General features: G+C 57.0%; 238 protein-coding genes, 6 tRNA genes, 1 other RNA gene and 1 pseudogene (2 of these 246 running past the window's edge). 130 read left to right on the top strand and 116 right to left on the bottom strand.

Annotation, left to right across the window (positions count from 1 at the left end):
- Positions 1–333, top strand: partial view of a DUF1190 domain-containing protein gene (locus tag KCG46_RS07970; protein ID WP_218404728.1) — the end only. 345 nt of this gene lie to the left of the window's left edge; 333 of the gene's 678 nt are visible here — the last part of the coding sequence; the start codon falls outside the window, past its left edge; its stop codon occupies positions 331–333.
- A gap of 5 nt (positions 334–338) precedes the next feature.
- Here KCG46_RS07970 and KCG46_RS07975 read toward each other — a convergent pair whose 3' ends face one another.
- From KCG46_RS07975 to hisG, 8 genes are all read right to left on the bottom strand, one after another.
- Entirely contained in the window at positions 339–1259 is a 921-nt protein-coding gene (locus KCG46_RS07975) for an acyl-CoA thioesterase (RefSeq protein WP_218404729.1), read from the bottom strand.
- A gap of 32 nt (positions 1260–1291) precedes the next feature.
- A complete protein-coding gene (locus KCG46_RS07980; RefSeq protein WP_218404730.1) occupies positions 1292–2191 on the bottom strand; it encodes a cupin-like domain-containing protein in 900 nt (299 codons plus the stop codon).
- Positions 2188–3354: a GNAT family N-acetyltransferase gene (locus KCG46_RS07985; RefSeq protein ID WP_255551826.1), complete on the bottom strand. Its 1167-nt coding sequence runs from the start codon at positions 3352–3354 to the stop codon at positions 2188–2190. The genes KCG46_RS07980 and KCG46_RS07985 overlap by 4 nt, the downstream gene beginning before the upstream one ends.
- Positions 3355–3535: 181 nt before the next feature.
- The gene (locus KCG46_RS07990; protein WP_218404731.1) at positions 3536–5641 is read right to left on the bottom strand and encodes a sodium-translocating pyrophosphatase; all 2106 of its coding nucleotides are present in this window, start codon (positions 5639–5641) and stop codon (positions 3536–3538) included.
- 192 nt (positions 5642–5833) lie between these two features.
- Positions 5834–6694, bottom strand: coding sequence for a thiamine-phosphate kinase (gene thiL / locus KCG46_RS07995; RefSeq protein ID WP_255551827.1), 861 nt, complete (start codon positions 6692–6694; stop codon positions 5834–5836).
- 38 nt (positions 6695–6732) lie between these two features.
- On the bottom strand, positions 6733–7200 hold the full coding sequence (gene nusB, locus KCG46_RS08000) for a transcription antitermination factor NusB (RefSeq protein ID WP_218404732.1): 468 nt from the start codon (positions 7198–7200) through the stop codon (positions 6733–6735).
- Positions 7197–8489, bottom strand: coding sequence for a histidinol dehydrogenase (hisD, locus tag KCG46_RS08005; RefSeq protein ID WP_218404733.1), 1293 nt, complete (start codon positions 8487–8489; stop codon positions 7197–7199). Before hisD ends, nusB begins: the two co-directional genes overlap by 4 nt.
- Positions 8489–9175, bottom strand: coding sequence for an ATP phosphoribosyltransferase (hisG, locus tag KCG46_RS08010; RefSeq protein ID WP_218404734.1), 687 nt, complete (start codon positions 9173–9175; stop codon positions 8489–8491). Before hisG ends, hisD begins: the two co-directional genes overlap by 1 nt.
- Before the next feature lie 73 nt (positions 9176–9248).
- On the opposite strand from hisG, the gene KCG46_RS08015 reads away from it, so the two are divergent.
- The gene (locus KCG46_RS08015; RefSeq protein ID WP_255551828.1) at positions 9249–10331 is read left to right on the top strand and encodes a DUF2332 domain-containing protein; all 1083 of its coding nucleotides are present in this window, start codon (positions 9249–9251) and stop codon (positions 10329–10331) included.
- Here the strand turns inward: KCG46_RS08015 and KCG46_RS08020 are convergent.
- The 5 genes from KCG46_RS08020 to KCG46_RS08040 all read right to left on the bottom strand — a co-directional run bounded on the left by KCG46_RS08020 (position 10328) and on the right by KCG46_RS08040 (position 13410).
- The gene (locus KCG46_RS08020) at positions 10328–11215 is read right to left on the bottom strand and encodes an alpha/beta fold hydrolase (RefSeq protein ID WP_218404735.1); all 888 of its coding nucleotides are present in this window, start codon (positions 11213–11215) and stop codon (positions 10328–10330) included. The two genes, KCG46_RS08015 and KCG46_RS08020, sit on opposite strands and share 4 nt — an antisense overlap.
- A gap of 5 nt (positions 11216–11220) precedes the next feature.
- Entirely contained in the window at positions 11221–12033 is an 813-nt protein-coding gene (locus KCG46_RS08025) for an SDR family NAD(P)-dependent oxidoreductase (protein ID WP_218404736.1), read from the bottom strand.
- 14 nt (positions 12034–12047) lie between these two features.
- Entirely contained in the window at positions 12048–12614 is a 567-nt protein-coding gene (locus KCG46_RS08030) for a hypothetical protein (protein WP_218404737.1), read from the bottom strand.
- A 71-nt stretch (positions 12615–12685) separates the two neighbouring features.
- A complete protein-coding gene (locus tag KCG46_RS08035; RefSeq protein ID WP_218404738.1) occupies positions 12686–13141 on the bottom strand; it encodes an NUDIX hydrolase in 456 nt (151 codons plus the stop codon).
- Positions 13138–13410 (bottom strand): BolA family protein, encoded by a 273-nt coding sequence (locus tag KCG46_RS08040; RefSeq protein ID WP_218404739.1) that lies wholly within the window; start codon positions 13408–13410, stop codon positions 13138–13140. The genes KCG46_RS08035 and KCG46_RS08040 overlap by 4 nt, the downstream gene beginning before the upstream one ends.
- A gap of 70 nt (positions 13411–13480) precedes the next feature.
- On the opposite strand from KCG46_RS08040, the gene KCG46_RS08045 reads away from it, so the two are divergent.
- Positions 13481–14074: a J domain-containing protein gene (locus KCG46_RS08045; protein ID WP_218404740.1), complete on the top strand. Its 594-nt coding sequence runs from the start codon at positions 13481–13483 to the stop codon at positions 14072–14074.
- On the opposite strand, the gene KCG46_RS08050 is transcribed toward KCG46_RS08045, so the two are convergent.
- Both KCG46_RS08050 and KCG46_RS08055 read right to left on the bottom strand, forming a co-directional pair.
- Positions 14071–14424 (bottom strand): DUF1428 domain-containing protein, encoded by a 354-nt coding sequence (locus KCG46_RS08050; RefSeq protein WP_218404741.1) that lies wholly within the window; start codon positions 14422–14424, stop codon positions 14071–14073. The two genes, KCG46_RS08045 and KCG46_RS08050, sit on opposite strands and share 4 nt — an antisense overlap.
- Before the next feature lie 51 nt (positions 14425–14475).
- Positions 14476–15315, bottom strand: coding sequence for an oxygenase MpaB family protein (locus tag KCG46_RS08055; RefSeq protein WP_218404742.1), 840 nt, complete (start codon positions 15313–15315; stop codon positions 14476–14478).
- Between the two features lie 82 nt (positions 15316–15397).
- Here KCG46_RS08055 and KCG46_RS08060 point away from each other — a divergent pair, with 82 nt between their 5' ends.
- From KCG46_RS08060 to KCG46_RS08070, 3 genes are all read left to right on the top strand, one after another.
- On the top strand, positions 15398–16075 hold the full coding sequence (locus KCG46_RS08060; protein WP_218404743.1) for a cupin domain-containing protein: 678 nt from the start codon (positions 15398–15400) through the stop codon (positions 16073–16075).
- Between the two features lie 83 nt (positions 16076–16158).
- Positions 16159–17148: an AAA family ATPase gene (locus tag KCG46_RS08065; RefSeq protein WP_218404744.1), complete on the top strand. Its 990-nt coding sequence runs from the start codon at positions 16159–16161 to the stop codon at positions 17146–17148.
- Between the two features lie 40 nt (positions 17149–17188).
- Complete coding sequence (locus KCG46_RS08070) at positions 17189–19339, top strand: transglycosylase domain-containing protein (RefSeq protein ID WP_218404745.1); 2151 nt, start codon at positions 17189–17191, stop codon at positions 19337–19339.
- A gap of 4 nt (positions 19340–19343) precedes the next feature.
- On the opposite strand, the gene KCG46_RS08075 is transcribed toward KCG46_RS08070, so the two are convergent.
- Together KCG46_RS08075 and KCG46_RS08080 are read right to left on the bottom strand one after the other, a co-directional pair.
- A complete protein-coding gene (locus tag KCG46_RS08075) occupies positions 19344–19733 on the bottom strand; it encodes a PaaI family thioesterase (RefSeq protein WP_218404746.1) in 390 nt (129 codons plus the stop codon).
- Positions 19726–20226, bottom strand: a complete 501-nt coding sequence (locus KCG46_RS08080; protein WP_218404747.1) for a PaaI family thioesterase — start codon at positions 20224–20226, stop codon at positions 19726–19728. The genes KCG46_RS08075 and KCG46_RS08080 overlap by 8 nt, the downstream gene beginning before the upstream one ends.
- 128 nt (positions 20227–20354) lie before the next feature.
- Between KCG46_RS08080 and KCG46_RS08085 the strand changes: the two genes are divergently transcribed.
- The 3 genes from KCG46_RS08085 to KCG46_RS08095 are packed head-to-tail and all read left to right on the top strand — an operon-like array spanning position 20355 to position 22412.
- Positions 20355–20513: a hypothetical protein gene (locus KCG46_RS08085; RefSeq protein ID WP_218404748.1), complete on the top strand. Its 159-nt coding sequence runs from the start codon at positions 20355–20357 to the stop codon at positions 20511–20513.
- Positions 20514–20532: 19 nt separating this feature from the next.
- Entirely contained in the window at positions 20533–21516 is a 984-nt protein-coding gene (locus tag KCG46_RS08090; protein ID WP_218404749.1) for a hypothetical protein, read from the top strand.
- Positions 21516–22412, top strand: coding sequence for a transposase (locus KCG46_RS08095; RefSeq protein ID WP_218404750.1), 897 nt, complete (start codon positions 21516–21518; stop codon positions 22410–22412). Before KCG46_RS08090 ends, KCG46_RS08095 begins: the two co-directional genes overlap by 1 nt.
- Here KCG46_RS08095 and ruvX read toward each other — a convergent pair.
- The 8 genes from ruvX to pyrE form a co-directional block, all read right to left on the bottom strand.
- A complete protein-coding gene (gene ruvX / locus KCG46_RS08100) occupies positions 22409–22894 on the bottom strand; it encodes a Holliday junction resolvase RuvX (RefSeq protein WP_218404751.1) in 486 nt (161 codons plus the stop codon). The two genes, KCG46_RS08095 and ruvX, sit on opposite strands and share 4 nt — an antisense overlap.
- Positions 22876–24078, bottom strand: coding sequence for a DUF3089 domain-containing protein (locus KCG46_RS08105; RefSeq protein WP_218404752.1), 1203 nt, complete (start codon positions 24076–24078; stop codon positions 22876–22878). The genes ruvX and KCG46_RS08105 overlap by 19 nt, the downstream gene beginning before the upstream one ends.
- Positions 24079–24099: 21 nt before the next feature.
- Positions 24100–24930 carry a signal peptidase I gene (lepB, locus tag KCG46_RS08110; protein ID WP_218405374.1) on the bottom strand — a complete coding sequence of 277 codons (831 nt, stop codon included), beginning with the start codon at positions 24928–24930 and terminating at the stop codon, positions 24100–24102.
- Between the two features lie 179 nt (positions 24931–25109).
- Positions 25110–25520: a holo-ACP synthase gene (acpS, locus tag KCG46_RS08115; RefSeq protein ID WP_218404753.1), complete on the bottom strand. Its 411-nt coding sequence runs from the start codon at positions 25518–25520 to the stop codon at positions 25110–25112.
- Positions 25517–25837, bottom strand: coding sequence for a hypothetical protein (locus KCG46_RS08120; RefSeq protein WP_218404754.1), 321 nt, complete (start codon positions 25835–25837; stop codon positions 25517–25519). The genes acpS and KCG46_RS08120 overlap by 4 nt, the downstream gene beginning before the upstream one ends.
- Before the next feature lies 1 nt (position 25838).
- The gene (locus tag KCG46_RS08125; protein ID WP_218404755.1) at positions 25839–26123 is read right to left on the bottom strand and encodes a pyridoxal phosphate biosynthetic protein; all 285 of its coding nucleotides are present in this window, start codon (positions 26121–26123) and stop codon (positions 25839–25841) included.
- A gap of 15 nt (positions 26124–26138) precedes the next feature.
- On the bottom strand, positions 26139–26894 hold the full coding sequence (locus KCG46_RS08130) for a pyridoxine 5'-phosphate synthase (protein ID WP_218404756.1): 756 nt from the start codon (positions 26892–26894) through the stop codon (positions 26139–26141).
- A 10-nt stretch (positions 26895–26904) separates the two neighbouring features.
- Positions 26905–27507, bottom strand: a complete 603-nt coding sequence (gene pyrE, locus KCG46_RS08135; RefSeq protein WP_218404757.1) for an orotate phosphoribosyltransferase — start codon at positions 27505–27507, stop codon at positions 26905–26907.
- A gap of 230 nt (positions 27508–27737) precedes the next feature.
- Between pyrE and coxB the strand changes: the two genes are divergently transcribed.
- The 17 genes from coxB (at position 27738) to KCG46_RS08215 (ending at position 39927) form a co-directional block, all read left to right on the top strand.
- Positions 27738–28751, top strand: coding sequence for a cytochrome c oxidase subunit II (gene coxB, locus KCG46_RS08140; protein ID WP_218405375.1), 1014 nt, complete (start codon positions 27738–27740; stop codon positions 28749–28751).
- Positions 28752–28803: 52 nt separating this feature from the next.
- On the top strand, positions 28804–30516 hold the full coding sequence (gene ctaD / locus KCG46_RS08145) for a cytochrome c oxidase subunit I (RefSeq protein WP_218404758.1): 1713 nt from the start codon (positions 28804–28806) through the stop codon (positions 30514–30516).
- 125 nt (positions 30517–30641) lie between these two features.
- Positions 30642–31589, top strand: coding sequence for a heme o synthase (locus tag KCG46_RS08150; RefSeq protein ID WP_218404759.1), 948 nt, complete (start codon positions 30642–30644; stop codon positions 31587–31589).
- A complete protein-coding gene (locus KCG46_RS12650) occupies positions 31586–31714 on the top strand; it encodes a cytochrome c oxidase system small membrane protein (RefSeq protein ID WP_255551830.1) in 129 nt (42 codons plus the stop codon). The genes KCG46_RS08150 and KCG46_RS12650 overlap by 4 nt, the downstream gene beginning before the upstream one ends.
- A gap of 35 nt (positions 31715–31749) precedes the next feature.
- Positions 31750–32292 carry a cytochrome c oxidase assembly protein gene (locus KCG46_RS08155; RefSeq protein ID WP_218405376.1) on the top strand — a complete coding sequence of 181 codons (543 nt, stop codon included), beginning with the start codon at positions 31750–31752 and terminating at the stop codon, positions 32290–32292.
- A gap of 46 nt (positions 32293–32338) precedes the next feature.
- Positions 32339–33223 carry a cytochrome c oxidase subunit 3 gene (locus KCG46_RS08160; protein ID WP_218404760.1) on the top strand — a complete coding sequence of 295 codons (885 nt, stop codon included), beginning with the start codon at positions 32339–32341 and terminating at the stop codon, positions 33221–33223.
- Positions 33193–33612 (top strand): DUF983 domain-containing protein, encoded by a 420-nt coding sequence (locus KCG46_RS08165; protein WP_255551831.1) that lies wholly within the window; start codon positions 33193–33195, stop codon positions 33610–33612. The genes KCG46_RS08160 and KCG46_RS08165 overlap by 31 nt, the downstream gene beginning before the upstream one ends.
- Positions 33609–34178: an SURF1 family cytochrome oxidase biogenesis protein gene (locus KCG46_RS08170; protein WP_218404761.1), complete on the top strand. Its 570-nt coding sequence runs from the start codon at positions 33609–33611 to the stop codon at positions 34176–34178. The genes KCG46_RS08165 and KCG46_RS08170 overlap by 4 nt, the downstream gene beginning before the upstream one ends.
- A 61-nt stretch (positions 34179–34239) precedes the next feature.
- A complete protein-coding gene (gene thrC / locus KCG46_RS08175; protein WP_218404762.1) occupies positions 34240–35652 on the top strand; it encodes a threonine synthase in 1413 nt (470 codons plus the stop codon).
- Positions 35652–36542: a class I SAM-dependent methyltransferase gene (locus KCG46_RS08180; protein WP_218404763.1), complete on the top strand. Its 891-nt coding sequence runs from the start codon at positions 35652–35654 to the stop codon at positions 36540–36542. Before thrC ends, KCG46_RS08180 begins: the two co-directional genes overlap by 1 nt.
- Complete coding sequence (locus tag KCG46_RS08185) at positions 36539–36955, top strand: SecDF P1 head subdomain-containing protein (protein ID WP_218404764.1); 417 nt, start codon at positions 36539–36541, stop codon at positions 36953–36955. Before KCG46_RS08180 ends, KCG46_RS08185 begins: the two co-directional genes overlap by 4 nt.
- Complete coding sequence (locus KCG46_RS08190; protein ID WP_218404765.1) at positions 36952–37329, top strand: dihydroneopterin aldolase; 378 nt, start codon at positions 36952–36954, stop codon at positions 37327–37329. Before KCG46_RS08185 ends, KCG46_RS08190 begins: the two co-directional genes overlap by 4 nt.
- A complete protein-coding gene (locus KCG46_RS08195) occupies positions 37329–37646 on the top strand; it encodes a Rossmann fold domain-containing protein (protein ID WP_218404766.1) in 318 nt (105 codons plus the stop codon). The genes KCG46_RS08190 and KCG46_RS08195 overlap by 1 nt, the downstream gene beginning before the upstream one ends.
- Complete coding sequence (gene moaA, locus KCG46_RS08200) at positions 37639–38685, top strand: GTP 3',8-cyclase MoaA (protein WP_218404767.1); 1047 nt, start codon at positions 37639–37641, stop codon at positions 38683–38685. The genes KCG46_RS08195 and moaA overlap by 8 nt, the downstream gene beginning before the upstream one ends.
- Positions 38686–38688: 3 nt before the next feature.
- The gene (locus tag KCG46_RS08205; RefSeq protein ID WP_218404768.1) at positions 38689–38952 is read left to right on the top strand and encodes a MoaD/ThiS family protein; all 264 of its coding nucleotides are present in this window, start codon (positions 38689–38691) and stop codon (positions 38950–38952) included.
- On the top strand, positions 38915–39406 hold the full coding sequence (locus KCG46_RS08210; protein ID WP_255551832.1) for a molybdenum cofactor biosynthesis protein MoaE: 492 nt from the start codon (positions 38915–38917) through the stop codon (positions 39404–39406). Before KCG46_RS08205 ends, KCG46_RS08210 begins: the two co-directional genes overlap by 38 nt.
- 83 nt (positions 39407–39489) lie before the next feature.
- Entirely contained in the window at positions 39490–39927 is a 438-nt protein-coding gene (locus tag KCG46_RS08215) for a hypothetical protein (RefSeq protein ID WP_218404769.1), read from the top strand.
- Positions 39928–39970: 43 nt separating this feature from the next.
- Here KCG46_RS08215 and KCG46_RS08220 read toward each other — a convergent pair whose 3' ends face one another.
- The gene (locus KCG46_RS08220) at positions 39971–40693 is read right to left on the bottom strand and encodes a Crp/Fnr family transcriptional regulator (RefSeq protein WP_255551833.1); all 723 of its coding nucleotides are present in this window, start codon (positions 40691–40693) and stop codon (positions 39971–39973) included.
- A complete protein-coding gene (locus tag KCG46_RS08225; protein WP_218404770.1) occupies positions 40672–41181 on the bottom strand; it encodes a hypothetical protein in 510 nt (169 codons plus the stop codon). The genes KCG46_RS08220 and KCG46_RS08225 overlap by 22 nt, the downstream gene beginning before the upstream one ends.
- A gap of 237 nt (positions 41182–41418) precedes the next feature.
- Between KCG46_RS08225 and rplU the strand changes: the two genes are divergently transcribed.
- From rplU to KCG46_RS08245, 4 genes are all read left to right on the top strand, one after another.
- Positions 41419–41925: a 50S ribosomal protein L21 gene (gene rplU, locus KCG46_RS08230; RefSeq protein WP_218404771.1), complete on the top strand. Its 507-nt coding sequence runs from the start codon at positions 41419–41421 to the stop codon at positions 41923–41925.
- 12 nt (positions 41926–41937) lie between these two features.
- Positions 41938–42207, top strand: coding sequence for a 50S ribosomal protein L27 (gene rpmA, locus KCG46_RS08235; RefSeq protein ID WP_218404772.1), 270 nt, complete (start codon positions 41938–41940; stop codon positions 42205–42207).
- 225 nt (positions 42208–42432) lie between these two features.
- The gene (locus KCG46_RS08240) at positions 42433–42978 is read left to right on the top strand and encodes a GNAT family N-acetyltransferase (protein WP_218404773.1); all 546 of its coding nucleotides are present in this window, start codon (positions 42433–42435) and stop codon (positions 42976–42978) included.
- Between the two features lie 117 nt (positions 42979–43095).
- The gene (locus KCG46_RS08245; RefSeq protein WP_218404774.1) at positions 43096–43692 is read left to right on the top strand and encodes a TetR/AcrR family transcriptional regulator; all 597 of its coding nucleotides are present in this window, start codon (positions 43096–43098) and stop codon (positions 43690–43692) included.
- 1 nt (position 43693) lies between these two features.
- Here the strand turns inward: KCG46_RS08245 and ygfZ are convergent, their stop codons facing one another.
- On the bottom strand, positions 43694–44425 hold the full coding sequence (ygfZ, locus tag KCG46_RS08250) for a CAF17-like 4Fe-4S cluster assembly/insertion protein YgfZ (RefSeq protein WP_218404775.1): 732 nt from the start codon (positions 44423–44425) through the stop codon (positions 43694–43696).
- 1 nt (position 44426) lies between these two features.
- Entirely contained in the window at positions 44427–45326 is a 900-nt protein-coding gene (locus KCG46_RS08255; RefSeq protein WP_218404776.1) for an ATP-grasp domain-containing protein, read from the bottom strand.
- A gap of 65 nt (positions 45327–45391) precedes the next feature.
- On the opposite strand from KCG46_RS08255, the gene pyrC reads away from it, so the two are divergent.
- Positions 45392–46429: a dihydroorotase gene (gene pyrC / locus KCG46_RS08260; protein ID WP_218404777.1), complete on the top strand. Its 1038-nt coding sequence runs from the start codon at positions 45392–45394 to the stop codon at positions 46427–46429.
- Here pyrC and rarD read toward each other — a convergent pair.
- A complete protein-coding gene (gene rarD, locus KCG46_RS08265) occupies positions 46426–47346 on the bottom strand; it encodes an EamA family transporter RarD (RefSeq protein WP_218404778.1) in 921 nt (306 codons plus the stop codon). The two genes, pyrC and rarD, sit on opposite strands and share 4 nt — an antisense overlap.
- Positions 47347–47671: 325 nt before the next feature.
- On the opposite strand from rarD, the gene KCG46_RS08270 reads away from it, so the two are divergent.
- Positions 47672–48406, top strand: coding sequence for a hypothetical protein (locus KCG46_RS08270; RefSeq protein WP_218404779.1), 735 nt, complete (start codon positions 47672–47674; stop codon positions 48404–48406).
- An 18-nt stretch (positions 48407–48424) separates the two neighbouring features.
- Here KCG46_RS08270 and astD read toward each other — a convergent pair whose 3' ends face one another.
- Together astD and KCG46_RS08280 are read right to left on the bottom strand one after the other, a co-directional pair.
- On the bottom strand, positions 48425–49873 hold the full coding sequence (gene astD, locus KCG46_RS08275; protein WP_255551834.1) for a succinylglutamate-semialdehyde dehydrogenase: 1449 nt from the start codon (positions 49871–49873) through the stop codon (positions 48425–48427).
- A 131-nt stretch (positions 49874–50004) separates the two neighbouring features.
- Complete coding sequence (locus KCG46_RS08280; RefSeq protein WP_218404781.1) at positions 50005–51414, bottom strand: protein adenylyltransferase SelO; 1410 nt, start codon at positions 51412–51414, stop codon at positions 50005–50007.
- 76 nt (positions 51415–51490) lie between these two features.
- On the opposite strand from KCG46_RS08280, the gene KCG46_RS08285 reads away from it, so the two are divergent.
- The 5 genes from KCG46_RS08285 to KCG46_RS08305 all read left to right on the top strand — a co-directional run bounded on the left by KCG46_RS08285 (position 51491) and on the right by KCG46_RS08305 (position 57380).
- Positions 51491–52354 (top strand): alpha/beta fold hydrolase, encoded by an 864-nt coding sequence (locus tag KCG46_RS08285; RefSeq protein ID WP_218404782.1) that lies wholly within the window; start codon positions 51491–51493, stop codon positions 52352–52354.
- On the top strand, positions 52354–53496 hold the full coding sequence (locus KCG46_RS08290; RefSeq protein ID WP_218404783.1) for a glycosyltransferase family 4 protein: 1143 nt from the start codon (positions 52354–52356) through the stop codon (positions 53494–53496). Before KCG46_RS08285 ends, KCG46_RS08290 begins: the two co-directional genes overlap by 1 nt.
- Positions 53497–53677: 181 nt before the next feature.
- Positions 53678–54469, top strand: coding sequence for a tetratricopeptide repeat protein (locus KCG46_RS08295; protein WP_369410180.1), 792 nt, complete (start codon positions 53678–53680; stop codon positions 54467–54469).
- Positions 54470–54531: 62 nt separating this feature from the next.
- Positions 54532–55857: an outer membrane protein assembly factor BamB family protein gene (locus KCG46_RS08300; protein ID WP_218404784.1), complete on the top strand. Its 1326-nt coding sequence runs from the start codon at positions 54532–54534 to the stop codon at positions 55855–55857.
- A gap of 113 nt (positions 55858–55970) precedes the next feature.
- The gene (locus tag KCG46_RS08305; RefSeq protein WP_218404785.1) at positions 55971–57380 is read left to right on the top strand and encodes a methyltransferase family protein; all 1410 of its coding nucleotides are present in this window, start codon (positions 55971–55973) and stop codon (positions 57378–57380) included.
- A gap of 2 nt (positions 57381–57382) precedes the next feature.
- Here KCG46_RS08305 and KCG46_RS08310 read toward each other — a convergent pair whose 3' ends face one another.
- The 4 genes from KCG46_RS08310 to KCG46_RS08325 all read right to left on the bottom strand — a co-directional run bounded on the left by KCG46_RS08310 (position 57383) and on the right by KCG46_RS08325 (position 61297).
- Positions 57383–58606, bottom strand: a complete 1224-nt coding sequence (locus KCG46_RS08310; RefSeq protein WP_218404786.1) for a cytochrome-c peroxidase — start codon at positions 58604–58606, stop codon at positions 57383–57385.
- Between the two features lie 146 nt (positions 58607–58752).
- Positions 58753–59055 carry a putative quinol monooxygenase gene (locus tag KCG46_RS08315; protein WP_218404787.1) on the bottom strand — a complete coding sequence of 101 codons (303 nt, stop codon included), beginning with the start codon at positions 59053–59055 and terminating at the stop codon, positions 58753–58755.
- Between the two features lie 13 nt (positions 59056–59068).
- The gene (locus tag KCG46_RS08320; RefSeq protein WP_218404788.1) at positions 59069–60442 is read right to left on the bottom strand and encodes a glutamate--cysteine ligase; all 1374 of its coding nucleotides are present in this window, start codon (positions 60440–60442) and stop codon (positions 59069–59071) included.
- Positions 60443–60529: 87 nt separating this feature from the next.
- Positions 60530–61297 (bottom strand): 16S rRNA (uracil(1498)-N(3))-methyltransferase, encoded by a 768-nt coding sequence (locus tag KCG46_RS08325; RefSeq protein ID WP_218404789.1) that lies wholly within the window; start codon positions 61295–61297, stop codon positions 60530–60532.
- Positions 61298–61337: 40 nt separating this feature from the next.
- On the opposite strand from KCG46_RS08325, the gene KCG46_RS08330 reads away from it, so the two are divergent.
- From KCG46_RS08330 to KCG46_RS08340, 3 genes are read left to right on the top strand one after another with little or no spacing between them, the layout of a single operon-like run.
- Positions 61338–61724 (top strand): hypothetical protein, encoded by a 387-nt coding sequence (locus KCG46_RS08330; protein ID WP_218404790.1) that lies wholly within the window; start codon positions 61338–61340, stop codon positions 61722–61724.
- On the top strand, positions 61721–62623 hold the full coding sequence (gene ubiA / locus KCG46_RS08335; RefSeq protein WP_218404791.1) for a 4-hydroxybenzoate octaprenyltransferase: 903 nt from the start codon (positions 61721–61723) through the stop codon (positions 62621–62623). Before KCG46_RS08330 ends, ubiA begins: the two co-directional genes overlap by 4 nt.
- Positions 62623–63252 carry an SOS response-associated peptidase gene (locus KCG46_RS08340; protein WP_218404792.1) on the top strand — a complete coding sequence of 210 codons (630 nt, stop codon included), beginning with the start codon at positions 62623–62625 and terminating at the stop codon, positions 63250–63252. Before ubiA ends, KCG46_RS08340 begins: the two co-directional genes overlap by 1 nt.
- A 61-nt stretch (positions 63253–63313) precedes the next feature.
- Here the strand turns inward: KCG46_RS08340 and KCG46_RS08345 are convergent, their stop codons facing one another.
- Positions 63314–63706 (bottom strand): VOC family protein, encoded by a 393-nt coding sequence (locus tag KCG46_RS08345; RefSeq protein WP_218404793.1) that lies wholly within the window; start codon positions 63704–63706, stop codon positions 63314–63316.
- Between the two features lie 101 nt (positions 63707–63807).
- Between KCG46_RS08345 and soxR the strand changes: the two genes are divergently transcribed.
- Positions 63808–64263: a redox-sensitive transcriptional activator SoxR gene (gene soxR, locus KCG46_RS08350; protein WP_218404794.1), complete on the top strand. Its 456-nt coding sequence runs from the start codon at positions 63808–63810 to the stop codon at positions 64261–64263.
- On the opposite strand, the gene KCG46_RS08355 is transcribed toward soxR, so the two are convergent.
- From KCG46_RS08355 to KCG46_RS08370, 4 genes are all read right to left on the bottom strand, one after another.
- Complete coding sequence (locus tag KCG46_RS08355) at positions 64260–64802, bottom strand: SixA phosphatase family protein (RefSeq protein WP_218404795.1); 543 nt, start codon at positions 64800–64802, stop codon at positions 64260–64262. The genes soxR and KCG46_RS08355 overlap by 4 nt on opposite strands.
- A 200-nt stretch (positions 64803–65002) precedes the next feature.
- Entirely contained in the window at positions 65003–65872 is an 870-nt protein-coding gene (locus KCG46_RS08360) for a sterol desaturase family protein (RefSeq protein WP_218404796.1), read from the bottom strand.
- Positions 65873–65977: 105 nt separating this feature from the next.
- Positions 65978–67045 (bottom strand): AraC family transcriptional regulator, encoded by a 1068-nt coding sequence (locus KCG46_RS12655; RefSeq protein WP_255551835.1) that lies wholly within the window; start codon positions 67043–67045, stop codon positions 65978–65980.
- Entirely contained in the window at positions 67042–69723 is a 2682-nt protein-coding gene (locus tag KCG46_RS08370; protein ID WP_255551945.1) for an ATP-dependent DNA helicase, read from the bottom strand. Before KCG46_RS08370 ends, KCG46_RS12655 begins: the two co-directional genes overlap by 4 nt.
- Before the next feature lie 218 nt (positions 69724–69941).
- Between KCG46_RS08370 and KCG46_RS08375 the strand changes: the two genes are divergently transcribed.
- Together KCG46_RS08375 and KCG46_RS08380 are read left to right on the top strand one after the other, a co-directional pair.
- Positions 69942–70349: a nuclear transport factor 2 family protein gene (locus tag KCG46_RS08375; RefSeq protein ID WP_218404797.1), complete on the top strand. Its 408-nt coding sequence runs from the start codon at positions 69942–69944 to the stop codon at positions 70347–70349.
- Positions 70350–70412: 63 nt separating this feature from the next.
- Complete coding sequence (locus KCG46_RS08380; protein WP_218404798.1) at positions 70413–71033, top strand: TM2 domain-containing protein; 621 nt, start codon at positions 70413–70415, stop codon at positions 71031–71033.
- A gap of 91 nt (positions 71034–71124) precedes the next feature.
- Here the strand turns inward: KCG46_RS08380 and KCG46_RS08385 are convergent, their stop codons facing one another.
- The 3 genes from KCG46_RS08385 to KCG46_RS08395 all read right to left on the bottom strand — a co-directional run bounded on the left by KCG46_RS08385 (position 71125) and on the right by KCG46_RS08395 (position 73853).
- A complete protein-coding gene (locus tag KCG46_RS08385) occupies positions 71125–72216 on the bottom strand; it encodes a transporter (RefSeq protein WP_218404799.1) in 1092 nt (363 codons plus the stop codon).
- Between the two features lie 30 nt (positions 72217–72246).
- Positions 72247–72609: a hypothetical protein gene (locus KCG46_RS08390; RefSeq protein WP_218404800.1), complete on the bottom strand. Its 363-nt coding sequence runs from the start codon at positions 72607–72609 to the stop codon at positions 72247–72249.
- Between the two features lie 65 nt (positions 72610–72674).
- Positions 72675–73853 carry a GGDEF domain-containing protein gene (locus KCG46_RS08395; RefSeq protein WP_218404801.1) on the bottom strand — a complete coding sequence of 393 codons (1179 nt, stop codon included), beginning with the start codon at positions 73851–73853 and terminating at the stop codon, positions 72675–72677.
- 406 nt (positions 73854–74259) lie between these two features.
- On the opposite strand from KCG46_RS08395, the gene KCG46_RS08400 reads away from it, so the two are divergent.
- The gene (locus KCG46_RS08400; RefSeq protein ID WP_218404802.1) at positions 74260–75876 is read left to right on the top strand and encodes a lysine--tRNA ligase; all 1617 of its coding nucleotides are present in this window, start codon (positions 74260–74262) and stop codon (positions 75874–75876) included.
- Positions 75877–75985: 109 nt separating this feature from the next.
- On the opposite strand, the gene KCG46_RS08405 is transcribed toward KCG46_RS08400, so the two are convergent.
- Together KCG46_RS08405 and KCG46_RS08410 are read right to left on the bottom strand one after the other, a co-directional pair.
- The gene (locus KCG46_RS08405) at positions 75986–76654 is read right to left on the bottom strand and encodes a prolyl hydroxylase family protein (protein WP_218404803.1); all 669 of its coding nucleotides are present in this window, start codon (positions 76652–76654) and stop codon (positions 75986–75988) included.
- Positions 76655–76771: 117 nt separating this feature from the next.
- A complete protein-coding gene (locus tag KCG46_RS08410) occupies positions 76772–77893 on the bottom strand; it encodes an RcnB family protein (RefSeq protein WP_255551836.1) in 1122 nt (373 codons plus the stop codon).
- A gap of 101 nt (positions 77894–77994) precedes the next feature.
- On the opposite strand from KCG46_RS08410, the gene KCG46_RS08415 reads away from it, so the two are divergent.
- Positions 77995–78576 (top strand): pyridoxamine 5'-phosphate oxidase family protein, encoded by a 582-nt coding sequence (locus KCG46_RS08415; protein ID WP_218404804.1) that lies wholly within the window; start codon positions 77995–77997, stop codon positions 78574–78576.
- Positions 78577–78578: 2 nt separating this feature from the next.
- Here KCG46_RS08415 and KCG46_RS08420 read toward each other — a convergent pair whose 3' ends face one another.
- The 5 genes from KCG46_RS08420 to ettA all read right to left on the bottom strand — a co-directional run bounded on the left by KCG46_RS08420 (position 78579) and on the right by ettA (position 83964).
- Positions 78579–79133, bottom strand: a complete 555-nt coding sequence (locus KCG46_RS08420) for a hypothetical protein (RefSeq protein ID WP_218404805.1) — start codon at positions 79131–79133, stop codon at positions 78579–78581.
- A 76-nt stretch (positions 79134–79209) separates the two neighbouring features.
- Positions 79210–79884 carry an energy transducer TonB gene (locus KCG46_RS08425; protein WP_218404806.1) on the bottom strand — a complete coding sequence of 225 codons (675 nt, stop codon included), beginning with the start codon at positions 79882–79884 and terminating at the stop codon, positions 79210–79212.
- A 95-nt stretch (positions 79885–79979) separates the two neighbouring features.
- On the bottom strand, positions 79980–81152 hold the full coding sequence (locus tag KCG46_RS08430) for a GGDEF domain-containing protein (protein ID WP_218404807.1): 1173 nt from the start codon (positions 81150–81152) through the stop codon (positions 79980–79982).
- A gap of 127 nt (positions 81153–81279) precedes the next feature.
- Complete coding sequence (locus KCG46_RS08435; protein ID WP_218404808.1) at positions 81280–82281, bottom strand: M20/M25/M40 family metallo-hydrolase; 1002 nt, start codon at positions 82279–82281, stop codon at positions 81280–81282.
- Between the two features lie 3 nt (positions 82282–82284).
- Positions 82285–83964 carry an energy-dependent translational throttle protein EttA gene (gene ettA, locus KCG46_RS08440; RefSeq protein WP_218404809.1) on the bottom strand — a complete coding sequence of 560 codons (1680 nt, stop codon included), beginning with the start codon at positions 83962–83964 and terminating at the stop codon, positions 82285–82287.
- 200 nt (positions 83965–84164) lie between these two features.
- Between ettA and KCG46_RS08445 the strand changes: the two genes are divergently transcribed.
- The 4 genes from KCG46_RS08445 (at position 84165) to KCG46_RS08460 (ending at position 89472) form a co-directional block, all read left to right on the top strand.
- The gene (locus KCG46_RS08445; protein WP_218404810.1) at positions 84165–85382 is read left to right on the top strand and encodes a GGDEF domain-containing protein; all 1218 of its coding nucleotides are present in this window, start codon (positions 84165–84167) and stop codon (positions 85380–85382) included.
- A 69-nt stretch (positions 85383–85451) separates the two neighbouring features.
- The gene (locus tag KCG46_RS08450) at positions 85452–86867 is read left to right on the top strand and encodes a M28 family peptidase (RefSeq protein ID WP_218404811.1); all 1416 of its coding nucleotides are present in this window, start codon (positions 85452–85454) and stop codon (positions 86865–86867) included.
- A 179-nt stretch (positions 86868–87046) separates the two neighbouring features.
- The gene (locus KCG46_RS08455) at positions 87047–88339 is read left to right on the top strand and encodes a glycosyltransferase (RefSeq protein WP_255551837.1); all 1293 of its coding nucleotides are present in this window, start codon (positions 87047–87049) and stop codon (positions 88337–88339) included.
- Positions 88336–89472: a lysylphosphatidylglycerol synthase transmembrane domain-containing protein gene (locus tag KCG46_RS08460; protein WP_218404812.1), complete on the top strand. Its 1137-nt coding sequence runs from the start codon at positions 88336–88338 to the stop codon at positions 89470–89472. Before KCG46_RS08455 ends, KCG46_RS08460 begins: the two co-directional genes overlap by 4 nt.
- A 3-nt stretch (positions 89473–89475) precedes the next feature.
- Here the strand turns inward: KCG46_RS08460 and KCG46_RS08465 are convergent, their stop codons facing one another.
- From KCG46_RS08465 to KCG46_RS08495, 7 genes are all read right to left on the bottom strand, one after another.
- Positions 89476–90660, bottom strand: coding sequence for a DUF1501 domain-containing protein (locus tag KCG46_RS08465; RefSeq protein WP_218404813.1), 1185 nt, complete (start codon positions 90658–90660; stop codon positions 89476–89478).
- 3 nt (positions 90661–90663) lie between these two features.
- Positions 90664–92097 carry a DUF1800 domain-containing protein gene (locus KCG46_RS08470; protein ID WP_218404814.1) on the bottom strand — a complete coding sequence of 478 codons (1434 nt, stop codon included), beginning with the start codon at positions 92095–92097 and terminating at the stop codon, positions 90664–90666.
- Between the two features lie 129 nt (positions 92098–92226).
- The gene (locus KCG46_RS08475; RefSeq protein ID WP_218404815.1) at positions 92227–94401 is read right to left on the bottom strand and encodes a bifunctional diguanylate cyclase/phosphodiesterase; all 2175 of its coding nucleotides are present in this window, start codon (positions 94399–94401) and stop codon (positions 92227–92229) included.
- A 152-nt stretch (positions 94402–94553) separates the two neighbouring features.
- A tRNA-Pro gene (locus KCG46_RS08480) sits at positions 94554–94630 on the bottom strand.
- A 34-nt stretch (positions 94631–94664) separates the two neighbouring features.
- Positions 94665–94740 (bottom strand) — tRNA-Ile (locus tag KCG46_RS08485).
- Between the two features lie 85 nt (positions 94741–94825).
- Positions 94826–95827 (bottom strand): polysaccharide deacetylase family protein, encoded by a 1002-nt coding sequence (locus tag KCG46_RS08490; protein WP_218404816.1) that lies wholly within the window; start codon positions 95825–95827, stop codon positions 94826–94828.
- A gap of 69 nt (positions 95828–95896) precedes the next feature.
- Positions 95897–97708, bottom strand: a complete 1812-nt coding sequence (locus KCG46_RS08495) for a histidine kinase dimerization/phospho-acceptor domain-containing protein (protein WP_218404817.1) — start codon at positions 97706–97708, stop codon at positions 95897–95899.
- 247 nt (positions 97709–97955) lie between these two features.
- Between KCG46_RS08495 and KCG46_RS08500 the strand changes: the two genes are divergently transcribed.
- Both KCG46_RS08500 and KCG46_RS08505 read left to right on the top strand, forming a co-directional pair.
- Complete coding sequence (locus tag KCG46_RS08500; protein ID WP_218404818.1) at positions 97956–98417, top strand: Lrp/AsnC family transcriptional regulator; 462 nt, start codon at positions 97956–97958, stop codon at positions 98415–98417.
- A gap of 9 nt (positions 98418–98426) precedes the next feature.
- Positions 98427–98873, top strand: coding sequence for a GFA family protein (locus KCG46_RS08505; RefSeq protein ID WP_218404819.1), 447 nt, complete (start codon positions 98427–98429; stop codon positions 98871–98873).
- A gap of 9 nt (positions 98874–98882) precedes the next feature.
- Here the strand turns inward: KCG46_RS08505 and KCG46_RS08510 are convergent, their stop codons facing one another.
- The 11 genes from KCG46_RS08510 to KCG46_RS08555 form a co-directional block, all read right to left on the bottom strand.
- A complete protein-coding gene (locus KCG46_RS08510) occupies positions 98883–100235 on the bottom strand; it encodes an NAD(P)/FAD-dependent oxidoreductase (RefSeq protein ID WP_218405385.1) in 1353 nt (450 codons plus the stop codon).
- Positions 100236–100376: 141 nt separating this feature from the next.
- Positions 100377–101726, bottom strand: coding sequence for an acetyl-CoA carboxylase biotin carboxylase subunit (gene accC, locus KCG46_RS08515; protein ID WP_218404820.1), 1350 nt, complete (start codon positions 101724–101726; stop codon positions 100377–100379).
- Between the two features lie 6 nt (positions 101727–101732).
- Positions 101733–102188: an acetyl-CoA carboxylase biotin carboxyl carrier protein gene (accB, locus tag KCG46_RS08520; RefSeq protein WP_218405386.1), complete on the bottom strand. Its 456-nt coding sequence runs from the start codon at positions 102186–102188 to the stop codon at positions 101733–101735.
- A 147-nt stretch (positions 102189–102335) separates the two neighbouring features.
- The gene (locus KCG46_RS08525; RefSeq protein ID WP_255551839.1) at positions 102336–102785 is read right to left on the bottom strand and encodes a type II 3-dehydroquinate dehydratase; all 450 of its coding nucleotides are present in this window, start codon (positions 102783–102785) and stop codon (positions 102336–102338) included.
- A 14-nt stretch (positions 102786–102799) separates the two neighbouring features.
- The gene (locus tag KCG46_RS08530) at positions 102800–103117 is read right to left on the bottom strand and encodes a Rap1a/Tai family immunity protein (RefSeq protein ID WP_218404821.1); all 318 of its coding nucleotides are present in this window, start codon (positions 103115–103117) and stop codon (positions 102800–102802) included.
- A 181-nt stretch (positions 103118–103298) separates the two neighbouring features.
- Positions 103299–103424, bottom strand: coding sequence for a hypothetical protein (locus tag KCG46_RS12660; protein ID WP_255551962.1), 126 nt, complete (start codon positions 103422–103424; stop codon positions 103299–103301).
- A gap of 77 nt (positions 103425–103501) precedes the next feature.
- Complete coding sequence (locus tag KCG46_RS08535) at positions 103502–103897, bottom strand: BLUF domain-containing protein (RefSeq protein ID WP_218404822.1); 396 nt, start codon at positions 103895–103897, stop codon at positions 103502–103504.
- 101 nt (positions 103898–103998) lie between these two features.
- Positions 103999–104412 carry a holin family protein gene (locus tag KCG46_RS08540; protein ID WP_218404823.1) on the bottom strand — a complete coding sequence of 138 codons (414 nt, stop codon included), beginning with the start codon at positions 104410–104412 and terminating at the stop codon, positions 103999–104001.
- A 77-nt stretch (positions 104413–104489) separates the two neighbouring features.
- Positions 104490–105380 carry an HpcH/HpaI aldolase/citrate lyase family protein gene (locus KCG46_RS08545; protein WP_255551840.1) on the bottom strand — a complete coding sequence of 297 codons (891 nt, stop codon included), beginning with the start codon at positions 105378–105380 and terminating at the stop codon, positions 104490–104492.
- A 54-nt stretch (positions 105381–105434) separates the two neighbouring features.
- The gene (locus tag KCG46_RS08550) at positions 105435–107552 is read right to left on the bottom strand and encodes a TonB-dependent receptor plug domain-containing protein (protein ID WP_218404824.1); all 2118 of its coding nucleotides are present in this window, start codon (positions 107550–107552) and stop codon (positions 105435–105437) included.
- A gap of 113 nt (positions 107553–107665) precedes the next feature.
- A tRNA-Pro gene (locus KCG46_RS08555) sits at positions 107666–107742 on the bottom strand.
- Positions 107743–108023: 281 nt separating this feature from the next.
- Between KCG46_RS08555 and yajC the strand changes: the two genes are divergently transcribed.
- From yajC to secF, 3 genes are read left to right on the top strand one after another with little or no spacing between them, the layout of a single operon-like run.
- A complete protein-coding gene (yajC, locus tag KCG46_RS08560; protein WP_218404825.1) occupies positions 108024–108359 on the top strand; it encodes a preprotein translocase subunit YajC in 336 nt (111 codons plus the stop codon).
- A gap of 37 nt (positions 108360–108396) precedes the next feature.
- Complete coding sequence (gene secD / locus KCG46_RS08565; protein WP_218404826.1) at positions 108397–109995, top strand: protein translocase subunit SecD; 1599 nt, start codon at positions 108397–108399, stop codon at positions 109993–109995.
- 13 nt (positions 109996–110008) lie between these two features.
- The gene (gene secF, locus KCG46_RS08570; RefSeq protein WP_218404827.1) at positions 110009–111013 is read left to right on the top strand and encodes a protein translocase subunit SecF; all 1005 of its coding nucleotides are present in this window, start codon (positions 110009–110011) and stop codon (positions 111011–111013) included.
- Here the strand turns inward: secF and KCG46_RS08575 are convergent.
- Both KCG46_RS08575 and KCG46_RS08580 read right to left on the bottom strand, forming a co-directional pair.
- Positions 110983–112170, bottom strand: a complete 1188-nt coding sequence (locus KCG46_RS08575; RefSeq protein WP_218404828.1) for a glycosyltransferase — start codon at positions 112168–112170, stop codon at positions 110983–110985. The two genes, secF and KCG46_RS08575, sit on opposite strands and share 31 nt — an antisense overlap.
- A 94-nt stretch (positions 112171–112264) precedes the next feature.
- A complete protein-coding gene (locus KCG46_RS08580; protein WP_218404829.1) occupies positions 112265–112846 on the bottom strand; it encodes a helix-turn-helix domain-containing protein in 582 nt (193 codons plus the stop codon).
- Positions 112847–112956: 110 nt separating this feature from the next.
- Between KCG46_RS08580 and KCG46_RS08585 the strand changes: the two genes are divergently transcribed.
- Positions 112957–113427 carry a DUF6456 domain-containing protein gene (locus KCG46_RS08585; RefSeq protein WP_218404830.1) on the top strand — a complete coding sequence of 157 codons (471 nt, stop codon included), beginning with the start codon at positions 112957–112959 and terminating at the stop codon, positions 113425–113427.
- Positions 113428–113551: 124 nt separating this feature from the next.
- Here the strand turns inward: KCG46_RS08585 and KCG46_RS08590 are convergent, their stop codons facing one another.
- From KCG46_RS08590 to KCG46_RS08605, 4 genes are all read right to left on the bottom strand, one after another.
- On the bottom strand, positions 113552–113911 hold the full coding sequence (locus tag KCG46_RS08590) for a nuclear transport factor 2 family protein (protein ID WP_218404831.1): 360 nt from the start codon (positions 113909–113911) through the stop codon (positions 113552–113554).
- Between the two features lie 63 nt (positions 113912–113974).
- Positions 113975–114562 (bottom strand): uracil-DNA glycosylase family protein, encoded by a 588-nt coding sequence (locus KCG46_RS08595; RefSeq protein ID WP_218404832.1) that lies wholly within the window; start codon positions 114560–114562, stop codon positions 113975–113977.
- Positions 114559–116373: an ABC-F family ATP-binding cassette domain-containing protein gene (locus KCG46_RS08600; RefSeq protein ID WP_218404833.1), complete on the bottom strand. Its 1815-nt coding sequence runs from the start codon at positions 116371–116373 to the stop codon at positions 114559–114561. The genes KCG46_RS08595 and KCG46_RS08600 overlap by 4 nt, the downstream gene beginning before the upstream one ends.
- Positions 116374–116433: 60 nt before the next feature.
- Positions 116434–117990, bottom strand: coding sequence for an amidohydrolase family protein (locus KCG46_RS08605; RefSeq protein WP_218404834.1), 1557 nt, complete (start codon positions 117988–117990; stop codon positions 116434–116436).
- Positions 117991–118102: 112 nt separating this feature from the next.
- Here KCG46_RS08605 and KCG46_RS08610 point away from each other — a divergent pair, with 112 nt between their 5' ends.
- The 5 genes from KCG46_RS08610 to KCG46_RS08630 all read left to right on the top strand — a co-directional run bounded on the left by KCG46_RS08610 (position 118103) and on the right by KCG46_RS08630 (position 121961).
- On the top strand, positions 118103–118834 hold the full coding sequence (locus KCG46_RS08610) for an SIMPL domain-containing protein (protein ID WP_218404835.1): 732 nt from the start codon (positions 118103–118105) through the stop codon (positions 118832–118834).
- 92 nt (positions 118835–118926) lie between these two features.
- On the top strand, positions 118927–119247 hold the full coding sequence (locus KCG46_RS08615; protein WP_218404836.1) for a PepSY domain-containing protein: 321 nt from the start codon (positions 118927–118929) through the stop codon (positions 119245–119247).
- 123 nt (positions 119248–119370) lie between these two features.
- Entirely contained in the window at positions 119371–120048 is a 678-nt protein-coding gene (locus tag KCG46_RS08620; RefSeq protein ID WP_218404837.1) for a response regulator transcription factor, read from the top strand.
- 10 nt (positions 120049–120058) lie between these two features.
- On the top strand, positions 120059–121474 hold the full coding sequence (locus KCG46_RS08625; protein ID WP_218404838.1) for a sensor histidine kinase: 1416 nt from the start codon (positions 120059–120061) through the stop codon (positions 121472–121474).
- Positions 121475–121490: 16 nt separating this feature from the next.
- Positions 121491–121961 (top strand): hypothetical protein, encoded by a 471-nt coding sequence (locus KCG46_RS08630; protein ID WP_218404839.1) that lies wholly within the window; start codon positions 121491–121493, stop codon positions 121959–121961.
- Positions 121962–121968: 7 nt separating this feature from the next.
- On the opposite strand, the gene KCG46_RS08635 is transcribed toward KCG46_RS08630, so the two are convergent.
- A complete protein-coding gene (locus KCG46_RS08635) occupies positions 121969–122277 on the bottom strand; it encodes a chorismate mutase (protein WP_218404840.1) in 309 nt (102 codons plus the stop codon).
- A gap of 66 nt (positions 122278–122343) precedes the next feature.
- Here KCG46_RS08635 and KCG46_RS08640 point away from each other — a divergent pair, with 66 nt between their 5' ends.
- The 4 genes from KCG46_RS08640 (at position 122344) to ffs (ending at position 126269) form a co-directional block, all read left to right on the top strand.
- The gene (locus KCG46_RS08640; protein WP_218404841.1) at positions 122344–123354 is read left to right on the top strand and encodes a polyprenyl synthetase family protein; all 1011 of its coding nucleotides are present in this window, start codon (positions 122344–122346) and stop codon (positions 123352–123354) included.
- An 8-nt stretch (positions 123355–123362) separates the two neighbouring features.
- Positions 123363–125789 (top strand): ATP-dependent helicase HrpB, encoded by a 2427-nt coding sequence (hrpB, locus tag KCG46_RS08645; protein WP_218404842.1) that lies wholly within the window; start codon positions 123363–123365, stop codon positions 125787–125789.
- A gap of 37 nt (positions 125790–125826) precedes the next feature.
- Positions 125827–126105 (top strand): ETC complex I subunit, encoded by a 279-nt coding sequence (locus KCG46_RS08650; RefSeq protein WP_218404843.1) that lies wholly within the window; start codon positions 125827–125829, stop codon positions 126103–126105.
- 69 nt (positions 126106–126174) lie between these two features.
- An RNA gene (ffs, locus tag KCG46_RS08655) (signal recognition particle sRNA small type) lies at positions 126175–126269 on the top strand.
- Positions 126270–126283: 14 nt separating this feature from the next.
- Here the strand turns inward: ffs and KCG46_RS08660 are convergent.
- Positions 126284–126859: a hypothetical protein gene (locus tag KCG46_RS08660; RefSeq protein ID WP_218404844.1), complete on the bottom strand. Its 576-nt coding sequence runs from the start codon at positions 126857–126859 to the stop codon at positions 126284–126286.
- 85 nt (positions 126860–126944) lie between these two features.
- Here KCG46_RS08660 and KCG46_RS08665 point away from each other — a divergent pair, with 85 nt between their 5' ends.
- Genes KCG46_RS08665 through KCG46_RS08675 form a run of 3 tightly spaced genes read left to right on the top strand, consistent with a single transcriptional unit; the run spans position 126945 to position 129868 of the window.
- On the top strand, positions 126945–128780 hold the full coding sequence (locus tag KCG46_RS08665) for a DNA polymerase III subunit gamma/tau (protein WP_218404845.1): 1836 nt from the start codon (positions 126945–126947) through the stop codon (positions 128778–128780).
- A 13-nt stretch (positions 128781–128793) separates the two neighbouring features.
- A complete protein-coding gene (locus KCG46_RS08670) occupies positions 128794–129132 on the top strand; it encodes a YbaB/EbfC family nucleoid-associated protein (RefSeq protein WP_218404846.1) in 339 nt (112 codons plus the stop codon).
- 22 nt (positions 129133–129154) lie between these two features.
- On the top strand, positions 129155–129868 hold the full coding sequence (locus KCG46_RS08675) for a 2OG-Fe(II) oxygenase (protein ID WP_218404847.1): 714 nt from the start codon (positions 129155–129157) through the stop codon (positions 129866–129868).
- A gap of 8 nt (positions 129869–129876) precedes the next feature.
- Here KCG46_RS08675 and KCG46_RS08680 read toward each other — a convergent pair whose 3' ends face one another.
- Complete coding sequence (locus KCG46_RS08680) at positions 129877–130293, bottom strand: hypothetical protein (protein WP_218404848.1); 417 nt, start codon at positions 130291–130293, stop codon at positions 129877–129879.
- Between the two features lie 163 nt (positions 130294–130456).
- Here KCG46_RS08680 and lon point away from each other — a divergent pair, with 163 nt between their 5' ends.
- The gene (gene lon / locus KCG46_RS08685; protein WP_218404849.1) at positions 130457–132868 is read left to right on the top strand and encodes an endopeptidase La; all 2412 of its coding nucleotides are present in this window, start codon (positions 130457–130459) and stop codon (positions 132866–132868) included.
- 278 nt (positions 132869–133146) lie between these two features.
- Complete coding sequence (locus tag KCG46_RS08690; protein ID WP_218404850.1) at positions 133147–133419, top strand: HU family DNA-binding protein; 273 nt, start codon at positions 133147–133149, stop codon at positions 133417–133419.
- A 107-nt stretch (positions 133420–133526) separates the two neighbouring features.
- On the opposite strand, the gene KCG46_RS08695 is transcribed toward KCG46_RS08690, so the two are convergent.
- Positions 133527–134414, bottom strand: a complete 888-nt coding sequence (locus KCG46_RS08695) for a hypothetical protein (protein ID WP_218404851.1) — start codon at positions 134412–134414, stop codon at positions 133527–133529.
- A 23-nt stretch (positions 134415–134437) separates the two neighbouring features.
- Positions 134438–135229: a 23S rRNA (guanosine(2251)-2'-O)-methyltransferase RlmB gene (rlmB, locus tag KCG46_RS08700; protein WP_218404852.1), complete on the bottom strand. Its 792-nt coding sequence runs from the start codon at positions 135227–135229 to the stop codon at positions 134438–134440.
- A gap of 161 nt (positions 135230–135390) precedes the next feature.
- Here rlmB and KCG46_RS08705 point away from each other — a divergent pair.
- Positions 135391–135476, top strand: a tRNA-Tyr gene (locus KCG46_RS08705).
- 344 nt (positions 135477–135820) lie between these two features.
- Here the strand turns inward: KCG46_RS08705 and KCG46_RS08710 are convergent.
- The 3 genes from KCG46_RS08710 to KCG46_RS08720 form a co-directional block, all read right to left on the bottom strand.
- Entirely contained in the window at positions 135821–136645 is an 825-nt protein-coding gene (locus tag KCG46_RS08710; protein WP_218404853.1) for a DUF3800 domain-containing protein, read from the bottom strand.
- 413 nt (positions 136646–137058) lie between these two features.
- The gene (locus tag KCG46_RS12740; protein WP_369410181.1) at positions 137059–137574 is read right to left on the bottom strand and encodes a helix-turn-helix domain-containing protein; all 516 of its coding nucleotides are present in this window, start codon (positions 137572–137574) and stop codon (positions 137059–137061) included.
- Positions 137559–137894, bottom strand: a complete 336-nt coding sequence (locus tag KCG46_RS08720) for a DUF4258 domain-containing protein (protein WP_218404855.1) — start codon at positions 137892–137894, stop codon at positions 137559–137561. The genes KCG46_RS12740 and KCG46_RS08720 overlap by 16 nt, the downstream gene beginning before the upstream one ends.
- Positions 137895–138218: 324 nt before the next feature.
- On the opposite strand from KCG46_RS08720, the gene KCG46_RS08725 reads away from it, so the two are divergent.
- Positions 138219–139349, top strand: a complete 1131-nt coding sequence (locus KCG46_RS08725; RefSeq protein WP_218404856.1) for a beta-ketoacyl-ACP synthase III — start codon at positions 138219–138221, stop codon at positions 139347–139349.
- On the opposite strand, the gene KCG46_RS08730 is transcribed toward KCG46_RS08725, so the two are convergent.
- On the bottom strand, positions 139310–140419 hold the full coding sequence (locus KCG46_RS08730; protein ID WP_218404857.1) for a phosphatase PAP2 family protein: 1110 nt from the start codon (positions 140417–140419) through the stop codon (positions 139310–139312). The two genes, KCG46_RS08725 and KCG46_RS08730, sit on opposite strands and share 40 nt — an antisense overlap.
- A 177-nt stretch (positions 140420–140596) precedes the next feature.
- Here KCG46_RS08730 and KCG46_RS08735 point away from each other — a divergent pair, with 177 nt between their 5' ends.
- Positions 140597–141352, top strand: a complete 756-nt coding sequence (locus tag KCG46_RS08735; protein WP_218404858.1) for a phosphatidylserine decarboxylase — start codon at positions 140597–140599, stop codon at positions 141350–141352.
- Between the two features lie 22 nt (positions 141353–141374).
- Complete coding sequence (locus tag KCG46_RS08740; RefSeq protein ID WP_218405422.1) at positions 141375–142253, top strand: CDP-alcohol phosphatidyltransferase family protein; 879 nt, start codon at positions 141375–141377, stop codon at positions 142251–142253.
- Here the strand turns inward: KCG46_RS08740 and KCG46_RS08745 are convergent.
- Positions 142183–142452, bottom strand: a complete 270-nt coding sequence (locus KCG46_RS08745; RefSeq protein ID WP_218404859.1) for a hypothetical protein — start codon at positions 142450–142452, stop codon at positions 142183–142185. The genes KCG46_RS08740 and KCG46_RS08745 overlap by 71 nt on opposite strands.
- A gap of 281 nt (positions 142453–142733) precedes the next feature.
- Here KCG46_RS08745 and rpsB point away from each other — a divergent pair, with 281 nt between their 5' ends.
- Together rpsB and tsf are read left to right on the top strand one after the other, a co-directional pair.
- On the top strand, positions 142734–143477 hold the full coding sequence (rpsB, locus tag KCG46_RS08750) for a 30S ribosomal protein S2 (RefSeq protein WP_218404860.1): 744 nt from the start codon (positions 142734–142736) through the stop codon (positions 143475–143477).
- A 104-nt stretch (positions 143478–143581) separates the two neighbouring features.
- Positions 143582–144508 (top strand): translation elongation factor Ts, encoded by a 927-nt coding sequence (tsf, locus tag KCG46_RS08755; RefSeq protein WP_218404861.1) that lies wholly within the window; start codon positions 143582–143584, stop codon positions 144506–144508.
- 48 nt (positions 144509–144556) lie between these two features.
- Here tsf and KCG46_RS08760 read toward each other — a convergent pair whose 3' ends face one another.
- Complete coding sequence (locus KCG46_RS08760; RefSeq protein WP_255551842.1) at positions 144557–145387, bottom strand: metallophosphoesterase; 831 nt, start codon at positions 145385–145387, stop codon at positions 144557–144559.
- A gap of 95 nt (positions 145388–145482) precedes the next feature.
- On the opposite strand from KCG46_RS08760, the gene pyrH reads away from it, so the two are divergent.
- From pyrH to rpmE, 10 genes are all read left to right on the top strand, one after another.
- A complete protein-coding gene (gene pyrH / locus KCG46_RS08765; protein WP_218404863.1) occupies positions 145483–146205 on the top strand; it encodes a UMP kinase in 723 nt (240 codons plus the stop codon).
- A 3-nt stretch (positions 146206–146208) separates the two neighbouring features.
- Positions 146209–146766, top strand: coding sequence for a ribosome recycling factor (gene frr, locus KCG46_RS08770; RefSeq protein WP_218404864.1), 558 nt, complete (start codon positions 146209–146211; stop codon positions 146764–146766).
- A 25-nt stretch (positions 146767–146791) separates the two neighbouring features.
- The gene (gene uppS / locus KCG46_RS08775; RefSeq protein WP_218404865.1) at positions 146792–147499 is read left to right on the top strand and encodes a polyprenyl diphosphate synthase; all 708 of its coding nucleotides are present in this window, start codon (positions 146792–146794) and stop codon (positions 147497–147499) included.
- Entirely contained in the window at positions 147486–148262 is a 777-nt protein-coding gene (locus KCG46_RS08780; protein WP_255551843.1) for a phosphatidate cytidylyltransferase, read from the top strand. Before uppS ends, KCG46_RS08780 begins: the two co-directional genes overlap by 14 nt.
- Before the next feature lie 4 nt (positions 148263–148266).
- Positions 148267–149430 (top strand): 1-deoxy-D-xylulose-5-phosphate reductoisomerase, encoded by a 1164-nt coding sequence (gene dxr / locus KCG46_RS08785; RefSeq protein ID WP_255551844.1) that lies wholly within the window; start codon positions 148267–148269, stop codon positions 149428–149430.
- Positions 149431–149446: 16 nt separating this feature from the next.
- Entirely contained in the window at positions 149447–150571 is a 1125-nt protein-coding gene (gene rseP / locus KCG46_RS08790) for an RIP metalloprotease RseP (protein WP_218404867.1), read from the top strand.
- A 177-nt stretch (positions 150572–150748) separates the two neighbouring features.
- The gene (gene bamA / locus KCG46_RS08795) at positions 150749–153493 is read left to right on the top strand and encodes an outer membrane protein assembly factor BamA (RefSeq protein ID WP_255551845.1); all 2745 of its coding nucleotides are present in this window, start codon (positions 150749–150751) and stop codon (positions 153491–153493) included.
- A gap of 11 nt (positions 153494–153504) precedes the next feature.
- Entirely contained in the window at positions 153505–154185 is a 681-nt protein-coding gene (locus tag KCG46_RS08800) for an OmpH/Skp family outer membrane protein (RefSeq protein WP_255551846.1), read from the top strand.
- Positions 154186–154221: 36 nt separating this feature from the next.
- Positions 154222–154713 carry a 3-hydroxyacyl-ACP dehydratase FabZ gene (fabZ, locus tag KCG46_RS08805; RefSeq protein ID WP_218404869.1) on the top strand — a complete coding sequence of 164 codons (492 nt, stop codon included), beginning with the start codon at positions 154222–154224 and terminating at the stop codon, positions 154711–154713.
- 104 nt (positions 154714–154817) lie between these two features.
- On the top strand, positions 154818–155042 hold the full coding sequence (rpmE, locus tag KCG46_RS08810; RefSeq protein WP_218404870.1) for a 50S ribosomal protein L31: 225 nt from the start codon (positions 154818–154820) through the stop codon (positions 155040–155042).
- Positions 155043–155187: 145 nt separating this feature from the next.
- Here the strand turns inward: rpmE and KCG46_RS08815 are convergent, their stop codons facing one another.
- Both KCG46_RS08815 and KCG46_RS08820 read right to left on the bottom strand, forming a co-directional pair.
- On the bottom strand, positions 155188–155631 hold the full coding sequence (locus KCG46_RS08815; protein WP_218404871.1) for a hypothetical protein: 444 nt from the start codon (positions 155629–155631) through the stop codon (positions 155188–155190).
- A complete protein-coding gene (locus tag KCG46_RS08820; RefSeq protein WP_218404872.1) occupies positions 155628–156260 on the bottom strand; it encodes a prolyl hydroxylase family protein in 633 nt (210 codons plus the stop codon). Before KCG46_RS08820 ends, KCG46_RS08815 begins: the two co-directional genes overlap by 4 nt.
- A gap of 230 nt (positions 156261–156490) precedes the next feature.
- On the opposite strand from KCG46_RS08820, the gene KCG46_RS08825 reads away from it, so the two are divergent.
- The 11 genes and pseudogenes from KCG46_RS08825 to KCG46_RS08875 all read left to right on the top strand — a co-directional run bounded on the left by KCG46_RS08825 (position 156491) and on the right by KCG46_RS08875 (position 165441).
- Positions 156491–156567, top strand: a tRNA-His gene (locus KCG46_RS08825).
- A 75-nt stretch (positions 156568–156642) separates the two neighbouring features.
- Positions 156643–157710, top strand: a complete 1068-nt coding sequence (locus tag KCG46_RS08830) for a Leu/Phe/Val dehydrogenase (RefSeq protein WP_218404873.1) — start codon at positions 156643–156645, stop codon at positions 157708–157710.
- Positions 157711–157804: 94 nt separating this feature from the next.
- Entirely contained in the window at positions 157805–158563 is a 759-nt protein-coding gene (gene ccmC, locus KCG46_RS08835) for a heme ABC transporter permease CcmC (protein ID WP_218404874.1), read from the top strand.
- The gene (ccmD, locus tag KCG46_RS08840) at positions 158563–158703 is read left to right on the top strand and encodes a heme exporter protein CcmD (RefSeq protein WP_218404875.1); all 141 of its coding nucleotides are present in this window, start codon (positions 158563–158565) and stop codon (positions 158701–158703) included. The genes ccmC and ccmD overlap by 1 nt, the downstream gene beginning before the upstream one ends.
- Positions 158700–159158: a cytochrome c maturation protein CcmE gene (gene ccmE, locus KCG46_RS08845; RefSeq protein ID WP_218404876.1), complete on the top strand. Its 459-nt coding sequence runs from the start codon at positions 158700–158702 to the stop codon at positions 159156–159158. The genes ccmD and ccmE overlap by 4 nt, the downstream gene beginning before the upstream one ends.
- A gap of 12 nt (positions 159159–159170) precedes the next feature.
- Positions 159171–161156: a heme lyase CcmF/NrfE family subunit gene (locus KCG46_RS08850; protein WP_218404877.1), complete on the top strand. Its 1986-nt coding sequence runs from the start codon at positions 159171–159173 to the stop codon at positions 161154–161156.
- A complete protein-coding gene (locus KCG46_RS08855) occupies positions 161156–161680 on the top strand; it encodes a DsbE family thiol:disulfide interchange protein (RefSeq protein ID WP_218404878.1) in 525 nt (174 codons plus the stop codon). The genes KCG46_RS08850 and KCG46_RS08855 overlap by 1 nt, the downstream gene beginning before the upstream one ends.
- On the top strand, positions 161677–162096 hold the full coding sequence (locus tag KCG46_RS08860; RefSeq protein ID WP_218404879.1) for a cytochrome c-type biogenesis protein: 420 nt from the start codon (positions 161677–161679) through the stop codon (positions 162094–162096). The genes KCG46_RS08855 and KCG46_RS08860 overlap by 4 nt, the downstream gene beginning before the upstream one ends.
- Positions 162096–162734 carry a tetratricopeptide repeat protein gene (locus KCG46_RS08865; RefSeq protein WP_218404880.1) on the top strand — a complete coding sequence of 213 codons (639 nt, stop codon included), beginning with the start codon at positions 162096–162098 and terminating at the stop codon, positions 162732–162734. Before KCG46_RS08860 ends, KCG46_RS08865 begins: the two co-directional genes overlap by 1 nt.
- Positions 162735–162886: 152 nt before the next feature.
- Positions 162887–164820 (top strand): annotated as a pseudogene (locus KCG46_RS08870) (potassium transporter Kup).
- A 327-nt stretch (positions 164821–165147) separates the two neighbouring features.
- Positions 165148–165441 (top strand): Imm27 family immunity protein, encoded by a 294-nt coding sequence (locus KCG46_RS08875; RefSeq protein WP_218404881.1) that lies wholly within the window; start codon positions 165148–165150, stop codon positions 165439–165441.
- 57 nt (positions 165442–165498) lie between these two features.
- Here the strand turns inward: KCG46_RS08875 and KCG46_RS08880 are convergent, their stop codons facing one another.
- Complete coding sequence (locus KCG46_RS08880) at positions 165499–166857, bottom strand: M24 family metallopeptidase (RefSeq protein WP_255551847.1); 1359 nt, start codon at positions 166855–166857, stop codon at positions 165499–165501.
- A gap of 156 nt (positions 166858–167013) precedes the next feature.
- Here KCG46_RS08880 and KCG46_RS08885 point away from each other — a divergent pair, with 156 nt between their 5' ends.
- A complete protein-coding gene (locus KCG46_RS08885; RefSeq protein WP_218404882.1) occupies positions 167014–167214 on the top strand; it encodes a hypothetical protein in 201 nt (66 codons plus the stop codon).
- Here the strand turns inward: KCG46_RS08885 and KCG46_RS08890 are convergent.
- The 5 genes from KCG46_RS08890 to KCG46_RS08910 all read right to left on the bottom strand — a co-directional run bounded on the left by KCG46_RS08890 (position 167211) and on the right by KCG46_RS08910 (position 172531).
- Complete coding sequence (locus tag KCG46_RS08890) at positions 167211–167888, bottom strand: inner membrane-spanning protein YciB (protein ID WP_439648824.1); 678 nt, start codon at positions 167886–167888, stop codon at positions 167211–167213. The two genes, KCG46_RS08885 and KCG46_RS08890, sit on opposite strands and share 4 nt — an antisense overlap.
- Positions 167885–168808, bottom strand: a complete 924-nt coding sequence (gene ftsY / locus KCG46_RS08895) for a signal recognition particle-docking protein FtsY (protein WP_218404883.1) — start codon at positions 168806–168808, stop codon at positions 167885–167887. Before ftsY ends, KCG46_RS08890 begins: the two co-directional genes overlap by 4 nt.
- The gene (locus KCG46_RS08900; RefSeq protein ID WP_218404884.1) at positions 168805–169995 is read right to left on the bottom strand and encodes a MiaB/RimO family radical SAM methylthiotransferase; all 1191 of its coding nucleotides are present in this window, start codon (positions 169993–169995) and stop codon (positions 168805–168807) included. Before KCG46_RS08900 ends, ftsY begins: the two co-directional genes overlap by 4 nt.
- Positions 169992–170801: a diaminopimelate epimerase gene (gene dapF / locus KCG46_RS08905; RefSeq protein WP_218404885.1), complete on the bottom strand. Its 810-nt coding sequence runs from the start codon at positions 170799–170801 to the stop codon at positions 169992–169994. The genes KCG46_RS08900 and dapF overlap by 4 nt, the downstream gene beginning before the upstream one ends.
- A 62-nt stretch (positions 170802–170863) precedes the next feature.
- Positions 170864–172531, bottom strand: a complete 1668-nt coding sequence (locus KCG46_RS08910; RefSeq protein ID WP_369410182.1) for a putative bifunctional diguanylate cyclase/phosphodiesterase — start codon at positions 172529–172531, stop codon at positions 170864–170866.
- A gap of 202 nt (positions 172532–172733) precedes the next feature.
- Between KCG46_RS08910 and KCG46_RS08915 the strand changes: the two genes are divergently transcribed.
- Positions 172734–173150 carry an EVE domain-containing protein gene (locus KCG46_RS08915; protein ID WP_218404886.1) on the top strand — a complete coding sequence of 139 codons (417 nt, stop codon included), beginning with the start codon at positions 172734–172736 and terminating at the stop codon, positions 173148–173150.
- Positions 173151–173154: 4 nt separating this feature from the next.
- Here the strand turns inward: KCG46_RS08915 and KCG46_RS08920 are convergent, their stop codons facing one another.
- Positions 173155–174828: a thiamine pyrophosphate-binding protein gene (locus KCG46_RS08920; RefSeq protein WP_218404887.1), complete on the bottom strand. Its 1674-nt coding sequence runs from the start codon at positions 174826–174828 to the stop codon at positions 173155–173157.
- Positions 174829–175044: 216 nt separating this feature from the next.
- Between KCG46_RS08920 and KCG46_RS08925 the strand changes: the two genes are divergently transcribed.
- Positions 175045–175236, top strand: a complete 192-nt coding sequence (locus KCG46_RS08925; RefSeq protein WP_218404888.1) for a hypothetical protein — start codon at positions 175045–175047, stop codon at positions 175234–175236.
- A 4-nt stretch (positions 175237–175240) separates the two neighbouring features.
- Here the strand turns inward: KCG46_RS08925 and KCG46_RS08930 are convergent, their stop codons facing one another.
- Positions 175241–176638 carry an MFS transporter gene (locus tag KCG46_RS08930; protein ID WP_218404889.1) on the bottom strand — a complete coding sequence of 466 codons (1398 nt, stop codon included), beginning with the start codon at positions 176636–176638 and terminating at the stop codon, positions 175241–175243.
- 124 nt (positions 176639–176762) lie between these two features.
- Here KCG46_RS08930 and pgsA point away from each other — a divergent pair, with 124 nt between their 5' ends.
- Positions 176763–177371 (top strand): CDP-diacylglycerol--glycerol-3-phosphate 3-phosphatidyltransferase, encoded by a 609-nt coding sequence (pgsA, locus tag KCG46_RS08935; RefSeq protein WP_218404890.1) that lies wholly within the window; start codon positions 176763–176765, stop codon positions 177369–177371.
- Position 177372: 1 nt separating this feature from the next.
- Here pgsA and KCG46_RS08940 read toward each other — a convergent pair whose 3' ends face one another.
- The 6 genes from KCG46_RS08940 to rnd all read right to left on the bottom strand — a co-directional run bounded on the left by KCG46_RS08940 (position 177373) and on the right by rnd (position 182813).
- On the bottom strand, positions 177373–177582 hold the full coding sequence (locus KCG46_RS08940) for a hypothetical protein (RefSeq protein ID WP_218404891.1): 210 nt from the start codon (positions 177580–177582) through the stop codon (positions 177373–177375).
- Between the two features lie 97 nt (positions 177583–177679).
- Positions 177680–178666 (bottom strand): SRPBCC family protein, encoded by a 987-nt coding sequence (locus KCG46_RS08945; protein ID WP_218404892.1) that lies wholly within the window; start codon positions 178664–178666, stop codon positions 177680–177682.
- A 72-nt stretch (positions 178667–178738) separates the two neighbouring features.
- Positions 178739–179239: a hypothetical protein gene (locus tag KCG46_RS08950; protein ID WP_218404893.1), complete on the bottom strand. Its 501-nt coding sequence runs from the start codon at positions 179237–179239 to the stop codon at positions 178739–178741.
- A 9-nt stretch (positions 179240–179248) separates the two neighbouring features.
- Positions 179249–180505, bottom strand: a complete 1257-nt coding sequence (locus KCG46_RS08955; protein WP_218404894.1) for a LysM peptidoglycan-binding domain-containing protein — start codon at positions 180503–180505, stop codon at positions 179249–179251.
- A gap of 186 nt (positions 180506–180691) precedes the next feature.
- Positions 180692–181588, bottom strand: a complete 897-nt coding sequence (locus KCG46_RS08960) for a hydrogen peroxide-inducible genes activator (RefSeq protein WP_218404895.1) — start codon at positions 181586–181588, stop codon at positions 180692–180694.
- A gap of 10 nt (positions 181589–181598) precedes the next feature.
- Positions 181599–182813 carry a ribonuclease D gene (rnd, locus tag KCG46_RS08965; protein ID WP_218404896.1) on the bottom strand — a complete coding sequence of 405 codons (1215 nt, stop codon included), beginning with the start codon at positions 182811–182813 and terminating at the stop codon, positions 181599–181601.
- Between the two features lie 190 nt (positions 182814–183003).
- Between rnd and aspS the strand changes: the two genes are divergently transcribed.
- A complete protein-coding gene (aspS, locus tag KCG46_RS08970; RefSeq protein WP_218404897.1) occupies positions 183004–184794 on the top strand; it encodes an aspartate--tRNA ligase in 1791 nt (596 codons plus the stop codon).
- Positions 184795–184959: 165 nt separating this feature from the next.
- On the opposite strand, the gene KCG46_RS08975 is transcribed toward aspS, so the two are convergent.
- Entirely contained in the window at positions 184960–185406 is a 447-nt protein-coding gene (locus KCG46_RS08975; RefSeq protein WP_218404898.1) for a PA2169 family four-helix-bundle protein, read from the bottom strand.
- A 247-nt stretch (positions 185407–185653) separates the two neighbouring features.
- On the opposite strand from KCG46_RS08975, the gene KCG46_RS08980 reads away from it, so the two are divergent.
- The 14 genes from KCG46_RS08980 (at position 185654) to KCG46_RS09045 (ending at position 198347) form a co-directional block, all read left to right on the top strand.
- Positions 185654–186637: a tetratricopeptide repeat protein gene (locus KCG46_RS08980; protein WP_218404899.1), complete on the top strand. Its 984-nt coding sequence runs from the start codon at positions 185654–185656 to the stop codon at positions 186635–186637.
- Positions 186638–186673: 36 nt separating this feature from the next.
- Positions 186674–187465, top strand: coding sequence for a hypothetical protein (locus tag KCG46_RS08985; protein ID WP_218404900.1), 792 nt, complete (start codon positions 186674–186676; stop codon positions 187463–187465).
- A gap of 100 nt (positions 187466–187565) precedes the next feature.
- The gene (locus KCG46_RS08990; RefSeq protein ID WP_067596821.1) at positions 187566–187802 is read left to right on the top strand and encodes an acyl carrier protein; all 237 of its coding nucleotides are present in this window, start codon (positions 187566–187568) and stop codon (positions 187800–187802) included.
- A gap of 124 nt (positions 187803–187926) precedes the next feature.
- Positions 187927–189189 (top strand): beta-ketoacyl-ACP synthase II, encoded by a 1263-nt coding sequence (fabF, locus tag KCG46_RS08995; protein ID WP_218404901.1) that lies wholly within the window; start codon positions 187927–187929, stop codon positions 189187–189189.
- Between the two features lie 4 nt (positions 189190–189193).
- Entirely contained in the window at positions 189194–190162 is a 969-nt protein-coding gene (gene mltG, locus KCG46_RS09000; protein ID WP_218404902.1) for an endolytic transglycosylase MltG, read from the top strand.
- A 66-nt stretch (positions 190163–190228) separates the two neighbouring features.
- Positions 190229–190747: a 2'-5' RNA ligase family protein gene (locus KCG46_RS09005; protein ID WP_218404903.1), complete on the top strand. Its 519-nt coding sequence runs from the start codon at positions 190229–190231 to the stop codon at positions 190745–190747.
- A gap of 89 nt (positions 190748–190836) precedes the next feature.
- Positions 190837–190913, top strand: a tRNA-Met gene (locus tag KCG46_RS09010).
- Positions 190914–190983: 70 nt separating this feature from the next.
- Positions 190984–192174, top strand: a complete 1191-nt coding sequence (locus KCG46_RS09015) for an acyl-CoA dehydrogenase family protein (RefSeq protein WP_218404904.1) — start codon at positions 190984–190986, stop codon at positions 192172–192174.
- A 5-nt stretch (positions 192175–192179) separates the two neighbouring features.
- Positions 192180–192635 (top strand): lasso peptide biosynthesis B2 protein, encoded by a 456-nt coding sequence (locus tag KCG46_RS09020; RefSeq protein WP_218404905.1) that lies wholly within the window; start codon positions 192180–192182, stop codon positions 192633–192635.
- A 49-nt stretch (positions 192636–192684) separates the two neighbouring features.
- Positions 192685–193599, top strand: a complete 915-nt coding sequence (locus KCG46_RS09025; protein ID WP_218404906.1) for an aminotransferase class IV — start codon at positions 192685–192687, stop codon at positions 193597–193599.
- Entirely contained in the window at positions 193596–194318 is a 723-nt protein-coding gene (locus KCG46_RS09030) for a sulfotransferase-like domain-containing protein (protein ID WP_218404907.1), read from the top strand. The genes KCG46_RS09025 and KCG46_RS09030 overlap by 4 nt, the downstream gene beginning before the upstream one ends.
- 81 nt (positions 194319–194399) lie before the next feature.
- Complete coding sequence (gene otsB / locus KCG46_RS09035; RefSeq protein WP_218404908.1) at positions 194400–195143, top strand: trehalose-phosphatase; 744 nt, start codon at positions 194400–194402, stop codon at positions 195141–195143.
- Positions 195140–196945: a glycoside hydrolase family 15 protein gene (locus tag KCG46_RS09040; protein WP_218404909.1), complete on the top strand. Its 1806-nt coding sequence runs from the start codon at positions 195140–195142 to the stop codon at positions 196943–196945. Before otsB ends, KCG46_RS09040 begins: the two co-directional genes overlap by 4 nt.
- 4 nt (positions 196946–196949) lie before the next feature.
- Entirely contained in the window at positions 196950–198347 is a 1398-nt protein-coding gene (locus tag KCG46_RS09045) for an alpha,alpha-trehalose-phosphate synthase (UDP-forming) (RefSeq protein WP_218404910.1), read from the top strand.
- On the opposite strand, the gene KCG46_RS09050 is transcribed toward KCG46_RS09045, so the two are convergent.
- A complete protein-coding gene (locus KCG46_RS09050; protein ID WP_218404911.1) occupies positions 198344–198799 on the bottom strand; it encodes a response regulator in 456 nt (151 codons plus the stop codon). The genes KCG46_RS09045 and KCG46_RS09050 overlap by 4 nt on opposite strands.
- 166 nt (positions 198800–198965) lie before the next feature.
- On the opposite strand from KCG46_RS09050, the gene KCG46_RS09055 reads away from it, so the two are divergent.
- Positions 198966–199757, top strand: a complete 792-nt coding sequence (locus KCG46_RS09055) for a tyrosine-protein phosphatase (RefSeq protein WP_218404912.1) — start codon at positions 198966–198968, stop codon at positions 199755–199757.
- Between the two features lie 79 nt (positions 199758–199836).
- Positions 199837–200811, top strand: a complete 975-nt coding sequence (trxB, locus tag KCG46_RS09060) for a thioredoxin-disulfide reductase (RefSeq protein WP_218404913.1) — start codon at positions 199837–199839, stop codon at positions 200809–200811.
- A gap of 24 nt (positions 200812–200835) precedes the next feature.
- Here trxB and KCG46_RS09065 read toward each other — a convergent pair whose 3' ends face one another.
- The 3 genes from KCG46_RS09065 to KCG46_RS09075 form a co-directional block, all read right to left on the bottom strand.
- Entirely contained in the window at positions 200836–201282 is a 447-nt protein-coding gene (locus KCG46_RS09065) for an MAPEG family protein (protein ID WP_218404914.1), read from the bottom strand.
- A 17-nt stretch (positions 201283–201299) separates the two neighbouring features.
- Positions 201300–201752 (bottom strand): MAPEG family protein, encoded by a 453-nt coding sequence (locus KCG46_RS09070; protein ID WP_218404915.1) that lies wholly within the window; start codon positions 201750–201752, stop codon positions 201300–201302.
- Between the two features lie 74 nt (positions 201753–201826).
- Positions 201827–202762 carry a threonine ammonia-lyase gene (locus KCG46_RS09075; RefSeq protein ID WP_255551848.1) on the bottom strand — a complete coding sequence of 312 codons (936 nt, stop codon included), beginning with the start codon at positions 202760–202762 and terminating at the stop codon, positions 201827–201829.
- A 77-nt stretch (positions 202763–202839) separates the two neighbouring features.
- Here KCG46_RS09075 and KCG46_RS09080 point away from each other — a divergent pair, with 77 nt between their 5' ends.
- The 3 genes from KCG46_RS09080 to KCG46_RS09090 are packed head-to-tail and all read left to right on the top strand — an operon-like array spanning position 202840 to position 205990.
- On the top strand, positions 202840–204051 hold the full coding sequence (locus KCG46_RS09080) for a saccharopine dehydrogenase family protein (protein WP_218404917.1): 1212 nt from the start codon (positions 202840–202842) through the stop codon (positions 204049–204051).
- Positions 204051–204797 carry a methyltransferase domain-containing protein gene (locus tag KCG46_RS09085; RefSeq protein ID WP_218404918.1) on the top strand — a complete coding sequence of 249 codons (747 nt, stop codon included), beginning with the start codon at positions 204051–204053 and terminating at the stop codon, positions 204795–204797. The genes KCG46_RS09080 and KCG46_RS09085 overlap by 1 nt, the downstream gene beginning before the upstream one ends.
- Positions 204797–205990, top strand: coding sequence for a carboxynorspermidine decarboxylase (locus KCG46_RS09090; RefSeq protein ID WP_218404919.1), 1194 nt, complete (start codon positions 204797–204799; stop codon positions 205988–205990). The genes KCG46_RS09085 and KCG46_RS09090 overlap by 1 nt, the downstream gene beginning before the upstream one ends.
- On the opposite strand, the gene KCG46_RS09095 is transcribed toward KCG46_RS09090, so the two are convergent.
- On the bottom strand, positions 205987–207012 hold the full coding sequence (locus KCG46_RS09095) for a DUF3137 domain-containing protein (protein WP_218404920.1): 1026 nt from the start codon (positions 207010–207012) through the stop codon (positions 205987–205989). The genes KCG46_RS09090 and KCG46_RS09095 overlap by 4 nt on opposite strands.
- Before the next feature lie 85 nt (positions 207013–207097).
- On the opposite strand from KCG46_RS09095, the gene KCG46_RS09100 reads away from it, so the two are divergent.
- The gene (locus KCG46_RS09100; protein ID WP_218404921.1) at positions 207098–207670 is read left to right on the top strand and encodes a LemA family protein; all 573 of its coding nucleotides are present in this window, start codon (positions 207098–207100) and stop codon (positions 207668–207670) included.
- Positions 207671–207820: 150 nt separating this feature from the next.
- Positions 207821–209026, top strand: a complete 1206-nt coding sequence (locus KCG46_RS09105; protein WP_218404922.1) for a type III PLP-dependent enzyme — start codon at positions 207821–207823, stop codon at positions 209024–209026.
- 75 nt (positions 209027–209101) lie between these two features.
- Here the strand turns inward: KCG46_RS09105 and KCG46_RS09110 are convergent, their stop codons facing one another.
- The 5 genes from KCG46_RS09110 to murI all read right to left on the bottom strand — a co-directional run bounded on the left by KCG46_RS09110 (position 209102) and on the right by murI (position 213995).
- Positions 209102–210025 carry an OmpA family protein gene (locus KCG46_RS09110; protein ID WP_218404923.1) on the bottom strand — a complete coding sequence of 308 codons (924 nt, stop codon included), beginning with the start codon at positions 210023–210025 and terminating at the stop codon, positions 209102–209104.
- Positions 210026–210175: 150 nt separating this feature from the next.
- Positions 210176–210868, bottom strand: coding sequence for a nitroreductase (locus tag KCG46_RS09115; protein WP_218404924.1), 693 nt, complete (start codon positions 210866–210868; stop codon positions 210176–210178).
- An 80-nt stretch (positions 210869–210948) separates the two neighbouring features.
- A complete protein-coding gene (locus KCG46_RS09120; protein ID WP_218404925.1) occupies positions 210949–211806 on the bottom strand; it encodes a TauD/TfdA dioxygenase family protein in 858 nt (285 codons plus the stop codon).
- 29 nt (positions 211807–211835) lie between these two features.
- Complete coding sequence (gene hemA, locus KCG46_RS09125) at positions 211836–213056, bottom strand: 5-aminolevulinate synthase (RefSeq protein ID WP_218404926.1); 1221 nt, start codon at positions 213054–213056, stop codon at positions 211836–211838.
- Positions 213057–213185: 129 nt separating this feature from the next.
- A complete protein-coding gene (gene murI, locus KCG46_RS09130; protein WP_369410202.1) occupies positions 213186–213995 on the bottom strand; it encodes a glutamate racemase in 810 nt (269 codons plus the stop codon).
- A 93-nt stretch (positions 213996–214088) separates the two neighbouring features.
- Between murI and plsY the strand changes: the two genes are divergently transcribed.
- The 8 genes from plsY (at position 214089) to KCG46_RS09170 (ending at position 221193) form a co-directional block, all read left to right on the top strand.
- Complete coding sequence (gene plsY / locus KCG46_RS09135) at positions 214089–214670, top strand: glycerol-3-phosphate 1-O-acyltransferase PlsY (protein ID WP_218404927.1); 582 nt, start codon at positions 214089–214091, stop codon at positions 214668–214670.
- Positions 214667–215803: a DNA-processing protein DprA gene (gene dprA, locus KCG46_RS09140; RefSeq protein ID WP_369410183.1), complete on the top strand. Its 1137-nt coding sequence runs from the start codon at positions 214667–214669 to the stop codon at positions 215801–215803. The genes plsY and dprA overlap by 4 nt, the downstream gene beginning before the upstream one ends.
- Before the next feature lie 27 nt (positions 215804–215830).
- Positions 215831–216544 carry a glycerophosphoryl diester phosphodiesterase membrane domain-containing protein gene (locus tag KCG46_RS09145; RefSeq protein ID WP_218404928.1) on the top strand — a complete coding sequence of 238 codons (714 nt, stop codon included), beginning with the start codon at positions 215831–215833 and terminating at the stop codon, positions 216542–216544.
- A 6-nt stretch (positions 216545–216550) separates the two neighbouring features.
- Entirely contained in the window at positions 216551–217237 is a 687-nt protein-coding gene (locus KCG46_RS09150) for a hypothetical protein (protein WP_218404929.1), read from the top strand.
- A gap of 150 nt (positions 217238–217387) precedes the next feature.
- Positions 217388–219967: a type I DNA topoisomerase gene (gene topA, locus KCG46_RS09155; protein ID WP_218404930.1), complete on the top strand. Its 2580-nt coding sequence runs from the start codon at positions 217388–217390 to the stop codon at positions 219965–219967.
- Between the two features lie 100 nt (positions 219968–220067).
- Positions 220068–220364 carry a hypothetical protein gene (locus KCG46_RS09160; protein WP_255551849.1) on the top strand — a complete coding sequence of 99 codons (297 nt, stop codon included), beginning with the start codon at positions 220068–220070 and terminating at the stop codon, positions 220362–220364.
- Between the two features lie 38 nt (positions 220365–220402).
- Positions 220403–220963 carry a response regulator gene (locus KCG46_RS09165; RefSeq protein ID WP_369410184.1) on the top strand — a complete coding sequence of 187 codons (561 nt, stop codon included), beginning with the start codon at positions 220403–220405 and terminating at the stop codon, positions 220961–220963.
- A gap of 47 nt (positions 220964–221010) precedes the next feature.
- Complete coding sequence (locus KCG46_RS09170) at positions 221011–221193, top strand: hypothetical protein (protein ID WP_218404931.1); 183 nt, start codon at positions 221011–221013, stop codon at positions 221191–221193.
- A gap of 528 nt (positions 221194–221721) precedes the next feature.
- On the opposite strand, the gene era is transcribed toward KCG46_RS09170, so the two are convergent.
- The 3 genes in view from era to lepB (KCG46_RS09185) are tightly spaced (at most 13 nt apart) and all read right to left on the bottom strand, a layout consistent with a single transcriptional unit that may run on beyond the window.
- Positions 221722–222642 (bottom strand): GTPase Era, encoded by a 921-nt coding sequence (era, locus tag KCG46_RS09175; protein ID WP_218404932.1) that lies wholly within the window; start codon positions 222640–222642, stop codon positions 221722–221724.
- On the bottom strand, positions 222639–223328 hold the full coding sequence (gene rnc / locus KCG46_RS09180; protein WP_218404933.1) for a ribonuclease III: 690 nt from the start codon (positions 223326–223328) through the stop codon (positions 222639–222641). The genes era and rnc overlap by 4 nt, the downstream gene beginning before the upstream one ends.
- 13 nt (positions 223329–223341) lie before the next feature.
- A protein-coding gene (lepB, locus tag KCG46_RS09185; protein WP_218404934.1) for a signal peptidase I crosses the window boundary here: on the bottom strand, positions 223342–224065 show its 3' portion. 119 nt of this gene lie beyond the right edge of the window; only the last 724 of its 843 coding nucleotides appear in the window; its start codon lies beyond the right edge, outside the window — the gene reads right to left on this strand; the stop codon is at positions 223342–223344.

Genomic DNA, 224065 nt, shown 5'->3' on the forward strand with positions numbered 1-224065 from the left:
CAGGGCGAGCGTCGGCATTTCTCACCGTTTGTCGTGGCGTGGTTTTCTAGCAACCGGAACGCCAGCGGTCCTTTGTTCAAGAACAAGGCGGGCGGGTATCAGTCGGCCAATGGCTCACGCGTGAGCTTCGCTGGTCAGCCGGGTAAATACACGACTTCAAACCGCGCCTTTGAGCGCCCCAAGTCTGTTCCAAAGGTGAAACCCGCTTCGCGTCTCGCGAAGAAGGGCGGCTTTGGCGGACGCAGTACCGGTTGGAACCTGTCCGATCGCGACGATGGAAAGTCGAAGCGCAGCGCAAGCAACGCCGGATCAAGCCGCAGCAAAGGCGGCTAAGACTGCTACTCCGGCTTTTTCTTGCGCTTTCGGATCATGCCTTCTTGGGCGACGCTGGCGACCAGTTCGCCTGACCGGTTGAATATCCGACCGCGATTGAACCCACGCCCGCTGCCGGACCATGGCGCGTCTGTCGCATAGAGCAGCCATTCATCGGCGCGCGCTTCGCGGTGAAACCAGATTGTGTGATCCAGACTGGCCCCGACCAACTCACCGCGCATCCATGAAAGACCATGGGGCAGGGCGCTTGTGCCCAGCAATGTGAAGTCGCTGGCATAGGTCATCACTGCGCGGTGCAAGTTGGGATTGTCGGGCAGAGGTGCGGCGGTTTTGAACCACGTGTGGGCACGCGGCTCTCGCTTCTCCGAATTCATCCAGTGTAGCCGGTCAATTGTGCGCATTTCGACAGAACGCGGGCGGAGCATTAGATTGCGCTGCGCCTCATTCAGCTTGTCACCCATCGCGGTGACCATTTGCTGCCGCATCTCCATGTCCGATTTGAGATCATCCGGTCCTGCAACGTCGGGCATCGGAGAATCGCTGTGCTCCATCCCTTCCTCGGGCGTCTGAAAACTCGCCGTGAGGTTCAAGATCGGAGTGCTCGATCCATCTTCGGCCTCTTGCATCGCGACAACCCGCCGATTGGCAAAGCTGCGCCCGTCGAAATCGCGCTGAATGCGGTATTCGATCGGAATGCCTTCTTTGCCGCCACGAAGGAAATAGGCGTGGAGCGAATGTGCAACTTTGCCGTCGGTCACGCTTGCTTGCGCAGCTTGAAGAGCCTGAGCCAACACCTGCCCGCCAAACACGCGGCCAATTCCGCCTATTTGCGGCTTGCCGATATAGATGTCTTCGGCGCTATTTTCGATAGTCAGCAGGCTAACGAGGCCATCGACCAGCTTTTCGGGGGTAGGATTGTCGTGCATGCCATTGCCCATGCGGGGCAGGCAAACAGAGGTCAAGATTTCGCGTTCAGACCGATCTTGCGAAGCGCACGGTATGCATATGCCTTTGCCTTGTTATTGGCAGGCCAGCGGGCCGTTGCCTGCGGCGTCAGGCCCCGTTTGCGCATCAAGTGATTGAAGGCACGCGCATCGCTTTCGCGGTAGCTCCATTCTGACCGCCAAGTGATTGAAAGCGAGATTGAACTGTCAGGCCCGTTCTGAACGTAATGCGGAGCCATAACTGGCACATATACGGCATCACCTGGACCAAGTGCGAAGGGCAGCCCCTGTTCGCGAAATCCCTCTTGCCAGGAAAGTTCACGTGGGCCGCCGGTGTGGTAGCTTTCATGAGTGGTATCAGGTGCAAAGCGCGGATTGCCAGCCGGAAACTGGGTCATCACTTTGCTGCCGCTGACTTGAAGCAGAATGTTGTGCTCGGGATCAAAGTGATACGGGGTTACGGCGCTGGGGCTTGAAATGAATACATATGCCTGCGGCGTGAGCATGCGGCCGGTCGCAGCTTCAATCTCGGATTGAACATCGCCCAACAGATCGATCAGCAATCCGTTATATGCAGGCACTTGCTCTACATTCTTCAGAACCGCCCAACTGTTCGCATCGTGCACGCTGCGAATTGTTTCGCCGATTGATAGGCCTGTGGCCCCGGGTTTATCGTCGATCCCAATGGGTAAATCGCCGCGATTATACTCGACGCTTTCTTCGGAAAGCCGCTCTGCCAGATCGGCAAGCGCCTCAATTTCGAGCAATGGGTGCCGGTCGAGCCCGTGGCGCAGCAAATGCGGTGTTTCCGGATAGCACTGTGCAAAGCGCGCCTTGGCGTCAGAATTGAACATTCCAAGCGATGCTGACTTGGGTGATTGCCAATCGGTCTCCGGACCATGCGGGGCGTTCATGACGAGGGTTTCCTGCGGGTTTCGAACGCCATCATCTGGCGAAAGGCAGCACGGCGAAGCGGACCGCCAATGGCTATGTTTCGACTGACTAGTTGGCGTCGCTCCGTCCACAACCTGTCAATCATCGGGTGGCCTTCGGCTGCGCAGCTATCAGTCCATTTGATTTTGGGGTGGTCTAAGCTTGAAAGGTTATCGATCTGCAATTGCAGGCCCGGCGAATTGGCTGCGTAACGTTCATTAAAGGCAGTCTTAAAACTGTATGCACCGGGGGCTGTGACAAAGCTTGCGAGCATTGCTACCGGGCTCCGGTCAAGGTGCAACGTCAGCCGCTCCAACTTGCCTGCCTGTGCTGCTCCTTGCAGAGCGCATTTGAAGAAGTCGCCCGTCGCAGAATCATCGGAGAGCGCGGATCCTGCTGCGCCTTTCCATCCCGCAGCTTCCAGCGCGAGAAATTGGTCGGTCCATCTGGCCAAATCCGTCTCGTCGCTCAGTCGCTCGACGGTCAGATCGCCTTCATCAGCGAGGCGGCGGCGCTGGCGGCGCAGCTCTTTGCGGTGTTTCTTGCTAAGCGCATTTGCCAAGTAATCTTCACATGACAAGTCTGATGCGAGCATGGCGCGTTCACGGCGCAGCACGACCGCATTAAATCGCTCGGAACCGGCCAAGACCGCCTCTAGCGCGCGGTCAAGAACGCCGCCTTGTTCGAGCAACGGCAAGTGTAGAAAGAGCGCGCGCCCTGCGCTCTTATCCATATGTTCCAACGTCGCTTCCCAAAAGGCGTGTTCGCAGCCCGACGCCACAAGAGGCGCGCCGTAGAACGCGTTGTCATGGAGCCAACACGCGATGTGTGGTACGGGATAGCCATAATATCTGATTGATCGATTGATCGGCAGAACACCCGTCAGCGTATCGCGGGTGTAGTGCGCGATCACCGCAATAGAGCTGTTCTGGCCTGCAAATGCACTCAGCGAAGGAAGAAGGAACCAGGGCTCGAAGAAAGGGTTCGGCTCGCTCGCTTGCGCAGCCAGTCTTTCCCAATCGGCAATGAATTGCGGGTTGCTGACCTGATCAATGTCCAGAAGTCGCAAAGAGCCGCGCCGATCAACTGTGTGATCGGCGGCTTTCGCAGTCCTTTGCAGATCAGGCGCGTTCGCCAGGTCCATTACCATACTCGTTTCGCGGCGCACGGCACTGCACGCCAGCAATTCCTATGCCACAGGGCAGTAAAGAAACCTTTTGCGGCAAAGCACGTGTCCGAATTCTGGACGGAATGCAGGCAAAAAATAACCCCGCCGAAATTGCTCCCGGCGGGGTCGGATTTTTCAGTTTTGAACTGAGATCAGATCAATGTCCGGCAAGAGCCGCGAGCAGAAGCAGCGCGACGATGTTGGTGATCTTGATCATCGGGTTCACAGCCGGACCTGCGGTATCCTTGTAAGGATCGCCAACAGTGTCGCCTGTCACAGCAGCTTTATGAGCTTCGGAACCCTTACCGCCGTGATTGCCGTCTTCGATGTACTTCTTCGCATTGTCCCATGCGCCACCACCGGCGGTCATGGAAATTGCAACGAACAGACCGCCTACGATCACACCCAGAAGCAGAGCGCCCAATGCGGCGAACGCCTCATTCTGGCCTGCGATCAGGTAGATTACGAAATAGGTCACAATCGGAGCAAGCACCGGAAGCAGCGAAGGAACGATCATTTCTTTAATCGCAGCCTTGGTGACAAGGTCCACCGTCCGGGCGTAGTCAGGCTTTTCGGAGTAATCCATGATGCCCGGCTTTTCTTTGAACTGCTCGCGCACGTCCTTCACCACATCACCAGCGGCGCGGCCAACAGCGGTCATGCCCATCGCTCCGAAGAGATAAGGCAAGAGCGCACCGAGCAGCAGACCAACAATCACATACGGGTTCTCAAGGCCGAAATCGACGTTTGCATCCGGGAAGTAGCGACGAAGGTCAGCGGTGTAAGCGGCGAACAACACGAGCGCAGCCAGAGCAGCCGAACCAATGGCATAGCCCTTGGTCACGGCCTTCGTGGTGTTACCAACTGCGTCGAGCAGGTCGGTTTTCTCACGCACACTTTCATCAAGGCCTGCCATTTCGGCAATTCCGCCAGCGTTATCCGTAACCGGACCATACGCATCGAGCGCCACAACCATTCCGGCCAAAGCCAGCATTGCTGTCGCACCGAACGCTAGACCGATCAGGCCGGCGAGCTGGTACGCACCGATGATCGCTGCGATGATGACGATGGTCGGCAGTGCCGTCGATTCCAGACTGATCGCGAGACCCTGGATCACATTGGTGCCGTGGCCCGTTTCTGAAGCTTTGGCGATTGACCGCACCGGGCGATAGTTTGTGCCGGTGTAGTATTCGGTGATCCAGATGATGATGCCGGTCAGCGCAAGGCCGATCAGCGAGCAATAGAACAGATCGCGGCCATGGAATTCAATTCCACTTGGACCCGCGCCCAGCACCGTGCTCATATCACCCAGAGCATATTGCGTAGCGAGGTAGATCAACGGAATTGCCAGAACGGCAGTTACGATGAAGCCTTTGTACATTGCACCCATGACATTGGTGCCATTGCCTAAACGCACGAAGTACGTGCCGATGATCGAGGTCACGATACACGCGCCGCCGATGAGAAGCGGCAAAGCCATCATCGGAAGCAGCAGGTCGCCCAGCACTTCTGAGAAAAGCAGCGCCGTCAAAACCATGGTCGCGCCAACGGTCACAACATAAGTTTCGAACAAGTCAGCGGCCATACCAGCGCAGTCGCCCACGTTGTCGCCTACGTTATCGGCGATCGTCGCAGGGTTGCGGGGGTCATCTTCTGGGATAGAGGCTTCGACCTTGCCAACAAGATCAGCGCCAACGTCGGCCGCCTTGGTGAAAATACCGCCGCCAAGACGCGCAAAGATCGAAATCAGCGACGCGCCAAAGGCAAGACCGACGAGGCCAAAGATGACTTCGTTATCGTTTGGAGCAAGTTCCATTGGCCCGACCAGGACGTAGAAAAACACTGCGATTGCAAGGAGGGCTAAACCCGCCACAAGCATGCCGGTGATCGCACCTGCGCGAAACGCAATGGTGAGACCTTGTTGCAGCCCTTCTTCAGCAGCAGCCGCCGTCCGCACGTTGGAGCGAACCGAGATGTTCATCCCGATATAGCCTGCAACGCCCGAAAGGACTGCGCCAATGACAAAGCCCACAGCCGGGATCATGCCCAGCGCGACACCAACGATGATCGCGGCGACAACGCCAACGATCGCAATCGCGGTGTATTGACGGTTGAGGTAAGCTTGAGCGCCTTCTTGAATGGCGCCTGCAATCTCTTGCATTTTTTCGTTACCAGCGCTGGCACCCAGCACTTGGCGGCTGGTGACGATGCCATAAACAATGGCGAGCAAACCAAGCCCGATTGATATAAGAATTAGGTCCACGAATAATCCCCTCTCGTGACGCGGAAATGTATGGGAACTGCGCCAGTTTAAAGATCCCGCTTTATTATTATGCGGCGCAAGAGCGCACAGTCATACGGGCTTGCTTCTGTGTGACAAGACTCAAACGCCTGGGATTGCGGCGATTGCAGCCGGTTTCACCAGTTTTGAGCGTTCGTGAAGCGTCAGAAGCGCCTAACTGTGCTGATAGCCGAGTCCTTCGGCGTCAGCCATCGCCTCACCGTCGAGGTACAGTGGCGCAGACCCGCGCGGCTCGACAGTTCCGATCATCGTCGCCGGAAATGGCAACTGGGTTCCTTGAGGTAGGGTGAAGAGCAGCTCGTAATCATCACCCCAGCGCATGCATTCCCCGCGCCGGTCGGGTTGGGCAACAGGCACCGCGCTGCTTTCAACCGAGATGGAAAGTTCGCTGGCCCGCGCCATGCGGTGAATGTCGAGCAAGAGCCCGTCCGATACGTCCATCATCGCGCCCACGTGGGGGGCAAGCTGCTTGCCGGCATCAATCTGCGGCCTGGGGCGGTTGAAGGCCTCCAAATATTCCTTGTCACCTTCAAAGCCAAGCATCGCACGTCCGATGGTCCCAGTTACGAACACTCCGTGCCCGATCCGCGCCGCGTCGCGTGATGGAACTGGTTTGCATGTCGCGCGGCCAATCGCCGTCATGGAATAGGTGCTGGCCCCGGTCGTTGCGACCGTATCACCTCCCAGAAGCGGGACATCATAGGCGGTCAGCACTTGGCGTAAGCCTTCGATAAATTGGCGATCATTGCCGCCCAGCGCATGGCCGAACAGGACACCGATCGGCTCCGCGCCTTTTGAAGCAAGATCGGACAAATTTATAGCGACGAGTTTCCAAGCGACATCGGCAAGATCGGCTTCAGGGCGGAAATGGGTGCCCTCCGCCATTGAATCGTGATTGAAGATGAGCGTTTCATCGCCGATCTCGATCAGCCCGCAATCATCCTTTAGACCGCGCGCTCCTTTATGAAGGGGCAATGTTCTCAGCGCAGCGAGAAACTCATGTTCGGTCATCATGGCATCTGCGATACCACGCCAACGCTATGCTTGCGAAGTCAGGTTCGCACTTCTTTTGCCACAGCGTCCAGAATTCCGTTCACAAACTTCGCCTCGCGGTGATCGAAGAATGCTTTGGCGACATCGACATACTCGCTGATCACGGTCGCGGTGGGCACATCAGCGCGGGCGAGCAATTCATATGCCCCGCCGCGCAAGACCTGAACCATCGTCTTGTCGAGGCGCGCAATTGTCCAACCATCGGCCAGTTTTGCTAGCAAAACGCCGTCAATCTCCTCGCGGCGTGCATCGACACCGCGAACAATATCATCAAAGAATTCGGTCTCTGCATCGGCAAAAACCTCACCTTCGTGATCTTCATCGTCAACTTCACGGCCCAAACGGTGTTGGTGAAACTCGTTGAGCAGTTTGGAAAGCGCGGTGCCCTCCATATGAAGCTGATAGAGTGCTTGCACGGCGGCAAGGCGTGCTGTCGAGCGGGCTTGAGAACGGGCAGGCGTGTTCATTTGCGGCGAAGCTCCACCGATTTGGCGTGGGCAGGAAGGCCCTCTGCATGGGCAAGAGTGGCCGCAGCGGGACCGATCTTGGCGAAGGAAGCCTCATCAAGTCCGAGGAAGCTGGTGCGTTTCATAAAGTCGAGTACCGACAGCCCGCTGGAAAAGCGTGCGCGGCGTCCAGTGGGAAGCACGTGATTTGGCCCAGCGACATAATCGCCGACGGCTTCCGGTGTCATGCGGCCAAGGAAAATACTGCCCGCGTGACGGATGCTCTGCAGCATGGGTTCGGGATCGTCCAGCGCCAGTTCTACATGCTCCGCGGCGAGGCGATTGGCCAATGGCGGTGCTTCGCTTTCCAGGTCATTCACCACAATGATCGCGCCATGCGCATCCCAGCTCGCTTTCGCCACTTTGCCGGTCGAAAGCTGGCTCAGTTGAACAGCGACGCTATCCTCCACCAAGGCGGCAAAGCCAGCATCATCGGTGATCAGGATTGATTGCGAGGTCGGATCATGTTCGGCTTGAGAAAGCAGGTCAGCGGCGATCCAATCGGGATCACTCTTACCGTCGGAAATGACGAGAATTTCGGACGGTCCGGCTACCATATCGATGCCGACGACACCGTAAAGCTGACGCTTTGCTTCCGCGACATAGGCGTTTCCGGGACCGGTTATTACGTCCACCGGCTTGATCTTCTCTGTTCCGTAAGCAAGCGCGCCCAAAGCGTGCGCTCCGCCAACGCGCCAGATTTCATCGACACCAGCGACATGCGCCGCGGCGAGCACCAGCGGGTTGGAATTGCCCTTTGGCGTCGGGGTGACAACGACTGTGCGCTCGACGCCAGCCACCTTGGCAGGGATGGCATTCATCAGCAGCGAAGAGGGGTAGGCCGCGCGTCCGCCAGGAACATACAGTCCGGCTGCATCCACTGGGCGCCAGATCGCGCCGAGTCTTACACCGGCATCGTCGGTATAGTCGCGGTCTGTTGGAAGCTGTGCTTCGTGATATGCGCGAATGCGCGTTGCAGCGAGATCGAGAGCTTCGCGCAGCTCGGCGTCCAGTTCCGCATATGCCTGGGCGTAGCGTTCGCGAGGTATGACCCAATCGCTGTCGTCGATTAGCGAATAGCCGTCAAAACGCTGGCTATATTCAACCAGCGCGGCATCACCGCGATTTTTGACGGCGCTCAGGATGTCGGAGACTTGTCCCGCAACATCGCTGTCGGCTTCTCGGCGCGCGTTGACGAGGCGGCGAAAGCGCTTTTCGAAGTCGGGATCGAGTGAGCTAAGCGTTTGCATCAGTCAGACTGCCCTGCGCGAGCTTCTGCGTCGTTGCGGAATGCGGCAACCAATTCGGCAACGCGTGGGTCTTTCTTAAGAGCCGCACGGTTGACGATCAGGCGTGCGGAGATGTCGATGATCTTGCCTGTCTCAACCAGACCGTTCTGTTTCAGAGTCGCACCGGTAGACACAAGATCGACAATCTGCCGCGCAAGGCCCAGCACGGGAGCGAGTTCCATGGCGCCATTCAATTTGACGCATTCGGCCTGAACGCCCTGCTTTTCAAAATGACGACGGGTCAGGTTGGGATATTTGGTCGCGACACGCAGGTGGCTCGCGCCTGTGCGATCATCGGTATCATCGGCCAGCCGCGCAACGGAAAGGCGGCAGTGCTGAATGTCGAGGTCTACTGGTGCATAAAGATCGGCGTAGTCAAACTCTTCAACTACGTCAGAACCGACAATGCCGATTTGCGCCGCACCGTGCGCGACGAATGTCGCCACGTCGAACGCACGAACACGTATCAACCGCATGTCCTCGCGGGTCGTCTCGAATGAAAGAGCGCGGTTGGACTTGTCGTGAAAGCTTTCATGAGGCACCACGCCCGCACGCGCCATCACTGGCAGCGCTTCGTCGAGAATGCGTCCCTTGGGTACAGCGAATGTAAGCTGCCCGAATGTATCAGTGGCTTGATCGGTGGTCATCAGGCGCGGGACTTAGGGATTGCGCCCGCAAAGGGCAACACAATCGAGACCGTCAAAGGCAAGGAATTCGCACATGAGCAAGACAGGGATCATGGCTATCGAGGAATTCAACGAAGCGCTCGATTGGCAAGCGACCCATGCCGATGAGAACAATGCTCCGTGTACCGCGCGAATAGTCAGAGCGCTTGCAAAGGTTCGCGATAGTGACACGGCCACGGGCCGGAGGATCGCCAATTGGGAAGGGTTGACGCTGAAAGACGCTATGCCGCTGCGCATGGCGGGCGGTCTCCATCATCTGCTTTTGTCCGGTCAGGACGACAGGCTGGCGCGGGTTTACAGCGGCCAGATAACCGATCAGGGCCTGATCGATGCGCTGGTTTGCGAATTGGTCGAGACGTACGACACACAGCTGCTCCCGTGGTTGGATGGCCCGCCGCAAACTAATGAAGCCGGGCGCGCTGCCAGTATTATGGGCGGCCTTCTCTGGGTTGCTCAGCGAGCCATACCCAAGCTTGAGTTGTTCGAGCTGGGAGCGAGTGCCGGTGTGCTGACGATGCTGGAACGATACCGGTTCCATCTGGGTGAAACCGCGGTCGGGCCTCTTGGGTCGCCGATGCAAATTGAGCCTGCTTGGCGCGGGGAGGGCGCTCCGCCAGCGCCTCCGGAGAATTTCCAGATTCTTTCTGTGCGCGGTTGTGATGTCGGGCCGATTGATCTGGCCGATCCGGATAGCGCGCTGCGCTTAAAAAGCTACGTCTGGCCTGATGCTCCGGGAAGGATGGCGCGGATCGATGCGGCTATCGCACTCGCGAGCGCCAAGCCGCCCGAACTGGTGAAACAGGATGCGGGAGAATTCGTCACCGCGATGCTTGCCGAGCCGCAAACCGAAGGCGTCACGCGGGTCATGTTTCATTCGATCATGTGGCAATATATGCCTGCGAGCACGCAGGAAGCGATTACAGCCGAATTCGAGGCCGCAGGAGCGGAGGCGACTGAAGAACGTCCGCTCGCCTGGGTGTCGCTTGAAACCGATCCGGCGACTTTCAGGCATGAGCTTAAAGTGCGGCTATGGAATGGCTCGGCCGAAGACGGCACCACACACCTGCTCAGCCATGCCCATCCGCACGGCGCTTGGGTTGAATGGCTGGATGGTTAGCTGGCCAGAAAATCGTCCATCGCTGCATTGAACTCGGCTGGGGCCTCCCAAGTTACAAAGTGGCTGCAATCCGGCACTTTCACTATCGTCAGCGGGTTGATGATTTCCTCCATCCCATCGAGGTTTTCGGGAGGTAATGCGAGGTCATCCATCGCCCAGATCACCAATGTCGGGATGGTAAGATCTGGAAGCGTCGGCGGACTATACCCGTCTGGCAAAGCATAAGGCGCATCCACTGGCGGCACGTGCATCTGACTGGCGCGGTAGTAGTTGATCATACCAAAACAGGCGTCACGGTCTTCCCAGTCCTGTAACAGCCGACCGCGCTCTTGTGGCTCCATTTTGCTCGGCTGATCCCAGCTGGCTTCCTTGGCCATCAAACCGGCGATTCCTTTGTCACGGATGAGCTGATCACTGGCCGGATCGCGGAATGCGCGAATATACTGACTCGCCTCACGTTGACCTTTGTGGGTGTAGAGCAGGTTCTGAAAGATCGCAGGGTGCGGCGCATTCGCGATGATGGCGCGCTCAACCCGCATGTGTTGACCGCCCAACGCCACGCCCCAAGCAATCGCTCCGCCCCAATCGTGGCCCACGATGGTGAACGTTGCGATGCCGAGCGCATCGGCCAGCAGGAATATGTCACCGATCAGTTTGTCGGGCGTGTAGGCCTCGACCTCTTGCGGTTTGGATGATCCGCGATAGCCGCGTTGATCGGGCGCAATGCAGCGATACTGCTTGGAGAAATGCGCGATTTGGTGGCGCCATGTCCGATGGCTTTCCGGAAAGCCGTGCAGGAAAATGAGGGCAGGAGCATCAACTGGCCCTTCATCAACCACATCCAGTTCGATCCCGTTCGCCAGCACAACACGCTTTTGCTCCATCGCAATCACACGCTGTCTTCCATCTTCTCCATATATCCATTCGCGACCATGGCGGCGACTTGATCGAACAAAGCATCGGGCGTGCGGCGCATTTCGCCCATGCCCTCTTCCATGCCTTGCGCGACGATAATCTCGCGTGTGCCCGCGGCCATTTCGTCGAGCATTTTCTTGGCCGCGTCCGCCGCCGGAATGCCTTCGTCGATCACTTTGTCGCTTACGCCGCGCTTTGAACCGTCAGCCACCATGGCATTGCGAGCAACATCTGTGGCGACAGATCCGGGATAGATCACATGGACGTTCACGCCGGTCTGGCTAAGTTCTCCGCGAAGCGCGTCGCCATATCCGGCGAGGCCGAACTTGACCGCGCTATAAGCGGTTCGCATCGGCACGCCGACTTTGCCCGCGATGGAGGAGATGAAGGCGAGAGCGCCCGAGCCGCGCTTGGTCATGTGACCTATCAAGCCTTGGCTAAATGCGATTTGCGATGTGAGGTCGATATCGATGATATCGCGGTAAACCTGCATGTCAGTTTTGAGAGCGCGGCTGCGCTGAGACACACCGGCGTTGGCAAACGCGACATCAATGCCGCCTTTCCAGGCAATTGCTTTGGCGGTCGCATCGGCAAGTGCGGCATCGTCGCGAACGTCGAAGGGCAGGATGAGTGCCTCACCGCAATCCGCGGCAACGTCGGCAAGGCGAGCTTCATCACGGCCAGAGAGAACGATATGCGCACCTCGCGAGGCCGCATCGCGGGCCAGTGCCGCGCCAATGCCTGATGATGCGCCAGTGATCCAAATGACTTTTCCAGTATAATCCATATCGGCTCCGCTTGTTATTTTTTGGGCTTTCTCACTGGCGATGCTGAAGGCAGGCTGCCGTCGGAAAACCACACAGAAGTGCTCGAGGCGAATGCGCGTACTGTGCTCAACTCAATGACAAGGCCGGTGTCGCGTTCCCAGCGATAATAGGCTGCCGAGGGGTTACCCTCTTTTTTGGTCGGCCGACCATATTTCTCGGTCAGGGTTTTTACCGATTCACGAAAGTATGCGTTTGCCAGAAGTGTTCTCTCGCTCATCGAGAGCTTCTTGGACCGGACCATTTCAGTGACGTCGGCGTGAACCCGGACCATCACAAGCTTGTCGTCTTTGAAGTGATAGCATTGCTGCATTTCCATGCCGCTGATCGAGTAGTTCCAGCGAACCAGTTCGCAAGTAGTGCCATGGACGTATGGTTTTTCGCCGACTGGCGGCTTGGGTATGCTGGACAGAGCTTTAAGCTCTTCAACCGTCGCGCCAGCGCGCGCACCTCCGTATAGCAAAGGCTCTCGATCAGCCGCAATTGCGGTGCTGCTTGAAGACCATACAGCCAATGCGCACAGAGTTTTGAAAAGAGAACTCAAATGTCTTCTCCTTGCTCGATATCTCGCCCCGAAATGGAGCCATTGAAAGCGCGGCGCAAGTGAATTCTAGGTCAGTCTGTAGCTGCGGTTTCTATGATCTTGCCGAGCGTTTCTGGAAAGACGGCCTCATGCCAATTGGCTAGCTCATCCAGTGTGAACCAGCGGTGCTGCGTCATCACCTTTTGTTCAAGCTCCGTTTGGCCAGCGGTGTCGATTTCGGCACTGTCGGCATGGACGATAAAGTACCGCTCGTCCGCTTGAACGGGCTCGCCTTCGACGGTGATGAATTCCGGAGTGGTTCGCGCGACTTGTTGGCCGGTATCGGCGTCGATGCCCGTTTCTTCCATCAATTCGCGCCGCGCTGCATCTTCGAAACTCTCGCCCGTCTCGCATTCGCCGCCAGCAGTCACCCAAAATGGCGGCCGATCCGGCACATCAAATCGGAACATAAGCGCGCGTTTCAGTGGGTCGAGCACGATAACCCGCGCTGATCTTCGCAACCGCTTGTTCGGTTTAAGCGCGGTCATGCGGCAGGCGCGCTGGCCTTGATAGCGACAGCGTGAACCCGCTGTCCGACAATATCACCCAGTGCCGCAATCACCGCGCGCTGGCGAGCAAGGCGGTTCATTTCTGCAAAGGTGGGCGCTTCGATCACGATGGTGAAGTGGCTCTCACCAGAACCGTCATCGCCAGAATGGCCCGAATGCTGTGCGCTGTCGTTGATAATCTCAAGCGCGGTCGGAGTGAAAGCCTCGGTCAAAAGCTGCTGCATTTCCTGCGTAACGGTTCCGCTCATTTCGGCTTGTCCTTTTTGCAATAATGATTGGCTTGGAATTTGGGGTCAAAGACACCATTCTCAAGCCCCTATGCCTTCTGCAAAGTTTCATGGCCGCCACGAAGACGCGGATCGGGTGTGTGAACACCCCACTTGCCGCGAGGCGGGTGAGTTTCGCGCGCCGGGCTATCAACCCAACGGTTTTGACGGGCCGGGAACGTGGCGTTGGTTCTGCCTTGAGCATGTGCGCGAGTTCAACGCGGGCTATGATTGGTTCGAAGGGATGAGCGCGGATGAAATTCTGTCTGCGCAATCACCAGCCAGCGGCTGGCGCACAGAAAGCGCGGCGTTTTCTCCGAAAGCAGCGGTCGATGGTGTGCCGCGCTGGGCGGATTATACTGATCCGCTGGAGGCGATTTCCGCACGAGCAGGCGGCATCCGCAGCCGTGCCGAGCGTGAAGCAAAGATGGCGATGAGCGGACGGTTCTCGAAAGACGAAGCGGCGGCGCTCGAAACGATGGGCCTTGGCAGCGACACGGACAGGCAGCGTTTGCGGCGGCGCTATTCGGAACTCGTCCGTCGCTATCACCCAGACCGCAACGGCGGCGACAGGCAGTACGAAACGCGCCTGAACCGTGTTGTAGAGGCGTATCAGTTACTCAGGAAAAGCACCATTATCGCCTAGCGGCTGTGAAAGATATTCTCGAAACTGCCGAAGATCATGCGCCCGCCATCGAACGGCATTTCTGATGGCATTTCCTGCATGCGCGGATCCTGTATCATCTTTTCATGCGCGGCATCGTGGGTCGCTTTGTCAGGCCACACAATCCATGAAAACACGATCTTTTCGTCATCCTCGGCTTTGACAGCTCTGCGAAAATCGGTCTGCTCGCCGTCTTTCACATCTTCTTCCCAATTCTCCGCAACCTCGATTGCGCCGAATTCGCGAAACATGTCGCCCATCCAACGCGCCATTTCGAGGTAGTCGGCTTTCTTGCCTTCCGGCACGGCCAGAACAGCTCCCATTACATGCATGTTCTCTCTCCCTTGATTGGTATCATACCACGGAGGTCGAGGCGCAGCACATCAATTCTGTTTGAAGGCCCAGCGGAGTGTGCGGCCCACGCCCCAAGTCGCCGCGCGAGCGGGCAGGGCAGTGAGGACCGGCTTTTGCAGCTTGAGCATCCCGCGCGCCCAATCAGGCAGCATCGCGACGGATTCCGCCCCAATCACTTTTTGCAATGCAGGCGGCGTTCCTTTCGGTCGTTGGCTTAAAACCAATTGTGCAATCTCGCGTGCTTCAGCTGAAGGCTGCAAATCACCGCGCAGTTCTCGGAAGATCGCGTCGGCCTCGCTGCGTGTCTCGGGTACGGGATCAGCACCCAACAAGCGGGCGATCACGGCAAACTGGCGGTAATACTCGTCCTGCTCTGCTCCCGACATATCGGGCCGCACGTGGCGAAGGTAACCTGCCAAAAAACTCTGCGCTTCTGCAACATGCACCCAAGCAAGCGTGCGCGGATTGTTGGCGATGTAGGGCGTGCCATCGGGCAAGGTGCCGCCAACCTTTGCGTGAATGCGGTTCACCCGATCAATCGCTTTCATCGCATCATCGCGGTCCCCGAAAGATGTTACCGCAATGAACTTTGCCGTGCGTTGCAAGCGGCCATGCATGTCTTCTCGAAAGTTGGAATGGTCGAGCACGCCTTGCAAGGCGTGCGGGTGCAGCATTTGCAGCATCAGACTGCGAATCCCGCCAGTCATCATTCCGACCAGATCGGCATGCACCATTCTGATCGGGGTATCCCGCTCGAACAGGGCATTGTCGGACGGTGGGGTCGGCTTCTGTCCCTTTGAGGCATCGTTGAAAACACCGCGCACTTGCTCAACGAGGCGAAGGCGCAGAGATTCGATCGGGTCAGCCATTTTGCCAACGTAGTCACTGTGATCGGGAAATTCGAGATTGATGTCTCTTAATTTTCCTGCGTGATCCACCCATATCGATTGAATGGAAATCAATGCGCGATTCGACGAGCCTGTGCTCACTCACACCGATCAGATTGATTGGGTCCCTTCGCCGATGGCAGGCGTAGACCGCCGCATGCTGGACCGCATCGGCGATGAAGTCGCTCGGGCGACGTCGATTGTGCGATATGCCAAAGGCAGTTCCTTCCCCGAGCATACGCATTCGGGCGGTGAGGAGTTCATCGTTCTGGAAGGCGTGTTTCAGGATGAGCACGGCGATTATCCGGCGGGCACGTATATCCGCAATCCTGTCGGCACGCACCACGTGCCCGGTTCAGAACCGGGGTGCACAATCTTCGTCAATCTCTGGCAATTCGATCCGGCGGATCAGGAGCAGATGTCGGTTGATCTAAACTCCCTCAAAGTTGAGCCTGATCCCAACCGTCCCGGCGTCTCAACGGCGGCAATTGCCGAGCGCGATTACGAAAAAGTGTCATTGGAAGTTTGGGAAGCAAACACCGAAGTTGTGCTCACCGATACGGGCGGTTTCGAATTGTTGATTCTGGACGGAACGTTGAGACATAAAGATGCAGAATATGCGCGCCACGATTGGATTCGTTGGCCCGCCGGCAAGGAGGCGAAATTTACCTCTGGCGGCCAAGGCGCGCGGGTCTGGATCAAGCGCGGCCACCTCACAAACATCACCGCACCGGTAAAATAAGTCGCAAAAACGCACTGACTTGCAAATTTAGCAGCGGTGACTGTCTTGCCCCATCGGCAAACGCTCTTTATCGCGGGCGCGCAATGAACTCACATTCCTCAGAAGAATTCACCGGCCAAAGCGGCCTGCCCTCAACGCCAGACGCGATGATTGATGTGCGCGATACGTTCGGTATCGACATTGATCTGCAGGTTCCGGCCTTCGCGGACGCGACCGAGCATGTGCCAGAAATCGACGATGCTTATGTCTTTGATGATGACACGACACTGGCGATCCTTGCGGGCTTCACGCACAATCGCCGCGTCATGGTTCAGGGGTATCACGGCACCGGTAAGTCGACCCACATTGAGCAGGTCGCCGCGCGCCTGAATTGGCCGAGTATCCGCGTGAACCTTGATGCGCATATCAGCCGGATCGATCTGGTTGGCCGCGATGCCATCGTTTTGAAAGACGGCTTGCAAGTCACCGAGTTTAAGGAAGGTATCCTTCCATGGGCCTTGCAGCATCCGGTTGCTCTGACATTCGACGAATATGACGCAGGCCGCCCTGACGTTATGTTCGTGATCCAGCGTATTCTCGAATTTGATGGTCGTCTGACGCTGCTCGATCAAAACCGCGTGATCACGCCGAACCCGTATTTCCGCCTGTTTGCGACCACCAACACGGTTGGCCTTGGCGATACGAGCGGGCTGTATCACGGCACGCAGGCGATCAACCAAGCGCAGATGGACCGTTGGAACATCGTTGTGGCGCTCAACTATTTGCCTGCAGAGATTGAGCAGCAGATCGTCAAATCGAAAACGCCAGATGCGGACGACGCTTTGATCGCGGATATGGTCAAAGTGGCCGAGCTGACACGTCAGGGCTTCATGACCGGCGATATCTCGACTGTGATGAGCCCGCGCACCGTGATCACATGGGCGCAGAATGCCGCGATCTTCAACAATGTCGGCTTTGCGTTCCGCCTGTCATTCCTCAACAAATGCGATGAGGCGGAGCGCACTCTGGTCAGCGAGTATTACCAGCGCGTGTTCAACGAAGACCTGCCGGAAAGCGCTGCAAGCGCCGCGTAAATCTTGCGTTCAGGCGTATTAGTCTGATAATACAGTCTACATGGGCCTGTTTGCGCGATTCCGGAAACGTTCGAATGATGAACCGCGTGGCGGTGACGGGGGCTATTACGCCACCTACGAATCGCAGCGTGCCTATGATCCGGATGACGATTTCGAGCCGGCGCCACGTACGCGGCCTGCGCCTGACTATGGCGTATGGGATCACCAGCTTTCGCAGCTAGACGATAGCGTCATACGTGAAGAGCGGCGTCGTGCACCTTGGTGGCAACCCGAACACTATCGCGGCCGGAAAAAGCGCTGGTGGGTGTTCCGAGCGATTGCCGCAATACTCCTGATGTTTTTTGCGCTCGTTGCGTGGCTGGCCATCACCGCACCGCTGTCCAAGTCACTCGAACCGATTGCTGCGCCGCAGGTTACGCTGCTTGCTAGTGATGGCACGCCGATTGCGCGCAGCGGGGCCGTGGTGGATGCTCCGGTTGAGGTCGCTGATCTGCCCGAACATGTCACTCAGCCATTCCTCGCCATCGAAGACCGCCGGTTCTATTCGCACTGGGGTGTCGACCCGCGCGGCATCGCCCGTGCCGCGTGGACTGGCAATGGCGGCGGCAGCACGATCACGCAGCAGCTGGCGAAGTTCACATTTCTAACGCCAGAACAAACGCTGACGCGAAAGGCACGCGAGGCATTGATCGCGTTCTGGCTGGAGAGTTGGCTGACCAAAGACGAGATACTTTCCCGCTATCTGTCGAACGCCTACTTTGGGGACAACCAGTACGGGCTTCGCGCGGCCAGCCTACACTATTTCTATCGCAAGCCTGAGAACCTGAAGCCGGAACAGGCGGCGATGCTCGCAGGGCTGCTTCAGGCCCCTTCGCGGTACAACCCGACAAAGCATTATGACCGTGCGAAACGGCGCATGGACCTTGTCGTGGGTTCGATGGTTGCCGTCGGATATATGACAGAGGCAGAGGCGGCCAAGCTGCCCGCTCCAAAGATTGATGTACGCGCCAGAAACGATGTGCCGACAGGAACCTATTTTGCAGACTGGGCGTTGCCAATCGCCCGTGAAGGGATGGAGGCAAGCTATTCCAAACAAGTGATTACGACCACACTGGATGCCCAGCTTCAGGCGCTGGCAAGCCGTGTGACCAGCCGTGCCGCGTTGGGCGATGCGCAGGTCGCATTGGTAGCTATGCGACCGACAGGCGAGGTTGTCGCGATGGTCGGGGGGAAAAGCTATGCGGCCTCTCCGTTCAACCGCGCGACCCAAGCGAAACGTCAGCCAGGTTCGACGTTCAAGATGTTTGTCTATCTTGCTGCTCTGGAAGCCGGATGGGATCCGGAAGACACTATCGCCAATACGGCCATCGAGTCAGGTAGTTACCGCCCGAAAAACTCGCTCGAAAAATACTCGGACACCCTTACGCTCGAGGAGGCATTTGCCAGTTCAAGCAATGTCGCCGCCGTCCGCTTGTTCAACGAGATCGGCAGTCAAAATGTTATCCGCACAGCGCGTTCGTTGGGCGTGAAATCGCCGCTGCCCGAAGGTGATCCCAGCCTCGCGCTTGGTACATCAACGATGACGTTGCTGGAACTAACCTCGGCATATGCAGGCGTAGCAGCGAATACATTTCCGGTTCGTGCTCACGCAATCCCTGAGGAAGAGGAAGGTTGGTGGGAATGGATGACGACTCCCGAACGCAGCGTTTCCGGCCGCGCACACGAAGATCTTGAGCAGATGCTGCGCGCTGCGATCAATCGCGGCACAGGGCGCGCGGCGACCCTCCCAATCGCAAACTACGGCAAAACGGGCACCACGCAGAATTATCGTGATGCGCTGTTCGTTGGCTATGCAGGCGATCTGGTGGTCGGCGTTTGGGTTGGTAATGATGACAATTCGCCGCTGAACAAGGTTACCGGCGGTGGCATGCCAGCCCGCATCTGGAAAGATTTCATGCGGTCTGCGCTTGAGCTTCCTGCGCCGAAGCCTTCGTCATCGCCCGATCCCGAAGGACCGGTTCAGCCGCTCGATATCGATATTGAAGAAGGCGAGGAAATTCCATTGGGTGAGGATGGAACATCGATCCGCTTCGAAGAAGACGGCATTGTCCTGTCGCAAGACGGTGTGCCGGTTGAACTAAGGCTCGATGAGAATGGTTTTAACGTCGAGGAACTAGTTCCCCGTCGTTAGACGGCTACGCCATGAGGATGTTCATGATTGCGGTCGCGATTGGGCGATCACGATTGTCCTGCCACGCCTCTACCGTGATGTTTGCGTTGCGCCGGCCAAGCCGTGTGATCCGTCCCTTCGCAAAGCTCGGCTGGACCTTTCCCGCGGAGAGGTATTGGACCGTGATATTGACCGGCTTCAGCTGGGCTATGCGGCCTTCCTCGATCAGCCGAGCGCGTAGGGCCGCATAGCCTGCGTTTTCCAGCAATCCGGCCGTAGCCCCGCCATGGTAATGGCCTGGGCGTCCCTCAACAGACGGTCCGAATTCGACCGTAAGAACCGGCACACCGTCCTCCATTTGATGCGCACAAATGCCCAATGCGCGCGCATAGGGCGGTAATTCGAGCTTACTCATCGCCGGTCCCCGCTTCGCTGCCAGAGGCGCTGGCATCTGGCACTTTCCCTTGGCGTGGATCTTTGTCGATGGTCATGAACACACCCGCGACATGTGCGACCGGATCAGCGCGATCCCCGTCATGTGCGATCCCGCGAACAAATGCGGCCGAGCGTGTGATGCGGTAACATTCGACGCGTCCCCAAACGGCGCTGCATTCGCGGGCGGGGCGTTGGTAATCAACCCGGAGGTCCAAGGTGGCAATTGGTGTGAATGTGCCCTTGGTCTGCCAGATCGACATCCCGCTTGCCATGTCCATCAGGCTTATGATCGGACCGGACGCCAAAACTGCGCGGTCAGCTTCGCCGAGCAAATCTTCGCGCCATGGCAGCTCCAACTCAACCCAGTTGTCTGCATGAGCACTGTACTTCAGCCCTAACCAGCCCGTGTGACCGTGCTTGAAGAAAAACTTTGACGCTTCGCTTGGGTCAAAAGGCGGCAGTGGGCTTGTCATGAAAATCGTCTTGGAAGCGGTCGCAGCGCATTACAATCATTTAATTTCTCAGAAGACTACGGGCGATGCACTTTGGCCTCAGCGCTTCGACAATTCCGTCGCAGTGCGGGTGCAAAGGAAATCTACCAATGAAACTTCCGACACTTGATCTCGCGGCCATTCCCGGCCTCGAATCCGCTCAGGGCCTGTATGGATCGGTCTCTCAAATCGGCGGTGCCTATGAGGACTCGATCGTGGCCATCATGGTCTATGTTTACGACAATATTCCGCCAGATTCGATCATTTGATCCGGCGGGGAGTGAACCGGTGAAAATCCACTCCGATATCGCGGCGCTGCGGAGCGACCCCGTCTCGCAGCGCCGCATCGCGGGCCGCATGCGCAAGGCGAAGCAAGTGTGGCAAGATGACACTTGGACTGCGAGAATTCTCGAAGACCTAAGGGCATATGGAGCGGGGTGTTCTATCGAGAATTGCCCAGAGCTCACCGCGATCACGAACGATCATGCGCTGGCTACAGACTTCGCTGAGTTTTGGATGAACGGATTTGCCTCCGCGCTGCGCGATGAACCCTTGGGAGAGGTGCCCTTCCTTTATCGCAGCGCCGCAGGCTTTTCGAGCATGCGGATTGCGGCGGCGGGGCGGGCTGCGATCAATCTTGTGGTCTATGAACGGTGTCAGGACGAAGCGAGAGGCTCGGCAATGAGCGCTCTTTTCGTTGATAGTGAAAGCCACGAGATGGTGCTCACCGGCACCGCATCCGCGACGTTCCATGCTGTCTCTGATGGTAACGGCGGACGTCCGACGATCAGGACAAAAGAGCTCAAACTTTCTCCTGGCGACCAATTGTCCCTGAATGGACTCCAAGAGAGCCGCCAGATCAATTCAGTCGATGGCTCAATGGTGATGCTTCAGGTTTCTCGCGTTCCCGATAAGCCCGCGCCGTCGTTGGAATATCGACTTTCGGATTGTGCGCTGATCAAAACAGTAAGCGGCGACAAAAGCGCGAGCCAACGGTTCGTTGCGCTTGGTGTTTTGCGCGAATTGGGAGGCGGATCAGCGCGTTCGCTTGAAGCGATGCAAAACACCGCGCTTAACAAGAATGAAGACATCGAAGTGCGTTGGGAGGCCGTCAGGCATTGTCTTGCGGCTGATACGAAGCGCGGATGGGCGTTGCTCGATCGGCTGATCGTAGATGCCGATGATGATTTGACGCAGCCGGCTCTTAGGTTGCGCGAGCAGCTGGTGGCTCACGAGCCAATTCTGGCGCAATTGAGTAAGGATGCCGCGTGATGCCGCTACTACTAGAAAATTCTTCTACCGAGAGCTGTTCACTGCAAGAATGCATCGAAGCGCTCTCGATCTGCGAGTTCGATCCGCGCGATCCCGAAAGCACAGCGGTGGCCGCCGATTGGCTCAGACGGTTGACCAACAACCGCGAATTTCTGGCTGATATGTTGATCGATAGACTGGCTGGCCGGACGCAGGGCGAGGTTGATAGCGGCTATGGTCCTCAAGCCATCGTGCTCAGTCCAAAGCGCGGCAATACCTTTCTGCGCGCGAATATCTGGCCTGCCGAGCACGATCTGTGTTTCCGCAACAGCGGAGCCAAGAGCTTCGTTTACGGAGAACCGCACGACCACAATTTCTCTTTCCTAACCAGCGGCTATTGCGGGCCAGGCTATCGCAGCGATTACTTTGAATATGACTATGAGGCCGTGACAGGGTTTTCGGGTGAAAGCGCTTCGCTGAAATTCATTGAGCGCAGCGCCCTGAATGAAGGCAAGCTGATGCTTTACCGCGCGCACCGCGATGTGCATTCGCAGTTGCCGCCTGAAAGCCTTTCAGTTTCGCTCAACGTGATGCATGTCGATCCGGCACAAGGGTGGTTTGATCAATACGCCTTTGATCAGGAGCGCCGTCTGGTGACGAAAGTCCTTAGCCCCAATGCGACCGAAGCATTCTTGCGATTGGCTGTGGGAATGGGGACCGGCGAAGCGCTGGATTTTGCCGATTGGGTAGGGCGAAGCCATCCGAGTGACCGGCTGCGTCTGGCTAGTTTCGAGGCAAGAGCGGCGAGATCGATTGACGCTGCCGAGGAGGATGCGCTTTGGCGATCCGGTGAACTGGGCGGAGGCAACATGGTCGCTCAGATCGCAAAGAAACGGCGTGCGCTGCTCCGCGCCTAGAGTATTCCGCCAGCCAATCGGTCGATTGCGCCCTGAAGGATGACGGCGGCGGCGTGGCTGTCGATGGCTTCTGCTCGTTTGGCTCGGCTCATATCCTGCCCGATCATTGCGGCTTCGGCGCTTTGTGTCGACCAGCGCTCATCCCACAGCAAAACAGGCAATCCGTAAGCTTCCGAGCAATTGCGCGCCAATGCGCGGGTCGCCTGAGCGCGGGGGCCTTCGGTGCCATCCATATTGCGCGGGAGACCCAAGACGAGGCCTTTGACGGCGCGCGCGGCAATCAGCTCTCCCAGTACGCCTTTGTCACGCGACCATTTGCCGCGGCCCAGTGTTTTTCCGTTCGTCGCAAAGCGCCATCCCGCATCGCAGGTTGCAGTACCAATCGTCTTGGTTCCAGGGTCAAGGCCGAGCAGGACGCCGCCGTCAGGCAGCGCCTCAGAAAACTCCAATGCTGCTTCGGTAATCAGCGCGCTGCTGCCCATGCAGACACGCGGCGGTTCACATCAGCCTGTGTATTGGCCCAGAACAGCGGCACGTCATAGACGTGGTAATTGTTGCCGGGCAGCACATATGACCCAAGCTCCGGCGGATCGCCGATAAGCAAGAGCCCGCGTTCATCGCACCGTGCTGGTACGGCGGCGCGCACAAGCTCTCCATTAGACATGCTGTCGTCAGGCACCAGCGTTCCAAGGTTTGCGCTCGCATCAGCAGAGCCGCCAAATACTCCGGTCAATGGATTGGTGCACAAGATTTGGCTGCTGCCGCGTTTGTCACCATCAAAACCGATGGAGTTCGCATAGGTCTCGATCACTCGCGAAGGGTCGGCTGGTTCGGCAAAGCTGGACCATGAGAGGACGCAGCCGGTCTGCGCTGGCGTCGCGCAAGCCGCAAAACCAAGAGCAGGGACGTCATGCTCAATCGAGATCGGCCAGCCGATAACATAAGCGCCGACTAGGCGGTCCGCGACGGGTGATCCGTTCACTTCCTCGCGCAGCAGGCGCAGCAGGTGAAGCGAGCCTTGAGAATGGCCCGCAAGAACGATTGGCGTGTCTTCGTCGAGTGAGCTCAAGAAATATCGATACGCTTCTGCGACATCGGCATAGGCCGCTTCAATCGCTTGCCCGCCTTCGGGTTCTTTGGTCAGGAATGATCCCATCGTTGCGTGACGGTAGCGAGGTGGCCAGATTTCACTTGCCGAGTTAAACGGGCTGGCCATGCCACGCACATAGATACGCGCGATGCGTTCGGCCTCTTCATCGCCAATTGGTGCGTTCCAATTGTCACGGCTTAGATAACTGGTCGGGTGGACGAAGAAGACTGCGTAGTCAGGCACAATAGGTGCTTTCCGCTGCTCGGCTCGTTGGGTAGTCGCCGCAGCTTCTGCCTGATCGGCGACCTGCTCGGCGACCAGGTCGGTTTCTTCTTGGCTCATTGCGGCATAGGCGGGCTGCCAACGCGCAGGGTCATTTACGCCGATACCGGGCCGCGAATACCACATGGCCGGGTCTTGATAGGCGTTGGCCTCCATCGGCTCCGTCGGGGTGAATTCCGCCGAAGGGACAAGGGCAAGCTCTGCGAGTTCATCCTGAAACATCTCGTAGCCAATTCGGCCAACAAGGAACAGAACGATGCAGATCGCGATGAAGTAGAGAAATTTCTTGGCCATGATGCTTAGCTAACGCGCCGGTTACTCTTCCGTTTCATAGCCTTCGGCGATTGCCGGGCGCAAAGTGGTCCAAGCACGGTCACCGCGCATGCTGGAAAACCAGCTTGCCGGATTCCATGTGGTGGAACCGTCGAGGGAGAATGTGATGAACTCGGCCCGGCCACCGATATTTTCCATCGGAATCGCGCCGCCTAATCCGCGAGCCTCTGCGGGAGCGCGGCTATCTGCGCTTTCATCACGGTTGTCACCCATCACAAAAACGTGGCCTTCAGGGATCATCAATGGGCCAAAATTATCTAGATCGCTCAGGCCGCTGGCCGTCAGGCTTTGATCGCGGTGGTCGATAACAAGATAAGTCGCGCCATTGGGCAGAGTTTCGCGATACGTCGCGGGTTCGTAATAATCCTTACCGTCTTCGCCAGTGCGTCGATACGGTTCAAAATTCTCAAGGCATGCGCGCTGACCCATGCTGCTGTCGCACAGAAGATCAGGCTCGAAAGGAATGCGGACCGGTGGAAGCACCTCGCGCTTGATTGGATCGCCATTCAATACAACGCGTCCGTCGCGCACTTCGATAGTGTCACCGGGCAACGCAACAACGCGTTTGATGTAATCTTCATCGCGGGTCGGATGGACCGGGATCACTATGTCGCCATATTCGGGCGTTGCGGGAAATACGCGCCATTCGCCGCGCGGCAACATGTGAAAGCTCGCCGATGCCCATGACCAGCCATATGGATATTTGCTGACAACCAAGCGGTCACCGACGTGCAAGCTCGGCATCATTGATGTCGACGGGATGTAGAATGGTTTTGCGACCAGCGAATGGAACGCGAGCACCGCGAGCAGCATGATCGCGAGACCGCGCAGTTCGGCAAACCAGTCGACTTTGTCATCGACCTCTTCATCGGTATTTGCGCTGGAAGCGGACGCGTCTACTCGCGTCGACGTATCAGGTGCATCGCCGGATGTCTGGGTCTCGGCCGGAGTGGGGGTAGGCTGGTTCACGATTTTGGTTTCAGCACTTTCGTTCAACCGCCCGTAATGCGTGTGGCTTCGATAATTACGAAGGCCTGCGCCCATGGATGATCGTCGGTTAGGGTAAGATGAATGTTAGCCTCATGGCCTGACGGGATCATTTCTTCAAGCCGCTTCGCAGCTCCGCCCGTCAGCGCAAGAGTTGGCGCGCCCGACGGGGCGTTTACAACACCGATATCTTTCATAAAGACGCCGCGCCTAAATCCGGTGCCGACAGCTTTGCTGAAGGCTTCTTTCGCAGCGAAACGCTTCGCATAGGTTCCGGCTATCGTGAAAGGGCGCCGCTGGGCCTTGGCACGCTCGATATCCGTGAAAACGCGGTTCTCAAACCGCTCGCCAAACCGGTTCAATGAATTTTGAATTCGTTCGATGTTGCAGAGATCAGAGCCCAATCCGATGATCATATTCCCAAGCCTCCGGCGACAGCAAAGCTCCCAAGAACCACAACGACACTTGCCGCTGTGATGCCGTACGCAAACTGCCGCTTCGCCGTATTCCAAAAATACAGGGTTGCAGCGAAAAAGCCGCCCGAAACGACGAGCGGACCAGCGATGAATGCCAACTCAACCAGCGGGATTGGCGAATTGCGATACGCCTCTGAACCGAATGCGAGACCGAGCAGAAATAAACTCCCTGATCCCAGCAAAAGGAGGCAGTACCAAATGACAATCGGGACAAGTGGCCAATTGCTGTCGGAGTTGTTGTCTGCACTCTGTGTCATTTTAAGAGGTCGCCCGGATAAATAGAGCGGTTAGCAAGCCCAAGACCAGCCCGTGCATCACCACCTGAGATTTGAACAACGGGTGCGCGATTTCGCCGTTGGCCATTTTCAATGCCCCGACATAGCCGAATATCTGCAATGCGACCCAGCCAATCGCAAAGGTAAGCATGAAGCCTTCTGCAAAAGCGAACCCCAGAAACCCGACCGAGGTAAGGAACAGCGTCGAGCCGAAAAATGCCCAGCGCTTTTGCTCCGGCGTCAGGTCTGGCGCGTCGCTCGTGTCCATTTCAGCCAGCCCTGATCATCGGGCAGCATCCATCAATTCGCGCATCCGCAAAACGGCGTTTTCAAGGCCGACAAACACGGCCTCTCCAACAAGATAGTGCCCGATGTTCAGCTCAGCGAGATGCGGGATCGCGGCGATTGGCTGGACATTGTCATATGTCAGGCCGTGACCGGCATGAGGTTCGATACCGTTCTTGGCTGCAAGCGCGGCCATATCGGAAACGCGGCGCACCTCGCTTTCAACGCGTTCATTGTCACCATCGAGCACTGCATGAGCATATTCGCCCGTATGGAATTCGACCACCGGCGCGCCCAAGCGCAGGGCAGCATCCAACTGGCGCTCATTCGCTTCGATGAACAGCGAAACACGGATGCCGGCGCTGCGCAGTTCGTCGACGATCGGAACAAGCGTGTTGTGAAGTCCGGCTGCATCAAGCCCGCCTTCGGTCGTGCGCTCTTCCCGTTTTTCCGGGACGATACATGCTGCATGCGGTTTATGACGCAGCGCGATTTCCAACATTTCAGGCGTCGCCGCCATTTCAAGGTTGAGCGGCAGGTTGGTCGCGGCCTGAATGCGCGCCAAGTCTTCGTCGCGGATATGCCGCCGGTCTTCGCGCAGGTGAGCCGTGATCCCGTCACCGCCGACCCGGCTAACAATCTCCGCCGCGCGCACAGGATCGGGATGGTCGCCGCCGCGCGCGTTTCGAATCGTTGCCACGTGATCGATATTCACGCCGAGCCGAAGGGGGATGGGATGGAGCGATGCGTTCATAGTCTGCCTGTTACTTCCGGCTGCCAGGTTTTGTAATAGCTACGCTGGCGAGGCTTTCGGGGATGCTGTCTTCGTCATAGGTCGGGAAATCAAACGCAGCGAGCGGGTAAAATGGCACGCCCAGATCGACAGATCCCAGTGAACGGTCGATGAGTGAACATTCCGCAATCACTTCGCCTCCTTCGCGTGCGACAGCGGCGATGGCTTCGCGGCTGGAAAGACCGGTTGTGACGACATCCTCTACCATCAGCACTTTCGCGCCTGGTTCCAAGGCAAAGCCGCGGCGCAGATGGAATGTGCCTTCGGGACGCTCGAGGAACAGAGCGTCCTTGTCCAGCACGCGTGCGACTTCATGGCCGATGATGATGCCGCCCATCGCCGGAGATACCACTGTATCGATGTTTTCCACTATTTCGGGCGGGAGTCCTGCAACGACTGCCTGCGCAAGACGCGCGGCGCGTGCCGGGTTCATCAGGACGCGGGCGCATTGTAGGTAGTGACCGCTATGTTTGCCTGAAGAGAGCTTGAAGTGCCCCTCTAATAGGGCGCCGCAACTGCGAAATTCGGCAAGCACTTCTTCTTCAGTACGCGGCAAGGAAGGAACGGAATTCATCAATCAGACGCCTTCATTTTCAAAGGTTCTTACGGGCGGGCTTGCGCGTGGATCATGGCGCATTGCATAATTTTCTCCCTAGAACCGCTTGAGGCACGGGGCAAGCGCGGCTAATAGGCCATCGAAGCTGACAGAAATGTCAGTAAAACCGTCGACCGATTCAACTTCCTATTTCGGAGTAGTTTACGGGCGGCATGGGATTAAAATCGAAAGCTAGTTTGGGCACATTTATGATGGGGCACATCCATACCCGTTTGAAGTTTGGCTTCATGGCGCTGTTCGCCGCGATGCTTGCTGTTGCGATTCCGCACACAGCCTTTGCACAGGAAACTGTCGGTTCTGAAGTACCAGCGACTGCGGCTCCGGACGAAGTGCCTGCGGGCGAAACCGAAGCGCCAGAGGCAGTCGGTGCTTACACGCCGCTTGAGCCTGTCGAAGGTAAGGGCATGCCAACGGCAGCGACCGATGACATATGGAAGAGCATGACGTTTCAGGACCAGTATACTGAAGACGGCATCTACGCTCTTAACATGCACGATTACATCCTGATGCCGGTTATCACCGCGATCAGCATTTTCGTGCTCGGCCTGCTTCTCTGGGTTGTTGTCCGCTACAATCGCCGCGCCAATCCCGAGCCATCGCGGACAACGCACAACACTTTGATCGAAGTGATCTGGACAATTGTTCCTGCACTTATCCTTGTTGTGATTGCTGTCCCTTCGATCACTCTGCTTGCGCGCCAATATGAAACGCCGCCAGAAGAGGCGATCACCATCAAGGCGACCGGTTATCAATGGTATTGGGGCTACACATACCCTGACCACGGCGAAGTTGAGATTATCTCCAACATGCTTTCGGATGCTGATGCCATCGCGAATGGCGAGCCAGCCAAACTGGCAGTTGATAACCGTATGGTTGTCCCGGCTGGCGTTCCGCTTCGCATCCAGACGACCGCGGCTGACGTAATTCATGCATTCGCAGTTCCATCGCTGTGGTTCAAAATGGACGCTGTCCCGGGCCGCTTGAATGAAAAGCTACTGACGATCAAAGAGCCTGGCCTCTATTACGGCCAATGTTCTGAGCTTTGCGGTGCGCGTCACGGTTACATGCCGATCGCAGTTGAGGCATTGCCGATGGAAGAGTTTGAGGCATGGGTTCTGGAGCAGGGCGGTTCGCTGCCAGGTGCAGAACCCGCCGCAGAAGAAGCTGTCGAAGACACTGCTGAACCAGCTCCAGCAGCTTGATCCGACGCCGAACCGAATAACGAACACGATACGAACCGAGAGAATCTGAACCATGGCCACCACCGCTGAAGGTTTCGACACCCACACAGAAGACCATGCTCATGATCATGCCGATCATAAGCCTGGTTTCTTCAAACGTTGGTTCATGTCGACCAACCACAAAGACATTGGCACGCTCTACCTGATATTCGCGATTATCGCGGGTATCGTCGGCGGCGCGATGTCGGGCGTGATGCGTTTGGAACTGGCTGAACCGGGTATCCAGTATCTCGCCGGTGCGGTTGAGTTCTTCGGCGGTAACCCGTCAGAAAATGCCAATCTCCATATGTGGAACGTGTTTATCACGGCTCACGGACTGATCATGGTCTTCTTCATGGTCATGCCGGCCATGATCGGCGGTTTCGGTAACTGGTTCGTTCCGCTGATGATCGGCGCGCCGGATATGGCGTTCCCGCGCATGAACAACGTATCGTTCTGGCTGACTGTTGCTGGCTTTATCAGCCTGTGTTTCTCGCTGTTTGTGCCGGGTACCGGACCAGATGCGCTGGGCGCGGGTGTTGGCTGGACTGTCTACGCACCGCTTTCGACCACGGGTAATCCGGGGCCTGCGGTCGACTTTGCGATCTTCTCTTTGCACCTTGCGGGCGCTGGCTCGATCCTTGGTGCAACCAACTTCATCACCACCATTTTCAACATGCGCGCGCCGGGTATGACCCTGCATAAAATGCCGCTGTTCGTATGGTCGGTTCTGGTCACTGCATTCCTGCTGCTGCTCGCGCTTCCAGTGCTTGCTGCTGCTATCACAATGCTTCTGACAGACCGTAACTTCCAGACCACATTCTTCGATCCAGCGGGCGGCGGAGACCCTGTTCTCTACCAGCACCTGTTCTGGTTCTTTGGTCACCCAGAGGTCTACATCATGATCCTGCCGGGCTTCGGTATGATCTCCCAGATCGTTGCAACCTTCAGCCGTAAGCCTGTGTTTGGCTATCTCGGTATGGCCTACGCCATGGTTGCCATCGGTGTTGTCGGTTTCATCGTGTGGGCGCACCACATGTATACCGTAGGCCTCGACGTAAACACGAAGATGTACTTCACCGCGGCAACGATGGTTATCGCTGTTCCGACCGGCGTGAAAATCTTCAGCTGGATTGCCACGATGTGGGGCGGCAGCATGGAGTTCAAATCGCCGATGGTTTGGGCGATGGGCTTCATCTTCCTGTTTACCGTTGGCGGTGTGACCGGGGTTGTGCTCGCCAATGGCGGCATCGATGATAACCTGCACGACACATACTACGTGGTGGCTCACTTCCACTATGTGCTGTCGATGGGCGCGGTCTTCTCGCTGTTTGCCGGTTTCTATTACTGGTTCCCGAAAATGAGCGGCCGGATGCACAGCGAATTTCTCTCGCACCTGCATTTCTGGGGCTTCTTTATCGGCGTGAACGTGATCTTCTTCCCGCAGCACTTCCTGGGTATGAACGGAATGCCGCGCCGTATTCCTGATTATCCAGAGGCGTTTGCATACTGGAACGAGATCAGTTCCTACGGCTATATGATCATGGCTCTTTCGATGATCGTGTTCTTTGTGAACCTCGCTTACGCGTTCACCATCGGCAAGAAAGCCGCTGCGAACCCATGGGGCGAAGGCGCGACGACGCTGGAATGGACATTGTCCAGCCCGCCGCCATTCCACCAGTTCGAAACGCTTCCGGTGATCGAAGACCACCACGATTACCACGATCACCGTCCGGCTTCGGCCTGATACTGACGGATCGTCAAGGCAGCGCGCAATGCTGAACCGGATGATCGGAAAAACGAAAACGGGGGAGGGCGCGCTGGCGATGGCGCGCTCTCTTTCAAATAGGATAAACGCCTGAAAAGCTGACTATGGATACGCTTTTAACCCCGACTGCCAAACCGCACCCGATGCCAGCCGATTGGCGTGATTTTTTCACGCTTACCAAGCCGCGCGTCATGACACTGGTGATCTTCACCGGTATCTGCGGACTGCTGGCTGCACCGGGTAGTATCCATCCTGTTCTTGGCTTTACCGCAATCCTCGCGATCGCGATGGGGGCCGGCGGCTCTGCTGCCCTGAACCATTGGTGGGAAATGGATCTTGATGCGGGGATGAAGCGCACGGCCAATCGCCCGCTGCCTTCGGGTCGCATGCTGCCCAAGGATGCGCGCGATTTCGGTATCTTTCTATCGGTGACGTCGGTTGGCCTGATGGGTGTTGCAATCGGTTGGCTGGCGGCGATCTCACTCGCAGTCGCGATCGTCTACTACGCCGTGATTTACACGATGTGGTTGAAGCCGCGCACACCGCAGAATATTGTCATTGGTGGCGGATCGGGCGCATTCCCTCCGTTCATCGGCTGGGTTGCCGTAACGGGCGAAATCACGCTGATGCCGGTGCTGTTGTTTGCGATTATCTTTATGTGGACGCCGCCGCATTTCTGGGCGCTCGCGCTGTTTATGAAATCTGACTATGCGAAAGTCGGCATTCCGATGATGCCGGTCGTCGCAGGCGAGAAATCGACGCGCACGCAAATCCTCGTTTACACGGTGCTCCTTGCCCCTGTTGCGATTGCTCCATGGGCAATTGGCGCGACAAGCTGGGTTTATGGTTCGGTTGCGGTGGTTCTCTCGTTGCTCTTCCTCGCCTTTGCGATGCCTGTCGGCACGCGGACGCGCGCAGACGAAGACGCGATGCAGCCGGAAAAGACGCTGTTCAAATTCAGCATCTACTATCTGTTTGCATTGTTCGCTGCGCTCGTCGCTGATCGCTTGCTCGAAAACAATGGTCTGATCGGTGGAGGTATGTTCGCATGACCCCTGAAGAAGAAGCCGAAACAAAGCGCCGCCAGAAAGCCCGCAACCTTGTGGTTGGCGGAACGCTGCTGTTCTTTGTCGTGCTGTTCTACATGATCACCATTGCGCGGATTGGCGGGCAATAGTGAACACCGCGCAGCCATCCATCGATGATCGCAATATGCGCACCGGCGGTATGGCGCTGCTCGGCGCGCTGGCGATGCTCGGTCTCGGTTATGCGGCAGTACCGCTCTACGATCTGTTTTGCCGTGTCACAGGCTTTGGCGGGACCACTCAGGTCGCGACAGAAGCAGAGGCGGTAAGCGCAGCGCGCGCTGGCATCGCAAAAGAAATTTCGATCCGGTTTGATGCTTCAACTGCGCGCGACGTTCCGTGGAGCTTTGCCCCTGCGCAAGCGACCGACACCGTCCGCATTGGGCAGCGCGATCTGGCTTCGTACATCGCTCGCAATGATAGCAATTACCCGGTCACAGGTACGGCGACATTTAATGTTGAGCCTGCGCAGGCCGGAAAATACTTCCATAAAATTCAATGCTTCTGCTTCACGCAGCAGACGCTTCAGCCCGGGCAGGAAGTGAACATGCCTGTGCTGTATTATGTCGATCCGGCGATCCTCGAAGACGAGTTCATGGCCGATGTCGAACAGATCACTTTGAGTTACACTTTTCACCGCGCGAAAGAGGCCGTAGACACGGATTCCTAACGCGAACATGATTGACTACGCATCCTAAGGGACGGGAAAGCAGACCATGGCTGGCAACGTAAACCACGACTATCACATTCTTGAACCCGACATCTGGCCGCTTATCGGCTCGTTGTCGGCGGTGACATTTACCTCAGGTCTGGTGCTCAACATGCACCCTGATACCTTTGGTACCTCGGGCAGCATCGTGATGTGGGCCGGCCTTGCCGGTCTGATCGCCACATTCTTCATGTGGTTCAAGAACATCGTGACCGAAGCAGAGCAAGGCGATCACACGCCGGTGGTTCAGCTTCACATGCGTTACGGCATGATCCTGTTCATCGCTTCCGAAGTGATGTTCTTTGTCGGCTGGTTTTGGTCGTTCTTCGACTTCGCACTGTTCCCTGCGCCGCTTTCTGTGACTGATGCAGGCACGGCGGCACAGGCCACTGCCAATGCGTTTCTAACCGACAACACCGCGTCTGGCGGCGATCTGGTGCCCCAGGGCATGGAAGTGCTTGATGCATTCAGTCTCCCGCTTCTGAACACGCTGATCCTGCTCTGCTCCGGTACGACTGTAACTTGGGCGCACCACGCGCTGATCCACGGTGATCGCGATGGTCTTAAACAGGGCCTGATCGCGACTATCGCCCTCGGCGTTCTGTTCAGCGGTATCCAAGCTTACGAGTACAGCATCGCGCCGTTCAACTTCGGCCAGAACACGTACAGCTCGGCATTCTACATGGCGACCGGCTTCCACGGCTTCCACGTTCTGATCGGCACCATCTTCCTCGCTGTCTGCCTGTTCCGCGTTTACAAAGGCCACTTCACGCCGCGCCAGCACTTCGGTTTCGAAGCGGCTGCTTGGTACTGGCACTTTGTTGATGTTGTTTGGCTGTTCCTCTTCGTTGCCATCTATGTATGGGGCGGTTGGGGCGCACCGGTCCATTGATCGAACCGGGCACCAGTCCCAAAGACAAGCAAGGGCAGCCCGGTTTATTCCAGGCTGCCCTTTCTGGTTTGTGCCCCCGCTGCGGGAAAGCGACTCTGTTCGAGGCGCCCGCGCGCATTGCGACTGAATGCGAGGCGTGCCAGCTTGACTATTCAGAGCTGGAGCGCGGTGCGCGCTGGTCTGGACTGCTCACTATCATCATGGCGGTGCTGCTGATCTCTGCCGCGATGGGCATCGACATTGCATTGCAACCACCATTCTGGCTGCAGGTGCTAATCTGGAGCGTTGTGACTGTGGCCGGAATTCTGGGCGGACTGCGCCTGTACAAGACAGCTCTCCTCTACGCCCAGTATGAAGCCAAGCTCGAGAAAGAGAACGCAGACACATGAATTCTCGTATCCCCGTCATTCCGACCATTCTTGTGATTGCCGCGGTGATCACGATGATTGGCCTTGGCTTTTGGCAGCTTGGCCGCATGGACGAGAAAGAGGCTATGCTGGCCGCCTATTCCGAGGCGACGCAGGAGGTGGACGCGGTATCCTTCCCAGTGTCGGGCGACGGGAAAGATCTGTGGTTTCGCCAGAGTACAATCGAGTGCATTGATGTGCTCGATATCGAAACGGTGGCGGGTACATCCGACAAAGGGCAAAAGGGGTGGGCTCAAAGAGCGACCTGTAAGATAGACGAAGATGCCGCCGTGCTCGTTGATCTTGGCTATTCGCGCAGCCTTCAAACCCCGCGATGGACCGGCGGCGCAGTCACCGGCGTAATCGCTCCGGGCCCGCGTCTTGTCGCGAACCCTCCGCAGGCAGGACTGCAGTCGCTCGCAAAGCCCGATCCAGGCAACCTGCCAAACAATCACCTCGCCTATGCGGGGCAGTGGTTCTTCTTCGCGTTGACCGCGGTGCTGATCTACGGATTTGCGGTTCGTTCGCGTCTTCGAAAGAAAGACTAGGGTGAGTGGCAAGGCACCCTTGCTTGCTCTCGCAATCATGGCCCGCTAACCGCAAGAATATATGGAATACATCTCCACCCGAGGAAGCGCGCCTACGCTTGATTTTGAAGGCGCAACATTGGCCGGTCTTGCCAGCGATGGCGGGCTGTACCTGCCGCGCAAATGGCCGCGCTTTAGTGCGGCGGAAATTCGCGATCTTCGGGGCTGCGAATATTGGGAAGTCGCCGTCGCGGTGATGAAGCCTTTCGTTGGCAAAAGCTTGACGGAAGCAGAGCTGATCGAAATTTGCCAGCAGGTTTATGGCAAGGAATTCAGCCACGCTGCGGTTACGCCTTTGGTGCAGCTTGACGGCCAGCATTGGCTGCTCGAACTGTTCCATGGCCCGACGCTGGCGTTCAAAGACGTCGCCCTGCAAATGCTCGGTCGGCTTTTCGATACCTTCCTGAAACGCCGCGATGAGCGCCTGACCATCGTGGGTGCGACCAGCGGCGATACCGGATCTGCGGCAATTCGCGGTGTTGCCGGATCTGAGCGGGTCGAGATTTTCATGCTCCACCCTCAGGGCAAAGTAAGCGACGTGCAGCGCCGCCAGATGACGACGGTGCGCGCACCGAATGTCCATAACCTCGCGATTGATGGCAGCTTTGATGATGCACAGGCGCATGTGAAGCGCATGTTCGGCGATGCGGATGTGACCGGTACTCTCAATCTGGGAGCGGTCAATTCGATCAACTGGGCGCGGCTGATGGCGCAGGTGGTGTATTATTTCTATTCGGCTTTGCAGCTGGGCGGGCCGGATCGCAAAATTGCCTATTCTGTCCCCACGGGAAATTTCGGTGATGTCTTTGCAGGTTATGTCGCATCCAGGATGGGGCTACCGATTGAGACCTTGGTGGTTGCGACAAATATCAATGACATTTTGCGACGAGCTATCAACGAAGGCGACTACTCCGCTGGCGGTGTGACGCCAACGATAACGCCATCGATGGATATTCAGGTCAGTTCCAATTTTGAGCGACTTTTGTTTGATGCGGGCGGACGTGATGGCGCCGCAATCGCGCAGCAAATGCACGGTTTTGAAAAAGCCAAGACAATGGCGCTCACCAATGCACAGCGCGTCGGGATGAAAGACCTGTTTCGCAGTTTCCGTGCTGATCAGGATCAAACCGCGCGAGCTATGCAATGGGCCCACGCAGCCAGCGGCCAGATTATTGATCCGCACACCGCCGTTGGCCTGAGCGCGGCGCAAGACATGGTTGCGGACGACTCAATTGATCCGACTGTTCCCATCGTCACGCTTGCTACGGCGCATCCGGCGAAGTTCCCCGACGCAGTCGAGCGCGCAGTCGGAGTGCGTCCGGCACTGCCGCAACGCGTCGGCGATCTGTTCGGGCGCGAAGAACATTTCACCGAGCTTTCCGGTGACTATGAAGCCGCCCGCGACTTTGTTCTGCAGAATGCTTCTGCCGACTGATGGCGGTAATCGCGCTTCAACCAATGGTGATGGAATGCACTGGATGGGACGCTTACCGGCTGCTCGATAGCGGCGCAGGGCGCAAATACGAGGCATTTGGCCCGCACGCGTTCATCCGGCCAGAGCCGCAAGCGCTGTGGCAGCCGCGCCTTTCCGAATGGCCAGCCGCGGGCGAATTTGTGCCCGGATCTGATGAGGATGGCGGCGGGCGCTGGCAGCTTGAAACGCAGCTTTCTGAAGAAGGATGGGAGCTCGCGTGGAATGAAGTGAAATTCACCGCACAACCCACTCCGTTTCGGCACCTGCAATTCTTCCCAGATATGGCACCCGTATGGGACTGGATGCGATGCCAGCTGGCGGGCCGAGACGACGCCGAAACGATGAACATGTTCGGCTATACCGGCCTCGGCACGCTGGCCCTGAGTGAGCACGGCCGTGTCACCCACGTGGATGCCTCCAAAAAATCTGTCGCTCAGGCGCGTGAGAATGCGACTTTGTCTGGCATGGATGACCGTCCGATCCGTTGGATGGTTGACGATGCCGCAAAGTTTGCAGCGCGCGAAGTGCGGCGTGAGCGGCGGTATGATGGCATCATTCTTGATCCGCCAAAGTTCGGGCGCGGACCCAAGAACGAGACCTGGCGATTGGAAGCGGGCTTGCCTGATCTCGTCGGAGACTGTGCAAAGCTGCTCGACGACAAAAGCGCGTTTCTGTTCCTTACCGTCTATGCCGTACGCATGAGTTCAGTTGCGCTGGCGGGATTGCTCGAAGAGAAATTGCGGCATCTTCCCGGCGTAATCGAGCATGGTGACCTTGCCGTGCGTGAGGAAGGCGAGGGAGCCCGTCTCTTGCCGACGGCGATCTTTGCACGTTGGAGGCAAGATACATGAATGCGTTTTTCTTATTCGCTTTGGCCGCCTTGGCTGAGCCCGCTGCGCCGCCAGCCGAGCTTGTTCGGTTCCTTGTTCAGGACGAGGAGACTGGCAAGCAAACGAGTGAATTCGTCCTATGCTCACCCAGAGTTTATGTCGCGCAGATTGATCCTGACGAATATTCCGGCGAGATGGTTCTGAACATTGAGCTGGGAGAAAAGGGTAAGGTCTGGCTGGCCGAGACATCCGCAAAGAATGTCGGGCAGAAAATGCAGATCATCATCGGAGATGAGACGGTTTCGTCTCCCGTTATCAACGAACCGATCACAGGCGGGATGCTCGTCCTCACTGGACTAACTCTGTCTGAAAGCAAGCGGGTCCAAGAAGCTATGCTAAGGCCGTGCAAGACAATGGAAGCCTCCAGCGAATGAACGATTCTCTCATCCTCGAAGTGGCCGACCTCGAAGTCGATGTTCTAACCGGCATCTATTCGGAGGAAACCGGTAAGCCGCAACCGCTGCGCATTACCATTCAGGCGCGCTATGATATTGCAGATCGCTACGATCCCGATACGCCGCTTGAGGCGAGCAAGAATTACATGGACCTCAAATTCGCGGCCTCTGAAGGCCTGCCGAAAGATGTCCACTTTAAACTGATCGAGGCCGTGGCTGACCACATCTGTGAAAGCCTGTTTGTTCAGGACAAACGGGTTCAGGCGATCACGGTAAAGATCATTAAGCTCGCCATTGCCGAGGCGAACGAGAAAATCGGGATCACGATGCACCGCGAACGGCCTGCGGACTGATGCAGGCTGTGCTGACAGTCGAAAGCCTCCCCGTCAGCGGTATCGCGGCGAGTGCGGCTTTCTTCAGCGATTATTTAGAGCAGGCAAAGATTATGCTGGCTGCGGCTGATACGACGGCTCTGGCCATCGTCTTGCCTGAAGCGGGGACCGACCATGATGATTGGCGGCGCTCGCTCGCGGGCGATCTTGCGCGGGAATACACCCCTAAACGCGTAAATGTGATCGGAGCGAAAGATCAATTGGCGGCAAAGGCGCTGATCGATTATTTGCGAGATGCGCCTGGCGTTACCGGACAGTACTGTCCTGCCCATGGCTAAAATCGCGACTCGCAAACCAGACAGGATTGATCTCGGTGCAAAATCTGCGCCGCTGATCGATACGTTCAAGCGATCGATTTCTTACCTACGTTTGTCTGTGACGGATCGCTGCGACTTGCGCTGCTCCTATTGCATGCCCGAACGCATGACTTTCCTGCCCAAAAAAGACGTTCTGACGCTCGAAGAGCTGCACCAACTGGCCACCGGTTTCATCGATCGCGGGGTCAACAAGATACGGATCACTGGTGGGGAGCCATTGGTGCGCCGCGACATCGTTGACCTGTTCGATGCGCTTGGTCGCCGGATTGGTAACGGGCTGGATGAGCTGACGCTTACCACCAATGGAACCCAGCTTGCCGAGCATGCGGATGCCCTTGCGACGGCCGGCGTGCGGCGCGTGAATGTCTCTCTGGATACGCTCGACCGCGAACGCTTTGCGCGGCTGACACGGCGCGATGCCCTGCCTCTGGTCTTGGACGGCATTTCCGCTGCCAAAGAAGCAGGCTTGAAGGTGAAGATAAACGCAGTCGCGCTGAAAGACGTGAACGAGGGCGAGCTTCCTGATCTGATCGCGTGGGCGCATGCCTCCGGCCACGATGTGACGTTGATCGAAGTAATGCCGCTTGGCGAGATTGAGGAGGAACGGCTCGACCAGTTTCTTTCTCTCGGCATTGTTAAAGAGAGCCTTGAGCAGCGCTGGACACTGACGGAAAGCGATCACAAAACCGGCGGCCCTGCGCGCTATTTTGATATCGCAGAAACCGGCGGCAGGTTGGGTCTTATAACCCCGCTTACCGGCAATTTCTGCGCAGGTTGCAACAGGCTTCGCGTTACAGCGACAGGTCAGCTTTACCCTTGCCTTGGCGGGGCGGAACGGGTGGACTTGCGCGCCGCGCTCCGATCTGATGATGCAGAAGGCAATCTGGCAAAAGGTCTGGCACAGGCGATGATGATCAAGCCGGAGAAACATGATTTTCGTATGGACACGCGCGGAGCAGAACCGGCGCAGCGGCGTCATATGTCGATGACAGGGGGGTGAGCGGTGTCGATCCGGATAATGTACCTAGGGCAACTGGCAGACATTGCAGGAAAGGACGAATCCGAATTTACGTCCAGTTCCGGCGAAATTGACTGGCCCGATTTGGTCGAATTGCTGCGAAACCACGTTAATCCCGAGATTTCCGCTGCGGTCGATGATGCGCGAACGTTGGTCGCAGTTAACGGCAAGGTTCTGTCTGATAAGACGCATCTTGATGCAAGAGACGGCGATGAAGTGGCGCTGCTGCCACCTGTCAGCGGCGGTTGATCCGGCCATGCACCGCGATATTCGTTTGCTTACCCAGCCATTCATTCCCGGTGCTTTGATCGGGCCGTTCACCAATACATGCGAAGGCCTTGGCGGGGTTTGCACATTCGTGGGCGAAGTGCGCGGAGGCGGCGGCGTCGAGAAGCTGGAGCTTTCTCACTACGAGCCGCTGACGATGAACGGTTTGCAACAATTGGCGGATGCGGCGGCTGACCGGTTCGATCTCATGGGACTGTTGATGGTGCACCGCATCGGCCAAATGCATCCGGGCGAGCCGATCGTATGTGTTTCGGCGGCGGCGGCACATCGGCGCGATTCTATCGACGCGGTCGATTTTTGTATGGATCACCTCAAAAGCGCTGCCTGGTTCTGGAAACGCGAATTGCGCGATGGCGTGTGGCATTGGATTGAGCCACGCGAGGCTGATCACGCTGATCTTTTGCGTTGGAATTGAAAATACTCGCCTCAGTTTGATCTGGATCAAGGTGGCGAGCGCAGCCCGGTACTAATTCTCTTTCCAACGAAGGAGAAAGCCCCATGAGTAAACTCGCACACGACATTATCGCCCGCGGAGATGCCCGCATTGTCGCAGCCCCCGCGCATGTCGATGCACCTCGCAATCAGGTCGAAAGCGACCGCAATTTTGAAATGCCAACTGCTTTCTACGGCGCTACTGTCGCGTGCTACCTTGCATTTATTGGCATTCTGGCAACCGCATTTTCCACGCCTGGTCTGATCATCCCGATGGTGATTTTTGCTGCATTTATCGTTGCCGGATTTGGCGTTCCCGCAGCTTGGACCCGGCTCAAAGATAACAACAGCAAACCCATGACTATGGGTAAATTCAAACAGGCAGGCATTATGACCAACACAGGACGCCTCGCGCCGCGCGATGCCGCGATCCAAATGCTGATCCTGCCGGCTTTAATAGTTCTTTGGGCCTGCGCCGTCGTTGTCATCGCCGCGCTGGTGTGATCGAGGGGCTTTGATCGCCCCAAGGAGAGAGACGATGACGTAGCTAGGCCTGAGCAGCCTGGCGCCCGGATAGGGCCTGAAGAAGCGCGGGGTCGATCAGTTCGATCCCGCGCTTTCCTTTGCGCAGGATCGCGCCGGCCTCTTCGATCTCGCCGAGCTTGCGGCTGACCGTTTCGATGGTGAGGCCCAGCATGTTGGCAATTTCACCGCGCGTCAGCGGCAATTCAAATTCACTGGCGAGATGGCACGAGGAATGGCTGGCCGCGACGGCGAAGTCATGGATAAGAGCCGCCAATCGGGCTTCGGCATCAGCGGTTGCGTTGAGTTCAAGCAGGCTGCGTGTTGCCAGCAGATCTTCCTGACTGCGCCGCAGCAATGCGCGGGCAAGAGAGGGATAGAGGTCGATCGCTTGATTGATATCTGCGCGCGCAAACGTGCAAAGCCTGCTCTCTGTCAGAGCGACGACATCATGATGGGCAAAAGGAGCAAACAGTTCACCGATAAAACCTGAAGGGTGAACGAGCGCGAGGATTTGTTCATTGCCATCGCGGTCAATGGCCGAAACCTTCAATGCACCTGATACAAGAGTCGCGCAGGCGGCATTCTCGTCTCCTGCCGCGAACAGCATTTCCCCGCGTTTCAAGGTCCGCGTTCGGCCCGCCGCCGCCAGCGCATCGCGCTCTTCTTCGGTCAACACGGCGCAAGCTGCGCTGTCTTTTACCGGACAAGTTTCGCAGGCGGTGTTCACTGCGAAAGCCGCTGCCATAAAACATCGAGAGCGCGATTTTGCGCAGTGATGATTGTTTCAACTTTTGATCGCGCCAATTCTATGTCCTCTTTCGGGGCAAAGGTCGTGGCCGCTTCAGCGGTCAGCAGGTCAAGATCAGCAAGGGCAATTGCAGTATCGCTGCGCATGGCTGTTAAATCGGCCAGTGCGACAAGAGCTCGCTGTCGATCATCGCTTTCAATGCTCTTTCCTGCAGCCAGCCTGACAAGCGCTGTGGCGTTAGTTTGTGAGCGCGTGAATCGTCCGTGAGAGGTTTCTGCGCGCGCCACGAGATCGTTTAGGTCCTGTGACGTCGCGACCGCCCGAATCGGAGCAGGCTCCTCGGCCTGCAAAGGCGTGAATTGACCCTGTGTCCGTTCAAAGTCGCGTATGGCGAGCGAAGGGTATTTGTCGCTTGAGCCCGCGCAGGCGGACAGAAACGTTGCAGCACTTGCTGCGATCAAAACCTTGAAATAACGATGTCTCATCTTGGCGGGCACGAATATCACGCCGAATTGGCTGCGCAAAGCCAGATAGGCAAAGAGTCTGAAAAAGAGTCGCTTTGAGGACAGATTCTCCGTCAGATAGCGTTGACTTGCCAGAGTGTTTCCCTTAACGGCACCGTTCTTTCCGGCGCTGCATCTAGGCTGCGCCGCAATGCCGTTCGGTCAATGTGGGTTTTCTTCCGCGCTGCCGGACACGCCAAGAGATTGAGAGTATAGACCATGTTCGCGATAGTGCGCACAGGTGGCAAGCAATATCGGGTTGCCGCCGGAGACAAGATTGCCGTTGAAAAGCTCGCTGGAGAAGCCGGCGACACGATCACATTGGGTGACATCCTGATGGCAGGCGAAGGCGATTCGATCGCTGACGCTTCCAAAGTGAGTGTTTCGGCCGAAATCATCGCTCAAGCGAAGAGCGAGAAAGTCGTCGTTTTCAAAAAGCGTCGTCGCCACAACTACCGCCGTAAGGCTGGTCACCGTCAACAGATGACGCTTCTGCGCATCACCGACGTAGGCGAAGGCAAAAAGGCTCCGGCTAAGAAGGCTGCCGCTCCTAAAAAGGAAGCCGCACCGAAAGCTGAAGCCGAAGCCAAGAAAGCTCCGGCGAAAAAGGCTCCGGCCAAGAAAGCCGCTCCGAAGGCCGCAGCCGATAAAAAGCCTGCAGCCAAGAAAGCACCAGCAAAAAAGGCACCGGCTAAGAAAGCCGCGCCAAAAGCTGATACGAAGTAAGGATCAGGACCCATGGCACATAAGAAAGCAGGCGGTTCATCGCGTAACGGTCGCGACTCAGCAGGTCGCCGCCTTGGTGTGAAGAAATTCGGCGGTCAGGACGTGATCGGCGGAAACATCCTCGTGCGTCAGCGCGGCACTAAATTCTATCCGGGTACCAATGTCGGTATGGGTAAAGATCACACTCTCTTCGCGCTCGGCGAAGGCGTGGTCCGATTCCATAAGGGCAAGCTAGGCCGCAAATTCGTGTCGGTAGACATGATTGCGGAAGCAGCTGAATAACCGGACGATTCAAAAACAGGATCGTCCACCGGGGCGGTCCTAGCCGATAACACAATCGGCAGCGTAGAGGGAGAAGGGCCACCCCATTCGGGGGAGCCATCTCCCTCTTCTCGTTTCTCCCTCGAAAATCCGTGGAGCGATAAAGTTTCACGGCAACGAAATTGTCATGCAGCCCGCCTATCGGCGCGGTGAGGGGCAATTGAGTTCTCGCTTGGGAGAAGAATTGTGTTCCATCGTAGCGACAGATTGCTGCTCAGACCCATCTGGCCAGAGGATTGGCAAGGCGTGCTTTCGGGCATTGCCGATGAAGGTGTCGTGCGAAATCTAGCCAGCGCCCCGTGGCCCTACGCCGCCGAGGATGCGCGCAAATTCGTATCGCTCCCGATTGATCCGATGTTTCCGCGATTTCTGATCACCCGCGCACGCGATGCGCAGGTTGTCGGCTGCATCGGCATAGATGCGATGGATGACGATGCCGGTGTGATCGAGCTCGGATATTGGATCGCCCGCCCATATTGGGGTCAGGGTTTTGCGACCGAGGCTGGCGCCGCGGCGCTGAAAGTCGCACGAGCGCTTGGTCATCAAAATCTGGTTGCTTCGCATTTCCTCGACAATCCTGCATCGGGCGCGGTTTTGCGCAAGCTTGGTTTTAAGCCGACTGGCCGCGTTGTGGAACGTCATTCCTGCGGCCGCGGCGAAGATGCACCGACGGCCGAATATGAGCTCTCGCTGCGCGACCTATTGGACGAGAGTGTCTCTGTGGCGGCTTGATTTCGCTCGTCTCTATATAGTCCCAACGCCCCGGCCTCTCTTCAGAGCGCCGGGGCTTCTGGTTTGCCGCTTCGTCCGCTTGTTCAACGCTGCGGTTTTCACTAGGGATATTGTGGTATGACAAGCCGCAAAAGATTAACGCCCGAAGAGTCCCGTAAGTCTGCTCTCCAAGCGGCGCGCGCGCTGCTGATTGAGACAGGGCCCCAGTCGGTGACTTTGAAGGCTGTCGCCTCGCGTATTGGCCGGACACACGCCAATCTGTTGCATCATTTCGGTTCTGCATCTGGCCTGCAAAAGGCGCTTGCAGAGCATCTTGCGAAGACCGTCTGCGAAACCATTATTGAGGCTGTTCATGCGAGCAGGGCGGGCCTTGGCTCGGCACGCGAAGTGGTGGACCTCGCATTCGATGCCTTTGACCGCGAAGGCGCAGGCGCGCTGACCAGTTGGATGCTGCTCACCGGGAACGAGGATGCGCTAAACCCGATTATCAGCACAATTCACGAGCTGGTTGACGAGATTGCACCCGGTGAGGCGGATCACTCCGGTGATGAAATGCACGTCCATAAGGACACGCTCAGTCTTGTGTTGCTCGCATTGGGAGATGCGCTAATCGGCGGGGCGCTGGCGAAATCGCTCGGTCTGCCGCGCGATACAGCTCGCGAACGCGCTGCTGCCAATCTTGAGGCTTCAATGGCGCAGCATTACCAGCGCTAAGTTATTCGGTCAGGCCTGCGCTCTGCCAGTCGGGCAAGCTCGCAGGGTCAAGATCGGCAACCCGCAAGTGATCCACCGCTAGTCCGAGATCTGGATAGATCGCCTTGCGCCGTTTCTCTTCTGAAGCATCAAAGGGCACAACAACCAGACGGCGATTGACCTTCTGCCGCCAGCTCATCCGCGCGGTGTTTTCTTGACCGATATAGCAGCCTTTTGCGAAGCTCACGCCGTTTAGCTCGACCGCGTTGGTCTCCAGCCAAAGAATATCGGCAAGATCGCTGCGTCCCTCTGGAACACCAAGCGACAATCGATGTGCTTGATAGTCCGCATCGCCGTTTACTGCCTCTGTCGCTTTTGAAACACCGCGATAGCCCAAAGCAGCCAGTCGCGGATCAGCTATCGCGCCATCGAACGCCGTGTCGCTCCAGTATACGGCTAAAGTCTCGTCTCGGGCGATCTCAATCTTACGGCGCAACCGATAGAGCGAGAGCCGCTTTGCAAGGTCATCGGCAGCATTCGCTTCGCAATCGAGCAGCAATGCGCCGTCTTCACCAGACCATACGAAAAAGTCGAACATCGCTTTGCCTTGGGCGGACAGCAGAGCGGCGTAGACGGGTAAATCGCCGCTCACGTCATTAGTGACGAGGCCTTGCAGAAATCCACGGACATCTTCGCTTGCATCGGTTGGAGCCAAGCGGACGATTGCGCGATTGCTTAGGTTCTTTGCGGTCACTTCACGATATCCGTTTTGCTATAGCTTGGGCAAGCCGTGGGCCCAGTTCAGGTCCCTGTTCGGGATATAGATAGGGTTCGATCAGCTCGGCTTCCATAACCATCAGCGCGCCGTCCTCTGCGCGTAGCATATCAATGCGGGCGTAGAGCGGAGTGGAGAATGGCAGCGCCGCGACAATTGCAGCCGCGGCACCCGCTTCTGCTGCAGTCGGTTGGTGGACTTCTTCCGAACCGCCATAGAGCGATTGAATCCGGTAGTCGCCTTTCGCAGGCAGCTTGCGGAGAACATGGCTCAATTCGCCATCTATAAAGACAAAGCTCAGCTCGCCTTCTTCTGCAATCGCCGGAAGGAAGGGTTGCAGCATCGCAGCATGGGCAAAATTCCAATTGGCATCGGGCAGCGATCCTTTCGAAATCAACTCCTGACCGAGGGCGCCTGCACCAATCTGGCGTTTGACCACGATACGGTCGGTATCGAACACTTCCATTGCCTCAAGCGCGCCTTCAGCTGTCACGGCCTTTCGCCACAACGTTGGAATGGTGCGAGCGCCTTTGTCACCAAGGTCGCGCAGATATGTTTTTGTCGCATTCCAGCGAACCAGGTCAGGTGGATTGCAAACCTTGATCCCGTTTGCCGCCAAGGCATCAAGTTTGCCCAGAAACGCCTCGGGTTTGTCCTGATAGTTCCATGATGAACCAAGCAGCACCAATGCAATGCCTTCGAACGCTTCGATGGGCGCCTCCCAATCGATCACGCACAAATCCAACCCTTGCGCGGCAAACGCCGGTTCAAACGCGGCAATCATCAGGTCATGTTCAAACGCGTCACCACGTCGTTCGCCAGATCCCCCCAATGCTTCAGGCAGAGTGGTTTCGCAGGCAAGAAATCCGATTTTAGTCATACAAAGCCCTTTATGGATGTCCGACAGGGCTGGAAAGACTTTCCGTGCCAGACTAGGGAATCGTCATGACTGATACGCTCACAATTCGCCGCCCTGATGACTGGCACCTGCATTTCCGCGACGGTGATATCATGCGCGGTGTTGTTCCTTACACAGCGCGTCAGTTTGGGCGGGCGATTGTGATGCCGAACCTGACGCCTCCGGTAACGACAGCGAATTTGGCGGCGGAATATCGCGAACGGATTGTCGCGGCAGTGCCTGCCGGAGTGGACTTTACGCCGCTGATGACGTGCTATCTCACCGATACGACCGATCCGGATGATCTGGCGCGCGGGTTTGCTGAGGGGGTCTTTACCGCTGCCAAGCTCTATCCTGCCAATGCTACGACGAATTCAGCGCATGGCGTGAGCGATTTGGCCAAGATTTATCTGGTGCTTGAGGGGATGGAGGCTGAGGGCATTGTGCTGTGTATTCACGGCGAAGTGACGGATCACGACATAGATGTGTTCGACCGCGAGGCGGAATTTATAGAACGCCACATGCGCGCGATTGTTCGCGATTTTCCAAAGCTTAAGATCGTCTTTGAGCACATTACGACAGCCGATGCAGTGGCTTTTGTGGAAGAATGCGGACCCAATGTCGCAGCGACAATTACGCCGCAGCATCTCCATATCAATCGCAACGCGATGCTGGTGGGCGGAATCCAGCCGCACAATTATTGCCTGCCTGTCGCCAAGCGTGAAACCCACCGGCTTGCCCTGCGCAAAGCGGCAACCTCTGGTTCATCGAAGTTCTTCCTCGGCACCGACAGCGCGCCGCATCTTCGCGGTGACAAAGAAAGCGCTTGCGGCTGTGCTGGTATTTTTGGCGCGCCTTATGCGATCGAAAGTTATTGTATTGTGTTCGATGAAGAAGACGCGCTGGAGCATCTGGAAGCGTTTGCATCGCTAAATGGGCCGGCGTTTTACGGCCTGCCGGTGAATGAAGAGACCATTACGCTTGAGCGAGCGGACGTCGCGGTACCTGAAGAGCTCGATCTTGCCGGGCAAACCATTGTGCCTTGGCATGGCGGGCAAACGATTGGCTGGCGGATCGCCGACTAAGCCGCCGCTTTGGCTTTTCGGCTTCTCGCCCAAAGGTCGAACAAAAAGATCGCCACCGCTGTCCAGATGAGCAGGAAACTGCCAAGTTGAACGGGGCGCAATTCCTCGCCGAAGACGGTCAGGCCGAGCAGAAACACAATCGTTGGCGCGAGATACTGGATGAAACCAAGCGTTGAATAATTCATCCGCTTGGCTGCAATTGCGAACAGCAACAGCGGCACCGCTGTTACCACGCCCGAAAACACTATCGCGGCGCTCAAAAACCAATCATTGCCAAAGGCTGATCCGGCGGGTGTCTGAGCATACCACCAGGCAATACCCGCAGCCGGAATTAGAAGGATCGCACTCTCGATTGTCAGGCCGGGAAGCGACCCGACAGGAACCTGTTTCCTTACAATCCCATACAGCCCAAAGCTGAAAGCGAGACTCAGGCTGATCCAAAGAGTTGTCAGCGCGCCAGCTGCCAACAAGGCAACCGCTGTCAGGGCGATTGCCACAGCCAGCCATTGCCGCTTCGACAGTTTCTCACCCAGCAACAGCGTGCCAAGCAGCACATTCAGCAGCGGATTGAGGTAGTATCCAAGGCTCGCGGCGTAGACCTGATTTTCCATGATCGCCCAAATATAGACGAACCAGTTGATCGCGATCAGCAGGGCACTGGCAAACAGGGCGAGCAATGTTCGGCGGTTCGTCAACGCCTCTTTCAGCGCGGGAAACTGCTTTCGCAGCGCGACGATCGCAAGGCAAAACGGCAGGGTCCAAATGATCCGCCAGCCGACGAATTCGAACGGCGGTACGCTCGTGACCAGCAGCAGATAGAGCGGCAGAAACCCCCACATCAGATACGCTGCGAGCGCTGCCGGTAGGCCGGAAGGTTCTGCTTCGCTGTTTGCGGGGGTGGGAGCGGGTGTCGCCATGGAGCACGGCCCGTAGGCTTCGCGCGCAATGAGCGCAAGCGGCGGCGCGCTTTACAGCGCGTTGCAACGCTGAACCGACCCTTTCGCCCTCGATTGCAGACCGTTCAGGTTTGATAGCTTATACATGAACAGATCAATCGAGGGGCGCGCGGCAATCCCACCTACGCTGCGCGCCTTCTCCTCCCTACTTGGGCCTACCCACCAAGGGCCTGAGCGCGGTTCCACCACCGCGGAAGGCGCTCCCATGTCTTTGCGACATGGGGGCGTTTTCATTTTGTCCGCTCATGATAGCGATTATTAACCTTGTTGCGGCAAAAGGGCGGACATGTTCTCGCGACAATTCCGCCTCGGCCTAATCAGCGCGCCAGCCTTAATGGGTTTGGCGCTGTCTGCCTGTGGTTCTGAGGTCGAACCCGAAGTCACCGAAAGCGTCGTTGCGACCGATCCCCTGATGGCGCGCGCGCTTAACGATCCGCTTATGGTCGATCCCGACCTTGCCTATCGCAACGAAGCGAACGCCGCGCTTACAGTTCGGTATGATCATGCCTTGCCGCCTTTGGTCGCGACTGACGAGCTTGCCAATCAGGCACGCGAAGCTGCACGCGTGGAATTGCTCGCGGACGGACAGATTCCCCCGTTACCATTTCCGTCTAGCGAAGGTGGTGCTGGTGATCTTTCAAACCTGACCACTGCCGACGCCATTTTTAATGCCGTTGGCGGGCCACAGGAATGCGCGAGCGCTCTTGAGGCAGGTTTAAATTGGTCTGTCGATATGCCGGGCCCCTCCTCGATTATGCCGCACGGTATGGTGCAACAGGCCGCTGGTGTAGCGAGCGGAAACTGCAACGCCCGGATTGTGCGCTATGTCACTCCGGTCGATATTGACGATGCGTTGGGATACCATTTTGCCCGCGCAGACCGCGCAAGGCTGCGTCCGGCAATTTATGAAGCGCCGGAGAAGTCAGTCGTTGGCGATGGCCGCACAGAACATCTGGTCGCCCATGTTCGTGAAGGACCAGGCGGAATGACCGCAGTCGATCTCATCTACTGGACCAAATAGGCCGAAATTTCAGGTTGCTTAGGTTTGGACGCCAATCGCGATGTTTGCGCGAGGCTGCTCCAGTTCGGTGCTTGCGACCGGATATGCGCAATAATCCGCAGCGTAGAATGCAGCTGGCCGATGGTTGCCCGAAAGGCCGATCCCGCCAAATGGAGCAGCCGACGAAGCGCCGTTGGTCGGGCGGTTCCAATTGATAATACCCGCACGAACATTGGCCCAGAACCGCGCGTAATCATCCGGTGAACCGCCAATGAGCGATGCCGATAGACCAAACCGCGTGTTGTTTGCCTCCGCAATACCGGCGTCAAGATCGGGCACTCTGATCACTTGCAGAATCGGACCGAACAATTCGATGTCTGGCCTGTCAGGAATATCGGTCGTGTCGATAATGCCGGGGGTCAGAAATGGTTTGTCCGGATCGGTACGGCGCAAATGTGTGATCGGCTTCCCGCCGGCGGTGACCAACGCGAGAAAGCTCTCGCCCAGCAATTCAGCGGTTTCATTGTCGATGACCGGCCCCATAAATGGCTGCGGATCATCCAAAGGATTGCCAACAATCAGGCTCTTGGTCAGCTTTTTCAATTCCGCGATCACTGCATCGAACATCGAATCCACGATGATCAGCCGCCGGGCCGCGGTGCAACGCTGACCTGCGGTGGTGAAAGCGCTTTGCACGATCAGAGCGGCAGCGTCGGAGATCAGAGGCGTATTGGTAACCACAATCGGGTTGTTGCCGCCCATTTCCAGCGCGACGATCTTACCGGGGTTCGAGGCGAGCTTGCGATTGATTGCGATACCGGCATTGGCAGAACCGGTGAACAAAACTCCATCAATGCCGGGATGGGCAACGAGCGCCTTGCCCTCGTCTGGTCCGCCAACAACCAGTTGCACCACGCCTTCTGGAAACTTGGCCTTGCGGAAGCATTCGACCAGAGCTGCGCCAACCGCAGGGGTCTTTTCGGACGGTTTGAACAGCACGACATTGCCCGCGATCAGGGCCGGAATCATGTGGCCATTCGGCAGGTGGGCAGGGAAGTTATACGGGCCAAGCACGGCCATTGCGCCGTGCGGTTTATGACGCAGGGCCGCAGTGCCGTTCATGGCGCTGTCGAGTTTTTTCTTACCTGTCCGTTCGGCATAAGCATTTACCGAGATATCGACCTTGTTGATGACCGCATCGACTTCGGTTCTGGCTTCCCATAGCGGCTTGCCAGCTTCGCGGGCGATCAGTTCGGCTAGGCCGTCTGCTTCGGCGCGCACTTCATTGGCAAACCGGCGGCATAGTTCGATCCGGTTCGCCAAGGGGCGGGCAGCCCATTCCGGAAAGGCACGGCGCGCGGCGCTGACTGCGGTGTCTACATCGCCAAGCTCGCCGCGCCACAATTCATCACCCGTGGCGGGATCATAGGAAATCAGGGTTGTGTCAGTCACTCTTGGAAACTTGCCCCTCTTGTGCGGGTTCCTCAATCGGCGATGCTCTTCATTGGAACACTGCTCTATTGGCTAAATCCGGTAACGTTGCTTGCATGGAAAAGATAGGGTTTGAGGCGATTTTACAACCTCGTATCGCTCATTACTCTTAATCAGGATAACCGATATCATGTGGCTTTTACGTGGCCAGCCGGCTCTGGCGGTTCGCCGTGTGCTTGGCCCATTCGTCTGAGCTGCCCGACCTTTTTCTTAAGCGGCACCCAATCATCGTTGTCGGCAATGGCAGACCAGATCGCCTCAACTTCCTCAATCAGTATGCTTTGAGGGGCCTGATCAGACCAGTATTCGTGCGAACTATCGACCGGTTCATAACCGGCGAGCGCTTCGCCAAACTCGCCCTCTGCATTCCTGCGGCCGCCGCGATGGGCGAAGAAGAAACCGTCTGGCCCGACTTTGTGCTCACGCATGTATTGCTCGCATAGGCCGATCAGCGCCGTATCCGCTTCGTCGCCGCGTGGGCTGATCCCCAAACGCCAGCACCAACGCCGTGCAATGGCGGCCATGTAAAGCGTACCGAAACGCTCCATCGCCGCCACCAAAGGCTCGGTGTCAGCGAGCAGCCGCAACGCCACGGCCAATTGCCCGCAATTCCAATGCAGCGCCTCCGGCTGGCGGCCAAAGGCATAGAGCCCGTTGTGGTCGAAATAGGCGGCGGTGAAACCGGGGTCCCATGTCGGCAGCCAGCGCCACGGCCCGTAGTCAAAGCTCTCGCCCGTAATATTCATATTGTCGGTGTTCAGCACGCCGTGGACGAAGCCTGCGACCATGTAACTGGCAGCAAGATCAGCCATGCGCTCGACCACTTGATGAAGCAGGATTACGGCGGGTTCATCGCGGCCCAGAGCATCCTTTGGCGGCATCGGTCCCGGAAAATGCTCAAGGCAGTAATCAACGAGTTGCGCCATTTGCTCGCTTTCCTCGTGTGCGAGCAAACGTTGAAACGTGCCGATACGGATATGAGAATGGCTGAGCCGGACCATCACGGCCGATCGGGCAGGGGAAGGCTCGTCTTGCCGGATGAGTTTCTCACCCGTCTCGATGATAGAAAATGTCTTGGACGTGTTTACGCCCAGCGCCTCCAGCATTTCAGTCGCCAGAATTTCGCGGACCCCGCCTTTCAGGGTGAGCCTTCCGTCTCCAGCGCGGCTGAACGGCGTTTGACCCGATCCCTTGGTGCCCAGATCCATCAGCTTGCCATCGCCATCGCGCATCTGGGCAAACAGAAATCCGCGCCCGTCACCGATATCGGGATTGTACACGCGGAACTGGTGCCCGTGATATGCCAGCGCCAATGGCTGCGGCAGATTGCCATCCAAAGGCGCGAACCGACCAAAGTGATTTTCCCACTCGTTCTCACCCAAATGATCTAAGCCAATGCTCGCCGCCCAGCGATCATTGCGGAAACGGACAACGGTTTGCGGGTAAGCGGCGGCCTCCACCGGCGCGGCTATCCAGTCGGTCAGCTGCGTAATGGCGGTATCCGCGCGATATTCGGAAGGTTGCGGTTCGGATCGCATCGGGCGATAGTGGGCGTAAGTGGAAGCGTGCGCAAGCGCGTGGACCAGACAAATCTGTGAAGGATATCTGCCGGACATGGCATCCAATTACGAAGACCGCTCGTGGACCAGCGAAGACGGGTTGAACCTGCATTATCGCGATTATGTCGGGCCAAAAGGTTATGACGGCCCGCCAGTGCTGTGCCTGCACGGCCTGACCCGCAATGCGCGCGATTTCGCTGATCTAGCCGATCATCTGTGCCAGACCCGCCGGGTCATTGTGCCGGAAATGCGCGGCAGGGGGATGAGCGACTACGCGCCGTCATCCGACACTTACAATCCGCTGCAATATGTCGCTGACCTGGAAAAACTGCTTTCCGAAGAAGGGATTGAGCAATTTATCTCGATCGGCACGTCGATGGGCGGTTTGATGACGATGCTGATGGCACCGGCAAAGCCTGGACGCATCCTTGCATTCGCGATCAATGACATCGGGCCAGAAGTGAATATGGCCGGTGTCGAGCGGATCGGGACATATGTCGGGCAGGGCGGAAGCTATCCAACATGGATCCACGCCGCACGGTCGCTGTCGGAGGTTCACAGCGGCGCTTTTCCTGATTTCGACCTCGATCAATGGCTCGAAATGGCGAAGCGCACGTTAGTCGTCAGCCAGAATGGCCGGATCAGCTATGATTACGATATGGCAATCGCGGAACCGTTCAAGGTTCCCGGCAATGCCGCGCCGCCCGATTTGTGGCCTGCCTATGACGCGTTGCGCGATGTGCCAATGGTGCTGCTGCGCGGAGAACTCTCCGACCTGCTGACGCCGGAAACTGTTGCCAAAATGGTCGAACGCAATCCGGCGATGAAGGTCGTCACCGTGCCGCGGGTCGGCCATGCTCCGACGTTGGACGAGCCGGAGGCACGCGCGGCGATTGATGAATTGCTGGCGAGCGTCTGATGGCTGATACTCCGAAAGTTCTGCACTGCCACTCGACATTCTCGGCAGGCGGCAAAGAGGTGCGCTGCGCCAAGTTGATCAACGCTTTTGGCAAAGAGATGACCCACCACATCGTTTCGGCCATGCCGGATCAAATGGGTGCGCGCTCGCTGATCGATCGCAAACGCGCTCTCGTTGGTTACCCCGATAATTTTCCGTCTCTCACCGGGCGCCCGACGCCGGGCCGATTGGTCGGAATTGCTCAGGCGTTGAAGGATTATGATTTGGTCCTGACATACAATTGGGGCGCGATGGATGTGGTGATGGCGCACACCGTGTTCGCGCAGCAATTCAATCTCCCGCCTCTGATCCATCACGAGGACGGATTTAACGAAGACGAAGCGCACCAGCTAAAATGGACGCGCAATTGGTACCGCCGGATAGCGCTTGGCCGCGCGCATTCTCTGATCGTGCCAAGCGATACACTGGAAAAGATTGCGCTGGACGCTTGGAAACAACCGCGCCAGCGCATTGTCCGCATTCCCAATGGAATCGACACGAAAGCCTTCGCCAAAAAACCGAACGCAAAGAACTTGCGGCTGGTAAAGCGCGACGGAGAACGCTGGATCGGCACGGTCGCTGGCCTGAGGGCGGTTAAACAGCTGCCCATGCTGGTCGAAGCGGTAAGCGATATGCCCGAAAACTGGCATCTGGTGATCATCGGCGAGGGGCCCGAGCGTGATGCGATTCAGGAAGCTGCCGTGCAGCACGATATCAGCCACCGCGTCCATTTGACTGGAGCTATCGATGTTCCTTCATCGGTAGTCGGCTTGTTCGATATCTTCGCGCTTTCTTCGAAATCTGAACAATTCCCGCTTTCTGTGGTTGAGGCGATGGCCGCTGGATTGCCGGTCGCCGCGCCAGACGTGGGTGATGTGAAATCGATCGTAGCGGAGAAAAACCGCGACTTTATCGCTGTGCCAAACGATGTTGATGCCCTCGCAACGATGATCTGCGAATTGGTCGAAAACCCCGCATTACGCGCGGAAATCGGATCGCAGAACCGTGACAAGGCGCGGGACCTGTTCGACGTTTCAAAAATGGTCCAGCGATATCGCGATGTCTATTCTGCGGCGCTGTCCGGCAGGTTGGCTGCTTCATAATAGCGTGCTTGGTTTACCTGCTTAACCCGCCATTCAACTTGGGAACGGCAGTTCTGGCGCAAATCTGATGCAATCGAGACGGGGAGAGCAAAGCCCCGCATGCGCGCGCGCCATTGCGGAAGATCGCTGGCCCGCCTAAAGACGCCCGCGAACACTGAAATGACATGAGGAATAGAGCTCCGTGGCGCTCAAACCGACTTCTGGATCAAACAAAACCCCGTCAGTAAACGTAGAGGACGCCTCGCCAGAGGATGAAATCCTTATGCGCGAAATTGACGAAGCTGTGCGGCAGGATGATGCAACGCAGTTTTTCGAGAAATACGGCGTTATGCTTGGTTCGGCGCTGGCGCTGGTTCTGGCTGCATTTGGCGGGTATCTGGTATGGGATAATTACCGCGAAGGCGGGCTTGAAGCACAGTCGGAAACGCTGGTTCAGGCGCTTGATCAATCGGAAGCCGGTGATTTTGCCGGTGCGGATGCCACCGTTGCCGAGCTGACAACATCCGACAATGACGGCGCGCGTACGGCGGCCCGCTTTATGCAAGCTGCGGCTGCATTGGAACAAGGCGAAATGGCAAAAGCTGTCGAACTGTACGGTACGATTGCGGCGGACGATAATGCTCCCCCTGCGTTACGCGATCTTGCCCGCGTGCGCGAAGTTGCGACCAATTTTGATGACCGCGAGCCAGCCGATATTATCGCCAAGCTTAAAGATTTGGCTGTGCCCGGAAACGCGTTTTTTGGCAGCGCTGGCGAATTGACAGCGATTGCGCATCTTGAAGCAGGCGACCGCGATGCTGCAGGCACCCTGTTTGGCGAGATTGCCAAGGATGAAGAGTTGCCAGAAACACTGCGCGCCCGTGCCCGTCAAATGGCTGGCCTGCTGGGCATTGATGCGGTCGAAGATGTAGACAAGCTGCTGGAGGATCAGGGTATCGATCCGGAAGCGGGCCTAGTTGAGCAACCACAATAGGTCGAGCAGCCGCAATAAACCGCCCGAACGGCGGTCGTGAATTCAATTTGGACGGACATAAAATGAAACAGCACTCCTCAATTCGAACAGCGATGATCGCAGGCGCGATGGCGGCTGTGCTGACAGGCTGCGCCGGGGACGGCAAAACCACTCCGACCGTCGGCGAACGCATGCCGATCCTTTCGCGGATCGAAAGCGGCGCGGCAGTTGACCCTGCGCTTGCCAGCATAAGCGTGGTGCTTCCGCCAGCCCGCAACAACGCCGAATGGGCGCAGGTTGGCGGCTCAGCCAGCAAAGCTTACGGGCACCTTGCCTTGGCCGAAAATCCGGCCCCTGCATGGAAAGCCAGCATTGCCGGCGCCAGCAACAGCACGCGGCTCGCTGCGGCTCCGGTCATTGGCGGTGACAAGCTTTTTGCAGTTGGTTCCGACGGCGCGATCCATGCTTTTGACAAGCGGACCGGTGCGATCATGTGGCGCACAGACGCAGTCATGGAAGACGATATGCGCCCATCCGCATTTGGCGGCGGTGTAAGCTTTGACAACGGCATTCTCTACGCAACCAACGGCGCGGGCGAAGTGAAGGCATTGCGCGCGGAGAATGGCGAAGAGATCTGGAAAGTGAAACCGGCTGGCCCGCTGCGCGGATCGCCGACAATCGCTTTTGGCCAAATCTTCGTGATGTCACAGGATAACCAGATTATTTCTCTTCAGGCGTCCGATGGCGAACTGGTTTGGGATGAATCGGGTTCGACCGCGCAGTCGGGCGTTTTCGGCGTTGCGGCACCGGCTGCAGGGCAAGGCACCGTGATTGCCGGTTATTCCAGCGGTGAACTGAACGCCTATCGTTATGAGAATGGCCGAACCCTCTGGGCCGATGCGCTTGCGCGGACCAATATTTCGACACAGGTGAGCTCGCTTACCGATATTGACGCTGATCCGATCATCGATTCCGGCCGTGTTTATGCCTTGGGTCAGGGCGGACGGATGGCTGCCTATGAGCTGGTCACTGGTCAGCGTATCTGGGAGCTCAACCTTGCAGGCATCTCCACCCCGGCGATTGCAGGTGAATGGATATTTACGCTGACCGATGACGCGCGGATGTTGGCGATTGCCCGTTCGAGCGGCCGTGTGCGCTGGATCACCCAACTACAGCCGTTCCGCAATGTTGAAAAGAAGAAGAACCCGATTTTCTGGACAGGCCCAGTGCTTGCCGGAAACCATCTGTGGGCGGCCAGCTCGCGCGGTGAAATCTGGCGCGTAAGCGCAGGTGAAGGGTCTTCGCAGCTGTTCGCAGAGATCGATGATCCTGTCAGCTTGCCCCCCGTGGTTGCTGACGGGCATCTCTACATTCTCGACGATGGCGGCACGATTCACGCCTGGCGTTGATCCGATAGGGCAGGCCGCGTGCGGTTTAATCTTTCCGCCGCGCCTGTCCCGCGAATAGACGCGGCCTTTTCGCAAGCTGGCTGTTAACCCTTTTGCTCTATGGCCATCCGGTCATGAGCGCGAATTCCCAACCGAGCGCAGCCGCCTTGAAAAGCGAGCCGCCAAAAAGCGACGTTTCTGCAGGCGTAGGCCTTGCCGGATTGCTTGGCCTGTTCGGATGGATCGCGTTCTGCCGTGCTTTCCCGCTGATTTCGGAAACCTTTGGATTCACAGGTGCTTTCTCGCCTGACCGCGGGGTTCTGTCCGGTCCCTATGCCGCGCTTGCTGCGCTGGTGTTTATCGCCGGGCCGATGGCAGTCTGGTCAATTCTTGTAGACCGCGTCCACCTGCGCCCTTCGACGGGGATAGACTGGAAGCTGAAACGCAGTGTCGCAGATGTCTTACCGGTTTCCACGGTGAAGATCGCCGGTATCTGGGCCACTTATGCCGTGCTGGCAGGCCTTTACGGCCTGTGCCGCTGGTATTGGGACGGTTCGTATCTGTTCGCGATGGAAGTCTTGTCCATGGCTGTGATCCCAATGGTGGTGCTCGCGGTTCCCTACATCATCTGGCTCGACCGGTTCATGATCGAACCCAAGGATGCGAGCTGGCATTTCGGTGCGATGCTGATCGGGCAGGAAGAGTGGGACACTGATGCCATCAAAAAACACTGGCGTGCATGGCTGATTAAGGGTTTTTTCGGAGCCTTCATGATCTCAATCCTGCCGGGCGGCTTTGCCTTTGTCGTCGAAGCTGACCCATCGGTGATTACGAGCAATCCGATAGAGCTCGCGGTGCTGCTCATCACGCTGCTGTTTATGATCGACGTGCTGGTGGGCACGGTTGGCTATCTTTTCACCCTGCGCCCGCTCGATGCGCATATCCGATCTGGCAATCCATTCTTGAGCGGCTGGTTGGCGGCGCTGATCTGCTATCCGCCATTTGTCTGGGGCATTATCGGGAACAACAGTCAGCTTGTCAGCTATGAGCGCGATACCGCCAAGTGGGACTATTGGATGGCGGACAATGAAACCTTGCTATGGATGTGGGGCGCGTGGCTCGTTGCACTCACAGCGGCTTATGCCTGGGCGACAGTCGCGTTCGGCATCCGTTTCTCCAACCTGACCTATCGCGGCGTTTTGACGAACGGCCCGTATCGCTACACGCGGCATCCTGCCTATCTGTCGAAGAACCTCTATTGGTGGTGCCTGCACCTGCCATTTCTGGTCACCAGCGGCTCGCTAACAGAGGCCATCCGCAACTGTTTCTTCCTGTTGGTTGTGAACGCGATCTATTACTGGCGCGCGCGCACAGAAGAGGCGCACATGCTGGCCGAAGACCCGAAATACCGCGAGTATTACGACTGGATGGAGCATAACGGCTCAATCACAGCGCCGCTCGCGCGCCTCAAACGCCGGATGCTTGGCCGGATAGACCGGCGGGGTGGGGCGACAAATGGTGCCGCACCCGAACCCGCTGAGTAAACCTATCGAATAAACGGATCGGCGAACCGCGTGTCAGCGCCCAGCGTGTCATCGGTAAGCGTTTCCATAAAGTCGACCAAGGCTTCGCGATCATCAATCGTCAGATTGAGCCGCCTTGGCACGCCGCCTTGCTGCAAGCGATTGTCCAGCGCCGGACCTGCCTGCACGCCGTCGCTGTAGTGATCGACAACCTGCCGCAATGTCGTGAAGCGTCCGTCATGCATGAAGAAGGTCGATTGTCCGACACTCTTCAGCGATGGTGATTTGAACACTGTTGTCTCGGCTGCATCCAGACCGTTCGAGCGGCTGTTCGCATTGAGCGCAAAAGTGGGAGGCTGGTGGCAAGTCGCGCAGCCCGCACCGCCATTGTTGACGCCCGTCATAAACAGTTCGCGTCCGCGCTGCTCACTCGCCGTAAAGCCCGGCAATGCCTGATTGAGCGCGCGGCCCGGCGCGCCTGGGGCAAAGACCTGCGCGTATGCTTGATCCCAGCGGCTGTCTGAGGAAATCATCGCGCGTTGAAACTGGGCAAGCGAGCGTTCAATCCGCGCTTCAGTGATAGCACCGTCACCAAACACGAACTCAAACAATGTGGGATAGTAGGCGAGGCCTTCCATCTTTGTGATGAGCGCAGCGATCCCGCCATTGTCCGACCAGCCCATCTCGTTCGCATCGAGGATCGGCTGTGTTGCTTGATCCTCAACGTCGTCTGCGCGCCGATCCCAGAACATTTCGCCGGGAGCATAATAGCGGATATTGCCGAGCCGCATCGCATGTGCGCCGGTTAACCCGCCTTGAAATCCGGTGGACAGGCGCTCGTCATCGTCAAAGCCGATGCTTTGCTGGTGGCATGTCGAGCAGCTGGTGGTGTCGTTCACGCTCAAGGACGCGTCGTAAAACAGCACGCGGCCCAAGGTCGCGATCGGATCGGTGACGGGGTCACCAGCCGGTGTGTTGTCGATCGCCTCGACAGTGTTGTCGTAATACGCTGGCAGCATAGGGTTCGCGTAATTCTCAAGGTTCGCCAGATCAATGTTCAGGAACTGCTGAACCACGGCGTTCGCCTGAGCGGTGGAATCTGTCGGGGTAGGGGTTGGCGTGGGAGTGGCTGTTACGGTTGTGGTATTCGGGGTGGTTGATCCGCCTTCACCGCAAGCGGCAAGTGTTGTCATCAAAGTGAGCGCAAGTGCGGTTGATCCGGCGCGCCCGGTTAGCCTGATTGTCACGCAAATCCCTCCATATCCGTTGCGGATACGGACAAAAGACACGGTCGGCGTGTCGGCCAGATTAACGAGCAGTCAGAAAAGCCTGTGTGCGACAAAGCGATACAATCGGCAGCGTTTCTGACACAAAACCGCCGCCTGTTTCGCGGTCACATCAATGGCGCGCCATCGTCAGCTTGGAACTTCATCACTTCGATGATTTTCACGTCCAGATCGCCGAGCGCTTTTTGGAAAGCGGCCATATGGGGCGTTTGCAAATGCGCGACCAAAGCGGCTTCATCGACCCACTTTTCGATGATGTGCATCGTTGATGGATCAAGGATGTCGGTCGCGTAGGAATAATCAATGCAGCCTTCTTCTGCGCGCGATGCTTCGATCATCGTGGTCAGGGCATCGCGGCCTGTATCAAGGGCGCCTGCGCCGAGCTTCGCTTTGCCGACTACGATCAACATTCCGCTATCTCCCTTAGAACGAGTATTTGTACACCCGCGAAACGTCGCCGTTCCATTCGCCGTGATAGGCATCAAGCAGGCGCTGTGCGGGCACTTTCCCTGTGCTAACGATTTCATCGAGCGTTTCGAGATAGCCCGTTTCGTTGTCACCGCTGGCATTCAATCGGCCGCGCGCGGCGAGGCCTTTATGCGCAATCGCCAGAACTTCGCGGCCAAGGTCCTGCATGGTTCCTGTGCCGCCGGGTAGTTTGGTGTCGAGGCCCAAGCGAGGGACTTCAGTGCGAAGCCGCTCGCGCTCTTCCATGCTCCAATCCTTGACCAGATCCCAAGCTGCATCAAGCGCGCCTTGATCGTACATCAGGCCAACCCAGAACGCGGGAAGAGCGCAGATGCGGCTCCACGGCCCGCCATCGGCACCGCGCATTTCAAGGAAGCTCTTAAGGCGCACTTCGGGAAACGCGGTGGAGAGATGATCCCACCAATCGCTTGCCGTGGGGCGTTCGCCGGGAAGCACGGACAGCTTGCCGTCCATAAAATCACGGAAGCTCAGGCCCGCTGCATCAATGTATTTGCCATCGCGAAAGACGAAGTACATCGGCACATCGAGCATATATTCCGCCCAGCGTTCATATCCGAAGCCATCTTCGAAAACGAATGGCAGCATGCCGGTGCGGTGCGCGTCGGTGTCTGACCAGATGTGGCTGCGATAGGAGAGGTAGCCATTGGGCTTGCCCTCAGTGAAAGGCGAGTTCGCAAACAGCGCCGTTGCGAGCGGTTGCAGCGCGAGACCGACGCGGAATTTCTTCACCATGTCGGCTTCGGATGAATAGTCGAGATTGACCTGAATGGTGCAGGTCCGCAGCATCATATCGAGGCCCAGATTGCCGACCGTGGGCATATGCTTCAGCATGATGTCATATCGCCCTTTAGGCATAATCGGCAGTTCTTCGCGGGTCTTGTCCGGCCACATGCCAAGGCCGAGATATCCGACACCGCAGCGTTCGCCGATGGCTTTCACTTGCTCCAGATGACGACCCGTTTCCGCGCATGTCTGGTGCAGGTTTTCGAGCGGCGCTCCGGAGAGTTCGAGCTGGCCCGCAGGCTCGAGGCTGACTGCGCCATCATCGCCTTTGAGTGCGATTACGTTGCCGTTCTCCTCGACCGGCTGCCAGCCATACTCCTGAAGCTCGCCCAGAATATCGCGAATGCCGCAAGGCTCGTCATAAGAAGGCGCCCGGCGATCATCGCGTTTATAGACGAATTTCTCGTGCTCGGTGCCGATGCGCCAATCAGAGGCGGGCTTCTCCCCGCCGGCCATCGGGGCGATCAATTGCTCGATACCTTCGATCACGGGTTCTGGGCCGTCGGATGTCTCTCTTGTGCTCATTAGGGGAGGGCACCTTTCTGTCTTGTCAGTTGCCCTAGAAAACCGATTCCCTTGTGGGAAGTGTAAACTGACTTTCGATCCACGAAGTCATTCTTCGTCATCAATCGGGTCTAGCCAGTCACCGGCCTCAGCCATCCAGACGGAGAGCGCCGCGATGGCTGCGGTTTCGCCGCGCAAAATGCGCGGGCCGAGCGATATAGGTTTGGCCAATGGATGAGCGCGGATTGCCTCGCGTTCGCCGTCGTCAAAGCCGCCTTCGGGCCCGATCAGGATAGCGGCGGGGCCTTCGTGGTAGCAGAATGCATCGGCAACCGGCTCTCCGCCCATCTCGTCTGCAAAGAACAATACGCGTTCCGCTGGCCAATCCCGCAGCATCGCATCGAGCTTTTGCGGCTCGATTATTTCGGGAAGCGCGGTCCGTGCACATTGTTCGGCCGCCTCGGTCGTGAGCGTGCGGGCGCGATCAAGGTTCAGCTTATCCGCGACACATCGGCGCGTAATAACCGGCTGTATGCGTGCGGTGCCCAGCTCGGTTGCCTTCTCAAGCACCATATCAAACCGGTCTTTTTTGAGGAGTGCGGGGCAGAGCCACAGGTCGGGCACGCTTTCACGTTCACGCAAGCGCTGGACCAAGGTCACATCAACGCGGCGTTTGTCCACTTGCCCGACGCGAGCGGCCCATTCGCCTGTGATATTGTCGCACAGGATCACAGCATCGCCTGTCCGAACCCGCATGACTTTGCCAAGATAGTGCGCGTGCCCGCCATCAAGCGCAAAGGTTCGGCCTTCGGCGAGTTCGTCTTCGACGAACAGACGCGGGGCGCTTCGAGGCGGCCAAGAAGGTGTGGCTGGCATGGGCTTTCCCCTAGGCGCGGCGGACGCTAGAGAGCAAGCCATGACAGCGAAAATGGCACAATACGGGATCGCGGCGGTGTTCCTGCTGCTTGGCGGATGGGCGCTGTTTGCGCCTGCCAGCGTGATCGAATTGGCCGTGACACCGGAATACCGCGACAGCGCGTACCTGACGACTTTCACCATGGCGTGTTTTGGTTCTCAAGCGGTGCTGTTCGGTATTATGGCGCTGGTGCTGGAATGGCACGCGTGCGCGTTTCTCGTGTTCGCAGCGGCGTTGTTGCCGTTCTTCTGGTTTAACTACCATTTCCACTATGTTGAGCCGGTGCTGACGTCGATCGGGATGCTCGATTTCGCGGGTAACGTCACAATGTTGGTGCTGGCCTTGCTTGGCTGGCGTGCGGCAAAACAGGCTGAGGCCTCGGCGTGACCGAACAGATCGTACCTGACACAGAGCACCGCGGGCTGGTTGAGCGCCTGCCGCAATTGCCGCGTGATCTTGCGCAGCTTGCGCGGTTTGACCGGCCTATCGGTTGGTGGCTGCTGTTTTGGCCCTGCGTCTTTGGCGTTTGGCTGACGGGCGCGGGATGGCAATTGCCGCTGCTGGGTTGGCTGCTCCTCGGCGCGATTGCGATGCGCGGGGCGGGGTGCGTTTATAACGATATTGTCGATGCCGACCTTGATAAGAAAGTCGCGCGGACCGCGGCTCGTCCGGTTGCGAGTGGGCGCATTTCCAAGAAGCTCGCATGGGGATGGCTGTTTGCGCTGTGCCTCGCCGGGCTGGTCGTGTTGTTGCAACTCAGACTGGAGGCGCAGATTGTTGCTCTGGCCAGCCTCGCCATGGTCGCCGCCTATCCGTTTATGAAGCGCATTACGTGGTGGCCGCAGGCGTGGCTGGGCATGGTGTTCAATTGGGGCGTGCTGGTCGGTTGGACGCAATTGCGCTGGGACAATTGGGATGTGCTCGCTTGCATCTATGCTGGCTGCATCTGCTGGGTCATCGGCTTCGATACGATTTACGCCCTCCAAGACCGCGAGGATGATGCGCTGGTCGGGATCAAATCCTCCGCTTTGCGCATGGGCGAAAAAGTTCACGCCGGGGTCGGCGCATTTTACTCCGCGACGATTGGTCTGTGGGGGCTGGGCATTTGGCTCTACCGTCCCGATTGGCTTGCGCTTGCCGCGCTGCTTCCCGTTGCTCTGCATCTGCTATGGCAGGTCTCCACGCTTGACCCCGAAGACCCTGCCAACCCGCTGGAACGGTTCCGTTCCAATCGCTGGGCAGGAGCGCTTATGGCGGCGGCTTGTTTCGTGGTCGGAAACGCCTGATGTGCAATCTTTACCGGATGACCAAGGGCACCGACGAAGTCGCCAAATGGTTTGATGCGGTAGAGGCGCAGGGCGGCGCAAATTTCGGTGAGGAGATATATCCCGGCTATCCCGGGCTGGTCGTTGCTGGCGGTGAGCTGAAGCAAATGACGTGGGGCTTCCCGCTGGTGATGAAGGGCAAGAGCGGCCAGCCATTGAAGCCCAAACCGGTCAACAATTGCCGCACGGATAAGCTGGGCAGTTTTTTCTGGCGCCATTCGTTTGAGGAACGCCGCTGCCTGATCCCGCTCACCGGCTGGGCCGAAGCGCAGGGGCAAAAGGGCGCGATGACGCGCACTTGGCTGTCGCAGCCGGATACCGAATTGTTCGCCTGTGCGGGCGTTTGGCGGGTAAGCGACGAGTTCGGGCTTTGCTATTCCATGGTGATGACAGACAGCGCCGGATCGGCGGCTCAGGACGTGCACCGCCGGATGCCGGTGCTGCTGAAACCAGAGGACTACAAGGGTTGGGTCTCTGGCACACCGGACAAGGCGCGCTCTTTTTGTATGCCTTGGGCTGGCGAGCTGACAATCAACCGGACAGACCAGCCTTGGGTTAAGGGCAAAGCGATACAGAAAAGCTTGCTGTAACGTTTCCGCTTCGCGCATTTTGGCAAGGGTGCAAACATCGGCTCACGCGGCATAATTTCGTTCATGATGCCGACTCATCGTAGCAGACGATTTCAAACTCGATCCCATCCCAATCGAAGAAGTAGAACCGTTTGCCAGGGTCGTAATCGTCGTGGCCAAATGGTTTGAGGCCCGATGCAATGACAACCTGTTCGGCCGCGTCGAGATCGTTGACGACGAAGGCGATGTGATTGAGCGGCTGTCCTTTGGAATAGTCACCTTTCACATGATCGCCGGTGTAAAGCGCGAGGTAGGTCTGGCCATTTTTTTGATCGCCGACATGAAGGCTCCACCCGTATTTCTGACTTGGCCCGCGCCAGCGCTCACCCCAACCGAGCATTTGTTTGAACAATTCCGCGCTGCGCTCCGGGTCGGTGACTGAAATATTGGCATGTTCAAGAAAGCCTTTGAGCATCGTTTCATTCCTTCAAAAGAGCTGATCCGAATCAGCAGACTTGAGCATTGTGCAATCTCAACCTAACTTGAGGTCAAGAGATAATCGCAAAGGCGGAATTGATGACTGGCACACTTCGCAAAACCGACCTGATCCCGATCGGAGAAATGGCGCGCCGCACCGGTTTGTCGGTGTCCGCCATCCGGTTCTATGAGGATAAGAAGCTGGTGGAGCCTGTACGAACCGGCGGCAATCAGCGGCGCTTTCTACGCTCTGATATTCGCCGCGTCAGCTTTATCCGGATTGCGCAGCAGCTCGGCCTGACACTTGGTGAGATCGAGGCTGAGTTTGCGAAGCTTCCGCACGGGCGCACTCCAACAGCGCGGGATTGGCAAAGCATCAGCAAGGGCATTCGCGGCGTTCTTGATGCAAAAATCGCTGAGCTACAGCGCACACGCGACGCGCTGGACGGGTGTATCGGTTGTGGGTGCTTGAGCCTGAAGAAATGCGCGATCTACAACGATAACGATCATCTGGCCGCAAAAGGCCCCGGACCGCGTCAGTTGATCGTGGACTAAAATTCTGGCCCGAGTTCCGGGTCAAGATCGCGCGGACGGGCAAAATGCACGATTTTGGCGCAGTAATTCTTCAGATCTGCCCAACTATCGATGTTGCATTCCAACACAGCAAAAGCCGCCGTCGGGAACTTGATCGATGCCTCTTTGAACAGGTCATTCTCGTGCGCGGGTGAAACCAGTTCTAGAATGACTTCCTGCAGGCCGGGATTATGGCCGGAGATTAAGACCGTGTCCGGTTCAATCTGTGCATTTGCCGCGTGTTCCTGAACCGTTTCAAGAATGGTGTCAGATGCTGCGAGATAGAGCCGTTTGTCATAGATCGGCTCCAGTTCAGGCAGCGCATCTTCTAGTGTGGCAGACACGCGAATGGCCGGGCTCGCGATCAATTGATCCCATTTGATCCCGTGGTCGCGGATGTGATTGCCAATAAGCGTGGAGCCGCGGCGGCCGCGATCATTCAACCCGCGGTCAAAATCACGCTGGGCAATGTCATCCCAATCGGATTTGGCGTGACGCAACAGTCCGAGGATTTTGGTCACCCGCTTGGCTCTCCGTTTGATTATTTCCACCACAGCGCCGCTTTGTCGCAGCCTGCGCCGTGCCAATTGCTACAGCACGATAAGGGATGCTGTGTAAAGCAAATGCGGCAGCCCGATGACGCACCAATCCGGAGCGCCAAAAGGCTGCCGCTGGCCTGCGCGAGGAGTGCGCTGGCCGCTGGGGACTGGAATTGCGGGGGTTACGCGCTTTCGGGCGCGGGGGTGTCGGCGGGTTTCGCAGGACGGCCAAACATAATCAGCGGTTTGGCGTTCTTGCGGAACTCTTCTTTGTAACGCGGATGCTCCGTGCCCATCATCTTGTCCCACCAGGTGAAGTAGAACCCGTAATTGTGGCCGGATGAGTGGTGCAGATCATGGTGCGTTGTGGTGCTGATCCAACTGGTGAGTGGATTATCGACCCAGCCTGCGGGGAACAGCTCGCTGCCCGCATGCGCCATCACATTGCGGATGATCTGATGCCACAGGAAAAACAGGATAGCATACCCAGCGTAGGCCAAGCCGAATTGGCTGGTGACTAGCAGGAACAGCGGTACATAGGCCGCCTCTAGGAAGGCTTCGGTGCTGGCAAAGCTATAGGCGGTCCACGGCGTTGGCGTGCGCGATTTGTGGTGATGCATATGCGTTGCCTTGAACAACGCCTTGGAATGCATGCCGCGGTGGAGCCAGTAGAAATAGGCATCGTGAACCAGCACCATCAACGCGAACTGCCATGCAATTGTCAGCAGCGCTGGATCATCGAGGTGAAAGTTGATCACGCCCATCTCGCGCCCGATCAGTGTTGCAAGCGTTGTCACCGCAAAGACCAGAATGGTGCGCCCGGACGATAGAACCTCTCGGCGATAGTCGGCCGCGCCTGCCTTGCGTTTGCGTTGAATGCGGCGGTTGGTCGCCCATGTGTTGAAGACCAGCAGGAATATCGTCAGCACGCCCGCTGCGATCAGATAGCGGCCACCGTCAAAATATATGACTTTCAAGAAGTGTTCGCCCACCGTTTCAAAGGCGGTGGCAAAATTCACAGTCTGTTCCGGTGCCGACTCTAATCTGGCCATGGCGCGTCTCCTAAGCGGTTGATGTCCGCTTTATGAGGCACGCTATCACAAACCTCTCCGCACTCCTGCAAAATCCGCATCAATTCCGAAATCGCCCATGCTTTTTCAGTTTTGACCAGTGGTGTCCGCCCACACTTCTTCGCTGTCATTGAATGACAAGCGTCTGAAATCACTCGGTGTTGTACCGGTTTCTGATCGGAATGCCCGGTTGAAGGTAGGCAGTGAATTATACCCGAGATCCATTGCAATTGTCAGGACGGGAAGGTCGACATCATCGGGATTCGCAAGCTTTTCGCGTGCTTCTGCAATGCGGTGGCGGTTCAAGAACGCGGAGAAATTGCGGTACCCCAGCCGCCGGTTGATCAGCGCACGCAACCGGTGCTCCGGTGTATCGAGGTGATCGGCCAGCCCGGCGATAGTCAGGCCTGGCTCCCGATAAGTGCCTTCCGCCATTGCAGCCTTCAACTTGTCATGCAGAACTTGCTCTGAAGGCGTCAGGTCGAGCGGAGCCGGCGCCTCTCGTTCACCGCCTTTCTCGGTTTCAACGAGCAATTCGGGATCGGTTCTGAGCAAGGCGATGCCGGAAAACAGCGTTATCAATAGGATTAGCACGCCGTTCACCGCTTGGACCCACGCACTACCGGAGGTAGGGCCGCGAAAAAGCTCATAGATCAGTATCAGGCCAACTTGCGCGCCTATCAGGAGGGGCAGCACCAACCGGATCACGCGGCGCTTTTCGATCAGGTCGTCCGCCCGTCCGGCGAATGCAACACGGATCAGATCAGCAACGAGGACGAGCGATATGAGCCGGTTCGCGTAAAACGCTGCTACACCCAGAACATCGATGAAAGTGCCCGCCAGCCACGTCACGAGAAGCGCGGCAGCTGGCAGATAGACGATCTTGGTTGCAGGCTCGCGTTCAAAGAGACGGCGGGCAAACAGCCAGATCCAGAACGGCGTGGACATCGCCGTGAGGTTGAGCATGGCATCGACCCATCCGACCGGCTCCAGAACCGGGGTCGAATTGATGACATAGGCAATGACGCCGACGAGAAGACCGACCAACGTGACTTTCAATTCGCGGCGCATTTCTCCTTCGACGACCTGCGCGAGCAGCATCAGGTTCGCGCCAATCGCAAATATGCGGACGTAAAAGTCGATTTGCTCGATCATGGCATCCAATCTGGCGGTTCAAGCTCGGCATTTCCACCCGTTTTGACAGGTTCAGCAGTGCGTTCGCCGATTTCGCCGTTTTTGATGCGCTCCAGAGCTTCGTCGAGGGGTACGCGGTGGACGGCGGTGCCTTCGGGAAAGGCGCTGAGCAATCGGCTGGGAAATGCGGAGGAAAGAACAACGAAATGGCCGTGATCGTCCTTGTTCCGGATCAGGCGGCCGAATGCCTGCGCAAGGCGCGCGCGGATAATCCGGTCGTCATATTGTACGCCTGCACCCGATGCGGCGCGGCGCGCTTTGTGCAGGATATCGGGGCGGGGCCATGGCACCGCTTCCAAAGCGACACAGCGCAGCGAACGGCCCGGCACATCCACTCCGTCGCGCAGCGCATCGGTGCCGAGCAAACTCGCGCGCGGATCATCGCGGAAGATATCGACCAGCGTGCCGGTGTCGATCGGGTCAACATGCTGGGCGTAGATGGGCAGGCCTTCGCGGGCCAATCGGTCGGCAATGCGGCCATGCACCGCACGCATCCGGCGTATGGCGGTGAACAGGCCGAGTACGCCGCCTTCGGATGCTTCGATGATCCGCGCATAGGCACCGGCAAGGCCGGGCAGGTCGCCTTTCTTCACATCGGTGACGATCAGGACTTCGGCGCGCGCGGCATAGTCAAACGGGCTTTGCGCGGCAGACAGCAGCGGCTGCGTCTCGACATGCGCTGCGCCGCTTCGGTCGATGGCTGATTCCCATGGATTACCCGCCTGCGAGCCAATCCGGTCGGTCAGCGTCGCACTGGTCAGCATGACGCCGTGGGCGGGCTCTAAGACGACCTTTGCAAATGGTTTCATCGGATCGAGCCAGCGGCGATGGATCGCCACGTCAAATTCGCGCGCGTCGGATCGGTCGACGGCGAGCCAATCGACGAATTCAGGATCCGCGGGTCCGCCAAGGCGCGCCAGCAGCGCTTCCCACGCAGAGAGCAGATCGATCCGCCACGCCAGCGAGTGGCGTGCGCCTTCGATCCGATTGCGGCCTTGCCCGTCCAGCCAATCGGGCGGTTCGGCCATTATCGCCTCAAGCCTGCCGCCGATGCGGATCAAAGGCGTGCGGATCGCGGCCAGCGCTTCGGCCGCCGCACCGGCGGCTTCGATCACTTCGCCCGGCAATCCGCCTGCTTCGGTTTCGATGCCGTATCCGGCTTCCTGTCCGCCGCTTTCATCGCGGGCATAGGTCGCGCCGCGCACCGCTGCTAACAGCGTTTCAATGGGGCCGGAGGGTTCGCCTTCGACGAGCCGTTGCAGCCAACCTTCACCGGGTAGGGCGGCACCCGCTTCACAGGCGGCTTCGATGGCTTCGCCGCCTGCATCATCATAGCTGGCCACATCGGCAAGGCGTGCGGCGAGGCCGCGCCTGCGGCCCCGATTCTTGCGTTCCGGCCCCATGATCCAACGGCGCAGCTCTATAGTCTCTTGGCCCGACAGCGTGGCGGCAAAGGTTGAATCTGCCGCTTCAAAAACGTGGTGGCCCTCATCAAAGATCAGGCGGGTGGGGCGCTGCGCATGATCGCGGCCCCCACCAAAACCAGACCGTGCGGCGTTGACCATCACGAGCGCGTGGTTTGCGATCACAAGATCAGCCTGAGCGCTGTCGCGTCCAGCGCGCTCGATAAAGCACTTCCGGTAATGCGGGCATCCGGCATAGATGCATTCACCGCGCTGGTCGGTCAGCGCGGCGATCCCGCGTTTGCGGAACAGTGTGCCGAGCCAACCGGGCAGGTCGCCACCGATCATGTCCCCGTCACGGGTAAAGGCTGCCCACCGCGCGGCCAGCTGCGCCAAAATCGCTGGTCGTCCGGCAAAACCGCCTTGCAGCGCGTCTTCCAGATTGAGCAGGCAGAGGTAGTTTTCGCGCCCTTTGCGCACCACGACAGGCGGCGTGTTGTCGGGGCGTTTTGCGGGCCAAGCGCGGCGGCTTTCGCTGCGCAATTGTCGTTGCAGGTTCTTGGTAAAGGTTGAGACCCACACCGTGCCGCCCGATGCCGCCGCCCACAATGAAGACGGCGCGAGGTAGCCAAGCGTCTTCCCGATGCCGGTGCCCGCTTGTGCCAAGGCGACATGCGGCAAATCGCGCTTGTCACGCGGGGCAAAAATACGTGCTGTGTCTTTGGCGTAGTCGCGCTGGCCTTCGCGCTTCTCCGATCCTTCACCGGTCAAATGATCAAGCTGCGCCAGCACATCTTCTTCGGGCAGTTCAACCTGTCTGGGCGATCCGCGTTCGGGCGTTTCCTCCCATTCGGGCAAGGTCGCAAACAGCCACTTTTCGGCTTTTTCGGGGCGCTCAATATGCGGTTTGAGGACCTGCGCCCAAGGCCAGCGCAGCCGCTCCATACTTTGTAAAGTGCTCCACGCGCCCTGCCGTTCAAACCATTCGGGGTCTTCGCAGGCCGCAATCATAGCGCCTGCCGCGCGTTGCAGGAAAGCAGGCACATGCTCGTCGCCCTCCGGCTCTTCCAGTTCGAGCGCTTGCGCCAATCCACGCGGTGTCGGCACGCAGAAACGCGCTGGATGAACAAAGGCGAACAGTTCGAGCAGGTCGAGGCCGGATAGATCGGGATAGCCCAACCTGCTCGCCACCAGCGGCGCATTCAGGATCAAAACCGGCGTATCAGACGCCGCCATGATCGCATCGCCTTTCGAAACGGCTCCGGTCGATCCAGTAGGCGAACGCAGCCAGTTGCCGCCGTGATTGGCGTGCAACGCAGGCAGCGGAACCGGTTCAGAAGAGGGCGATGCGGGGGAATTCACAGACGGATAAATGCGCAAACGCACACCAAAAGTAAACGATTGCGGGTCACACTTTCGGGCAGAATTTGCAGAATGCTTTTCAGGAGGACGCAATGCGTTTCAAATTGATGCTGGCAGCTGCAGCGATGATGGTGGCAGCACCGGTCGCTATGGCCCAGGAAAATACGCAGACACCGGGCGCAGCGCGCGCTGTTCAGGGTCATGTCGATGCCTACCGATCTGGCAATCTGGAACGCTATGTCCGCTCCTTTGCGCCAAACGCGGTGGTAACGATGAACGGCGTGGTTCTGGCCAATGGTCACGCAGAAATCCGTGCTCTTTATCGTCTCAATTTCGCCGAAGGCGCTCCGAAAATCCGCATTGATGATAGCGGCGTCAATCGTGATCGGGTTTATCTCTCGGTCGCCTATGTCTTTGCCGATGGCAGTGAGCAGTGCTGCTCCTATTCCGAATATTTGGTCAGCGGCGGAAAGATCACCCGTCTCGATACGCAAGGTTAGCGCGCTAAACCGCTTTTTAAGGTGATCAAGCTATTGCCTTCGTTGAATTTTTGAGGGGTTGATATGTCTTTTGGTCGCAAAGGATTGGCAGCGGGTGAAGCCGTCGCTGCGCCAGCATTTGGTAAGGCGCAGGGCTTTGGCGGGGCCGCCGCGCAGGCCAATGATGACATCGCGGCAAAGCGCGAAGCGTTCATCGCCTCGGAGCGTGCCCGCAAAAACCAACCGCCCGCGCCGACCAGTTTTGATCCAGCGGGTTCCAGCGCGCCGCGTTCGACAAAGTTCGATCATCTGGCGGGTGGCAGCCGTGCAGCATCGCCGCTGGCCGCGCGGATGGAAGGCGCAGATCCGGCAGCTTACAATCCGCGGCCACGCAAGAAATTCACGGGATTCGATGCCGCGTTCGGTGTTCCGGAGAAACGGAATGTCGCGATTGCATATCTGTTCTGGTTTTTGCTCGGCCAGATTTCCGCGCACCGTTTTTATTGCGGAGACAGAAAGGGCGCTGTCGCCCAGATGACGACGTTCTTCATCTCAATCTTTGCGATGTTTTTTGCGCCGTTTGTCGGAATGGTTGGCATGGGGATCTGGGTATTCTGGATCATCGCCGATCTGTTCCTGATCCCTGGATTGCTGAAAAAGTACCAAGAGGCGCATCGCAGCGATTACAGCAGCGTTTTCGCCTGACCTCGAATGAAAGAAGGGCAGCGCACGCATTGCTGCGGCGCTGCCCTTCTCCTGCGACCCTGGAACGGGGGGATGCCCCAGGGCTAGCTCGTTAGAACGCTTTTTGTAGACCCACGGTCAGGGTGTAATCGGTCGGCATTTGCGGACCGTTCAAATCCTGAACCACCGGAAGGCCGCCCTCGATACCGAGGCGCCAGCCTTTCAGCGTTCCGCCCGTTGCCGCGAAGTTTACGCCGGCAAATGCGGTGACTGTTTCTCCACCTTGGAAATCGGGGTTGGCGGTTTGAACCGGGCCAGCAATGGCCGGATCAATGCCATCAACGCGTCCTACAGTTTCCGCCTGAACGCGGCCTGAAAGCGCGATGCCTTGTGTCAGCGATGCCTGAAGCCAAGTTGTCGCCATGGCGCGGTTGCCCAGCGAATACCCTTCGTCATTATCGCCAAGCCGGACGGTGCCTCTGATCTGAGCGCCCCAGGCAAAGCTGTCATTGCGATCCGAATAGGTGATGCCCGGTTCCAGATCGAATGTGCCCGATCCGATCTGCATCGGATAGGGTGTGCGCACGGTTGGCGTCCCGCCCATAGGTGTGAGGATCTGCGCTTCTTCTTCGATTGCGCCGGTCGGGATGGAAACACCGGCATTGATATGCACTGTGTCTGTCAGGCCTATCAGAGCTGCGACCTTGGTGTCACCGATATCCGCCGTAGTGGTGCGGAACTCACCCAGGCGGGCGGTGCCCATGCCGCCCTGGAAAGTGATGTGGTCCATCTCTTTCGTGACGTAATTGCCCATAACCATCAGTGTTACCTGATCGGATAGGCCATACATGATGCCCGCCATATGCATGTCCATCCGCATGGATGTAGGCACAATGCGCAGTGTCGGCGGCTGTCCGGGCGCGCCGAAGAAGCGGTTTGGCACGGTCGTCGCGACTGTTTCAGGTGTCACATCGTCTGTGCCGATCTGGATGCCCGCCATGTCCATATACATCAGGCGGTAGCTGACCATCCATTCGCCTTGTTTGTGGCGGTGGTCACCCATCACTCCGATGGGAGCATGGCCAAGAGCGTTTACCTCGTAAGTCTCGCCGTCTTCATGGCCTTCATCGGCGACAGCAGGTGCAGTGCCGAAAACGGCACCGGCGACAGCGAGCATGCTGCCCGCCTTAAAAAACGTGTTCATTGTATTCTCCTGAGATCTGAATTGTGGGTTTCAGATCAGGAGAGGCGGCCCCGTGGCTTCGTAAGCGGGGTAGGGCGGGCGTGTCGCCAGGGCGCGGATTGGCGCAGGCTGCGGCAATCCGCGCGGGGCAACGGCTACGGTGAATTGGGCTGTTTCCGGCGGCAATGTCGGGCCGCAAGCAGAGCAGCACGGATTTGCGCTGTTGCTGTCCGAATGACCGCTGTGCGCACCCTCGGATGCAGCATCGTGATGATCGTGGCTCTCGGCCGCGGCTTCAAATTGGGCGGGTGCCGCCTGAGCCATGTCCAGACAACAGGGCGCGCCAAATACGGTGCGGACGGCGATTGCCATCAGCATCATAGTCAGCAGTATTGGGCGCGCGCGTTGATACATTGTCTCTTGCCTTAGCGCCTTAAATGCGCATCGCAAGAGGAGGTTCCGGTCAGCTGACAGCTAGATCAGGCGACTGCCTTTAGAACGTTAAAGCCATCGCGAGTCTCTGCGCCGACAACACGGTCACGCCCGTCCGCCTTTGCGCAGTAAACGGCTTGGTCGGCGCGCTGGATTGAGCCGCTTACCGGTTTGCCATCTTCGCGCAGGTGAAAACCGATGCTGGCCGTGACCTTTGCCTTTGCAAGGACACCATCAAATTCAAGCGTTGCAATCGCTTTGCGCAGCGCCAACGCCAACGCCGATGTGCCCGGTGCGAAATCGTCATAGATGAGCACAACAAATTCCTCACCGCCGATACGGCATACCTCGCCAAAGGGGTGGAGCAGGCTTAGCAGCCGCGTACCAACTCTCCGCAAAACAACATCGCCTGCATCATGGCCATATAGGTCGTTGATCTTTTTGAAGTGGTCCAGATCAATTGCGATGACCGCGCCGATTGACCGGCCATCCTCCCGGTCTTCGCTGATCGCGCGTTCCATGCGGCGCCGATTTCCCAGCTTTGTCAGCGGATCGATTTCCCCCTGCAGGATCTCTCCTTGCAGCATATCATGCCCAATCGCGACCATCAGCAGCAGCCCGACGAGGATCGCCATAATCGCGCTGCTGGTGTGAAAGATCATCGAAATCCAACTGTAATAGCTGGCGACGGCTTCGCTCCCTTGGCCCGTCGGGTAAAACAAAGCGATAAAGACGCGCGCCGCGTACAAAGTGCCCGCAATACCGGTCACAAAAAATGCGATCAGATCGACAGGGGTCTTTCTTCGGTGCGCGAACAGCGCTCCAGCTCCGGTCAGAATGATTGCAGAGCCTACGCCTTGAACCGTCATCGTGCGCAGCCACGGGGATAGTTCCCAGGGCACGCCAGGGAGCAACATAACCGCACCGATTGTTACAAGAGCAAGAGCGGTTTTCGGCACATGTGGCTGATGACGCACGACAAATGCCTGCATCATTCCGAGCAGCGCCAGATGGTGGCAAACGACAGTGAACCATCCGAGCCAGTCAATCGTTGTTAGGCTGCGGTAAGCGTCGACGGTGATGGATAGGCCGGCAATAAAAAAACCGAGAGCAGCCCAGCGCGCGGCGATGATCTTTTGATCCATCACAGCGATCACCGCTAGTGCGAGAGCAAAAAGCCCATACACCGCTGGAATCACTAAAAATATTGCGTTTGCACCCGCCATGCACCTGCGGTTAGGCAAGTATGGTTTCGATTAGACTAACAGACTAGGTAATTGTACAATTGACTATAATTTTTGTTTTTCAGGTCGCAACTTTCGATCTTGTTAGTCTGCGCAAAATAACGCCAAAACTTGCGGTTCATCGAGAACATGGCTTGCAGGTTGCGCAGTCCTACACCGTGCGATCAACCTATGGCGGAACCGATAAGATGCTTCGATCATTCGGAGTTTATGTTGGACAAGTGTCAACTGTGTCCAACATCGCCAAGGTTCTGAAAAATATGCCTAACTGCCTGTATGACACGGGTGACACTTCGCCGATCTGTCAACTGTGTCCTACAATCCCGAGGTGCTCCAATCTGCCTTCGCGCTTGCAACATCGCCAACCTTCCATAAAAGCCGCCAAACTATGACAGACACAACCCTCCAAGATGCCGCTCGCAATTCCAAGGCCTGGCCATTTCAGGAGGCCCAGCGCCTCGCCAAACGGCTGCGTGATGGAAAACCCGGCGGTGAGCCTGTTCTGTTTGAAACCGGATACGGCCCATCGGGCTTGCCGCATATTGGCACGTTTCAGGAAGTGCTGCGCACCACATTCGTCCGCCGCGCCTATGAAGCGCTGACAGGGCAGGCAACTCGCCTTGTCGCGTTCAGCGATGATATGGATGGCCTGCGCAAAGTGCCGGACAATCTGCCCAATCAGGCGATGCTGACCGAAAACCTTGGCAAACCATTGTCGCAGATCCCCGACCCTTTCGAGAAGTACGAAAGCTTCGCGCATCACAACAATGCGATGCTGCGCGAATTCCTCGATCGGTTTGGTTTTGAATATGAATTTGTCGCTTCGTCCGACCGTTACAATTCGGGCGCGTTTGACGATGCGCTGAAGAATGTTCTCGCGCATAATCAGGACATTCTCGACATCATGCTGCCGACTTTGCGGGCAGAGCGTGCGGCGACATATTCGCCGATCATGCCGATCAGCCCGGCGACCGGTGTTGTCCTGCAAGTGCCGGTCGAAATTGTAGACGCGCAGGCTGGCCTGATCCGCTTTACCGATGAAGACGGAAGTGTGATCGAGCAAAGCGCGCTGGGCGGAAAGTCCAAGCTGCAATGGAAGGTTGATTTTGCCATGCGCTGGGTCGCGCTGGGCGTGGATTATGAAATGTACGGCAAGGATTTGACCGACACGGGCGTGCAATCGGGCAAGATTGCGCGTGTGCTTGGCGGCAATAAGCCGGAAGGCCTGATTTACGAGCTGTTCCTTGACGAGAAGGGCGAGAAAATCTCCAAATCGAAAGGCAATGGCCTGACGATTGAGCAATGGCTGGAATACGGCACGCAGGAGAGCCTCGGCTTTTACATCTTCCCGAACCCGAAAAGCGCGAAGCAGCTTCACACCGGAGTAATCCCGCGCGCGGTCGATGATTATTGGCAGTTCCGTGAGCGTCTGGGCGAACAACCGCTCGACAAGCAATTGGGCAATCCGGTGTGGCATTTGCTGCGCGCGAACGAGACGATGACCTCGCCAGAAGCACCGGGGGCGGGAGACACCGTGCCGGTGTCATTCGGCCTGTTGCTAAACCTCGCCAGCGTGCTGGGCGCGGAAGCGTCGGCGGAGAATGTCTCCGAGTACCTGACCAGTTATCTGGGTGAGCCGGTCAGTGATCCATCAGTGGACGCGATGATTGACGCGGCTGTGGCCTACACCCGTGACTTTATCGTGCCGACGCTGAACAAGCGCGCGCCAGCGGAGAATGAAGCTGCGGCTCTGCGCGCTCTGGATGAGGCATTGGCGAATGCTGCGAATGCTGCGGATGATGCGGACGCGGAAACCCTACAAACGGCGGTTTACGAGATCGGCAAACGCGAGGAGCTCGGTTTTGAAAACCTGCGGGACTGGTTCCGTGCGCTTTACGAAACGCTGCTCGGCAGTGAACAGGGGCCGCGCATGGGCAGTTTTATCGCGCTTTACGGTGTCGAAAACAGCCGCAAGCTGATCGCAGAGGCGCTGGCAAAAGCGTGATCAAGACGGTCCGCGCGAGCGGACCGCAAGGCCGACTGGCCGCCCGCAGCGCCGACAGGCGCGAGGATTTCGCATGCCGGATGGCGTGCGGGTCAAACAGGGAGCTTTCCTACTTCCAGGTCCGCGTGCGATACCATTTTGTGATGATGTACTTGGTTCCCGCCAATACGGGGGTGCCGGCGTGCATCGTGTTTTGGTTCGGTTCGCCGTCATGGGTGGCATTGTTCCACGCCAACAATACGCCGGGCTTTGGCTCGATATTGATGCCGATATCGGTGAAGTGCGTGCCGCCGCCTTGTTCGACTTCGTTGAGATAGACCATGGCGGTCCAACTGCGTTGTCCGCCGCGTTTCTTCTCAAGCTGCCAGTATTTTTCGGTGGTGTAGAACCAGTCATTGTGCGGTTTGAACTGCTGTCCGGGCAGATAACGTTGCCCCTGAATCGCCTCTCCGATCTTGGATGGTACCCCGAGGAGATCATCAATCCGGCGTGAAATGCCCATGACAAAGCTGTCCAATGGATCGAGGTCGCCCGAATAGGAGGTGCGAAAACCGCTTTCATAACCGATTTCGTGCAGCGAAGACGGCTTCGCGACCTGATCGATCATTTCGCACAGGCGCTTGCATTCCGCCTCGGTAAGGAATTCACCGACCGCGTACATATCCGCCATATCAGTGGGGATCTGGTACACGCCGGGATCAGCCTCCAACCGCTCTCGTACGCTTTTGCCGAGGCGTTTTAGGCCAGCTTGATCAGGGATGGTTTCTGTCTTCGCCATGGGCGCTGCTTACCAAGTCGTTTCACAGGTGCAAACACTTTGGCGGATAACAAAAAACCCCCGCCGGATTGCTCGGGCGGGGGCAGTTTGTGCCTCTGACATTTCCTGTACCGGAATTTACCAGAAGAAGTCGTGGATCACATCGACCACTTCACCGGTGTAGGTATCGATCAGAACAACGTCGTCGTAATACCGGACCCAGCGATACGGGCCGTAAACCTGCGGAAGGCGATAGCGCCATGGATCGTTGATGTAATATCGCGAGCTGAAGAACAGGTTGTCGAGGCGGAACCCGATCCGCAGGCGGTTGTAACGGTGGCCGCGATACGGTGCGTAGTAACGGCCCAGGCTGAAGATGCTCCGGTTGGAATAGCGGTGGCCATACCAGTTGTACCGGTTGTTGTTTCTCCAGGTGCGGTTCCACCGGCGGTGATCACGGCGCGCCTGACGCTGGGCCTGACGAACTCCATTTCTGTAACCGCGGCGCTCACCGCGGCGCGCGTCCCGGCGACGATCTGCACGACGCTCCGACCGGACACCATCACGGTAACCATCGCGGCGTGCACGATCGGTGCGGCGATTTACCCGGTCACCACGATTTGCGCGGCGATCAGAGCGGTTTGCAGCCCGGTTTCCACGACGCTCTGCGCGGTTGCCAGCCCGATTGTCCCGGCGGTCAGCTCGATTCTCAACACGATTACCGCGGCGCTCAGCGCGGTTGTTCACGCGCTCCCTGTTCCGCGAGGACTGCTGGTTGCGACGCTGCGCGTCACGACGTTCGACAGTCCGCTCATCAGTACGGCGCGTATTGCGACGTTCCGACTGCGCATTCTGGCGCGAACTGCGACGTTCTGCACGGTTGTCCTGGCGGCTTTCGCGGCGCTCAGCACGGTTGTTCTGACGGGCAGCCGGACGTTCCGTACGACGTTCCTGACGCGCTTGAGTACGCTGACCGCGATTGTTTTGACGGGTCTGGCGGCGTTCACCGCGCCTGTTGGCCCTTCGTTCACGCCGTGTATCGGGCTGCCCGGATTCAAACTCCGCACCGGCTTCTACAGCGCCGGTGGCAGCATGTGCTTCCTCAGGTGGCGCGACCAAAGCCAACGCAAAAGCGAGGGCGGACAGCGCACTACCTTTCATCAATATGGATAAATTCATAAGTGCCTCCTGTGTCGCCGCCCCACCACTTACGGCATCATTGATACGTTTCGATACAATGGGTTCTACCTGCGAGTCCATGACCCGATCCTTAACCACTCGTTTAGGCTTACGTTAATGTTCGGATCGACTTTTATGAACATCTTGACGAGAGGGTGCAAAGGGCCACATGCGCGTTTGCAATGTTCGACACTTTTGAAAGCGTTCTCGCTGATATTACTGAGCGGCTGACCCGCGCAGGAAAAAAGCGCAAAGAACCGATGCACACCCCTGTTGTCGTGACCGGTGACGCCGATGCGCGGGTAATGGTCCTGCGCGAATTTGATGCTGAGGCGTTCACCCTGCGGTTTCACACAGATACGCGCGCGCCGAAAGTCGAGGTTATCGATGCCGACCCGCGGATGGCCGTGCTGTTCTATGACAAGGACGCCAAGGTCCAAATTCGTGTGCGGGGGCGAGGCAAAGTTCTGCGCGATGCTCCGGTGACAGACGCGGCATGGGAAGCAGGCGATAACTTTGCGCGCCGCTGTTACCTGGGGGACGGGCCAGGGACTTCCTCGGCGACGCCTACATCCGGTTTGCCGCCAGAGTTTGAAGGCGTCGAACCGACTGCCGAGCAAGTTGCGGTCGGGCGACCGAATTTCTCTGTTCTATTGGTCGAACTCGAAGAGATCGACTGGTTCTATTTGGCGCATACCGGCCATGTCCGCGCGCTGTTCACGCGTGAGGGCGAAGAGTGGAACGGTCGCTGGGTCTCGCCGTAGGATCAGGTCTCCGGCTCGGACCAAAGCACCAGCTTTAGCCCAGCCAGTTTGGCGCGTGCTTCGGCGGCGTTGCGGCTCTCTTCGTACGAAAGTGAGCCTTGCAATGCGCCGACATTCATCTTCACGTCGAGCAGCACGCATTCGCCCTCTGCCAATGTGACCGCGTGAGTTTCTGCTGTGCCTTTGGTCTGGCTGGCCATTTGCGCGGTAATTGTATGCTCGCCCGGTTCAACGTCCGCTTTGACAAAGCGGCCGGTGCGGAATTGCGACGTCATGCCGCCGTCGATGGTGACATTCATGCCTTGCTGCCCCGCGACAAAGCCTTTGCGCATCACATAGATCGCGGCTTTGCCTTCGCTGGCGGTGAATTTGCGCGCTTCGGCGGCAAGGCTCTCATCCGCATCAGCGCCGCCTTTGTTGCGCAAGAAAACGATCACGACAAAGGCGAGGACGGGGATGAGCAGCAGCAATCCAAGCATCGGGAATTGAAAGCCAAGCACCAACCCGACAAGAATGGCGGCGGCGATAAGGACGGTGTTGCGGGTCGATGAATTCATATCGGGAACTCCTGAAAGGGTCTTTGGCCTAGAGTATCGGATCAAATTGCAAAATGCGAGGGCGCCGCGATCTGCCCTATGGTTTTGGTAAGCCAGCAAAAACACGGAAGAAAATTCGATCCGGTTCGGCTTTGCATGTGTCGTACACCGTCTGTGCGTCCAGCCTTCTGCCGCCGAAACCGCTAGGGCTGGTCAACACTGCCGCGCCGGTTGCAAGGTTCCAGATGCGCATTTTTTTGATCTCGGAATCCGGGAACGTCGCAAGGTGCCAGTCCGCTTCGGTGACGAAAGCCGCGCATGTTTTCTCGCCAAGAGAGCCCTTCTCAAGCGTATCAATCCAAAGGCTAAGCGGTAGTCTAACAAGCACGTCGACAGGATTGCCATCGGCATCACGTCCGACTTTGGCTTCGAACGTTTCGATATAGGCGGCCCCGACGGCATCGAGCTCGTCAGAGCCGGTTGATTGCACGGCCTCGACATCTGTGATTGAGCCATCCGCGCGAACAACAAACTGGTACATCGGCTGGCCCTGTGCGCCGGTCGCCTGCACTTCTTTCAGGCCGGGCACTTCTTCTGGGAAACCGGTGATTTCTGGCTGTGTGCCGCCTGCTTTCTTAAGGTCGGAGACAGCGATCGGGGCGTCGGTCGCGGTCTGCTCGACCGGAACAGTTTCGGCCTCGGTCGCTTCGAGGAAATCGCCAAGTTCATCCTGCGCAGACGCAGGGGCGGCGAGTAGGGCGAGGGCGATCAAGCAAGAGCGAGGTTTCATCGAGTGGCTTCATGTTTCAACTAAAACTCGAAACTAGAGGCACATATCCCTGTTGGCTACCCTGCTATGGCTGGCTCCTATCCTGCCAGCCGGTCGGTCGTTGCGGGTTTGCGTGCGTCCTCGGCACGGTCCGGCGATTTTGGCTCGCCAGCGGTCCGCACACGATCTCGCCCGTTCTTCTTTGCGGCGTAGAGGGCCTGATCTGCCCGCGCGAACAAAGAGCGATAGGTTTCGCCATGTTCGCGCTCGGCTACACCGAAGCTCGCGCTCAACCGGACATCCAATGCGTCCTGACTGACCTGAAGTTTGGCAGTCGCGCCTCTCAGCCGCTCTGAGAGTTTTGCCGCTATGACTTCTCGAGCATCCCAGACCAGAATGCAGAATTCCTCTCCGCCAACGCGGCCCGCAATATCGCTGTCGCGCACCATTGTCCTGATCATCGGGCCAAAGCGTGCAATCGCTTCGTCTCCGATCTGATGGCCCCAGATGTCGTTAATCTGTTTGAAATGATCGAGGTCGCAAATGATCAGCGAAACCGGCGTGCGCTTCTTTCCCGCGCGGGCGAAGGCAGCCTTCACTTGTGTTTCGAACTCGCTCCGAAGCAACAGGCCGGACAGTTCATCGACCGAATTTTTCCTCGTCACTTCGATCAGTTGATCTTTGACAGCGCCGGCAATCTGCGAAAGTCCGAACAGGACCGATCCGAACGCGAACATCCAGACCATCGCCGCATAGTAAACGCTGTCGCGGTACGTCTCCGCGGCAATCGCACCGTCCACTGCGAAAGTCAGAAGCGGGCGTATGAAGAATTGCGCGGCGGTGATGGTGAGCATGATGAACAGGAACGTCTCGACCCCGTCACGGCCCCGCTTTTGGGCAAACAATTGCGCGGTTTGGACCATGATCACACCGCAAGTCAGATTGGTGATGTACAGATCGGTCAAAACCGGGCCGTGAAATCTCTGCGTGAATGCCATGGTGCAAATGCCGAGCAAGGCAATGCTGAGCATCGCCGGAACAGGCGTGGACACCTTGACCCGAGACAATATGCCATACGAGATACAGATCGCCGCCAAGGTGTAAGGCACATGAGTGATGGCGATGATGGCCCGGCCCCAGTGATCGGGGCTGAGCAGGGAGAATGTGAAACCGACGCTCAAAAGCGCCCAGCCGCCGGAAAGCGCTAAGGTTTCGATGCGCGTGCGATTCAATGTCCACAGCACGAAGAATGTGACGGCAAAAATTGCCATCAACAAAGGTGTCGACAGATGAAGAAGCAAATCGCGCACAAAGGCTCCCAGTGTGAGAGCCTTGCGTCTAACGCAAGAGAGTTAATGGGCGGTTAGGTAGGTTGGAGAAACGCGCCGAGGATGCGCTTCATTCCGCTAGGATTGTTTTTTGCAACGCTTCGACGATCAGCGCCATCCTTGTGTAGTCGAGCGTGTCTGGTGTATCGCTTTCGCGGTGGTAGTGCGGATTGCGAAAGATCGCTGTGTCGGTGATCATAAAGGCTGGAATACCAGCCGCCGAATAGGCCCAATGATCTGACCAATCAATGCCTTGGACAACAGATGGCATTGTTCCTCCCACAGACGGTAGCTTCGCATGATCCCGAAATTCGCTGACCGTTCGCCTAAGAAAGTCTCTCGATGATGTGTCGCCAGCAAATGCGATGAAGTTGCCCGTGCTGGGGTAGCGGAGTGAAAGCGGAAACGGATAGTTCTGGCTGCCTGGCTCGTCCGAGAAATATCCCATCGTTTCCAACGAGATCATTCCCAAGACTCTGTCGGGATCGTCAATAGATTGCGCATGGACGTAACTGCCCATTGCAGAGGTCTTAAAATAGGGTGGCTCTTCGTTTGCGTAGAATACCAATTCGATGTTATTTGCAACGAGGCCGTCGCGGGATTTCAACTGACGAGCGAGCTCTAGTAATACGGCAATGCCGCTCGCATTGTCATCAGCGCCGGGTGATTTTGGGACAGTGTCATAATGCGCGCCCACGATAAGAGTCGGCGCAGAGGCATCTTTCGCGGCGATGCTAACGATCAGATTGTTCGCGGGAGGGACAACCTCTTGCCGTTTCACGTCATATCCGAGCGATACTAGCTCGAACTCAATGTATTCTTGCGCTCGCATCATGCTTGTGGCGCTCGCCAGACTTCGAGGCGTGTTGGCTAGTCTGAGTATATGTTCTTCCAGCCGCGTCTGAAGCTCAAGATCTTCGGGCGTCCCTATCGGTTCGTCCCAAGATGTTCCTGGCGTCGAGGTCGCCCAGAAAAACCCGCCAATCAGGAATGTGAGAAAGCCGAGCCCCAGAAACAGAAAAACGCGGCGAGCAAGCCCGCCGCGTTTTTCAGATTTCTCGATAAAGCTCACGGTTTACCGCGTCAGCTTCTTATAAGCCAACCTAGTAGGCCGATCCGCTGCATCACCAAGACGGCGGCGCTTGTCTTCCTCGTAGGCTTCAAAGTTACCCTCGAACCATTCGACATGGCTGTTGCCTTCAAACGCCAGAATATGCGTTGCGAGGCGGTCTAGGAAGAAGCGGTCGTGCGAGATGACCACGGCGCAGCCTGCGAAGTTTTCGATGGCTTCTTCCAGCGCGCCGAGTGTTTCCACGTCGAGATCGTTGGTTGGCTCATCGAGCAGCAGCACGTTGCCGCCTTGCTTCAGCATTTTGGCCATGTGAACACGGTTGCGCTCACCGCCGGACAGTTTGCCGACGACTTTCTGTTGATCGCCGCCTTTAAAGTTGAATGCGCCGACATAGGCGCGGGTCGATGTGTCGTGGCCGTTGACCTGCATGTAATCGAGCCCGTCAGAGATTTCCTCCCAGACATTGTTGCTCGGCGTAAGGTCATCGCGGCTTTGATCGACATAGCCCAGATGCACGGTGTCACCGATTTCGATTGACCCGCTATCCGGTGTCTCTTGTCCGGTGATCATGCGGAAAAGGGTCGATTTACCCGCGCCGTTCGGACCGATCACGCCGACAATACCGCCGGGGGGCAACATGAAGGAGAGGTCTTCGAAGAGCAGCTTGTCGCCATACGCTTTCGAGATGCCTTTGGCCTCGATCACCTTGCCGCCGAGGCGCTCTGGCACTTGAATAACGATCTGCGCTTTGCCCGGCTTACGGTCGCCTTGCGCGTCCTGAAGCTGTTCAAATTTGCGTACGCGGGCCTTTGACTTGGTCTGGCGTGCGGCTGGCGTTTGCTTGATCCATTCCAGCTCGCGCGACAGGGCTTTCTGACGGCCGGATTCCTCGCGGCTTTCCTGCGAAAGACGCTTGGCTTTCTTCTCCAGATAGGTCGAGTAGTTGCCTTCATAAGGGTAGTAGGAGCCGCGATCGAGCTCGAGGATCCATTCCACCACATTGTCGAGGAAGTAGCGGTCGTGCGTAATCATCAGCACGGCGCCCGCATATTCTTTGAGGTGGTTTTCCAGCCATTCGACCGATTCTGCGTCCAAGTGGTTGGTCGGCTCGTCCAGCAGCAAGATGCCCGGTTTTTGGATCAGCAGTCGGGTAAGGGCCACACGGCGTTTCTCACCGCCGGAAAGGTTGGTGACAGGCGCATCGGATGGTGGGCAGCGCAGCGCCTCCATTGCAATCTCAAGCTGGTTGTCGAGCGTCCACCCGTCAACCGCGTCGATTTTCTCCTGAAGCACGCCCATTTCTTCCATAAGCGCGTCAAAATCCGTGTCATCACCCGGATCGCCCATTTCGGCGGAGATTGCGTTGAAGCGTTCGACCATGACAGCGGTCTCACCGGCGCCTTCGCGCACGTTTTCCAGCACCGTCTTGCTTTCATCAAGCTGCGGTTCCTGCGGCAGATAGCCCACAGTGATGTTTTCACCCGCCCATGCTTCGCCGGTGATGTCGGTGTCGATGCCCGCCATGATCTTGATCAGGGTCGATTTGCCCGCGCCGTTGGGGCCAACGATGCCGATCTTCGCGCCTTGGTAAAATTGAAGATTGATGTTCGAGAGCACCGGTTTTGGGGCACCGGGGAAAGTCTTGGTCATGTTCTTCATGACATAGGCGTATTGCGCGGCCATCGGGCGGGTCCTTTGTGCGGATATTTTCTGAATGGATACTTGGGGCGGGAGATAGGGATATGAGCGCTTCGGGGCAAGCCGAGTCCGCTCTCACAAGCCATCTGGAAAGAGACTTGAAAGTTTTGCAATACTAGGGCTTCGCCTAAAGACGGCGTTAACCTTATTGCCCTAACCCGATCTCAAGGGAGCCCAACGGGTCAATGCAAACGCAAATTCTGGGATTGTTAACGCCTCTAATGGCGCTGCTTTTCGCGGCGACATTTGCGGTGTTCTGGAAACTTGGCAAGATGAAGCGCCATGTTCTGGGGTTTGCGCTTGGCTATGTCGCGTTCGCAATCGGATTTCTGGTAACGCATTTCCTGCCAGGCGACGCATTTTATACCTTCCATACAACGCAGCTGTTTTACACAATCGGCGTGACGTTCTTTTTGGGGTCAGTTTGCGAACGTGTGGGGCAGCGTTTGCACTTCCCCACCATCGCGACGATCTACGGGATCAGCGCCTTGGTGATGGCGCTCGCGCTCAATTCTACCGATAATGCGAGCACGGCGCTGGTCCTCGTTAATATCGGTTATGGCGCGATGTACATTGTCGGCCTGACAACGCTGATGAACGCGCAGCGTCGCCATATCAGCGACTATGCGATTATCTTCTTGATTGCGTTTTCGGCCACAGACTTCTTCATCCGCCCATCGCTAACGGTGATGTTTGAAACGACTATTCCGGCGGGAGAGTATCAGCAGTCGATCTATTATTCGCTGATCGGATTGGTGCTTGGCGTCAAATCGATTGTTGGGGCGATGATTTTGATCGGTGCAACTATCTTCGAACTAATCTCTGCTTTGCGCGAAGACAGCAAGCTGGATCCGCTCACCAGTCTGCACAACCGTGCCTCATTCGAGCAATCCATGCTTACCATGCTGCCCCGTGCGCAGTCAGAGCGGCGCCCGGTGAGCCTTGTCGTGGCGGACATTGATCACTTCAAGCAGGTGAACGATATCTGGGGCCACCAAGCAGGCGATCAGGCTATTTCCGGCTTTGGGGAGCTGATCGGAAAGATGATCCGTGGCTGCGATACTGGGGGCCGCATTGGTGGTGAAGAATTCTGCATCGCGGTCTGGAACTGCGAAAACTTGCCTGCGGAGAGGCTCGCCGAACGCATCAGGCAATCTTTCGCGCAAATGGAACACACTGGTCTCAATGACGATATCCGTCTGACGGCAAGCTTTGGCGTTGCAACCGCGCGCGAAGGTGAGACATATGAAGGTCTGTTCGCGCGTGCCGATGAAGCTCTCTATCAGGCCAAAACCGGCGGACGGAACCGTGTCGAGAACGCGGAGATTCAGCGTAAGGCCGACGTTGAAACTGCTGCCACTCCCGAAGTGGTTGAAATGAAACGCGCCGCATCGGATCGCTAGTCCTTAAAGGCAAGCCTTCTGGACACGCCTTCTGGACACTGGGCAACCGCGGCATTAGCGGTTGTGCTTATGAAAAAGACCCTGATCGCGCTTGGCGCCCTTTCGCTTTCCATCACACCAACATTGGCTCAATCCAATGTTCCAATCAGTCTCGGAGCTGCCGCTGACGCGGCTTTGGAGGGCGATGAGATCGCATGGAATTTTGTTGAAGGGATCACGACCGAAGTTGGTCCGCGGCAAGCTGGAACCGAGGCCGAAGCGAGGGCACGCGATTGGGCGATGGACTGGCTCGACGCGAACGGATTTGCGAACGTGGCCAATGAATCGTTCGAAATGGACACCTGGGTTCCCGGCGATGTTCACCGTGCAAGCGTAGTTGCTCCATACGTCCAAAATCTTGTCGTCCAGCCCCTCGGCAACAGCGCCGCTACCCCAGAAGGCGGGTTGGAAGCTGAGATAGTGTTTTTTCCGACGCTGGATGATTTGATTGCCGCTCCCGACGGCAGCCTTGCAGGGAAAATCGTTTATATCAGCCATGAAATGCGCCCGTCGATGGATGGTTCGCACTATGGCTATTATGGCGGCGCACGGTTCAGGGGACCGGGAATAGCGGCGTCGAAAGGTGCTGCGGCGATTGTAATTAAATCCATCGGCACTGATGAGCACCGCAACCCGCATACTGGCACCACGCGATTTCCCGATGGCGTTGCCGCCATTCCGGCAGCGGCAATGAGCGTTCCCGATGCTCAAAACCTCGAACGCATGTTCGAACGCGCGGGCGATACGCCAATGACGTTGAACCTAGAACTCAATCCGCGCCGGCTGGGCATGACGCTGAGCGGTAATGTTGTTGGAGAGATCGTCGGTAGCAATCCGGACCTCCCGCCTGTGCTGCTGGCTTGCCATATCGACAGCTGGTGGAATGCGCCCGGTGCGTTTGATGACGGGGCAGGCTGCGGCATCATCGCGGCGGCTGCCTTAAACGTGAGCAAGACGGGCCAACCGCTGCGCACGGTGCGCGTGTTATTCGCCGGCGCGGAAGAAGTCGGGCTTTGGGGAAGCCGCGCATACAGCGCTGCGCATATTGATGAACCCATAGCTGTTGGTCTTGAAAGCGACTTTGGCGCGGACCGTATTTGGCGATTTGAAAGCAATTTCCGCGATACAAACCCCGATCTCCACATAAAAATTGCCAAATCTATTGCGCGATACGGCGTCGCAAATTCGACGATCCGTGCAAGCGGCGGGGCGGACCTCAATATCTCGCGCGACCAGAAAGGCGCGATTATCGATTTGCAGCAGGATGGGTCGCGCTATTTTGACCTGCACCACACGCCCGACGATACGCTGGATAAAATCGATAAAAACCAGCTTCGTCAGAATGTTGCAGTGTGGACTCAGGTCGTCGGTATCCTTGCAAATGAGCCTCTGCCGATCCTTACAGGGGGCGTAAAACCAAGCGCTCCAGCGACGATGGAGCAATAGGCAATAAGTAAGCTGGCGTTCAGGCTTGGCCGCACAATGGGGCCCAACTGGGGGACTTTAACTGCGGCGATTGCCCCCTATTTAGGCGGGCAATTGATTGCATGAATAGCAACTGACCCCCTTGCAGCCCCCCTGCTGCCGTCTCTAAAGCACACGCAGAAAGCAGATGGACGTAGCTTATGACGCCGAACCATCCCGCAAACAGCCCGGCAACCGCATCCGGCACCGGCGCCGCTTTGCCTGAAAACATGTTGGTGTGTGATCTCACGCAAAGCTGGTCTGCCAGTGGCGGCGGAGGCATCTCCACTTACCTCAAGGAAAAGCGGAAGTATTTCCTTGAGCATTCCGAGCACCGTTTGCTGCAAATCGTGCCAGGTGCAGAAGACAAGATCACTGTTGAAGGCCGCACTATCTTTGCCGAGGTTGGCGCTCCGCAGGTTTGGGGAAGCCCGAATTATCGCTGGATCAATCGCAATGAAAAAGTGTTTGAGCTGCTGCGCGAATATCAGCCGAATATTATCGAGAGCCAGTGCCCGTGGGTGCTTCCGTGGCTTGCTATCCGGCATCGCTGGCGCTTTCCCGATACCGCTCTGGTAGCGGGATACCGCACCGACTTTCCCAATTCGCAGATTTACCGCGTGATGAAGGTTCTGTCGGGCCATTACCCTGCAACGTTCTTCAAAAAGCTTGGGTATTTCTATGCATGGTTGACCTACAACCGCTTTGACCGCGTCTACGCGTTGAACCGCGAAGCCGAAGGCATGATCAATGGGGTCGGTCAGAAGAATACCGGCGTCCTCGGCCTCGGCGTCAACGTCGACCAGTTCTCGACCGAGCACCGCGATCCGAACTATCGCACGAAAGTAGGTTTGCCAGAAGGCAAAGGCCCGCTGCTGATTTATGCTGGCCGTCTCGATAACGAGAAACGCGCCTACACGCTCGTAGACATGTTCAAGAACCTCCCGCCGGAATTGGGCGCGGGTATGGTGCTGCTGGGCGAGGGCAAACTGCGCGAAAGCTTGATCGAGCAGTCGCAAGGTCTGCCAATCGCATTTCCAGGCTACGTGACCAACCGCAAGGATCTCGCCACCGCGCTGGCTTCATGCGACATCTATGTCAGTGGTATGGCTGACGAGACATTCGGAATTTCCGTGCTTGAAGCGCAGGCATCCGGACTGCCGGTTGTCGGCGTGGCCAGTGGAGCAATGCCAGAGCGCGTCCCCGATGGCACCGGCGCGCTCGGCCCCGTCGACGATTACATTTCCATGGCAAACAATGTCGTGAAAGTATGGCGGGGCGACTACACCGGTATGCGCGATCGTTCGCTGAAGCTCGCGAATTCGCATAACCGTTGGAAGCAGACATTCGAGCAACTGATCAATGTTGAGTATGCCGAGGCATTGAAAGCGCGTGATGCACGCCGCGACGGTGCCTTTGCCGAACCATTGAAGCGGGCGTTGAGTTTTTCGTGAGCGATCCGGCCCAACCCCATACTCCGATCGAGGGCGAGAATCCTGCGATCAAGCATTGGCGCAATATGCCGCGCAGGACGCTGACGATTGCGTTGTCTATCCTGCCTTTGGTCGCGCTCGTCAATGTCGCAGTGCTGGTCTATTCGCTTGGCGGTATCGACCTTAGCGAGAAGTTGGTTGCTCCTGGCCTCTTAGGTTTGGCTGCTCTGCTGGTCTTTATACCGATGATCGCCAATTCGATTAGGCTGGGGCTCTGGGCGCGCTTCTTGGGTCTCGAATTCGGCTTTCTCAAAGCCTTGAAAGTCATGACCGGCACGATGGTGACCAATTCTGTCACTCCGTCATCAACAGGCGCAATGCCGATCAAACTGTTGTTCCTGATGGGCGAAGGTGTGGATTCCCGCCGTTCAGTCACTTTGATTTCGTTTCAGGCTGCCGAAGACACGTTCGTGACGCTGACCACTGTTGGCCTGTGTCTTGGTATCACCGGATACGCCATGTTTGGATTTTTGGGTTCCGATCCTGAGATTCTCACCCGGTTGAACGGCACGATAGAGACCGCTGCTTGGATTGCTTCAGGAACCGTGCTCGCGATTGCCGCGCTCATCACGATGATTGCAGTTGGCGCGTTCGGCGCGAGGGTGCGCGATTGGTCGGCACGCTTAATGCGCCGTGTTAAGTGGCACATTGTCCAGATTGCGCGGGATTGGGCAAACGTATTCCGCCAGGGCAAAGGCCTCGCGCTGATCAATCTGGGTTTTACTGCGCTTCAATGGGTGGTGCGTTTCTCGATTGCGGGATTGGTGCTCGCAGCATTTGACGTGGAATGGCAACCCGCCTTGTTCTGGCTGCTACAATGGCTCGTTCAAACGATCAGCTCGATCGTGCCAACACCGGGCGGCGCGGGCGGGGCTGAGGCTGCGTTTTTGCTGCTGTTTGCGCCTTTTGTGGCCATCGGTGTCCTCGTGCCAGCGATGAGCACTTGGCGGCTGTTGCATTTCTACCTGCCGCTGGTGGGCGCTGCGCTTACGTTCTTCCTGTTGCACCGGAGGGACCGCGCAAAGGCAAAAGCGGCCGAGCGCGAGGAACTGCACGACAAACAGGATATGGCAATGGCGCAGCCCGCCGAATAATCGCTACGCTCGCGTGATGCCTTTCAAAGGCGCTTCTTTTGCATCCTGATAGAGGCGTGACATCGTCTCTCTCGGCCCAAATCCAAGGTGTTCCGAAACCGATCCGGCAAAGACACTTTGCAGCGATGTGGTCGGGCGAAGATCGCGATTCTCGAACAATTGGTTGTCCGCTAGGCCGGGCCAATCAGCGATCACGCGTTTGCCGCGAACACCGCCGCCCAGTACGATTGCCGCGCTGCCTGTCCCGTGATCTGTCCCGTTGGTGCCGTTGATTCGCACTGTGCGTCCAAATTCGGTCGCCACCAGAACCATCGTATTGCTCCACTCTGATCCCATTGCCGATCGATAGGCACCAATTAGGGCATCCAGCTGCCCTGCTTGCCGCCGAAACACCCCGATCTGATTCACGTGGCTGTCCCAGCCGTTCAGCTCTACCATTCCGATTTGGGCGCCATCTTCACTGCGCATCAGAGACGCGGCAAGCTCCCCCGTTTTCTGGTAGTCGCGCAGGTTCCTCATTTCAGTGTCGCCCGCCATTTCCCGCGTTTCGAGAGCTTGCGACAACAGATTTCCAAGTTGGGGGTCGTTTTCATAGAGCTTTCCGACACGGTCCATAAAATCTGCACTTGCGCTGCGGCCACGCGTTGGCGCGTAGTTGGAAGCGGGCGCGTCACCTCTAAGAGCAAGCGGCATTGTCAGCGCCACAGCCAAAGCTTTCGGCTGTCTGCCCGCTTTAGCTGCGATCAGCGAAGCGAGCCTGTTGAGCCAACCATCGCGCCGGGAAAACGGACTGGAGCCACCAGTTTCCAGCACATTTTGTCCGTCAAAATGCGATCGCTCGCGGTAAGCGGTTGCCGCAGCGTGGACGAACAAAGCCTCTCCTTCCGAATAAGCCTGCCCGATATTTTCAAGAGTTGGATGGATAGCAAAGAAGCTGTCTGCTTTGCGCGCGTTTTCATACTCGCGCAGTGATCGTCTGCGGAGCCGCGCAAAGTCGGGATCACCGACTGGCGCGAGCATCGACAGCCCGTCTGCAGCACCGCGCAGTATGACGAACAGCAGCTTTTTCGAACCGGTTTCCTGTCCAAAGGCAAGGCGCGGAGCGGACAATCCGCCGGCTCCAATAACCAGCGAACCTGTCATCCCGCGAGAGAGGAGAGTGCGGCGGTCGATTACGTTCATCGTCATTACCTATCTCCGCATCATTTCAGGCGCTGCGAGCATCAATCCAAGCGCCTGACGATCGCTTTCCGCGCGGCTTAGCCATAGTCGCGTGTTCTCGCTGAGAGTGCCAGGAAAGGCCGCCTTAGCGCGGTCCAGAATATTGGCGGCAAACGGCGCACGCCGGGTGATACGTTCTGCCAGTTCAACGCGGCGGATCAACGCATCGGGACCGGCCCAATTCCCTTCGAAATCATCGAAGCCAGCGGGCGACGGCGCATTCCAGCTTTGTTCACCCAAAGCGACGAGCATCGAATAAATCTGGCGCTCGTTGAATTGGTCGCCGCCTGCGAAGCGCAAAGAAGCGACCAGCCATTCGAACGGCCGCTGGAATTTTACGGGCCCTTCTCTCCAACATTCGGGTGCCTCGATCAGGGTACGGGTCAGGCTTTCCAGGTCACCGCCTGTACGCAGAAAGTTACGTTCAAGACGTCGAACTAGGCTTTCCGGAGGAACGTCGCCAGCGAAATGGCGCGCAAGTTTGGTCGATACGAACCGGGCGGTCGAAGGATGCGTTGCAAGATCATCGAGCACGGCCAACGCTTGTTCGCTGCCTTGTTGACGATATGTCTTGCCCATAATTGTCCGGGCACCGGGTTCATGAAAGGCATCGATAAAGATCGTGCCGCGTGCGCCCTCCGGAGCGAAGCGGCTGGTCTGACGCAAGCCGCCGATGGTCCATCCCGTAAGCGCCCGAGCGAACTCGGTCACATCTTCCTGAGAATAGCCACCATTCACGCCGAGCGTGTGGAGCTCGAGAATTTCGCGCGCCAAATTTTCGTTCAGTCCGCGTCTGCCTGGACCGCGCTTTCGCGGCGAGTTCGGACCGATTGATCTGAACTGATCCAAGTAGAACAGCATAGCGGGGTGAAGCACTGCAGCTTTCATCATGTCGCCGAATTTGCCGCGAACTTTCGGGCGAATTGCCCCAAACTCCAGATTGCCCACCTGATGATAGGTGCCGATCTTTCGTGCTGTGACGCTAAAGTGGTTCGACCAGAAATGGACCAGTCGCTCCATCATCGGCGTGTCGCTTGCGGCGGCCATATCAAACCGAAACCCCAGATCGCGGATCAACGCCTTGATCGGTTCCAGATAAGTCCCGCGAACCTCGGCTGGAAACTGAGGCAAGTATTCTTCAAGGCTTACCTTAACTCTGGTCCTGTCCATGCCCATGCTTTCAGCCCGGTCTTGAGCTATCGTCCGCGCACGGTTGCGCGCATGTATGACATCGACGAATTTCCCTGCCAGTTCGGTCGTGTCAGGACGCCCAGCTATTTGGACCGGTTTGGGCTCGAAATTGTCGATTTGTGACAGCAGGTATCGTTTTGCATCTCTCGGCGGTTCTTCGCCGAACTTCAGCCCGTAGCCGAACCTAGAAAGGGCAATATGGGATGCGGTCATTGTGATTGCCTGCGCTTATCCTCTGCGGATGGATACCACATTGTGTGAACCGCCGGCGAATATGTGTCACGTCGTGGATTGTAGCGGTTAGTCGCAAGCCTATGCTGCTCGCGCGTTGGGTTCGCTCGATTAGGCTCTACGGCGCGATTGTGTGGCCATCGCTGTTAGCTCGGGAATGAGAGAGGGCTTCGCGAAGAAGAACCCTTGAGCATGGCTGCAACCGCTCGATTTCAGGAAGTTGAACTGACTTTCGTTTTCTACCCCTTCTGCAACCACGCTTAAACCGAGGCTGCGGGCCATTTGGACGATTGCCTGAATGATCAGCCGTGCTTGATGATCTTCATCAATCGACGACACAAATTCGCGGTCGATCTTGACGGTGTGGATTGGGAAGTTGCGCAAGTGTGTGAGCGAAGAGAAGCCGGTGCCGAAATCATCCAAAGCGATTTTGCAGCCCATAGCTTCAAGCGTGGTCAAACAATCGCATATCGCGCCGCTATCATCAGTCAGCAGCATGGTCTCGGTCACTTCCACAATCAGATTGCGCGGTGCCAAATTTCCATTCTTGGCCAGACGCGTAATCTGATCGAGGCATTCCCCTTTCCTCAGGTCAGCTTCGGATGAGTTTATGCCGATCCGGCAATCAGGCCCATAAAGGGCGAGGAGATCGGCACCTTCTGCGAAAACGCGCTCCAGCATCAGGTTTGACACTTTGTGAGACAACACCGGATCAATGATCGCGGGCGCGACGTCAGCGGCAGACAGGAGCCGCCCGTTGTCGTCATGCAAACGCAGTAAAGCTTCGGCGGCCACTACGCGGCCATCGCCCAGGTCAACAATCGGCTGATAGACGGGAAAGACGCGGTTCGCGGCCAACGCATGTTTGAGGTCTGTGATCGCGCTTTGCCGTGCCTGCTGACGGGCGGCCATTTCCCTGTTCCAACACGAGACGGAGCCTTTGCCGTCCGCTTTGCCATCATAAAGAGCGACATCGGCGCGCCTGACCAGCTCTGCGCTTTCCCCGCCGGATGGCAATTGCGCGATCCCGCAGGTGCATCCCACGGTGAGCGTGCCGTCTCCAAAATCGACATGCTCGGCGAGATTGCTGGACAGTTTGTCTCCAAACTCGCTCGCTTCCTTCAAACCGACACTGCTCGGGAAGAGGATGGCAAATTCGTCTCCGCCCCAACGCGCGATAAATGTGTCGTCCGCAGCTTCATGCTGGAGCCGTCTCGCCACCGCTTTTAGCACTTCGTCGCCCGCAAGATGACCGAGCGAATCGTTGACCTGCTTGAAACCGTCCAAATCCAGCAACAAAACCGTAACTGGCGAACCGTCCGGGTCATTCAAAGCCTTGGTCAGTCTGCGGTCAAATTCCGCGCGGTTGTACAATCCGGTTAGCTGGTCGCGTTCTGCCGCACGTTTGAGCTCAGCATTGCGAACATGTTCTTCGGTGTGGTCGAGGAAAATGCCAGCAATCGAGTCTGGTTGCCCATCGATGTCTATCCGTTCGCCGACAGCGCGGACACGGCGCCTTTCACCGTCGGGCCGGACAACACAGGCTTCGAATGAGAAGGGCTCGCTGCGGTCGAGCGCGTCGATCAATGACTGGCTTACGAGCTCGCGATCTTCTTCGGCATAAAAATCGATCGCGTTTACGACGCTCAGATCGGTTTCTTCCGAAATACCGTGAATGGCATAGACCTGATCCGACCAGCTCAATTCATCCGTAGTCAGATCCACCCGCCAAGCGCCGATATTCGCGGCGCGCTCGGCTTGTTTGAAAACCCGGTTGAGCTGACTCAATGCGGTGTTCGCGCGAGTGAGCTCTAGCGTCTTTGCGTGGACCGCAATGCTTTGTTCGGTCAGCTCGGCCAGGGTTTCAAGACGATGAAGATCTTCATGACGGAACGCAGAAGGTTTGCGGCTCAGTACGCATAGTGCGCCCAAAACAGCACCGTTTTCAGCGCGGATTGGCACGCCCAGATAGGATCGAACGTATGGTTGCCCGGTGACCAGCGGATTCTCGCTAAGCCGTGGTTCCGACATGGCATCATCAATCAACGTGGGGGCGCCTGTTGCGACCGGCATTGAACAGATGGCACCATCACGAGGTGTTTCGCCAAGTTTCAGGCCGGTTTTGCCCAGAAACCATTGTCGCTGGGAATCGATGATCGAAATCAGCGATATCTCGCAATCAAACATTTCAGCTGCCAGCTGGGTGATATGCCCGAAAATCTCGGGACGGCGCACCTGATCCAATGCCAGCTTATACAACGTCTCAAGGCGATCAACTTCATCCATCGCCAGCCTGTGCCAGAGACAGCGTTAAGGGCATCGTCTGCGCGCTGGCTCGATTTCCCGTATATCGGTGTTAAGAATTTCGTCTTGATTGGGAACCCACCGCCGAGGTCGCGAACCAGTTGTCCGCCCTTACAGTGGTTGGTTTTAAGAGATGGTCGGGGAGAGAGGATTCGAACCTCCGACCCCCTGTACCCAAAACAGGTGCGCTACCTGGCTGCGCCACTCCCCGACATTCATCTCTTCGTCCGCCGCCCCGTAAAGGTTGGTGGGCCCGGCAGGATTCGAACCCGCGACCTAGCCGTTATGAGCGGCCAGCTCTAACCACTGAGCTACAGGCCCAAAAGGTATCGGCTGCGCGAACGAGGATGGCCCCTACATCCACCTTTCGATGGATACAAGCACGAAGCGCGCTTCTTTGACAATTTTAGCGTTTTACTGACGAAAGGACGTCGCCAAGAGTGGCGCTAGTCACAGCTCGCTGCCCGAGATAGCCGTAAACCTGCCTGAACCAGTCATACAATTGCTCCACATCGCCTTCATTGCGGCAATACGGCGTGTGTCCAGGCGCGAGCGAAGGGCTGTGAAAGCTGAGCACCAACAACGGCAGCCCGTCATCAAGGGCAATATCAATACCCCGGATCGCTTCCTCCGCGGTCACGCCTTCGGGCGTAAGAGCGATTCGCTCCAACAGGTTCAATTTTGAGAATCCGGCAAAGAATGTCGGCACGTGACGCTGGGCGCGGTGAAGCGACTTACCCAATTGCCGCAGCACGCCCCAATACACGCTCGTTACAGGCAGTTCGAGCAAGGTGCGCTCATCATCGATCCAGTACGGCGTTAAGGGGTGGTGAGTGTAATCGGGGCCGCCCTGCGCGCTGTAATCAAAAAGCGAGCGGACCGAGGTATCGATCGAAATACCCGAAGCCTTGAGCAGGTCAGCGGTGCTATCACCAAGACCGTATCTGCCTGCGCGGTAAACAATTGGTGCGGTGCCAAACGCATCTTCGATGGCATTGCGCAAGCCAGTTAGTTTCGCCGCTTCCAAATCGGATGGCAGGTTGCCTGCGAAGGAATTGAATGTCGTAACCTCTTCGTCGAAGGGCGGATTGACCCATGGATGCAATTGCACGCCAACTTCGGCTTTGCCTCGCTTCACAGCCTCACCGATGATTTCGACCGCGCGTTTGTCCTGAGTGATAGGCCAATCGACGAGATAGACCGGATGGGCTTCAATTTCCTCGCAGAATGTCTGGAACCGGGCGAGTTTTTCGACATGATCAAGGCCGTAGCCATCCCGGCGAAAAGGCGCGTCCCAATCAAACTCCTCTTCGGTATCGACGGTCAGCAGCACCCGCTTAGCGAAATCATCAGCGAAGCGGGCGGTTCTATCCGGAGAAGGAGGGGTCAGCATGGAGCAGCTAGCCATATCGGACGCTTCCGGACGTTGAGCGCTGTGCAAATGACCAGCGCGTTGAAACCGAGATGCGCGTGGAGATCAGGCAGCGTTGCCGCGATCTTCGCGCTCTGACGGGCTAGGCACGGCCTGTCTGGCGGTCAAGAGCGGTAAGGTCAGTGTCACCGCGTCATCTGAGATCAAAAGAGCCCCGCCTGATGCGCGGGCCTCTGCGCGGGCGAGCCGCAAGGCAAAGCCGGCGCCAAACAGGCCAGCGTTGATGGTGGCACCGATCGGAGTGGCTTCTGCCGCGAACACGTCTTCCTCAGACATAAGCTGCGCGGGCAGTTCGCAGGTCAGGCGCGCTTCTGTAATCCCTGCCTCGAGAGAGGCGACCAAAGTCTCACCAGATGCACAGCTGCCGCCAAGGGTTGCCAACAGGCGCCACAAGAGGGCTTCCGCTTCCTCTGTATCGATTGTCACGAACACAGGCCCGTCTGGTTCCTTGCCAAATTCGATACCCGCCATACGGACGCCGAGGACTTGCGCAAGTTGATCTGTCGTGGCGTGGGCAAGGGCAGACAAGTCCGCTTCGCCCGGTTCGATCTCCAGCGCACCGGTTTCGAGCTTGGCCAGACGATCAAGCTCTTCAAAGCCGGAGAGTATCCGCGCGGCGTCGGCAGCAATCGAAGCGGCGAGGGCGCGGTAATCATGCGGGGCGGGGCCGAACAATTGCTGCTGGATCACTTCTGCATAACCTTGAACCGCGGTTACTGGAGTGCGCAATTCGTGCAGCAATTGCCGGATGCGGTCTGCCTCGCGCGCGGCGGGAGTAACCGCGTTCGGATCATCATTGGCGGGTCTGCGGAAGCGCCCGACATAGCCGGAGAAATTTCCGTCATCGGTAAAGCTTGGCTGCGCATCGACGACCCACTTCCCTTCGATGGCGGGTGCGCCTCTTAGATGGAATTCGGATTTGGCAATGGGCAGGCGGCGATGGAATGCGCGCTCGACCGCGCTTTCATTGTCGTGCCCGCCCAATACAGATGGTCTGGCCAGTCGTACCCCGGTTACCATGGCTGCGGCCTCTGTTTCGGCCCATTCGATGCGTCCGTTGGCATCAGCGGAAAAGCCGAATACGGAAAGCCGTTTTTCACCGGAACGGGTACGCTCATCGAGGCCAAGCGGCAGTTTGGGCGAACGTTCGGTATCCGTGGGCGAAACATCGCGTGTCTTGCGGAATTGGGCGATGCGTTCGACCAAGGCCGATATCTCGCTACGGCCGCTATCAGCAGCGTCAAAGGCATCAACCGGCGCTGGTTCGACTTCTGGAAAAACCTGTTCCAGCTCCACCTTGATCGGTTGCCCAGTGGCTTTCACCGGCTCGGCTTTCACCGGCTCGGCTTCTGTTGGTTCAATCTCCAGCGGTGGTGCATCCGCAGGCTGCGTTTCGCTGATTATCGGTGAGGGTAGGCCGCGATCATGCACGCCGAGCCGTTCTAACAGCGTCTCTGTATCAACCGGCAAATCGCGGCGTAGTCTTAAGAATCCGCGTGCGCGCACCGGGAGACGGGGGATCAATGCTTCCCAATCATGTGCGGAAAGTTGCGCTCGGTTCAATGCGGCAGAGGCAACCTCTGGCTCATGATCGGCAAGGTGGGCCGCGAGATCGGGACTGCGAAAGCGCCAGCCGGTTTCGCGGATCATCGCCGCCCGTTCTTCCTGAGGTAGCTCTTCGGACAACGCGTCCATTCTAAGCCATGCGGCTGCGATCAAACTGCCAGAACGTTCGTCTTGAGGCGCAAATTTACGGTTGCCTAGAATGTCGAGCAACTGCCTGAATTGTGTGCGCGCGCCTGCCTCGCTCAACGCACGTTGGCGCAGCACAGTGGCAAGGCGGTCATCAAAAAACATCTAGGCTCCATCTGGCAGGACCCGCGCGCAATGCTTCGGGCGCACCGAATCCAGAGTAGACCATTACACCATGCCGCAAATGTTACAGGAGCACACTCACACTGCGTTGCAAAGCGGGACAATTGCTGGCAAACCTAATAATATTGTTCACGCGCGTATTGATTCACGCATGTTGTTTCGTGAGAGAAATATTACATTAGCGGTCAGGACAATCTTGGCAGCTTACGCAACGGGGAGTTTGCAACCTATGGCCAATCTGGACGAGATCGATAAGCGGCTACTGTCCGAATTGCAGGCCGAAGGGCGCGTTACCAACGTCGAATTGGCGCAGCGCGTTGGGCTGACTGCGCCGCCTTGTCTGCGCCGCGTTCGCGGCCTTGAAGAAGACGGGGCTATTCGCGGCTATCACGCCGATCTCGATCCTTCGAAACTGGGATTTGCAATCACAGTTTTCGCCATGGTCAGCCTTAAGAGTCAGGCCGAAAGCGCGCTGCGTGAATTTGAAGATCACATGGCAACATTGGCAGAGGTTCGTGAATGCCACATGCTCAACGGCGAGATTGACTTCATTCTCAAGATTGTAAGCCAAGACCTTCAAAGTTTTCAAGAATTCCTGACGGGTAAGCTGACGCCGGCTCCCAATGTGGAAAGCGTAAAGACCTCGCTGACAATCCGGACCTCCAAACAGGTTCCGGGTGTTCCGCTTTAAGGCGGCGCGATGAGCGACGCGGAACGCATTGCTGACCCGGTAAAAGGGCACTGCCTTTGCGGCGCAGTGACGATCACTCTCACTGCCGCTCATAAAGAGATCGATATCTGCCATTGCGAGATGTGTGCCCGGTGGGGCGGATCGATGTATGCGGGTATCGAAAGCGATGGCTTTGCTGTTGAAGGCGAAGAGGCTGTTTCGGTCTATCAGTCCAGCGATTGGGCAGAGCGGGCGTTTTGCTCCAAGTGTGGCAGCAACCTCTGGTACCACCTAAGACCGACCGGAGGCAGGACATTCCTCGCAGGATTGTTCGACCTTCCTGATGGTATGCCAATCAAACATCAGATATTTATCGATGAGAAACCCGACTGGTACGATCTGGCGCAGGAAAGCCCGATGAAGACCGGCGCAGAGATCATCGCGGAAGCCGAAGCGGCGGGCATGTCCTTCGATTGATCCAGCCAATCAGTGCAGCTTTAGCCGCGGCCTTACAATTCTGTTCACGCGCCCGATTGCCATCAGGAAAAGCCCCTTCATCCAGCCGTGAATGCCCAGCAAATGGAGCCGATAGAGCGAGGTGTAGATAAACCGCGCCATGCGGCCTTCGACTGCCAAAGATCCTCCGACAAGGTTGCCCATTAGGCTGCCGACGGTTGAAAATCGGCTGAGCGAGATCAGCGACCCCTTATCTTCGTAGACGAACGTTTTTAGCGGCTTGCCTTTGATAGACCGCACGATGTTCTTGAACACAGTCCCTGCCATTTGATGCGCAGCCTGTGCGCGCGGCGGGATTGGCATGTCTTCGCCTTCGGGCGTGTAGGATGCGCAATCGCCAAGAGCGAAAATCCGGTCATCATCCAGCGTCTGCATCGTACCGTGGACGATGATCTGATTGCGTCGATTGGTCTCTAAACCGAGGCTGCCGAGGAATTCGGCACCTTTCACACCAGCTGCCCACACGATCAAATCTGCGTCCAGTTCCTCGCCAGCGCTGGTGAAGAGGGTGCGCGGGCGCGCTTTGATCACCTGGGTGTCGGTTTGAACAATAACACCGAGTTCATTGAGCTCATGGCGCGCCGCGCCAGCCAGTTTTTCGGGCAGTGCGGGGAGAATGCGTGGGCCAGCCTCTAGCAAGGTGACCTTCAATCGGCTTTCGTCGAACACTTCCAGGCCGTAATGCCGCAATGCGCCCGCAGCGTTGTAGAGTTCGGCTGCAAGTTCCACACCGGTTGCGCCAGCGCCAACGATCGCGATTTTGACCTGCTCGTTTGCATCAGGGTTCGCCATCATCGCGCGGCTTACACGCAGGCAATTGTTGAGCAGTTTGGTGCGAAAAATATCGGCCTGATCGCGGGAATCGAGATAGATGCAGTGCTCTTTTACACCGGGCACGCCGAAATCATTGGAGATCGATCCAACTGCCAGAACGAGATAGTCATAACGGATCGTGTGTCCCGCGATCACCTCGTTGCCCTTGTCATCATGGACTGGAGCCAAACTGATCGTACGTTCGCCGCGGTCGATCCCGCTCAGACTGCCCTGAAAAAAACGGTATCCCCATTTGTAACAGTGCCCGCGATAGCCGACCTCATCGAGGTTCGCGTCGAGCGATCCGGCGGCGACTTCGTGCAGCAGGGGTTTCCAGATGTGGCTTAAGTTCTGATCGACCAAAATGATGTCGTGCTGCTTGCGTCCAAACTTCGCGCCCAACTTTCGCACAAGCGCAAGCCCGCCAGCACCGCCGCCAACGACGACAATCTGGGTTTTGCGGCCCGAATGCTTGCCGCGCCGGACGTTTTCTGCCGGTGCTGAGCCCAGCGCGCGGACAGGTTCGGTCTCAAGAACATTTTCGTGCTTCACGCACGATAAACGCCCAACGTTGTATTTGGTGCCCGACTGTAACGGAACCGTAGCAACCGATAGGTGCCAAAAACCCGATTCAGCCTTTCAGCAAAAGGTCTAGCCCTCGCGTGTCTCCAGCCATTCTTCCAGCCATTTGATCGTGTAATCGCCGTGCAGGACGTCGTTCTGCTTCAGCAGTTCCTGGTGCAGCGGGATGTTGGTTTTCACCCCTTCGACGACCATCTCTTCGAGCGCACGGCGCAGGCGCATGATGCAGCCTTCGCGATTGCGGCCGTAAACGATCAATTTTGCGATCATACTGTCGTAGTATGGCGGGATCGAATAGCCCGCATAAAGCCCGCTATCGACGCGCACATGCATGCCGCCAGCCGGGTGGTAATAGGTCACCTTGCCGGGCGAAGGCGCGAAATTGAACGGGTCTTCGGCGTTGATACGGCATTCAATCGCATGGCCTTTAAACTCGATGTCTTCTTGCGCCACCGAAAGCGGTTTGCCCGCCGCAATACGGATTTGCTCGCGCACCAGATCGACGCCTGTGATCGCTTCGGTCACAGGGTGTTCAACCTGAAGCCGGGTGTTCATTTCGATGAAATAGAACTCGCCATTTTCCCATAGGAATTCGATCGTGCCCGCGCCGCGATAGGCCATATCGCGCATCGCTTTAGAACAGACCTCGCCCATGCGCATACGCTCGTCATCGGTGATGACGGGGGAGGGGGCCTCTTCCAGAACTTTCTGGTGGCGGCGTTGCAGTGAGCAATCGCGCTCACCCAAATGAATCGCGCCGCCATTCCCATCGCCGAAGACTTGGAATTCGATGTGGCGCGGATTGCCGAGATATTTCTCGATATAAACGGTCGCATCGCCAAACGCGGCTTTCGCCTCGCTGCCGGCTTGCTTCATCAGCGTTTCGAGCTGGTCTTCGCTTTCGCAGACCTTCATCCCGCGCCCGCCGCCGCCGCTGGCAGCTTTGATGATCACCGGATAACCGATTTCGGCAGCGATTTTCTTGCCTTCTTCAGGATCGGAGACGGCACCAGCCGAGCCGGGAACAAGCGGCAGACCAAGATCGCCTGCGGTCTTCTTTGCCTGAACCTTGTCACCCATTGTGACGATATGCTCAGGCTTAGGCCCGATCCATTTCAGATCATGGGCCTCGACAATCTCCGCAAACTTCGCATTTTCCGACAGAAATCCATAGCCCGGGTGGATCGCGTCCGCGCCGGAGACTTCCGCTGCAGAAATGATCGCCGCGTGATTGAGATAGCTTTCAGTCGCCGATGGTGGGCCGATGCAGACCGCGTGATCGGCAAGGCGCACATGCATAGCATCGGCATCAGCGGTTGAGTGCACCGCAACCGTCTCGATACCCATTTCATGGGCCGCACGGTGGATGCGCAGAGCGATTTCGCCGCGATTGGCGATCAAGATGCGGGTAATGCTCATGACGGCTTAACCGATGACGACGAGCGGCTGGTCAAATTCGACCGGCTGCGCGTTGTCGACCAGAATGGCTTTGATCGTGCCGGATTTATCGGCGGTGATCGGGTTCATGACCTTCATCGCCTCGATAATCAGCAGCGTGTCACCTTCGCTGACTTTGTCACCGACCTTCACGAAATTGGCCGCTTCTGGATCAGCCGCGAGATAGACGGTGCCCACCATCGGGGATTTCATCGCATCGGCATTGTCTGCCGCAGCGGGAGCCTCTTGCGCAGCAGCAGGAGCCGCCGCGGCAGGTGCCGGTGCAGCAGTCACAGGCGCAGGAGCCGCCGCCATCGCGGGCGCGGCAACAGCGCCGCGTGCAACGCGGATCTTGCGATCGTCATCTTCTACTTCGATTTCGGTGAGACCCGTCTCGTTCAAAAGTTCGGCGAGTTCGCGAACCAGAGCGGAATCAATATTCATGCCGGAATTTTTTCCGGCGGCCGGCTTACTGGTAGCCATGCATACCCCTTGTTTAGTTTTGGGCCTGAACCCTCACCATTCGCCTATTCACGCCAATTGCGGCTGGCAAGTGGCAATCGTCCGAAATCGACGAATTGATTTTACGGCTCAGACCTCGCCTGACGCTACGGCCTCCAGAGCGATGCGGTACGAATCCGCGCCGTGCCCTTCGACTGTTTTGGTCGCTGCCATGCCGATGAAAGACGTGTGACGGAAACTTTCGCGCGTCTTGGGATCGGATAAATGCACCTCGACAACGGGCGTAGTGATCGCCTTGATCGCATCAAGCAGCGCGATAGAGGTGTGGGTGTAGGCCGCCGCATTGAGCAACACGGCGCGCGCGCCTTTCGCCTGCGCCTCATGCAGCCAATCCACCAGCATCCCTTCGTGATTGGTCTGGCGCATGTCGATGGTCAGATCGAGCCCGGAGGCGCGATCCTCTAACATACCGGCAATATCATCGAGCGTCTGCGAGCCGTAAATATCAGGCTCGCGCAGGCCGAGAAGGTTCAAGTTCGGGCCGTTCAGGACGTAGACTGTGTTGGTAATTTTAGTCATTCACACGAACCATTTCATCGTCGCCTGCAAGGATACTCGTTTGAAAAAACTGTCCATAGCAAAGTACTTGCCTTGTTACCTTTCCATGCGCCGTCATGATTTCTCATGTTATTTTTCCAACGTGCTAAAAAAACTCTTCGCCCGTCTGCAGATGTCCACGAAGTAGGCAGGCAAAAATCGCGCGCATCTTCACGCAAGAACAACTCCTGCTCCACTCCATCAACATAGCCCGCGATGTAGATATCGCATGCCCGGCTATTTTGCTCGCACCATGATGCAAGTTGATCGCCACTGGTAGCGGCCATAGAAAGTGCGAGCAGTCCTGAAAGCATGATCTTTCCCCTTTGTTTTACCGGATTTGATAACGCACAATTTCAGTCATTTGCAACCAATTGATTTTGTGCTCTCCAGACGGAAATTCGGGGTCTGAAATAGTGTCGCATTCGGGCACTGAACTAAGGGATTCTGGATCGCCTCTGGACTTAAGGGGCATTCGCGTCGCGTTCGTAGTACCTATCGCCTGTCCGCGCCGTTCACCTTACCCCACTGATGCGCGGCTTTGTAGCCGAAGTGGCCGGTGCCAAACAGAGTGCCGAGCGCTCCGGGCAGGCCGTTCAGGACGCAGATCGTGCAGGTCATTGGGCGAGATTAGCGGGTGTAGTGAAAAACGTGAAGAGTTAGCAACGCGGCTCTATGTATCGCCGATGCGGTTTCTTTCAGCCACTCAGAAACTGGCTTAGTGCTTTTGTCGCGGTGCTTGGTGCGTTTTTTAGACCGGGAACAGCCTCCTCAAGTTGGGTTAAGTCGGCGATATCAGGCACCCGCTTCATCCTCCATTTGGGGAATGCACGATCTTTGATCGGGCTCCGGTCCAAGATTTCGACAGAATGATGGCGCGGATCGACTTTCAGTACAGCCATCAAGGCATCGACTGTGCTTGGATCACCTTCGAGAATCTGAAAAAATCGGTTTTTTGAAAAGCATAGGAATCCGGTCAGGTCACGGTCGGCATTCCTATTCGCGGAATCCGACACGATCTTGAATACTTCGCCTTGTGGGAGGTCGTCGGCCGCAACGCTTGTGTAAACGATCTGAATCATACTTTTAGCCATGTCTTGTTAGCACGCGCCAAGTCTTGCTACCGCGTAACGTGTTTCCGCGATAAATTAGTAACTCAACACGCTTACGAAACCGATAATCTGGTCCGCAGTGGTTACCGATCAACCCCCTTCACTTTACCCCACTGACGTGCGGCGGTGTAGCCGAGGTAGCCGGTGCCAAACAGCGCGTAGAGCGGTTCTGGCAACCCATTAAGGTATGAGTTCATCCCGCGCGCGATTTCTCCGGCGGCGGCGGGGTTGAAAGCGGCGAGGATGCCCATGGGCAGCGCCCACAGGATCATCGCATACATGACATAGAGAAAGCTGGGACGGGCGCGGCTGGTCCATGGGTCTGCGGAATGGGCTTCTGCGACGATGGCTTGCAGCCGCGCCTCGATCATCCGCATTTCCTGCGTGCCCTCCAGCTTGATTAGCTCAAGCTTGGCTTTAGCACGGGCTTCTTTGTCAGGGATGATCTTGTCGATGATCGAAGTGATCGGGCCGATAAGGGTTTCGAGAATGGCCATGCGTTGCGCTCCAATAGAGGATGAGTCGCAAACACGAATAACCAATATGGTTCATGTAGGAAAATTGAGAAACCGTTTCAGATTTCTCCCGCTTCCGTCAACAGTCTTTGCGCGAGCACAAGGTGGGGGCGGTCGAGCATGTTGCCATCCATCGATACGGTGCCAGCCCCCGGAGCATCGGCGAACGCCTGAATAACCGCGCGGGCTTGGTTCAGTTCTTCGGTGCTTGGCGTGAAGGCCTCGTTGATCGGGGCGACTTGCGCAGGGTGGATCGCCAGCATCCCGCGGAAACCCTGTGCGCGCACGCTTCGGGCGCGCTGGCCGAGCTTTTCGAGATCGCGGAATTCGGGCTGTACCGTCTCAATTGGCGCGACGCCGGCTTTCACTGCGCCCAGCAGGCACAGGCTGCGCGCCATTTCATAGACGTGGGTGTATTCGCCGTCCGGCCCGCGTTGTTCACGTGCGCCCAGTTCACTCGATAGATCTTCCGCGCCCCAGCTCATCGCCACAAGGCGCGGCGTCCCGTCATAGGTTCCGGTGGTGAACATGGCGGCGGCTGTCTCGGTCACCAGAGCCGCAACTTTGATCGCGCCGATCTCCATACCCGCCGTCGCTTCGCGGGCGGACAGCATGGTATCAAGGCGCTCGACATCATGGCCGCCTTCTGCCTTTGGCAGGAAAATGCCGCCCGGACCCGCCGACACAACGGCATCCAGATCAGCCTCAGTCCAGTCGCCGGATAGCGGATTGACCCGTACCCAAACGCGCGACCGGTCCGGCGCATCGGCAATCGCGGCAGCTACTTTTTCGCGGGCGGCTGCCTTGTTTTCTGGCGTCACAGAATCTTCGAGATCGAGCAGCGCGATATCGGCATCGCTTCCGATGGCTTTGCCCATCTTTTTGTCACTGTCGCCCGGGGCAAACAGCCACGAACGCATACGGGGAAGGAAGGCGGCGGTGTCGGTCATATCAGTCATCCTCTTAACTCACCGAGTAAGCGGACGGAGAGTGCTGCGCAACTGCTAGAAAGAGCCTTCGATATCGAAGGAGTAGATCACGCCAAAGACACGGCGGCGCTCTTCTCGGGAGTCGACGATCCCATTGAGACGGTCTGTGAAAATAGTCCGGCTGAAATTGTCATTCTGATTGATCAGATTCCCCACGCGGAAACGGGCGGTCATGCCCAGCACATCTTTGTGCTCGATAAATGCACGCGCGAAACCGGGCGCGTCCTCGCGCTGTGAAACTTCGCTGAGCCGCACATCGGCCCGATTTTCGCTGAAGCGGTATGCTCCGCCCACGGCCCAATCAGAGCCGAAGAAATCCTTGCGCATTTCCACGTCGATCGTGAAGTTTCGAAAGCCAGAAATGTCGCGCGGCGTGCCGAAAAGCGGATCAAGTATCTCGCTGTCGGCCAATCGGAATTCCGCATCCAATCTCAGCCCGTTTACGCCAACAGGATCGAACAGAAGCGTAACCTCACCTTCGACGCCTTTGATGGTCGCTGCATCGATGTTGCCCGGGGCCTCACCGCCACCATCAATCGGGATCTGGTCAACAAAATCGCTCAAATCTTCGTAGAAACCGCGCAGATTGATGGAGCCATACGCGCCAAGGCTTTGCGTCGCTTCCAATTCGAACAACCAGCTTTGCGGGGGGACGAGATCAGCATTGGTAACATTTACTCGGTCTTGATTGAGGTCGGTGGATGCGATGAAGTCAAAGAAATTGAGCTGGCCGACAACACGCTCGACCCGGCCTGAAAGGTTCAGCATCTCGTTTGCTTTCCAATCGAGCGCGGCGAAGCCTTTCGGGCGAAAGAATGAGCGCGTCTGGCCAAGTGGACCGCTTTGGCTGATCGTTGAATATTCACCGCCAACCGATAATTGCATTTGCAGACTATCTGCCAATGCGCGGCCATAAGTGACACTGCCCTCTGCGCGATCTTCCTCAACACGTGCGCTCGAACCGTCGAATTCCTCCGGTTGCAAAACACCGGCTGCGTCGCGCACTTCCAATGCAGATTCGATTTCGAGGGAGTTTTTCACCCCTTCAAGAGCAAACTGGATATCGCCGCCCAATCCGCCGAAACCGTATTCGCCGCGAAGTATTGTTTCCGCCTCGTCAGCGTCGCGGACAAATAACGATCCCTCTGGCGAAGAGCCGTCGGCGAAGGTTGTGATTACCTCTGAAGAGGTCGGGCTGTCTTCGAACCGGCGATAACCGATCACTTTCAGCGTGCCGCCGCCAAGCCCGAAGCTGTAGTCGGCACCGAATTCGTAGTTGAATTCGTCTTCTTTCGAAGTGAACAAGCGAAAGCGATCAGCCGGGCAAATGGTGCCGGTGCGAACCGAAGTCTCGCTGCGGTCAAACAGGTTTGCGGCGATGCTTCCGGTCAGATTCAGGATGTTGCCGTTGTTCGCTGTGCGAGCAAAGGAGCCGGATAGACTTGGCCGGTCGGAGACGAATTTCGATTGTTCGTCCCGCGTATCAATGAGGACGTCAGCCGCATCAAAGACCTGTTCAATGCCTTCATTTCCGCGCCGACCTGCATCGTTTTCGAAGCTTAGCGTCCATTCGGTTTTCTCACCGCCGCCAGCAAGAGAGATTTGACCATCACCCCATCTGAAAGGGACGCCGAAGCTGCGCCATTCGGCAGAATAGCGGAATTGTCCGTTGATGCCGCCGGTTGATTTGGTGACAACGTTAAGCACCTGACCGGAAAGCCCGCCAATATCGAGGCTGGCGCCATCAACAATTTCGAGGCGGACGACTTCTTCAACAGGGATACGCCGCAACGCTTCGACAGGGCCATTGGATTTGCCGGAGATGCGCTGACCGTTGATAATAACGTTGGTGCTTGCCTGGCCAAGCCCGCGTCCACCGTCATCCGATTGGATAGAGAAACCGGGTATTTGCTGCGCCATGTCGAGTGCGTTGCGCGGGGCGAACCGTTCAAAATCAGCGGGTGCGAACACACGCCGTGTGCGAGCAGATTCGGTCTCTGCTGACCCTTCCTGTGCGGCTGCTGCGCTATCTTCGCTGCCAACAGTATCGACGCGCACTTCATCTTCCGCTGAAAGCGGTGCAGCGATGCAGGCAGCCGCTGCCGTCGAAATCAGAATGGATCGATATTTCATGTGACGTGACAACGTCAGTCCCCCGCGCAAGTTCCGTGCTGCCAGTTGAACAAAAATTGCCTAGCAGCAATCGCCTTGCGGCGAGCGTATGTCTCAGTTCGATGAAACTCCACTGGTCGGGAAGACAGGATTCGAACCTGCGACCCCCACACCCCCAGTGTGATGCGCTACCAGGCTGCGCTACTTCCCGATCCGGTGGAGGCGCGCCGTATAGGGCGGGGGGCAGGGGCATGCAAGCATGATTGCGCCTTCAGCAATCTTGCGGTCGCCACATCGATTTTCCACCGACCCTTACATCATGTATCCGCCGGTTGATTGCGGGGCGCTTGCAATGCTGCTACGCGCGCCCACTTACATGGGATAAGGGAGGGCGAGCGGGCGCATTATTCGCGCAGCGTTCATTCTACCCCCGATACTGACACATCAATTGGACGCCGCACTCGCGTCCGCATTTGCAAGGTTCGACAGGGCATGATTGATATTTTAGCTGCAGCTGGCGGGGCAGCCACAGGATCAGGCGGCCCCATGGGCTTCATACTCAGCCTGCTGCCGTGGATCGGCATTTTTGGCATTTTCTGGTTTTTGATTTTCCGTCCTCAGATGAAAAAGCAGAAAGAGCATCAGGAGCGCATTGGCGGCCTGAAAAAAGGTGATCAGGTTGTGACCCAAGGTGGCCTTGTCGGAAAAGTCGTCAAAGTTGATGACACCTATGTCGAGATTGATCTTGCGAAAGATGTGCGCGTGAAAGCGGTAAAGCACACTATCGGCGATATCATCCCGCCCGGCGGCAAAGCCGCAAACGATTAATCGCGATCATTTAGAACAAGACTGAGAACACGCGGCAATGCTCGATTTCCCTCTTTGGAAGAAGATTATGCTGTGGGGTATCACCCTCGCAGCGGCACTGATGGCACTGCCTTCGTTGTTCAATGCAGGCGGCGCCGAATGGCCCGATGCCTTGCCGGAACCGACGGTCAATCTGGGTCTCGACCTTGCGGGTGGTTCGCACCTCCTGCTTGAAGGCGATATTTCTTCTGTCGCGGCGCAGCGGCTTGAGAATATGGAAGAGGCCGTCCGTCAGGCGATGCGGAACGCGGAGCCGCGTATCCGGATCGGTGATGTTTCGACAGCAAATGATCGGCTGTCGTTCATGCTGAACGAAGCGAGCGAAATTGACCGTGCTCGCGGCATTCTGGAACCGCTGATGCAGGGGCCGGATCTTGTCCGCGAATGGGATCTGGAAGTCGTTGATGGCCAGCGCATGGTTCTGATCCCGACCCAAAGCGGTATCGATAATGCTCTGAACAGCGCGATGGAAAGCGCCGTCGAAGTTGTTCGCATCCGTATCGACAAACTCGGCACGCGTGAGCCGACGATCCTGCGGCAGGGCGATACCCGCATCGTTGTTCAGGTGCCGGGTCTTGATGATCCGCAGGCTCTCAAAGAGTTGCTTGGCGAGACCGCGCAGCTTGAGTTTAAATTGGTCGACCAGAATGCTCTGCCAAGCAACGTTCAAGCCGGCATTGCGCCTCCAGGAAGCCAGATTTTCCCATATGCTGCTGGTACCGATTTCGAGGGTCAGTCGGTTGCGGTGCGCCGCCTCGGCGGTATTCGCGGGGATCGTCTGACTGGCGCAACCGCTGGCAATGATCCGCAGACCAACGAAAACGTCGTCAATATCCAGTTCGATGTTCAGGGGGGCACACGTTTCTGTACGCTAACACGCGAGAACGTGAATAAGCCGTTCGCCATCATCTTGGATGAAGAGGTGCTTTCTGCACCGAACATCAATGAGCCAATCTGTGGTGGTTCCGCGCAAATCTCCGGCAATTTCAATGCGGACTCGGCTGCGAAGCTGTCCATTCAGCTGGGATCAGGCGCGCTGCCATTGCCGCTGACCGTGGTTGAGGAGCGCACAGTAAGCGCCGAGCTTGGCGCGGACTCGATCCAGCGCGGCCTGCTTGCGATGCTGATTGGTAGTATCGCCGTCGTTGTTCTGATGATCGCCACCTATGGCCGGTTCGGCGTTTATGCGACGATCGCCTTGGTCTTCAACGTCCTGATGCTGCTCGGCATTATGGCCTTCGCTAACAGCACGCTCACATTGCCGGGCATTGCCGGTTTCGTACTGACAATCGGTGCCGCGGTTGATGCCAACGTGCTGATCAACGAACGAATACGCGAAGAGCGCAAACGAGGCAGGCGAGTGATCGCTGCTGTCGAGAACGGTTATAAAGAAGCCAGCCGCGCGATTTACGATGCGAACATCACGAACTTCATTTCGGCCTGTTTGCTTGGCTATTTCGGGTCTGGCCCGATCCGCGGATTTGCCGTTGTTCTGATCATCGGCCTGTTCACCAGCGTCTTCACCGCGCTTCCGCTGACCCGTATGTGGGTGAGTGGATGGCTGCGCAAGACACGCCCTAACGACATCAACGTTTGAGGAGGGACACGAAATGAAACTGCTCAAACTCGTCCCCGCTGACACCAATATCAAATTCCTGAAACTGCGTGTCCCGTTCTTCGTGGTCAGCATGCTTCTGATCGTCGCAAGCTGGGCTGCTGTGTTTACGCAAGGCCTCAATTACGGTGTCGATTTCGCCGGCGGTCAGGAAGTTCAACTTACGTTTGAAGGACTGGATCAGGCGCCTGTGGCCGATCTTCGCGATAAGGTTGCTGGCCTTGGCTACGGCACCCCCGTGGTTCAGGAATTTGGTGCGCCAAACATCGTATCCATTCGCGTGCCGCTGCCGGAAGAAGTTGAAGCCACACCCGGCGCTGCGACTGAAATCGGCAACGAAGTTATCGCGCTGATCGAAGCCGAATATTCCGATGTCCGGACAGATGGCAACAACACCGTTTCGGGCAAGGTTGCAGAGGAGTTTCGCTCAGCTGCCGTCCTCGCTCTTGCCATCGCGATGCTGGGTGTGGCGATGTATATCTGGATCCGGTTCGAATGGCAGTTTGGCGTTGGCGCATTGTTTGCGCTCTTCCACGATGTCTCGATTACGCTCGGTATATTTGCGGTCTTCCAGCTGGAGTTCAGCCTACAGATCATCGCTGCGATCCTTGCGATCATCGGCTATTCATTGAACGATACAATCGTCGTATTTGACCGTATCCGCGAGAACCTGAAAAAATTCCGCAAGATGCCGCTGCCAGAGCTGCTCGACTTGTCGATCAACGAAACGCTGGCGCGGACGGTGATGACATCGCTGACGCTGCTGGTTGCGTTGCTGCCGCTATTGATGTTTGGCCCGGCGAGCCTGTTTGGCCTTGTGCTTGCGATTACTGTCGGACTGTTTGTCGGTACCTATTCCAGCGTCTACCTCGCTGCGCCGATCCTGATCTGGCTGGGCGTGACATCGGACAGCTTTGTCCCGCAGGAAACCGAGGCGGACATTCAGGAGCGTAAGGCCCGTGAAGGTGGTCAGGCGAAACCGGCGACGCCCATCGAATAATCGGCGAGCTGCTCTGCGTGGCTTTCCCAGCTGAAATGTTCGACCAGCGCAGCAACGTCCTGCGGATTGGGCGGCGCGTTGAGAACCGCGTTCACAGCCTCTGCCACGGCCTCTGGCGTGCGTTCGGATAGCAACCGGCCTGCGGTTTCATTGACGATCAATTCGCGCGCACCGCCGACATCTGTGGTGACGACGGGCGTACCGCAAGCGAGCGCCTCAACCCACGCATTGGCGAGCCCCTCATTTTCTGTCGGGAGCACCATAACGTCCGCCGCAGACAGGATCAGTGGTAGTAAGTCATGATCGATCGATCCGGTGAAATGGACCCTGTCTGCCACACCGGTTTCGCGAGCGATCGCGCGGCATTTTGCCTCATCCTCGCCTTTCCCAACCAGCACCAATCGTGCGCCTTCGATAGCGGGAAGGGCTGCGATTGCATGATCCTGACCCTTGCGACCGGTAAGCGCGCCAACACAGGCGAGCATGGGCACATTGTCTGGCAAATCAAAGCCAAGTTCCTGGCTGACCTGACTGCGCAATTGTGTGTGATCAAGCGGTCGAAATCGGTCCCTATCGAGCCCAGTATAGTGCACAACGGCGTCTTCAGCGGGCAGGCCAAGAGCGATCATCTCACGCTTTAAAGCCGCGCTCACCGCGAGAAGACCGGTTGCCTCCTCGGCGGCCTCTCGCATCTGCTCCAATGCGAAGTCCTGATGCCCCCAATAGGTGATATCGCTGCCACGCGCCTTGATCGAAAGAGGGATGCCCATGGCCTTGGCAACGATTGCGGCGGCGGGGCCATCGGGGAAGAAGAATTGCGCGTCCAGCAGATCAATTGGATGCTCGGCATGGATCGCTTCAACCACTGGAAGGATTGCTTTGGCGATGTTCGCAGCGTTACGCCGCGCGCCGACTTTGGGGATCAGCGTGAAGCGCGGGCGGTGGACCGGTATACCCTCTTCGATCGCAAGCGGTTCCAAATCGGCCAGCGCGCGGTATCGGCCAAAGATCACCGGTGGCAGACCGATCGGGTTGACGACGGTCACCTGCCAATCATCGCGCCGTGCCAATCCTTCCAATGAGCGCGCCACGAAAGTCCCGAAACGCGGGTTCGCCGCATTTGGGTATAGCGTGCTGAGTGAAAGGATGTGTTTCAATTTCGATCCTTTGACGAGACCCGCGATGATCGCAGGCAATCCGGTAAGAAGCGCGAAACAAACGCAGTTAAAACACCGGTATGGTTGAATGGCTTCACAACGGGCGCACCAGCATTACGGCGACCGCAATCCAGAGGGGATTATCCACCACCTGTTGTTTTTGCCCAGCGCCGGGTGGCAACAATCCGACGAGCGTGCCTCTCCGGTCGATCAGCCGCCCGAATGTAAAGCGCCCGCCGGGCCGCGGCACCAGACAGTCGCGATTGATTGCCTCACCAGCATCCTCCGGATTCAATTGACGCAGCCAGACAAGATCACCGGGGCGAAATTCCCCCGTGCTTTCCTGCACATTCATCACCATCAGCGGGCTTTCGCCTGATTGTGAGGCGAGATCGGTGGGCAGCACCGCTTCGCGCGGGCTATCCAGCGCCTCTGCACCGGCACCGCTCAATTGCGCCACAATTTGCGGCTGCGGGCTATCCTCTGATCGTACGAGGCTTTCGGGATCAACCCCCAAAGCAGCCCCGATTCTGTCCATCCATTTGATCGAAAGGTTGCGCATTCCCGTCTCCAACCGGCCAATGGTCTGGGCGGTTGTGGGCGGGTCGCAGGCCTCGGCCAGTTCGGCCAAGGTCAAACCTTTGGCCTTTCGAATGTCGCGAATTCGGTTAATCAATGACCTGCTCCATGACTCAATGAACCAATTTGGTAATTTCTCACTTTCCTACACCTGCGGACGCAATGCAAGTCTGTTATCACCTATTCGGTAAAAGTGGAGCGAGTAATATGCGCAAATTGGTGGAACGTGAACTGACCAGCGAAGGGCCAAACAGTGCGGGCGGAGCAAAGGGCAAGCGCCGCACAGTAACGATGAATGTCGGCGAAAGTCCGATTGCGTGGCTGCATTCCCGCGGGCATCTGGATACGCGTCTGTTTGAGGCAGGCGAAGCTTTGCGGCGCGACTATGAGCGCGCGCAGTTGTCCGCCAATGTCACAATGCGGTGGGACCCTGTGCGGGTAAAGACCACCGGAGATCAGGGCTTGTCTGCGAGCGAAAAGCAGATCTCGGCCAAGTCCCGCTTCGATGCGGCTTTGGCACAGGCTGGTAGCGGATTAAAGGACGTGCTGTGGCGTGTGGTGTGCGCTGGCGACGGCCTACCCGACGCAGAAAAAGCGCTCGGTTGGCCAGCACGCAGCGGCAAGCTGGTCCTGAAACTCGCGCTGGAAAGGGTGGCGGATTTCTACCGGATTACCTGAGCCAAGTTGGACAGTTGTCACCTGTGCCCTACATCGCGGAAAACCCGGTTTTCTGGGGCTTACAGCTTGTAGGGCACGGGTGACATGTTGGAAAATGTGTCACCTGTGTCCTACACGATTTGGTCTATTCATCGGCGCCGTAGAGAAAGCGTTCTTCGACAATCTTGCCGTCTTTCAAAGTATAGATACCGACTTCGCTCGATTTTGTGCGTTCACCAAACATGGTCACGTCCATTGTAAATCGGACCGCGAATTGATCGCCAAAAACATAGGGGCCATCTGTCGAGACAGAGTGCATTTCTGCGTTGTCGTTCCACCATGCATGTTTCGCCAAAAGAGCGTCACGACCTTCTACGCGGGCCATCTCGCCTTCCATCGGTTCCAGGCTGACAATGTCGTCAGACCAATATTCCTGAAGGCCGGCATCGTCTTCCTCAATCAGGAGTTTGACAAATTGTTGTGCAATTTCAGCCGTGCCAGTCATCGATGTTCTCCTAGATTTCCTGCGAGTAGAATGCTGGGCAATTATGGCAATTGCGAGACCGCCTCAATCCCTAAGTCGTGCGTTGATCTGATCACGAAGCGCCGGCAGCAGATCGCCTTCGAACCACGGGTTCTTGGCCATCCACATTCGCACGCGCCACGCCGGATGCGGCAGAGGAATAACCGGAGCAAAATCGGCATATCGCTGAACGCGCTCGGTCAAAGTCATTTTGCGCGTCTCAGGCAGGTATTGCGACTGCGCGTAGCCGCCAACCAGAAGCGTAAGATGATCCGCAGGAAGGAGTTCCAGAATACTGTTATGCCATTGCGGCGCGCATTCTTTGTGAGGCGGCGCATCCCCGCCTTTTGCCTTACCCGGGTAACAAAAGCCCATCGGCATCAGAGCGATTTTGTCGGCATCGTAAAATGCCGACTTGTCGATACCCAGCCAATCGCGCAGCCGGTCACCGCTATCGTCATCCCACGGCACACCGCTGGCATGAACTTTCGTGCCTGGGGCCTGCCCGATGATCAGAACCCGCGAGCGAGGTGAAAATTGAACAACGGGACGCGGGCCGAGCGGCAAATGCTCAGCGCAAATGGTGCAGGCCTTGATCTCCCCATGGAGATTGGCAGCCTGCTGATCGCTCATCCTTCGACTTGCTCGGCCAGGGTCAGCCAGCGTTCCTCGGCGGCATCTTTTTCGCGGCGCGCATTCTCGACGCCTTTGGAAATGGTTGCGAACCGGTTCGGATCGGCGGCGTACAAATCTGGATCGGCAAGGATCGCTTCACCTTTTTCGATGGCGGCCTCCAATTCCTCAATCCGTGCGGGCAATATCTCGTAGTCGCGCTGATCTTTGTAAGAGAGCTTGTCTGACTTGGTTGAAGAACGTGCGGTGGTTTCGGTGGGGCTGGGCGCTTTGGGTTTGGATTTTCCAATGACGCGCTTTGTGCGTTTCGCTTCCCAATCCTCATACCCGCCGGCAACAATATCGACGCTGCCCGACCCATCCAGCCCCAGCGTGACGGTGACAGTGCGGTCAAGAAAGTCGCGGTCATGGCTGACGATCAAAACGGTGCCGTCAAAATCGGCGATCACTTCTTGCAACAGATCGAGCGTTTCGAGGTCGAGATCGTTGGTTGGTTCGTCCAGCACGAGAAGGTTAGCAGGGCGTGAAAATTCACGAGCGAGCAGCAAGCGCGAGCGCTCACCGCCGGAGAGAATACCGACCTTGGTATCGACAATTTTCGGATCGAACAGAAAATCTTTGAGGTAAGCCTGAACATGCGTTCTTACGCCGCGCACATCGATCCAGTCGCCGCCTTCGGCAAGGATATCGCGCACGCTTGCGCTCGGTTCCATGAGCCTGCGTTGCTGGTCGATCATTACGCCGGACAATGTGCTGGCGCGGGTGATGGTTCCGCTATCCGGCTCCAATTCTCCGGTCAGCATCCGCAGCAGTGTGGTTTTGCCTGCACCGTTGCTGCCGACGATGCCGATCCGGTCGCCGTTCTGGATGCGCAAGGTGAGAGGTTTGATGATAGCGCGGCCGTCGTAAGACTTGGTAATGCCCTCTGCGACGATCACGGACTTAGATTTGAAATCGCTATCGTTTGCCAGTTTGAGCTTCGCCGAGCCGGTGTCGGAAATCATTGCAGCGCGTGCTGCCCGCATCTGGCCGAGTTTTTCGAGGCGGCCTTGATTGCGTTTTCGCCGAGCGGTTACGCCGCGTTCGAGCCAGTGGGCTTCGAGTTTGAGTTTGGCGTCGAGCTTTTCTGCGGCGCGCGCTTCCTCGGCATAAACCTGCTCTTCCCAGGCCTCATACCCGCCAAAACCCACGTCCTTGCGCCGCATGGTCCCGCGGTCGAGCCAGAGCGTAGCGTTGGTCAGGCGTTTCAGAAAGGTCCGGTCGTGGCTGATCGTGATGAACGCGCCTTTATACCGCGTCAGCCAATCTTCGAGCCAATCAATCGCGGACAGGTCGAGGTGGTTCGTTGGCTCGTCCAGCAACAGCAGGTCTGGGTCCTGCGCAAGCGCGCGGGCGATGGCCGCACGGCGTTTTTCACCGCCGCTTGCGGTGGCGGCTTCGCGGTCCATCTCAATGCCAAGCTGTCCGGCGATGCTGTCCACTTCATGCTCTGCAGGTGCATCGTCGCCGGCGAGGGCGAAGTCCATCAGGGTTTCGAACGGGCTGAAATCGGGGTCTTGTTCAAGGAACACGATGCGCGCTCCCTGCTTAACCCGCCTGATACCGCGGTCCATTTCGATCTGGTCATCCACGATCTTCAACAGCGTAGTCTTACCGGCTCCATTGCGCCCGATCAGCGCGAGCCTGTCTCCCGGCAGGACATGCAGATCAATCGGCGCCGCGCCTTGACCGGGCTGTGGGCCGCCGAACAGCCAGCGACCGCCCTGTTGCAGGCCGAGCCCTTCGAGGCTGAGGATGGGAGGTTGAGCCATAGGCCGCGCGGGTTAGGCGCTGCGAGGGCCGACGGCAAGGCTGACCATAGAATGGAGCGGCTACTGCTGGGCGCGCTTTTGTTCCTCAACCATTCGGGCCACATCTTCAAGCAGCTTGGGCGCATCAAAAATGATCCCGTCTTTGATCGTCCAACGCACACCGCCAACGGTCTCCAATTCGTTGCGCTCCCGGTTGAGGCGTGTGTGGCCAGTGCCGTAAAGAACTTTGAGGTTCGCAAGCGGGTTTTCCGGAACGATCACCAAGTCTGCGAGCTTGCCAACGGCAATGGAACCCATCGGAGCGATACTGCCTTTGGAATCGTAAATTTCTTGCGCGCCATCGACGGTTGCTGCCCGGACTACCTCCAGCGGTGTGAGGCCGGCTTCGCGCAGCATTTCGAGCTCGCCGATATAGGCGAAACCCCACGTCTGATAGATATAGCCGGGGTCAGAGCCCGCCGTGACACGCCCGCCGCGATCTTTGAACTCGTGAGTCAGGTCGAACCATTTGCGATAGAATTTGCGCCACGCGACCTCATCCTCGCTGGTCCAATCGTGATAGTAGCTGCCGTGATTGGTCAGGCTCGGTTCGTAAAACTTGTTGAGCGAAGGCAGCGTGTATTTATCGTGCCATTCCAGATTGCGCGCCTTCATCACGTCGCGGCTGGCGGCATAGATGTTGAATGTCGGGCTCAGCGTAACGTCGTTTTCGATCAGGTAATCGATGTAGTCATTCCACTGATCACTGCCCGGTTCGCCGACCTGTTCGGCCAGACGCGCAACCCACGCGAAACGCGCCTGCTCGTCCAGATAATTGTAGTCCGCTGGATATTGCGGAAGGCGGCTACCATCGAGCAGGCTCTCAAAGTGGCCGTAGAAATGCGTGACCCCGTCAAGTCCGAGTTCGACCGCTTTGCGTGCATTCACATCGGCAACGCCCCGTTGACCCAGATGCGCAACCGTGCCCATGCCTTGCTTATCTGCTTCATCGAGGATTGCTTCGAGAATATGCGGTTTCTCGTTGTTGAAGAACTTGATGCCGTCATAACCGCGTCCCTTGGCCCAGCGTACCCATGCGCGGCCTTTTGCGGGCGTATCGACCAATCCCTGATCCCAGACGGTGCCGGGAACCTGATAAGCGAAGAGGCGAGGTGCGGTGATGGTGTTGGCGGCGCTGCGGGTCTTTTGCTCAATCGAAGGGTCGCTCGCGCCCCAGCCAAACCCGACCCCGCGCACACTTGTTACCCCGTGCGCCAGCCATAGTTTGAAACCATAGGACGGCTGGGGTGCTTTCGCCGGATCGCCATTGTGCCCGTGAGTATCGACAAATCCGGGCAGGACATACATCCCGTCCGCGTCGATCACTTTGTCCGCCGCAACATCGACACCGCCGCCGCGAATGATCGCGGAAATTGCGTTGCCTTTGACCACAATATCGACCGGCCCTTCCGGAGGAGCGCCGGTGCCGTCGATCATTGTCGCGCCGCGGATCAAAAGTGTTTCAAATGGCCCTTCGCCTTCGCCAGCTGGCCGATCAGGCACGCGTTCCATTGTCGGCTGCGCCAACACAGGCATGGCGAGCGAAACGGCAATCGCGGTCAGAAACGTCTTGAGCATGTGGTCTCCTCTGTTCATCACGTCACTAGCTGCTCAATCTCATTTTGCACATACGCTGTTCAGCGCGGCGACATGCTCACCCCGCGATCGCGCAAATTCAGGAGGTAAGACCATGAAATTCTTCACTGCATCCACTTTCGCCGCGATGGCTACGATGACTGCTGCTCCCGCTCTGGCGGCGACCGTTGAAATCGCTTCGCAAGGTCCGGTCATCGAGCTGACTGTGTCAGAAAATGTGACCACCTCGCCGGATATTGTGACGATTGGTGCGGGAGTAACAACTGAAGCTCGCACTGCCGTTGAAGCGATGCGGCAGAACTCCGCCGAAATGCGCGCCGTGATTGATCGGATCAAATCGCTGGGTGTTGATGATAAGGATATCCAGACCACCGGCATCAATCTCAATGCACGTTATGATTACAACCGGCAGACGCAGCAGCAGGTTTTTCGCGGGTATCAGGTGTCGAACCGTGTCAGCGTGAAGCTGCGCGAGATTGATGAGACTGGACGTGTGCTGGATGCTCTGGTCAGCGCAGGCGCGACAGATTTGAATGGTCCGTCGTTTTCGATAGAGGATGATGCCGCAGCCAAGGATGAGGCACGCAAGCGGGCGGTCACAAAGGCACAGGAGCGCGCGAAAGCCTACGCGGGAATGCTAGGCTATAACGGAGTGAAAGTGCTGTCGATCAGCGAAGTGATACGCGGAAGCAGCCCGATGCCGCAGATGATGATGCGCGCGCCGGCCGAGGAATCGGCCGAAGCCTCCGCACCTGTCCAGCCCGGACAAGTGAGCACAGGCGTGAACATCACAATCAAATTCGAAATGGCGGGCAGTGGTGGCTGATTACATGATTACAGGTCATTACAACGCTGAATGCGTGACAACGTGGCCATTCACTGCTTGTTCAAAGCACAGTGTGTAGGCATGAGGGCACGATGAAGAACTTTCTCGGTCTTGCTGCCGCCATTGCGCTGGCTTCTTTGGGTTCCGCTCCTGCGAGCGCAGCCCATGCCGGCATGCAGGAGCAATCCCGCAGCGATCAGGGGCAGGCTCGCAAGGAGATGAAGGCGGGCAACCAGCTTTCTCTGCGCGAGATAGAACGGCGCGTCCTCCCGCGTATGCGTGGCAGTGAGTATTTGGGCCCAGCCTATGATGCCACAGCGCGCGCGTATCGCCTGAAATTCATTAAAGAAGGGCGGGTTACCTATGTCGATGTGGATGCCCGCAGCGGGCGGATCATAAACCGTTCGAGATAGAGCTTACATTTCCTTGAAAACACGCCGGTGGACAGCGTCAGGCGGCAGGCATCACGCTTGCTTGACGCGCAGCGATCAAAAGCGCACCAACTGGGCAACTAATTTGCAGAATACTGGTGGACTATGCGCATTCTGATTGTCGAAGACGAACCCACACTGGGTCAGCAATTGAAAACTACGCTTGAGCAAAACGGCTACGCTGTTGACCTCTCGACCGACGGTGAAGACGGACATTTTCTGGGCAGCACAGAGGATTACGATGCCTGCGTGCTTGATCTTGGCCTGCCGGAGATTGACGGGCTTTCGGTGCTCGGCATGTGGCGCAAGGAAGGCCGTGACTTTCCCGTGCTGGTGCTGACGGCACGTGACAGCTGGTCTGATAAGGTTGCCGGTCTCGATGCGGGCGCAGATGATTACCTCGCCAAGCCTTTCCAGACCGAAGAACTGATTGCGCGCCTGCGCGCGCTTATTCGCCGTGCATCGGGCAACACCTCGTCCGAGCTAACGGCTGGCCAGGTTCGTCTTGATACGCGGTCTGGCCGAGTTACCCTTGATGGGGAGCCGGTGAAACTGACAGCGCAGGAATACAAGCTGCTCAGCTATCTGATGCACCACAAAGGCAAGGTCGTGAGTCGGACTGAGTTAATCGAGCACATCTATGATCAGGACTTTGATCGCGACTCGAACACGATTGAAGTTTTTGTCACCCGTATCCGTAAGAAACTTGGCGCAGAGGTAATCACTACGATCCGTGGCCTCGGTTACAGCCTCGACGACCCCGCAGACGCTCCCCGAGCGTAACGGCGCAAACATGGCCCCCGCATCGCCGCAAGGTGAAGGCGAGGGAGCTGTGGACGGTGCTGCTGAAGGCCATGCACCTGCTTCGCCGCCGCGGCGTGGCAGCCTTGCGCGGCGCATGGGCCTCATTGCGGCGGGCTGGATCAGCCTGCTGCTGCTGGTTGGCGGCTTGGCGCTTGACCGGACGCTCGCCAATCAGGTCAAAAACAACTTTGACGAACAGCTTGAATATGTTCTGACAGCGATGATCGCATCGGCTGAGATCGATCCATTTGGCGATGTGTATTTCTATCGAAGCCTTGGTGATCAACGCTTCCTTGAACCAAACAGCGGCTTTTATTGGCAGATTAGCGGCGGTGAAACTGATCCCTGGCCCTCGCGCAGCCTTTGGGATCGGACAATAGCTGTCAAAGGCGACCACTTCGACAACGAAGCGCATTTCTACGATTCAGATCAGTTTGCAGATGAACCCATTCGCGTTGCGGAACGCACCATCATTTTGCCGGGCAGCGAGACGCGCTGGACCTTCGCTGTTGCAAGCGCGACGGAGGAGATGGATGCGCAAATTCAGCAGGTCAGGGCAATTCTGATCTGGAGTTTTCTGGTGCTAGGCCTTGGCTTGATCGCAATGGCATTGTTGCAGATCCGTTATGGCCTCCAGCCCTTGCGCCGTGTTCGCGCAGCTATCTCCCGCCTCCGAACCAGCGGTGATAACCGCATTACAGAACCACTGCCGACAGAGGTTCAACCCCTTGTCGAAGAACTCAATGGCCTGCTTGAGCATTCCGAAAAGCAGGCTGAGGAAGCGCGAACCCATGCGGGTAATCTTGCGCATGCGCTCAAAACCCCGCTGACGGTGTTGACCAATGCTGCGACAGCTCGCTCTCCCGATTTGAACGAAGCCGTGTTTCGCGAAACCCGCACGATGCAGCGCCATGTGGATCATCACCTCGCAAGGGCGAGGGCGGTCGGTCGCCGCGCGGTTGGTCATGCCCGCACAGATGTGCGTGCCAGCGCCGAGGCTGTGCGGCGCGCAGTCGAGCGGCTTTATCCAAGCGGACGGCTCGACATTGCTGGCAAGAAGGACTCAATGGTCGCGATTGAGCGGCAGGATCTTGACGAAATCCTCGGCAATCTGATCGAGAATGCTGCGAAATATGGCGGGGGAAGTGTTTTCGTGACGGTCGATGCCGAGCCGGATGAGGAAGAATGCGTTGTATGGGTCGAAGACGACGGAATGGGCATTCCAGAAGAAGAGCGCAACCGTATCTTTGATCGCGGAGCGCGGCTCGATACCGGTAAGCCGGGTACTGGACTTGGCCTGGCGATCGTGCGCGACGTCGCCGAAATCTATGGCGGCGGCGTCACCTTGACCGAAAGCGAAGATCTGGGCGGTTTGCAAGTCGAGCTTCGCTTGCCAAGAGCATAGCGGCGCGCCTGTTCACTTGAAGTTCAATCCAGTTCTGGAAGACCTTCATGCAATCAATGGCTTGGGGGTAATCATGCGTAAGAGCGTTCTGGCACTTGTCGGTCTGTGCGTATTGATATCGGGTTGCACAGGTTCGAGCTTTGACAGCGAACGCACGGTTTTTAACAATCCCTACGTGAAACCGGAACTTGAAAACGGCCCGGTTGGACCAGCATGCGATGAAGGTGTGCTGCGCGATGACAACCGCTGCTGGATCGATGGGAAAGCCTATCCCGTGTCAGACCGGTATGGCCGCGATGCAAACGGCAATCTCGTCTACTTCACACGAGACGAACGCAGACTTTACCGCGATCGGGCAGAGGCGATTGAATCGCGTCAAGACGTTCTGGAATCGTTAGAAAACGGAACGCCAATCCCGCCGGATTCGCCCGCACTGCCAGAAAACCAGCGTATGCCTCCGCCGCCGGTCAAGCCGTCGAGCGACTAACGCCGGATCAGCCTTCGCGAGCCTTTTCGTGGTGCCGGATCACTTCCTCGATGATGAACCGTAGAAATTTCTCGCTAAATTCCGGATCAAGATCGGCTTCTTCTGAAAGTTTGCGCAGCCGTTCTATCTGCCGCGCTTCACGGTGAGGATCGGCCGGAGGCAGCGTTACTTTGGCTTTGTATTCACCAACTGCTTGAGTGATCCGAAAGCGTTCTGCGAGCATATGAATAATCGCGGCATCGATATTGTCGATACTCTTGCGAAAAATCGCCAGTTGCGGATCATCGGCGGGGGGCTGGTGCGTTTCATTGGACATCGGTTGCAAAGCTAACAGCAATTCTGCGCTTGCCAAGCGCAAGAGGCTGCCCCAAAGCGCATTTTTATGAGTGCCGAAGTCGTCCCTCTACCTCGCAAGCGTCCGACGCTCGACCCGATGCTGTCGCTAACGGCGAACGGCATGAATTCGGTGAACACCGTCATTCTGGACCGGATGCAGAGCGAAATTCCGCTGATTCCTCGGCTTGCGGGCCATTTGATTTCTGGCGGTGGTAAGCGATTGCGCCCAATGCTGACATTGGCTGGTGCCGAGCTAGTCGGGTATCAGGGAACCCGCCATCACAAGCTCGCGGCTGCGGTCGAATTCATTCACACCGCGACACTTCTCCACGATGACGTTGTCGATGGAAGTGAACTGCGCCGCGGCAAAGCCGCTGCCAACATCATTTTCGGCAATCCCGCGACAGTTTTGGTCGGCGATTTTCTGTTCAGCCGCGCGTTTGAATTGATGACTGAAGACGGTTCGCTGAAAGTCCTCAAGATCCTTAGCCACGCCAGCGCGGTGATCGCCGAGGGTGAGGTTTCGCAGCTCAGCGCGCAGCGGCAAATCGCGACCAGCGAAGAGCAATATCTGCACATTATCGGTGCAAAGACAGCGGCATTGTTTGCAGCGGCCAGCCAGATCAGCGCTGTTGTTGCCGAATGCAGCGAAGAACAAGAACGTGCCTTGGAAGATTATGGCCGAAATCTCGGCGTAGCGTTCCAACTGGTCGATGACGCAATCGATTATGATTCCGATGCTGCAGAAATGGGCAAGGATCAGGGCGATGATTTCCGCGAAGGCAAAATGACATTGCCGGTCATTCTCGCCCATGCGCGCGGAAGTGAAGAAGAGCGAAAATTCTGGAAAGCAGCGATCTCCGGTCACCGCACATCCGATGAAGATTTGGCTCACGCGATCACGTTAATCGACAAGCATAATGCCGTTGAAGATACCCGAGAGAAAGCGCGCCATTTTGCGCAGCGCGCGATTGATGCGATCTCGATTTTCCCTGAAAGCAAAGCGCGTGCGGCGATGGCCGAAGCCGCGCAATTTGCGGTCGCACGAGGCTATTAAGCGGGGCTGTGTCCCCGGTTTTACCCATCCAGTCGGTTATTCCGGAAATCCGATCGGCATTGGCAAATGCCGGTGCTGCGGTCCTGATTGCGCCTCCGGGAGCTGGTAAAACCACGTCAGTCGCGCCTGCATTGATCGGTGAGGATTGGTGCAGCGGCCAAATCATTATCACTTCACCCCGCCGCGTCGCAGCCAGAGCGGCAGCCGAGCGCATGGCAGAGACGCTTGGCGAAAAACCGGGTGAGACAGTCGGTTTTATGACACGTCTCGATACGAGAGTTTCAGGCAAGACCCGCATTCTAGTGATGACTGAGGCGATTCTGGTCAATCGGCTGGTCGAGGATCCCGAATTGCCCGGTGTCTCGGCAATATTGTTTGACGAAGCACATGAGCGGCATCTGGACAGCGATCTTGGCCTCGCTCTCGCACTTGAGACGCGGAGCGTGCTTCGTGAAGACCTCCGCGCCGTGATCATGTCCGCGACAATTGATGGAGCGCGGTTCTCGAGGCTTCTCGGTGACGATGCGCCATTGATTGAGAGCGAGGGGCGCAGCTTCCCGTTGGAAACCAAATGGCTTGGCAGCAACCCCGAGCAATCAATCGAAGATCAGGTTGTCGGCGGCGTTATGACTGCTTGGCGCGATGAAGATGGTGACATCCTCGCCTTTCTTCCCGGTGTGAGGGAGATTGAGCGAGCCAAGGAGCGTTTGCTGGCAAGATTGCCCGATACACCCGTTCTACCGCTGCATGGTCAGGTTGAACCGCCAGCACAGCGCGCCGCAATCAGGCGTGATCCCGAGGGCCGGCGGCGCATTGTTCTAGCGACTGCGATTGCCGAGACGTCGCTTACCCTCGATGGCGTTTCCGTTGTGGTGGATGGAGGCTTATCCCGGCACGCCGAGTTCGACCGCGCGGCGGGCACGACGCATCTTGTAACGCACCGCGCAAGTCAGGCGGCGGCAACTCAGCGCGCCGGGCGTGCCGCTAGGCAAAGTGCGGGCGTTGCCTATCGCCTTTGGGAAGAAGGTGGTCACGGCGGTAGGCCAGAATTTGCACCCCCGGAGATTGAGACTGCAGACCTCGCCCCACTGCTTCTTAAACTTGCCAAATGGGGCGCGGTTGAACCTGCTTCTTTGGCTTGGCTTGATGCTCCGCCAGAGGCATCAGTGGCGACTGCGCGCAAGACCCTGCGCGCGATGGGCGCGCTTGATGAAAGCAACCGGATTACAGCGTGGGGAAATCAAATCAGTCAATTGCCGCTTGATCCCGCTTCTGCGGCGGCGTTGTTGTTCGGCGCACGCGAAGGGCAGGGTGAGGCGGTCGCTGAGTTGATCGTATTGATGCAGGAACGCGGGCTTGGCGGTCAAAACGAGGATTTGCTTGATCGCCGCAGCCGTTGGAAGGGTGAACGCGGCAAACGCGCAGAAGCCGCGCGAAAACTGGCGCAGCGCTGGGCCGTTCAAGCGAGCAAGCTGGTTGCACAAGACAACGATCAGGTTTCAGATCCAGCGCTGTATCTTGCCTTGGCACGGCCTGATTTCGTTGCGAAGAAGCGCGGCGCATCTGGCGAAGACTGGTTGAGTGCGGGCGGCCGAGGCTTTCGGCTTGACCCATCCTCGCCATTGGCACGCGCCGATTGGATCGTGATCGCCGATGCACAGGGTCAAGCCAAAGGGGCAAGGATCACATCGGCTGCTGAACTGAATCCACGTGACGTCGAGGATGCACTTCAAAAACAGATCGAGAAACGCTCGATAGTCAGATGGAATGAAAGAGAAAATCGAGCGGAGGCGCGGCTCGAGAAACGTCTTGGCGCGATTGCGATTTCCAGTGGTCCTGACCCCGATCCGGATTCGACATCGATTGTTGATATCCTTGTGGAAAAGGCTCTGGAAAAGCTGGGGGCGCTTTTGCCAGACGGTTTCCTGCAAAGAGCCACGTTTGCAGGAATTGACGCTCTTAGCGAGGCTTCACTCGTCGAGAGCGCTGACATTTGGTTGGCTCCACTGATCGAAGGGCGCCGTGATTTTGATCTTCCGCAGCACCGGTTTTCAGAAGCGGCCCTGAATCTGCTCGACTGGAATGACCGGCAAGCGCTGGATAGTCGCGCGCCGCTAAAATTCACCTCTCCGGCTGAGACCAGGCATGACATCGACTACGCGGGCGACGATGCACCAAATGTTGAGGTAAGGGTTCAAGCGCTGTTTGGTCTTGATAGTCATCCGATGATTGGAAATACGCCGCTGCTGCTCAAATTGACGAGCCCCGCTGGTCGTCCAATTCAATCCACCCGAGATTTGCCCGGTTTCTGGCGAGGAAGCTGGTCCGATGTCGCCAAGGAAATGAAGGGGCGGTACCCGAAACATCGTTGGCCTGAGCAGCCTTGGGCGGAAAAGCCGAGCCTGAAGACGAAAAACGCCTTCAATCGAAGCTAGGTTTCGATTAATGGACGCGGATCGAAGGGATCGAACAATGACCGCACGAATTTATCAGCAACCGAAAAGTGCCATGCAATCTGGCAAGGCAAAGACCGATGTCTGGGTGCTTGAGTTTGAACAAAGCGAAGCGCGCAAGCCCGATCCTCTTATGGGTTGGACCGGAAGCGGCGATACTCAGGCGCAGGTTAAACTGAGCTTTCCTGATAAAGATGCGGCGAAAGCCTATGCCGAAAAATACGGAATTACCGCCCGTGTTCACGCGACCCCACCAAAGTCGTTGAAGCTTCAAGCCTATGCGGACAATTTCCGGTAACGGCGACCAATTGAAGTTCGCCGGTCATTCCGGTGTTGAATTATCCGGCATTGCCCGCCATATGGCGCTCTGGGAGTCGGGTGGACGTTTGCGTTCGCTCACCGGGTCAGGTCCGGAAGGAAGCAGCCCAGGTGAATTGCGGCGGGTCGCTCGGCTCCTTTTCCATAAATGTGTTGGCTTAATCTGAGGCTTCGCGCGCCTCTGGTTCGCGGCGGTATTTTGCATACCGTTCCCACCTCTTGATGAGCGGCATGCCCATCAAATCCTCTCGCTGACAATAAAGCGATGTGGTTTCGCTACCGCCATCAGCCAGAAGCCAAAGCCGCGTTTCTTCGCCATTTACCGTCACATCTTTGAAAAGCCGATGCCCGGCTGCCTTTTCGATCAACGGATCTTCGTGCTCGAACTTGGTCCAACCCGCAGGCTCTGCGATTGTTCGCAGGTGAGCCGCGAGGGTGTCCGCGTCGAAACTGTGGCTCGTATCTCCCTCGTACCGCAAGGTGTTCACGATGGTGCCGTAAGGCTGTGCCCAACGTTCGAATCTCTTGAGAGGACCGATGGGCGGATCGAGAGCCCACGTCATTGTCGAATATTCGTTTTCAGCAATCGGTTTTGCCTCGATCACCGCGTCTCCAAACGGGCCTGCTGGCCCGCCTTCGAATGAGCACAGCGTATTAAGGTCCGCGGCACTGATTTCCGACAATGCAGAGGTTTGCACAGGCGCCATTGCAAGCAGCAACGATTCGGCAATCATGGTTTCCCCCTGCATCTTGGATTGTCCGGCAAAAAATCGTCTGCCCCTTCGACAAGAGTACTACCCTATCCTAGGGTGATAGACGATGAATGATTCTGATCCAGATCTGCCCGAGGGCGAAGAAGAGAATACCCCGACTGCCGCCGAGTTGGAGGCTGCCGGTCAGAACTCTATGTTTGGCGATCCCGCACCGGACGAGAAACCGGCTGAAGCAAGCGTTGAACCTGCTGCTGTGCCCGCGGCAGCGCCCGCGCCAGAACAGACACACAACGCGACAGAAACCGATAAAAGCCAACCTTACCGTGTTCTTGCGCGTAAATACCGCCCACAGACATTCTCTGAACTGATCGGTCAAGAACCGATGGTTCGGACGCTTGCTAATGCAATCGAGCGGGACCGGCTGGCTCATGCGTTCTTGATGACCGGCGTGCGCGGAGTCGGGAAGACTTCGACAGCGCGCCTGATAGCCAAAGCCCTCAACTGTGTAGGTCCGGATGGCGAGAGCGGCCCAACGATTGCTCCATGCGGACAATGTGAGCCTTGTACCGCGATTGCCGAAGGTCGGCATATCGATGTGATCGAGATGGATGCCGCTTCGCATACCGGCGTTGATGATGTCCGCGATATCATCGAACAAGTTCGCTACGCTGCGGTTTCTGCGCGCTACAAAATCTACATCATCGATGAAGTTCACATGCTCTCGCGTAACGCCTTCAATGCGTTGCTCAAGACACTTGAGGAACCGCCTGCGCATGTGAAGTTCCTGTTTGCGACAACGGAAGTTGAGAAGCTTCCGGTGACTGTCCTCAGCCGGACGCAGCGGTTCGATTTGCGGCGCATTCCGTCCGACTTGCTTGCTTCGCATTTCGGTAAAGTTTGCGGGTTGGAAGGTGTCGAGGCCGAGGAAGAGGCGCTGCGCATTATTGCGGCATCTGCCGAAGGCTCGGTTCGCGACGGCCTGTCTATTTTAGATCAGGCGATTGCCCATGCCGATCTGGACGAGGACAGCAAGGTCACAGCAGAGCGTGTTCGCGATATGCTGGGCCTTGCGGACAAAAGCGCTCAGCGGCATTTGCTCAACAATCTGTTGGAGGGTGATGCTAAAGCACTGCTCGCCGCGATTGACGAGCAGTATTCTCTGGGTGTCGAACCACTCGCATTGATGCGCGCGCTGATGGACCTCGTTCACAAGATCACGGTTGCACAAGTGTCTGGTGCGGAGCCCGATGCGCCGAGCGAAGAAGAGCGCTCCGCATTGGGCGAGTTCGCGACCAAGCTTGGAGCGGGCGAGTTGCACCGTCTCTGGCAATTGATGCTGAAAGGTCACGAGGAAGTGCGTCAAGCACCTGACCCTCTGGTATCGATACAAATGGCGTTGCTGCGGGTGTTACACGCGTCTGAGCTGCCTGATCCTGGAAAGTTGGCAAGACGGATCGAGCAGCTTGCGAATAGCGCACCTGCACAAACATCGACGCCCTCAGCGGGTGATACTGGCACAAGCGCGCAAGCTGCGCTGCCGCAAAGCGCATCGCTCGATTGGGAGGCACTGGTTGACGAGGTTGATCGATCCGGAAAAATGCATGTTGCGGAGCTCATGCGTAGCCGTGTGCGTGTCATCGAACTGGGGCCGGACAAGCTCATCTACGAACAGGCGGACAATTTCCCTGACGATCCCGGGCCGGAAATTCGCGATGCCCTGTTGCAGATCAAAAAACGTCGGTGGTTGGTCGAAAAGGGCACCGGCGATGCCCAACCGACCCTACGCGAAGTTGAGCAAGAAAAAGCGAATGCCGCACGCAATCGCATCTTGTCTGACCCGCTGGTCAAAGCCACATTGGAGGCATTCCCCGATGCCGAATTGATGGAGGCTGACGGACCGAACGCAAAAGTCGCCCGTGCTTCGGGCAGCAAATGGAATTGATGGAGTACGCCCGATGAAATCGATGGAAGAAATGATGCAGGCGGCACAGAAAGCCGCTGAGACGATCCAGAGCCAGATGAACGACATGCAGGTAAAGCTCGACAATATCGAAGTCGAAGGCGCCGCTGGCGGAGGTTTGGTAAAGGTCCGCGCAACCGCAAAGGGCCGCATCCTTGGCGTCAATATCGACGACAGCCTGATGAAGCTGGAAGAAAAGCATATGGTCGAGGATCTTGTGACGGCAGCGTTCAACGACGCGCGCGACAAGGCCGATCGGGTTTCGGCCGATCAGATGAAAGAGATGCAGGGCGGCATGGGTCTCCCGCCGGGCTTCAATCTTCCGGGTATGTAATGAGCTTAACTGCGGGGGCGCAATGACAGGCCGAAATTTTGATCCTGATGCGGTGCGCGCACGTCCCACGGTTCTGCCGGGAATGGCGAGCACTTTCGCGGGGCAAGTTGCCAGCCCGCCGGTAATTTCCTCCAAATCTGCCACTGAGGTCCGCCATGCTCGCAGTCTCAATGGAAAGCCGATTGGATTGATTCCGGACTTCATCACCGAGCAAGAGCGCGCGGCCCTGTATAAATATGCCAGCGCGGATGACGCGCCGTGGGAAACATGTTTGCCTAAGGGTGATGTGTGGCACGGTCGGTTGATCAATCCGGGTTCGGTTTCGCCAAAAATCCTCAAAATGATGGAGAATATCCGCAAGCGGACCGTGGCGCATATCAAGGCCGAATATGAGATCACTGATCCAGTTTACGCCGATACGCTGCAATTGGTGCGCTGGAGGCCTGGTGATAATCAAGCTCCTCACGCCGATTGCGAGGAGCCGGACGGACAGCCGAACGCAACGCCATGGCGAGCCTTTGCGTCAATCATTTACCTGAATGATGGATATGAGGGCGGCGGCATCCATTTCCCTGATCGGAAATTGAAGCCTGAAATCAAGCCGCGCACGCTCGCCTATTTCCCTTCGACGAACAAATACCGCCACGGGGTCGAGGCGATCACATCCGGGCTGCGATATACGATGAGCTGTTTCTACACTTTTGATGCTCGCAGGCATGACGGGCATCTCGTCTAACTGAGCGGCTATATACCCTTGCGCCCGAAGCCTGATCGCGGGGCTGGGCTCGTAATTGGCGCTGGCTCAGCCGCAACCGGCTCATTAGCGCCTTCCGGCCGGTTTTTCATGTAACGCTCGAACGCAGCATCGACATCGAATGAGGGGTCTTCTTCTCCATCCTTGGGTTTCGGCATGCGTTTTGCGGGGACAGGGTCCCCCTTATGCGGAGAGGCTTGCGATTTGTTTTTGTTCCAAGGGAATTCCGCAGACGCAGCGCGATACCCCTTAAAGAAGCAGAACCCAGCGCCAGCCAATACGGCTAAAGCGGCGAAGTAGAATGGCAGCCGGTCTGCTGGTCCGGCGCCCAAATCGCCAACTCCTGCGACCATGTTTGATAAAGCAAGCAGCGCGAAGCCGCCGATTATCCAGATGAAATAGTGCACTGCGCCCTCCTACTTCGGCAAGAAACGTACATTATCATCAATCGGTTAATCGTCCGTTTGCGTAACTCCACAGCTTCGTTGCAACAGGCATTGCGAGAGGGCGATTGGCTTCCCATATTCCTTAACAAAGGCGCGCCCCAATGGCGGCCACGGACCTAGAATAATGACTCAGCAATTTCCCATCCTTCCCCTGCGCGACATCGTAGTTTTTCCAGGGATGGTCGTCCCGCTCTTTGTCGGGAGAGACAAATCCGTTGCGGCACTTGAAGCGGCGATGGAGGCAAGCAAGGACATCTTCCTGCTCGCGCAGCTTGATCCGGGCTGTGATGATCCGGAAGGCGATGATCTGTATGACGTCGGCGTTGTCGCTCAGGTGCTTCAAATGCTGAAGCTGCCCGATGGCACCGTTCGTGTGATGGTGGAGGGCACGCACCGCGCGAAACTGGCCAGCATGCGGGCCGAAGGCGACTATGTGCTGGCCGAGGTTGAACTGCTTGAGCCGGAAACCGTGGCTGGCAGCGAAGTCACAGCGCTTATGCGGCAGGTTTCCGAGCAATTCGGTGAGTATGCCAAACTCAATAAAAAAATGGGCGACGACACCACAATTGAAATTGGCGAAGTCGATGATGCCGGACAGCTGGGCGATACAATTGCGGCCGCTATCAATGCCAAGGTTTCAGACAAGCAATCGCTTTTGACAGAAGCAAATCCGCTCAAACGGTTGGAACTGGTGATGGCTTTCATGGAAGGCGAGCTGTCGGTTCTTCAGGTTGAGCGGAAAATCCGTGGCCGCGTGAAGCGCCAGATGGAGAAGACCCAACGCGAATATTATCTCAATGAGCAGCTTAAAGCGATCCAGAGTGAGCTTGGCGGTAGCGAAGGCGAAGAAGGCGACGAGATCACCGAGCTGACCGAGAAGATTGAGAAGACCAAACTTTCGAAGGAAGCCAAGGCAAAGGCCGGTGCCGAGCTCAAAAAGCTTAAAGGTATGCAGCCGATGAGCGCGGAAGCGACCGTCGTACGCAATTATCTGGACGTTCTGCTCGCTCTGCCGTGGGGCAAGAAATCTAAAGTCAAAAAAGACATCGGCAAGGCTCAGGAAGTCCTCGATGCCGACCATTACGGGCTTGAAAAAGTCAAAGACCGGATCATCGAATATCTCGCGGTGCAAGCGCGAACCAACAAGCTGAAGGGTCCGATCCTGTGCTTGGTTGGCCCTCCCGGTGTGGGCAAGACCTCGCTCGGCAAAAGCATCGCCAAGGCAACTGGCCGCGAATTTGTCCGTCAGTCACTGGGCGGCGTGCGTGATGAAGCGGAAATCCGTGGCCACCGCCGGACCTACATTGGTTCGATGCCGGGTAAGATCGTCAACAATCTGAAGAAGGCCGGAACCAGCAATCCGCTGTTCCTGCTCGACGAGATCGACAAGCTTGGTCAGGATTTCCGCGGCGATCCAGCGTCGGCGCTGCTCGAAGTGCTTGATCCCGAACAGAATGATAAGTTTCAGGATCACTTCCTTGAGCTTGACCTGAACCTTTCGGACATCATGTTTGTCACGACTGCGAACAGCCTCGACCTTCCTCAGCCGTTGCTCGACCGGATGGAGATCATCCGTCTTGAAGGGTATACAGAGGACGAGAAGGTTGAAATCGCCAAGCGTCACCTGATCGATAAGCAGGTCGAACAGCACGGACTTAAACCAGACGAATTTGAGCTTACCGAAGACGGTTTGCGCGACCTGATCCGGTACTACACGCGTGAGGCCGGTGTTCGCACGCTGGAACGCGAAATTGCGCGTCTGGCGCGTAAGAGCCTTCGCAAAATTCTTGAAAAAGAAGCGACCAGCATCGTCATCACACCGGACAATCTCGGCGACTTCGCTGGCGTGCGCAAATTCAAGCATGGAATGAGCGAAGACGAAGCGCAGGTTGGCGCGGTTACAGGACTTGCCTGGACCTCCGTTGGCGGTGAATTGCTTACAATCGAGAGTGTGACGACGCCGGGCAAGGGCGAGGTCAAAACAACAGGTAAGCTGGGCGAGGTGATGAACGAATCCGTCGCCGCAGCATTCAGTTTTGTTAAAGCCCGCGCGCCAGCATACGGGATCAAACCGTCACTGTTCCAGCGCAAGAATGTCCATATCCACTTGCCCGAAGGCGCAGTTCCGAAAGACGGCCCAAGTGCCGGCGTCGGAATGGTTACCTCAATCGTTTCCACGCTGACGGGCACTCCGGTCCGTCCTGACATTGCCATGACTGGCGAGGTTACTTTGCGGGGCCGGGTCCTGCCGATTGGCGGGCTTAAAGAGAAACTGCTCGCTGCTCTGCGCGGAGGGATCACGACGGTCCTGATTCCAGAAGAGAACGTGAAGGATCTGGTGGAAATTCCTGACAAAGTGAAAGACGGATTGGAAATCATTCCGGTTAGCCATGTCGACACCGTTCTGGAGCATGCTTTGACTGATATGCCGGAACCGATTGAGTGGACCGAAGCGGATGATTTGGCTTCTCAACCCGGAAACCAATCATCCGGTTCTGGCACGGCTGGCGGTTCGGACGTGCCAACCGCGCATTGATGCGCTAGGGAACCGCTCAGCATGCCGCGAATCGCAGCCGGGTCGCACCAGCTCACCACAAGCGGCGTGCATTGCTGAATGGGAGTTGCGAGTGTGCAGGCCTCGGTCTGTCGCATATCTTAAGCTTGAATGTAAAATCGGCGGTTTTGCGTGCGATTTGGCTTTGACAGCCTCCCGAAACAGGCTCAGTTTGCGAGCTTTACGACAGACGATGCATCGCAATCGTCACGCCGCGAAGTTTGAAGACTATGGAATTTTGAAGACAGGGGGTTCCCAAGATGAACAAAAATGATCTGATCAGCACAGTCGCCGAGACAAGCGGTCTTTCAAAAAATGATGCAGCCGGTGCCGTTGAAGGTGTGTTCGATGCGATCACAAAGGCTTTGTCGAAAGGTGATGAAGTCCGTCTCGTTGGTTTTGGGACTTTTTCGGTCGCGCGCCGCAAGGCATCGACTGGTCGAAACCCGCGCACTGGTGAACCGATGGAAATCAAAGCATCGAACCAGCCCAAGTTTAAAGCAGGCAAGGGCCTGAAAGACGCGGTGAATTAGGATCGCGGCATAGCCCTCGCGCGGGTAGGCGCAGGGCTGATAGCAAAACAAAAGCCCCGCCGGACTTTCGTCTGGTGGGGCTTTGTTTGTTCAGGCTTGGCCAGCGGTTACTGGCCGATAGCGATGAGCGCCGTTGGGCCTGCATTTGTCCGCGCTGTGATGTCCCATGTGAGGGCCTCACCGGTCGGAGTGGGTGATGGGCCTTCGTCTGTATTATTAGCGCGAATGTTCATTTGACCCTTGGTGACGATTGTAAATGTGCCCTCAAGTTGCGGAATATCAGGCATCGCATCAGCCTTGTCATCTTTGCTTTCATTCAGCACCGCAAGACCGGCCATTCCTGTCATTCCACCCATCATTGCCCCGAATGGGTTATCTTCGTTCTGAGCGGCAAAACCGGGTGCGTTCACCCGGACAACGCCTTCATCGCGGACTATGATCTGAACAAAGGGATTGGAAGGCGGCATGCCTTCGATGATTGGGAACATGAAATCGTGGCCTAAAGTTCCGGTGACGGAATAAGTCACATCGAACACACCGTCGCCTTTGATATCGACGCGCTCCCAGCCATTCTGACGCAGCAATGTTTGCCGCAATCCTTCGGCGGCTTCGGGGTCGGTCGGATCGATGTCACCCATGATCGCGGCCATTTGTTCGCCTTCGCGTTTGGCTTCGATTGCACGCATTTCTGCGCCCATTTCCCAATTCGCGCGTTGATCATCAATTTCGATTTGAGTGCATTCGCGGTCTTCGCCGGTATCCTCGTCAAAACACATCGCTTCGAACTTGGCGTCTTCCTCCGCAGCCATTTTTGCAAGCTGCGACAGGCCGAGGAAGAACACTTCCCCTTCATAGGTGAAGGTGAATTCATTCTCGTCCGTCAAAACGAGTTCGGAGGTGAATTTTCCTGGGGTGATAAAGCATCCCGAAAGCAGCAGCGAAAGCCCAGCGAGCAAGCTTGCGGCGCACATGCGAAGTGAAGTTGGTTTTGTCATTTGTCCATCCTCCCAGTTGGAAGTTACGATCTGGTTGCCACGGCATACAATGAAACTGCCGCCGCGTTTGAGACATTGAGGCTTTCGATTGCTGAAGAGATCGGCAGTTTCGCGAGAGCATCGCAGTGTTGCTCGATATTGTGCCGCATCCCTTCGCCTTCTGCGCCAAGTACAATGGCAACGGGGCCTTCGGGAAGGGCTTCCGCAAGGGTCGCATCGGCTGCTCCTGTCATTCCGATACGCCAGTAACCCGCATCGGCAAGCTCATCCAGCGCGCGAGACAGGTTCACGACGCGAATCCATGGAACAGTTTCAAGAGCACCGGATGCCGACTTTGCGAGAACGCCGCTTTCGGGCGGGGCATGGCGGTCCTGTGTAACAATACACGCAGCGTTGAATGCCGCCGCCGATCGCAGGATTGCGCCAACATTGTGCGGGTCGGTGACTTGATCGAGCACCACAACCGGGCGTGTTTTGTCGCCAGTGGCGACATCATCCAGAAACGTTCCGTCGAGCGCTTCGCATTCCAGCACGAGCCCCTGGTGCGGTGCGTCCTTAGCCACAAGTCGGCCGAGATCGGCGACCTCGGCATACTCGACCGGAAAATCTTCGGGCAGATCCCCGTCGAGCGATTCAATAGCCTCTCGCGTAGCCCACAATTTGCGGTGCTGGCGTGCGGGGTTTTTGAGCGCGGCCTCGACCGGATGGCGACCCCATAGGCGCACATGGCCCGATGTGGCGCGGCCCGAACCGCGTCCACCCTTCATTCGACCTGCGCGCCCTCTTAGCGCACGTTTGCGGTCACCCTTGGCCATAATTGCTCCTGCAAATCCATTTCATGCGCCTCCCCTGCCAGCAGCCCCATTGACAGGCAAGCGCCGCTTCGCCAAAGGGGCGCCTCTCGGCAGCGCATAGCCAGTATCGGAGATGCGCAATTCCCGGCAAAGCAGCGATATATTCCTGCATGGCATGGTGTGGACAGGTGGCCGAGTGGTTAAAGGCAGCAGACTGTAAATCTGCCCGCGCAAGCGTACATAGGTTCGAATCCTATCCTGTCCACCACCGCCCTATTTAAGTCACTGTTTTTACAGTAAAAAATGGGGTTGGACATCACGCCGTTTTCTAAACACCTATATTTTGGCCAAAAGGTTGGACAAAAATTGTCGTCAACCATGAGCATTCTTGTAATCGGCGCTGTTCATCTGAATCGCCTAAGTGCTTGAAATTAGATTCTTCTTTCTTCTTGATTTACAAGGCTTTTCTTGCGATTCTTCCCTCAGGCGGGAAACGCTGGAGTAACTTTTTAGCTATCGCTCCAAGAAGTGCTAGCAAACCGACAGGACGGCCAGCCATGCAGTGCTGACCTACCAGCCAGTCGGTCTAATGAAAGCCAGGGCCCGCCTACTTTAAAACTCGTAGCCGTAGAATTCTAAGATTTGCCGGTGCCCCTCCGGTATTTTCGCTTGGTGCTGCAATGGGAAAACGGTCAAGCCGACGTTTCGTGCAATCCCGTGTCTTTTGGTCACGATCTGGTTCAACGCTTTAGCAGGTTCTGGGTCGAAAGACGGTGAACTGGCATTAGCTGCTTGGTAAAATGCTGATGCTACGACGTCGGCGCATTGAAGGCCTGCAAGCTTCTCGGCCTTTTCAGTTTCCCAGTGCTTTCGGTTCAATAGAATGTGATTGAGGCCGGGACCTTTCAGAAACAGCGTATCAGTTCGGCTTTGCATTTCGAGCCTATCAACATACGAGAAAAAATGATCCCAGTCATGGCCCCGTTCTGCAAATACTACCTTCATAGGTGCAAGGCTCTTTCCTTCGCGCAGCGCCAAATGCTCTACCCACGCCGTAACCCTCTCCAGCAATAGTCGAAGGCACCAATTGTAGAAGGTGCCACCTTTGACCATTTTTTGTATTTTGGGGTTTACGTATTCTCTCATATTGGTCTTGTGGCTTGCTACAGTGAAAGTCCGGCAGCGGTTAGAGGCGAGAGTTTCGCAAACCTTTGCGCGCCGCTCATGAGCGATTTTGTGAAAATGGAGTGAGCCAGATTGCGTCGAATTTGCGGCATTTCTGCATTCTTTCACCCAGCCAACAACGTCTTTTTCGCGACATGAGCGCACAACAAATGCAGAAACGCAAAGCCATTCATGTCTAGATCCGACGTGCTTTAGACCATCCCTAACTCCAGGGTCGCCCGCTTCGTCAATAAAAACCGTTACATCAGTCACTTGGTCATAATGACCGCAAGTATTGTCGTTGTCGAATCTGGAAATATCTTAGTCAAAAGGTTGGGCCCGCAGGCTGTGCTTCGACGTTGGACAGTGGGTGACTGTCACTCAAAATTTCTAGAATGAGTCGTTGGGTCTGTGACAATTTTCGGCGGGCGCTGCAAAAAATAGGGGGCCACGTTTGTGGCCCCCTATTGATCAGTCATCTTTTGCGTTGTCCTCGGGTTTGGTCTTGGCTCAATGCTGAAGCCGCCAGTCGGTTGACCTGCGCCCGTGTTGGCTTCGTCCGCCCAGCAAGCACATTTGATGCTAACGTGGATACTGAAGGGGACGTTTGCTTTCCAACTTTACTCATGGTGTATTTCCTTGGCTGGCCTGACTATCGTTTCGTCAGACCTTCGACGGCGGGGAGCTTACGCCCTCCGCCGATCTCGCCATTGATCGTTAACCAGATCGAGCATCACCCTGTGTGGCGTAAGATCGTCCATATCGTCGATCTGTTTACACAGGTTGAGGAAATCTTCCCCGTTGTTTGGTCCCATGTGGTTCCAGAGGAAAAAAGCTCTGATACAGCGGTCAGCTGGACCATTGATTTTACTCTGTCCTTTTTCCCAACGCGCCACTTGTTGGGGGCTTTGTCCAATATAGCGGCCCAGTTCAGATTGAGTCATATCCATGCTTTTGCGGAGGAACAAAAGTTCTTCCGGAGCAAGAAATTTTCGGTTCTGTGCAAGGTGCAAACCAATTGCCCGATGCAGTCCTTCGGTATCGTGTACCGAAACATATTCTTCGCCATCACGGATTTCACATTCGAACCCGCTTTGAAGAAATATGCCCTGTAAACCGCACTCCTTATACTCATACGGCTCGGAGCACGGAGTGCCTTCCGTGCGCGTAAAGTGCGTTTGAATGTTCATAAGTCTTCCCATTCGACAGTTTTAACAAAGATCGATGTTCCATTCGATACGATGGTCACGACCCCAATTTCACGGCTTCCTTTCACTTTTCCAGTAATTTTGCATTTCCATTCTCCTACTTTGTCGCCTGGAACAATGACACCATCGACATGTCCCTTCTTAAGCACACGCACCGCATCGAGCCGAGTTATCCCGCGCTCATGCATCCGCCTCTTCGAGTGAGGGCCGAAAAAGACCTTGTGATCCTTCTCCGCAATAGCTCGAATGGTCTGCTGAATTCGCTCCGCAGAGGGTTTGAAGTCAACGACAGTTTTTGCGGTTGCTTGTCTCATGCACCTATCAATATGATAGGTAAGGGCTAAATGTCAACAAGTGATTAGCATCCCGGCTTTGACCTGCACCAAAGGTTCCGACGGGTTGGACATCGGAAGGTGGGACGCCGCAGGCTGCTGTGGGTTCCTGCGGTTGGTTGGACATCGGCAAGCGTCTGAAAGATATGAGTTGCTCTAAATCTATCCTGTCCACCACCGCCGCCTCTACCAATAGATAGACGACTGGCGTCACATGTCATGTGCGAAGGCGTGCCGCGCACACTTGCGAGCGCACGATGTGAGGCCTATTGCCCGCATCCCCAGAAGAATTGAGGCGCACGAAGCATGCAGCTTACCCATCGTCCCGTAATCTCCTCCACCGGCCTGTTTACGCCGGAAGAATCGATCACCAACGAAGAGTTGGTGGCCAGCTTCAATACGTTTGTGGACCGCCACAATGCGCAAAATGCAGCTGCAATCGAGTCGGGCGAGATGGAGCCTCTTAGCCATTCGTCGGTCGAGTTCATTGAAAAGGCGAGCGGCATTAAAGCTCGGCATGTCATGTCGAAAGAGCCGGTGCTTAATCCCGAAACGATGAGCCCGCGCTGGCAAGAGCGCACCAATGATGAGCTGTCGATGATGGCCGAGATTGGTGTGGCAGCCGCCAAACAGGCGCTGGAGCGGGCAGGGCGTGATGTGAAAGACGTCGATGCCGTATTGTGCGCAGCTTCGAATATGGAGCGCCCATACCCAGCAATGGCAGTCGAAATTCAACAGGCGCTGGGCATAGATGGCTTTGGGTTTGATATGAATGTTGCGTGTTCTTCCGCGACGTTCGGTATTCAACCCGCCGCCGACTATGTACGTGCAGGCAATGCAAAGAGCGTTCTGGTCGTCAGCCCGGAGATTACATCGGGCCATCTCAATTGGCGCGACCGCGATAGCCACTTCATCTTTGGCGATGTTGCAACCGCGGTTCTGGTTGAGGATGCGGCCATCGCGCCGCAGAACCATTGGGACATTCTCAGCACTAAGCTGAAGACGGTTTTCTCCAACAACATCCGCAACAATTTCGGATTTTTGAACCGTGCGGCGCCTGAAAATGCGAATGAAGCGGACAAGCTGTTTGTTCAGGAAGGTCGAAAGGTCTTTAAAGAAGTGGTTCCGATGGTCGCGCAAATGATCGTGGATGAGGCTGAGAAACTTCAGATGGACCCTGCAACCCTGCGCCGCCTTTGGCTGCATCAGGCAAATGCGGGGATGAACCGGTTGATCGCACAGCGTGTGCTAGGCCATGAGGCCAATGATGATGAGAGCCCTACGGTACTTGATATCTACGGCAACACATCAAGCGCAGGTTCGATCATCGCTTTCCATCTCAACAGCGAAGATCTGGCATCAGGCGATACCGGACTGATCTGCAGCTTTGGTGCGGGTTATTCCGCCGGAACGGTGTTCGTGCGCAAGGTTGCCTGAGTTTCTGATCGACGCGCAAGGAAGCCATCCCAAGCCGCGATGATGAACTTTGCGGCCCACCAGATCGCGACGACAGCAATCATCGAAACCAGACCGTCCACTGCATAGTGGTAGGCAAGGTGCACGCTGCTGATCCAAGTGATGATGAAGAACGCGCCGAAGAACATGCCCCATCCTTTGTGAATCTGGCGCACGGCCAGCCAATATATAAACGCGATGGCACAGTGCATGCTGGGCATGGCAGTAATCCCGCTGCCCAATCCGCTGGATGATGCGCCGTGCCATTCCAGCAGCAGGCCTTGAACGCGCAATGTCATGATCGGGATCTGTTCATTGGCAGCGTTTAAGTAGTCCATCTGCGGTGCAAAGTGCGCATTCCCGAGCATCGGCTCGAGAAAGACCGGACCAACCGAGGCGAGCCACGTTGCCATCGCTCCGCCAATTAGCGACCAGCTGAGCATGTATGTCAGAAAGAACTGGCGGCGCAATTGGCTGTCCATCCGGTAGAACGCGAAGAACATTACGCCGGGATAAAGCAGCAGGAACCAGATGTGGTACAGAAAAGCGAGGAACGCGGTGACGATTGGGAAACCCAAGACCGGTTGCATCACTTCCCAAGCATCATAACCGAAAAAGATTGCACGATCCCATTCGATGAAAGTTTGGTCCCAAGTGTATTCATTGAACAGTGGTATGGCAGATTTCATTTTTGAGAAGAACGGCAGGACCACAATGGCAATTGCCATGAGCGGTAGCCCGCTTGAAATCACATGCCATAGAGGCTTTGCCGTGTAGCGCTCTTTAAGAAACGAGGTCGGGCTTTTGGGGCGGTTGCGATTGAGCTGCCATGCCGCATCGAACGCGACAAGGATGAGCACGAACAGCCCAAAAATACGGGCGTTTTCAATAACACCGCTAACGCTGGGCGAAACACCTTGTGCGAGCAATATCCCGATGCACAATGCCATAATGGCAACGCCGATAAGGTAGATCGGCATCTCTCCAAGCAAGCGCATTGCCAGGTTTTTCGCGGCTTCGCTTTTGGATGGTGGGTTCGCTACTGTGTCCATTACGGCAGCGGGAATTAAGGTAAACATCTTACTAAGTGGTGAATTCTGTGGCTCAAGAGATGCGGTCTGTAATGCTTCTGATTTATCAGGGAATATGCCCTGATTTGTGCGGCGTTGCGGAGCAAGAGCGCATTACGTTGCTTGCGGGCAGGCATTTCAAACCCTAGATGCGAGCGAATGGCAGGCGAAATTCTCGATAACCAAGGGCGCGGTGAGGCTGGCTGGAGCTGGCCAGCGATTCACCCCGAAGGGCGCAAATACGGCGTGATCGCAGTCGCGATCAGCCTCGTGCCATTGCTCATATTTGACTGGGAGATCATCGGCTGGCCGATGCTGCTCCTATCAATCGGCGTATTCGCATTTTTCCGCGATCCGGAACGCGTTGTGCCTCAAGCAGACAACGCCATCGTTTCCCCCGCCGATGGATTGGTTTCTCTTATCACTCAGGTGGATCCGCCGACTGAGCTGCAGCTGGATGACGGGTCGGGCTTTCCCGGTCTTCCCGCAGGTCCGGTGACGCGTGTTTCGATCTTTATGAGCGTCTTCGATGTGCACATTAACCGCGCGCCGATCGCGGGTACTGTGCGGCGGCTGGTCTACATGCCGGGCAAATTCATAAATGCCGATCTCGATAAAGCGAGCGAAGAAAATGAACGCCAGCATATCCTGATCGAACGTACTGACGGTCTGGCCATTGGTTTTACTCAGATCGCTGGCCTTGTGGCGCGGCGGATTATTCCTTTTGTGAAACCTGGAGACACGGTTGCAACAGGGCAGCGCATTGGCCTGATCCGCTTTGGAAGCCGGGTGGATGTCTACCTGCCAGCGGGGACCGAGCCAAAAGTGTTGCTTGGGCAGCGCTGTATCGCGGGCGAAACGATCCTCGCCGAGGTTGGTGCGCAGACCGGATTGCTTGAAGGTATCGCACAGTGATCTTGCAAACCAAGAGTGTGCTTTGAAGAAGCCTGGTTTCCGGAAACCTGCGCGTTTCGCTGCGCCCAGGGTTGGCCCTAAGGCGGCTGAGGACGAAGATGGCAAGTCCGAAGGCGATCCTAAAGGTCTAAGCCTGCGCGCTATGCTCCCGAATGCGATTACCGCAGCGGCGCTATGCTCAGGCTTGACCGGCATCCGTTTCGCGATTGAAGAGCAGTGGTCTTACGCGATCCTTGCGGTTCTCCTTGCGGGGGTTCTGGACGGGATGGACGGGCGCATTGCCCGTTTGCTGAACGCGCAATCGCGTTTTGGAGCTGAACTCGACAGTTTGGCCGATTCGCTGTCGTTTGGAATGGCGCCTGCGATTATTCTCTATATGTGGTCGCTTCAGGAGCTTGACCGTTTCGGCTGGTTTGCCGCGCTGGCATTTGCGATCTGCTGCGCCTTGCGTCTTGCCCGCTTTAATGCCCAAATTGATGTTGACGAGCAGCCGCACAAATCGGCCGGTTTCCTTACAGGTGTACCCGCCCCAGTGGGGGCAGGGCTCGCCTTTATGCCGTTCTACCTTTGGATGGCGACTGGTATTGAAGCATTCCGCGACCCGATCCTGCTTTCTGTGTGGATCAGCTTGATTGCGGTTCTGCTGATTTCCAACATGGCCACGCTGAGCTGGCTGGCGATCCGCCCGCGTAGAGGCATTCGGCTTGGCCTTATCGCCTTTACCGGCCTTGGCTTTGCCGCTCTCATTCAGGAGCCTTGGTGGTCTCTAACTGTGATCAGCGCAGGCTATCTGTTGCTGATGCCTTACGCTCTAATTAAATACGGATCGATCAAGCGGCGTCGAGCGCGTGAAGCCGAACATCTGACGGGCGCGGCAGGCGGCGTGCAAACGGGCGAGTAGTTGCCAAAGCCCGCGGCGCGTTAGGGCGCAAGCGGACAATGCGTGCCTCGACCTGAGGAACAAAGCCCGCGTTAACCAGCGCGCTCTGCCGTTTGAGCGATACATAGGCAGACCGGGCGCGCATCCAGAAATCGACCAGAGTGATCGCGGTGGCGATTGCAATCACTGAAAACAGGATTGTGATAGTGGCGGCAATCATCGGTCATTTCCTTCGTTCGGTCTTTGTTCCCCCACGCTTGTTCTATAAGTGTTCTCCCCAGTCAAGCGATTTTGTTCCACTTGTGTTCCACACTGTGCAAATGCACTAGATTTTGTGGGAGAAGGCGGTTAAACGCGCCGCATCGCAGCTGCACTTGTCCGAATCACAGGACAGCGACAGCGGCGAAATTCACATGGAAGGCGCTTCATACCGGTGCTGCCAGCGGGATCTCCGCCAGCGGTTCCAAGCCTTCCAGAGGAACAACCGGAAAGGAAATACCCATGGCGGCTACCACCGTTACCATGCAGCAATTGATTGAGGCCGGCGCACACTTCGGCCACCAGACCCACCGCTGGAACCCGCGGATGAAGCCGTATATCTTCGGCAACCGCAACGGTGTTCACATTATCGACCTGTCGCAGACTGTGCCGCTTTTCGCGCGCGCACTCGACTTCGTTGAATCGACCGTTCGTTCGGGCGGCAAAGTTCTGTTTGTCGGTACCAAGCGTCAGGCGCAAGAGCCGATCGCCGAAGCAGCCCGCGCATGCGGCCAGCACTTCGTAAACCACCGCTGGCTCGGTGGTATGCTCACCAACTGGAAAACCATCAGCGGTTCGATCAAGCGTCTCAAGACCCTTGAAGAGCAGCTTTCGGGTGAAACCAGCGGCCTCACCAAGAAAGAAGTTCTTCAGCTGACACGTGAGCGTGACAAGCTGGAACTGTCGCTTGGCGGTATCCGTGACATGGGCGGCATTCCGGACGTAATGTTCGTAATCGACGCCAACAAGGAAGACCTCGCGATTAAGGAAGCTGCCGTTCTTGGTATTCCGGTGATCGCGGTACTCGACACCAATGTCGATCCGTCGAACATCGCGTTCCCTGTACCGGGCAACGATGATGCGAGCCGTGCTGTGCGTCTGTATTGCGATGCGATCCGCGACGCGGCTGGCGCTGGCAAAGGCGGCGCGGTTGCCGATTCCGGCGCTGACGTTGGCGCAATGGCTGAGCCACCCGCTGAAGCCTAGGCCCTGACGGCGCGCGTCAATCGTGCGTCACATTACTCCTCTAGCGCGCCGGGCATCCGTTAAACGGGCCCCGGCGCCCTCACTACTATTTGAAGGAATTCATAATGGCTGATTTTTCTATCGCCGATGTGAAAAAGCTGCGCGAGAAAACCGGCGCAGGCATGATGGATGCTAAAAAAGCACTGGTTGAAGCCGGCGGCGATATCGAAGCCGCCATCGACGGCTTGCGCGCCAAAGGTCTTGCGACTGCGCAAAAGAAATCCAGCCGTACCGCTGCTGAAGGTCTCGTCGGTGTTGCTGTTGAAGGCACCAGAGGCGTTGCCGTCGAAGTGAACTCGGAAACTGACTTCGTTGCGAAGAACGACAAGTTCCAGGATTTCGTGCGTCACACCACATCGGTCGCCCTCACACTGGGTTCGGACGATGTCGAAGCGCTCAAAGCTGCTGACTATCCGGCTGGCGGCACAGTTGCTGACAAACTTACCGACAACGTCGCGACGATTGGTGAGAACCAGCAGATCCGCCGTATGAAGACCGTTTCGGTCGGCAGCGGTTCGGTTGTTTCCTACATGCACAATGCTGCGGCCGAAGGCCTTGGCAAGATCGGCGTTCTGGTTGCTCTTGAAAGCGACCTTGGCGCCGACGTGCTTGAGCCATTTGGTAAGCAGCTTGCCATGCACATCGCATCGATGTTCCCTCAGGCCCTCGACGCTGATGGCCTCGACGCAGGCTTGATCGAGCGTGAGCGCGCTGTTGCACAGGAAAAGGCTGCTGAAAGCGGCAAGCCTGAAAACGTGCAGGAGAAAATGGTCGAAGGCGCGATCAAGAAGTTCGCGAAAGAGAACGCTCTGCTCAGCCAAATGTTCGTAATGGACAACAAGACTTCGGTCGAAGACACCGTTGCCAAGTTCGGCAAGGATAATGGCGGTTCGGTCAAACTGACCGACTATGTCCGCTTCCAACTCGGCGAAGGCATCGAAGTCGAAGAAGAAGACTTCGCCGCAGAAGTCGCAGCGACGCTCAAGGGCTAAGCTCTAACGCTTCTTCGCTATCGAAGACGAAATTCCGGCCGTCGCAGCTTATTGCTGCGGCGGCCGTATTTCTATCAGCCACACCTCAGGCTGAGTGAACAGCCGGATCGGCAGAAGGCTCGTGCCGAGCCCGCCGCTGGTCACCAATGTTTTGCCGTGCTGTTCGAATACGCCGCAAGCATAGAGATCACCATAGTCGGACATTGTTGCGGGCGCGCCGCCCCACGGATAGGCAATCTGGCCGCAATGGGTGTGTCCGGCGAGGGTAAGGTCGACATCGACAGGTACTTGCGGGAAGATGTCCGGGCTGTGTGTCACGACAACACGCGCGCCAGTCAGCGGTGCCATTGCAGCAAATGTCGCCTCCAAATCGTCACGCCCGGTAAAGGCGTCATCCGCGCCACCTACCGCAAGGGGGCCGAATTGGGCGGCATTGTTGGCCAATACGGTCAGGTTGGGATGCTTCGCTATTTGCTCGCTTAGTGCGGGCCAATCGTACCAGTGATCATGATTTCCGGGTGCGATAACTACGCCTAGCCTTGCCTCCAGCTTTCCGAGTGGACTGACAATCTCTTCCGGCGTGTAAATATGTGTCGCCGTGCGCTTTTCACTCACCAAATCGCCAGCAATCGCAATCAGATCAGGTTCAAGTGCGTTCACTTGCTCCACAATCCGCTCAAGCCGCGACGGCGGCATATCGGGGCCGGCGACGTGGATGTCCGCGAGCAAAGCTATCGTTACCGGCGATGACCTCGTAGGCAGCGCATCGCTTGTTAAAGAGAGGCGCTGCACAACGGGATCGCGCATCGTGTCGTACCAGATTTTGGCAGCAAAAATTGCGGCAATGATAAGCACCGCGTAAATCAGCTTGCGCAGCATTACTTCCCCCAATCATTGCGCAGCCCCTTGGCAGCGCGGTGTGTGCCGGATAAGGGCGGCGAAGCAAAAATTCCACCACGGAGTAACCTCAGGCCATGGCTCTTCCCGAAATCAAACGCGTTCTCCTGAAACTGTCGGGCGAGGTTTTGATGGGGGAGCAGGAATATGGGATTGATCCTGCTTATGTCGCGCGCCTCGCCGAAGAGGTAAAGGCGGCGCAGGAAACCGGCCTAGAGGTTTGCCTCGTGATCGGCGGCGGTAATATCTTTCGCGGGGTCGCAGGGGCCGCGCGCGGGCTAGACCGGACGACTGGTGATTATATGGGCATGCTCGCGACTGTGATGAACGCTCTCGCGATGCAAAACGCGCTTGAGCAGCAAGGTGTACCGACACGCGTGCAATCGGCCATTCCGATGAGCAGCGTGTGCGAGCCATATATTCGCCGCCGCGCCGAACGTCACCTTGAAAAGGGACGTATCGTGATCTTCGCCGCGGGAACGGGCAACCCGTTCTTTACCACCGATACCGGTGCCGCACTGCGCGCAGCGGAGATGAACTGCGATGCACTGCTGAAAGGCACCAGCGTTGACGGCGTCTATGACAGCGATCCCAAGCACAATCCCGAAGCGAAGCGTTTTGAAACGATCGCCTATGATCAGGTGCTTTCAGCCAATCTAAAGGTAATGGATGCAACCGCAGTTGCACTTTGCCGCGAGAACGACATTCCGATAGTGGTGTTCTCGATCCGCGAAAAAGGCAATGTAGCCACCGTCCTTGCGGGCGAGGGCACACAGACGATAGTACAGAAGGAAGCGTAAGCCATGCCGCAATATGACAAGGCCGATATCGAGCGACGCATGAATGGCGCTGTTGAAGCGCTAAAAGGCGATTTAGGCGGACTGCGCACAGGGCGGGCCAATGTGAGCCTGCTCGACCCAGTGGTATGCGAAGTCTACGGATCGATGATGCCACTTAGTCAGGTGGCGACAGTGTCCGCCCCAGAAGCGCGCATGTTGAGCGTTCAGGTGTGGGACAAAACCAACGTTTCTGCTGTCGAGAAAGGCATTTCGAAAGCCAATCTCGGCCTGAACCCAATGACAGATGGCCAGACCATTCGCTTGCCTATGCCCGATCTTACTGAAGAGCGGCGCAAAGAGCTGGCCAAGCTTGCCGGTCAGTATGCCGAAAAATCGAAGATCGCGATCCGCAATGTGCGCCGCGACGGAATGGAAGACCTGAAAGCCGACGAGAAGAAAAAAGAAATCTCTGAGGATGATCGCAAGCGGCTGGAAGATGAAGTTCAGAAGCTGACCGATAAATTCGTCGCCGATGCTGATGAAGCTGCGGCGAAGAAAGAACAGGAAATTTTGACCCAGTGAGGCGCGGGTAGGTAAGGGAGAGCCAATGGGCGAGGGGCCCGTTCAGACAGATGGAAGCGTTGAAGGGCGCGCGCGCCATGTCGCCATCATTATGGATGGCAATGGCCGCTGGGCGAAGAAACGCGCCCTGCCAAGAGCCGTCGGGCATCAGCGCGGCGTCGAAGCTGTCCGCAGGCTTGTTCGCGGACTCGGGCCGATGGGTCTCGATTGCCTTACTCTCTATGCATTCTCATCCGAAAACTGGAAGCGGTCCGAAGACGAGGTCGATGATTTGATGAACCTGATGCGCAAGTTCATAAAATCGGACTTGCCAGACTTTGTCGCCAACGACGTAAAGCTGAAAATCATTGGTGATTGGCAAGGGCTCGCGCCCGATATTGTCGCCATGCTCGAAGATGCGCTGGCTCAGACCGCGAACGGTTCCAAAACACTTGCTGTGGCTCTCAATTATGGCGGGCAAAACGAAATCGCACGCGCAGCCGCGAGAGCAGCAGAGGCGGGCGAGATTACAACACGGTCGATCGAAGCGCAGCTCGACACCCATGATCTACCCCCACTCGATCTGTTGATCCGAACCAGCGGCGAGGTTCGCCTGTCGAATTTCCTGCTGTGGCAGGCGGCTTACGCCGAAATGCTTTTTGTTGAGACTCTGTGGCCCGACTTTAAGCCCGAACATCTTGCGGAGGCGTTGGACAACTTCGCCCGAAGGGAGCGGCGTTTTGGCGGGCGTTAAAGATCGGTTAGAAGAGATAACCAACAAGGCTCTCGAGGACGCTGGCGCGAAGCCTGCTGCCGAAGTGAAGGGCGTGAAGGACCTGCCGTTGCGGCTGGTCTCTGGCGTCATCATGGTTCTGGTCGTCAGCGGTGCTCTATGGCTGGGCGGCTGGTGGTGGGTAGGCTTTGTCTCGCTTTTCGCCGGGCTCGTGTTGTGGGAATGGAACCGCCTTGTGCGCGGCTTCAACGGTTCCGCGCTTTCAGAGGTTACATGGCTGTTCTTCGGTGCCGCCTATGTCAGTGCGGCAGGACTGGCATTGATCCAGGTGCGCATGACATATGGCCCGCTAGAGGTTCTGCTGGTGTTTCTCGCACCCATAGTTGCCGTTGATGTAGGCGCTTACTTCATGGGGCGTGCTGTAGGCGGTCCCAAGATTGCACCTTCGATCAGCCCGTCCAAGACTTGGGCAGGCCTGCTGGGCGGAGCACTTGCTGCAAGCGCCCTTGGCATCACTATCGAGCTAACCGATTTTGGTCCTGCTGCCGGGGACGGTTTTGCGTGGCTGGGCATCGGCACTGCCGTTTTGGCAGGCACGTTGATCGCCGTGCTCGCGCAAACGGGCGATTTCTTTGAAAGCTGGATGAAGCGCCGCGCAGGCGTGAAGGATTCAAGCAATCTGATCCCGGGGCATGGCGGCGTGTTTGACCGTGCTGACGGATTTCTCGCGGTGTATTTTGTCTTGTTTTTGGTCGCGGTCGCGCCCGCATTGCTGGGGTTCTGACGCTTTGAAACGCTCGATCACAATCCTTGGCGCAACCGGTTCGATTGGCGCATCGACGCTCGATCTGATCCGCCGCAATCCTGATGTCTGGGAAGTCGACACTCTCACGGCAAATTGCTCAGCCGAAGAATTGGCAAAGCTCGCACGTGAATTTGGCGCAAAGTCAGCAGTGGTCGGTGACGAGAACTGTCTTGGTAATTTGAAGGCAGCACTGTCGGGTAGTGACATTGAAGTTGCGGGTGGAGCGCAGGCACTTTGCGAGGCAGCGGCACGTCCGGTGGATATGAGTGTAGCTGCTATCGTTGGTTGTGCAGGGCTGGCCCCCGTTATGGCCGCGGTCGAGCGGGGTGGCACCATTGCGCTTGCCAATAAAGAGGCGCTTGTTTCGGCAGGCGAAGTGCTGACAGCTGCGGTTGCAAAGCATAGTGCTACGTTGCTGCCAACCGACAGTGAGCATAATGCGATTTTCCAGTGTCTCGCTGGTAATGATTTGAGCGAGGTTTCTCGCATCACGCTTACAGCTAGCGGCGGTCCGTTGCGGACGTGGACGCAGGAGCAGTTGGAGGCGGCGACGCCGGAACAAGCTGTCGCGCATCCCAATTGGTCAATGGGCGCAAAGATCAGCGTCGATTCCGCCACGATGATGAACAAGGGTCTCGAATTCATTGAGGCGCACCATCTGTTTCCGGTTGGCCTCGATAAACTGCGGATCGTTGTGCATCCACAAAGCGTGATTCACTCGATGGTCGAATATCATGACCGATCAACGCTTGCGCAGCTTGGGCCATCCGATATGCGCGTGCCGATTGCATCGTGCCTTGCTTGGCCGAAACGGATGGAAACCCCGCTTGAGCCGCTGGATCTTGCGGCCATTGGCGAGCTGACTTTCCACCCTGCAGACGAATCTCGCTTTCCTGCAACCCGAATTGCGCGCGAAGCTATTCAGGCAGGCGGAGCCGCTCCGGCGATTCTCAATGCTGCGAACGAAATCGCTGTTGCCGCATTCCTCGCCGGTCAGATCGGGTTCATGCGAATTACGGCAGTGGTAGAGGACACGCTGAGCCACTACACGGCCACCGCGCCAGCCAATCTGGAAGATGTGCTGGCCATCGACGCGGAAGCGCGCATTCGCGCCCGTCAATCATTAGAAAGTCATGCCCTTGTTTGAATCGCCCCCTTTCTGGATGTACATCGTCGGGTTCCTGTTCGTGCTGGGCCCGCTGATCACATTTCACGAACTTGGCCACTATCTCGTCGGACGCTGGTTTGGCGTGAAGGCGGAGGCTTTTTCAGTCGGTTTCGGCAAGGAAGTGTGGGGGCGCACAGACAAACACGGCACGCGCTGGAAACTGTCAGCCCTGCCTCTGGGCGGTTATGTGCAGTTCAAGGGGGATATGAACCCCGCCTCTGCGCCTGATGCGGAAGCGAATGCAGGTCTCACGCCGGAACAGAGCGAAGGCAATTTCCATCTCGCCGCGCTTTGGAAACGCGCTCTGATTGTTGCGGCTGGTCCGGTAACGAATTTGTTGATCACATTCGCGCTATTCGCGGCGCTGTTCGCATTCCACGGCAAACTGACCATAGTCGGTGCCGAAGATTCGCGCATTGTTGGCGAGTTTTCGGAAACGTCGGCCGCAAAGGCCGCCGGTATCGAGATTGGCGATAAAATCATCGCAATCGACAATGAATCGATTGAGGACTTCGAATCCATTCGCCGCGAAGTTGCGCTTTATCCTGACCGCGAAATGGTCATCCGGGTTGATCGCGGCGGTGAAGAATTGGACTTTCCTGTTAAAGCCGCACGCGTCGAAGTCACCGACACTTTCGGCAATTCGAGTGATATCGGTCAGCTAGGCGTCGGCCCATACGGCGGGGAATATGTTCTCGAAGAGGTCGGCGCGCTTGAATCGATTCCTGTTGCCGTCGCGCATACAGGCGATGTGTTTTCGATGATGCTGACAGGGATCAAACAGATCCTGACAGGGGAGCGTTCTATCAAGGAATTGGGCGGGCCGATCAAGATCGCGAAATACTCTGGCGAGCAGATGAGTCTCGGCCTGACGACCTTCATCAATTTCGTCGCGCTCATCTCGCTTAACTTGGCATTCATCAACTTCTTGCCAATCCCGGCTCTCGACGGAGGTCACCTCGCTTTCTACGCCGCTGAAGCGGTTCGTAAGAAGCCGGTGGGACCGCAGGCGACCGAGTGGGCATATCGCACAGGCATTGCGCTGGTGCTGGTGTTCATGGTGGTCGTTACGGTCAACGATGTCACGTCGTTGTCGATCTTCGGAGCTATCTTCGGGTAGCAGATCGGCAGTTAGTCGGGGACAGGAAACGGACGAACCGGCATAGGCCGGGGACTACGCTTGATTGCGAAGGCTGCATGGGGCAGAGGCAAGCGCAGACCGAATATGGGCTGTGAGAATACGCGCCGCGGGGAAGGCGCGCGTAATTTAGACGGGTTAGACGGGAACTTTTACTCCATGAATCGACGCAACCAGACAGGCAGTTCACCTGTCACCCCCAAAGCTTACACCAAAGCTGGCCGCTATGCGCTTGCGCTATCCGGCGCGACGATGCTTGCCGGAGTGCCTTATTCGGTGCTCGCGCAAGAAACCGGCGGCGATGCGACTGCGGCAGGTGCTGCGCAACCAGCGCCTGCTCCCGCACCGGCTCCAGCGCCATCTGCCAATGTCATTCGCACTATCAGCGTTTCTGGCGCGGAGCGGTTAGAGCCGACCACCATTCTCAGCTATATCCGTATGCGTGTAGGCCAGGAATACACTTCGGCGGCGGCGGATGAAGCTCTGAAGGACCTCGGTGCGACCGAACTTTTCTCGAACTTCTCGATCCGCAATGACAGCGGCAATGTTGTTATAACTGTGACTGAGAACCCGGTGATCAACCGGATCGTTCTGGAAGGGAACGAGCGCCTTAAGAACGACAAGATACTTCCGGAAATCAAGCTCTCGCCCCGTCAGATTTTCACTCGCTCTAAAGTCCGCGCTGATGTGGCCCGCATTGTCGAGTTGTATAAACGTCAGGGGCGCTTTGCCGCCGTGGTCGAGCCGAAGATGGTTCAATTGCCGCAAAACCGTGTGGATGTGGTTTTCGAGATCACTGAAGGTCCAAAGTCGAAGGTTCGCCAGATCAACATTATCGGGAACGAGGTGTTTTCTGACAGCGACCTGCGCGGTGAAATGGTCACGAAGCAGGCCCGGTTCACGCGCTTCTTCAGCTCCAACACGAGTTATGATCCCGATCGTCTCGCGTTCGACCAGCAAAAGCTGCGTCAGTTTTATCTGACTGAAGGTTATGCCGATTTCCGTGTTGTTTCCGCTGTGGCGGAGCTTACGCCGGATCAGGAAGACTTCATCATCACTTATGTGGTTGAAGAAGGGGAGCGTTACAATTTCGGCGAAGTCGAAGTTGAAAGCCAGCTTCGCGATTTTGACAGCGACCTAATGAGCACGCAGTTGCCCATGCAGAGCGGCGATTTCTACAACGCAAAGTCTGTCGAAGACACTGTTGAACAGTTGACGGAGCTGGCGGGCCGCTTCGGTTATGCGTTCGCTGACGTGCAGCCACGGTTCAACCGTAACAAAGACGACCAGACGATGGATATTACGTTTATCCTTCGTCAAGCCGACCGCACCTATGTTGAGCGGGTAGACGTAAACGGCAACACGCTGACTCAGGACAAAGTTCTTCGCCGCGAATTCCGCTTGTCGGAAGGCGATGCGTTTAACTCTCTCGGCGTCCAGCGTACAACCGCGCGGATTAACTCGCTCGGATATTTTCAGGAGAACTTTGAGGTCAGCCAGACCGAGGGCAGCGCTCCTGACCGGATTATCCTTGAGGCAAACGTCGAAGAGCAACCGACCGGCGAATTGCAGTTCTCGGCTGGTTTCTCGTCAATCGAACAGTTTATTCTTGCCGGTTCGATCCGCCAGCGGAATTTCCGCGGTCGCGGCCAGACTATCGGTCTTAGCCTCAACTATTCGCAATTCTCGCGCTCGGCCCAAATCAGTTTTACCGAACCTTATGTGTTCGACAGGAACATATCGGCCGGTGTCGATATCTATCGCCGCGATATCAGCAGCTTTAATTTCAACAATGCCGATCGCAATACAACTTTCGAACAAGCGACCACCGGTTTCGCAGTTCGTCTTGGCGTTCCTTTGACAGAGTATATGTCGCTCGTCGGCAGTTACACGCTCAATTACGACGAAGTTGGCCTCGATGAGAACCTTTTCTTCTCGGACTTGAATGGTGACGGCATACGTGAGTGTGATCCACTGCTTGCAGGCCGTTTCCTGTGCGATTCAATCGGCGATCGTCTTAGCTCGATTCTTGGTCTTAGCCTCAGCTATAATACGCTCAACTCTAGAATCCGCCCAACCCGTGGCCGGAATGTCTCCTTGAGTACAGAGTTTGCCGGTCTGGGGGGCGATGTGCGCTACCTGCGTTTCCGTGGCCGCGCTCAACAATTCTGGAATGTCCGCAACAGCGGCTTCATTTTCTCACTTTCTGCCGAGGGCGGAACCGTGATCCCGCTCGCGGATCGCGGCGGACCGGGCGTGGACGATGTTCTGCTTACCGACCGTTTCTTCCTTGGTGAGCCACAATTCCGCGGCTTTGATATTCGCGGTGTTGGTCCGCGTATTCTCACTCAGCCTTATGTGACCGATGGTGATGGCAACCGCGTACCGATTACAGATCGCGATTCTGTTCGTGACGATGCGATTGGCGGGCGGAACTACTACCTCGCCCGTGCAGAACTTGAATTGCCGCTTGGCACGGGTGCGCGGGAACTGGGGCTTCGTCCTTCGATCTGGGTCGATGTCGGCGCGCTGTGGGGTGTGGACGCACCATTGCTTCAGGATAACCCTAACGGTTTGCAGAATGTTGATGGCAACGGCGATCCGATATTTATCGAGACAGTCACCACCACCAATGACGATGGCACAACTTCAACAAGCCAGATCGCAACGATCAATCCGATTGCGGCTGATGGAACGACTGCAAATATTCCGAGTATTCGCGCAAACAGTGCGATCCGCGAGGTCTTCCTCGGCAATTCACCCACCCCGCGCATAACCGCAGGCATCGGGGTAAACTGGAACTCGCCGTTCGGGCCGTTCCGCATCGATTTCGCCCAGTCGATACGCAGTGTCGAAGGCGACGATGAAAAACAATTCACGTTTAACGTAGGAACTCAGTTCTAATGAAATCTGTTATGAAACTTCTCGCGCCTGCGGGCCTTGCGCTCGCGGCTGTTGCCACAACCGTTCCAGCGACCGCTCAGGTTCAGGGCAATATCGCCACAGCAAATGTTGCTCGTGCGATTCTCGGTACAACCGCGCTGCAAACCGCGTATCAGCAGGTCAATACGACGTACGCTGCACAGCTTGAAACACGCCGGACCAAGCAGCAGGAGCTATCCACTTTGCTTCAGCCATTCGATACAAATGGCAGCGGACAGATCGAAGATTCTGAGATGAGAGCTGTGCAGAACGCACCAAACGTTGCTCAGATCACCACGCTTGAATCCGAAATTGCGGCAATCAACCAGCAAGTGAACAACGCGCGTATCTTCGCGGTTGAACAAATTCTGCGCCAGTACCCGGTAGCGCTTCAGGAAATCTCCACCGCCCAGCAAATCGTCGTAGTCTTCGAACCAGAGGCGATTCAATTCGCAGGCGAAGGTTTGGACATTACGCCTTTGATCGTGACCAACCTGAATACAAAGGTGCCAACTGTCGGCATCGTTCCGCCAGCTGATTACCGCCCAAGCCGTCAGGGCGCGACGATTTTCCAAGAGATCCAGCAAACCCTGCTCACCGCGCAGCTGATCCAGCAGCAGCAGGCGGCTCAACAGCAGCAGCAGGGAAATACACAGGCGCCGGAAGGCCGCTGAGGCACGTCGAGACGCATTGAGTAACGGGGGCAGGGCATGAGCGAAGAAGTGACTTCACCGGATACGCCGAAAGAGCCGATTGTGGATTATGATATTCACAAAATTCTGAAAGCTCTGCCTCACCGTTACCCGCTATTGCTGGTGGACCGTGTCAAATCGATCCACCTCAATGAACGGATCCATGCGGTAAAAGCCGTCAGCATGAACGAGGAGTTTTTTCAGGGTCATTTTCCTGGCGCTCCGATCATGCCGGGCGTTCTTCAGATCGAGGCTTTGGCCCAAGCGGCTGCAATCCTCGGGATCGAGACATTGGAACTTTCCGGCACAGGCAAGCTGGTGATTTTCATGGGTATCGACGGCGCGAAATTCCGGGCACCGGTGACGCCGGGCTGCCTGCTCGACCTTGAAGTGGAATTTCTCCAGCAACGCCGGACGATTTACAAATTCAAAGGCAAGGCAAGCGTTGAGGGCAAAACAACCTGTGAGACTGAATTCACCGCAATGATCGCCGATCCGCCGCAAGGCTGATCGCGACTCCGCTTGCAATTCCCCCGAATCGCGTTAAATGCGCCGCTTCCCTATTTTATAGCATTGCCGGTCGGAACCGGTGAACGCTCAGAAGGACCAGAGTTATGAAAGCCGAAGGGCATCCAGAGTATCACACCATCAAGGTCAAGATGACCGATGGTACCGAGTTTGAAACCCGCTCGACCTGGGGCAAAGAAGGCGACACGCTCGCTCTCGAGATTGACCCTACCAGCCACCCGGCATGGACCGGTGGTAAGCAGCAGCTTCAAGAAGGTGGCCGCGTTGCCGCGTTTAACAAGCGCTTTGGCGGGCTCAGCCTCAAAAAGTAATCGGCGCTCAAGAATTAGGTTTCGCTCGCAAGCGTTCGAAACATCAGTTTGCAGCTTCGGCTGTAAGGGAAAGGCGGGCTGACGGGCTCGCCTTTTTCTGTTTAGGCTTGGGAAAATCCTACCTGATAGTTTGAAGTTTGGCGGACTAGTTCACCAGAAAAGCACCATCGCATTCGTTCTTTTGATAAAAGGCATTTTCCTCTCCGGCGATGGTGGGCATCGAGAAGCAAAAACGCTCGTCACATTTCGAGATATTGATACTGGTCGTTGGAGGCCCTTCAGCTAGGGCCATGGACTGAGGGTATACGCTGATCCAACCCAAAAACGCTCCACTTTCGCGATCGAAGGTTGCGGCCTTATGACCTTCCAATAGGATCGTACCAAAATGCTCGACGGTATTTGATCGTTCAAAACGATATTCTTCGAACAGTCCGCGATTTTCGGTCTGGATAGTGTTGCGGCCCACATGGAGCGGCTCACCTACTTCGGAGAAGTAGCAGCCAAAAATCTGTTTCGGTCCCGCCGTGTCTGTGACACTGTCACACGCTGCCATCCCCAAAAGCGCAATCAGGGCGATTGGCCGACTCATCCCCAAGGTTTCTCGCGATACCACTTGGTGATCACGTACTTCATGCCCTTACGCACCTTCATCGCATGATGAAGTGTGTTCACGTTGCCGCTACCATCGGCTTTCCGATTGTTCCATCCGACCAGTTTGCCCGCTTCGGGTTCGACTTTCTTTCCAATAGATTTGAACCGCGTGGTTCCGCCTGCCTCGACATCATTTAGATAGACCATGAATGTCCACGTCCGCTGGCCTGCGACGCTACAGAATTTCTCCCAATCTTCTCCATCTGGATTGAACCAGTCAGTGTGCTGCTTGAATTCCTGACCAACTTCGTAACGTTGACCTTGAAGCGTCTCGCCATGCGCCGGGTTGATCCCGGTAAAGTCGGTCAGCATCCGCTCGGCTTCCCGCACGGCGGGTTCTTCGACTTTCATGTCGCAGGTTTCGCTGGTGCGGAATGCAGTATCACCGTTGTAATCAGCCAATGTCGATGGGCGGCGATCCGTTTCGATCAGGTGGATCAAATCCGCGCAGAGGGCAGGCGGCAGGAAAGCCGGTTTCACCACCATCTCAATTTTCGGCGACGGAACACGCATGACGCCGTGATGCGTGCGAAGGAATTCAATGGAGGAATCACCGGGGCCGTGCATGCTGACGGGATAGCTTCGCGGACGGCTCTCGCCAAGGCAAGGAAAAGCCCCGCGAAAGAATCTTGCGCAAAGTCGCTGCGGAATCAGTTTTCGCTTCCCATCCAAGGCACTTTGTGCAACAGGCTCGCGCCGCTAAAGCGTAGCCTTGACGGGCCACGTGACAGGCTTATCACGCCCCCCTGCGCGGGCTTGGCAGTAACCCAAAAGGTTGCGTCGGGAAGGGGCATGTGGCGATCGTAGCTCAGTTGGTTAGAGCGCCGGTTTGTGGTACCGGAGGTCGGGGGTTCAAGACCCCTCGATCGCCCCATTTTCCCACTGTTTCCGATGATCCTCCGATGGATCTGCTGGGTGACCTGTGCGCCATATTGGGGCGTTGACGTATATGACCGCATTCTGGACTGAACCGGATTTTGACGACCACGAGATGGTGCATATTGTGCGCGATCGCGAAAGTGGTCTGATGGCGATTATTGCGGTTCATTCGACCCATCTCGGCCCGGGCGCTGGCGGTACCCGGTTCTGGCACTATCCCGACCCGAAAGCCGGACTGCGCGACGCGCTGCGTCTTTCCAGAGGGATGAGCTATAAGAACGCGATGGCGGGCCTGCCGATGGGCGGCGGCAAAGCCGTTATTCTTGCCGACGAAGCGCGGACCAAGACCCCTGAATTGCTTGCCGCATTCGGTGATGCTGTAGAAGGCTTGGGCGGAGAATATGTTACCGCAGAAGACGTTGGAATCAGTGAGGCCGATATGGTCGCTGTTTCAAAGCGGACGGCGCATGTTTCAGGCCTTCCGGTTTCGGGTGACAATGCCGCAGGCGGTGATCCCGGCCCGTTCACCGCGATGGGCATTTATCTTGGAATTAAGGCGGCTGTCCGTCACAAGCTGGGCAAAGACAGCGTCGCAGGTGTCCATGTCGCAGTGCAAGGCATTGGCAGCGTTGGCGGCGGTGTCGCGAAATTGCTCGCCAAAGACGGAGCCAAGTTGACGCTTGCCGACATCAACGCCGACCGCGCAGCGGCTCTGGCGGCTGAACTCGGCGGTCAATCCGTTGATGCAGACAGCATTCTGACCACACCCTGTGATGTGCTCAGCCCGAATGCACTTGGCGCAATCCTAGATGAAGACAGCATCGCGGCGCTCGACACGGCGATCGTTGCTGGCGGCGCGAACAATCAACTCGCCCGCGCGCATCACGGCAAAGCTCTGTTTGAACGCGATATTCTGTTCGCGCCAGACTATGTCATCAACGCTGGTGGTATCATCTCGGTTGCAACCGAGTATCTCGCCCGCCGTGACGGCAAATCGGCCGGTATCGAAGAAGTGCATCAACGCATTGCAACAATCCCGCAAAAGCTTGAACAGGTTTGGCAAAAGAGCGACGAGACAGGCACATCGCCTGATGTTGTGGCCGACCGGATGGCTCAGGATCTGATCGGGCGGGGCTAAGCAGTCCTATTGCACCATTTGCGACAGGGTATTGCGCAATTTGCGCCCTTGCGGGCGGCGCAGGGGGCATTAGAACGGCGGCAAGGCCAAAACGATGCATATTTACGCTAACCCAAAACGATTCCTGTCACTTGCGCAGTGGCTGACACCGCTTCTTTTCTGGAGCGGTTTGGTGCTGTCGCTGGGCGCGATTGTGTGGGGCATAATCAACGTCGCACCTGATCGGCTGATGGGTGAGAGTGTGCGCATCCTGTTTATCCATGTGCCCGCCGCTTGGCTCGGAATGGGCGGTTGGGCAGGAATTGCGATTTCTTCCGCTGTGCTTCTGATCTGGAAACACCCGCTTGCTAGCATTGCCGCGCGCGCCATAGCGCTGCCAGGAATGACCTTCACTGCTATTTGCCTCGCGACCGGTTCGATCTGGGGCCGCCCGACATGGGGCACATGGTGGGTGTGGGACGGACGGCTGACCAGCATGTTGGTGCTGTTGTTTCTTTACGCCGGATACATTGCCTTGGCCCAAGCGACCGCCCGCGAAGGTGGATCGGTCAAGATTGCGGCGATTTTCGGTATTGTAGGCGCAATCAATATTCCGATCATCAACCGCAGCGTCGTGTGGTGGAATTCACTCCATCAACCACCGAGCATCACCGCCGGCGGCTCATCGATTGATGCAAGCTACCTGTGGCCACTGCTCGCCGCCGTAATCGGCTTTTCTCTGCTGTTTGGCGGGATAGTCTTGATGCGGATGCGGGCTTTGATAGCCGAGCAACAGGTTGAGGCGCGCTTGCGCCGCCGCGCTCTGGATGACGACGCGCCGGTTGCTGCAAGGCCAATGGCGGAGAGTGCATAATGCGGGAAGCGTTGGATCACTGGGACTATGTCATTGCGGCCTATGCAATCGGGCTGGGCGCGCTTGCTATATTGATTGCATGGAGTTGGCAGGCGATGCGCCGTGCGGAAAAACGCCGGGATGAGGTGAAACGCAAATGAAAGCGAAGCATCAACGGTTAGTGCTGGTCATTTTGGCGCTGGTGGCGATTGTCGCTGCTGGCCTGATCGCGACATGGACACTGCGCAATCAAGCGAATTATTTCTACCTGCCAGAGCAAATGGCTGCGGAGCCGCCGGCTGTTGGTCAAGCGGTGCGCTTGGGCGGTATGGTCCAAGCGGGGTCCATTACGCCGCAACCTGATGGCATTACCGTGAAGTTTGTCGTCACAGGCAATGAGGCGAGCACTGTGCCCGTCCGGTATAGCGGCATTTTGCCCGACCTTTTCGTTGAAGGGTCCGGCGTGGTGGCGGATGGCAGTCTTGATGCGGACGGTGTCTTTCAGGCAACCAACCTGCTTGCCAAACATGACGAGAACTATGTGCCGCGTGAACTCGAAGGGTTGGAGGCGCATCAGCCTTCCGACTACGCCGATACCACCATCGGGATTGATTAGGGGCCTATAAGCATGATCGCTGAACTCGGCCTTGCCGCATTATGGCTCGCAACGGCATTGGCTGTCTTGCAGATTGTTTCCGGCGTGCTGGGCCTGCGCGCAGGCGAGAAGGGCGCAGCGTTAGCGATTTATGCGCGCCCCGCCGCGGTTGTTCAGGCGTTTTTGGCGGTGCTGGCATTCTTCCTGCTGCTCTGGGCTTTCGCGATAACCGATCTATCGATCAAGCTGGTCGCGACCAATTCACACTCGATGAAGCCTATGCTGTACAAGCTGACAGGCACGTGGGGGAACCACGAAGGCTCGATGCTGCTTTGGGTCGCAGTGCTTGCGTTATCGGGCGGCCTGCTTGCGGGACTGGAGCGGAGACTGCCGCACAAGACGATGAGTGCAACGCTGGCTGTGCAGGGCTTTGTGGCGCTCGGCTTCTATGCTTTTCTGCTGCTCAGCTCCAATCCGTTTGAGCGTCTGCCCATCCCTGCGGTCGAAGGGACTGGCCTCAATCCGCTGCTTCAGGACATCGGTCTCGCGATTCACCCGCCGACGCTTTATGTTGGTTATGTCGGCCTTTCTGTCGCGTTCAGCCTCGCCATGGGCGCTTTGATTGCAAAGCAGGTTACGCCTGATTTCGCCAAGGTCATGCGGCCATGGGTACTGTTTGCGTGGGTGTTCCTCACGCTGGGGATTACCGCCGGATCATACTGGGCGTATTATGAGCTTGGCTGGGGTGGCTGGTGGTTTTGGGACCCGGTAGAAAATTCCTCGCTCATGCCATGGCTTGCGGCGACGGCATTGCTGCATTCGGTTAGCGTTCTGGCGGCGCGAGATGCGCTTAGGACGTGGACGATCATGCTTGGCGTGCTGGCATTTTCTATGTCGATGCTGGGAACATTCCTTGTGCGTTCTGGCGTGCTGACGAGCGTGCATGCCTTTGCAGTCGATCCGGAACGGGGCAGCTTCATACTCTTGCTTCTTGGCCTGTATATTGGCGGTGCTTTGGCGATCTTTGCCGTGCGAGCGGGCTCCATTACCGAGGGCAAGCGGTTTTCCGTGACAAGCCGTGAGAGCGCGCTGGTTTTTAACAATGTGATGCTCTCCGCGATTTTGGCGATTGTGTTGCTGGGCACGCTCTATCCGTTGCTAACAGAAGCGTTTGATGTGCGCGTTTCGGTCGGACCGCCATACTTCAACCCGGCCGGTGCGATCTTCGCGATCCCTATGTTTATAGTGATGGGCGTTGGGCCGCTGCTGCGTTGGAAACAGGACAAACCCGCGCGTATTCAGTTTGAATTGTCGCTGATCGCCGCGGTTGCCATCGCGGTTGTGTCTGTGGTTGCGATTTTAGGCGACTATTCGATCCTTGCGGTCCTTGGTCTCGCACTTTCTGTAGCGCTTGGAATCGCGGCTTTCCTGCCGCTTCGAGGTCGAAAGATCGGGCGCGTGCCGCTTGCAACGTGGGGCATGATCATGGCTCATTTCGGCGTTGCGGTTTCGCTGTTCGGTATGGCGAGCGAGAGCGCGTTTACAGAAGAGCGCCTCGCTGCGGTTACTCCCGGTTCAACCGAGCAGCTGGGCGATTGGAACATAGAGCTAATGGGTGTGGACCCGGTCGCCGGTCCGAACTGGACAGCGGTGGAAGCGCGCCTTGCGGTCTCGCGCGGGGATGAAGAACCGACGATTATCAATCCGCAGGCCCGCAACTTTTGGGCACCGGCTCAAGCGACCAGCGAAAGCGCTCTGGTAACCCGCTGGGACGGGCAGCTTTATGCGGTGATCGGTGAACAGTCCGAAGATGGCCGCTGGCAGCTTCGCGTGTGGTGGAAACCGTTCGTGACTTTCATCTGGTATGGCGGCTTGCTGATTTCGCTCGGCGGCGTGCTTTCGATTGTCGGCCGCGTTCGTCTGGACCTCAAACGGCGTAGCGCCGTACGCAAAGGGAAAGCCCGCCGCGATGACAAGGCCGCGCTTTCCGGCGCACCTCAACCGGAGCCTGCCGAATAATGCGCCCCGTCTTTTTCATTCCACTCGCCCTGTTTCTGTTTTTCGCAGGGCTCGCCGGTTACATGCTGGCCAATGGCCGATTTGAAGCTGTGCCATCCCATATGGTCAACAAACCTCTGCCCGAATTCACTCTGCCGCCAGCGGTCGATGGGTTGCCCGGCACATCGCGTGCGGATTTCATTGGCGGAAAGCCAAAGCTGCTGAATGTTTGGGCGAGTTGGTGTCTGCCTTGCATTGCAGAGGCTCCGCAGCTTGAAGCTCTCAAAGAAGAAGGCGTCGAAATCATTGGCATCGCGATCCGTGACAAGCCGGAGGACGTGGGCGATTTCCTCAATCGGTATGGCAATCCATATACGCGCATCGGCGCCGATGACATTTCACAGCTCCAGATCGAAATCGGCGCGGCCGGCGTGCCTGAAACCTTTGTAATCGATGCCAAGGGTAACATTCGGCATCAGCATATTGGCGATATTCGCGCGAGTGATGTCCCGAAGCTGCTGCAAATCCTGGAAGATGTGCAATGATCCGCACGGTTCTTCTCATGCTCGCGATAATCGCAGCACCGCTTTCTGCTCAGGATACTATGCCGCCTGCGCCCTATGCGTACACGCAGCTTGAAGACCCCGCGCTTGAGGCCAAGGCTACTGAACTGATGAGCACTCTGCGGTGCCTCAAATGTCAGTCTCAAGCGATCAATGACAGCGATGCGCCGATGGCCGGCGATATGCGCCATCAGGTCCGCACCAAAATTCTCGCTGGAGAAGAGCCCGAGGCGATCCGTGCTTGGCTGGTCGATCGATATGGCGATTATGTCAGTTACCAGCCAGAGGTTAGCTCGACCACGTGGCCGCTTTTTGCTGTGCCCGCGCTCTTGATCCTTGTCGCGTTGCTGATCCTGCTGCGACGTGTGGGTAAGCGGCGCATGGAGGGGGATGAGTAATGGGCGGGTGGCTCGCAATTCTTTCACTGGCGCTCGTCGCTTTCGCGCTTGCGGCTTTCATGCTGCGCCTACCAAAAGAAGGCTACGCGCTGTTCGGGTCGGTCCTGTTGTTCGGCCTCGCCGGTTACGCTTGGCAGGGTTCTCCGGATCAGCCGGGTAGCCCGAAGGCGGCGATGATCCAGGAGCCGCGCTCTGGCGAGGACATGGTTCAGGCCCGCTCCGCGCTGTTTGATGACACGCAGCAAAAACCGAACTACCTGCTCACGTCTGATGCATTCGCACGCAAGGGCCAGTTCGATGATGCGGCAGGATTGCTGCGTAAGGGGTTGGAAGATAATCCCAACCATATCGAAGGCTGGCTGGCGCTGGCCATGGCTTTGACCGCCCATGCAGAAGGGTTTGTGACTCCGGCAGCGGTTCATGCCTATGACCGTGCCCGCGCAATCGATCCGGCCAATCCTGCTGCTGATTTCTTCCTCGGTTTTTCGTTCCTTCAATCGGGTGAGATCCGTCAGGCGCGCAATATCTGGGCGGGGTTGCTTGCCCGTTCTCCCGAAGACGCACCGTGGCGTGAAGATCTGGAGGCGCGTGTGACGCAGCTGGATGACATGATCGCCAATGCGCCGATGCTGCAATAGTGTCACACCTCGACGCGGGGGAATTGTTGCAGGGGCGAAAAGTCGGTGCTAGTGGCCGCGACCTTGCGGAAAGCCGCATTTCGATGGACGTATCGTTATCAACCCACGATGCGCCCTAAGGGCAGTACCGAGGATCGGGAAATCCAGCTGATATGAGCGACACAGCACCGGCAAAGGCGGCTCCCGCGCACCAGGCTCCCAGCGGGGGTCATGGGCATAGCGCGTCAAAATCCGCGCTCGCCGTCGGTGCAATCGGTGTTGTCTTCGGCGATATCGGCACCAGCCCGCTTTATGCTTTCCGCGAAACCTTTGTCGGTCCGCATCCGCTTGCGCTCGACACTCCGCATGTTTTGGGCGTGATCAGCCTGATTTTCTGGTCGATGACGCTGGTCGTTTCTATTCAATATGTGTCGATCCTGATGCGCGCCGATAACAAAGGGCAGGGCGGCAGTCTTGCCCTCGTCGCGCTAATCTCGCGCAGCATAACCAAGACAAAATATGGCTGGGTGGCGATCTTGCTCGGCGTGTTTGCGACGTCGCTGTTTTATGGCGACTCGATGATTACACCTGCGATTTCGGTCCTTTCCGCGGTCGAGGGGCTAACCGTCGTTGATCAGGGGCTGGAACAATATGTTATCCCGATTGCGCTTGCCCTGCTGGTGTTCCTGTTTGTCCTGCAAAAGCGCGGAACAGCTAAGGTCGGGGCGCTGTTTGCGCCGGTGATGATTGTCTACTTCACTGTGATTGCGGGCATGGGATCGTGGCAGATCATCAACACGCCTGAGATTCTGTGGGCGCTGAACCCGTATTACGCGATCAATTTCTTCGTGATTGATGGATGGCTTGCCTTTCTCGCGCTTGGCTCCGTTGTTCTTGCTGTAACCGGTTCTGAGGCGCTGTATTCCGATATGGGGCACTTTGGACGCGGTCCGATGCGTCTCAGCTGGTTCGGCTTTGTCATGCCGTGCCTGTTGCTCAATTACTTCGGCCAGGGCGCGATGATCATCGGCCTGCCAGCGGAACAAGCTGCCGAAGCCATTCAAAGCCCGTTCTTCTTCCTCGCCAGTGAAGAATACCGCTTGCCGCTCGTCTTCCTTGCGACGATCGCGACATTCATTGCGAGCCAGGCCGTAATCTCCGGCGCGTTCTCGATCACGCATCAGGCGATCCAGATGGGCTACATCCCCCGCTTGAAAACGCTCCACACCAGCGAGACCGAGGGCGGCCAGATCTATATTCCTTTCATCAACTGGGCGCTGATGGTCGCGGTGATTATCCTTGTCCTGACGTTCCAAAACTCGTCCAACCTTGCCAGCGCATACGGCATCGCGGTTACGGGGGCGGTGACGATCGATACGTTGCTGATGGCAGTGTTGTTCGTCGGCGTGTGGAAGTGGAAATGGTGGTACGCGCTGCCGGTCGTGCTTCTCTTCCTGATCGTTGATGGCGCTTACTTCGCTGCGAACCTGACCAAAGTGCCTGAGGGCGGCTGGTTCCCTCTCATGGTCGGCTTTATCGCCTTCCTGCTGCTCACCACATGGGCGAGAGGCCGCAAACTGATGCGAGAGCGGATGAGCGAGCACGCGCTGCCGATGGAAATCTTTGCCAAAAGCGCCAAGAACTCTGCGCTTCGTGTGCCCGGCACCGCGATCTTCATGGCCTCAGCCAGCTCCGGTGTGCCGTCCGCGTTGCTGCACAATATCAAGCACAACAAAGTGCTGCATGAGCGGGTTGTGATCCTGACGGTCGATATTCAGGACGTGCCATACGTTGATCCGGAGAAACGGTGCGAATTCACCGATATGGGCGACGGGTTTTATCGTGCGGTGCTGCATTTGGGTTTATGGAAGAGACCAACGTGCCCATAGGGCTGAAGCAGATGGAACAGTGCGGCGGTGAGTTTGATATGATGCACACCAGCTTCTTCCTGTCGCGCCAAACGCTGCTGGCGAGTGACAAGCCGGGGATGCCGATCTGGCGCGAGAAGATATTTGCGTGGCTGCTGAGAAACTCGGCCAGCGCGATGGACTTCTTCAAACTACCAACCAACCGCGTGGTTGAATTGGGCAGCCAAGTCGAGATTTAGCAGGCGCATTGCGCCTGTAGGACACGCATGACACATTTTCCAACATGTCATGTGCCTCCTACAGGGTGTTTTCAAAGTAATTCAGCGCTTTAGCCATGCTGGACATGGGTGACACTTGTCCAACAGGAGACGCGTGCGAGGATGCGATTTTCAAAGAGCCGGGCGCAGTATGGCGCGGACAGAGCGAGTAGGAAAACGGCGAATAGTCCAAGGCATTGAGGGATATGGACAGGGTTTCCGCTTACGACCTGATTGCGGGCAATTATCAAGTAGGTACGATCATGTTACCATCGCTCATATATGCTGGTGAAGTGTGAGATCAACATCATGGATAAACTCCTACAAACGGAAACCGAACTGATTGGTCAATGGGTTGAAAAGGACGGCGGAGTACAGGCTGATTCTGTAGCTAGACGGATTGATCGACTTGTTGATTATCGTCTTGTCGCAGTCCAAGCCCATCCCCGAGATTTGTGCTGGACACAACTATATCGCGATCCGGTAGATGGGAGATACTGGGAGCATACCTATCCAGAAAGTGTGCGTCATGGCGGTGGCCCACCTGCCCTGAGGGTCATTTCTGAGTCGGAGATAGCCAAAGAGTATGGCTTCAATCCGTGAATTGGCGACCTGTCTAGTTTCCGCTTCCCACCCCACAAGCGGACATCATGGCGCCCATCATTCCGCCGCAATCATCGTAATTTGCGTCTGCCGCCCGTCGATATAGCGCACGGTTTCTCCGTCGAAATACGCGTCTTCCTCTGTTCGGAAATCGACGCGTTGACCGCCCCATTCGGGCACTTTGGCATAGGTGGTCAGTTCGATTGACCATGCCGTGTTCGCGCGGATCGTGCCTGCGCCGCGCGGGTCGTATTCCTGATTGTCCCAAAATCCGATGGCGGGGCCTGCGCCGTGACCATGGGTGCCGATTGGGTGAGTGTATATTGAGGGATCGAGGCCCTCTGCAATCGCCTCTGCACGCGATTTGAGCATGGCGACATTGCCGGATCGGCCGACTTCAAAATTGGCGGTGAGGATGTCCTGCACGCGGTTTGAATTGGCGAGGCCTGCGGCAAGGCCAGCGGGCACTTCGCTCTCGCCCGGTTTCAGGACATAGGCGAGGTGCTGCGTATCGGTGTTCAGCCGCAGATAGGTGATGCCGAAATCGGTCCAGAGCAGATCGCCGTGCTCGATAACTGTGTCACCGCGCAGAATACCTTCCGCGCCCTCGCGCTGGATACCGATACTGGGGTGAAACCAAGGGGTCAGGCAAAGTTTTGCAAGGCGTTCACGATACCACCACTGCACATCGGCGGCGGTCGTAATGCCGGGCGTGATGACCTTGTTTGAGAATGCTTCTGCGATAATCGCGTGGGCTGTGCGCACGATGGTGGGATAGATTCCCATCTCGGACGGGATACGGGTTTCCAGCCAGCGCACGCTCAACGTTTCACCCGACACGATCCGGTCGCGATATTGCGGCGTCAGCTTTTCGTTCATCGCCACAAACTGGCTGTATGTCATGCCGTCTCCGAAAACGGTCGCATCGGAGTAATTGATCGCAATTTTCGCTGGATCGCGCGCGGCAATAATGTCGGCGACGGCTTGCCATTGATCCGGCTGTTCTTCGGGGTTCCATGATGGTTCAAACAGTCCGGCTAGTCCGTACCGGCTGACGGTAAGACGCTCGATAGGCTGGCCTTCTCCGGGATCAAAAAAGATCAGAATCGTGCGGCGACGCGCAGCCATGCTTTTGGCGTCCAGCATCGAGGCAACAACCGGCTCTTCAAAATATTCGCGGCTCATCATCAGCCACAGATCGACGCCTTCCTCGCGCATGATTTGCGGAATGACGGTGTCGAGCCGCTCGGCAAGGATGCGGTCGATCACATCGGCGCGCTCTCTCATGGTGAGGATCACCGGCAATTGCGGGGTTGCCTGCTCGGTCTCGCTCATCGGGATAGGCGGGGTCGCAGAAAGCGGCGCAGGCAAGATCATTGATGCCGCAATCATTGTTGACCGAAATACCCGTTTCATATCCTTGCCCCTTTTTACGGCCACTCTGTAGCGCGGCGATGTTCACATCCTACGCCGGAAAGTTGTTGCTTGAAACAAGATGTTACAGGCGCAGATATTGTCTTGCCCGCGCAGCAAACTGTAAAGCGTGCGCAAGATAAAAACAGGAACTCTTCAATGTCTGCTCGTAGAATATTCGCCTCGGGTCGCCGTGAAACCAAATTTGGTCATGGCCGATACCTGAACACGATCACCACCAGCCGGACGACTGATAATCAGGAAAAGGTTGTAAGCGACGTGCTGCGCGAGCGGGCCCGCCGTGCGCTTTATGCCGATTGCGACCGCGCACCGCTGGGCTGGGAAAACGCCGCAGCCTAAGCTTTCGGCGTTTCGTCTTCGGCCGCTTCGTCCTCTTGCCCGATATCCAGCCCGTGTTTGAGCAGCATGGGCAGGTTGGCCATTGTGAAGATCAAACTGAGCGGCATGAACACCCAGAATTTCGCCCAGAGCCATCCCTCGAATGACATATAGGCGACCAGACCTTCGTTCAGGCCGGCAAGCGCGAGGAAGAAGATACCGAAATTGCGCGATATTTTCAGCCAGCCTTGCTCGTCTACGCCTTCGAACGCGGCCTCCAGCAAAACTTTGAGCAAAGCCTTGCCCATGAAGAAACCGCCGAGCAGCATAACACCGAAAAACCCGTAAATGATCGTGGGTTTCAGCTGCACAAAGCGCGGATCGCCAAAGAACACAGTCAACGCGCCGAACCCGACAATCAGCGCCGTCGACAGCATCAGCATCGGTGAAACATGGCCGAGCTTGAACTTGCTGAATGCGAGCGCGATGACCGCCGCGACCATAAAGGCGATGGTACCATAAATGACGGGTGCTATCTCGCCGAACTGGGAATCGGCTGGCACAGGATAGAGTTTGAATACGGCGAGAAAGACCAGCAGTGGACCGTAATCAACCAGCATATTGAGCCAACCGGATTTGGGTTTAGCCGTGGCCGTCTCAATAGCGTCTACGGCGGTGCTTTCTTCGGTCATCATGCGACCCCTGCAATGACGCGCGCGACCAAATCGGGATCGAACGGGCGCAAATCTTCCATTTTCTCGCCCACGCCAATGGCATGGATCGGCAAGCCATATTGCTCGGCCGCGGCCACAAGGACACCGCCGCGCGCCGTGCCATCCAGCTTGGTCATGATCAGACCGGTGACGCCTGCAACCTCCTTGAACACGTCGATTTGCGACAGGGCGTTTTGCCCGTTGGTGGCATCGAGTACGAGGACAACGTCATGCGGTGCCTCCGGATTGAGCCGCCCAAGAACGCGGCGTATCTTCTCCAGCTCGTCCATCAATTCGCGCTTGTTCTGAAGCCGTCCGGCCGTGTCCACGACCAAAGCGTCGATACCGGTGTCGGTCGCTTGCTTGACTGCATCGAACACGATGGAGGCCGGATCGCCGCCTTCGGGACCGCGCACAATGTCCACGCCCGCGCGCTCTGCCCATGTGGCGAGCTGGCCGATGGCGGCTGCGCGGAACGTGTCACCCGCAGCCAAAAGCACGCCGTAATCATCCTCGGTAAAGAGATGCGCGAGCTTTGCGATGGTGGTGGTTTTTCCCGATCCGTTGACCCCGATCACCAGAATGACTTGTGGGCGCGGGAAAGCGGTGACTTCGAGCGGTTTGGCGACCGGACGCAGAATTTCGGCGATCTCTTCTGCAACAGCCTCTTTGAGCTCAATCGTAGTGATTTCAGAACCGAAGCGTTTCTCGGCCAGTTTTTCGCGAATGCGCGAGGCCGCCGACGGGCCAAGGTCCGAGATAATGAGCGCGTCTTCGATATCGTCAAGGGTCGCATCGTCCAGCTTGCCGCCGCCGGCAAGTCCGGACAGGTTTTCGCCGAGCCGGTCGGAGGTTTTGCGAAAGCCGCCGAGCAGCTTTTCGCTCCAACTTGTCTCGCTCATACCAACAGGCCTTCCTCGATACCGCGCACGGTCAGATTGACGATGTTGCCCGCTTCGGTGCCTTCGGGAAGGCGGGCGCGGGCATAATTCGGCGCATAGCCCGTTCCGTCGCGCTCGGCGAGGATTGGCAGCGTTTCACCCACAAGGCTGGCGAGCCATGCGCTGCGCACATCCGAAACCGCCGCGCGCAAATCGGCGGCGCGCGCTTTAATGATCGCGCGATCCATTTGCGGCATCCGCGCAGCGGGCGTGCCGGGGCGGGGCGAGAACGGGAAGATATGCCCATGCGCAATGCCAAGCTCACGAATAATCGAAAGGTTCTCGGCGTGATGTGCGTCTGTCTCTGTCGGGAAACCCGCCATCAGATCGGCACCGACGGTGATTTCGGGGCGCCGCGCTTTCAGGCCCATGGCAAGATCGACCGCATCGTCGCGCAGATGCCGGCGCTTCATGCGTTTCAGGATCAGGTCTGCGCCGTGCTGCAGCGAAAGGTGCAGGTGCGGCATAATCCGCTGCTCGCTGGCGAACAGTTCAAACAGTTCTTCGTCGATCTCAATCCCGTCGAGCGACGAAAGGCGCACACGGGTTAGATCGGGAAATTCAGCGAGGATCGCGGTGGCGAGCGTACCGAGTTTTGGCTCACCCGGCAGGTCATGTCCCCAACTCGTAAGATCCACGCCGGTAAGCACCGCTTCCTTCGCACCTTGGGCAAGATGAAGTTCGATCTGGTGCAATGCCTCGGCGACTGACAGCGAACGGCTTTTGCCGCGCCCCTGCGGAATTACGCAAAACGTGCAATCATGGTCGCAGCCGTTTTGCACCGCGATAAAGGCGCGGGTCTTGGTCGGTGCTATCGGTGTTTCGGCGACGGGCGCGTTCCACGCTCGCGGATCAAGTTTCCTCTGATTCGCTATCAAGCCATCGACTTCGGGCATATCGGCGATCTGTTCGCGTTCAATATCGGCGGCGCATCCGGTGACGATCAGGCGCGCATCGGGCCGCGCGCGGCGCGCTTTGCGGATGGCTTGGCGGGTCTGTCGCACAGCCTCGGACGTGACCGCGCAGGAGTTCACCACGACAACATCGCCAGCGTCGGCAAGCATAGCGCGCATCCGCTCGCTTTCTGCAATGTTCAAGCGGCAGCCGAGCGATATGACTTCTGGTTTAATGTTGGCGGGGGCGCTCATGAATAGTCATCCCATTCGAACGATCCGCGATAGGCCTCGGTTGCGGGACCGGTCATGCGGATCGATCCGCCTTGCTCCCACGCAATTGTGAGATCGCCGCCCGGTAGAGTGACGTTCACCGGACTGCGGGCAATGCCCTTGCGAATTGCCGCGACCGCCGTGGCACAGGCGCCCGTGCCGCATGCCCGCGTAAGTCCAACGCCGCGTTCCCAAACGTGAAGCGTTAAGTGATCTTCGCCAGCCACGCTTGCGACATTCACATTGATGCGTTCGGGAAAAAGCGGGTCTGTTTCGATCACGGGGCCGATTGCCGCAAGGTTGATAGCATCCGCATCGTCGACAAAGAAAATCACGTGCGGGTTGCCGACATTGATTGCCATTGGCGCATCGAGATCATCCCAACCGACCGGCATGTTCGCGGTATCCATTGCGTAAGCCAGCGGGACCGCGTCCCATTTGAATTTCGGAACGCCCATATCAACGCTCGCTCCGCCTTCAGCAGGTTCAAGCGCAATCGTGCCGCCAGCGGTTTCGACGCGCGCCGCTGTGCCATGCAACAGAGCAACCGCGCGGCTGGCATTGCCGCAGGCTTCCACCTCGCCGCCATCGGCATTGAAAATGCGCATTTTGAAATCGGCCGCGTCGCTTGGCTCCAGCACAATCATCTGATCGCAGCCAATACCTTCGCGCCTATCAGCGATCCGTGCAGCAATTGCGTCTGTGATTGCGGGCAGGGCGGTCTCGCGCGCATCAAGCACGACGAAATCATTGCCTAGGCCGTGCATCTTGATGAAGGGGATGCGCATAGTATTCGGGCATCTATGCACCCATGGGCGCTGCGTCTAGTCTGTGCAGCGGGGAAATGCTGCTAATTCGCGGAGGCTTGAAGGCGGATTTCCGCTTGCTCGATCTCGTCTTGAGGTTCCACGGCGGATTGCCCAGTTTCCCGCGTGCTTGCCAATTTGTTGGTGCGGCGCAAGCGTTCAAAGACTTCCTGTGAGGTTTCAGGTTTGCCGAATAGGTAGCCTTGCCCTTTCAGATCACCCATTTCCTTAAGCGTTTCGAGAACCTCTTCGCTCTCGATACCCTCTGCAGTGATCGGAATGTTGAGGCCGCGACCCAAAGAGACAATGGCATCGACAATCGTGCTGTCGCCGCCGGAACTGCGAAGTTCGCTGACAAACGAACGGTCAATTTTAAGCCGGTCAAACGGAAGCGTGCGCAGCTGTTCAAGGCTTGAATAACCGGTTCCGAAATCATCGAGGCTGATCTTTACGCCCTGATTGCGCAAGCTTGTGATCATTGATCGGACCATGCCGATATTGTCGTGCAGGCAGCTTTCAGTGACTTCGATTTCAAGGCGTTCCGCCGGGAAGTTATGCGCGACCAGCATCTTTAATAGCTTTTGCGCAAACCATGGATCGCGCAATTGCACTGGAGAGATATTGACCGACAATGTCAGCTTTTCATCCCATAACTGTGCATCGGCAAAGGCGCGCTTGATCAGCTGCTCTGAAACTTCGGAGATGAGGCCAATCTCTTCGGCAATCGGAATAAAGACTTCCGGACTGACAACGCCAAGCTGCGGCGATTGCCACCGGGCCAGCATTTCAAACCCGGCCAATTCGCCGGTATTGATGTCAACTTGCTGCTCATAATACGGCACGAACTCGGCCTCTGCGACACCGCGCCGAATACCCGCTTCAAGTTCGTTGCGGAAGCGCAGTTCGTTTTCCATGCTCGGCTCGAACCAGAAATAGCGATTCTTGCCTTGTTTCTTGGCGTGATACATCGCGATATCCGCGCGGTGCATCAGCTCATTCGCATCTGTCACGCTAAGGTTCTGGACCAGTTCTTCGTGATCGGTTGCCACGCCGATCGACATGGTTGCATCGATCACCAGCGATTCAAGGCGGAAGGGCAGGATGACCCGATCGAACAGGCGGATGACAAGCTCATCTACGCGGCTGCGCATGTGCGGCTCATAGGCCATGACAAAGGCAAACTCGTCTCCGCCAAGACGCGCGCATATTGCGTCTTCAGGTAGTAGATCAACGATCCGTTCAGACAGGCTGACCAGCACTTGATCACCGATTGAATGGCCATGCATGTCATTGATCTGTTTGAAGTTATCCAGATCAATCATGGCGTAGGCAACGGCTTGCCCATTCTCCATGGCGCGCTCGCGCAGATTGTCTGTTGCGATCCCCATGCTGCGCCGGTTCAGGCAACCGGTTAGCGGGTCGATTTCAGCCAATTCTCTTGCTTGTTGCTCGGCCCGTTTGCGTTCGGAAATCTCTACGGTGAGCTGGCGGTAACGGCGCCAGCCAAAAACGATCAACGCAATATTGAGCAGCATCGCATTGGCGAGCAGTTTGTCAGGGCCCCGGCCATTCGAGAAAATCGCGTCAATTACGCTCGGCAAAACAGAGCCGCCGGTGCCGACGAACATGATGATCGCGGCTGTCGCGATACCCAGTGCAATCAGATCCTTCTCGGCGCTGCCGAAACGATCCTTGGTCTCTTTATCCGTCACCGTTTCTGCCTCTGAACGACGCGCCTTGCGTCCTCCCCCCGATCGACTGTTGCTCTAATAGTCAGAGCAATAGTGGGCGGGTATGCGCGAAGCCTCTAAAAATCGGGTTAATTCACTATTGTAGTGCGCATAAGGGGTGGCCGCACAGCGACCGCAGAGTTAGTCATTACTATGAGAATCCACTCGATCGGGAGAGCATTTCATGGCCAACAAGCAATATTGGCTGATCAAATCCGAGCCGTTCAAATACAGCTGGGATGATCTAGTCGCGGAGCAGGAGGGCACTTGGGACGGGGTTCGCAACCATACAGCGAAAAACAACCTGAAGGCCATGAATGTCGGCGATGAATGCTTTTTCTATCACAGCCGTGAAGGTTTGGAGATTGTTGGAATTTGCGCCGTCAGCGTCGCGAACATCCTCGATCCAACGGATCAAACTGGCAAATGGGCCGCAGTGAAGGTTAAGCCGAAGGTGAAGTGGGACAATCCAGTCAGTCTGAAACAAATCAAAGCCGAGCCAAAGCTGGAAGATTGCGACTTGGTGCGCTTGTCGCGCCTGTCCGTTGCCTCGATCAAGCCAGCAGAGTGGAAACTGATCTGCCGAATGGCAGAGGGTTAAGCGATTACGCTTTCGCTCGCAGCCCGCTGATCGTTGCCCCGCTGGCGGCGAGTTGTTCGATCTCGATCTTCATGTGAATTAGGCGCAGGCCTTCACGTTTCTGGGCCTCTCCAAGTGCGGCCATGAATTCTTGGGTGGTTGCGGCCGTGGCGCTCCACCCGCCAAACGCCGCGCCGAGCATGGCGAAGTCGGGATTGGACAATTTCGTGCCGGAAACACGCGCAGGATATTCGCGCTCTTGATGCATACGGATCGTTCCGTACGCGCCGTTGTCGATCACCAGCACCAGCAAATTCGCGCCGTGCTGAACTGCCGTCGCAAGCTCTTGCCCGTTCATCAGGAAATCACCGTCACCGGCCACCGCGACAACCTGGCGTTCAGGATGGCGCAGAGCGGCGGCGACTGCGGCTGGCACACCGTAACCCATCGCGCCTGCTGTCGGCGCAAGCTGGCTGGGATATCCGGCATAGCGCCAATAACGGTGCCACCAACCGGCAAAATTGCCCGCGCCGTTGCAGATGATGCTGTCTTCGGGGAGTGCTTCGCGCATGTGAGCCACGCATGCAGCCATATCCAGCAAAGGCGGATTGTCTGAAGGCGTTGCCGTTGCCCATTCGCGCCATTCGCGATTTGCCTCTGAGCCTGCATCAAAGGGAATGACTGCGCTGTCTTCCCAAAGCGCAGCAGCTTCGGCGAATTCGTCGACAGAGCAGCACATTTCCAGATCGGTTTTGTAAACGCGTCCTAATTCATTCGCATCGGGATGGATGTGGACGAGCAATTGATCGGGATGCTCCAATGTCGGAACTTCATATCCGTCGGTCGTTGCCTCACCCAAGCGCGCGCCAACAGCGATAATCAGGTCTGCGTCTTTAACCCGCTGCACCAGCTTGGGATTGGGGCCGTAGCCCATATTGCCCGCATAGACAGGGGAGGAAGGCGCAATTGCATCCTGACGGCGGAAAGCAGTCGCCACGGGAAGGCCGATATTTTCGGCGAATTGCTGAAAGTGGTCGCGCGCTTTCGCGTTCCATCCCGCGCCGCCGATAATCGCAATCGGGCTGGCTGCATCGGCGATCAGGCCAAACAGGGCCTGCATCGCATCGGGACATGCCGCCTGAGCGGGGCGGTGTGTCAGAGGGCGTGGCTTGATCGCCGGATCAACTGCATCGCACAGCATGTCTTCGGGAAGAGCGATGACAACAGGGCCGGGTCGCCCGCTGATCGCGACTGAATAGGCGCGCGCGATATATTCGGGGATGCGAGCCGGATCATCGATCCGTGTCGCCCATTTGCAGATCGGCCCGAAATAGGCGCTGAAATCGACTTCCTGAAAGCCTTCGCGGTCGCGCATCGGACGCGCCACATCGCCGACAAACAGGATCATCGGCTGCGAATCCTGATGCGCGACATGCACGCCGATGCTGGCATTGGTTGCGCCGGGGCCGCGTGTCACGAACGCGATGCCGGGCCGTCCCGAACCGGCAGCGCCCATCGCGCCATCCGCGCAGGCCATAAACGCAGCGCCGCCTTCCTGACGGCAGGTGAGGGTTTCGATTGTGGTCGTGTCATGCAGTGCATCGAGCACCGCTAGGAAGCTTTCCCCCGGAACGGTGAAGACACGGTCGGTCCCTTGCTCGGCAAGGCATTCCACCAGCAACTCAGCTGCGCTCTTCATGTCCCGTTTCTCCCACTTTGCGGACCTGTCCTTGGCGCTTAGCTGGGGTGCGAAGCAGAGGCAATTGCAGTGAGAGCGGTACAACCGACATGGTTAGCGAAACGCCAGTTCTGTCCCGCTGTGTGACAGGGGATAAGCAGGCGGCAGGGAAGGGGTTAAGAAAACGTTAAAACCGCGTAGGCGGGCCGCAGATAACAAAACAACTCGAGAGAGAATATGCGTCGCAGCCTTGTCCTTACTGATGAAACAAGTCGTCACCCGTTCCGCGCAACACTGCCGCCGAACGTGAAGGCTGACCTGCTTGATATTCCGGCGGAATCGCTGTGGCGGTTGACCGCAGAAGACGTCCGCGGATTTGCCACCACCTATGTGGCGGTGACTGCGGCGGTGCTCGTCTTTATCTTCTGAGGATTTACAGCGCCGCTTTTGCGGGAGCGGCCTCAATCTCGGCATTGTGAAGCTTCTTGCCAAGCCACGCGGCGATTGCCGTCATCAGGGCTGCGAACATCAATTGTTCGGCCACCGGAATGCCGAGCGCGGTCATGCCCAGCGCCACGATCGAACCCGTTACCATCGCCAGCGAATTGACGATATTGTTGGCTGCAATTGTGCGGCTGGCGGCATCAGGCGCGCAGCGCGTGGTTAGAAACGCGTAGAGCGGCACCACAAACATTCCGCCTGCGGTCGAAATGCCCAGCAGGATCAGCGAAAGCGGAATCGCGAGCGGTTCCAAAATCCACTGCTCAATTGGCAGCAATTCGCCCGCTTCATTCGGAACCCATGCACGGCAAACGAAGTAAAAGCCCATGAGGAAAATACCCATCAGCACGACGCAGGTCGGGGCGTATCGGGCGGACACTTCGCCTTTCAAGAGCGTGTTGATCACCATCGATCCAATCGCGATGCCGATCGAAAAGATGACGAGAAACAGGCTCGCGACTTCTGGCGTGGCGAGAAGCTGATTCTTCGCGAGCGGCGGGAACTGGATGAACAGAACCGCGCCGATGGTCCAGAAAAAACTGATGGCGATAATCGCGAACCAGATCTCTCGAATGTCGCGGGTCTTTTTGACGAGCCGCCAGCTCATTACGACCTGATCGGCGAGCGCAACAGGTGCATAGCCAATCCAGCGTAGAACCGGATTGCGGGTCTTTTCGGCATAAGGTTCCAGCAAGGGGAAGTGCAGTTCATGGTTCCCTTGCGGCGGAGCATCCGGCACCCAGCGGCACACCAAATATCCGACAATCGACGTTATCACGACCAGTATGATGGCGTATTCGATGTCGATAAATCCGGCGAGGATCGTGCCGGTCAGGATCGCGATATAGGTGCCTGCCTCGACCAAGCCGGTACCGGGCAACACTTCATCTTTTTTGAGATGCTGCGGCAGGATCGCATATTTGATCGGACCAAGGAAAGCGGATTGCACCGCTGCCAGAAACACCACTGCGAGCAGCATCGGGATGGCTACCGTGTGCACGGCAATGCCCTGCCAAGCCATGTACAGCCCCGCCGCGCCGAGGGATGCCCAGCCAATCTCGCACAGTTTCACAATGCGGATGATCGCGGCTTTATCGCGCGTGTCGGCAAGCTGACCTGCCAAAGCAGAAAACAGCACAAACGGGGTGATGAACAGCAGCGAGGCAACGCCGCTAAAGAACGCTTCCTGTTTTTCGTCGCTGTAAACGGAATAGACAACGAACAGGACCAGCGCGGTCTTATAAAGGTTGTCATTGAACGCATTGAAAAATTGCGTGACCATTAGCGGCATAAACCGCTTACGGGTCAGGAGACGCGTCGACGTGGTCATAAATGGTGTTCGAAATCGCTCCTCTGATTCCCAGATAGCGGTTGCACCGTCTTTCACAAGAGCGTTCACAAACCGGCAAGGTGACTTTTGCGCGGATAAAAGTGACGCTAGAGCATCCTTTGATATGTTGACGTTACCCAACATCCTTACGCTTTCGCGTATATTCGCTCTGCCGCTTTTGGCGTTCTTCCTGTGGTGGCCGGAATGGCGGCTGGGGTATGCGATTGGTTTTGCGCTCTATGCGCTGATTGCGATCACCGACTTTTTTGACGGTTATCTGGCGCGTGCGCAGGGGACTGTTTCAAAGCTCGGCATCTTCCTCGATCCGATTGCGGACAAGATCATGGTGGCAACCGTGCTGCTGATCCTGACCGCGCAAGGGTATCTGCGCGGACCATATGTCGGCGATATGCATGTCATTGCGGGTCTAGTGATCCTGATCCGCGAGATTGCGGTATCGGGCCTGCGAGAATTTTTGGGCGGGTTGCAGGTATCCGTCCCCGTGTCGGCACTGGCGAAGTGGAAGACGACGTTTCAACTGATCGCGCTCGGCGCGCTAATCGGCGGCGGCGCGGTGCATGGCCAGCCATGCCAAAGCCCCGGTCCGGACTGCCTGACCATCGCCGAAAGCTGGGTCCACGTAATCGGCCTCGGCAGCCTATGGGCAGCGGCGGTGCTGACCGTGATTACCGGCTGGGATTACCTGCGGGTTGGTTTGAAGCATATGGATTGAGCTAGCTGAAATAGCGAGCGGCCCAATAAGCTCCGCCACTTATTGCCAATATCGTCAACATTCCCGATGCGATGAAAAGAGGCATAACGTGCAGCCTGCCTTCTTCATTAGCGCGCATAACGGTCGAGAGTTGCGCATCGTTGTTTGAAACCGCAAAACTTGCTGCAAAGAACGCAGGAATCATCGTCCACCAAAACGAAAAATATCCCATGCCTGAAGCAATTCCACACCCGATTGTGATCAGTATTGTTAGACAGCCAAGCAATTCAAATTCCCTAAGTATTGACGTTCGAAATTGTACGTGTGGACTATCCCGCCTCAGCCCGCACCTTAATCACCTCAAGTACATTGTCGTGAACATCGCCGAGCAGCACTTCGCCCCATAGGCCGAAATACCAGCCGAGCCGTGTGCGCATTTGGTATTGCGTGGTTAGCGTCAGTTCGACTTCGCCATTTCCGGTATCGCTAAGCGTGTATCCGCCGCGCGCAATCTTCACGACGGGACCATCGGGATTGATGTGTTTGTCGGTGTGCGCTTGAACGGATTCGTCGGGGAATACGAAGGACCACGCGATCCGTTCTCCTTCGACAATCTCGTCCACATGCTCTTCAAAACGGATGTTAGGGCCCCATTCGGCCTCGCGAACCAACCCGCTTTCGCGCTCGACCAGAGCCGCGTCGCTAGGACGGGGGATGCCGATCACATCATGGGTGAAAGTCGCTTTGCCTTCATCGCCCGCAATATCGGGGATCGCGACCAGCATCGGCCACACCTCTTCCGCGCTCGCGGCGATTGTAACGGTGCGCGTTACAGAGCGTTCCTGCCATTCCGGCGGGCTCATTTCCTCGGCATAGATCAGCGCGAATGGCAAAGTGAGGGCGGCGGAGATTTTCAGGCGCGTGCCTGATGCGGCCTCACGCTCGGCCTCTTCGCGCCGGATTTTGATTATCAACCCCGCGAGAGCTCCACCAATTCCGCCGACCAACCAGAACGGCAGCACCATCATGATGCAAACCAGCCCTTCGCCGACGCCAAAATAGACAAGCGGGAAAAGTATCGCGAACAAAACAATAGGGGCCAGTATGCAGCCGACTGTGTTGTAGGATGCCCAGCCCAATCCACCGACCAATGCGCCCAAGGCAAACGGTATAGCGAACAGCACGCCAAACCCGGCATAGCCTTCGTCAATGCCGGGGCCGTATACGAGATAGGCAAACGCACCCAGCATCGTAGCTAGCATACCCAGCAGAAAGCCTGAGCCGGCGGTATTCGGAGGTGTCGGAGGTGCGTACATGATAGCCGTGGTTATGGCCGATATGATGCAAAGCTACAAAACCTTAAGGCACTGGTTTTGGCGCAGCGATGATCAATCCGCGACTGTGACCTCGTAACTCTGCCTTGTCGTACCCACAGGATAGACCGACGCTGTGAATTCACCTTCGACATACAGCACTTTGTCGTCCGGCAAATTCTCGACGTGACTCTTGGCAAACTCGTCCAACCGTTTCCATTTGCCAAGCGATCTGAGCGCCTTTGGATCCAGCAGACTTGCTTTCACATTGGCGCATTTCTCGCCTTCCCAAATGAGCGTTTCCGGATCGTATCCTTCATAGGCGAATTCGATCAGGCAGGCTGGCTTGTCGCCTTGTTTGATGTCTTTCTGACTTGAGATTTCGGTTTTGGAGGCGGTGACTGCTTCGGGCGCGATATCAGCCTTTGGTTCGATTTGGTTGGACTGCGCGAGCGGCGGCGCTGCCACCGGCTTGCTATCCGCCGGTGCTTCGGCCTGTGGTTCGTTGGAGCAAGCGGCTGTCATCATCAGCGTCGCAACCGATAGTGCGATACCCGTCTTCGAATAATACTTCATGCAAGCACCTTACCGTGGATCGTACTCGACATGAAGGTGGTTGTTGCTCGAATTGGAGAACGTTTCAAAGATGACATCATAATCATTGCCAAGTTTCTGCTCGACGCGCGCATCTAAGGCAGAGCCTTGATCGCGGGTGATGTTACGCCCTCGGAAATCCAATGCGCGGTTTGCATAGTGCAGTGAATTGGTGCTGTGCCTGCTGTCATTGCCCGACGTGATGACGGGGCGCGGAAGGTTCAACTCGCTTGCCGCTTGCGACACGGCGATGATCACGGCCTCCATCGATGGATGCAGCGCGCCAATCTTCACCGACCGGCTTTTCACACCGACATTATGCTGGGCCGCGATTGCGCGCCCGTCCACCGATCCGCTGCTGACCGATCGCGAGTTGGAAGGGGCTGTGCCGCCGGGCAAAACCACTTGAAACGGGGCGGGGCGGAACCGCTGCAATTCCGGCACTGTACCATGACGGTGGATCGCATTGCCTTTGCCGAGAACAGGGCCGTCGAGAGCCATGATCCAAACGAGATTGTGTGAATCGGAAAAATGCGGATTTGCATAATTGAGGTGCGAGCTCACGAATGAGGGCGTGCCGGTGGCCAGCTTCTGCAGGTAGTCGTCTACGAAGGTGTTCACGCGGCTGCTGACGTTCCTCATCGGGTATTGGTCGACCGAACTGCGTCCTTCTTTGCGTGAAATCGGGCCATTGATATCCGAAAACTGGTTTCGGGCATTCACAACGCTGGCGATGGTCGAACCCCAATGATCGGAGGCAAGCCGGTTGAGGATGGTATCAACGATACCTTTTGCCTGATCGTCACCGGCGAACTGCACCCACTCGGTCTGAAGCGTCTTCTTTATGTCTCGAACGTCCTTTTCGGTCAGATTGAGATGTCCGTCGGTGTTGTCGCCGCCACCTGTGCTGCCACCGCTGGTCGTGCCGCCGCCGCTGCTACCCGAACCAGCGGGTATAGTGATCGATTGGCCGACAGAGATCATGTTCGCGTTTCGGATGCGGGGATTGGCCGCCACGATCGCTTCAACAGTGGTGCCGTGCGCGCTCGCAATTTTGGACAGGCTATCGCCCGATTGCACCAGATAGACGTTGCTTGCCTCGCGAATGGTGATGACCTGACCGACACGGATAAGATTGGGATCACGGATATTGTTGCGTAGGGCCAGGTCCTCGACATCGACATTGAACCGGTTCGCGATCTTTTGAAGCGTATCGCCGGATTTTACGGTGTAGGTTTCGTTCGACATAATTCCCTCCCAATCTGCAGAAGCCGATTTAGAGCGTTCCACTGAATTGGTATTGTACAAATATGTCCGAGGGATTTTGGTCGGAACAGTATCTGAAATTAAACGGAATTTTTTAAAGTCTAGAGATAAATCTCAGTTCTATTCAGACTTTGACTACCGATATGTCGGCGAACTGTTTTTCTATTGCTAACCTGCGCGGAGTTCTTCTGCGAGCAGTTTGAAATCTGCCTCACGCGGCGAGTTCTTGCGCCACACCAGAACAATTTCGCGTTTCGCTGTGTCGCTTTCGACAGGGCGGGCGACCACGTCTGTGCCGGTGAGAATGCCGGCCTCAATCGCCATTTCGGGAAGCATGGTGAGGCCAAGGTCATGATCGACCATTTGCACCAGCGTGTGCAGGCTGGTGCCGATCATCGCGGCGCTGGCGCGCAGTTCACTGCGGTTGCAAGCGGCGAGAGCGTGATCGCGTAGGCAATGCCCGTCTTCGAGCAGCAACAGCCGCCCTTGATCGATCATATCGGGATGAATGCTCGCGGGCGGATCGCGCGGGTCGTCTTTCGGGAAAGCAACAAACAACCGGTCGTCAGAGATGTGCTCAAACTCTGCCTCTGCCGTGTCAAATGGCAGGGCCAGCAACACGCAATCCACCCTGCCATGTTGCAACGAATCCATCGCGTCCTGGCTGGTTTCCTCGCGCAGCAGCAATTGCAGATCGGGACGTTCTTTACGCAGGCGCGGAAGAATGCGCGGGATCATAAACGGTGCGATGGTCGGGATCACGCTCATGCGGAGCTGTCCCGAAAGCGGTTTACCCGCGGCTTGCACCAGATCGGACAGCTCCTCCGCCTCGCGCAGAAGTTTATTCGCTTTGGTCACTACCTGCTCGCCCAGCGCCGTAAAACGTACCACGCGGCGGCTGCGTTCTACCAGCGTCACGCCCAGCAGCGATTCCAGCTCGCGAATCCCCGCCGATAGCGTCGATTGCGAAACAAAGCTGGCATCAGCTGCGCGGCCAAAATGGCCGTGCTCATGCAGCGCAACCAGATATTGCAATTGTTTGATCGTGGGGAGGTAGGTGGACATTTGCGCCCTCTTACTCCGCTGCTTCGGCGTCGGCCTGCGTTTCTTCCATGCTCGCTTGCATGTCATCGATATGGGTCATTTTCAGCCTGCCGCCTTGAACTGCAAAGGCAAGTCTGCCCTCGACCAGTTCCAGCGCGTCTTTGCCGAACACATCGTAACGCCAACCCTCGAGAACTTTTAGCTCGCGAACACCGGCGGCGAGCGCTTCCATCTCGTCTGCGCGGGTGAGCAGGCGCGGGGCCACATCAATTTCGCGGGCGCGGATTTTCAAAAGCAGTTTGAGCAGGTCGGCTACAAGCGCGCCTTCTTTGCCCAAAGGCGCGCCGCGCTTCATTTTTTGCGGCATCTCTTCTTTGGAAAGCGGTTCAGCATCGGCGATGATCTTCATCATGCGTTTGCCAATGTCGTTGTCTTTCCATGCCGCAGAAAGCCCGCGCACTTTGGCGAGATCGGACTGCTTCTTGGGCGGGTGGCTGGCGATGTCGGCGAGCGTTTCATCGCGCATGATCCGGCCGCGCGGGATATTTTTGTGCTGCGCTTCGCCTTCGCGCCAAGCGGCGAGCGCTTTCAAGCGGCCCAGAACGGTCGGATTGCGGCCTTGCGAGCGGATGCGTTTCCATGAATTGTCTGCATCGACAATGTAGTTACTCGCATCAGCCAATTTTTCCATCTCCGCATTAAGCCAGTTGCCGCGTTCAGTCTTGATCAGTTTTTGCAGGATCTTCGGGAAGATCACGGACAAATGCGTAACATCGCCGATGGCGTATTCGATCTGGCGATCGGTCAGCGGTCGGCGGCTCCAATCGGTGAAACGCGCGCCCTTATCGACGGTGATGCCCAGCCAAGTCTCCACAAGGTTGGCATAGCCGATCTGTTCCGACTGGCTGATCGCCATCATCGAGATTTGCGTGTCGAAAATGGGATAGGGTGTCTTGCCCGTAAGGTTGACGATAATTTCGACATCCTGACCGCCAGCATGGAAAACCTTCAGCACCTCGTCATTCTCGCACATCAAATCGAGCAGCGGGGTTAGGTCAATGCCATCGGCCAGCGGATCAATCGCGGCGGCCTCTTCCGTATTGGCGATCTGCACCAGGCAGAGTTCCGGCCAATAGGTGTTCTCGCGCATGAACTCTGTGTCCACGGCTACAAATTCGGATTTTGAGAGGCGCTCGCACAGTTCGGTGAGAGCTTCGGTGGTGGTAATCAGATCATGTATTTTCATTGTTCTTCTTGTTCGTTGGAGCGGAGTACCGCTCTCGGGCTTTACGCCCAGTTCATCGCTTCCCTTGACAAAACGGAGGTCTTGCCCTGTTAGCGCGCGCACAAAGAGGGCATAGATGGCCCCATAAATTTGCAGGCGCGCCCGCGCCGTGGTCCTTTGGGCCATACGCATAAACAGGACAAGAGTTTAGATGCACGCTTATCGCACACACACTTGCGCACAGCTTTCCGCTGAAAATGTCGGAGAATCGATCCGTTTGTCGGGCTGGGTCCACCGTAAACGCGATCATGGCGGGGTTTTGTTCGTCGATCTGCGCGATCACTACGGAATCACCCAGCTGGTTGCGGATGAAGATTCGCCCGCTCTCGAAGTGTTTGAACGGCTCCGCGCAGAATCTGTCATCACCATTGATGGCGATGTTAAAGCGCGCACGCCCGAAACGGTGAATAAAGACCTGCCCACTGGTGCAATCGAGGTATTCGTTCGATCGATCACAATCCAGAGCGCAGCTGAAGAATTGCCGATGCCGGTTGCAGGTGAGCAGGAATATCCTGAGGAAATCCGCCTCAAATATCGCTTCCTCGATCTGCGACGTGAAACTATGCACCGCAACATCGTGCTGCGGTCGCAGGTCATTACCTCGCTGCGCAACCGGATGACGGGGCAGGGCTTTACCGAATTTCAAACTCCGATCCTGACGGCGTCTTCGCCAGAGGGCGCACGCGACTTCCTCGTGCCGTCGCGCATGCATCCGGGCAATTTCTACGCGCTGCCTCAGGCGCCGCAGATGTTCAAACAAATGCTGATGGTGTCCGGCTTTGACCGGTATTTCCAGATCGCGCCGTGTTTCCGCGATGAAGATTTGCGCGCCGATCGCTCCCTCGAATTCTATCAGCTCGACTTCGAAATGAGCTTCGTCACGCAGGAAGACGTGTTCCAAGCGCTCGAGCCTGTTCTCGCTGGTACGTTCGAGGAATTCTCTGGCGGTTACAGCGTTACGCCATCGGGCAGCTTCCCGCGTATCCCATACGCCGAAGCAATGATGAAATACGGCACCGATAAGCCGGACCTGCGTAACCCGCTGATCATCAGCGATGTCACCAGCCACTTCGAAAAGTCGGGCTTTGGCCTGTTTGAGAAGATCGTGGGCGGCGGCGGCGTTGTCCGTGTGATCCCGGCGCCGAAGACGAATGAGAAGAGCCGCAAGTTCTTCGACGATATGAACAATTGGGCGCGCAGCGAAGGCTTCGCCGGTCTCGGCTATGTTACCCGCAAAGGTGGTGAGTTCGGCGGGCCGATTGCGAAAAACCACGGGCCGGACCTTATGGCGAAACTCTATGACGAGCTTGGCCTTGGCGCAGATGACGGATTGTTCTTTGCCGCTGGCAAGGAAAAGGACGCGGCGAAACTGGCCGGTGCTGCGCGCACCCAGATTGCCGAGCAACTTGAGCTGATCGAACAGGATTGCTTCAAATTCTGCTGGATCGTCGATTTCCCGATGTATGAATGGGATGAAGACGCGAAGAAGGTCGATTTCAGCCACAACCCATTCTCCATGCCGCAAGGCGAGATGGAAGCGCTCGAAACGATGGACCCGTTGGAGGTCAAGGCGTGGCAGTACGACATCGTCTGCAACGGCTATGAACTGTCATCGGGCGCGATCCGGAACCATCGTCCGGACATCATGTACAAAGCGTTTGAACTGGCCGGATACACCAACGAAGACGTGGACCGCGAATTTGGCGGCATGATCGAAGCGTTCAAGCTGGGCGCGCCGCCGCATGGCGGATCGGCTCCGGGGATTGACCGGATCGTGATGCTGCTGGCGGGTGAAGAAGCCATCCGCGAAGTCATCGCTTTCCCGATGAACCAGAAGGGTGAAGACCTGATGATGAGCGCGCCGAGCAAGGCCGAGCCCGCGCAGCTGCGCGAGCTGTTCCTGCGCACGATTGAACCGCCCAAGAAAGAGGGTGAACAGTAAGCGCGCGTCACCTGAAGCGAACAGAAAAAGGCCGCCTCGCGCAATGCGCAAGGTGGCCTTTTTTATGTGATATCGCCAGGGGGAGGTGGCGGAGCGCACGGCGCTTCTGTCAGAAGAGGCGGGCGCTCAACGCCCTGACGCTTCCCCGGGCGTCATCCTGTCGGATTATGCATATTGCTCTTCCAGCATATTGGCGAATTTCTCGCCCTTGCTGATTTCATTGTACGCATCTTGGATCAGGGTGCGGACCGACAGATCCATGTCTGCGACATCTTCGTCTGTCAGCACATCGCGGAACTTTTCGGCAATATATTCTTCGCCTTCGTCCACTCGCTCGACTGCGGCTTTGTCGCCGCCCGAGATCGCTTCGGTGATCTTCAAAAATGTCTGGTGCACCGATCCGGTCATACTGACGCTCACGATCGGTTTCTCGCCGTGCATCTGCAGGCCGTTGTTCAGTTTCGCCAGCGTTTGTGCTCGCATATCGGCCCGCTGTTCCAGCGCCGTTGTCAGTGCGCGGCTGTCAGAATGTTCCGCTGCCTTACGGTAACCTTCGACTGAATCAAATGTGGTTTGGGTAAGTGATTTAAGAATTTCAATATTCTGTGTCATGGCTCTCCTTGACCGTTGAGTTTCAATTGCGCTGCGCCAAATGCGATGCGCTTTCAATGACTTAATGGCTGAAGGGCATGAATGGTTCCGAGCCTTCGCTGAGCCGTTCATGAACTGCGATGGGTTGTGTGTCTTCGCCCGATCGTTGAAGATTCTCCGCTGAAAAGCGGCTCCAGTCTGGCAATTCATCTTACCCTAACCTCGATCACTCGATATGCTAAACTCAATTCCAAGGGGGAGCGGGTCAATGAAATCGGGTTTTCGTATCGCGTCTGGCGCGGCTGTTTTGGGGGCGGCGTTTGCTGCCACTTTTGCCCATGCAGAAACCATCTCGGTCGAGGGGTACCTCCCTGCGAGCAGCGATGCGGGCATCGAACTGGAAGTAATCGCAGTTGATCCGTTGGACGGTAATCAAGGCGGCAAACTCGGTTTCGAACTAAAAAAGGCTCTCGAACGCGCCGGCGTTGATAACAACCGATGGTTTGATGTCGCGCCGGGGCGCGATACGCCAGTGGATGCGGTTTTTCAGGGATCCGCTGACTCTCAATCTTCGATCACCCAGCTGGAGGACAAAGAAGTCCGCAGCTGCGAGAAGAAGAACGAGGACAAGAAATGCATCCGCTACAAAACGACATATTACGATTGTAACCGGTTTGAGGTCTCTCTTTATCCCGATATCGAGCTTGTCTCCCGCGAAGGCGAAGTGCTGTATTACGAGCGTGACGAGCTAACCCGCACCGAAGATCATTGTGACGATTCCGGATCGCGTCCCTCGCGCAGTGAAATGGCGAGCGGCCTTGTGCGCAGCTTTGCTGGCCGGGTCCGCCGCGCGCTTGCCCCGCGCAATTACCGGCAGGACTACCGGATTCTTGAACGCCGCAAAGGCTTGGAGAAGGCCGATCGCCACGCGTTCAAAGCGGCTGTGAAGCTGACCAAGATCGATGAAGATGCGGCATGCGAGGCGTTTAAAGCGATTGAATTAAGCGCGCCGGATCAGGCCTCTGTCCTGTTCAACGTCGCGCTGTGTCATGAACGGTTTGGCGATTATGACATGGCCCGCGAAACGTATCAGCGCGCGCTTGACGCTTCGCCTGATAAGCCGATGACTCTGGAGGCATTCGACCGCGTTGATAACTGGCAGCAAGGGCTCAATCAGGTGAATATGCGGGCAGAGATAATGGCCGCGCCCTCCGACGAAGAGGTTCCGCCAGCTGTCCCGTTTTCGCAGTGATGTAACGGCGCTGCGTTGACGCGCGAACTAGACAGTATGAACACCACTCGGCGACATGCAATATTGGGCGGCTTGGCCGCAGGGCTGGGCGCGGCGACGCAGCCTTTGGCTGGATGCGCGTCTGAACGCACATCCTTAGATCCTTCGATCACCAAAGTGACAGTGCTGGGCGCGATCCATGGGCGTCATCGCACCAGCGAGCTCTATTCGCTCGATGTGCTGCGCAAAGCGATCATGCGGGCAGAGCCTGACATTGTGCTTACCGAATTGCCGCCGGATCAGGTGGATCTGGCGCTGAGCAGTTTCGCGGAAACGGGCAAAGTTGCCGCGCCGCGTGCGCGTGTTTTTCCAGAGTTGACCGAAGCGGTGTTTCCGCTGTCAGAGACGATGGGTTACTCCATTACGGGCAATGCGGGCTGGAGCCGCGAACTCGCTGATAACCGCAACGCGGCACTCAAAGTGATTGAGAATGACCCTGCGCGCGCAGATGAATGGGCGGAGCATCAGGCGGCGAGGGCACGCTATTCGCGCGAGTTGAGAGCGCGCGGCGATGATCCGCGGTTCATTCATACCCCTGAATATGACGCAATCGTCGAGCGCGCCCAGACGCCCTATCAGACATATTTCGACGGTGATCTTGGCCCTGGCGGGTGGACACAGATAAACCGTGCCCACACCGATTTGACCGCGCAAACACTCGATTCCGTAACGGGAAAGGGGCTTAAAGCCCTTGTGATCTTCGGTTCATGGCATAAATACATGATCGAGCGCGCCTTGATGAAACGCAGCGATATCGAGCTTTTACCGGCCCGCTCGCTGTTCGACTAAAGGGCGCAAACGGGGGCAAAAGTGATCGGCACTTGCGCTCAATCGAACTGGCTATTAGGGCCATTCTTGTTATTCAAAACCCAATTTAAGAGGGATACACATGAGCGATACTGCCGACCGCGTGCAGAAGATTGTTGTCGAGCACCTTGGTGTTGAAGGCGACAAAGTTACTCAGGAAGCCAGCTTCATTGATGATCTGGGCGCAGACAGCCTCGACATCGTTGAGCTCGTGATGGCTTTCGAAGAAGAATTCGGTGTTGAAATTCCTGACGATGCTGCTGAGAAAATCAGCACCGTTGGCGATGCCACCAAGTTCATCGAAGAACATAAGGGCTAATTGCCCCCGGCATGCCCGCATAGCGGGCGGCTGACCAACAGGCCCGAGCCCTTTGCAGGGTCGCGGGCCTGTAGTGTTTCTGCGTCACACAAATAACGCCCGTTCGGGGCTTTTGGAGAATGGTATGCGCCGCGTTGTTGTAACCGGACTTGGACTTGTCACCCCGCTGGGCGGCGATGTCGAAACCTCTTGGAAAAACCTGATCGCGGGCGAAAGCGGCGCGGGCCAGATCACGCGGTTTGATACGTCGGACCAGAAATGCACCATCGCGTGTGAGGTGAAGGACAAGGATCACCCTTGGGGCTTCGACGCGGACAAGCGCGTCGATCACAAGGTTCAACGGCAGGTTGATCCCTTCATCGTCTTCGGCATTGATGCCGCGGGTCAGGCTCTCGAAGACGCGGGCCTTACCGATATGACGCAGGCCGAAAAGGAGCGCACTGGCTGCTCCATTGGCGCGGGCATTGGCGGTCTCCCGGGTATTGAAAGCGAAAGCTTGGTTCTCGCAAATCGCGGCCCTGCGCGTGTGTCACCGCACTTTGTCCACGGCCGCTTGATCAACCTTGTCACCGGACAGGTTCAGATCAAATACGGCTTTATGGGGCCGAACCACGCTGTTGTGACAGCTTGCTCCACCGGTGCGCATTCGATTGGCGATGCCGCGCGCATGATTATGATGGATGATGCGGATGTGATGCTGGCTGGCGGTGCGGAAAGCACCATCAACCCGCTGGGTATCGCAGGCTTTGCACAGGCGCGCGCACTGAACACGGGCATGAACGATCGTCCGACCGAGGCGAGCCGCCCTTATGACAAAGACCGCGAAGGCTTTGTCATGGGTGAGGGTGCCGGTGTCGTCGTGCTGGAAGAGTACGAGCGGGCCAAAGCACGCGGTGCGACGATCTATGCTGAAGTCACCGGATACGGCCTTTCTGGCGATGCTTACCACGTCACTGCGCCGCATCCAGACGGCAAGGGCGCAGAGCTGGCGATGAAGATGGCTCTGAAAAAGGCTGGCCTAACCTCGGGCGATATTGATTACGTAAACGCTCACGGCACCAGCACTATGGCCGACACAATCGAGCTGGCCGCTGTTATGCGGGTACTCGGCAAAGACCTCGGCGGTGCTTCGATGAGCTCGACGAAATCTGCTATCGGCCACCTTCTCGGCGGCGCTGGCGCGGTTGAGGCGGTGTTCTGCATTCTCGCCATGCGCGATGGCATTGTCCCGCCGACGCTGAACCTGCACAATCCTGATGACGGCACCGAAGGCATTGACCTTGTGCCGCACACCGCAAGAAAGCGCGAAGTGCGCGCAGTGCTGAATAACAGCTTTGGCTTTGGCGGCACCAACGCATCACTGATTATGCAAAAGGTTGACGGGTAAGCGCATGAAAAAGGTCGGCTGCATCGCCGGATTGCTGTTTGCAGTTGCTCTTGCAGCGGGCCTGTATCTTGGCGGCACCCTGATGGGCAGCACCACGATCAAGCAGGAAACGCCGTTCGTCATACCGGCGGGATCGTCGCTCAGCGCGGTTGCGAACAAGCTGGAAGATGAAGGCCTGATCGTCTCCGCCGATGGCTTCTTGATGTATGCGCGGGTGCTGGGTTCGTCCGATCCGATCCAGGCAGGCGAGTTCTCGCTAAAGCCGGAAATGAGCCAGGGCGACATTCTGGCTGCGTTTCAGAACGGCGATGTTATCCGGCGTTTTGTGACAATCCCCGAAGGCATGCCATCGATCCTCGTGCACGAGAAATTGATGGCAGAAGAGCTGCTTACGGGCGATATTGCGGTCCCTCTCGAAGGGTCAGTGATGCCTGATACCTATTCGTATGAGCGCGGACAGGATCGCGGCGAGATTATCGAGCAGATGCAAACGGCGATGGACAAATACCTTGCCGAGGCATGGGCAGAACGCGGGCCGGATATCGCGGTTGAGACAATGCGTGAGGCCTTAACTCTGGCGTCTATTGTCGAGAAAGAAACCGGAACCGCATCAGAGCGCGGCACCGTGGCTGGCCTATATTCCAACCGCGTAAAGACCGGCATGCTGCTGCAAGCCGATCCGACGATCATCTACCCGATCACCAAGGGTAAGCCGCTGGGCCGCCGCATCCGCCAATCCGAAATTGCGGCTGTGAATGGTTACAACACCTACACCCGCGTCGGCTTGCCAGAGGGGCCGATCACCAATCCAGGACGAGAGAGTATCGCGGCCGTGCTCAATCCTGAACGCCACAACTACCTCTTCATGGTAGCTGACGGCACGGGAGGGCATGAATTCAACGCCACGTTGGAAGGGCATAATGCGGCGGTTGAGAAATGGTATCAGCTCCGCCGTGAACGGGGCGAAATGTAGGTCCTGAAGCGCGGCCAGAAAAAGTGAGAGCCGGTTTTCGGTTCGGCCGCGCGACCACATTAGATCATGGCCAACCCGTTCATCGTTACTGCGAAATTGCCGCCCGATATTCAGGGATGGTCTGATAGCCTGCGCCGCGCGCATTACCCGGCGCAGCGAAACCACCTGCATGCGCATGTCACCATGTTCCATTCCTTCGCGCCTTCGCTGCTCGATGAGCTAAAGGATTTCCTTCCGCGCGTTGCGAATGAGTTTGCCGCTCCCGAAGCCGAAATCAGCGGAGTGATGGATCTGCACACCGGAACCGCGATCGCGCTGCACAGCCCGCAATTGCTGATCCTTCGCGAATTTATTGCCGAGCATTTCCATGGCAGCTTAACGGCGCAGGACCTGTACGAGCCGCGCCCGCACATCACGATCCAGAACAAGGTGACAAAACGCGAGGCGAGGGCATTGCAGGCCGAACTCGCCCCTCAGATAGAGCACACCCGGTTCGCCTTTCCGGCGCTCGAACTGCACCTTTACAAGGGCGGTCCGTGGGAACCGGTGAAGGCATGCCGGTTCAGAGGGCGAGAGCGGCTTTAAACTTGCGCATATCAACGGTTGACCCGCGCGCAGCCGCGCCCTAAATGCGCCGCTCGCTTGAGGCAATTATCCTCGCGAAGCCCAGATGGGGCGGAGTAGCTCAGTTGGTTAGAGCAGTGGAATCATAATCCATGTGTCGGGGGTTCAAATCCCTCCTCCGCTACCATTTCATTGCATCTTGGAAGTCTGCTACGAAGCGCTGACTAGAATTTCCTCAAGATGCAAAGAGCCACGGCATGAACCTCTCGCAATCCCCTGAGTTGCAGCAATTTCGCTCCGAGATTCGATCATACTTTCAGAATGACTATCCTAAGGACATTCTCGAAAAGGTCGCATCAGGGGCAAGTTTGACGACGGCCGACGTTCGCAAGGCAGAGATGGCACTGGGTGCCAAAGGATGGCTCGCCAGTGCGTGGCCGAAAGAGCACGGCGGGCCCGGCTGGTCGATTGAGGAACAATACATCTTTGATGAGGAGTTGGAGCGGGCAGGGGTGCCCACGGTCACTCCTATGGGCGTCGTCTATGTCGGGCCCGTTGTTTACACATTCGGCAGTGATGAACAAAAGGCAGCTTGGCTTCCCGGAATTGCCGATGGATCAGTCGGCTGGGCGCAAGGATACAGTGAACCTGATGCAGGCTCTGATCTCGCATCTTTGCAGTTTTCCGCTGTTCGCGATGGCGATGAATATGTCCTCAACGGGACAAAGATATGGACCTCTGCGGCGAACCACGCCGACTGGATTTTCCTGCTTACCCGGACATCGAAGGAAGAAAAGAAGCAGCTGGGCATCACTTTCGTCTGCGCAGAGCTGGATCAGCCCGGCGTTACGGTCAAACCGATCATCTCGATTGATGGCAAATATCATTTAAGTCAGGTCGAGTTTGTTGATGTTCGTGTGCCGGTTTTCAATCGCATCGGTGAAGAGGGCAAAGGCTGGACCTATTCGCAATATTTGCTGGGTAACGAGAGGACGTCGTACGCGCGGATCGGGGGCAAGCGCACGCAGCTCGCGAACATCCGCGCGATCGCTTCGCAGATTTCAGCGGGCGGCAACCAGCGGCTGATCGACGACAGCGCGTTCGCAGCGCGATTGAGCGCAGCAGATATGCGCGTGGATGCTTTAGAGATCACTGTTCTGCGCGTGCTCTGCTCGGTCAAAGATGGCGGGTCGCCGGGTAAAGAAGCATCGATCCTGAAAATTATGGCGACCGAAACTGCCCAGGAAATCACGGGGCTCTTTTGTGTCGCTGCAGCAGAGCACGGGATGCGCAAATTCGACGATAGCGTTAGTCCGGAGTGGACCGGCGACGCTGCTTTCGCCGCGCCGGGCGTTGCCACATATTTTGGCACCAGAGCGCAGAGTATTTATGGCGGAACGAATGAAATTCAGCGCAACATCATCGCGAAGCATGTGCTGGATTTGTGAGGCCAATGTTGGCTCGTCCTTTCAACGTGATCAGGAAACTGCTGGGCGGCGCGCGATGGGCGTTTGAAGCCACCATTATGCTCGCGGCGGCTCGGTTTCTGATAAAGTTCGTCCCGTTCCGATACTGGCGGAAATGGTTGGGCGATGTTGCCGAAAGCAGTGGGCCGTTTCATCAAAACGAGAAACTCGATCCAGACCGCGCTCGGTTTGTTGGTATCTGGGTCAGACGGGCCGCTGGAAAAGTGCCGTTCGATGCAGTTTGCCTTCCCCAAGCGATGGCGGGAAGGTGGATGCTGAAACGGCGCGGATTAGCTGGCCGTATCACCATCGGTGCCCGTGCGAACGACGACGACCGAAATGCGCTATTCCACGCATGGCTGATGCACGGGGATCAATGCCTCACCGGTCAGCATGAAAGAGACACCTACAAGGCGTTCGTCCGTTCAGAGCCTCAATCTTAGCTCTGCTTTCGGCTCTTGCCACGTTCGCCCGGACGCTTAGACAGATCGCATGGCTAAAGGAACACATGATTTTGCGCCTGACCCGCGCAATGAGAGCATTCTGATCAACGTCAACGGAGAACTGGTACCGCGCGCAGCCGCGACCGTTTCTGTTTTTGATAGCGGGTTCATGCTGGGAGACGGCGTGTGGGAGGGATTGAGGCTGCATCGCGGCAAAATCGCCTTCCTAGAGGCGCATCTCGACCGCCTTTACGAAGGCTCAAAGGCGATAGCGATGGATGTTGGTCTGTCCCGCGCAGAACTGTCTGACCGGATTGATGCGACCATTGATGGCAATGATATGCGCGAGCAGGAAGGCGTGCACATCAGATTGATGGTGACGCGCGGCATTCGCTCGACGCCGTATCAAGACCCGCGCGTCGTGATCTCGCCGGCCACGATTGTGATCATCCCAGAATACAAGGCGCCGCTGCCGTCCACCATTGAAACAGGCATCCGGCTGTTCACTGTTCATGTGAGGCGCGGCGATCCGGCGGTGCAGGATCAAAAGCTCAACTCGCACAGCAAACTCAACTGCATCACAGCCTGTATTCAGGCCACGCAGGCCGGAGCAGACGAGGCATTGATGCTCGATCCGCAGGGCTTCGTTGCGACCTGCAACTCAACCCATTTCTTTATCGTCCGCAAAGGCGAGGTTTGGACCTCCGCGGGCGATTATTGCCTTGGCGGAATAACGCGCAGCAGCGTGATCCGTGTGTGCGAAGAAGCCGGCATTCCGGTGTTCCAGAAGAACTTTTCACTCACCGATGTCTACGGCGCGGATGAGGCATTCGTGACCGGTACGTTCGCAGGTGTTGTGCCCGTTACAGAAGTGGATGGCCGGAAGTTGACGGAGGCGCGCGGACCGATGGTTGAAAGGCTTCAGGGGCTCTACAAGGCCCTTATTGATCGGGACGTCGCATGACAATCAGGATCGCCATGTGGTCAGGTCCGCGGAACCTCTCCACTGCGATGATGCGCAGCTTTTCGAGCCGCACCGATACGTTCGTCAGTGATGAGCCATTCTATGGAGCATACCTGAAAGAAACTGGCGATCCGCAGCCGATGATTGAGGATGTGATCGCCTCGATGGATTGCGATTGGCAAAGCGTGGCGGCTCAAATGCGCGGCGATGCGCCTGATGGTTCGGCAATCTGGTATCAAAAACAGATGCCGCACCATATGGAAGGCCCCGTTTCAATCGATGATTTTCCAACTCTTCGCCATGCCTTCCTGATCCGCAATCCCGTCCGAGTGGCGGCGAGTTACGCCAAGAAGCGCAGCGCGATCCGCCCTGAACACCTCGGTATCGCTCGTCAGCGTGAATACTTTGACGCTGAAGCTCAGCGAACCGGCTATGCGCCGCCAGTGGTCGATTCCGACGATGTTTTGCGCGATCCCGCCGGCACACTCGCTAAGCTTTGCGAGGCACTTGGGATCGCATGGGATCCGGCGATGCTCGGCTGGGCGAAAGGGTCACATTCAGCAGACGGCGTGTGGGGTGCACATTGGTATGACAGGGTGAATGCCTCGACCGGCTTTGGTGCGGCTCCTGGGTCATTGCCGGAACTCGATTCCGATTATGCGCGCGTCGCGGACACTTGCCGTGCAGATTACGAATTGTTGAAAGCCCACGCGATCTGAGCAAGCGAACCATTCACGCATACGATTGTGCAATGCAGCAGAATTGTTGACGGGTCGGTCTGAGCCTCTATGCCTCGCACTATGGTATCCGGCACTGCAACGGGCGCGCCGCCGCCGCTTGCCTCCCTGATGGGGGAGGGGCCGGTGTCTCTCTTTCTCGACTTTGATGGAACACTTGTTGAGCTTGCTCCGGGCCCGGATGAGATCAAACCGCGCGCTGGTTTGGCGAGCGAACTTGGCGTTGTTTCGACCAGACTTGATGGCCGATGCGCGATTGTCAGCGGTCGCGGACTCGACGATATCGAAAAGCATATCGGACCGCTTCCTGTGGCCGGCGCTGGCTCGCACGGGTCGGACGTTCGCGCTGCGGATGGTACACAGCTGGGTGACGGCGCGATTGGGCTTCCCGCAGCTATCGAGCAGCGATTGCGCGTTTTTGCGGCTGATAACGCGCTTGATTACGAGCACAAACCGCATGGCGGTGCGCTGCATTACCGCTCCAATCAGGAAGCAGGGCCCGCCGCACACGCCTTTGCCAAGCAGCTGGCGGATGAGAACGGTTGGGCTGCGCAAAGCGGCAAATGCGTGGTCGAAATAGTGGCGAAGAGCGCCAATAAGGGCGCTGCCGTCCGAGCCTTTCTAGGCATCGCTCCATTCGCCGGATCGCGCCCCTTTTTTCTTGGCGATGACTTGACCGATGAAGCGGGTTTTGCCGCTTGCATCGAAGCTGGCGGCGCCGGTATCTTGATCGGCGACCGCGAGGAAACCATTGCCACCTATCGCCTTCCTAATGTTACCTCTGTCCACGAATGGCTTAATCTATGAATGAAACGCGCATCCCCAATCTGGAACTTTGGCCGATTGGCAATTGTCAGGTTTCCGGACTGATTGATCAGACGGGTGCGCTGGTCTGGGGCTGTGTGCCGCGTGTTGATGGCGATCCGGTGTTTTCATCACTGCTCAACGATGATCAGCGTGATGCGGGTATCTGGCGGTTTGAACTTGAAGGGCAGGTCTCTTCCAAACAGGAATATATTCGCAACACGCCCAACCTTGTCACCACGCTGGAGGCGAGCGATGGCAGCGCGATTGAAATTCTTGATTTCTGCCCGCGTTATGAACGTTCTGGTCGGATGTACCGCCCGGTTGCTTACACTCGAATTGTTCGTCCGATTGCGGGCATTCCGCGTGTTCGCGTGGTGCTCAATCCGGTGAAGAATTACGGCGCGCAGGTCGCGGATACGACGCACGGAACCAACCATATCCGCTATCTCGTCGGGCCGCAGGCGCTTCGCCTCTCAACGGATGCTCCAGTGGGCTACGTTCTCGATGGCCGGACCTTCCGCATCGAGGAGGATACGCATTTCTTCCTCGGCCCGGATGAACCGTTTGTCGGGAACCTGCGCGAAGAAGTGCGCGGTATGGAACAGCGAACGCGCAAATATTGGCAGCGGTGGGTGCGCGGGCTCCACATTCCGTTCGAATGGCAAGAGGAAGTGATCCGCTGTGCGATAACTCTCAAATTGTGCCAGCATGAAGAGACCGGTGCGATTGTCGCCGCGCTGACAACATCCATTCCCGAAGCTGCAAACTCGGAACGCAACTGGGATTATCGTTACTGCTGGATCCGCGATTCCTATTACACGATTCAGGCGCTCAATCGGCTTGGCGCGCTTGATGTCATGGAAAAGTATCTCGGCTATCTGCGCAACATCGTGGACGGCGCACGCGGCGGACAGATCCAGCCGCTCTATTCGGTGATGGGCGAAAGCGAGCTGGACGAGACAACGGCCAGCTACCTCGCGGGGTATCGCGGCATGGGTCCTGTTCGGAGGGGCAATGCGGCGTACAAACAGATCCAGCACGATTGTTACGGCCAGATTGTTTTGCCGAGCGTGCAAAGCTTCTTCGACAAACGCCTGCTGCGTCCGGCGGACGAGCGCGATTTTGAGAACTTGGAGCAAGTTGGCAAGATGGCGTGGGCCATGCATGATCAACCAGACGCTGGGCTTTGGGAATTCCGGACACGCGAAGAGGTCCACACCTACTCAGCGGTAATGAGCTGGGCAGCATGTGACCGGCTGGCGACCGTGGCGACGCATATTGGCAAAGATGACCGCGCCGCAATTTGGCGCGAGCGGGCCGATAGCATCCGCGATACGATTGAGACGAAAGCATGGAAAGATGATGGCAAAGGCGGCGGCCATTACGGGGCCAGCTTTGAAAGCGATTATCTGGATGCGAGTTTGCTCCAGATGGTCGAACTGCGTTTCCTTTCGCCGGACAATGATCGTTTCAAGCAGACCTTTGCTGCTGTTGAGGAGCATTTGCGGCGCGGAAATCACATGCTCCGCTATGCAGCCGAAGACGATTTCGGCGCGCCGGAAACCGCGTTTAACGTCTGCACATTCTGGCTGATTGAAGCTTTGCACCTCGCTGGACGAGATGATGAAGCGCGCACTTTGTTCAATACGATGCTCAGCCATACAACCGGATCGGGGCTTTTGTCGGAAGACCTTGATTATGAGACCGGCGAGCTTTGGGGGAACTTCCCGCAGACCTACTCGCTAGTAGGGGTAATCAATTGCGCTGGACTGCTCTCCAAATTGTGGAGCGATGTGAGGTAGAAATATGAGCCGCCTAGTCGTCATCTCGAACCGCGTCGCCGTGCCGAAAGCCCGCGGCGTCGCAGGAGCACAAGGTGGTCTGGCAGGCGCGCTGAATGCCGCGCTTAAAGACTATGGCGGACTGTGGTTCGGTTGGTCAGGACAGGAAAGCGAAGACCGCACCGGCAATATGAACCTTCAGCGCAGCGATGGCGTCACCACTGCGACCATTGATCTATCCGAGCGGGACATAGACGAATATTACAACGGCTATGCAAACTCCACATTGTGGCCGTTGTTTCACTACCGCATCGACCTTGCCGAATACGAGAATGAAACGGGCAAAGGGTATGAGCGGGTCAATGAACGCTTTGCCGAAAGCGCGATGCCTCTGATTGAGGAAGAGGACCTTGTTTGGGTTCATGATTATCATCTGATCCCGCTGGGCGATCGGCTGCGTGCACGCGGCGCGAAGAACCGGATCGGCTTTTTCAGCCATATCCCGTGGCCGCCAACGCGCCTGCTAACATCGCTGCCGTTTCACGAGCGATTGGTCGAAACGATGCTGGCCTATGACCTTATTGGTTTTCAGACAGAGGAATGGCTTGGCAGCTTTTTCCATTATTGCGAAACCGAGCTAGGCGCTGAGGTCGATAAAGAGACCGGCAGGATCAACCACAAAGGCAACACCACCGTTGCACGCGCCTATCCAATTGGCATCGATTGGGATCATTTCCAAAGTCAGGGCGCGACTGACGAGGCGAAGGCCGCCGAGAAGCGCCTGCTGGAATCGCTTCGCAATCGCACTGGGATGATCGGTGTCGACAGGCTCGACTATTCGAAAGGCCTGCCGGAACGGATTGACGGGATTGGCCGCTTTTTTGACCAGCATCCCGAACGGACCCGAGATCTAATCTTTATCCAGATTGCGCCGCCAAGCCGTGAGGATGTTGAGAGCTATCAGCAAATTCGTGCCGAGCTTGAACAGAAAACCGGCCAGATAAATGGTGCGCGATCCCAGGTCGATATCGTGCCCATCCGCTATGTGAACCAAGGGTACAGCCACGCCGAATTGTACGGATTTTTCCGGGCTTCTAAGATCGGAATGGTAACCCCGCTGCGTGACGGTATGAACCTGGTGGCAAAGGAATACGTTGCGGCTCAGGATCCGGAAGACCCCGGTGTCCTGTTGCTATCTGATTTTGCCGGCGCGGCGTTGCAACTTGCGTGTGATGGCAAGGGTGCTTTGATCGTCAATCCGCACAGTCCAGATGCTCTGTCGCGGGCTATTCAAACCGCGCTCGACATGTCGTTGGACGAGCGCAAGAGCCGGTACGAAGCGATGATCGGCACAGTGCGGGATGACAACGTGCAGAATTGGACCAAGAATTTCTGTGACGATCTTGCGGGTGTCAGTCTTTAGACTGGCCGCCTTTCGAGGCGAATAGTGTTTTCCAGAAACCCGGCATCCCGGGCCACCCGCGTTTTGAGATCAAGGTGCGATCCGCCAAGTTTCATGATCGCTCGTTCGATCCGGCTGGTTAGCATGAGCGGCGTAAACGGTTTACGGACATAATCCTGAGCGCCTGCATAGATAGCGCGGCTTTCATCGATTTCGCCCTGCATTGCGGTGAACATGATCACAGGCAGATCGTAAAACTTGGCCGATCCGCGCAGCTTTCTTAGCAGGCTAACACCTGAAATTCCGGGCATATCCTGATCGAGCAAGAGAAGGTCGGGGCGTCTCTGCTGCATCAGTGCCCATGCATCCTCTCCATTGGTGACCCATCCGCAAGCGTGGCCAGCGTCGATCAAGATGTCGCTCGCCATTTCGGCGACCAGTTCATCGTCGTCTGCAATTAGAATGTGAGCCATAAGCGGGCCTTATCGGGTTGGTGAGTCGAGGTGAAAACCTTTGAGCGAGCCTGTTGCTTACAATTGAACTTACCAAACCAATGCTTCTGGGCGGATAGGGACTGTCCCTTATTAGAAAGCGCGCGAATGGTTGTGCGATGACAGCGCCGCTGCCAAACCCGCGCATATGATTCGACACATTCCAACAGAGCCATTCCTTCCCACCGAAGGCATTCACAACCTGCGCGATTACGGCGGTTACAGCGTCGCAGGCGGAGGGCGTGTCAAAACAGGCCTTTTGCTGCGTTCCGGCCATCACGCCGATGCGAGTCCGGCTGATCTCGAAACGGTTGCGGGCCTTGATTTGCGCTATGTGATCGACCTTCGCGGCGACAGTGAACGCTCACGAAACACCTGCATTCGTCCTGACGGGTTCGATGCGCAGGTGCTATATTTTCAGGGCGAAACTGCTGGACTTGCCCCGCATCTTGAAGCGGCAGAGGGCAGCATCGACGCCGCGAGCGCGCACCACGCCATGGTAGAGCTGTATGGGGCATTGCCGGACCGCGAGGGGCTCAATTCTGTGCTACGCGATTATTTCAAGGCGCTTGCAAGAGGCGAGGGCGCGAGCCTTGTCCACTGCGCCGCTGGCAAAGACCGCACTGGCATCGCCGTTGATTTGCTCCATCATATCCTTGGCGTGCATCCCGATGATGCAATGCACGATTATCTGTTGACCAACCATTCGCCGCGCAATGATGAACGCATCGCTCACGGCATGAATATGCTGGGCAGCAAATACGGCACGAAAGACGAGGCGACGGCGCGCATGTTGATGGGTGTGGACGCGGAATTTCTCGAAGCGGCGCGCCATTCGGTCAAAAGTCGGTTTGGTAGTGTCGAGACGTATTTGGAGCAAGCGCTGAGCGTGGACGCGGATATGCGCGCCACGATCAAAGCCGAGCTTGTGGATGCCTAAGACTTTCCACTCCGCCACGAATTGAAGCGCGCCGTCTGAACGCCTAAGTCAAGCGCAGCAGTTACTAGGAATACGAGATATGGCTACCCATCGCACAAAGATGCTCATCATTGGCTCCGGTCCGGCTGGATACAGCGCCGCCATCTACGCCGCGCGCGCCATGCTGGAGCCGATCGTTGTGCAGGGTCTGCAGCCCGGCGGTCAGCTGACCATCACCACTGACGTCGAAAACTATCCCGGCTACCGCGAAGTGGTGCAGGGGCCGTGGCTGATGGAAGAGATGAAGGCGCAGGCGGAGCATGTCGGCACACGCATGATGTGGGACACGATTGTCTCGGTCGACCTCGAAAGCGGCCCTCCATACACTGCGATTGGCGACAGCGGTGACGAGTATATCGGTGACACACTGGTGATCTGCACCGGCGCGCAGGCCAAATGGCTCGGCGCGCCGGGCGAACAGGAACTGGGCGGCAAGGGCGTATCGGCCTGCGCGACCTGTGATGGTTTCTTCTATCGCGGCAAGAAAGTGGCCGTGATTGGCGGAGGCAATACCGCCGTTGAAGAGGCGCTTTACCTAACCAACCATTCCGACGATGTGACCCTGATCCACCGCCGCGATGAACTGCGTGCAGAAAAGATTCTGCAAGACCGTGTCTTCAAGAGCCCGAAGATCACAACGCTATGGAACAAGCAGGTTAAGAGCTTTGAGGCGGGAGAGAGCGGCGCGCTGGATCACCTAGTGCTCGAAGACACGCAGACAGGCGAGACATCGACGCTGCAAGTAGACGGCGCATTTGTGGCCATCGGCCATGCGCCCGCGACCGAGTTGTTCAAGGGCAAGCTGGCGATGGATGATAGCGGGTATCTGGACGTTGAGCCGGGCACACCGAAGACCGCTATTCCGGGCGTATTCGCGGCGGGCGATGTTACCGATCATGTCTACCGTCAGGCGGTCACAGCAGCCGGTATGGGCTGTATGGCTGCGCTCGACGGGGAACGTTTCCTTGCGGCGCGTGAAGATGCCGAGGAACCAGTTACCGAAGCGGCGGAGTGATCCTCCGCCGCTTTCGGCACCCGATCAAATATGAATGTCGAACACCACGATGCTCGCGTGGAAAATCAGTGCGATCAGCACGAGGCTCGACAATGCGAACAGCACAAACCGGACGATGACTTTGTTCGCGGTGACTTGAACTAGGCTGTGTGTGATGCGCAGACCGGTGTAAATCCACGCCAGAAATGCGTTCATACCGCCGCCTTGGTCGAGCAAGGCAAGCGCCATCACCACTGCATAAAAAACCGTCGGTTGTTCGTGCAGGTGATTGTAATTGTCGGCTTTCCAGCTGACTTTTTCTGGCAGCTTCGCGCGCAAACTGGCCCCGGTGGAGCCGACCAGTTTTGCAGGGTCTTCGATGTCTGGCGACTTGTTCATCGCCGGAATACGGGTCGCATACATCCAAGCCCACATGATCATCGTCCAGATCATCAGCGCAACTGCGGGTTGCAGAATATCAAGTCCGTTCATGGGAGAATTCCGTTCGTTTATTGAGGCAGCGCGGATGGGTCCGCAAAAACAGTGATCATCAGCAAGCGGATGGCAAGCGCGATCAATGCAATTGTGCTGAGCAGGAACAAGACAAACCGAGGCCCAACCTTGTTCACCAGAATTTGCCAAAGTGAATGGACAATACGCAGGCCGACATACGCCCATGCAAGCATCACATCGGTGCCTGTCGGGCCAAGCACCGTGATCATCAGCACCACGGCATAGAACAGCGTCGGTTGTTCGTGCAGATGTGTGTGGTTGTGTGCTGGCCAATTGGCTTTGTCCGGCAGAACGCCTTCGAGGTCTTGCCCACGCGATCCCTCTTTGCCTTTCAGGCTAGAAGTGTCGGCCTTTGAAATCGATCCAAACCGCGGCGGAATGATCCAGAACAATACGATGATGGTCCAAACCACCAAAACGGCGGCTGGCGCGAGCATTTGAGCTTGCATTGAGGCGATCCCCTATTCTCTCTTTGTCGGCTGACCTCCTGCGAAAGCGCAAGCCGATTGTCAAATGCAACCGATTAATCGCCCGCGATTGTATCCGCAAAGCGCTTCGGATCGGCATTCCCTCCGGTGATCATGATCACTGTGTCCTCGTCAACCGGCACCTTCCCCGCCAGTGCCGCGGCGAGGGCAGCCGCACCGCCCGGTTCCACCACCATGCGCAGGTTCGCAAACGCCCATCGCTGGGCGGTCCGCACGTCTTTGTCTGTCACGGTAACGCCCGGTTCGGCGCGGCCCATTAGCATATCAAGGTTGAGCTGTTTGGTAACGTCAGGCTGCAATGCATCGCAGATCGTCTTGGGCGGTGTCTCGGATACGCGCACCAACTCGCCCGCTCTCATCGCTTGCCCGACCATGTCCCAACCTTCCGGTTCGACCACATGGATCGCGGCATCGGGGCAGGCGAGGCCAAGGCCAACGGCCAATCCGCCACCGCCGCAGCAGACAACAAAACGGCTAGGCTTGCGGCCAAGCTGCTCTGCGGCTTCGAGGCCGGCTGTGCCTTGCCCCTCCATAACCCAAGGATCACCGAATGCGTGCACCAGCGTGCCGCCACGCTCTTCGATCAGCTTGGCTGCAACAGCATCGCGGTCTTCGCCGGGGCGCTCGTAAAGCACGACTTCGGCGCCCAAAGCGCGCGTGTTGGCGAGCTTAACCTCGGGCGCGTCACGCGGCATTACGATGGTCGCTTTCATGCCCAATCGTTTTGCCGCCCACGCCACGCCCTGAGCATGGTTGCCGCTGGACACGGCCACGGCGTGATCGCTTTCCAGGTTGTTGAGCCGCCACCATGCGCCTCTGATCTTGAATGCGCCGATCGGTTGCAGGTTCTCGCATTTCACATGCGCGCGAACACCGTTGATCTCGACCGGCAAGAGCGGGGTTGGCGCAAGCGGGATCGATTGGATGCTCTTAAGCGCCTGTGCGACGCCATCAGCGGTGGGTTTTCTCATATTGTCTTGGATCATTTGTGGGCCTTAGCGCATTGGACTAGGGAGCGCGCAAGAATCGAATTTGAAAGGTTACGGATATGTCGACAGTTCTGGTGATCGGTGCAGGCGGGGTTAGCTCGGTCTGCGTCCACAAAATGGCGATGAACAGCGGGATTTTCCCCGAAATCCATCTCGCCAGCCGGACCAAGTCCAAATGCGATGCGATTGCCGAAAGCGTGAAGACGCGCACTGGTCAATCGGTTGCGACTTACGAGATCGACGCGGAAGAAGTTCCGGCGATGGTCAATTTGATCAAGAAAGTCGGCGCGAACCTCGTCGTGAACCTGGCGCTGCCCTATCAGGATTTACCAATTATGGATGCGTGTCTGGAGGCAGGCGCGCATTACCTCGACACGGCCAATTATGAGCCCAAGGACGAGGCGAAGTTCGAGTATCACTGGCAATGGGCCTATCACGACCGTTTCAAGGAAGCGGGCCTGATGGCGTTGCTGGGCAGCGGGTTTGATCCCGGCGTCACATCTGTGTTCACAATGTGGCTCAAGAAGCACAAGCTGAAGACGATCCGCACACTCGATATTCTCGACTGCAATGGCGGCGATCACGGACAGGCATTCGCGACCAATTTTAATCCCGAAATCAACATTCGCGAAGTGACTGCGCCCGCGCGGCACTGGGAGAATGGCGCGTGGGTCGAAACGCCCGCTATGCAGGTGTCAACGCCATTTGATTTTGAAAAGGTGGGCACGCGCCAAGCCTATCTTATGTATCACGAAGAGCTGGAAAGCCTGTCGAAATTCAATCCAGAAATGGAGCGTGCGCGTTTCTGGATGACGTTCGGCGATGAGTATATCAAGCACCTCACCGTGCTTCAGAATGTCGGCATGACTGGGATCGATCCGATCACGTATCAGGGCAAGAAAATCATTCCGCTGCAGTTCCTCGCCGCAGTGTTGCCCAAACCAGAAAGCCTTGGCGAGACGACCAAAGGCAACACCAATATCGGCTGCATCGCCACCGGTGAGGCACTGGACGGCTCAGGTGAAAAGACATTCTACATCAACAACATTTGCAGCCACGAGGCCGCTTATGAGGAGACCGGCAATCAGGCCGTAAGCTACACCACTGGCGTTCCGGCAATGATCGGTAGCGCGATGATGGTGACCGGCGAATGGTCGGGTGAGGGCGTGTTCAACATGGAAGAAATGGACCCTGATCCGTTTATGGAGATGCTGAACGCACACGGATTGCCGTGGCAAGTCGCCGAGCTTGATGGGCCGGTGGATTTTTAGTGGCAATCGGCGGCGAATTCACCTCACAACTCATCGCCAAAGCGGGGATTTCTTCGGGTGATTGCGTGCTTGATTATGGGTGCGGGAATGGCGATGTCTGCCTCCTTCTCGCCCAAACCGTTGGTCCGCAAGGGCGGGTTCTTGGTATCGATCAAAACCCTGAATCGCTTGAAATGGCACGGGAGAGAGCTGAGACAGCGGGACTTGCTAACATAGAATTTCGTCAGATCGATTTGGGCGACGTTCCGAATGATCTTGGCGAGTTCGACGCAATGATCGGTCGCCGAATACTTCTGTATCTGACAGAACCTGTCCAAGTCGTTAGGTCTCTGATGAAACATTTGAAGGTGGATGGGGTCTTCGCTTCACACGAGCATGATACTGCTTTCGACCATCCTGCAAACGGAGCGATGCCTGCTCACCGGCGTGCAAAAGCTCTGGTGATAGAAATGCTCGCAGCTGAAAACGCACGCGACAATTTGGGCCCCGAGCTTCCTCACCTCCTAACGGCTGCAGGTTTGAAGGTTAGCGGAGCAATTGCATCAGCGATCTTGCAAACACCAAATAGTCCGTATCCGATTGGGGCAATGCTGATGGCTTCGAAGGCGCGTTTGGCCGCGGCCAAAGGAGTTTCTGAGGATGATCTCAATTTGGATGAATTGATTGCATCGCTGGAACAAGAGCAATCGGCGGAAGCCTTTTACTGGGCTGACACAATGTATGGCGCGTGGGGTACGAAGCGATAATGCAAACTAAAGCCGGTGATCCGGGCGCGTTCGCCCAATTTGACCTGTCGCGCGTCGAGAGTCCCGCATTCGTCGTCGATGCGGCAAAAATCCGTGAGAACTGCCAAATCCTTGCGGGCATCCGCGATGAAGCGGCGAGCGATGGCGGGTCGATCAAAGTGTTTGCCGCGCTCAAGGCGTTCTCTATGTGGTCGACCGCGCATATCCTTGGCGAATATCTAGATGGGGTTTCGACCAGCGGCCTTTGGGAAGCGCGGCTGGCTTCGGAATTTTATGATGGCGAGATTGCGACTTATTCTGCGGCGTTCAAGCCGGAGGAGTTGGAAGAGATTTGCCGCCTGTCCGAGCATGTGATTTTCAATTCGCCCGCTCAGATGAAGCGCGCCGCGCTGATCCTCGATCATGCGGCCACCACCGGCGGCGATGTTTCTGTTGGCCTGCGCATCAACCCTATGGTCGCGACTGGCGAAGTGCCGAAATATGATCCATCCGCGCCTGGTTCGCGGCTTGGCTTTCCACTCGATCAACTGACCGAGGAAGCCATGGAGGGCGTGGAGGGCATCCACTTCCACAATTTGTGCGAGCAAACATTTGAGCCGCTGCGCCAGACATGGGACCGCGTGTTTGATGCAATCGAGCCGTGGTTTGGCCAGCTTAAGTGGATCAATATGGGCGGCGGGCACCACATCACCCGCGCTGATTATGAGCGCGACGCGCTGACCGAATTCCTGCGCGATGCCGCCGCCGATACGGGCGCGGAGATCATTATCGAGCCGGGTGAAGCGATTGCTCTGGATGCGGGCATTCTGGTCGGCACGCTGCTTGATACCGGCTTTAACGAAGTGCCCATCGGCATCAGCGATATTTCTGCCACATGCCACATGCCCGATGTGCTGGAGGCGCCCTATCGACCCGCAATGCTGGGCGAGCTGACGGATGAAGACAGCATCCCCATCCGCTTGGGCGGGCCGTCATGCCTCGCCGGGGATGTGATCGGCGATTATCGCCTGCCCGTTCCCGCAGAGGCTGGGGCGCGGTTCGCATTCCTCGATCAGGCGCATTATTCGATGGTGAAAACCAACACGTTCAACGGCGTGCAACTGCCAAGCATTTGGCTGTGGGACAGCGAAACCGATGCGCTCGAATGCGTGAAACGGTTCGAATACGAGGATTTCAGGAACCGCTTGAGTTAACGGCGAATACTGCGCCTGCGCCTGCCAAACCCACCTTCGGGGTTTAGATCTGCAGATGTATCCATTTTGCCGATCACTCGTCCACGCTCGTTCTGGTTGATAGCTAGAGCAAGCCCTGCAAGCGCCGTGAACTGTTCGGCTGCTTCTGCCACGCGGGCTTCATCTTCAGCGGAATTCAACGAGCCGCTTTCGAACAGATTGTTGCTCTCGATTGCGATCACGAAAGAACCGCGTGCGAAGAGTGCGCGGACCGCCTCGCCCTGAAAGGCTTTTTCGACGGCTAGCAGATGCTCAACATACGAAGGGTGAACCAGCACGCGCGCCTCGACCTGATCATCGCTCCAGATTTCGAACACGTCTTCAAAATCGGGATGCACCTGATCGACATAGTCGAGCTGATGGCCGCCGAATGTCACGTTGTCTTTGCGCCCGCCAAGGCCAAACCACTTTTTGTGCTTGCCAGCGCGTTGCAACAGGGTGGTCGAGTGGAACGGCCGTCCAAACTCCATCGCGATGATTGCACCGCGAAATACAGTGACCCAGCGCCGGTTTTTTCCAGAGCCGCGCCGCTCTTCCAAATGCGCTTCGTACAGTTCAAAACCGTGCCCCTCAATGTCGCCGAACCAGCGATCTTCAAAGCCAGACCGGTCATAGCTGGGAACCAAGCCATAGTTCCGGCATGCTTCAAACTCGCCGCCCGGTTCGACTTCGTGAGCGTATTCAACGCCAAGTGAGCGTGCGATTGCGGAGTTGATGCCAATCTTGATCGTCTTTTTTGCGGCGTTGATCGGCATGTAGCCCCATGCGCCGACTCCCATTGCGCCGCCTGCAGAGAGGAAGAATTTGATCTGACCTGAAAAATCGGGGCCGAACCACATAAAGGCGAGCAGCGGAAGCAATACCACTGATCCCCACGTCCAACGCGAATGGGCGCTTTCTTTAGCGTCGGCGCGCATCGCAGATTGCTGCTGAAGCCAGTCTCCCAGTTCCCCACCCATCAATCCTTGAATGTCCGCGCGCATGTTTTCCTCGAAATCCTTGCTAAAGTTGCGGTCTTTTAACCAATAGGGGTTAGTATATAGTTGCCCGTATGAGGAGGGGTGCACAATGTTTGATATTATTGGCCTGTTCTGGACATCCGCGATCCTAGTGATCGTAGTCGGATTGGTCCTGCTAGTGATTGGTATTTACAACAGGTTGGTCGGGCTTCGTCAGAATGTACGTCAAGGTGTAGCCGATATCGATGCGCAACTGCGCCTGCGGCATGACCTCATCCCCAATCTGGTCGAAACGGTGAAGGGTTATGCAACGCATGAGTCTTCCACGCTCGAAAACGTGATTCAGGCGCGCAACGCCGCCGCCAAAGGTAACCCGTCGTCATCTGATGAAAAGGGCCTGAAAATCGCGCTGGATAACCTGCTCGCGCTGGGTGAGGATTATCCTGACCTCAAAGCGAACACGAACTTTCAGGAGCTTCAGACTGAGCTCGCTGATGTCGAGGACAAGCTGGCCGCATCGCGCCGTGCGCTGAACGCGGCTGTCGCGCGCTTCAACACCGCTCGTGAAGCATTTCCTGCGATCCTGTTTGCCGGTACACTCGGTTTTGAAGAAGCCGACTTCAACCGTCTGGATGACAGCGAAAAAGGCACAGTGGACCAGCGTCCTGCAGTTTCGTTCTAATTTATGGAACTTTTGACCGTTGAATGATTTCTAGTTGCGAGAGCGCGCATAGGGTATATATGCGCGCTTCCGCTGCCCCAAGGGACTAAACCGCAAGGCAGCCTCAAAACCGTTTGGTTAAACAGCTGAACCTTCTGGGGGTCCCTTGAATTGCACACTTATCCTGACGCCAAGACCGTAGCCCGGGCCATCCAGCCAGACGAGCCGGTTATCCTAAATCGTCCGCACGCTGCCAAACGCGCTGCTGAATTCTTTGTTGGGAAGTTTCCCGGCAAGGTGATGTATGCGGTAAAGGCCAATCCTGCGCCCGATTTGATCGAGGTCCTGTGGGATGCAGGCGTCACGCATTATGACGTCGCCTCGATTGCGGAAGTGCGTCTGGTGCGCGAAGTCCTGCCCGATGCGGTATTGTGCTTCATGCACCCTATCAAAACGCCCAGCGCCATCAGGGAATCCTATTTCAAGCACGGTGTAAACACGTTCAGCCTCGACAGTATCGAAGAGCTGGAAAAGATCATCGATGCTTGCCGTGACCCAGAGACCGGTGAGCCAGCGCAGGATTTGCGCCTCTGCGTGCGCCTTCGCGTCTCGTCGGAATATTCCGAGCTGTCGCTTGCCAGCAAGTTTGGCTGTGACCTGACGGAAGCACCTGAGCTGCTGCAGCAGGCTCGGCAGCATTGCGACTGGCTTGGCGTGTGCTTCCATGTTGGTAGCCAGGCGATGACGCCGTTTGCGTTTGTGCAAGCGCTTGACCGCACTCGCGCCGCAATTGCCGAAGCTTCCGTTGTGATCGACATGATCGACGTGGGCGGGGGCTTCCCAAGCATCTATCCGGACATGGAGCCGCCGCCGCTCGAAGATTACTTTTCGCTTATTCAGCAGCACTTTTATGCACTACCGATCGCTTACAACGCAGAGCTGTGGTGTGAGCCGGGCAGGGCGCTGTGTGCCGAATACAGTTCTATGATCGTGAAGGTTGAAAAGCGTCGCGGGTCAGAACTTTACATCAATGACGGTGCATATGGCGCCTTGTATGACGCTGCGCATGTCGGCTGGCGTTTCCCTGTAAATGCGCTTGAAGATGATCTGCGCGATGGGCTGGAGGATTTCGCGTTCTACGGCCCAACCTGCGACGATGCGGACTATATGGCGGGACCATTCGCGCTTCCCGCTGATATTCAGGCAGGCGACTATATCGAGATTGGCATGCTCGGCGCATACGGCGCTGCGATGAAGACCGGTTTCAACGGTTTTGGCGATGCGGAGTGTGTGGTCGTAACCGACGAGCCGATGATGAGTCTGTTCAATGGCACTCGCGTGCGGGAAGCCAGCGATAATGTGGTGAGTTTGCGTTAATCGCCACGCTTCCCAAAGTAAAAGGGCGGCCCCGAAGAGCCGCCCTTTCCATAATCTGCGATCATTTCGACCGGATCAATTCAATCCTTCAGCACTCTTGCTGACGAGGATGTTCACCGCGACGCGGCGGTTTTGTGCTTTGCCGTAAGCAGTGTCGTTGTCCGCTGCAGGGTCCGATGCGGCCATGCCGGTTGGTGTGAGCATCCGGTAAGGTTTCCAGCTGCATTCCTGCTGAAGGAAGTTGACGACACGGCCAGCGCGCTTCTCACTGAGTTCCTGATTGATCTCATAGCTACCGGTTGAATCGGTGTAGCCTACGACCAGCAGAAGCGCGTTGCTCATGCCTTCTGCTTGTGATGCGGCCTGACAAAGCTCTGAGCGGGATTCAGCCGACAGGTTGTATTTACCAGAGTCAAAATACACGTTGGTGGTGCCTTTGACGTTGTACTGATCGATATCGCCAAAACGGCCACGAAGAGCTTCGGTTGCAACAGTGTTCTCGGTGATCCGAGCGCCTTGTTGCTCAAAACGCTGATTGGTGCCGCTGCGGATCATCGCGGCGGTTTTGAGATCCTTGTTCTTCAGACCGACTTCGGTCGCGACCAAGCGGTTAGCCCATTCAACGGTTTCCACGCTGACCGGCAGACCATTTAGCAAAGCGTCTTCTGTCAAAGCAGTCCGGCCAAGGCCAAGGAAGCCGCCTTTTGCTTTGATCACAGTGCCGCTGCCGATTGTGACAACGGTGCTTGTGCCGTCGGCTGATGTAACTTGCAGTCGATCGCCGTCTCTTGCCGAGATCAAGCCTTCGATCTCTGGACCTTCGGTAAGTCCCGACAGGTCCGCAGGCGGTGAACCGGTGACAGTTGTCAGCACGTCACCTTGTGTTTGCGCCGAAACCCGAACCGGGCCTTGGTCTTGCGCCGTCAAAGCGGCAGGTGCCGCCATCGAAACCACAGCCGCAGCAGCCAAACCACGCGACCTGAGTGAAAACTTTTTCATTGTGTACTCCTTCAAACTCGCCCCGCTATCGCCACTGACACTTTCAATTACGTGAATTTACAAGTGCGAACCGACTTTCGAGGGGCGATTTGGGTGTTAGTTGCGGCGAACCGTTGATAATCGGCCTGCGCGCATCACCCCGACGAAGCGTCAATCGAAGCCGACGAACCGCATCGCGTCCTTAAGCTCCTTGCGCGGTGTGTAGACCGCGTTGGCCGGAAAATCAGGGTCGGGCCAACCCATCGCGACGGCTTTCATGATCACCTGATCGTCTGGAATTCCTGCATGTTTACGGACGACAGGGCTTTGCATGATGCCTTGTGAGTTGATCACACAGCCGAGCCCGCGAGACCAAGCAGCGTTGACCAATGCTGTCGTCGCCGCGCCGCAATCAAACGCAGTGTCGTCGCTGGTGCCAAGCTCACGATCATAAGTGACGATCACGCAAACAGGGGCATCGAACTGGCGGAAACCGCGCAGAACCCAGTCTTGCCGCGAATCTTTGTCTTCGCGTTCAATGCCCATCTCGGCAAAAAGCTGTTTGGCAACTTCGATCTGACGTTCGCGGTGGACGCCTGCAAACGGTTCGCCCATGCGAAATTCGCGGCTGTCCGGTTCACCCGCCAAAATGCGTTCGGTGTTGCCTTTGCGGATTTTGTCGAGCGGTTCGCCGGTTATGATGTGGAAATGCCACGGCTGGGTATTCATCGAAGTGGGCGACCGCATAGCAAGACCTACTACTTCTTCGATCAGCTGCCGCGGGACTGGCTTGTCGAGGTAGCCACGGATCGACTTTCGACCTTGCACAACCTCTGAAAAAGTCTGGTTCTCGTTACCGCCCACTATGCTCTCCTGATTCTGTTTCGATGGAGAGCTAGCCTACGGCGGGCGTTGCGCAAAATCCCTTACGGCATCCGATTGGCTCAAGCGTCAAAATAGGGCTTGTCCCCCGCGATGGTGACGCGCTCCATCACTCGGCGCGCGGGAAAGTAATCGGACACAGCAAGGTGCTGGCACGTACGGTTGTCCCAAAAGGCGATTGATCCTGCCTGCCAGCGGAACCGGCATTGAATTTCGGTATCCGCTGCCGTCTTGTATAGATGCGCGAGTAGCGATTTGCTTTCGTCCTTTGAAAGCCCCTCGATATGGCTGGTGAAGGCGGTGTTGACGTAGATCACACGCTCACCGGTCTCCGGATGCGTGCGGATCACTGGATGACGCATCAACGGGTATTTCTCTTGCAGCTCTTCTGGTGTTTTACCGAGCCGTTTGGCGAAGACGCGGCTTATATCATGCACCGCTGTCAGCCCTTCGCAAAAACGCATCATCTGTTCGGACAGTCGCTCATAGGCGAGGTGCATATTGGCAAAGCATGTGTCGCCTCCGCAGTCTGGCACTTCGCGGGCGAGTAGGATCGAACCTAGCGATGGCTCTTCGCGCCAAGTGACGTCGGAATGCCAATAGTTTTCCTTACCGCGGCTTTTCGGGCCGTGCGAAATCCGCAGAACCTCTGGGTTTGGCTGATCCTTTGGCGTCGCCGGATGGACCTCCAACTCGCCGAAATGCCGCGCAAAGGCGATATGTTGTTCTTGCGTCAGATCCTGATTGCGGAAAAAGACTACACCATGCTTGAGCAGCGCCGCGCGGATTTGCGGTACCGCGTCACCAATATCCGCAGCGCCAATATCAACGCCAAGGATTTCGGCACCGATTGCTGGCGTTATCGGACGAATATCCAGCGAGCCCGTGTTCAGCGCTGCGCGGTCAAATGTGGTTGCCATTGCTCTCTCCCGGCTGGGAGTGTGCGCGATTAGGCAGCTTTCGCCAAGTCCATTTCGAGCCGGTCCCAGATTTCGACCAATGCGTCTGTCAACTCGTCCATCATCGCTTCGCTGTGATGCGGGCCGGGGGTGAAGCGCAGACGTTCTGTGCCGCGGGGCACTGTAGGGAAATTGATCGGTTGAACGTAGACTCCGTATTCAGCGAGCAGAATGTCACTGATTTTCTTTGCGCGGACCGGATCGCCGACCATCAGCGGAACAATATGAGTGACGCTGTCCATGACAGGCAGACCGGCTTCGGCGAATTTCAGCTTGAGCATAGCGGCGGCTTGCTGCTGAGCATTTCGCTCTACGCTCGAGGATTTGAGGTGTTTGACCGATGCGAGCACGCCAGCGACCAGAACTGGCGAAAGCGATGTGGTGAAGATGAAACCGGGCGCATAGGAGCGGATGCAGTCGATGACGCGGGTATCGGCGGCGATATAACCGCCCATCACGCCGAATGCTTTGCCCAGAGTGCCTTCGATAATGTCGATCCGGTGCGCGGCGTTGTCGCGCTGCGAGATGCCGCCGCCATTCTCGCCATACATGCCAACGGCGTGGACTTCGTCGATATAGGTTAGCGCGTTGTATTTTTCCGCGAGGTCGCAAATCGCGTGGATCGGGGCGACATCGCCGTCCATCGAATAGACGCTTTCAAAAGCGATAACTTTGGGCGCGTCCGCGTCTTCTGCGGCCAGCATTTGTTCGAGATGCGCCATATCGTTGTGGCGAAAAACGCGCTTTTCACAGCCGGAATTGCGGATGCCCGCGATCATACTAGCGTGATTGAGCGCGTCGGAGAAAATCACGCATCCAGGTAGCAGCTTGCCGAGCGTGGATAGCGTCGCGTCGTTTGAGACATAGCCGCTGGTAAAGGTCAGCGCGCTGTCTTTGCCGTGCAATTCGGCTAGCTCTTTCTCGAGCTCGACATGAAGGTGCGTGTTGCCTCCGATATTGCGCGTGCCGCCGGAGCCTGCACCAACATCGTGCAACGCCTCTTCCATCGCGCCAATCACTTTTTCGTGCTGGCCCATGCACAGGTAATCGTTGGAGCACCAAACCGTGATCGGTTTTGGTCCGTTATGCCCGTGAAAACAGCGTGCATTCGGGTACGCGCCTTTGTTACGCATGATGTCGATAAAGACTCGGTAACGGCCCTCTTCGTGAAGGCGGTCAATCGCGGTGTCGAATATCTGATCGTAGTTCAAGTGACGAACTCATGCTTAGAATTGGCGTATCGCAGCGCGGATTATAGCCCCAACTGCGCCCTATTGTTGGCGATTATCTAGGAAAGAGTAATCGGTTTTGCCACTGCGATCTTTGCGAGCCGTTCGCAGCTAAAAATTCTGAATGTCTTCAATGCCATACCGGGTGAGTGCGCTGGCAAGCGGAGTGAAAGCGTCAAGCGGTCCGGTGGTCACTGCGAAATCAGGCTGCGAGCGTTCAAATTTCTGACCTTGCGTAAGCGAGACTATCCGCCGCGCGATCCCCTCGGCTCCATCGATCAATTGGACGTTTTTACCGAAAGCGATTGCGAGCTCATCGCGCAGCAGCGGGAAATGGGTGCAGGCCAGCACGACCGTGTCCATCTCACTCGCGCCGGGTTTTGCGAGAAGGCCGGCAACAGCTGCGTCGATATCGGATTGGTTGACGGGTTTTCCGCGCAGCTTCGCCTCGGTCGGGTCAACTAATCCGGGGGCGGCGTGGCGAAGCATGGTCTTGCCAGCGGCGAACTCGCATTCGAGATTGTCGACATAGGCCTGCCGAATGGTGGCCTCAGTGCCGAGAAGACCGATTGTTCCGGTCTTGGTAAGCGCCGCCGCTGGCTTAATCGCTGGCACTGTGCCGACGACAGGAATTTCGAGGACATCGCGCACCATGCCCAATGCAATCGTGCTGGCGGTGTTGCAAGCAATGCAGATCAGCCGTGGCCGGTACCGTTCAGCCATGCGCCCGAGCAATCCGCATACCCGTGCAGCGACTTCCGCTTCGCTTTTCGTACCATAAGGCAGGCCCGCCTGATCGGCAGCGAAGATTACCGGTGCATCTGGCATCACTGTGCGAAGCTCACCCAGCACGGTGAGCCCACCAACGCCGGTGTCGAGGATCAGAATTGGAGAGGATGGATCGGTAATGGCTCTAATTATCCAGTGTGATCTTGCCGTTGCAAGGTCTATTACTTAGGCACAGGCAAAAGTGAACCGACAATAAGAAACCAGGCAACTAAACGAAGGACCATAATGGAACCGATTTACGCCGCATTGCTGGGTTTCCTGCTGGGATCGGTTCCGTTCGGATTGATCCTGACCAAGGCGGCTGGGTTTGGCGATGTGCGCGATATTGGCAGCGGCAGCATCGGTGCGACCAATGTTCTTCGTACCGGAAACAAAGGCTTGGCAGCGGCGACGGTGCTGCTCGATGCGGCAAAGGGTGCTGTCCCTGTTCTGCTTACGGGCCAATTCCTGCCAGGCACCGAAGGTATTGCTGCGGTCGCAGCTGTCGCTGGCCACTGTTTTACCCCTTGGCTGAAATTCAAAGGCGGGAAGGGATTTGCAACAGCCGCAGGCGTTTTGCTCGCGCTGGCATGGCCCGTCATGCTCGTTTGCGCGGCAATCTGGGCGGCGACCCTTGCGCTCAGCCGTATCTCCTCGGTTTCATCAATGACAACGGTCGTTGCCGCTCCGCTTGTGGGGTGGGCCATGGGCTATCCTGCTATCGCCCTCCCGCTTATCGCAATAGCGGCCATTGTGCTGGTTCAGCATCGCGCAAATATTGGCCGATTGCTCAAGGGTGAAGAGCCGAAGGTTGGCAGCAAGAAGTGAGCGATGACGCAGTGCCCGCACTGTCGCAAGCAGAGGCTTTCGCCCGCATCCGGTTGCTGCGTTCACCTAATATAGGTCCCGTAAGTTACGCGCAATTGCTCGCACGGTTCGGCACTGCGGCTCAGGCTATCGAGGCGCTGCCCGATCTCGCAAGCCGTGGAAAATCCCCCTACAAGGCGGCGCCAGCCGAGCGAATAGAGGCGGAAGTGAACGGCGTGCGCAAAGCGGGGGCACGATACCTTTTCCATGATCAGGCGGACTACCCTGAATTGCTGGCGCAGATTGAAAGCGCGCCGCCGATCATCACCTGCCGCGGCAATCTGGCGTTAGCGTCTGAGCCATGCGTGGCGATGGTGGGCGCGCGCAATGCTAGCGCGGCGGCGGTTAAACTGGCGCGAGAGTTTGCAGGGGCTTTGGCCGAAGCGGGTTTCACGGTCGTATCAGGCTTGGCGAGGGGGATTGATGGCGCCAGCCATGAGGGCGCTTTCCCACGGACCATCGGCGTTATCGCGAGCGGGATCGACATCGCTTACCCGCCACAGCACACAGACTTGCAAGAGCGAATAGCGAATGAAGGTCTGCTGATCGCGGAACAGCCGCCAGGCACCGAGCCGCGCGGGCGGCATTTCCCAAGCCGCAACCGGATCATTGCCGGTTTGGCCAGCGGTACTCTTGTGGTTGAAGCTGCGCCCAAGTCAGGAACTCTTATCACCGCACGATTGGCTGGTGAGGCAGGTCGCGAAGTGATGGCAATCCCCGGTTCGCCGCTCGATACACGATCTCTTGGCTGTAATCAGCTGATCCGCGATGGCGCTGTGTTGGTGCAATCACCAGAAGAAGTTATCGAACTGCTTCAGAGCTTCACCGGCGCACCGCGATCGACCTTCCGCGTCGCTGAGGAGAGTGTCGATTTCGACTACAACGAATTGGCCGTGGTTGAGTCAGGTGATGGCGGGGCCGAGGCCGCAATATCCGGCCTACTGTCAACTGCGCCGATCAGCGTCGACGAATTGATCCGCCAATCAGGGGCCAGCGCGGCGGCGGTCCATATGGCATTGCTCGAGCTGGAAATTACCGGGGAGTTGGAGCGGCACGCCGGTGGACTGGTCAGTCTGACCGGGGCACAGAGATAAGTTATCAAAATCAGGGACTAACTTACAATGAAGAACGAGCTTACGCTCACCAACCTGCTCAACCAGACGGTTGCCGAGCTCACCGAGAATGGCCGGATAGTCGGCATCTTTTTGGCGTTGATGGTGCCCGTTAGTGGTTTTTTCGGCTGGGTCGCGGTCGCAGGCGGAGCAGCATCATCCATCTTCGATCTTAGCTCTACGACCAATATACTCGCTCTTGGCGGGGGGCTTATTGCTATCGGTTTGGCTGCTTTCGCGTTTATGATCGCTCTGACCTATTGGTTCTATGCAGCGCTTATGGCGTATGAGTCTGCTCCGGGCTTTGGGCGAATATGGCCGTGGATCGGGATCTATATTCTCGCTTCATTGGGCATTGGTTTTGGTCTTATCCTATTGATCGTTCCCGGCGTTATCTTGGTTGTCCGTTGGGCAATTGCGTTGCCGCTCGTGATTGAGGGTAAGATACCTGCCATGGATACGTTCGGGGAAAGTTGGGAGAGGACCAGCAGGTATGGTTGGTCCATTTTCGGCCTCTTGGTCATTCTTGTGATCGGGATGCTGATCTTGACCGGCATTGTTACTGGAATTTCTACCATTCTCGGCGGCCAAGCCTCAATTCCCGGGATCATCCTTGCGGCTCTGGTCGATGCCCTAAATTCGGCAGTTTTTGTCGCAGTTTCAGTGGCTGCTTGGAGGCTTTCGACGGACAAATCCGATGAAGTAGCCGAAGTTTTCGGTTAGTTCGCAATGGCCTATGTACCGACACGCACCGCTACGACCGGCCAGTTGATTGGGGGCACATTCGATGTGCTCGCTTCAAGCAGCCGCGAAATCGCGGTCTATGTGGCTGTATTCGCCGGCATGGGTTTGTTGCTTGCTATCGACAGCGTTGAGGGGCTGGTTTCAACCCTCAGTTTCCTGCTCTATTTTCCCGCGCAGTATTGGTTGTGCCGCCGAATGTTGCTCCGCGCGGGATTGAATCATTCGGATCAATTCCGCGTTTTCAGCCTTTTTGGGATGGCGGTGTTGCTTGGCCTCGCGCTGATGGTTGGGTTCAATATCTTTTGGATTCCGGGCATAATCCTCGGAGCGAAATGGGTCATGGCGCCGTCCTATCTCACGACACGCGATGGCAATTTGTTCGATGCGATAGGAGACGCGTGGCGAGCGAGCGATGGCAACACTTTGTCGCTCTCATTGGCTTACACCGCAGTCGGTGCCATCGGACTGTTCGTGTTCTGGGGCGTCATCATCGCAGCGAGCCTCACAGAAACGGTGATTGCTGATGGGAGCAGTCTTGTAAGCGGACCCGCCGCGGGGCTTTTCCTGTCGGTCTCGATCAATGTGTTACCGATCATGATGATGGCACTTTCTGTGGCCTCATACCGATTGCTTTCCGATGAAATGGAAGACCTTACGGAAGTGTTCGCATAAATGGGTGGCTGACATTGCTCGGCTTTGCTCTATACGGCGCGCTCATAAAGCAGATGTTATACGAACTTTCGATTGACCACTTGACGCTTTGCGGATGCCGACCCCACTCTCGCGCATACGTACACGTGTAGGGACATAGACCAGACCACCATGCAGCTTGTCATTGTAGAATCGCCGGCCAAGGCAAAGACTATCGAGAAATATCTGGGCAAGGACTTCAAAGTCCTTGCTAGCTACGGCCACGTCCGCGATCTGCCGCCAAAGGATGGCAGCGTGCGGCCTGATGATGACTTCGCGATGGATTGGGAGCTTTATCGCGATAAGCAGAAGCGGTTCAAAGAAATCAGCGACGCGGCCAAGGATGCGGACCGCTTGGTCCTCGCGACTGACCCTGATCGCGAAGGTGAAGCGATCAGTTGGCATGTTCAGGAGCTTTTGAGGAAGCGTAAGAACCTGCCGACCAAAGTCGACCGGGTCACATTCAACGCGATCACGAAATCCGCCGTGACCGAAGCGATGAAGTCGCCGCGTGAGCTCGATCAGCCTTTGATCGACGCCTATCTGGCTCGCCGCGCGCTCGATTATCTGTTTGGCTTTACCCTTTCGCCGGTCCTGTGGCGCAAGCTGCCCGGTGCGAAATCGGCCGGCCGCGTGCAATCTGTTGCTTTGCGTCTGATCGTTGACCGTGAGCGCGAGATCGAAGCGTTCAATGCCGATGAATACTGGTCAGTTCTGGCGAAACTGCAGCACGATGGCACTGAATTTGATGCGCGTCTGGTCCGGTACAAAGGCGAGAAGCTCGAAAAGCTATCGCTAGGCGGCGAGGGCGCAGCGATGGAGGCCAAGGCCGCCGTTGAAAGCGGGCGCTTCACCGTTGAAGGCATCGAGACAAAGCCGCTCAAACGCAATCCGTCCCCGCCGTTCACAACATCGACCATGCAGCAGGAAGCCTCGCGCAAGCTTGGCTTTTCCGCGAGCCACACGATGCGTCTCGCGCAGTCGTTGTATGAAGCGGGCGCGATCACATACATGCGTACCGACGGTGTGCAGATGGATATGTCGGCTATTATGGCGGCGCGCGACGCGATTGAAGAGCGTTTTGCAACTGAGTATCGCCCGGAAAAACCGCGTTTCTATAGCACCAAAGCCAAGAACGCTCAGGAGGCGCACGAGGCGATCCGTCCGACCAATTTCAGCCGCGATAAAGTTGGCGCGGGCGACGAAGCGAAACTGTATTCGCTGATCTTCAAGCGCGCGATGGCCAGCCAGATGTCCGCCGCTCAGCTTGAACGAACAACTGTAACTTTGCGCGATGCAACGGGTAGCCACGAATTGCGCGCGACCGGTCAGGTTGTGAAATTCCCCGGCTTCTTCGCGGTCTATCAGGAGGGCTTTGACGATAAGTCTGACGATGATGAAGACGGTCTGCTGCCAGCGATGAAGGACGGCGATGTGCCGGCCAAAACCGCGGTCGAGGCGAACCAGCACTTCACCCAGCCGCCGCCGCGTTTCTCCGAGGCCTCGCTGGTCAAACGCCTCGAAGAACTCGGCATTGGCCGCCCTTCGACCTACGCGTCGACCATTCAGACGGTGCGCGACCGCGATTATGTCCGCATGGAGAAAAACCGCTTCTTCGCAGAGGAAAGTGGGCGCCTGCTCACGGCATTCCTCGAACGGTTCTTCCCGACCTATGTCGCCTATGAATTCACCGCCGGAATGGAGGACGAACTCGACGTCGTCTCCGATGGCCGCGAGGACTACAAAACGCTGTTGTCGAAGTTCTGGAAAGACTTCAAACCCAAGACCGAAGAGGTCATGGAAAAACTGCCGAGCGAAGTCACAGAAGTGCTCGACGAGTACCTCTCCGACTATCTCTTTCCAGAGCGTGAAGACGGTAAAGACGCACGTTTCTGCCCGCTATGTGATCAAGAGGGACGCGAAGGCGGCAAGCTGAACCTGCGTGGCGGACGTTTCGGCGCGTTTATCGCCTGTCAGAATTATCCGGAGTGCAAATACACCCGCCGCTTTGCCCAGCCGGGCGCGGATGGTGAAGATCCGGCCGAGGACGGTTTGATGGGTGAGCACCCAGAAACCGGCGCGGAAATCCACCGCAAATCGGGACGTTTCGGCCCCTATGTTGAGATGGAAGTCGACGAGAAGAAGAAACGCGCTTCGATCCCCAAAGACCTCGACGATTTTGATCTGGAATGGGCGGTCAAACTGCTCGATCTGCCGCGGATTGTCGGTGCGCACCCTGAAACGGGCAATGAGATTGAGGCGGCGATTGGCCGCTATGGTCCGTATCTGCGCCATGACGGCAAATACGCCAAGCTGACCAGCACGCGCGACGTGTTTGACACCGGCATGAACGCCGCTGTTACGATGCTGGCCGAAGCTGCAAACCGCAAAGGCGGATCGCGCGGCAAGGCAGAACCGATCAAGACGCTGGGCGAACACCCAACAAGCGGCGGCGAGATCAAAGTCATGCCGGGCCGCTATGGCCCCTATGTTACCGACGGCAACGTCAACGCAACGATCCCGAAGGACGTGAAGCCGGAGGATATCGAAGCGGCGCAAGCGATCGAACTAATAGATGCCCGCGCTGCCAAGGGACCGGCTAAGAAAAAGGGTCGCAAAAAGGCCGCGCCAAAGAAGAAGGCAGCCGCCAAAAAGCCTTCTGCAAAGAAGAAAGCTCCGGCCAAGAAAAAGGCGCCTGCCAAAGACGCCTGACGCCCTGATCAGCGCCGCTCGGTGAGAAACCTCGAGCGGCGCTCATAAATCCTTTAGTATTTCCCCTTAGCACGTGTCTCAATATCGAGGGCCAAGACACGTGATTGAGATCGAAGTTCAAAACGAAACGCATCAAAACCAGGAGCGGGTTCGCTTCGCGGCGGTTCCGCGCATTGGCGAAGGGCTCCGCCTGAGGGAGCCTGACGGCATCTGGGCAAGCTATGATGTGATCGACGTTTGGTATCAAAAAGCAGAGTATGGCGACATCTGGATGCCGTATCTGCACGTGCGGATGACACCGGGCGAGGGCGCTGCAGAGAATGTTGACGCCGATCCACTGCATGATGAGCAAGACTTCGCAGTTCTTGGCGGGGAGCATGAACCATTCAAAATCTGATCAAACGCAACGCCGGCCCGAACCGCAACAAACATGCAATGGAAGGCAAGACGCTCGCTGAACGGCTGACACAGGCGCGTGAAGACGTTGAACCTGTCGAAACGCCCGAAGATGTGCAGGACGCGATTGACGCGGCACATGGCGGCGAAGAGACGTCGGGAACAGATGCCATTGTCGAACAAGCCAAAGCGATGCGCGGTCGGTTCGACGGAGTGGATATCCCGAAAGAAACCGCCAAGGTTTGTTTGATCGTTGATGACAGCCGCGTGATCCGCAAGGTTTCATCAAAGATCGCAAAGAGCCTTGGTTATGTTCCGGTGGAAGCCGAGAACGGTCATGAAGCACTGGCTCGCTGCAAAAAGGCTATGCCCGCTGTGGTTCTGACCGATTGGAACATGCCGGAGATGGACGGCATCGAATTCGTGTCCAAACTGCGTGCAATTCCGACACCGAAAGAACCAATCGTGATGTTCTGCACTTCCAATGGCGAAGCGAAAGACATCCATGAAGGCATCGGCGCGGGCGCTGATGATTACATCGTCAAACCGTTCGATGAAGCGGCGCTGGCTGCGAAACTCGCGAAGTTCAAGCGCGACTGAACGACTTAATCCTCGCCAAGCAAGCGCTTCCGCTATAGTCGGCACTCATGGGCAAGGAACATTTCGAGCGGCACAAACAGCCATGGAACGCTGAAGAAGCGAGCAGGCTGAAGCTGCTTGCCTCCAAAGGGCAGGGCCTCAAGCAAATCGCCAAAGCGCTGAACCGTAGCGAGGATTCCACCAAGAGTTTTGCCAAGCAGCAGAAGATCAAGATCGCAAAGAAGCGCTAATTCATACTTTTGAACTTGCGCAAGATCGCGGTAATTGACCTCATACTTACGGACTATAGGCTATCGGGCGCACGATCACGCACGCCCGATATTTCTTAGTCGTCGTTCCGGCAAGTAGGGCCATCGCAAGGCGCCTGAGCCGTTTCTGATTCGATGCAAGCAAGGTACGTCGCTCCTGCGGAACCTGCGCACCCAGATGTATCCGGGGTGCCGGGTGGGGGACACGCGCCAAGTGCACTGATATAGTTTGCTAGACAGCTTGATGCATATGCAGGTGCAACATTTACACTCATGGCGCCAACGCCGGCCATTAGTACAAAAAGAGTCTTTTTCATTTCTTCTCTCCATCTACCCGTCCGAGAGCAAAGTGAAGATATTTGAAAAAGTAAGTCAACGTATGAGCGTCTGAATCAAGTTGTAGGGAATGCCCATCAAGGTGAATTGAGTTACTTGAGGTGCAAGTTTCTAAACGAGACCGATTAATTTAAGTGCTTGGATTCTATTTAGTGAGTTACTGGTAATTATATTCTATTTGACCCAATCGAGGCCCATTTCCTCAAATACTTCTTTGTCTTCAGACCATTTTTGGCTGACCTTGACGTGCAGGAACAAGTGGACCTTCACGCCTAATATCTCTGAAAGTTCGGCCCGCGCCGCTTCGCCGATGGCTTTGATCTTCTGACCGCCTTTGCCCAGCACAATTGGTTTCTGGCTATCGCGAGCGATCACGATTTGTTGGCGCACTTCGACGCTTCCATCGGGGCGCACGGTGTAGCTTTCCGGACGCACCGCTGCATCATAGGGCAATTCTTCGTGCAATTGAGCGTAAACCTGCTCGCGGGTGATTTCTGTTGCTAGCAGGCGTTCTGATGCGTCGGAGACCTGATCTTCCGGATACATCCACGGGCCTTCCGGCATCGCCTTGGTCAGAAATTCCTTCATCTCATCGACACCGTCGCCAGACAGGGCAGACACAAAGAAAATCTCATCGAAGGCGACCCGTTCAGAAAGCTCTTGAGCCAATGCAAGCAGCGGCTCTTTCTTGGCTTTGTCGACCTTGTTTAGGACGAGGATCTTCTTTTCGGGCCGCTTTTCCATTGCCTCGATTAGAGGGATGAGCTCATGGCGGCGCTGTTTGATCGGATCAACCAGCAACAGGATCGCGTCGGCGCTTTCCGCACCTTCCCACGCTGCGCTGACCATGGCGCGATCCAGCCGGCGTTTCGGCTCGAAAATGCCCGGCGTATCGACGAGGATCATTTGAACCTGACCGTGAAGAGCGATACCCAGCATTCGGGCGCGCGTGGTTTGCGCCTTTGCGCTGGTAATCGCGACCTTTTGGCCGACCAGATTGTTCACTAACGTCGATTTGCCCGCATTGGGCGCGCCAATCACGGCGACGACACCGCAATGGGTGGTGCCGGATTGCGTAGGCGCTTCTGTACTCACCCGTATTCCTCCAAAAATGCTTGTGCGGCGCGCTTTTCAGCTTCGCCTTTACTCGACGCAACGCCTTCTGCCTGGCCGACATTGTGAACGCTGACCTGCACGGTGAAACGCGCCGCGTGATCGGGGCCGCTTCGTTCGATAACTTCGTAATTCGGCATGGCGCGGCGATTGCCCGCTGCCCATTCCTGCAGCGCGCTTTTCGGGTGCTTTGCCTTGCCAGAATCACCCGAGAGTTCGCTTTGCCAAAGCTGGTAGATCAAGTCGCGAGTAACGTCATAACCGTGCTCGATGAAGCTTGCGCCAATCAGCGCTTCCATCACATCGCCCAGGATGTTGTCACTGTCCGCGCCGCCATCTTCGCGGGCTTGCTTGCCTAGCCGGATGTGATCGGGAAGGTCGATATCCCGAGCGATGCGCGCGCAGGTTGCGCCGCTTACAAGCGCATTTAATCTCTGAGAGAGACGGCCCTCTGGCGCGTCACCAGCGCTGTAGAGCCATGCTGCAACAGACAGTCCAAGAACGCGGTCACCAAGAAATTCGAGCCGCTGGTAGTCCGCTTCGCTCGCGGAATTGGCCCCGCCGTTAAAGCTGCCATGCGTCAGCGCCTCAAGCCACGGCGCTTCATTTGCGACTGCGAAGCCTGTCGCTTCAAGCCATGCACGGGTCTCTGAGGCCAACTTTGTCATAGCGCTACAACACTCACAGCACTGTTCCGATCCGGCTTCCTCGCGCCGAGGAGAACCATGTCCATGGCTTGAGCCATTCTGCTCCGCCATCGGTTGACCACATGATTACGAACGCTTCGCCAACCAGCTTGTCTTGCGGGACAATACCGACAGCATCGCCCGACATTGCTTCAAACCGGCTGTCACGCGAATTATCGCGGTTGTCGCCCATCACGAACATATGGCCTTCGGGAATGGTGACTTCTTCAAAACTGTCGCCCTGCGTCAGGCCGAAATCGAGCACGTTGTAGCTGCGTCCGCCGGGCAGGGTTTCCTTAAATTGGCGATACCGGCACACTTGCTCGCCCGCATCACTGGTGACCTCATCCGCGCCCCAAGAGCAGCTGGTGTTGATCGAAACGGGAATGTCGAAATCGGCAATCTGCTCGCGCGGAATAAACTCGCCGTTGAGCACTAGCTGACCGCCCAACACTGCGATCCTATCGCCGGGCAACGCGATAACGCGTTTGATATAGTCCGTGTTATCGATCGGATGTTTGAAGATCACCATATCGCCGCGTTCCGGCTGGCTCGCGAGGATGCGACCTTCCGGCAGACCCGCATCAAACGGCAGCGAGTTGCCCGAAAACCCGTATGACCACTTCGCCGCCAACAGGTAGTCGCCATTCATCAGGCGCGGCAGCATGCTCTCGCTCGGGATCGAGAAAGGTGAGAAGATGCAGATGCGGAATATCAGC

Origin of the sequence: Erythrobacter crassostreae (assembly GCF_019204045.1) — a bacterium.
Classification (GTDB): Bacteria; Pseudomonadota; Alphaproteobacteria; order Sphingomonadales; family Sphingomonadaceae; genus Erythrobacter; species Erythrobacter crassostreae.

Coding starts and splice junctions, on each gene's coding strand:
- KCG46_RS07975 (WP_218404729.1), bottom strand. CDS start 1,259: ATGCACGACAATCCTACCCCCGAAAAGCTGGTCGATGGCCTCGTTAGC.
- KCG46_RS07980 (WP_218404730.1), bottom strand. CDS start 2,191: ATGAACGCCCCGCATGGTCCGGAGACCGATTGGCAATCACCCAAGTCA.
- KCG46_RS07985 (WP_255551826.1), bottom strand. CDS start 3,354: ATGGACCTGGCGAACGCGCCTGATCTGCAAAGGACTGCGAAAGCCGCC.
- thiL (WP_255551827.1), bottom strand. CDS start 6,694: ATGATGACCGAACATGAGTTTCTCGCTGCGCTGAGAACATTGCCCCTT.
- nusB (WP_218404732.1), bottom strand. CDS start 7,200: ATGAACACGCCTGCCCGTTCTCAAGCCCGCTCGACAGCACGCCTTGCC.
- hisD (WP_218404733.1), bottom strand. CDS start 8,489: ATGCAAACGCTTAGCTCACTCGATCCCGACTTCGAAAAGCGCTTTCGC.
- hisG (WP_218404734.1), bottom strand. CDS start 9,175: ATGACCACCGATCAAGCCACTGATACATTCGGGCAGCTTACATTCGCT.
- KCG46_RS08015 (WP_255551828.1), top strand. CDS start 9,249: ATGAGCAAGACAGGGATCATGGCTATCGAGGAATTCAACGAAGCGCTC.
- KCG46_RS08020 (WP_218404735.1), bottom strand. CDS start 11,215: ATGGAGCAAAAGCGTGTTGTGCTGGCGAACGGGATCGAACTGGATGTG.
- KCG46_RS08025 (WP_218404736.1), bottom strand. CDS start 12,033: ATGGATTATACTGGAAAAGTCATTTGGATCACTGGCGCATCATCAGGC.
- KCG46_RS08035 (WP_218404738.1), bottom strand. CDS start 13,141: ATGACCGCGCTTAAACCGAACAAGCGGTTGCGAAGATCAGCGCGGGTT.
- KCG46_RS08040 (WP_218404739.1), bottom strand. CDS start 13,410: ATGAGCGGAACCGTTACGCAGGAAATGCAGCAGCTTTTGACCGAGGCT.
- KCG46_RS08045 (WP_218404740.1), top strand. CDS start 13,481: ATGCCTTCTGCAAAGTTTCATGGCCGCCACGAAGACGCGGATCGGGTG.
- KCG46_RS08050 (WP_218404741.1), bottom strand. CDS start 14,424: ATGCATGTAATGGGAGCTGTTCTGGCCGTGCCGGAAGGCAAGAAAGCC.
- KCG46_RS08055 (WP_218404742.1), bottom strand. CDS start 15,315: ATGGCTGACCCGATCGAATCTCTGCGCCTTCGCCTCGTTGAGCAAGTG.
- KCG46_RS08060 (WP_218404743.1), top strand. CDS start 15,398: ATGGAAATCAATGCGCGATTCGACGAGCCTGTGCTCACTCACACCGAT.
- KCG46_RS08065 (WP_218404744.1), top strand. CDS start 16,159: ATGAACTCACATTCCTCAGAAGAATTCACCGGCCAAAGCGGCCTGCCC.
- KCG46_RS08070 (WP_218404745.1), top strand. CDS start 17,189: ATGGGCCTGTTTGCGCGATTCCGGAAACGTTCGAATGATGAACCGCGT.
- KCG46_RS08075 (WP_218404746.1), bottom strand. CDS start 19,733: ATGAGTAAGCTCGAATTACCGCCCTATGCGCGCGCATTGGGCATTTGT.
- KCG46_RS08080 (WP_218404747.1), bottom strand. CDS start 20,226: ATGACAAGCCCACTGCCGCCTTTTGACCCAAGCGAAGCGTCAAAGTTT.
- KCG46_RS08085 (WP_218404748.1), top strand. CDS start 20,355: ATGAAACTTCCGACACTTGATCTCGCGGCCATTCCCGGCCTCGAATCC.
- KCG46_RS08095 (WP_218404750.1), top strand. CDS start 21,516: ATGCCGCTACTACTAGAAAATTCTTCTACCGAGAGCTGTTCACTGCAA.
- ruvX (WP_218404751.1), bottom strand. CDS start 22,894: ATGGGCAGCAGCGCGCTGATTACCGAAGCAGCATTGGAGTTTTCTGAG.
- KCG46_RS08105 (WP_218404752.1), bottom strand. CDS start 24,078: ATGGCCAAGAAATTTCTCTACTTCATCGCGATCTGCATCGTTCTGTTC.
- lepB (WP_218405374.1), bottom strand. CDS start 24,930: ATGCTGCTCGCGGTGCTCGCGTTCCATTCGCTGGTCGCAAAACCATTC.
- acpS (WP_218404753.1), bottom strand. CDS start 25,520: ATGATCATCGGATTGGGCTCTGATCTCTGCAACATCGAACGAATTCAA.
- KCG46_RS08120 (WP_218404754.1), bottom strand. CDS start 25,837: ATGACACAGAGTGCAGACAACAACTCCGACAGCAATTGGCCACTTGTC.
- KCG46_RS08125 (WP_218404755.1), bottom strand. CDS start 26,123: ATGGACACGAGCGACGCGCCAGACCTGACGCCGGAGCAAAAGCGCTGG.
- KCG46_RS08130 (WP_218404756.1), bottom strand. CDS start 26,894: ATGAACGCATCGCTCCATCCCATCCCCCTTCGGCTCGGCGTGAATATC.
- pyrE (WP_218404757.1), bottom strand. CDS start 27,507: ATGAATTCCGTTCCTTCCTTGCCGCGTACTGAAGAAGAAGTGCTTGCC.
- coxB (WP_218405375.1), top strand. CDS start 27,738: ATGATGGGGCACATCCATACCCGTTTGAAGTTTGGCTTCATGGCGCTG.
- ctaD (WP_218404758.1), top strand. CDS start 28,804: ATGGCCACCACCGCTGAAGGTTTCGACACCCACACAGAAGACCATGCT.
- KCG46_RS08150 (WP_218404759.1), top strand. CDS start 30,642: ATGGATACGCTTTTAACCCCGACTGCCAAACCGCACCCGATGCCAGCC.
- KCG46_RS12650 (WP_255551830.1), top strand. CDS start 31,586: ATGACCCCTGAAGAAGAAGCCGAAACAAAGCGCCGCCAGAAAGCCCGC.
- KCG46_RS08155 (WP_218405376.1), top strand. CDS start 31,750: ATGCGCACCGGCGGTATGGCGCTGCTCGGCGCGCTGGCGATGCTCGGT.
- KCG46_RS08160 (WP_218404760.1), top strand. CDS start 32,339: ATGGCTGGCAACGTAAACCACGACTATCACATTCTTGAACCCGACATC.
- KCG46_RS08165 (WP_255551831.1), top strand. CDS start 33,193: ATGGGGCGGTTGGGGCGCACCGGTCCATTGATCGAACCGGGCACCAGT.
- KCG46_RS08170 (WP_218404761.1), top strand. CDS start 33,609: ATGAATTCTCGTATCCCCGTCATTCCGACCATTCTTGTGATTGCCGCG.
- thrC (WP_218404762.1), top strand. CDS start 34,240: ATGGAATACATCTCCACCCGAGGAAGCGCGCCTACGCTTGATTTTGAA.
- KCG46_RS08180 (WP_218404763.1), top strand. CDS start 35,652: ATGGCGGTAATCGCGCTTCAACCAATGGTGATGGAATGCACTGGATGG.
- KCG46_RS08185 (WP_218404764.1), top strand. CDS start 36,539: ATGAATGCGTTTTTCTTATTCGCTTTGGCCGCCTTGGCTGAGCCCGCT.
- KCG46_RS08190 (WP_218404765.1), top strand. CDS start 36,952: ATGAACGATTCTCTCATCCTCGAAGTGGCCGACCTCGAAGTCGATGTT.
- KCG46_RS08195 (WP_218404766.1), top strand. CDS start 37,329: ATGCAGGCTGTGCTGACAGTCGAAAGCCTCCCCGTCAGCGGTATCGCG.
- moaA (WP_218404767.1), top strand. CDS start 37,639: ATGGCTAAAATCGCGACTCGCAAACCAGACAGGATTGATCTCGGTGCA.
- KCG46_RS08210 (WP_255551832.1), top strand. CDS start 38,915: ATGAAGTGGCGCTGCTGCCACCTGTCAGCGGCGGTTGATCCGGCCATG.
- KCG46_RS08215 (WP_218404769.1), top strand. CDS start 39,490: ATGAGTAAACTCGCACACGACATTATCGCCCGCGGAGATGCCCGCATT.
- KCG46_RS08220 (WP_255551833.1), bottom strand. CDS start 40,693: ATGGCAGCGGCTTTCGCAGTGAACACCGCCTGCGAAACTTGTCCGGTA.
- KCG46_RS08225 (WP_218404770.1), bottom strand. CDS start 41,181: ATGAGACATCGTTATTTCAAGGTTTTGATCGCAGCAAGTGCTGCAACG.
- rplU (WP_218404771.1), top strand. CDS start 41,419: ATGTTCGCGATAGTGCGCACAGGTGGCAAGCAATATCGGGTTGCCGCC.
- rpmA (WP_218404772.1), top strand. CDS start 41,938: ATGGCACATAAGAAAGCAGGCGGTTCATCGCGTAACGGTCGCGACTCA.
- KCG46_RS08245 (WP_218404774.1), top strand. CDS start 43,096: ATGACAAGCCGCAAAAGATTAACGCCCGAAGAGTCCCGTAAGTCTGCT.
- KCG46_RS08255 (WP_218404776.1), bottom strand. CDS start 45,326: ATGACTAAAATCGGATTTCTTGCCTGCGAAACCACTCTGCCTGAAGCA.
- pyrC (WP_218404777.1), top strand. CDS start 45,392: ATGACTGATACGCTCACAATTCGCCGCCCTGATGACTGGCACCTGCAT.
- rarD (WP_218404778.1), bottom strand. CDS start 47,346: ATGGCGACACCCGCTCCCACCCCCGCAAACAGCGAAGCAGAACCTTCC.
- KCG46_RS08270 (WP_218404779.1), top strand. CDS start 47,672: ATGTTCTCGCGACAATTCCGCCTCGGCCTAATCAGCGCGCCAGCCTTA.
- KCG46_RS08280 (WP_218404781.1), bottom strand. CDS start 51,414: ATGCGATCCGAACCGCAACCTTCCGAATATCGCGCGGATACCGCCATT.
- KCG46_RS08285 (WP_218404782.1), top strand. CDS start 51,491: ATGGCATCCAATTACGAAGACCGCTCGTGGACCAGCGAAGACGGGTTG.
- KCG46_RS08290 (WP_218404783.1), top strand. CDS start 52,354: ATGGCTGATACTCCGAAAGTTCTGCACTGCCACTCGACATTCTCGGCA.
- KCG46_RS08300 (WP_218404784.1), top strand. CDS start 54,532: ATGAAACAGCACTCCTCAATTCGAACAGCGATGATCGCAGGCGCGATG.
- KCG46_RS08305 (WP_218404785.1), top strand. CDS start 55,971: ATGAGCGCGAATTCCCAACCGAGCGCAGCCGCCTTGAAAAGCGAGCCG.
- KCG46_RS08315 (WP_218404787.1), bottom strand. CDS start 59,055: ATGTTGATCGTAGTCGGCAAAGCGAAGCTCGGCGCAGGCGCCCTTGAT.
- KCG46_RS08320 (WP_218404788.1), bottom strand. CDS start 60,442: ATGAGCACAAGAGAGACATCCGACGGCCCAGAACCCGTGATCGAAGGT.
- KCG46_RS08325 (WP_218404789.1), bottom strand. CDS start 61,297: ATGCCAGCCACACCTTCTTGGCCGCCTCGAAGCGCCCCGCGTCTGTTC.
- KCG46_RS08330 (WP_218404790.1), top strand. CDS start 61,338: ATGACAGCGAAAATGGCACAATACGGGATCGCGGCGGTGTTCCTGCTG.
- KCG46_RS08340 (WP_218404792.1), top strand. CDS start 62,623: ATGTGCAATCTTTACCGGATGACCAAGGGCACCGACGAAGTCGCCAAA.
- KCG46_RS08345 (WP_218404793.1), bottom strand. CDS start 63,706: ATGCTCAAAGGCTTTCTTGAACATGCCAATATTTCAGTCACCGACCCG.
- soxR (WP_218404794.1), top strand. CDS start 63,808: ATGACTGGCACACTTCGCAAAACCGACCTGATCCCGATCGGAGAAATG.
- KCG46_RS08360 (WP_218404796.1), bottom strand. CDS start 65,872: ATGGCCAGATTAGAGTCGGCACCGGAACAGACTGTGAATTTTGCCACC.
- KCG46_RS12655 (WP_255551835.1), bottom strand. CDS start 67,045: ATGATCGAGCAAATCGACTTTTACGTCCGCATATTTGCGATTGGCGCG.
- KCG46_RS08370 (WP_255551945.1), bottom strand. CDS start 69,723: ATGGCGGCGTCTGATACGCCGGTTTTGATCCTGAATGCGCCGCTGGTG.
- KCG46_RS08375 (WP_218404797.1), top strand. CDS start 69,942: ATGCGTTTCAAATTGATGCTGGCAGCTGCAGCGATGATGGTGGCAGCA.
- KCG46_RS08380 (WP_218404798.1), top strand. CDS start 70,413: ATGTCTTTTGGTCGCAAAGGATTGGCAGCGGGTGAAGCCGTCGCTGCG.
- KCG46_RS08385 (WP_218404799.1), bottom strand. CDS start 72,216: ATGAACACGTTTTTTAAGGCGGGCAGCATGCTCGCTGTCGCCGGTGCC.
- KCG46_RS08390 (WP_218404800.1), bottom strand. CDS start 72,609: ATGTATCAACGCGCGCGCCCAATACTGCTGACTATGATGCTGATGGCA.
- KCG46_RS08395 (WP_218404801.1), bottom strand. CDS start 73,853: ATGGCGGGTGCAAACGCAATATTTTTAGTGATTCCAGCGGTGTATGGG.
- KCG46_RS08400 (WP_218404802.1), top strand. CDS start 74,260: ATGACAGACACAACCCTCCAAGATGCCGCTCGCAATTCCAAGGCCTGG.
- KCG46_RS08405 (WP_218404803.1), bottom strand. CDS start 76,654: ATGGCGAAGACAGAAACCATCCCTGATCAAGCTGGCCTAAAACGCCTC.
- KCG46_RS08410 (WP_255551836.1), bottom strand. CDS start 77,893: ATGGACTCGCAGGTAGAACCCATTGTATCGAAACGTATCAATGATGCC.
- KCG46_RS08415 (WP_218404804.1), top strand. CDS start 77,995: ATGTTCGACACTTTTGAAAGCGTTCTCGCTGATATTACTGAGCGGCTG.
- KCG46_RS08420 (WP_218404805.1), bottom strand. CDS start 79,133: ATGAATTCATCGACCCGCAACACCGTCCTTATCGCCGCCGCCATTCTT.
- KCG46_RS08430 (WP_218404807.1), bottom strand. CDS start 81,152: ATGGCAATTTTTGCCGTCACATTCTTCGTGCTGTGGACATTGAATCGC.
- ettA (WP_218404809.1), bottom strand. CDS start 83,964: ATGGCCGCGCAATACGCCTATGTCATGAAGAACATGACCAAGACTTTC.
- KCG46_RS08445 (WP_218404810.1), top strand. CDS start 84,165: ATGCAAACGCAAATTCTGGGATTGTTAACGCCTCTAATGGCGCTGCTT.
- KCG46_RS08450 (WP_218404811.1), top strand. CDS start 85,452: ATGAAAAAGACCCTGATCGCGCTTGGCGCCCTTTCGCTTTCCATCACA.
- KCG46_RS08455 (WP_255551837.1), top strand. CDS start 87,047: ATGACGCCGAACCATCCCGCAAACAGCCCGGCAACCGCATCCGGCACC.
- KCG46_RS08465 (WP_218404813.1), bottom strand. CDS start 90,660: ATGACGATGAACGTAATCGACCGCCGCACTCTCCTCTCTCGCGGGATG.
- KCG46_RS08470 (WP_218404814.1), bottom strand. CDS start 92,097: ATGACCGCATCCCATATTGCCCTTTCTAGGTTCGGCTACGGGCTGAAG.
- KCG46_RS08475 (WP_218404815.1), bottom strand. CDS start 94,401: ATGGATGAAGTTGATCGCCTTGAGACGTTGTATAAGCTGGCATTGGAT.
- KCG46_RS08490 (WP_218404816.1), bottom strand. CDS start 95,827: ATGGCTAGCTGCTCCATGCTGACCCCTCCTTCTCCGGATAGAACCGCC.
- KCG46_RS08495 (WP_218404817.1), bottom strand. CDS start 97,708: ATGTTTTTTGATGACCGCCTTGCCACTGTGCTGCGCCAACGTGCGTTG.
- KCG46_RS08500 (WP_218404818.1), top strand. CDS start 97,956: ATGGCCAATCTGGACGAGATCGATAAGCGGCTACTGTCCGAATTGCAG.
- KCG46_RS08505 (WP_218404819.1), top strand. CDS start 98,427: ATGAGCGACGCGGAACGCATTGCTGACCCGGTAAAAGGGCACTGCCTT.
- accC (WP_218404820.1), bottom strand. CDS start 101,726: ATGAGCATTACCCGCATCTTGATCGCCAATCGCGGCGAAATCGCTCTG.
- accB (WP_218405386.1), bottom strand. CDS start 102,188: ATGAATATTGATTCCGCTCTGGTTCGCGAACTCGCCGAACTTTTGAAC.
- KCG46_RS08525 (WP_255551839.1), bottom strand. CDS start 102,785: ATGACTAAAATTACCAACACAGTCTACGTCCTGAACGGCCCGAACTTG.
- KCG46_RS08530 (WP_218404821.1), bottom strand. CDS start 103,117: ATGCTTTCAGGACTGCTCGCACTTTCTATGGCCGCTACCAGTGGCGAT.
- KCG46_RS12660 (WP_255551962.1), bottom strand. CDS start 103,424: ATGACCTGCACGATCTGCGTCCTGAACGGCCTGCCCGGAGCGCTCGGC.
- KCG46_RS08535 (WP_218404822.1), bottom strand. CDS start 103,897: ATGGCTAAAAGTATGATTCAGATCGTTTACACAAGCGTTGCGGCCGAC.
- KCG46_RS08540 (WP_218404823.1), bottom strand. CDS start 104,412: ATGGCCATTCTCGAAACCCTTATCGGCCCGATCACTTCGATCATCGAC.
- KCG46_RS08545 (WP_255551840.1), bottom strand. CDS start 105,380: ATGACCGACACCGCCGCCTTCCTTCCCCGTATGCGTTCGTGGCTGTTT.
- KCG46_RS08550 (WP_218404824.1), bottom strand. CDS start 107,552: ATGAAATATCGATCCATTCTGATTTCGACGGCAGCGGCTGCCTGCATC.
- yajC (WP_218404825.1), top strand. CDS start 108,024: ATGATTGATATTTTAGCTGCAGCTGGCGGGGCAGCCACAGGATCAGGC.
- secD (WP_218404826.1), top strand. CDS start 108,397: ATGCTCGATTTCCCTCTTTGGAAGAAGATTATGCTGTGGGGTATCACC.
- secF (WP_218404827.1), top strand. CDS start 110,009: ATGAAACTGCTCAAACTCGTCCCCGCTGACACCAATATCAAATTCCTG.
- KCG46_RS08585 (WP_218404830.1), top strand. CDS start 112,957: ATGCGCAAATTGGTGGAACGTGAACTGACCAGCGAAGGGCCAAACAGT.
- KCG46_RS08590 (WP_218404831.1), bottom strand. CDS start 113,911: ATGACTGGCACGGCTGAAATTGCACAACAATTTGTCAAACTCCTGATT.
- KCG46_RS08595 (WP_218404832.1), bottom strand. CDS start 114,562: ATGAGCGATCAGCAGGCTGCCAATCTCCATGGGGAGATCAAGGCCTGC.
- KCG46_RS08600 (WP_218404833.1), bottom strand. CDS start 116,373: ATGGCTCAACCTCCCATCCTCAGCCTCGAAGGGCTCGGCCTGCAACAG.
- KCG46_RS08605 (WP_218404834.1), bottom strand. CDS start 117,990: ATGCTCAAGACGTTTCTGACCGCGATTGCCGTTTCGCTCGCCATGCCT.
- KCG46_RS08610 (WP_218404835.1), top strand. CDS start 118,103: ATGAAATTCTTCACTGCATCCACTTTCGCCGCGATGGCTACGATGACT.
- KCG46_RS08615 (WP_218404836.1), top strand. CDS start 118,927: ATGAAGAACTTTCTCGGTCTTGCTGCCGCCATTGCGCTGGCTTCTTTG.
- KCG46_RS08620 (WP_218404837.1), top strand. CDS start 119,371: ATGCGCATTCTGATTGTCGAAGACGAACCCACACTGGGTCAGCAATTG.
- KCG46_RS08625 (WP_218404838.1), top strand. CDS start 120,059: ATGGCCCCCGCATCGCCGCAAGGTGAAGGCGAGGGAGCTGTGGACGGT.
- KCG46_RS08635 (WP_218404840.1), bottom strand. CDS start 122,277: ATGTCCAATGAAACGCACCAGCCCCCCGCCGATGATCCGCAACTGGCG.
- KCG46_RS08640 (WP_218404841.1), top strand. CDS start 122,344: ATGAGTGCCGAAGTCGTCCCTCTACCTCGCAAGCGTCCGACGCTCGAC.
- KCG46_RS08650 (WP_218404843.1), top strand. CDS start 125,827: ATGACCGCACGAATTTATCAGCAACCGAAAAGTGCCATGCAATCTGGC.
- KCG46_RS08660 (WP_218404844.1), bottom strand. CDS start 126,859: ATGATTGCCGAATCGTTGCTGCTTGCAATGGCGCCTGTGCAAACCTCT.
- KCG46_RS08665 (WP_218404845.1), top strand. CDS start 126,945: ATGAATGATTCTGATCCAGATCTGCCCGAGGGCGAAGAAGAGAATACC.
- KCG46_RS08670 (WP_218404846.1), top strand. CDS start 128,794: ATGAAATCGATGGAAGAAATGATGCAGGCGGCACAGAAAGCCGCTGAG.
- KCG46_RS08675 (WP_218404847.1), top strand. CDS start 129,155: ATGACAGGCCGAAATTTTGATCCTGATGCGGTGCGCGCACGTCCCACG.
- lon (WP_218404849.1), top strand. CDS start 130,457: ATGACTCAGCAATTTCCCATCCTTCCCCTGCGCGACATCGTAGTTTTT.
- KCG46_RS08690 (WP_218404850.1), top strand. CDS start 133,147: ATGAACAAAAATGATCTGATCAGCACAGTCGCCGAGACAAGCGGTCTT.
- KCG46_RS08695 (WP_218404851.1), bottom strand. CDS start 134,414: ATGACAAAACCAACTTCACTTCGCATGTGCGCCGCAAGCTTGCTCGCT.
- rlmB (WP_218404852.1), bottom strand. CDS start 135,229: ATGGCCAAGGGTGACCGCAAACGTGCGCTAAGAGGGCGCGCAGGTCGA.
- KCG46_RS12740 (WP_369410181.1), bottom strand. CDS start 137,574: ATGGGAAGACTTATGAACATTCAAACGCACTTTACGCGCACGGAAGGC.
- KCG46_RS08720 (WP_218404855.1), bottom strand. CDS start 137,894: ATGAGACAAGCAACCGCAAAAACTGTCGTTGACTTCAAACCCTCTGCG.
- KCG46_RS08725 (WP_218404856.1), top strand. CDS start 138,219: ATGCAGCTTACCCATCGTCCCGTAATCTCCTCCACCGGCCTGTTTACG.
- KCG46_RS08730 (WP_218404857.1), bottom strand. CDS start 140,419: ATGGACACAGTAGCGAACCCACCATCCAAAAGCGAAGCCGCGAAAAAC.
- KCG46_RS08735 (WP_218404858.1), top strand. CDS start 140,597: ATGGCAGGCGAAATTCTCGATAACCAAGGGCGCGGTGAGGCTGGCTGG.
- KCG46_RS08745 (WP_218404859.1), bottom strand. CDS start 142,452: ATGATTGCCGCCACTATCACAATCCTGTTTTCAGTGATTGCAATCGCC.
- rpsB (WP_218404860.1), top strand. CDS start 142,734: ATGGCGGCTACCACCGTTACCATGCAGCAATTGATTGAGGCCGGCGCA.
- tsf (WP_218404861.1), top strand. CDS start 143,582: ATGGCTGATTTTTCTATCGCCGATGTGAAAAAGCTGCGCGAGAAAACC.
- KCG46_RS08760 (WP_255551842.1), bottom strand. CDS start 145,387: ATGCTGCGCAAGCTGATTTACGCGGTGCTTATCATTGCCGCAATTTTT.
- pyrH (WP_218404863.1), top strand. CDS start 145,483: ATGGCTCTTCCCGAAATCAAACGCGTTCTCCTGAAACTGTCGGGCGAG.
- frr (WP_218404864.1), top strand. CDS start 146,209: ATGCCGCAATATGACAAGGCCGATATCGAGCGACGCATGAATGGCGCT.
- uppS (WP_218404865.1), top strand. CDS start 146,792: ATGGGCGAGGGGCCCGTTCAGACAGATGGAAGCGTTGAAGGGCGCGCG.
- rseP (WP_218404867.1), top strand. CDS start 149,447: ATGTACATCGTCGGGTTCCTGTTCGTGCTGGGCCCGCTGATCACATTT.
- bamA (WP_255551845.1), top strand. CDS start 150,749: ATGAATCGACGCAACCAGACAGGCAGTTCACCTGTCACCCCCAAAGCT.
- KCG46_RS08800 (WP_255551846.1), top strand. CDS start 153,505: ATGAAACTTCTCGCGCCTGCGGGCCTTGCGCTCGCGGCTGTTGCCACA.
- fabZ (WP_218404869.1), top strand. CDS start 154,222: ATGAGCGAAGAAGTGACTTCACCGGATACGCCGAAAGAGCCGATTGTG.
- rpmE (WP_218404870.1), top strand. CDS start 154,818: ATGAAAGCCGAAGGGCATCCAGAGTATCACACCATCAAGGTCAAGATG.
- KCG46_RS08815 (WP_218404871.1), bottom strand. CDS start 155,631: ATGAGTCGGCCAATCGCCCTGATTGCGCTTTTGGGGATGGCAGCGTGT.
- KCG46_RS08820 (WP_218404872.1), bottom strand. CDS start 156,260: ATGCACGGCCCCGGTGATTCCTCCATTGAATTCCTTCGCACGCATCAC.
- KCG46_RS08830 (WP_218404873.1), top strand. CDS start 156,643: ATGACCGCATTCTGGACTGAACCGGATTTTGACGACCACGAGATGGTG.
- ccmC (WP_218404874.1), top strand. CDS start 157,805: ATGCATATTTACGCTAACCCAAAACGATTCCTGTCACTTGCGCAGTGG.
- ccmD (WP_218404875.1), top strand. CDS start 158,563: ATGCGGGAAGCGTTGGATCACTGGGACTATGTCATTGCGGCCTATGCA.
- ccmE (WP_218404876.1), top strand. CDS start 158,700: ATGAAAGCGAAGCATCAACGGTTAGTGCTGGTCATTTTGGCGCTGGTG.
- KCG46_RS08850 (WP_218404877.1), top strand. CDS start 159,171: ATGATCGCTGAACTCGGCCTTGCCGCATTATGGCTCGCAACGGCATTG.
- KCG46_RS08855 (WP_218404878.1), top strand. CDS start 161,156: ATGCGCCCCGTCTTTTTCATTCCACTCGCCCTGTTTCTGTTTTTCGCA.
- KCG46_RS08860 (WP_218404879.1), top strand. CDS start 161,677: ATGATCCGCACGGTTCTTCTCATGCTCGCGATAATCGCAGCACCGCTT.
- KCG46_RS08865 (WP_218404880.1), top strand. CDS start 162,096: ATGGGCGGGTGGCTCGCAATTCTTTCACTGGCGCTCGTCGCTTTCGCG.
- KCG46_RS08875 (WP_218404881.1), top strand. CDS start 165,148: ATGGATAAACTCCTACAAACGGAAACCGAACTGATTGGTCAATGGGTT.
- KCG46_RS08880 (WP_255551847.1), bottom strand. CDS start 166,857: ATGAAACGGGTATTTCGGTCAACAATGATTGCGGCATCAATGATCTTG.
- KCG46_RS08885 (WP_218404882.1), top strand. CDS start 167,014: ATGTCTGCTCGTAGAATATTCGCCTCGGGTCGCCGTGAAACCAAATTT.
- KCG46_RS08890 (WP_439648824.1), bottom strand. CDS start 167,888: ATGATGACCGAAGAAAGCACCGCCGTAGACGCTATTGAGACGGCCACG.
- ftsY (WP_218404883.1), bottom strand. CDS start 168,808: ATGAGCGAGACAAGTTGGAGCGAAAAGCTGCTCGGCGGCTTTCGCAAA.
- KCG46_RS08900 (WP_218404884.1), bottom strand. CDS start 169,995: ATGAGCGCCCCCGCCAACATTAAACCAGAAGTCATATCGCTCGGCTGC.
- dapF (WP_218404885.1), bottom strand. CDS start 170,801: ATGCGCATCCCCTTCATCAAGATGCACGGCCTAGGCAATGATTTCGTC.
- KCG46_RS08915 (WP_218404886.1), top strand. CDS start 172,734: ATGGCCAACAAGCAATATTGGCTGATCAAATCCGAGCCGTTCAAATAC.
- KCG46_RS08920 (WP_218404887.1), bottom strand. CDS start 174,828: ATGAAGAGCGCAGCTGAGTTGCTGGTGGAATGCCTTGCCGAGCAAGGG.
- KCG46_RS08925 (WP_218404888.1), top strand. CDS start 175,045: ATGCGTCGCAGCCTTGTCCTTACTGATGAAACAAGTCGTCACCCGTTC.
- KCG46_RS08930 (WP_218404889.1), bottom strand. CDS start 176,638: ATGACCACGTCGACGCGTCTCCTGACCCGTAAGCGGTTTATGCCGCTA.
- pgsA (WP_218404890.1), top strand. CDS start 176,763: ATGTTGACGTTACCCAACATCCTTACGCTTTCGCGTATATTCGCTCTG.
- KCG46_RS08940 (WP_218404891.1), bottom strand. CDS start 177,582: ATGGGATATTTTTCGTTTTGGTGGACGATGATTCCTGCGTTCTTTGCA.
- KCG46_RS08945 (WP_218404892.1), bottom strand. CDS start 178,666: ATGTACGCACCTCCGACACCTCCGAATACCGCCGGCTCAGGCTTTCTG.
- KCG46_RS08950 (WP_218404893.1), bottom strand. CDS start 179,239: ATGAAGTATTATTCGAAGACGGGTATCGCACTATCGGTTGCGACGCTG.
- KCG46_RS08955 (WP_218404894.1), bottom strand. CDS start 180,505: ATGTCGAACGAAACCTACACCGTAAAATCCGGCGATACGCTTCAAAAG.
- KCG46_RS08960 (WP_218404895.1), bottom strand. CDS start 181,588: ATGTCCACCTACCTCCCCACGATCAAACAATTGCAATATCTGGTTGCG.
- rnd (WP_218404896.1), bottom strand. CDS start 182,813: ATGAAAATACATGATCTGATTACCACCACCGAAGCTCTCACCGAACTG.
- aspS (WP_218404897.1), top strand. CDS start 183,004: ATGCACGCTTATCGCACACACACTTGCGCACAGCTTTCCGCTGAAAAT.
- KCG46_RS08975 (WP_218404898.1), bottom strand. CDS start 185,406: ATGACACAGAATATTGAAATTCTTAAATCACTTACCCAAACCACATTT.
- KCG46_RS08980 (WP_218404899.1), top strand. CDS start 185,654: ATGAAATCGGGTTTTCGTATCGCGTCTGGCGCGGCTGTTTTGGGGGCG.
- KCG46_RS08985 (WP_218404900.1), top strand. CDS start 186,674: ATGAACACCACTCGGCGACATGCAATATTGGGCGGCTTGGCCGCAGGG.
- KCG46_RS08990 (WP_067596821.1), top strand. CDS start 187,566: ATGAGCGATACTGCCGACCGCGTGCAGAAGATTGTTGTCGAGCACCTT.
- fabF (WP_218404901.1), top strand. CDS start 187,927: ATGCGCCGCGTTGTTGTAACCGGACTTGGACTTGTCACCCCGCTGGGC.
- mltG (WP_218404902.1), top strand. CDS start 189,194: ATGAAAAAGGTCGGCTGCATCGCCGGATTGCTGTTTGCAGTTGCTCTT.
- KCG46_RS09005 (WP_218404903.1), top strand. CDS start 190,229: ATGGCCAACCCGTTCATCGTTACTGCGAAATTGCCGCCCGATATTCAG.
- KCG46_RS09015 (WP_218404904.1), top strand. CDS start 190,984: ATGAACCTCTCGCAATCCCCTGAGTTGCAGCAATTTCGCTCCGAGATT.
- KCG46_RS09020 (WP_218404905.1), top strand. CDS start 192,180: ATGTTGGCTCGTCCTTTCAACGTGATCAGGAAACTGCTGGGCGGCGCG.
- KCG46_RS09025 (WP_218404906.1), top strand. CDS start 192,685: ATGGCTAAAGGAACACATGATTTTGCGCCTGACCCGCGCAATGAGAGC.
- KCG46_RS09030 (WP_218404907.1), top strand. CDS start 193,596: ATGACAATCAGGATCGCCATGTGGTCAGGTCCGCGGAACCTCTCCACT.
- otsB (WP_218404908.1), top strand. CDS start 194,400: ATGGTATCCGGCACTGCAACGGGCGCGCCGCCGCCGCTTGCCTCCCTG.
- KCG46_RS09040 (WP_218404909.1), top strand. CDS start 195,140: ATGAATGAAACGCGCATCCCCAATCTGGAACTTTGGCCGATTGGCAAT.
- KCG46_RS09045 (WP_218404910.1), top strand. CDS start 196,950: ATGAGCCGCCTAGTCGTCATCTCGAACCGCGTCGCCGTGCCGAAAGCC.
- KCG46_RS09050 (WP_218404911.1), bottom strand. CDS start 198,799: ATGGCTCACATTCTAATTGCAGACGACGATGAACTGGTCGCCGAAATG.
- KCG46_RS09055 (WP_218404912.1), top strand. CDS start 198,966: ATGATTCGACACATTCCAACAGAGCCATTCCTTCCCACCGAAGGCATT.
- trxB (WP_218404913.1), top strand. CDS start 199,837: ATGGCTACCCATCGCACAAAGATGCTCATCATTGGCTCCGGTCCGGCT.
- KCG46_RS09065 (WP_218404914.1), bottom strand. CDS start 201,282: ATGAACGGACTTGATATTCTGCAACCCGCAGTTGCGCTGATGATCTGG.
- KCG46_RS09070 (WP_218404915.1), bottom strand. CDS start 201,752: ATGCAAGCTCAAATGCTCGCGCCAGCCGCCGTTTTGGTGGTTTGGACC.
- KCG46_RS09075 (WP_255551848.1), bottom strand. CDS start 202,762: ATGAGAAAACCCACCGCTGATGGCGTCGCACAGGCGCTTAAGAGCATC.
- KCG46_RS09080 (WP_218404917.1), top strand. CDS start 202,840: ATGTCGACAGTTCTGGTGATCGGTGCAGGCGGGGTTAGCTCGGTCTGC.
- KCG46_RS09090 (WP_218404919.1), top strand. CDS start 204,797: ATGCAAACTAAAGCCGGTGATCCGGGCGCGTTCGCCCAATTTGACCTG.
- KCG46_RS09095 (WP_218404920.1), bottom strand. CDS start 207,012: ATGCGCGCGGACATTCAAGGATTGATGGGTGGGGAACTGGGAGACTGG.
- KCG46_RS09100 (WP_218404921.1), top strand. CDS start 207,098: ATGTTTGATATTATTGGCCTGTTCTGGACATCCGCGATCCTAGTGATC.
- KCG46_RS09110 (WP_218404923.1), bottom strand. CDS start 210,025: ATGAAAAAGTTTTCACTCAGGTCGCGTGGTTTGGCTGCTGCGGCTGTG.
- KCG46_RS09120 (WP_218404925.1), bottom strand. CDS start 211,806: ATGGCAACCACATTTGACCGCGCAGCGCTGAACACGGGCTCGCTGGAT.
- plsY (WP_218404927.1), top strand. CDS start 214,089: ATGGAACCGATTTACGCCGCATTGCTGGGTTTCCTGCTGGGATCGGTT.
- KCG46_RS09145 (WP_218404928.1), top strand. CDS start 215,831: ATGAAGAACGAGCTTACGCTCACCAACCTGCTCAACCAGACGGTTGCC.
- KCG46_RS09150 (WP_218404929.1), top strand. CDS start 216,551: ATGGCCTATGTACCGACACGCACCGCTACGACCGGCCAGTTGATTGGG.
- topA (WP_218404930.1), top strand. CDS start 217,388: ATGCAGCTTGTCATTGTAGAATCGCCGGCCAAGGCAAAGACTATCGAG.
- KCG46_RS09165 (WP_369410184.1), top strand. CDS start 220,403: ATGGAAGGCAAGACGCTCGCTGAACGGCTGACACAGGCGCGTGAAGAC.
- KCG46_RS09170 (WP_218404931.1), top strand. CDS start 221,011: ATGGGCAAGGAACATTTCGAGCGGCACAAACAGCCATGGAACGCTGAA.
- rnc (WP_218404933.1), bottom strand. CDS start 223,328: ATGACAAAGTTGGCCTCAGAGACCCGTGCATGGCTTGAAGCGACAGGC.